Source organism: Bradyrhizobium sp. SZCCT0153, from assembly GCF_018129995.1.
Classification (GTDB): domain Bacteria; phylum Pseudomonadota; class Alphaproteobacteria; order Rhizobiales; family Xanthobacteraceae; genus Bradyrhizobium; species Bradyrhizobium japonicum_G.
Window position 1 is genome coordinate 345,001 of sequence record NZ_JAFCKS010000001.1, and the last position, 223,722, is coordinate 568,722.

A 223,722-nucleotide genomic window follows, 5' to 3' on the forward strand; every position below is an offset into this window, starting at 1 on the left:
GTCCTGATCGTCTCATCGCCTGCGTCGAACTCGACGTCGCTCCATCGCACGATCTCGCCATGGGCGACGTCGTGCTTCAGCTTGAGGCGATGCGCCAGTCCGATCGGCAGGACGCCGGCCTTGAGGCTCGTAGCCGCCGGCACCAGCTTGCCCCACACCGTGTAGCCGCCTTCTCCGTCCAGCATCTCGCCGGCGCGTAGGTTGCGTTTTGCCACGGAAGCGACGTCGCCGCGGAAGCCATGGGGCTGCCCGGTCGGCTCTCCCCGCAGAGCGGCCGACAGAACCGAAATATTCAGCTCGAGCCCGATCAGATGGTAGGGCTTGTACATCGCAGCGTACCGTCCGCTCGCGTCGGTCTTGAGGCCGTATTGCCTTAAGCAGTCGGCGGCATAGTCGTTCGGCGCCTCCAGCACGACGTAAACGCCCCAGCGCAGGTCGCGAAACACCGGCCGGCCGTCGCGCTCGAGCGAGGAGACCACTTCCACGACGCCGGGTCGCTCCAGCACGCCGCCCTTGCTGCGCGGCCGCATGATGTGCGGCAGATCGTCGACGCCGCAGGGCGGAAACAGCAGGCCCTCCGAAGGCACGTCGAGCCCGCAGGCGTTGGCAATTGCGGCCATCTCGATCGCTGATTTGGTGCCGTCGAGGAAGGAGTTGAACATCTGCGGATTCATGCCTGCCGACTGCGCTTCGCCCGCGGTCAAGCCGTAATGCTGCCAGACGCCATGCGGCGTCACGTCGTGATAGGCCGGCAGGTATTTCGTGCCCTTGCCGGCGGCGACCACACGAAAGCCGGTGGCGCGGGCCCAGTCGACCATTTCTGCCGTCAGCGCCGGCTGGTCGCCATAGGCGAGCGAATAGACCACGCCGGCCTTGCGCGCTTCCTCGGCGAGCAGCGGGCCCGCCAGCACGTCGGCCTCGACATTGACCATCACGATATGCTTGCCGGCTGCGATCGCGGCGCGCGCATGCCTGATGCCGACGGCGGGATTGCCGGTCGCCTCCACCACCACATCCATCGCGCCGCCGGCAATGGCGCGTGCGCCGTCATCGGTGAAGACGGTCGCGGCAATGCGTGCCGCGTCCCATCCCACTGTGCGGCAGGCCTCGCGTGCGCGCTCGCGGTCGATGTCGACGATGATGGGCACCTCCAGCCCAGGCGTGTGCGGCACCTGCGCCAGGAACATCGAGCCGAACTTGCCGGCCCCGATCAGCGCGACGCGGACAGGCTTGCCGGTGGCGGCGCGGGCCTGGAGGAGCCGGAAGAGGTTCATGGGGGATTTATCCGATATTTTCAGCTGATACGGCTTGCGCTTGGTCCACCTCTCCCAATGGGAGAGGTGGATGGATGGCGCTCATGGCGGCGACTTTACTCCGCCGCTTGTCGCGGCGCACGCGCGAGCCGCACCAGCGCGTCGTCGTCCACCGTCTTGATCGGCGCAAAATCGCGGTGTGCGATGTACTCCGGCCGCGTCGGTGTGCGGATGTAGTTCGAGACCGCATTCAGCGTCAGGTATACGATCTTGCGCGGGTAGGGCGTGATGTTGCCGCTAGAGCCATGCACGAGATTGCCGTGGAACATCAGCATGCCGCCGGGCTTACCGGTCGGCGCGACGATGCCGCCTTGCTTGACGAGACGCGTCACGGTCTCCTCGTCCAGCGTCCACAGCGGATAGGAGGTGGTCGAGAGGTCATGCGAGGCCTTGAGGTCGCCGGCGTGCTGACTTTGCGGCACCAGCATCAGGGGACCGTTGATCGGCATCACCTCGTCGAGGAAGATCGCGATGTTCATCGCGCGCGGCTCCGGCATGCCGTCGTCGCGCTTCCAGGTGCCGTAATCCTGGTGCCACTGCCAGACATCGCCGGTGAAGGCCGATTTCGCGTTGATCTTGAACTGGTGCATGTAGACCGGCTCGCCGAACAGCTGCTCGACCGGGTCGATCATGCGCGGATGCGCACCGAGGATGCGGAAAGCCTCGTTATAGAGGTGCGCGGCAAACGCGGTGCGCGGCGCGCCGCTCTTCTCGCGCCAGACCTCCGGCCGGTTGGCGTCGTAGATGCCGACCGCCTCGCGCGCGAGCAAGTCCACTTCCTCCTGGCTGAACAATTCGGGCAGGAACAGCCAGCCCTCGCGATGGAAGAACTCCAATTGCTCCTGGGACAGTTTCATGGGTCGTCCTCCTGCTTTGATTTTTGTTATCGCTCGTCATGGCCGGGCTTGACCCGGCCATCCACGTCTTTGGCGGTGGTGGTCGCTACGCCGCCACCTCGTCTGTCGCCCTCAATCTCTCCTCGGTCATCCGTCCCGCCGTCTGCGCATGTGCGAGCGCCGCACGTTCGGCCGCCGCCGAATCGCCAGCGAGAATATGTCCGGCGATATCGGCATGCTCGGCCCAGGCGCTACCGCGATAATCGAGCTCCGACAACACCGTCGCCATCGAGCGGCGCATATGCGGCCATTGCGGCGCGATCGTCTCCTCGATCACGGGATTGCCGGCGAGCTGATAGATCGCGCGATGAAAATCGACGTCGAGCGCAATGAGCTCGGCGAGCGCAGTGTTGCGATCGATCCCGCGTCCGGCGGCGAGCGCCGCCTCCAGCCGCGCGCGTCCCGCCGCGTCGGTGCCGGCGCGCTCCGCGGCGAGCCGCGCCGCCAGCGCATCGATGGCGCCGCGCACCTCATAGAGCTGGCGGATGCGCGCGGGGTCGAGCTGGGTGACTTCGAAACCGCGCCGGCCGCTCTCGGCGACCAGTCCCTGCCGGTGCAACAGGTGCAGCGCATGCGACACCGGCTGGCGCGACACCCCGAGCTTGTCCGCCAACTCGTTCTGCCGGATACGCTGGCCAGGCTGCAGCGTGCGGTCCGAGATCGCCTCCAGGATTCGCGCATAGACCTGGTCGATCAGGTTCGGAAGCGGGTCGAGAGGGATCACGCCGGCGGCTCCGAAAACGCAATGAGAATACGGAATTCCGTATTCGAATCTATAACGCGCCGGCGATGGCGTCAATGAGGACCGGTGCCGTGTCGAAGGTCCTTTTGGCGATCCCCTAAGTCATTGATATTGTTATCGCCGTGTACTGTGCATGGGGTTGTTTTGCCGGACCATGGCCAAGACCCGATCCCGCCTACTCCCCCAGAAACCTCGTTACCACCTCGCCGAACTCCAGCGGCGCCTGCTCGAACATCCAGTGGCCGACATTGGGGATCACCGCCGTCTTGCTGCCCGTGATGTGCGCGGCCAGCACGCGCCACATCACCGACAGGCTTCCCGTCGTCGCGCCGCCGCCGATCAGCAGCGTCGGCGTCCGGATCGCCTGCGCGTCCGCGAGCGTGTAGGGCCGCCGCTGCTCGTTGATCTGGCCGAGAAAGGTGATGGCGTTGTCGCGCAGTTGCTGCTTGGCCGCTGCCGGCACGCGCCGCCACGAGCCGTCGCCCTCGATGCCTTCGTAGAAATTCTGCAGCGCGCCCTCGATGTCGCCGGCGCGGATCATCTCGACGGAACGTGCGGTCTTCGCGGCCAGCGGCGGGTGCGCGGGCGTGCCTTCCGGCGTCGGCAGGCTGGCATCGAGATCGCCGCCCGGCTCGGCGAGCACCAGCTTTCGCAGCAGATCAGGCCGCGCCTGGGCGACCCGAAACGCGATGTGCCCACCGCGCGAATGGCCCATCAGATCGACCGGCGCTGGCCTGACCTGCTCGATGAAGCCGATCACGTCGGCGACGTGCTGGGCCATCTTGTAGTCGTCGCCGGCGGCGCCCCAGTGCTCGGGAAAGAAGTGCCGCAGGCTCACCGAGATGACGCGATGAGATTTCGACAGCGGGCCGAGCACGGAATACCAGGTGCGGAAATCCCCGAGCGTGCCGTGCACGCAGACCAGCGGCGGACCTTCTCCGACTTCGAGATAGGCCATGTCGTAATCGTTGACGCGAATGCTCTGCATGTTCAGCCCGCCAGAAAGTCCAGAACCACTTCGGAATATTTTTGCGGCGCCTGCTCGAACATCGGATGCGTCGCGTTCGGGATCACCGCCGTCTTGGAGTAGGGCACATGCGCGGCCAGCGCATGCAGCACCTTCGGCAGCAGGCCCTTGGTCCGCGCGCCCAGGATGAACAGCGTCGGCATCTTGATCGCCTCCGCATCCGCCTTCGAGAATGGCGGGCGATTGTCGCGGACCTGGCCGATCAGCGTAAAGGCGTTGTCGCGAAGGTTCTGCTTCACCAGGGCCGGCAGCCGCGGCCAGGTGCCGGCGCCTTCCAGTGTGTCGACGAAGACGGCGAGGCCGCCATCGACATCGCCGGCCGCGATCTTCTCCGCCGAGGCCGTGAACCGCGCCAGCAGCGGCGAGGGGCCGCCGGCATAATCCGGATCGAGGCTCGCATCGAGCTCGCCGCCGGGCTCGGCCAGGATCAGCCTGCGTAGTAGATCCGGCCGGCGTTGCGCGACTCGGAAGCAGATGTGCCCGCCGCGGGAATGGCCCATCAGGTCGACCGGGCCGAGGTCGAGCGTCTCGATGAAGGCGATGACGTCGTCGACATGCTGGGCGATCGAATAGGTGTTTCCTACACCGTCCCACCGATCGGGAAAGAAGTGCCTGAGGCTGACGGCGATCACCCGGTGCCGTTGCGTCAGCGGTCCGAGCACGCAGCCCCAGACGCGGAAGTCGTTGAGCGAGCCGTGCACGCAGACCAGCGGCGGCCCGCCTTTGTCCTGGCCCACGTCGAGATAGGGCATGTCGTAACCGTTGACGTGGAGGCTTTGCATTCTGGGCTCGCGCGAAGGAACAGGAACTCCTGTGCAAGATTCCCGGAAACCGGGTGGATCGCAACTATTTCCAAGCCTAGATTTAGCTTGAGATCACACTGGGGGCCTGCGACGAGGAAGCAAGCCAGGAACCAAGCCATGACCGACCAGCATTTTGCCCTGTTCGACACCAGGATCGGCCTCTGTGCCGTCGCCTGGGGTCCGCGCGGCATCAATGGCACGCAACTGCCGATGGGCGGCGAGCAGAAGATCCGCACCCGCATCAGCCAGCGCCATGCTGACGCCACCGAAGCCGAGCCGACCGCCGAAGTGCAGCAGGCGATCGACCGGATCTCAAATTTGCTCGCGGGCGAGCCTGACGACCTCACCGACATCCCGCTCGATCTCGATGGCGTTCCCGACTTCAACCGCGGCGTCTACGAGATCGCCCGCGCCATCCCGCCCGGCAGGACCATCACCTATGGCGACATCGCCAAGCAGCTCGGCGGCGTTCAGCTATCGCGCGATGTCGGCCAGGCGCTCGGCCGCAACCCTTGCCCGATCGTCGTGCCCTGCCATCGCGTGCTGGCCGCCGGCAACAAGCCCGGCGGCTTCTCCGCGAATGGCGGCGTGGTGACGAAGCTGAAGATGCTGGAGATCGAAGGCGCGCTGGTGAACCACACGCCGAGCTTGTTTGATTGAGGCTGAGCGCTAAATCCTCGCCGCCGCCTTCGGCCAATATCTGTCGCGCAAATGCCGCTTCACCAGCTTGCCGGTGGGCGTGCGCGGCAGCTCGGCTTCGAAATCGATCGAGCGCGGGCACTTGATCGCGGACAGGCGGCTCTTGCAGTACGCGATCAGGTCGGCTTCGAGCTCCTTGCCGGCGCGACTCATGTCGTGTGGCTGCACCACCGCCTTCACCTCCTCGCCCATCTCCTCGTTCGGCACGCCGAACACGGCGACGTCGGCGATCTCGGGGTGGGTGATCAGCACGTCCTCGGTCTCCTGCGGATAGATGTTCACCCCTCCGGAGATGATCATGTAGGACTTGCGATCGGTGAGAAACAGGAAGCCGTCCTTGTCGAGATAGCCGACGTCGCCCAGCGTCGACCAGCCTTTGGCGTTGTAGGCCTTTTTCGTCTTCTCGGGATCATTGTGATAGGTGAACGCGGGCGCGTCGGCGAAATAGACCGTTCCGATCTCGCCGGTCGGCTGTTCCTCGTCGTTCTCGTCCAGGATCTTGATCTTGCCGACCACGGCGCGGCCGACGCTGCCGCGATGCTCCAGCCATTGCTGCGAGTTGCAGACGGTGACGCCGTTGCCTTCCGAACCGGCATAATACTCGATCAGGATCGGTCCCCACCATTCGATCATCTTTGCCTTGACGTCGACGGGGCAGGGGGCTGCGGCGTGGATCGCGCCCTTGAGCGTCGAGACGTCGTATTTCGTGCGGACGTCGTCCGGCAGCTTCAGCATGCGCACGAACATGGTCGGCACCAGCTGAGACTGCGTGACCTTGTATTTTTCGACCAGCTTCAAGAACTCTTCGGCGTCGAAATGCTCCATGATGATGGAGGTGCCGCCGAGCACGATCGCCATCATGTTGAAGCGCAGGGGAGCGGCGTGATAGAGCGGCGCCGGAGACAGATAGGTGCTCTCGGCGTTCATGCCGCACATGTCGGCGCAGAGGACGCGCAGAAACGCGTTCGGCACGTCGATCTTGTTGCCCTCGAACGCCTTCTTGATGCCCTTGGGCCGGCCGGTCGTTCCCGACGAATACAGCATGTCGTAACCGGCGACCTCGTCGGCGATCGGCGTCACCGGCTGCGCTGCCGCTTCCTTGTCGTAGGAGCGGAATCCCGGCAGCGGTTCGTCCATCATGTAGAAGATCGGCTCGCCCGGTGTGCCCTTGATCAGGGCCTTGATCTGGTCGGCGCATTTCGGCGTGGTGATCACGACCTTGGCGCCGCAGTCGGCGATGATGTAGTCGATCTCGTCCTGCTTCAGATAACGGCTGATCGCGGTGTAATAGAGCCCGCTGCGTTGTGCCGCCCAGCAGATCTCCATGAAGGCGAGGCGGTTCTCCATCAGCAGCGCGATGTGGTCGCCGGCCTTCAGGCCGAGCGACCGGAACAGGTTTGCGCCCTGGTTCGAGAGCTCGTCCAGCTCGCGATAGCTGATCGCCTTGCCGGTCCCGGCCATCCGGTAGGCGATCTTGTCGGGCGTGGTGCGGGCGTGGATGGAGGGGTGGGTCATGGCGTTTCCTCAAACCGCGAATGGCGAGCAGCGAATGGCGAATAGGGAAGGGCAAACCGCTCTTCGCCTACTCACCATTCGCTGCTCGCCATTCACTACTCGCTTTTGTTTTGTTACAGCCGCTCGACGATCGTGACGTTGGCCATGCCGCCGCCTTCGCACATGGTCTGCAGGCCGTAGCGCTTGCCGCGCTGGTGCAGCGCGTGCACCAGCGTCGTCATCAGCTTGGTGCCGGAGCCGCCGAGCGGATGGCCGAGCGCGATGGCGCCGCCATTGACGTTGAGGCGCGCCGGATCGGCGCCGGTGGTCTTCAGCCACCCGGTGGGCACCGAGGCGAAGGCCTCGTTGACCTCGAACAGGTCAATGTCGTCGATCGTCATGCCGGCCTTCTCCAGCGCACGCTTGGTGGCGTGCAGCGGTGCGTCCAGCATGATCACGGGATCGCCGCCCATCATCGTCATGTGGTGGATGCGCGCCAGCGGCTTGACGCCGAGCTGCTTCAAGCCGCGCTCGTTCACGACCATCACGCCGGAGGCGCCGTCGCAGATCTGGCTGGCACTCGCCGCGGTGAGCTTGCCGTTCTCGGCGATCAGCTTGACGCCCTTGATGCCGTCGAGCGTGGCGTCGAAGCGGATGCCTTCGTCGATGTGGTGGGTGTCCTTGGAACCGTCGGCGCGGGTGATCTCCAGCGGCACGATCTCCTTCTTGAAGTGGCCGGCTTGGGTCGCCGCGATCGCGCGCTGGTGGCTGTTGTAGGAGTACTCGTCGAGCTCATCCTTCGACAGGCCATACTTCTCGGCCATCATCTCCGCGCCGGTAAACTGGCTGAACACGATGTTCGGATATTTGTGCTCGATGCCCGGGCTCTTGTAATTGCCAAAGCCGTTCTTGGCCGGAAGCTGCGAGGAAAGACCCATCGGCACGCGCGTCATCGATTCCACGCCGGCAGCGATCACCACGTCCATCGCGCCGGACATCACGGCCTGCGCCGCGAAGTGCAGCGCCTGCTGCGAGGAGCCGCATTGGCGGTCGATCGAGGTGCCAGGCACGCTCTCCGGCAATTTCGAGGCCATGATCGCGTTGCGCGCGACGTTGTTGGACTGCTCGCCGACCTGCATCACGCAGCCCATGATCACGTCCTCGACCAGGGCGGGATCGACCCTGGTGCGATCGACCAGCTCGTCCAGCACTTTTGCGGCGAGATCGGCCGGATGCCAGCCGGCGAGGCGGCGCCCCTTGCGCCCGCCGGCGGTACGCGCAGCGGCGACGATATAAGCCTCGGCCATTTCGGTCTCTCCCTGGATTGTTCTGTATCGCTGTGGACTGTCGGGGCGGATTTAAGGGTCGAGTTATCGTTTAGTCAATCGATCAATTAACTCTTGTGATGAGACGCTGCTTCGGCTTATCTGCGGCCGCCCATGCGGTGAGAACAGGGATATCCGTGACTACCAGCGTACCGAACAGGCTTCCCAGCGGAAAGAATTCCACGGCAGAGAAATTGCTCGTGGCCGCGAGCGAACTGATGATCGAACGCTCATCCATCGAGATATCGCTCTCCGACATCGCCCAGAAGTCCGGCGCCAACGCCGCGCTCGTCAAATACCATTTCGGCAACAAGGACGGCCTGCTGCTGGCGCTGCTTGCGCGCGATGCCGCGACCGAGATGTCCAATCTGGAATATCTGCTGGCGCAGCCGATCAATTCGACCGCGAAGCTGAAGCTGCATATCGCCGGCATCATCCGCGCGTATCACCGGTTTCCCTACATGAACCGGCTGATCCACTATCTGCTGCATGAGACCAACGCCGGCTCCGCCGACGAGGTCTCGAAGTTCTTTGTCGCGCCGTTGCTCGACTTTCATCGCCGCCTGCTCGCCGAAGGCGTCAGCCGCGGCGAGTTCCGCGCCACCGATCCGGTGCTGTTCTACACCAGCCTGATCGGAGCCTGCGATCATCTGTTCTTCGGCCGGCACGCGATGTCTCGCGCGACCGGCGTCGGCCCGGTCACCGACGACGTCTGCCGGCAATACATCAAGCACATGGAAACGCTGATCTGCGGCGGCATCCTCGCGCAAGCCGAGGAAGCCGTCGCGGCCGGATGATCCGGCCAACGCTCCAAAGTCCAGAGAAGAAACGCCCAAGGAAAGGTACAAGCGATGCAGTTGAAAGACGTAGCCGTTCTCATCACGGGCGGCGGTTCGGGCCTCGGTGAAGCGACCGCCCGCGCCATGGCGGCCAAGGGCGCCAAGATCGGCGTGATCGACCAGAACAAGGACAACGCCGAGAAGGTCGCCGCCGAGGTGAAGGGCGTCGCGCTTCATGCCGACGTCACCGACGAGGACGGCATCAAGGCCGCGATCGCCAAGGCGGAAGCTGCGCATGGCGTCGCGCGCGTGCTGATGAACTGCGCCGGCATCGGCGGCTCGCAACGCATCGTCGGCAAGGACGGCGTCTATCCGCTGGCCAAGTTCGCGCGCATCATCAACGTCAACCTGATCGGCACCTTCAACTGCCTGCGATTGTTCGCCGAGCGCCTCGTCACGATCGAGCCGATCGGTGAAGAGCGCGGCGTCATCATCAATACGGCTTCGGTCGCCGCTTACGAGGGCCAGATCGGCCAGATCGCCTATTCTGCGTCGAAGGGCGGCGTCGTCGGCCTCACGCTTCCAGCCGCGCGTGACCTCGCCAGCCAGAAGATCCGCGTCAACACCATTGCGCCCGGCCTGTTCCTGACGCCGCTGCTGATGGGCCTCAACGAAGAGGCCCGCAAGAGCCTCGGGGCCCAGGTGCCGCATCCCGCGCGCCTCGGCGACGCCAAAGAATATGGCTCGCTCGCCGTGCATATCGTCGAGAACCCGATGCTCAACGGCGAAACCATCCGTCTCGATGGCGCAATTCGGATGGCGCCAAGGTAACCTCGCTGTTTTTCCCTTCTCTCCTTGTGGGAGAAGGTGGCGCGGAGCGCCGGATGAGGGGTATGCATCCGCGGAGACAGACCCCTCACCCAAGCGAGTATGTGGCTAGCGATGTACATGCCCTCCCCCACAAGGGGAGAGGGCGCAATAACCGCCACTTCAAGCGCGGATGCAGGAGCGCTCTCATGTCCCAACCGCTGCTGATCGAGCACAACGACGGCATCGACACCGTGACGCTCAATCGCCCGGAGAGTTTGAATGCGCTCGATCCTGCGTTGATCGACGCGCTCAACGTCTATTTCCAGGGCCTCCTGCGCAACCGCGACACGCGCGTCGTGGTGCTCAGGGGCGCCGGCAGGAACTTTTGCGCAGGCCTCGACCTCAAGGCGGCGATGGCGCGCCGTGCCGGGCAGCAGGAGCCGCCCGGCGTCACGGAGTCGCTGGACTCGCAGCGTCGCATTGCCGACATCGTGATGTTGATGCGGCGCTGTCCGCAGCCGATCCTTGCGCTGGTGCAGGGCGCAGCGGCCGGCGGCGGTTTTGCGCTTGCGCTTGCGTCCGACATCCGCATCGCGACGCGATCGGCGCGGATGAACTGCGCCTTCATCAAGCTCGGCCTCGGCGGCTGCGACATCGGCACCAGCTATTTCCTGCCCCGCCTCGTCGGCGTCTCCGTGGCATCGGAACTGATCCTCACGGGACGCTTCATCGGTGCCGAGCGCGCGCTGGCCGTTGGGCTCGTGTCGGAGGTCGTCGACGAGGACAAGCTCGATGATGCGGCCGAATCCTACATCGATGCGATGATGACGGCCTCGCCTGTCGGCCTGCGGCTGTCAAAAGAATGTCTCAACATGAGCGTCGATGCGGGGGCGCTGGAAGCCGTTATCGCGATGGAGGACCGCAACCAGGTCCTCTGCAGCCGCTCCGAGGAATTTTCGGAAGGCATCAGGGCCTTCCTTGAGAAGCGAAAGCCTGTCTATATCAAGCGCTGAAACGAGAACGATCCGCAAAGGACGATAATTCCGGGAGACGCAAAATGAGTGGAAGCGCGGCGGCGGTGATGACGAAGCCCGCCTTTCGCAAGGTCGAGTGGCTCGCGCGCGACATCGACGTGGAGCGCCGCGCCGATGGCACGGTGGTGCTGAAGTCGCGCATTCCGCTGCAGTCTTACGAGACGCATCTTCCGGCCTCGCTGGCGAAATGGGCGAAGGAAGCGCCCGAACGCATCTGGCTCGCGCAGCGCGGCGGTCCGAACCGCGAATGGCGAAAGGTCTCCTATGGCGAAGCCAAGCGCACCGTCGATGCGCTGACGCAGGCGCTGCTCGATCTCAGGCTCGACGGCCGCCCGGTCACGATCCTCTCCGGCAATTCGATCGAGCATGCGCTAATGACGCAGGCCGCCATGCAGGCGCGTTCGCCGGCCGCGCCGGTGTCGCCAGCCTACTCCTTGATGAGTCACGATCACGTCAAGCTGAAATATTTGTTCGACCTGATCAAGCCGGCCGTCGTGATGGTGCAGGACGGCCCGACCTTCGAGAAAGCGCTGAAGGCGCTCGATCTCACCGGCGTCACGGTGGTTCATGTCCTGCGTCCCTGCGACGGCGTCAAGAGCGTCAGCTTTGCCGAACTCGCGGCAACCCCCGTGACCTCCGAGGTCGAAGCGTCGATCACGAAGATCACGCCGCAGACCGTCGGCAAGCTGCTCTTCACCTCCGGTTCGACCGGCATGCCAAAAGCCGTCATCAACACGCAGGAGATGATGTGCGCCAATGCGGCCATGATGATGCAGGTGCGGCCGCGCACGCCGGGCGGTCCGCTGTCGACCATGCTGGACTGGATGCCGTGGAATCACACCATGGGCGGCAACGCCGCATTCCACCCCGTTCTGGTCGACGGCGGTACGCTCTATATCGACGACGGCAGGCCGATGCCAGGCCAGTTCGAGGAGACGCTGCGCAATTTGCGCGAGATCTCGCCGACCTATTACGCCAACGTGCCCGCCGGCTATGCCGCGCTCGCTTCAGCGATGGAGAAGGACGACGCGCTGTGTCGCTCCTTCTTCAAGAATCTCTCGATCATGGCCTATGGCGGCGCGCGGTTGCCGGACGATCTCTACGACCGCATGCAGGCCCTCGCGGTGAAGACCACCGGCGAACGCATCGTGTTCTACACCGGCTGGGGCTCCACCGAGACCGCGCCGACCTCGACCGGCACCTATTGGGATACCGAGCGCGTCGGCCTGATCGGCCTGCCGTTCCCCGGCGTCGAACTGAAGATGGTGCCGTGCGGCTCGAAATACGAGCTGCGCCTGCGCGGCGTCAACGTCACGCCCGGCTATTTCGGCCAGCCTGATCTCACCAGGAAGATGTTCGACGAGGAAGGATTTTACTGCATCGGCGACGCCGGCATCTTCGTCGACGATGCCGATCCGGTGAAGGGCATCATCTTTGCCGGCCGCGTCGTCGAGGACTTCAAGCTCACCACCGGCACGTTCGTGCATGTCGGCTCGCTCCGCACCGACGCGATCGCGGCGGCGACGCCCGTCGTGCATGACGCGCTGGTCGCCGGGCAGGATCGCGCTTTCATCGGGCTGCTGGCCTGGCCGAACCTGCACGCCTGCCGCCAGCTCGTCGGCGATGCCGATCTCGGCTTCGAGGCTGCGGTGAAGCATCCGGAGGTGATCGCCTGCTTCAAGCGCGGGCTGGAAGCGCACAACCGGCAATGCGAAGGCGCCAGCAGCCGCATCATCGCGCGTGCCATGCTGATGGCCGAGCCGCCCTCGATCGACGGCAACGAGCTCACCGACAAGGGCTACATCAATCAGCGCGCCGGCCTCGAACGCCGCATTGGATTGGTCGAGCGGCTCTATGCCGACGAACCGGATCAAGACGTCATCATTCTCAAGTAATCGACATCATCAACACGGGTACGCGCCATGAACTTCGATTTCTCCGACGACCAGAAGCAGCTCCGCGACCAGGCGCGCAAATTCCTCACCGAGAAGTGCTCGCCCAAGGCGGTGCGAATCGTGCTCGACGGCAAGGCGCCCTATGACAAGAAGCTATGGAAGGGGCTCGCCGAGATGGGCTTTCTCGGCGTTGCGATTCCCGAGGATTTCGGCGGCGCGGGCGCGGGTCATCTCGAGCTGTGTGTGATCGCGGAAGAGATGGGCCGGGCGAATGCGCCGGTGCCGTTCTCCTCGACCGTTTATCTCGCCGCCGAAGCGCTGCTGATCGCCGGCAGCGACGCACAGAAGAAGAAGTGGTTGCCCGCAATCGCTTCGGGCGAAGCAATCGGCACGCTGGCGTTGTTCGAGGGCAAGGGCAATCCGTCGCCGAAGAACGTCAAGCTCACCGCTGCGAACGGCGTGCTCAACGGCGTCAAGAGGCCGGTTGCGGACGGTGCGGTCGCGGACTTCGCAGTCGTTGCCGCCCGCACCGGCACGAGCGGTCGCGACAGCGATATCTCGCTGTTCCTGGTCGATCTCAAGGCGGGCGGCGTCGAGGTCAAGAGTCTCACCAATCTCGATCCGACTCGTGGGCAGGCCGAGATCGCTTTCAAGGACTGCAAGGCCGAGCCGCTCGGTGCTGCCGGCGAAGGCTGGAGCATTCTGACGCAGGTGCTCGATCGCGCCGCGGTGCTGTGTGCGTTCGAGCAGGTCGGCGGCTCCGACCGCGCGCTGGAGATGGGCCGCGACTACGCGCTCGACCGCATCGCCTTCGGCCGCCAGATCGGCTCGTTCCAGGCAGTGAAGCACATGCTCGCCGACATGTACGTGTCGGCGACGCTGGCGCGTTCCAACAGCTATTACGGGGCGTGGGCGCTCTCCACCAACGCGGCCGAATTGCCGGAAGCGGCTGCCGCCGCGCGCATCAGCGCGACGCAGGCATTCCAGCACTGCGCCAAGAACAACATCCAGGTTCACGGCGGCATGGGATTCACCTGGGAGTTCGATTGCCACATGTATTATCGCCGCGCCAACGCCATGGCGCTCGGCCTCGGCAGCCTCACCTATTGGGAAGACCAGCTGATCGACCGCATGCGCAAGAAGAACGCGGCGTAAGCGAAGGACGACGTCATGAACTTCGACGATACTCCGCAAGAGGCCGAATTTCGCGCCACCGCCCGCGCCTGGATCGCGGCGAACGCGCCAAAGCAGTACGAGGACGAGCTGCGCAAATCATCGCTCGGCCGCACCCAGCTCAAGAACGCCAACATTCTCGAAGTCGCCAAGGCGTGGCAGAAGAAGAAGGCCGATGCCGGTTGGGCCTGCCTGCACTGGCCCAAGGACTATGGCGGCCGCGGCGCCTCGCCGATCGAGCGCGTGATATGGCAGCAGGAAGAGGGGCCGTTCGGAAAACTCTCCGGAATGTTCATCATCGGCCACGGCATGTGCGGGCCGACCGTGATGGCGTTCGCGCGCGAGGAGCATAAGCGCACCTATCTGCCGCCGCTCGCCTCCGGCGAAAAGGTCTGGTGCCAGCTGTTCTCCGAACCGGCGGGTGGTTCCGACGTCGCGGGCCTGCGCACGCGCGCGGAGAAGGATGGCGACGAATGGGTCGTCAACGGCCAGAAGATCTGGACGTCGGGCGCGCATTATTCCGACTATGGTATCCTCCTGACCCGCACCGATCCCACCGTGCCCAAGCACAAGGGCCTCACCATGTTCTTCCTGGACATGAAGAGCCCGGGTGTCGAGGTGCGGCCGATCAAGCAGGCGAGCGGCGCGTCCGACTTCAACGAGGTCTATTTCACCAACGTCCGCATCCCCGACCACCAGCGCCTCGGCGAGGTCGGTGACGGCTGGAACGTCTCGCTGACCACGCTGATGAACGAGCGCATGTCGATCGGCGCGGGCGTCTCGACCGGCTTCCCCGAGTTGCTCGAGTATTGCACGAGCCTGATGCTCGACGACGGCCCGGCGATCGAGGATCGCGCGGTGCGCTCGAAGCTCGCCAGCTGGGCGGTGAAGGCGAGCGGCCTGCGCTACACCAGCATGCGCGCGATCTCGGCGCTGTCGAAGGGGGAGCGGCCGGGTCCGGAAAACTCCATCGGCAAGCTGGTCGCGGGCTCGATGATCCAGGACGTTGCGACCTATGCGCTGGATCTGCAGGGCGCGAGCGGCGTCGTCAGCGGTCCGGAGGATGCCGAAGTCGCCGGCCGTTTCCAGGCCATGCTGCTGCGCGCGCCCGGCACGCGCGTCGAAGGCGGCACCGACGAGATCATGCGCAACATCATCGCCGAGCGGGTCCTGGGTCTGCCCGGCGACATCCGTGTCGACAAGGACGTGCCGTTCAACAAGATCCCGACGAAGGGAAGAGGTTAGAGGTCCGCCATGAATTTCGACGACACCCCGCAGGAAGCCGCATTCCGCGAGACCGCACGCAAATGGATCGCCGCCAATGCACCGAAAGAGCTCGAGGCCGAGCTGTCAAAATCATCGCTCGGCCGCATCCGGCTCGCCAAGCACGACATCGTCGATGTCGGCAAAGCCTGGCAGAAGAAGAAGGCCGAAGGCGGCTGGGCCTGCCTGCACTGGCCGAAGGAGTATGGCGGCCGAGGCGCCACCCCGATCGAGCGCGTGATCTGGCAGCAGGAGGAGGGCATCTACGGCAAGCTGACGCAGCCGTTCCAGATCGGCGAGGGCATGTGCGGTCCGACCGTGATGGCGTTCGGCAGCGAGGACGCCAAGCGCCGCTGTCTGCCGAAGCTCGCCGCGGGCGAGGAGATCTGGTGTCAGCTGTTCTCCGAGCCGTCCGCCGGCTCCGACGTCGCCGGCTTGCGTACGCGCGCGGAGAAGAAGGGCGACCAGTGGGTCGTCAACGGCCAGAAGATATGGACCTCGGGTGCGCACTATTCCGACTACGGCCTTTTGATCGCGCGCACCGATCCGAACGTGCCCAAGCACAAGGGCCTCACCATGTTCTTCCTGGACATGAAGAGCCCCGGCGTCGAGGTCCGTCCGATCAAGCAGGCCAACGGCATGCAGGAGTTCAACGAGGTCTATTTCACCGATGTCGTGATCCCCGACAGCCAGCGCCTCGGCGCGGTCGGCGAGGGTTGGAGCGTGTCGCTGACCACGCTGATGAACGAGCGCATGTCGATCGGCTCGCGGCTCGCGACCGGCGTCCCCGAGATGTTCGAGTTCTGCTCGAATCTGATGATGGAGGACGGGCTCGCGATCGATGATCCCGCGGTGCGTTCCAAGCTTGCGAGCTGGGCGGTTAAGTCGAGCGGGCTGAAATACACCAGCTACCGCGCGATCTCGGCGCTGTCGAAGGGCGATCGGCCGGGCCCGGAGAACTCGATCGGCAAGCTGGTGTCGGGCATGATGCTCCAGGACATCGCGAGTTACGCCATGGACCTCCAGGGCGCGGCGGGCGTTCTCACCGGCGCGGACGAGGAGACGGTGCAGGGCCAGTTCCAGCAGATGCTGCTGTCGTCGCCCTCGATGCGCATCGCCGGCGGCACCGACGAGATCCTGCGCAACATCATCGCAGAGCGCGTGCTGGGCCTGCCGGGCGATATCCGTGTCGACAAGGACGTGCCGTACAACAAGATCCCGACCAAGGGACGGTGATGTGGCCTCTCGCTGTATCTCGTATGGTGGGCAAAGCGAAGCGTGCCCACCCTATGCAGATGCGCCGGGGTAAGTCTGTCGGTGGGCACGGCGCGATGCGCCTTGCTCACCCTACGAAGAGAAGAGCGTGAGCTGATCCATGGACGCTAAGGTAAAACAGAACGACCGCATCGGCGTGCTCGAGGAGCTCCTCAACGAGCGCTACTCGGTGCGGGCCTTCCTGGCCAAAGAGGTCGATCGCGCCACCATCGAGCACGTGCTCAGGACCGCGCAGCGGACGGCGTCCTGGTGCAACAGCCAGCCCTGGCAGGTCGTCATCGCCAGCGGTGAGGCCAAGGAGCGCTTCCGCAAGCTGATCTACAAGGAAGCTTCGGGCGGGCTCGGCGACGACTACGACTTCACGCCGCCGCGCGAATATGTCGGCGCCTATCTGGAACGCCGGCGCGAGAGCGGGTTCCAGCTCTACAATACGCTCGGCATCGCGCGTGGCGACAAAATGGCCTACGCCCGGCAGGCGCTGGAGAATTACAATTTCTTCGGCGCACCGCATGTCGCCGTCATTCACACCAACGAGCCGCTCGGCATCTACGGTGCGATCGATTGCGGTGCCTATGTCAGCAATTTCATGCTGGCCGCGCAGGCGCTCGGGCTCGGCACGATCCCGCAGGCGGCGCTCGCGCGCCACTCCGGCCTGATCCGCCGCCACTTCAATCTGCCTGACGACCGCCGCGTGGTCTGCGGCATCTCGTTCGGCTATGCCGATGACGCCCACAAGGTCAACAGCTACCGCACCTCGCGGGCAAGCGTGGCCGAGACCGTAACTTTCGTGGAAGAGTGATCGCGTGGAGTAGTGATCGCGGGCAAGCCCTGCGATCAGATTTTCAGACGCGGAAAGGCGGCCGCGGAAGCGGCCGCCTTCATTCCGTCTCGGTCCGATGACGCCGGCCGTCAGCCGCCGCTGCCGCCGATCACGGCCCGCACGGTCTCGTCAGGCCCAAAATCCTCGGCGCCGTCGACATAGAGCAGCGCGGCGAGCTTGGAGCGGGCGCGGTTGACCCGGCTCTTGATCGTGCCGACGGCGCAGCCGCAGATCGAAGCCGCGTCCTCGTAGGAAAAGCCCGAGGCGCCGACCAGGATCAAGGCTTCGCGCTGATCCTGCGGAAGCTTGTCGAGCGCCGTGCGGAATTCCTCGAATTCGAGATGCGCATTCTGCGAGGGCTGCGTCTTCAGCGTCTTGGCGTAGTTGCCTTCGGCATCCTCCACCTCGCGCCGCCGCTTGCGATAGTCGGAGCGGAACAGGTTGCGCAGGATCGTGAACAGCCACGCCGGCAGATTGGAGCCGGGCTGGAACGAGTCGATGTTGGCAAGCGCGCGCAACAGCGTCTCCTGCACCAGATCGTCGGCGCGATCGGCGTTGCCGCTGAGCGAGATGGCGAACGCGCGCAGACTGGGCACGGCCGCCAGGATGTCGTTACGCAGGGAGTCCGTGAGAGGCATTAATCCCTCCCATTGTTGTTGTCGTTGGAGCCCCCATTGGCTTGATCTTGGGGAGTACCTCCCGGCGCATCAAGCTTCTTGATCAACTCGGCGAACCGGTCCGGAACCCCCTGCCGCACCACGTCGTCGTACATGGCACGCAGTTGATGCCCAATCCGGGATTGTATCTCCGGAGTGAGCCCTCCTTTACCGGGGGTCGTGCTTTTGCTGGCTTGAGACTTGAGATCTTTCATGACCTGTTCCACGTTTCCCCGAGTTAAGTGACTGTAAAATCGAGAAGTTTCCTCAACCGGGAGCCGTTCCCTGGATAGGCTCAATGCGAGCTGCGAGAAAAAGTTCCGCCTGATGCGGAACTTTTCTGAAGCTGAGGCGTCATCAGCCCAGCAGGGGAACCCGGGCCCCCCGCGTATTGCCTTTACCTTGAGGTTGGCCCGAAGATGAATGGAGTGGGGATGTCCCGTTCACAGCTTGTTGCTGAACACTTGCCGTTGTTGCGCCGGTACGCGCGCGCCCTGACGGGCAGCCAGGCCTCCGGTGACGCCTATGTCGCAGCCATGTTGGAAGCCATGCTGGGAGATCCGTCGGTGCTCGACGAGAGCCACGGGCCGCGCGTTGGGCTGTTCCGGCTGTTTACCCAGATCTGGAATTCCGTCTCCGTCAACGACGATGCAGAGGTGACGACCCTGCCGATGCCGCCCGAGCGGCGGCTGTCGAACATCACGCCGCTGCCGCGGCAGGCTTTCCTGCTGCTCTCGCTCGAGGGATTTTCGGAAGAGGAGGTCGGCTACATTCTCGGCACCGACGTCGCCGAGACGCGGCGGCTTGCCGATGCCGCAGGCCGGGAGATGGCCGCCGAGATCGCCACCGACGTGCTGATCATCGAGGACGAGACCTTCATCGCCATGGACCTCGAGAGCCTGGTGAAGAATCTGGGCCACAACGTCGTCGGCGTCGCGCGCACCCACGCCGATGCGGTGGCGCTGGCCAAGAACAAGCGGCCCGGCCTGATCCTCGCGGACATCCAGCTCGCCGACGGCTCGTCGGGCCTCGACGCCGTCAACGAGCTGCTCCGCACCTTCGAGGTGCCGGTCGTGTTCATCACCGCATATCCGGAGCGCTTCCTTACCGGCGAGCGCCCCGAGCCGGCGTTCCTGATCTCGAAACCGTTCCAGCCCGCAATGGTGTCGGCGGTGGCGAGCCAGGCGCTGTTCTTCCAGCGCAACTCGCGCAACCGCGCGCCAAAGGTCCCTGCGGCCTGAGCTGGCGCGGCCCGCCATTCGGCGATGACGATTTGATCCGGCGTGCTGCAGGGCACGCCGGATTTTTCGTGCCTGCTTGAGCCGCTTGACGGGCGTTGCGTTCGCCGCCCATACCTCGTGCATTCCCCAATCGGAGCCGCACCAATGGACCAGCAACTCCTCGACCGCCTCGCCATCCGCGACCTCGTCGAGAACTGGGCGGTGTGGCGCGACGCCGGCGACTGGGAGCGCTTTGCCACGGTCTGGCATGAAGAGGGCTGGATGTCTGCCACCTGGTTTCAGGGACCGGCCCGGGAATTCATGCGCGTCAGCCAGGAGGGCTTTGCCAAGGGCGTACGCATCCTGCATTTCCTCGGGGGCACCAGCATCGATCTCGCCGGCGAGCGGGCCATCGCCCAGACCAAAATGACGATCTCGCAGCGCGCGGGCGTGCATGACGTGCCTTGCGACGTCGTCTGCACCGGACGCTTCTACGATTTCCTGGAGAAACGGCAGGGAAAATGGGGCATCGTCCGCCGCCAGCCGATCTACGAGAAGGACCGGATCGACCCGGTCGATCCCGCTGCCACGCTTCAGCTCGACCAGAAGGTGCTCGCCGCGCTGCCCGAAGGCTACCGCCATCTCGCCTACATGCAGGAGCTGATCGGCTACAAGGTCAAGCGCGACATGCCGGGCCTCGCCGGGGCGGAGGTCGAGAAGCTCTATGGCGAGGGGCGGGAATGGCTGGCGGGGAAAGCCAAATAGCCCGAAGCAAAAGTGACCCCCAGACAAAAGTAAGGCGCGACTGGCATCACCACAGTCGCGCCCTACGTCGCCGGCTTATGGGGCAGGGGGGAATAGCCGGCTGTTGAGACGACTCCCTGGCGCGGGAGTCGTTCCAGGGGCCTGCGAAATTTTTTGTGCGGGCTGCGGTGATTTCCGCACACGGTTAAGTGATCTTAACGGACGAGAACTCCCGGTCGTGTCCTCGCGTTGTTCCCGCGATCGCCATGGGGCGAGGGGTCGACAGTCATGTCACAGATTAAAAAGGTATTTTTCGGTGTCGTCGCGATTGCCGCGACGCTTGGTGCCGTCCAGGTCGGTGCCGTCCAGCTGACCTCCGGCCACGATCTGGCCGACCGCTGGCAGGCGGTCGCCGACAAGCCGGTCAACAACGTCAATCGTTCCAGCAAAGCCGACAGGCTCGCCGACATCAGGCAGGCGGGGGTTCCGACCCGCACGGTGTCGATGCGGCTGAACGATCTGGCCGACACCTCGGTGCTGCTGCGCGTCCCCGCGGTGATCGAGACCGGGAACGCCAAGCCGCCCATGCTGCTCCAGAGTCAGGACCAGAAGCAGAGCCGCAAAAAGCCGACGATCGCCTGCGAGCCGATGGTCAGCTCCCTGACCGAGGTTGCAAAACTGCTCCAGCCCGGCCGCTGCGTGACCTGATTTGCGTGGGCCACTGGGGCAGTCGCCCTCCGCCGGGAGGGCGATCGCTCGCGTCCACTTGATCCCCCGCCCCCTCGCGTTATATCCCGGGTTTGTTCCCCTTTCGATTGACCGGGTAAACGCATGACGACGTCAGACACGGCTGTGCATACGCAGCCCTTCCAGGCCGAGGTTTCCGAGCTCCTGCACCTGATGGTGCACTCTGTCTATTCCGAGACCGACATCTTCCTGCGCGAGCTCGTCTCCAACGCCTCGGATGCCTGCGACAAGCTGCGCTATGAAGCCATCGCCAGCCCGGCGCTGCTGGGCGAGGGCGACGCGCTCAAGATCCGCATCATTCCGAACAAGACGGCCGGAACGCTGACGATCGCCGACAACGGCATCGGCATGGAGCGGCAGGAGCTGATCGACCACCTCGGCACCATCGCCCGCTCCGGCACCAAGGCGTTCGTGTCGAAGCTGAAGGAGGCCAAGGATGGCCTCGGCCTGATCGGCCAGTTCGGCGTCGGCTTCTATTCCGCTTTCATGGTCGCCGACAAGATCGCCGTGGTCAGCCGCCGTGCCGGCGAGAGCGACGTCTGGACCTGGACGTCGTCCGGCGGCTCCGGCTTCGAGATCGCGCGGGCGAGCGACGAGGAAGCGGCGCGCGTGGCCCGCGGCACCGAGATCGTCCTGCACCTGAAGGACGACGCCAGGAAATTTATCGAGGCCTACGAGATCGAGCGCATCGTCGGGGCCTATTCCGACAACATCCTGTTTCCCATCGAGCTGGTGCCGGAGGAGGGCGAGCCGCGCCAGATCAATTCGGCGAGCGCGCTGTGGCAGCGCTCGAGATCCGAGCTGACGGCAGAGGACTACAAGAAGGCCTATCAGCAGATCGCATCCGCCTTCGACGATCCCGCGATGACGCTGCATTATCGCGCCGAGGGCCGCTATTCCTACGCCGTGCTGCTGTTCGCGCCGTCGACCAAGCCGTTCGACCTGTTCGAGCCGAACCGCAAGGGGCGCGTCAAGCTCTACGTCCGCCGCGTCTTCATCACCGATGACGCCGATCTGCTGCCGGGCTATCTCCGCTTCATCCGCGGCGTCGTCGACAGCGAGGATCTCCCGCTCAACATCTCGCGCGAGATGCTCCAGAACAATCCGCAGCTCGCGCAAATCCGGAAAGCCGTGGCGACCCGCGTGCTGTCCGAGCTCGAAAGCCTTGCGGAGAAGGATCCGGAGAACTTTGCAAAGATCTGGGAGGCCTTCGGCGCGGTGCTGAAGGAAGGCATCTACGAGGATTTCGAACGCCGCGAAAAGCTGCTGGCGCTGTCGCGCTTTACCACGACCTCCGGCGAGAAGCGCTCGCTCAAGGACGTCATCGCCGATTTCAAGCCGAACCAGACCGAGATCTATTATCTCGTCGGTGACAGCATCGAGCGGCTGAAGTCGAGCCCGCGGCTCGAGGCGGCGACCGCGCGCGGCATCGAGGTGCTGCTGCTTTCAGATCCCGTCGACGCCTTCTGGACCTCGATGCCATCGGAGTTCGAGGGCAAGCCGCTGAAGTCGCTGAGCCAGGGCGATCTCAACCTCGACCTGATCCCGCGCCTCGACGAGGCGGACGAGGCGAAGAAGGACGAGCCGGTCGCCGACGAGGCCGCCACCATCGCAATGATCAAGTCCGCGCTCGGCGAGCGTGTCAGCGACGTCAAGGCTTCGACGCGCCTCACCAGTTCGGCCTCTTGCCTCGTCGCCGACAGCCAGGGACCGAGCCGCGAGCTCGAGCGCATTCTGGCCCAGCAGAACCGCGGCATGCGCAGCAAGCCGATCCTCGAGATCAATCTGCGCCATCCGCTGGTCACGGCGATCACCAAGGCTCAGGCCGGCTCCTCCGCGGTCGACGATCTCAGCTTGCTGCTGCTCGAACAGGCGCAGATCCTGGACGGCGAGTTGCCGGAAGACCCTGCCGCGTTTGCGGCCAGGCTGAACCGTCTGGTGTTGCAGGGGCTCGGCGGGTAGCGGGCCCGCCAGCGACACCTCACCTTGCCGTCATCTGTCCTCAGGAACAGTCGCGCGCGCCGGGATGTTGTGTCATATGAAGCCGTCGGCATCGACGTTGCCGAGGTGACCTATTCGAGGATTTCTCCATGCGTCTGCCGCTCCTGACCCTCACTGCGATATTCACGCTGCTGGGCGCAGCGGATGCCAGTGCGCAGAGGTACGATCCGGCCTATCCCGTATGCATGCACCGCTACACCGGCGGCGGCTTGGGTGGCGGGGGCGGTGACTATTTTGACTGCTCCTTCACCTCGTTGCCGCAATGCCGCGCCACGGCGTCGGGCCTTGCCGCGACCTGCGACCTCAATCCCTATTACGCCTTCAACGAACCGCTGCCGCCCCGCCGGCGTCACAAGAAGGTGCACCAGTAGCAGCAGGCGACGCGGTTTCCGGTGCCAGGATTGAGGCGTCGCACAGTGGGCCTGGTGTGACTGTCGGTGCGGTGCTCATGGCCGTGCCGTCACACGCGCAGACCTTCGATCCCCGCTATCTCGTCTGCAGGCACGTCGGTAGCGCTCACGCGGTCGCTGGTGCGATGGAGCAGGTAGGACTACCGGTTGCGCATGCCAGCGGATGACGGAGCCTTGTTCACCGCCGCGTTGATTGCTGCGGTCAATTGCCAGGTCATCTGGTCCGTCGTCCAGTCGCTTGCGTGCAGCCTGGTGTCGTCGCCCGGGTCGACCATCCGGTCGAATGAAATCCCTGCGATATCGTGCCAGCCCTTCATCAGCTCGAAGCGGCGAAAGACATTGACGCGCTTCTTATGTGCGATGTCGCTGATCGCCTCGACCATTGCGATCGCCTTGCCGATCTTGGCCCGTGTCAGCAGCGCCGGCACATACTGCAGGTCCATTAGAATCACGTCGATCCGCTTGGCCGCCAGAAGTTCGTCGACACCTTTACGGATCGCCTTCGTGGTATCCCTGAAAGAAGGAGGGTTCTGATCGGCGGGTTGCCAAACTGAGTTGGTGCCGACCTGCCAGATAACGAGGTCGGGATTCAGGTCGAGGACGTCGCGCTGGAATCGCTTGAACTCTTCAGGAGCCTCTTGGCCGCCGATGCCCCGGTTGATCACGTCGATCGTTGCCTTCGGAAATTGCGACCGAAACTGGATCCGAAGGTCCGCCAGCAGTCGTTGGGGATAGGGCGTGATACCTCCTTCGCCCGCCGTGGTCGACGAGCCGATCGCGACCACCTTGACCTGTCCGTCGCCGCTCAGCCGGTTGAAAAGATTGGTCAGCCGTTGCCGGAACGGCGTTGCCTGAACCGGAATTTGTGAGGGGTCGAGAGCCACGGGTCGCCTCCCTGTCGTGACCAGGACACCGCAAGGTAGAGCGAAGGATAGCCTGCTTGGACGAAGCCGCCTAGCGCCGTGTGCTTCTTTGCTCCTTCCGGATCCCCGACCGCTCCACCACCTTGCGCCAGCGCTCGGTCTCCGCGGTCAGCATGCCCCGAATGCGTCGGCGTTGCCGTGCGGCGGAATCCGCGCGATGGCGGCGACCGGCGCAATGCCCTTGGCGAAATCATACGGCAGCGCGGGGTCGAACGAGGCGTTGATCGCGTTCGCGCTACGCGTCCGAATGACTGGATTTGCTGTCGCAAGAAACAAGCCGGGCCGCACGGCGATCCCCTCGGCTTGGTAAAGGATCACTAGAGTTAATCGCGCACTAACCGCGCTTTACCTTGTCTCTTAACACCTGGGCAGGGCGTGCGAGCTAAGCTGCCGGAACCAGCAGACACGTTCCGAAAGAATGAACGGCATGACCACCGGCATCATCGAGCAACCGAGAGCCGCGCGCGCACCGTCGGCTTCAAAAATCTGGCTGAAGGCCATCGAGCTCACCGCGCGGATCGAGGCGCTGCCGGGCCGGCTGTTCGCCGACGTCGTCGACGACTGGGCGCAGCGCCAACCCGCCCGCATCGCGCTGATCACCGATGACGCAAGCCTCGACTATGAGGGGCTCTCGAAACGCATCAACCGCTATGCGCGCTGGGCGCGCTCGGTCGGCGTGGCCAAGGGCGACACGGTCGCGCTCATCATGCCGAACGGCATCGACTATGTCGCCGCCTGGCTCGGCATCAGTCGCGCCGGCGGCGTGGTCGCGCTGCTCAATACAAAGCTTGTCGGGCCATCGCTCGCGCATTGCATCGACGTTGCAAAGCCATCGCATATCATCGTCGCGCATGAGCTGACGGCGATGCTTGACAGCGCGTCGCCGCACCTGAAGACGGAAGCAAAGGTCTGGACCCATGGCGACGCCCGCAGCGAACGCGCGGTCGATGTCGCGCTTGCCGCCCTCGACGACGGTCCGCTCTCGCCGGACGAGCACGGCGACGTCACCATCAACGACCGCGCCCTGCTGATCTACACGTCCGGGACCACCGGCCTGCCGAAAGCGGCCAGCATCAGCCATCGCCGCATCCTCAACTGGGGCTTTTGGTTCGCCGGCCTCACCGGCGCGAGCCCGCAGGATCGGCTCTACGACTGCTTGCCGTTGTTCCATTCGGTCGGCGGCATCGTCGCGCCATGCAGCATGCTCGCTGCCGGCGGTTCGGTGGTGATCGCGGAAAAATTCTCGGCCTCGAATTTCTGGCCGGACATCGTGCGCCACGATTGCACGCTATTCCAGTACATCGGCGAGCTCTGCCGCTACCTGCTGAAGGCGCCGCCGTCCGAATACGAGAACCGTCACCGCCTGCGGCTCGCCTGCGGCAACGGCCTGCGCGGCGACATCTGGGAGGACTTTCAGGCCCGTTTCGCCATTCCCCGCATCCTCGAATTCTATGCCGCGACGGAAGGCAATTTCTCGCTGTTCAACGTCGAGGGCCAGCCGGGGGCGATCGGCCGCATCCCGCCGCTGCTCGCCCATCGTTTCCCGGCCAGCCTCGTCAGGCTCGACCCCGGCAGCGGCGCGCCGCTGCGCAATGAAGATGGACTTTGCATTGCCTGCGCACGCGGCGAGGCCGGCGAAGCCATCGGCCGCATCGGCACGGCGGACCAGGGCGGCGGCCGCTTCGAGGGCTACACCGACGCGAGCGAGACCGAGAAGAAGATTTTGCGCGATGTCTTCGCCAAGGGCGATGCCTGGTTCCGCACCGGCGACCTGATGCGGCTCGACGACAAGGGCTTCTTCCACTTCGTCGACCGCATCGGAGATACCTTCCGCTGGAAGGGCGAGAACGTCGCCGCCTCGGAGGTCAACGATGCCGTGCGCGATTTTACCGGCGTGATCGATGCGACCACTTACGGCGTCAGCATCCCTGGCACTGACGGCCGCGCCGGCATGAGCGCGATCGTCGTGAACGAGGGTTTTCACGTGGAAGCGCTGCCTGCGCATCTCGCGCAGCGCCTGCCGGCCTATGCTCGGCCCCTCTTCCTTCGCATCTCGCGCGAGCTCGATGCGACCGAGACCTTCAAGCAGAAGAAGACCGAGCTCGCGCGAGAGGGCTTTGATCCGGGCGCGATCCGCGATCCGCTGTTCATGCTGGACCCGAAGGCCGGCGCCTATGCCGCGCTCGATCTGGAGGCGTATTCGAAGCTCGTCGACGGCTCGATCAGGCTCTAGCCATGCGAAATCCGGAGATAGGTCCAATTTTATCTGAATTGTCCAAGAAGCCATTTACTTCTGTCGGGTAAACAAAAGGCCATGGGAGGCGGTCATCAGGAGCCGCCGTCTGAACGACGAAGAATGAACAAGAACAGAGCAGCGAGCCAGCCATGTCGGTAAGGTCTAAGGTCATTGAAGCGATCCAGCAGATCGCCAAGGAGCAGCACGTCACGCTGCCCGCACTCTCGGACGATCTGTCCCTGCACGAGACGGGCTTCGACTCGCTCGCCTTCGCCATTTTGGTAGCGCGTCTCGAGGACGAGACCGGCGTCGACCCCTTCACCATCTCCGAGGACGCAGCGTTCCCCGCCACCGTGGGCGATTTCGTGCGGGCCTACGAAAATGTCCCCGCGTGAGATCTTTGCGCTACGCGACCATCTCGGCGCGGAGCTGACGGGCCGCACGCTGTCGGACGCGCACGATGTCGCGTCGCTGACGGATATCCTGTCGCAGACGGTCCTGGGCGGACGGCTGCGCGAGCTGTCCGGCCGCGCGGTCCTGTTGAAACTGTCCGACCAGCTCCGGTCCGGCCTTGCCATGATCGAGCTCGACGGCGTTGCCCGTCGCATGCTGCTGTGCCCGCCAGATCTCAACCCGGCATATCTCGACGCGCTGATCGCGGATGCCGGAATCGATGCCGTCGTCACCGACGAGCCGGATCGCTGGGCCGAGACCGGCGTGACGCTGGTCGTCACCGCGCAGCTGCCGCTTGAGGCCACCGCGCCGGCCAGAACCGAACGCGCGACCGAATGGCTGATGCTCACCTCGGGCACCTCGGGCGTACCGAAAATCGTCGGTCATACGCTGGAGGCACTCACGGGCGCCATCGTCGCCGAAGGCCCCGCGCGCGGACCCGCGCCGGTGTGGGCGACGTTCTACGACATTCGCCGCTATGGCGGCCTGCAGATATTCCTCCGTGCCGTCCTCTCCGGCGGCTCCATGGTGCTGTCCGATCCGGATGAGGCGCTGGCCGATCACGTCGCGCGGCTGAACGCGCGTGGGGTCTCCCACATCTCCGGCACGCCCTCGCACTGGCGCAAGTTGTTGATGAGCGGCTCGGCCGCAAAGTTCGCGCCGCGTTACGTCCGTCTCTCGGGCGAGATTGCCGATCAGGCAGTGCTCGATGGCCTGAAGGCCGCGTTCCCCAATTCGTCCGTCGGCCACGCCTACGCCTCGACAGAGGCCGGCGTCGGCTTTGCCGTCAATGACGGGCTCGAGGGTTTTCCGGCTGACTATCTCGGCAACCGCAATGGCGTCGAGATGAAGGTCGTCGACGGTTCGCTGCGCATCCGCTCGACGCGCACGGCGCACGCCTATATCGGCCGCAACGCCGCCGCGCTGACCGATGACGACGGCTTTGTCGACAGCGGCGATATCGTCGAATTGCGCGGCGACCGCTACTATTTCGTCGGCCGTCGCGGCGGCATCATCAATATCGGCGGACTGAAGGTTCACCCCGAAGAGATCGAGGCGGTGATCAACCGCCATGCCGACGTACGGATGTCGCGGGCGAAATCGCGCAAGAGCCCGATCACCGGCGGTATCGTCGTCGCCGACGTGATCCTCGCCGACGGCACCGATCCGGCGCGTGCGAAAGAGATCCGCGACCAGATCCTGGATCAGTGTCGCGCGCAGCTCGCATCTCACAAGGTGCCGGCGGTGATCCGCTTCGTCGAGGCGCTCGACGTCACTCCGGCCGGCAAACTGGCGCGCACCGATGCATAATGTCCTTGTCACCGGAGGCAGCCGCGGTATCGGCCTTGCGATCGGCACGCGGCTGGTGGATGCCGGCTATAACGTCATCGCAGCCGCGCGGCGCGAGAGCGATGAGCTCAAGGCGGCGATCGCGGGGTCGGAAGGGCGTCTGCATTTCCGCGCCTGCGATCTCGCGGTGATCGACGCGATCCCGGCGTTTGCAAAAATGGTGCGCGACGAGTTCGGCCCGATCTATGGCCTCGTCAACAATGCCGGCCTGGGCACCGAAGGCCTGCTCGCGACCATGCACAATTCCGAGATCGAGGCGCTGGTCCAGCTCAACGTGCTGTCGCCGATCATCCTCACCAAATATGTCGCGCGGCAGATGATGGCCGATGGTGCCGGCCGCATCATCAACATCTCCTCGATCATCGCCACCACCGGCTATAACGGGCTGTCCGTTTACGGCGCGACCAAGGCCGCCGCCACCGGATTCACCCGCTCGCTCGCGCGCGAGGTCGGAAAGCTCGGCATCACCGTGAACGCGATCGCGCCCGGCTTCATCGACACCGAGCTCACCCACAACCTCTCCGACGAGAGCCGCAAGCGCATCGCCGGGCGCAGCGCGCTGCGCCGCCTGCCGGAGACGGATGACGTCGCGCGCATGGTGGAATATCTGCTCGGCGAGGGCGGCCGCAACGTGACCGGCACCGTCTTTACGATTGACGCCGGGAATACGGCGTAAACGGAACTCCGCCGCCATCATGACGTTGATCCGGAACAATGACATCCAGCCGGATGTGGTCGTAAGATGCGTAGCAATCGATTGGGTTACGTCAATCGATCTGCCCCAATCGACAGGGAGCAGTCCATGGCCATCCCAAACATGACCGCTTCAAACGAGGGCCGGACGGAGCATGCCAGCACGAAGCCGGATGATGACGTCCACTGCCCGCCGATGACGCATCAGAATTCCGGTACTCACGGCCATGAAATGTATCCGCAGCAATTCGTGCGGCTGGTCGGTTGCCACGACGCGTCTCTGGACGCCCTGCGCAAGCGTCAGGACGCGAAGGTGCATTAGCGCGTACCGCCGCTCACGTCCGATGCTTCGGCAAATCGATCCGTTCGTGTGAGAATTCCGGCGGCCCCTCGGTGAGGCGACGGATGCGGCGCTCGCGTTCGTCCTCCGGCAATGCGGGATCGAGCAGCCCCTCGATCTCGTGCACCGCGATCTCTTCGATCTTGGCGTCCGATGCGATCGGGGGCGTTGAGGCAAGTCCCGGGGACGCGATCTTCAGCCCCAATTCGACCAGCTTGCGGATCGCCTCCGAGCGCGACAGGCTCTGGGCTTCAGCCCAGGCATCGACGGCAGCGGTCAGCCTCTCCGGCATCTTCACCGCACTGATCGGATCAAGCCCCGTGCGCCGGCGCACGGAAGTGGTGGGGTCCTTGCTGCCGAAGTCGGGCACTTCGATCATCCCGTGCAACGCCTGAAGATGAGCCCAGCATATCCGCACCCGGCGGCCGGCTTTTTGATGCCGATCAATGCTCCGCTGCGGCATTGCAGCGCGGCGCGGTCTTGTTGTCCGGGCTCATTTCGGCCAATGATTGAAAAGGGGGACGCCAGCCGGCGAACCCGGATCGATCCTGCTCCGTATCTCCCTCGGAAGCGCACCAAACGTCCGGCAATCACCCGATGACACCAGCCGCCCCCTTCTACGGCAGCATTCCCGTCTTCCGCGGCTTCACCAGCCTGATGGAGCCCGCACTCTATGCGCCGCTGCCGGACGATTGGAGCATCGGCGTCGCCGACATCGTCGATTCCACCAAGGCGATCGCCGCGCAGCGCTACAAGGCCGTGAACATGGCCGGCGCAGCCGTGATTGCAGCGGTGACGAATGCGCTGGAGGGCCGGGAATTCCCCTTCGTGTTCGGCGGCGACGGCGCGAGCTTTGCGGTCGCGCCTTCCGATCTCGATGCTGCCCGCGAGGCTCTGGCCGCGACCGCAACCTGGGTGCGGGAGGATCTCGATCTTGAGATGCGCGTTGGATTGGTGCCGGTGAGCGCGATCCGCGCGCAAGGTCTCGACGTTCGCGTCGCGCGCTTTGGGCCGTCGGCTAATTTGTCCTATGCGATGTTCTCTGGCGGTGGGCTTGCCTGGGCCGACGCCGCGATGAAGCGCGGCGAGTTTGCGGTCGCGGAGGCGCCCGACGGCACGCAGCCCGATCTCTCCGGACTGTCCTGCCGTTTCGAGGTGATGCCGGCCTCGCGCGGACTGATCCTGTCCGTGCTGGTGATGCCGACGCCCGGTGCCGATCCGCAGGCTTTCCGCAAGGTGATCGAGGACATCATCCACCTCGTCGAGCGCAGCCCGGATGGCGGCCGTCCGGTGCCATCGCAGGGGCCGCCGCTGACATGGCCTCCGCAGGGGCTGGAATATGAAGCACGCACCAAGCGTGGCGGTCCGCTGGTCGCACGTCGCGCCCGCGTGCTGGCCTACACGCTGTTCGTCTATCTGATCATGCGTTTCGACCTCAACGTCGGCGGCTTCGTGCCTGATGTCTACAAGCGGCAGGTGGTCGAGAACTCGGATTTCCGCAAATATGACGACGGCCTGCGCATGATCCTCGACTGTACCCCGCAGCTCGAACGCGCGCTGAGCGACCGTCTCGCGGCGGCGGCACGCGACGGCATCGTGCGTTACGGCCTCCACCAACAGGACGCCGCGATGATGACCTGCTTCACGCCGTCGGCGCTGCGCAGCGACCACGTCCACTTCATCGACGGCGCGAGAGGTGGCTACGCCTCGGCGGCGACGGCGTTGAAGGCGATGGCGGCGGGCGCGAGCTAGCGCCCCGCACGCGTCCAGGTCTCGCCGCCGCAGAGCGCGCCGACGCAGCCTTCCACCCGCAATGCGTCCGTGCCGGTGACGGTGACACTGCTCGCATAGGTGCTGCCGTCATCGGCATTGTAGATCTGGCCGGACCATTTGTTCGGGCCTGAAGGCTGCATGCCAATGAACAGCGGCAGTCCGATCATCGGGCGCCTGGCGAGTTCGGGATTGGGATTCTTGCTGTCGGTCGCTGGCTGGCCGGTCGCGGTGTCGTGGGGCTCGCGCAGCCAGACGATGTTGCCGCAGACGCCGCCGCCGCATTTGCCGATCTTGACGCGGGCATCACCGGCCTGGGTCAGCCAGGTCCCGTCGACGCTCTGCGCCTGCGCGGCAGTCGTGCCAAGCAGCGCAGCCAGGATGACAATGAGAGCAGCGAATCTGGAAGTCATGGAGGGGGCCCCGAATTGGAGGCGCCTCCATAGCAGCCCGGCAGGATAGTGCAACGCTGGATGGAATCACATTCCTGCGCCTATTTGCCTGCGCTTATCTACCTGCGCTCATTTGCCCCAGCGGACGAAGGCGACCGAGGCTGCGGTCGAGAGCCCGAACACGACCATGGCGCCGCCGACCAGGGCGAACAATGTCCAGGCCGGCGCCTGCGCCATCATCAGGCCGACGCCACCGATCGCGACGATCAGAAGCCGCGCGGTCGAGGCCAGAACCGGACCGCCGACGCGCGCCGCACCTTGCGAGGAAAAATACAGCGACACACCCATGCCGAAGAACACGAAGGCCGGCCCGGCCCAGTGGAAATAGCTGTGCGCCGCGGCGGTGACGCCGGGATCTCCGGTGAAGAGCGCCACCCACAATGCGGGATCGAGCGCAATGACGAGGCCGATCAGGCCGACGGTGATCCCGGAGGCTGCCGCCGCGGTCCAGGCCACGCGCCGCGCGCGCTTCACCTGTCCGGCGCCCATCGCCATGCCGACCATCGGCACCGAGGCGATGCCGAAGGCGAAGGTGATCGGTATCAGCAAAAACTCCAGCCGCGAGCCGATGCCGTAGCCGGCCAGCATTTCGGTGCCGAAGGTCGCCAGGATCTTCGTGAAGATCAAAATGGTGAGCACGGTCTGGAGCGGCGACAGGCAGGCGACCGCGCCGACCTTGAGGATATCCAGGAACATGGCGCGCTCGAAATGAAAGGCGCGGACCCTCAGCGGCAGCCGGCTGCGGCCGGACAAGAGATACCAGAGGAAAAAGATCGCGGCGCAGGTGAACGCAATCAACTGGCCGGCGGCGACGCCGGGCATGCCGAATTGCGGCGCGCCGAACAGGCCGAGCCCGAGCGTGCCGCCGAGCGCGATCTGGAGCGTGCTCGTGCCGATCAACGTCATCGAAGGCAGGCGCATGTCGCCGGTGCCGCGGATCACCGAGGCCAGCGTGTTGACGAGCCAGATCGCGACCGCGCCGGAGAACAGCATCTGCGAATAGCCGCTGGCTTCCTCGAGCACGCGCTCGCGTCCGCCGAGCAACGTGAAGAACGAGCGACCGAAGGCGAGCATCATCACCGTGAAGAAAAGCCCGCCGCAAATGCCGATGATGGCGGCGTGCAGCGCCAGCGACGCGGCGCGGTCGCGATCCCCGGCGCCGAGCGCACGGCTGATCGCCGACGAGACGCCGCCGCCCATCGCGCCCGCGCTCATCATCTGTGTCAGCATCGCGAACGGGAACACCAGCGCGATCGCCGCGAGCGGGATGGTGCCGAGCCGCCCGATATAGGAGGTCTCGGCGATCGCAACCAGCGTGCTTCCGACCATCGCGATCATGTTGGGGATCGCGAGCCGCAGCAGCGTCGGCAGGATCGGCGCGGTCAGCAGGCTGGCGATGGGGGAGGCGACCGGGGCAGGCGGCACGGCGTCTATCGAGGCGTCGATCGTCATGTCTCACCGGGCGGAACATTGGATGATGATCGACATATTACAGGGTTGGCTTGCCTCCGCCAGCCTTGCTTCACGCAGGGCTCACCAGGGCAGGCCGCAGAGGTCGATGGTGCCCAGCGTCGGCGCACGGACGATGTTGAAGACATAGGGCGTCATGGCGTCGAACCGGATTCGTCCCTCCGGCTGTTCGCAATAGACCTCGCCCTTGAAGGGCAGCCAGCTTCGGGCCTGGTAGAACGCAAAATTGTGCGGCTCGCAGAACAGCAGTGCGAAGCGCGCCGCTTCGTTGGCGCGGATGGTGTGCACCGCCGCATCGATCGCCATGGTCGCATAGCCGCGGCTACGCCGGTCCTCGCGCGTGCACACCCCGCCGATGCCGCCGATATGCACATTCTGTCCGTTCCAGGTGACGGTGCGGAAGTAGATGCCGACATGGCAGACGAGACCGTCCTCGGGCGTCTCGATCAGCACGCGCAAATCGGCATTGGCCCATTTGACGTGCGCCCATGGCAGCTTCTCGACCATTTGCGGTCCGAACACCGCCTGATGCAGCGGCTCCGCGATCGGCCAGGAGGCATCGCCGTTCAAAATGTCGATCTCGATGCTCATTACTCTTTCTTTCGCATCTCCGCGTGGTGCGTTCGTTCTGCCATAAGCGCCTCAAAGGCAATGACATTTTTCGGCTTGGTTGAAGCGGCCCCTCACACTTGCGACGATTTTATGCAATCGGGCCATACCGCCGCATCACCCGTTTTTGCAATTTGGCGGTATTTAACGGCCGAGGAACCTTCTATAAGGGGTGACCGTTAAGCCTCGTTCCCCATCAGTCGCGGACAACAACCCATGACCTTTACGCTGCCCCCACTCCCTTACGCCTATGACGCCCTCGGCCAGTTCATGTCGAAGGAGACGCTCGAATTCCACCACGACAAGCATCATCAGGCCTACGTCACCAACGGCAACAACGCGCTCAAGGGCACCGAATGGGAAGGCAAGTCCCTTGAGGAGATCGTCAAGGGTTCGTTCGGCAAGAACCCCGCGGTGTTCAACAATGCCGGCCAGCACTACAACCACATCCACTTCTGGAGCTGGATGAAGCCCAATGGCGGCGGCACCAAGCTGCCCGGCAAGCTCGAGAAGAAGATCAACGAGGACCTCGGCGGCTTCGAGAAGTTCAAGACCGACTTCCAGGCGGCCGGCGTCGGCCAGTTCGGCTCCGGCTGGTGCTGGCTCCAGGTCAAGAACGGCAAGCTCGAGATCGCCAAGACTCCGAACGGCGAGAATCCGCTGGTGCACGGCGCCACTCCGATCCTCGGCTGCGACGTCTGGGAGCACTCCTACTACATCGACTATCGCAACCGCCGTCCCGACTATCTCAAGGCTTTCGTCGAGAACCTCGTGAACTGGGAATACGTCGAATCCCTGTTCGACAAGGCCTGAGGGCTCACACATTCCAGGTTCGGCTTTGCCGCTCCGGAAGTGACGAATTGAAAAGGCGGTCGCATGCGCGGCCGCCTTTTTGCTGTGCGGAATTCGTCCGCACCTCGCATGGCCCTGCGCCGGGCGCGCAACGCTCCCGCCACCGTATTGTTTGCATCGTGCAGGGCCCGCCCTTAATCAGGACGGGCATCACCCTCGAGCCGACCGAGCCCGTTGTCAGATTCTTCCCCGAAAGACCCGGCGCCTGCCGAGGACGTGGAGTCCGAGCCGCGGCCGGGACGCGTGCGCAAGCCGATCGGCTGGTCGACCATCATCATCGCGGTCCTGGTGGCGGTCAGCGCGGGTCTGGTCTGGCGGCGTGACGGTTCTGGCGGTGTTCTCGACATTCTCACCCACGACCTGTCGCTGTTCGGCGGCATCCTGCCGCGCGTTCTGGCCGGTTGTCTGCTCGGCGCGTTCATCTCCGAGATCCTGCCGCACGAAAAAGTCTCGCGCTCGCTCGGGCCGAAATCGGGCCTGAAGGGCCTGCTGATCGGCACCGCCTTCGGTGCGATCCTGCCGGGCGGACCGTTCACCGCTTATCCCGTCGCGAGCGCGCTGCTGGCGGTCGGCGCCGATTTCGGCGCCACCATCGCCATGGTCGTGAGCTGGACCCTGATCGGCTATGGCCGGGCGGTGGCCTGGGAAATTCCGATCATGGGCACCGATTTCACGCTGTGGCGCATCGTCATCTCGCTGCCGCTGCCGGTGCTCGCAGGCGCGCTCGGACGCTTCGTCTATGTCCGGCTCTATCCGAGGCCGGCCACGAAGGACGACGAGATTTGAGCGCGGCGCTTCTCATCGACATCCTGCTCTGGGGCTCGGTCTTCGGCGTCGGCCTGATCGCCTTCCGCCGCGGCCCTCCGGTGTTCAAGGCCTCGCTGCGCGAGGGCTCCATGGATTTCATCAACATCGTGCCGCGGATCGCGCTCGGGGTGATCGGCTCCGGCTATATCGCCGCCATCATCCCGCAGGAGGTGATCACCGGCTGGCTCGGCCCGGACAGCGGCTGGCTCGGGGTCGCGACCGCCGTGGTTGCCGGGGCCGCCACGCCCGGGGGCCCGGTGATCGGCTTCTCCATCGGCACGGTGGCGCTCAAATCGGGCGGCGGGGTGCCGCAGGTGGTCGCCTATGTCGTTGCCTGGGCGCTGTTCGCCTTCCAGCGCGTGATCCTGTGGGAAATCCCGTTCATGCCGGCCCGTTTCGTCTGGTTCCGCTGCGCAGTGTCGGTGCCGTTCCCGTTCCTGGCGGCCGCCATCGCGATGGTGATCGGCAAACCCTGAGGGAGCGTGGACAGGGGTAATGTTATAATATAACGTACCGACATGGTTCCCGCCGCGTCCCACGCTCACGACCACTCCCACGCCCATTCCCACGGGCACGACCACACGCACGCTCACGTCCATGATGCAGCAGTGCCGCATCCGGCTCAGGCGGCGCCCTGGTCGATCCTGCGCATGACCATGGCCGCACGCGTCGCCGCGGCGCTTGCCGCCTGCGCCGTGCTCTGGGGCGTGGTCTTCCTGGCGATGAGGTGACCATGGCGGCCGTCCACTTTCACAATGTCACGCTCGGTTACGACCGGCATCCGGCCGTGCATCATCTCAACGGCGTGGTCGCGCCGGGCGCGCTGGTCGCCGTGGTCGGCCCGAACGGCGCCGGCAAGTCGACGCTGCTGCGCGGCATCGTCGGCATCCTTAGGCCACTCGACGGCAGCATCCATCTCGGCGGGCTCGACTCCCGCGATGTCGCCTATCTGCCGCAGAGCGCGGAGATCGACCGCAGCTTTCCGATCTCGGTATTCGATTTCGTCGCCACGGGGCTGTGGCGTGCGACCGGCCTGTTCGGCGGCATCGGCAAGTCCGCGCGAGACAAGATCCTGCACGCGATCGCTTCCGTCGGCCTCAACGGCTTCGAGAACCGCCCGATCGGCACGCTCTCCGGCGGGCAGATGCAGCGCGTGCTGTTCGCGCGCGTCCTGCTCCAGGATGCGAGCCTGATCGTGCTCGACGAGCCCTTCAACGCCATCGACAGCAAGACCACGATTGATCTGCTCGCGCTGGTGAAGCACTGGCACGGCGAAGGCCGCACCGTGCTGGCGGCGCTGCACGACATGGAGATGGTGCGCAATCATTTCAGCGAGACGTTGGTGCTGGCGCGCGGGCCTGTGGCATGGGGCCCGACGGCGGAAGTGCTGACGCCGGAAAATTTGATGGTCGCGATGCGGATGTGCGAGGCCTTCGACGACAGCGCTGAGGCCTGCGCGGCTGACGATGCCCGCTCGCGGGCGGCTTGAGATCCGATGGTCTATGACGCGCTGATCGGTCCGTTCACCGAATTCGAGTTCATGCGGCGCGCGCTTGCCGCCGTCATAGCGCTGTCGCTGGCGGGCGCGCCGATCGGCGTGTTCCTGATGCTGCGGCGGATGAGCCTCGTCGGCGATGCCATGGCGCATGCGATCCTGCCCGGCGCCGCTGTCGGCTTCCTGCTCTCCGGCCTGAATCTGTTCGCGATGACGGCTGGCGGCCTGATCGCCGGCTTTGCAGTCGCGATCCTCGCGGGCCTCGTCGCGCGCTCGACCGGGTTGAAGGAGGACGCCTCGCTGGCGACGTTCTATCTGGCCTCGCTGGCGCTGGGCGTCACCATCGTCTCGATCAAGGGCACCAATATCGACCTGCTGCACGTGCTGTTCGGCAATATCCTGGCGATGGACGACCAGACGCTGCTGGTCGTCGCCTTCAACGCCACAATCACGCTGCTGGTGCTCGCCGTGATCTACCGCCCCCTGGTCATCGAGAGCGTCGATCCGCTGTTCCTGCGCACCGTCAGCCGCGCCGGGGGACCTGCGCATCTCGCATTCCTCGCGCTGGTCGTGATCAACCTCGTCAACGGCTTTCAGTCGCTCGGCACCTTGCTGGCGGTCGGCCTGATGATCCTGCCGGCCGGCATCGCCCGGTTCTGGTCGCGCGACCTCACCGCGATGATCTGCATCGCAGTCGTTGCCGCCGCGGTCTCGGGCTATGCCGGTCTCGTGCTGTCGTTCCAGACCCGGGTGCCGTCGGGCCCTGCGATCATTCTCGTGGCGAGCGTGCTCTACATCGTCTCCGTTCTCTTCGGTCGCGTCGGCGGTATCCTCCGGCAGCTGTTTCCCGGCCGGCATCTGGAAGCGTGACGGCAATGCGGCCCATCCTGCTGTGTATGCTTCTGCTGATCGCCTCGCCGCTGTACGCCGCGGAACGGCTCAACGTCGTCGCCAGTTTCTCGATCCTCGCCGATTTCGTCCGCAATGTCGGGGGCGACCGCATCAATCTGACGACGCTGGTCGGCACAGACAGCGACGTCCATGTCTACACGCCCGCACCAAGCGATGCGAAGCGGATCGCGGACGCAAAGCTCGTCATCGTCAACGGGCTCGGCCTCGAGGGCTGGCTGCCGCGCCTCGTGCAGTCCTCCGGAGCCAGGGCGCAGGTGGTCACCGCGAGCGCCGGCATCGCGCCGCTCAAGCTCGGCTCGGCCGCGGACCCGCATGCCTGGCAGTCCGTGCCCAACGCCAAGGTCTACGTGACGGACATCGCCAGCGCGCTGGCCGCGGCCGATCCGGACGACGCGGAGTTCTTCCGCGCGAAGGCCAAGGCCTATCTGGACAAGCTCGAAACGCTGGACCGCGAGGTCCGCGAGGCCGTGGCGAAAATCCCGCCGGAGCGGCGCAAGGTGATCTCCACCCATGACGCCTTCGGCTATTTCGCCGCCGAATACGGCGTCCAGTTCATCGCGCCACTCGGCGTCTCCACGGAAACCGAGCCCAGCGCGCGGGATATCGCCGGCATCATCGGCCAGATCAAGGCCCAAAAAATCCCGGCCGTTTTCCTGGAAAATATCAGCGACGACCGGTTGATCCGGCGGATCGCGGCGGAGACCGGTTCAAAAGTCGGCGGGACCCTCATTTCGGACGGTTTAACGGCCGAAAAGGGGCTTGCACCCACTTACATTGATATGGTCAGGCACAATATAAAGGCCCTGACCAGCGCGCTTGACCACTAGGGCAGGGGCCACCCCGCCTCGCGTCGCGCGAAACGCCCGAAGTCCGGAGTGATTATGTCTGAAGCGACCTCCCAGAAAATTCCCGTGACCGTCCTGACCGGCTATCTCGGCGCCGGCAAGACCACGCTTTTGAACCGCATCCTGTCCGAAAACCACGGCAAGAAATACGCCGTCATCGTCAACGAATTCGGCGAGATCGGCATCGACAACGACCTCATCATCGGTGCCGATGAGGAAGTGTTCGAGATGAACAACGGCTGCATCTGCTGCACCGTGCGCGGTGACCTCGTGCGCATCATGGACGGGTTGATGAAGCGCAAGGGCAAGTTCGACGCCATCATCGTCGAGACCACCGGCCTTGCCGATCCGGCGCCCGTGGCCCAGACCTTCTTCGTCGACGAGGACGTGCAGAAGAACGCGCGCCTCGATGCGGTGGTGACGGTCGCGGATGCTAAATGGCTCTCCGACCGGCTCAAGGACGCGCCCGAGGCCAAGAACCAGATCGCGTTCGCCGACGTCATCGTGCTGAACAAGACCGATCTCGTCACCAAGGGAGAGCTTGCCGAGGTGGAGGCCCGCATCCGCGCCATCAATCCCTATGCGAAGCTGCATCGTACCGAGCGCTGCTCGGTGGCTCTGGCTGACGTACTCGATCGCGGCGCCTTCGATCTCGACCGCATCCTCGACATCGAGCCGGACTTCCTGAATGCCGACGATCATGACCACGACCATGATCATCATCACCACGGTCACGACCATCATCATGATCACGGCCACGGCCTGAAGCACTATCACGACGAGGACATGCAGTCGCTGTCGCTCAAGACCGACAAGCCGCTCGACCCGAACGTGTTCATGCCCTGGCTCCAGAATCTGGTGCAGGTCGAGGGCGGCAAGATCCTGCGCTCCAAGGGCATCCTCGCCTTCCACGACGATGACGACCGCTATGTCTTCCAGGGCGTCCACATGATGCTGGAGGGCAACCACCAGCGGAAATGGAAGGACGGCGAGGCGCGCGAGAGCCGCCTCGTCTTTATCGGCCGCGAATTGCCGGAAGAGCTCATTCGCGCGGGCTTCGAGAGCTGCATCGTCTCGTGATGAAAGAGTTTACGCCCGCTTCCGACTCCGCCTCGATCGTCTCCGTCACCGACCGTGTCAAGCCGGTTGCGCTCGGCATGGGTGTGACCTCGGCCCATTTCCTCGGCGACCGCGCTGCCTTCGTCGGCGGCGAGGAAAACGTTGCGTTGGTCGACAGCAAGGGCGAGATCACCACTGTTGTCGTGCATAGCGGCGGCATCCTCTCGACCGCGAGCGACGGCAAGCGCCTCGTCATGGGCGGCGACGACGGCAAGGTCGTGTCGCTCGACGCCAAGGGCGAGGTGACGCTGCTCGCCACCGACCCGAAGCGGCGCTGGATCGACGCGGTGGCACTGCATTCGGATGGCGCCTACGCCTGGTCGGCCGGCAAGACCGCGACCGTCAAGAGCGGCAAGAGCGAGGAAAAATCGATCGAGGTGCCCTCGACTGTCGGTGGGCTTGCGTTTGCGCCGAAGGGCTTGCGGCTCGCGATCGCGCATTACAACGGCGCCACGCTGTGGTTTCCCAACATGGAAGGATCGGCCGAATTCCTGCCCTGGGCCGGCTCCCATCTCGGCGTCACCTTCAGCCCGGACAACAAATTCCTGGTCACCACGATGCACGAGTCGGCGCTGCACGGCTGGCGGCTCGCCGACAACAGGCATATGCGGATGACCGGCTATCCCGGCCGGGTACGCTCGATGTCCTGGAGCGCGGGCGGCAAGGCGCTGGCAACCTCGGGCGCCGACACCGTGATCCTGTGGCCGTTCGCCAGCAAGGACGGCCCGATGGGCAAGGAGCCCGCGATGCTGGCGCCGCTGCAAGCGCGCGTGTCGGTGGTCGCGTGTCATCCGAAGAACGACATTTTCGCCGCCGGCTACAGCGACGGCACCGTGCTGATGGTGCGGCTGGAGGACGGCGCCGAGATCCTGGTCCGCCGAAACGGCACGCCACCCGTGGCTGCGCTCGCCTGGAACGCCAAGGGCACGCTGCTGGCCTTTGCCGATGAAAATGGCGACGGCGGTCTGCTCGAGCTTTAATCTGTCATCGTTCTGACCGTATAGGGGACCATGCGGTTTCTGACGACGTTCCAGCTTGCTGACTTCGCCGACACGCTGGTCAGCCTGTTCACGGCCTTCGTGCTGGGCACGCTGATCGGCGCCGAACGGCAGTACCGGCAGCGCACCGCAGGCCTGCGCACCAACGTGCTGGTCGCGGTCGGCGCTGCCGCCTTCGTCGATCTCGCCATGCATCTGACCGGCTCCGACGGCGCGGTGCGGGTGATCTCCTATGTCGTCTCCGGCATCGGCTTTCTCGGCGCCGGCGTCATCATGAAGCAGGGCATGGACGTGCGCGGGCTCAACACCGCGGCGACGCTGTGGGCCTCGGCAGCGGTCGGCTCCTGCGCGGGAGCCGACATGGTCGCGCAGGCGGCCGCACTCACCGTGTTCGTCATCGCCGGCAACACCATGCTGCGCCCGCTGGTCAACGCCATCAATCGCATTCCGCTGAACGAGAAGGCCTCCGAGGCGACCTACTACTTCAAGCTCGCGGTCGCGACCGACGCGCTCCCCGACATGCGCGACCGCCTCGTCGAGAAGCTCGAAGGGGCAAAGTATCCGGTGGCCGATATCGAGGTGGTCGAGATTGGCGAGGACGTCCTGGAGATCGTTGCAAAGCTGGTCGCGACCGCGGTTGATCCGAACGAGCTGAACGCGGTGGCGACCGATCTCCAGCACCTGCCGGGCGTGCGCCACGCCACCTGGGAAGTCAGCACCTCGGACTGAGCGCGGCGTTTTGGCGCGCGAAGGCGCGGTTCCCGCTTCGGCGGCTACGGAACCGCGGGCCGGCGACTTCGTTGATCTCGCAGACATAGGCGGTGATCGACATGACCGGCAATGACAAGCGCAGACTGAAACTCGACTTCATGATTGCCTGCTCGCTGTTTGCGGCCGGCGTGGTGATATCGGGGGTATCGATCGCGCAAATCCGCGCTGAAGGTCGCATGGAGCTGGCGCAGGCAACCCAGCCGCTCCAGGGCACGCCGTCCGAGGATCAGAACAAGCCCGCGGAAGCCAAGCCCGGCGGCGACCGGCCGACCACGCCGGCGCCCGAGCCCGCGCGCCCCGATCCGCAGACGCAAGGGGCTGCCGGCGCGGTCAAACCAGCATTGCCCCCTGCACCTGCCGAGAAGATCGCTCCACCGATCAAGGAGAAGTAGGCGGTCACTGCACGCTCGCAGTCGGAACGCGTCGCGTCCCTCAGCGTACCAATATGTTCCGGAACTGCCAGGGATCGCTCATGTCGATGTCCTCCGGAAATAGTCCCGGACGATCCGTCAGCGGCGTCCAGTCGGTGTAGAAGCCCTTCACCGGGCCGAGATAAGGCAGCTGGATTTCCAGCAGGCGATCGAAATCCATCTCGTCGGCCTCGACGATGCCTTCGTTGGGGTTTTCCAGCGCCCACACCATGCCGCCGAGCACGGCGGAGGTCACTTGCAGGCCCGTGGCGTTCTGGTAGGGCGCGAGCTTGCGGGTCTCCTCGATGGAGAGCTGCGAGCCGTACCAGTAGGCATTGTTGTCGTGGCCGAACAGCAGCACGCCGAGTTCGTCGATGCCGTCGACGATTTCGTTCTCGTCGAGGATGTGGTGCTTCTCCTGCATCTTCGCGGCGCGGCCGAACATCTCATGCAGCGACAGCACGGCGTCGTCAGCCGGATGATAGGCATAGTGGCAGGTCGGCCGGTAGACCGCCGTGCCCGAGGCGTCGCGCACCGTGAAGTAATCGGCAATCGAGATCGACTCGTTGTGAGTGACGAGGAAGCCATACTGCGCGCCGCGGGTCGGGCACCAGGTGCGCACGCGCGTGTTGGCGCCGGGCTGCATCAGATAGATGGCGGCGCCGCAACCGGCTTCGTGGGTTCGCGCGTTCTCGGGCATCCATTTCTCATGGGTGCCCCAGCCGAGTTCGGACGGCTGCACACCTTCCGACAGGAAGCCTTCCACCGACCAGGTGTTGACGAAGACGTCGGGCTCCTTCGGCTTCTTGGAGCGCTGGGTGTCACGTTCGGCGATGTGGATGCCCTTGATGCCGGCCTGCCGCATCAGATCCGCCCATTCGGCCTTGGTCTTGGGCTTGGGAGCGTTGAGCTTGAGGTCAGCAGCGACATTGAGCAGCGCCTGCTTGACGAAGAAGGAGACCATGCCGGGATTGGCGCCGCAGCAGGAGACGGCCGTCGTCGAGCCCGCGGGGCGCGCCTTCTTGGCGGCCAGCGTCACTTCGCGCAGGGCGTAGTTGGAGCGCGCTTCCGGCCCCTTCGACGAATCGAAATAGAAGCCGAGCCAGGGCTCGTTGACGGTGTCGATATAGAGAGCGCCGAGCTCATTGCAGAGCTCCATGATGTCGGTCGAGCCGGTGTCGACCGACAGGTTGACGCAAAAGCCCTGGCCGCCGCCTTCGGTGAGCAGCGGGGTCAGCAACTCGCGATAATTGTCCCTGGTCACGGCCTTCTGGATGAAGCGCACATTCTGCTTCTCGCAATGCGCCTTGCGGCCCTCGTCCTTGGGATCGATCACGGTGACGCGCGACTTGTCGTAATCGAGATGCCGCTCGATCATCGGCAGCGTGCCTTTGCCGATGGAGCCGAAGCCGACCATGACGATGGGACCAGTGATCTTCGCGTAGATCTGCGAGGGGTGGCTCATGGGATGGTTTCTCCGGAACGTGCTGGCAAACAAAGGGTGAGAGGATGGATCAGGCGCTGCGGCGCTTTAGACGCTGCGGCGCTTGGCGGTGACTTCGATCTCGACCTTCATCTCGGGCTTGGCGAGGGCGGAGACGACCAGCAACGTCGCGGCCGGCCTGATGTCGCCGAGAACCTCGCCGCAGACGGCGAAGTGGGCGTCGATGTAGCTCGCGTCGGTGACGTAGTAGGTCGCGCGGACGACATCGGCCATCTCGAATCCACCCTCCTGCAGGGCGGCTGCGATGGTCTTGAAGCAGTTGCGTGACTGGCTCGTGACATCGGCCGGCATCGTCATCGTGGTGTAGTCATAGCCGGTGGTTCCGGCGACGAAGGCGAAATCGCCGTCGATCACGGCGCGGCTGTAGCCGACGGTCTTCTCGAGGGGGGAGCCGGTTGAGATCAGGCGACGGGACATGTTTTGGACCTCGACTGAAAGGGTGTTTCGCGGGGTTAAAGGGCGTTTCCGGGGCTCACGCAACCCCGAAAGAACGGGCGTCAGTCCAAGCGCAGCCAGCCGTTGTCGCTTTACGCGGCTTCGGTCGTCGCCATCACGGCAATCCCTCAGGCCGCGTGCGCCTGGAGGGGACGAACCGACCTCCGTTTGGATAGCGGCGCGCCGGTCGGGACGATCATCCCCTCGGCGCCGTCGAGCGCGCCGCCGGTGAATTCGAGCGCGAGCAGACGGTCGCGTTCGAACGGGCCGGGCAGCGAGAGCTCAGCCGTCTTCTCGCCGGAGAAGCCAAAGCGGGCATAATAGGAGGCATCGCCGAGCAGGATCACGGCGGCATGCCCGCGCGCCCGGGCGGCGGCCAGCGCTTGTTGCATCAGCGCGGCGCCGACCCCGAACTCGCGGCAGGCAGGGTCCACCGCCAGTGGTCCGAGGACCAGAGCGGGCCTGCCTCCGGCGCTGACATGCCACAGCCGCACGGTTCCCACGAGCGTCCCCTCGCGCACGGCCGACAGGGCAAGGCCTGCGGCAGGCGCACGTCCGTCGCGCAGGCGCTGGCAGGTGCGGCCATGGCGGTTCTCGCCAAAGCAGGCATCCAGCAGCGCTTCACGGGCGGCAACGTCGGCAGCACGTTCCGCACGAATAGCGAACGGAGCGGCATTCGAGTTGAGGGCGATCTGTGGCTTCCGAAGAGTGGTCATGGCACGTCAGTCCCCGCTTGAAGCCGACGTGCGCGAAGCACGCCGGTCCAAGGCGTCGTCAGAAATCGAAATGTCAGGGAGGGAGCCGGCAAGCCGGCTCCCGGGTTCGTGAGGCCTCAGAAGGAGAGGCGGATCAGATGTGATAAGTCTTCAGCGGCGGGATGCCGTTGAACGCCACCGCCGAGTAGGTCGACGTATAGGCCCCGGTGCCTTCGATCAGCAGCTTGTCGCCGATCTCGAGCGTGACGGGGAGCGGATACGGGCTCTTCTCGTACAGCACGTCGGCGCTGTCGCAGGTGGGCCCGGCGAGCACGCACGGCGTCATGTCCGCGCCGTCATGCGGTGTGCGGATGGCATAGCGGATCGACTCGTCCATGGTCTCGGCGAGACCGCCGAACTTGCCGATGTCGAGGTAAACCCAGCGCACCTCGTCCTCGTCGCTCTTCTTCGAGATGAGCACGACCTCGGATTCGATGATGCCGGCGTTGCCCACCATGCCGCGGCCCGGCTCGATGATCGTTTCCGGAATCTGGTTGCCGAAGTGCTTGCGCAGCGCGCGGAAGATCGAGCGGCCGTAGGTGACTACCGGCGGCACGTCCTTCAGGTACTTGGTCGGGAAGCCGCCGCCCATGTTGACCATGGTCAGGTTGATGCCGCGCTCGGCGCAGTCGCGGAACACCTGCGAGGCCATCGCCAGCGCGCGGTCCCACGCCTTCACCTTGCGCTGCTGCGAGCCGACATGGAACGAGATGCCGCACGGCTCCAGGCCCAGGCGCTTGGCGACGTCGAGCACATCGACGGCCATCTCCGGGTCGCAGCCGAACTTGCGCGACAGCGGCCATTCGGCGCCGGCGCAGTCATAGAGGATGCGGCAGAACACCTTCGCGCCGGGAGCGGCGCGGGCGATCTTCTCGACTTCGGCGGTGCAGTCGACTGCGAACAGCCGGATGCCGAGCGCGAAGGCGCGCGCGATGTCGCGCTCCTTCTTGATCGTGTTGCCGAAGGAGATGCGGTCGGGCGTCGCACCCGCAGCCAGCGCCATCTCGATCTCGGCGACCGTCGCGGTGTCGAAGCAGGAGCCCATGGACGCCAGCAGCGCCAGCACTTCCGGCGCCGGGTTCGCCTTGACGGCATAGAACACGCGGCTGTCGGGCAGCGCCTTGGCGAAGGTCTGGTAATTGTCGCGCACGACTTCGAGGTCGACGACGAGGCACGGCTCGGTGTCGAGGCCCTCCTTGCGGCGGTTGCGCAGGAATTCCTGGATACGATCGGTCATAGCACTCTCCCAAACGGCCCAGCGACGGGGATCCGTTCAAAAAATGACGTCGGATAAGAGCGCTCCGGCCAGATCACGCGATGGAGGCGTGACGAGCCAAAGACTCACATCAGACTGTGCTGCCGTGGATTGGTTGGGAATGCTCCCGCCCGCACACCTGGCAATGAAGGACAAGCCTTTTCAGTAGCCCGCGCCGGCGTTGGACTGCCGGTAGAGACCAAAAAAGCCCGATCCGTCGTTGCTTTAAGTCGCGTCCCCCGTTGAGAGCGGGGTGCGCCGGTTCGCCTCCGGCTGCCAGTCACGGTTGCAAGAAGTGAAGTCACCTTCGACAAGGCATCTCTTGAGAGAGATGCTGGACGCTCCGGGTTTGCTTTCGTCGTCCGGCTATGAGCCTTCCGACTTCCGCACTTCCGAAGAGCCCCTCGGCTTCTTCACCCCTTGGCGGCTGTCCGGCCTCTTGTCCGGATACCTACCGACTGACACACGACCACAGGCACGTGCGAAATTGGGCAAGACCGCACATAAGGGTTTTGACTCTGGTTCGCAAGAATTTTTTTAGGCTGCGGACAGAATTGCCTAACATCTGCTTGCGCGGTGTTGCGCGCGCGACGCGGAAGATGAACGCGCGTTAAGTTTTCTGCGCGCGCATGTCTCTCGCGCGCGAGGAAGCGTCAGCGGCGCTTCGTGAAGGGCTCGACGCGCTGGGCTGCGCGGATGAAGGCGGTCATCACGAGCACGCCGAGTGCGAACAGCGCGGCCTGGAGGATGTGTGTGCCCTGATCGCCGAGCCCGAACAGGATCGCGAGCGCCCAGCCGCCGGCAAACGCCGCGCCGAACACCTCCGCGCCGATCAGGATGGCGGCGCTGATGACGGTGATGACGCTCGGCCAGACGATCTGACGGGAAGAGGAAGAAGGCGCGTTCATGAGCTCAGGGGTCCGTGGTCCATCGAGGGCCGCAATCTCCCCGAAAAGGCTGCCGGGAGCAAGGGCAAATGGCCCAAAAAAGCCCCATCGCGTGCTATAGCTGGCCGCAACAAATCAGGCTCAAAATCGGGACTTGCGATGTCAGAACCCCGCCAAACTACGGACGCCGAGACCAACCCGCTGCTGAAGGCCTGGGTGACGCCGTTTGCGACCCCGCCGTTCGACGAGATCGAGCCGGAGCACTTCCTTCCAGCCTTCGAGCAGGCCTTCGCCGATCACTCCGCCGAGATCGCGGCGATCGCCCACGACCCGGCCACGGCCGACTTCGCCAACACCATCACGGCGCTGGAGCGCTCGGGCAAGCTGCTGAGCAAGGTCGCGGCGGTCTTCTACGACCTCGTCTCGGCGCATTCCAATCCAACCATCCTGGAGATCGACAAGGAGGTCTCCTTGCGGATGGCGCGCCACTGGAATCCGATCATGATGAACGCCGTGCTGTTTGGCCGCATCGCCCAGCTTCACGAGAACCGCGCCAGCCTGGGGCTGGCGCCCGAGCAGCTCCGCCTCCTGGAGCGCACCTACACCCGCTTCCATCGCTCCGGTGCCGGCCTCTCCGAAGAGGCCAAGACGCGGATGGCCGGGATCAACGAGAGGCTCGCACAGCTCGGTACCAGCTTCAGCCACCACCTGCTCGGCGACGAGCAGGAATGGTTCATGGAGCTCGGCGAGGCCGACCGCCAGGGCCTGCCGGAGAGCTTCGTCGCCAGCGCCAAGGCTGCGGCAGACGAACGCGGCATGGCCGGCAAGGCCATCGTGACGCTGTCGCGCTCCTCGGTCGAGCAGTTCCTGAAGAGTTCGGCGAGGCGCGACCTGCGCGAGAAGGTCTACAAGGCCTTCACGGCGCGGGGCGACAACGGCAATGCCAACGACAACAACACGACCATCGTCGAGATCCTGAAGCTGCGCGAGGAGAGCGCCAATCTCCTGGGCTATCCGACCTACGCCGCCTACCGGCTCGAGGATTCCATGGCCAAGACGCCGGACGCGGTGCGGGGCCTGCTCGAGCGGGTCTGGAAGCCGGCGCGGGCGCGGGCGCTCGCCGACCGCGACGAGATGCAAACGCTGATCACGGCCGAGGGCGGCAATTTCAAGCTCGCCCCCTGGGACTGGCGCTTCTACGCCGAAAGGCTGCGCCTCCAGCGCGCCAATTTCGACGACGCCGCGATCAAGCCGTATCTTTCGCTCGACCACATGATCGCAGCCGCCTTCGACTGCGCCACGCGCCTGTTCGGCGTCACCTTCGAGGAGCGCACGGACGTGCCGGTCTGGCATCCGGACGTCCGGGTCTGGGAGATGAAGGGACGGGACGGCAAGCACAAGGCGCTATTCTATGGCGACTACTTCGCCCGGCCCTCGAAGCGCTCCGGAGCCTGGATGACCTCGCTGCGCGACCAGCAGAAGCTCGACGGCGACGTTGCGCCGCTGGTCCTCAACATCTGCAACTTCTCCAAGGGCGCGGGCGGGGAGCCCTCGCTGCTGTCGCCCGACGATGCCCGCACCCTGTTCCACGAGTTCGGCCACGGCCTGCACGGCATGCTCTCCAACGTGACCTATCCGTCGCTGTCGGGCACATCCGTGTTCACCGACTTCGTCGAGCTGCCCTCGCAGCTCTACGAGCACTGGCAGGAGCGGCCCGAGGTGCTGCAGCAATTCGCCCGCCACTACCAGACCGGCGAGCCCTTGCCGGACGACCTGCTGCAACGCTTCCTCGCCGCGCGAAAATTCAACCAGGGCTTTGCCACGGTCGAGTTCGTGTCCTCGGCGCTGGTCGATCTCGAATTCCACACCCAGCCGGCAGCAAGCGCGCAGGACGTCCGCGCCTTCGAGAAGAAGGAGCTGGAGAAGATCGGCATGCCCGAGGAAATCGCGCTGCGACACCGCCCCACGCAGTTCGGCCACATCTTCACCGGCGATCATTATGCCGCCGGCTATTACAGCTACATGTGGTCCGAGGTGATGGACGCCGACGCCTTCGGCGCGTTCGAGGAGGCCGGCAACATCTTCGATCCCGCCGTGGCCAAGCGCCTGCACGACGACATCTACTCGAGCGGCGGATCGGTCGATCCGGAAGTCGCCTATGAGGCCTTCCGCGGCCGCCCGCCGGAGCCCGACGCGCTGCTCCGCCGCCGCGGCCTGCTCGACGCCCCGAAGGCGGCCTGATGGGTATGCGCGCCCTGTTCGGTCTGCTGCTCGCCGCCGGCCTCATGCTCGCATCGGGCGCGGCGCGCGCGCATCCGCATGTCTGGATCACCGCGACCAGCGAGCTGCTCTATGCCCAGGATGGCTCGATCACGGGCGTCCGCCACGCCTGGACATTTGACGACATGTTCTCGGCCTATGCGGTGCAGGGGCTCGAGGCCAAGAAGAAGGGGGCCTATACGCGCGAGGAGCTCGGGCCGCTGGCGCAGACCAACGTCGAGTCGTTGAAGGAATATGCCTACTTCACCTTCGCGCGAGCCGACGGCAAGAAGGAGCGATTCCAGGAGCCTGTCGACTACTTCCTCGACTACAAGGATACGGTCCTGACCCTGCACTTCACGCTGCCGCTGAAGAATCCGGTCAAGCCCAAGCAACTGGTGCTCGAAGTGTTCGACCGTTCCTACTTCATTGACTTCCAGATGGCCAAGGACAATCCGGTCAAGCTGGTCGGCGCGCCCACAGGCTGCCAGATGAAACTTGACCGTCCCAGCGACGGCACCGCGACCGCGCAGAAGCTCAACGAGCAGACCTTCATGGATGGCCCGAACGCCAATTTCGGCATGATGTTCGCCAACAAGATCACGGTGGATTGCCCTTGAAGCCGCATCTCTCGTCGCTCGCGCGCGGGCTCGTCGTCTGCGCCGGCGTTCTTCTCGTCGTGGCCGCGGCCGATGCCGCGCTTCACGATCTCCTGGCGCAAAATAATCCGTTCGGCGCCCCGCGCCCGGCGCAGGCGGCCGGGCCCGAGGCCAGCGGCCTCATCGGCTGGCTCTTGGCAAAACAGTCGGAATTCTACCGCCAGATGTCGGCGACCATCCGCGCTGCGAAGACCGACGGCTCTGCGGTGTGGACGCTGCTCTTCATCTCGTTCGCTTACGGCATCTTCCATGCAGCCGGTCCCGGCCATGGCAAGGCAGTGATCGCCTCCTATCTCGTCGCCAACCGCGAGACCGCCTGGCGCGGCATCGCGTTGTCGTTTGCCTCGGCGCTGATGCAGTCGCTGGTGGCGATCGTGATCGTCGGTATCTCGGCCTGGATCCTGAACGCCACCGCAAAAACCATGTGCAAGGCGGAGGGCGCGATCGAGATCGCGAGCTATGGCCTGATCGCGCTGTTCGGCCTGCGTCTGGTCTGGACCAAGGGCCGCACCTTCATTCGCGCGCTGCAGGCCGCCCAACCGGTACCCGCGATCGTCGGCGTGCCGCACGACCATGATCATCACCATCACCATGATGCGCATGATCATCATCACCACGATCACGCCCACGCCGATGCCCAGCATCGGCACGACCACGTCCATGACGAGCATTGCGGTCATTCCCACGGCCCCACGCCGAGCGAATTGGCCGGCCCCGGCGGCTGGCGGCGCGGGTTCGCCGCGATTCTCACCGTCGGCATCCGTCCGTGCTCGGGCGCGATCCTGGTGCTGGTGTTTGCGCTCGCCCAGGGCCTGTTCTGGGCCGGCATCGCCGCGACCCTGCTGATGGGGCTCGGCACCGCGATCACGGTCGCGGCCATTGCGGTGGTCGCCGTCTCCGCCAAGGACATCGCCGCCCGCCTGAGCGCCGGGCGCGACGGCGGCGGCGCGCTGTTCATGCGCGGCCTCGAATTCGGCGCCGCCGCCCTCGTGTTGCTGTTCGGCGCCGGCCTGTTGTTCGGCTATATCGCGGCCGAACGGACGACGTGTTTTTGAACCAGGTGTGCCTGCGTTCGCGGTGCCGGCCGGAAACATCGGTCGCTCACCTTGCTCCGTCGTTGCGAGCGCAGCGATGCAATCCAGGGTCCCTCCGCGGCGGCAGCCTGGATTGCTTCGTCGCAAGGGCTCTTCGCAATGACGACTTTGGGACGGCTTCGCCCCATCACACCGGCAGAAACTGCTTCAGTGCCGGCATGAAGAAGATCCCGAGATTGATCGCAAAGCCGATGCTCCAGAGGATCGAGCGCAGCGTCGGGCGGTTGCCGAGATAGGTCAGCACGTAGGCGATCCGCACGATCAGGAACAGCACCGCGAGCTCGTCGATCAGGCGCTGCGGCGACTCCCTGTATTCGGCGAGCAGCACCGCGAAGGCGAAGAACGGAAAGGTCTCGATGCCGTTCTGGTGCGCGCCGAGCGCGCGCTGCGCGATCGCATCCTCATAGAAGGCGGGATCGCGCGGCTGCGAATTGTCGAAGCCGCGAAACCTGATCCATTTGATCGAGGCGATCGTTAACAGATAGAGCAGCAGTGCTCCAAAGACGCACCATTCCGCGAGTGTCATCTTTCCTCCCCCGCTTGGGTGCGACCCTAGCGAAACAGGCCTCATCTTGACAAGTTCGGAGCAACGCGCGACCCAACGGACCATGACCGCAATTGCCCCCATCGCGACCGCAACGCCCGCCGTCCGGTCCAGTCTGCCGCGCGTCGGCGTGCTCCTGGTCAATCTCGGCACCCCCGATACGGCCGATGCGCCGGGCGTGCGGGTCTATCTCAAGGAATTCCTCTCGGACGCCCGCGTCATCGAGGACCAGGGCCTGATCTGGCAGCTCGTGCTGAACGGCATCATCCTGCGCAGCCGTCCCCGCACCAAGGCGCTCGACTACCGCAAGATATGGAACAACGAGAAGAACGAGTCGCCGCTCAAGACCATCACCCGGTCGCAAGCCGACAAGCTCGCAGCCGCGCTGTCGGACCGCGACCACGTCGTGGTGGATTGGGCGATGCGCTACGGCAATCCCTCGATCAAGTCGGGTATCGACGCGCTGATCGCGAAGGGGTGCGAGCGCATCCTCGCCGTTCCGCTCTATCCGCAATATTCCGCCCCGACCTCGGCCACGGTCTGCGACGAGGTGTTCCGCGTGCTCGCCCGCCTGCGCAACCAGCCGACGCTGCGGGTGACGCCGCCTTACTATGAAGACGCGGCTTATATCGAGGCGCTCGCCGTCTCGATCGAGACGCATCTGGCGAGCCTGCCGTTCGCACCGGAGCTGATTGTCGCCTCCTTCCACGGCATGCCGAAATCCTATGTCGACAAGGGCGACCCGTACCAGGGTCAGTGCGTCGCCACGACAGAGGCGCTGCGCCGCCGGCTCGGGATGGACGAGACCAAGCTGCTGCTGACTTTCCAGTCCCGCTTCGGCAATGACGAGTGGCTCCAGCCCTACACCGACAAGACGATGGAGCGTCTGGCGAAAGAGGGCGTGCGCCGCATCGCGGTGGTGACGCCGGGCTTTTCCGCCGATTGCCTGGAGACGCTGGAGGAGATCGCGCAGGAGAATGCCGAGATCTTCAAGCACAATGGCGGCGAAGAGTTTTCCGCGATTCCCTGCCTCAACGACAGCGATCCCGGCATGGACGTGATCCGCACCCTGGTGCTGCGCGAGCTTCAGGGCTGGATCTGATGGGTGCCCCATGAACCGCCGCGAGTGCCTGGCGCTTCTTGGGATGACCGCAATGCTGCCGGCCCCGGCGCTGGCGCAGCAACCGAATCCGCCGCGCCGGCTCGGCGTGCTCTCGGTCACGGCGGCTGACGATGCGATCGGGCAGACGCGCAGCGCCGTCCTGGTCGAAGCGCTCGCCGGCCATGGCTGGAAGGAGCGCGGCAACCTCGGGATCGATTGGCGCAGCGGCGGCGGCGACCGCGCGCGCATTGCGCGGCTCGCGGACGAACTGGTCGCGCTCAAGCCCGACATCCTGCTCGCGGTCGGCACGCCCTCGGTGGAAGAGCTGCGCCAGCGCACCACGACGATCCCGATCGTGTTCGCCGTGGTCACCGACCCCGTCAGCCAGGGGTTTGTCAAAAATCTCGCCCATCCCGGCGGCAACGTCACCGGCTTCACCGATTACGACGGCCCGCTGGCCGGCAAATGGCTGGAGATGCTGACGCAGGTCACGCCGAAAGTGTCCCGCGTCTTCGTCGTCTACAATCCCGCCACCGCGCCGTTCGCGCCCCTGATGCTGCGCACGATCGAGGACGCGGCGCGGACGCTCCACGTGACGGTGGAGCCCGCGCCGGTCGATGACGCGGCCTCGATCGCCGCCCTGGCCTTGCGGAAAGACGGCGGCCTGCTGGGTGCTGCCGGACTTCTTCACCATGGCCAACCGCGCGCACCTCCTGGCGGCGATCAGTGAAGCGCGCGCGCCCGCGGTGTTCTGGAGCCGTACCTTCGTCGACGAAGGCGGGCTGATGGCCTACAGCACCGACAGCGCCGAGCAGCTGCGCCGCGCCGCCTCCTACATCGATCGCATCCTGAAGGGCACGCAGGCGGCCGACCTGCCGGTCCAGAATCCCATCAAGTTCGAGCTCGCGATCAACCTGAAGACGGCCAAGGCGATCGGCGTCACGCTTTCGCCAAGCCTGCTCGCAACCGCGAACGACGTCATCGAATAGGATTTGGCTACGACCGCCGGCATGGCCGAATTCGTTAACGTTCGCCGCTAGGTCTACGCCTGCGCGCTTTCAAGGGCGCCTCGCAAATACATAATCGCGACCATTCCCTCTCCCTGCGTCTTGTGTAGAATCGCGCCGATGCCGAGATTATGCAGCGACCGCTGAACCCATCGCTGAACTTTGAGGGTCGTGATCCCGACCAATTGACGGCGCGGGAAAGGGCTTTTCCCGCCTTGGAGGAAATATGAGCGGTTTCGACATTTTCGCGATTGTCCTGGTTTTGCTCGTCATCGTCACGCTGGTTGCCGGCGTGAAGACGGTGCCGCAGGGCTATGACTGGACCATCGAGCGGTTCGGCAAATACACCCAGACGCTGAGCCCCGGGCTCAATCTGATCGTGCCCTATTTCGATCGCGTCGGGCGCAAGATCAACATGATGGAGCAGGTGATCGACATCCCCGAGCAGGAGGTGATCACCAAGGACAACGCCACCGTGACGGTGGACGGCGTCGCGTTCTTCCAGGTGTTCGATGCCGCCAAGGCGAGCTACGAGGTCTCCAACCTGACCCAGGCCATCACGGTCCTGACCATGACGAACATTCGCTCGGTGATGGGCGCGATGGATCTCGACCAGGTGCTGTCGCATCGCGACGAGATCAACGAGCGCCTGCTGCGCGTCGTCGATGCCGCGGTCTCGCCCTGGGGCCTGAAGGTCAACCGCATCGAGATCAAGGACATCGTGCCGCCCGCCGACCTCGTCGAGGCCATGGGCCGGCAGATGAAAGCCGAGCGCGTCAAGCGCGCCGACATTCTCGCCGCCGAAGGCCAGCGCCAGTCGGAGATCCTGCGCGCCGAGGGCGCCAAACAGGGCCAGATCCTCCAGGCCGAAGGCCGCAAGGAAGCCGCGTTCCGCGACGCCGAGGCCCGCGAACGTTCCGCGGAGGCCGAGGCCAAGGCCACCCAGATGGTCAGCGAAGCGATCTCCAAGGGGGATGTCGCAGCGCTGAACTATTTCATCGCCGACAAATACATCAAGGCGTTCGGGCAGCTCGCCGATTCGCCGAACCAGAAGGTCATCATGCTTCCGGTCGAAGCGATGAGCATGCTGGGCTCGCTCGCCGGCATCGGCGAGATCGCGAAGGCAACGTTCGGCGAGAGCGCGGCGTCTGCGGCCGCCGCCGCCCGCCGCGGCGGCTCGGTGCCGCAGTCGAGTCCCACGCCGCCGGCAGTGCCCCCGCGGCAGGGATAGTCACAGCGCATGCCCGTCCGAGGGCTCGCGCCAAATGGTTAGAGGTCGTGTCATGACCGACATGTTCGTATCGCTCGGCACCTGGAATTGGCTGATCTTCGGCTTCGTCCTGATGGCGCTGGAGGTGCTGGCGCCGGGCGTGTTCCTGTTCTGGCTCGGGCTCGCCGCGTTGCTGGTCGGCCTGATCTCGTTCGCTGTCGCCATATCCTGGCAGATCCAGCTCGTGATGTTCGCGGTGTTCGCCGCCGCGGCCGTGCCGGTGTGGCGCCGCCTCGCCCGGCCGAAGCTGAATGCGAGCACGAGCCCGTTCCTCAACAAGCGCGCGGATGCGCTGCTGGGCCGCGAGTTCACGCTGGAGAAGCCGATCGTCGACGGCAACGGCACCATGCGCATCGGCGACACCGTCTGGCGCGTCGCAGGTCCCGATACGCCGGCGGGCACGCGGGTGAAGGTGGTGCAGGTGGACGGAGCGAATCTGACGGTCGCGGCGGCGTGAGGATTCTTCGCCTCTCCCCGCTTCCGGGTGAGGGGGGACTCTCCGCGAGTCCGTCTCTCACCGTCTGCGCGGAGGCTCCCCCTCACCCCGACCCTCTCCCCGCAAGCGGGGAGAGGGGGAAGGCCCCTTCCACCGCTCCGCAAACCGGTGCAGCGGCATGAACGTCTCGCACAAGTCCCGTCCCAGCGCCGTCAGCCCATAGCCGCTACCGTCACCCAGCTCCACAAACCCCGCTTCGCGCAAATCGTCCAGCCGCGCCTGCAGAACCGTCGGCGAGGCCTCGTCGCAGGCCGTTCGCAATGCGCGGGAGGTGAGGGGGGCGTCGCGCAGCTCCCACAGGATTCGCAAGGCCCAGCGCCGGCCGAGCAGGTCGAGCAGTGCCATGATCGGCCGCCCGGTGCGCGAGCCGCGGACGCTGCGTGGTTTCGAGCCGGCCTGTTTCGCCATCGCTGCCCTCTTGCACGTTGCTACAGATAGTGTAGCGTATTGCTACTGTAATTGTAGCAAAGAGGTCGGTCATGTCATCTCCGACGCCGCGCATCACGCCGCTCGCGCCGCCTTATCCCCCGGAGATCCAGGGGCAGTTCGACCGCATCATGCGCGGGGCGCCGCCGCTGGCGCTGTTCCGGGTTTTGGCGGGCCATACCCGCGCCTGGGACAAGTTTCGCGCCGGCGGCCTGCTCGATCCCGGGCCGCTGTCCCTGCGCCAGCGCGAGATCGTGATCGACCGCACCTGCGCGCTGAACAAATGCGAATACGAATGGGGTGTGCATGTCGCGATCTTTGCCGGGCCGGCGCGCCTCACCGAGGACGAGGTCCGCGCCACCGTGCAGGGCGATGCGGCTTCGCCCTGGTGGTCGCCAGCCGAGCAGGCGCTGATCGCTGCGGTGGACGCGCTGCACCACCGCGCGACGTTCGATGACGGGGAGTTCGCCGCGCTGTCGGCGCATTACGACGAGGCGCAGATCCTGGAGATCATGCTGCTGTGCGGCTTCTACCGCACGGTGTCGTATCTGGCGAATGGGCTGCGCTTGCCGCTGGAGGAGAAGGCGGCGCGGTTTCCGCAGTAACTGTCATTGCGAGGAGCCTTTGCGACGAAGCAATCCAGACTGTCCCCGCGGAGACAGTCTGGATTGCTTCGCTGCGCTCGCAATGACGTGCGGAGAGAGAGCGCCTTAAGCCACGCCCGCCCGCAGCAGATCGTGGAGGTGCACGATGCCGACCACCTTGTCCGCCTCGGTCACGACCAGCGTCGTGATCTTGCGGGTGTTCAGCACCTCGATCATTTCGGTGGCGAGCATCGAGGGCGGCACGGTCTTCGGCTGCCGGGTCATGATGTCGTCGACCGACGCCGTCAGCAGGTCCGGCCGCATGTGGCGGCGCAGATCGCCGTCGGTGATGATGCCGACAGCCTCGTTCGCCTCGTTGACGATGCAGACGCAGCCAAGGCCCTTGGCGGACATCTCCATCACCGCGTCCGACATCTTGGTGCCGAGTGGCTTGACCGGAATTTCCGTGCCCGTGCGCATGTAGTCGCGGACGAATTTCAGCATCGCCCCCAACTTGCCGCCGGGATGGAAATGCGCGAATTCCAGTGCGGTGAAACCGCGCCCTTCGAGCAGCGCGATCGCGATCGCGTCGCCGATCGCTGCCTGCATCAAGGTCGAGGTGGTCGGCGCCAGATTGTGCGGACAGGCCTCGCGCGCCTTCGGCAGCTCGATCACGATGTCGGCGGCTTGCCCGAGCGAGGACGCCGCGTTCGACGTCACCGCGATCATGGGGATCGCGAACCGCGCGGAATAGTTCACGAGCGTCTTCATCTCCGGCTGCTCGCCGGACCAGGACAGCGCCATGATGACGTCGTCGGCGGTGATCATGCCGAGATCGCCATGGGCCGCTTCGGCGGTGTGCACGAAGAAGGCGGGCGTACCGGTCGAGGCCAGCGTCGCCGCGATCTTGCGGCCCATATGGCCCGACTTGCCGAGACCGGTGACGATGACGCGGCCCTTCGCGTTGCGAATCAGGTCGACCGCCTTGGCGAAGGTCGCGCCCAGCGGGCCGCGCAGCGCGGCGGCGAGCGCGTTGATGCCGCCGCTCTCGGTCTCAAGGGTGCGGAGCGCGGATTCGACGCTGTCGGGGATGGGGCCGGATGATGCGGTCATCAGCGGTATCGAGCTCGGCATGGTCAGGTCCAGGGAAGAGGGGGCGTTCGCCCGTTGGCACCTGCTTAGCACGCGGAGGCCTGCGAGGCGACGAGAGCGCCAGAGCCCTCAACGGGCCGTTAACCATAATTGTTTTAACTCCATTAACGATGGTTCCCGCCAGTCGGCGGGGGCAATCGCGAAAGTGTTTGATTTCGTTGGAGTTCTTCCATCGTGGGGTCGTCTCCAGGCAGCAGCCGGAGCAAACGCGCGCATTTCCTGCGCGCCGCCTTGCCGTGTCTTGTGCTGACGGCGCTCGGAAGTGCGCCCGCGGCGGCCCAGAGCCTCACCCCGGACCTGTTCAATCCCAACCGCGGCGGCTTCGCCTCGCCCGACACGCTGCCGACGCGCCGCACGGCAGGCGTTCCGCTGGCGCCGTCGGATGCGCTGCCGGCGTTGCCCGACCCCAATGCCGACCCGCGCAAGCGCCAGCAGGCGCCGGCGACCTCGCGCCCCGGCCAGAACCCGACCAACCAGGTCCCGACCTACGGCCTGCCCGCCGCCAATGGTGCCAGCGCCTCCGGCTACGACTCGCTCAACCGCAAGCGGCAGCAACCCAAGCTCTATCCCGGCCAGCCCAAGCCGAAGCGCCCCGCCGGTCCCGGCTCGCCGGTGCCCCTGGCTACGCCACCGGTGTCCACCCTCGGTCTGCCCAGGATCGCGCCGCCGCCGTCCGCGTCCGCGAACAAGGCGCCGGTGCCGGCGGCGATGGCGGGCACCGTGCCCGGCCAGCCGCAGCGCCGCCGCCTCAAGGCGGATGACGATCCGTTCGGGGCCGTCGGCGACTATGCCGGCAGTTTCCTGATCAAGGGCGGGCTTGAGCTCTCCGCCGGCTACGACACCAATCCCGCGCGTCTGAACAAGCCGATCGGCTCGCCGGTCTATGTGGTCGCACCCGATCTTCTCGTGGCGTCCGACTGGGAGCGCCACGCGCTGGTCGCCGATCTGCGCGGCTCGTTCTCGGGCTATACCCAAAACATGCCGGCGACGATTGACGGCTTCGCCTCGCCCTCGCCGGTCGAGATCGACCGCCCGGATTTCACCGGCCATGTCGACGGCCGCCTCGACGTCGACCGCGATCTCAAGCTGACCTCGCAGCTGCGCCTGCGGCTCGCCACCGACAATCCCGGCAGCCCGAACGTGCAGGCCGGCCTGCAGAAGTACCCGATCTACGCCAGCTATGGCACCACCGTCGGCTTCGACCAGACCTTCAACCGCTTTCAGGTCGCGGCCGGCGCCACGGTGGATCGCACCGCCTACACCAACTCAAAACTCACCGACGGCTCGACCTTCAGCAACGACGATCGCGACTTCAACCAGTATGGCGGCGTCGGGCGCTTCTCCTACGATCTCAAGCCGGGCCTGAAGCCGTTCGTCGAGATCCAGGGCGACACCCGCGTCCACGACCAGGCCGCCGACCGCAACGGCTATTTGCGCGATTCAGACGGCGGCTACGCCAAGGTCGGCTCGTCCTTCGAGTTCTCGCGCATTCTCACCGGCGAGGTCTCGGTCGGCTATTCCGCGCGCAACTATGTCGACCCGCGCCTCAGCCAGCTCGCGGGCTTCCTGACCTCGGGCTCGCTGATCTGGAATGCGAGCGGCCTGACCACGGTGAAATTCTCAACCGACACGCAGATCGCCGAGACCACCGTCCCCGGCTCCTCCGGCGTGCTGGTGCACACCTACGCCGCCGAGGTCGATCACGATTTCCGCCGCTGGCTCACCGCGGTCGGCAAGTTCACCTACGGGACCTACGACTATCAGGGCCAGAACCGCAACGACAAGACCTACTCGCTCGAAGGCAATCTGATCTACAAGCTCAACCGCAACATCTGGGTCAAGGGCACGCTGCGCCACGACATCCTGGATTCGAACCAGCCGGGCTCAAGCTCGCAGGGCACGGTGGCGATGGTTGGGGTGAGGCTGCAGAATTGAGGAGTGGGCAGTATGGCGCCACGGATTACTTTGGACATCAACTCGGCTGGAGAATTCGAGCTATGGCTCAATTCCGAAGGCCGCGACCTCTTCGTTAAGGAACTGCTGGCGCTGAATGCGACTAACGAACATTTTCACTTGATGCCAAGTGAAGTCGCATCGGATGTTGAAGTTTCTACGCGACCCTATCGGCCGACCGACAAGCTTCTCGCATACGGTAAGGTGCTGTTCCGGCTCGACGAGTGGGACGCACAACACTTCCCGCACGTCCTGGACTGAAGTCCGCTCGCTGCCCCTCACTCCGCTGTTATGCCCCGCGAAGGCGGGGCATCCAGTACGCCGCGGCTTCTCAGTAGATCACAATTGTTTCGGAATACTGGATCGCCCGCTTTCGCGGGCGATGACACCGTTTGTAAATCTTGCAGCGAGCCCAGCGGCTACCGCGGCAGGTCCGTCTTCCCCATCAGGAACATATCGATTGACCGTGCGCACAGCCGGCCCTCGCGGATCGCCCAGACCACCAGTGATTGCCCACGGCGCATGTCGCCGGCGGTGAACACGTTCGGGCGCGAGGTCTGGTAGTCGAGCGTGTTGGCCTTGACGTTGCCGCGCGGGTCGAGCTCGACCGCGAGCTGCTTCAGCAGACCCTCGTGCACGGGGTGCACGAAGCCCATCGCGAGCAGGACGAGCTCGGCGTCGAGATCGAACTCGGTGCCGGCAATCGGCTTGAACTTGTCGTCGACGCGCACGCAGTGCAGCTTCTTGACCTGGCCGTTCTCGCCGGAAAACTTCTGCGTCAGCACGGCGAATTCTCGGACCGCGCCTTCGGCCTGGCTCGACGACGTGCGCATTTTCAGCGGCCAGTTCGGCCAGGTCAGGCCCTTGTTCTCGTGCTCGGGCGGGGCCGGCATGATCTCGAGCTGGGTGACCGAGAGCGCGCCCTGGCGCAGCGAGGTGCCGATGCAGTCGGATCCGGTGTCGCCGCCGCCGATGACGACGACGTGCTTGCCCGCGGCCAGGATCTCGCTGACCCCGTTCAGCGGCTCCTCGGAGACGCGGCGGTTCTGCTGCGGCAGAAAGTCCATGGCGTAGTGGATGCCGGCGAACTCGCGGCCGGGGATCGGCAGGTCGCGCGGGGCTTCGGCGCCGCCGGTCAGCGCGACGGCATCGTACTCGTTGAGCATCTCGCGCGGATCGACATTGCCGTCAGCGCCGACATGGCTGTTGTAGTGGAAGGTGACGCCTTCGCCTTCCATCTGCCTGACGCGGCGGTCGATGACGCCCTTCTCCATCTTGAAGTCGGGAATGCCATAACGAAGCAGGCCGCCGGCCTTGGCGTACTTCTCGAACAGATGCACATCGTGCCCGGCGCGCGCGAGCTGCTGTGCGCAGGCCATGCCGGCCGGACCGGAGCCGATCACCGCGACCTTCTTTCCGGTCTTGACGGAGGCGATTTCGGGCTTGAGCCAGCCATTGTCCCAGGCGCGGTCGACGATCGCGCATTCGATGGTCTTGATGGTGACGGGGTTGTCGTCGATGTTGAGCGTGCAGGATGCCTCGCACGGCGCAGGACAGATGCGGCCGGTGAACTCCGGGAAATTGTTGGTCGAGTGCAGGTTGCGCGACGCCTCTTCCCAGTTGTTCTGGTAAACGAGGTCGTTGAAGTCGGGGATCTGGTTGTTGACCGGGCAGCCGGGCGTGCCGGGCGCGACCGAGCCGGTCCCGTGGCAATAGGGAATGCCGCAATTCATGCAGCGCGCAGCCTGGTCGCGCGTTTCCTTCTCGGTCAAGGGAACGACGAACTCGTTGTAATGCTTCACACGCTCGGCGACCGGGGTGTACTTGCGGTCATGCCGTTCGATTTCAAGAAAACCCGTGATCTTGCCCATTAAACCCGAAGTCCCTGCCGGCTAATTCGTTCTGTTTCTTCTCGTCGTCATTGCGAGAGGCGAAGCGTCGAAGCAATCCAGTGTATCCGAGGAGAAAGTCTGGATTGCTTCGCTACGCTCGCAATGACGGGGTGTGATGCCTTACGCCCCGATCGCAATTTTCGGCTCGGCGTCCGCGTTGGCGGCCATTTCGCGCAGCGCGCGCCGGTACTCGACCGGCATCACCTTGCGGAACTTGGGCAGCCACTCCTTCCAGTTGGCAAGGATGTCGGCCGCGCGCCTCGACCCGGTCGCCTTGGCGTGGCGCGAGATCAGGACGTGCAGCCGCTCGACGTCGGAGTCGAGCAGGTCCTTGAACACGTCGACCCGGCCGTGCGCCTCTAGGTCACCGGAGTGATGGTAGGTTCCGGCGTTGATCAGCTCTTCCGACAGCACCGGCTCGAGCTCGACCATCGCCATGTTGCAGAGCTTGTCGAAGCCGCCGGTCTCGTCAAGCACATAGGCGATGCCGCCGGACATGCCCGCCGCGAAGTTGCGTCCGGTCTTGCCGAGCACGACCACAATGCCGCCGGTCATGTATTCGCAGCAATGGTCGCCGGCGCCTTCGACGACCGCCACCGCGCCCGAATTGCGCACGGCGAAACGCTCGCCGGCGACGCCGCGGAAGTAGCACTCGCCTTGAATGGCGCCGTACATCACGGTGTTGCCGACGATGATGCTCTCTTCCGGCACGATGCTGCTGTTGGCAGGCGGCTTGACGATGATCTTGCCGCCCGACAGACCCTTGCCGACATAGTCGTTGGCTTCACCCTCGAGCTCGAAGGTGACGCCTTGCGCCAGCCACGCGCCGAACGCCTGACCCGCCGTGCCCTTGAGGCTGACATGGATGGTGTCGTGCGGCAGGCCGGCATGGCCGTAGATCTTGGCGACCGTGCCCGACAGCATGGCGCCGGCAGAGCGGTTGGTGCTGTTGATCGCGGCCTCGATCTTCACCGGCGCGCCGCGGTCGAGCGCTGGCGTCGCCTTCTCGATCAGCGAGCGGTCGAGCACCGCCTCCAGATGATGGTTCTGGCGCTCGGAGTGATAGATCTTCTGGCCCTTCTCTTCCTTCTGCTTGACGAACAGCTTCGAGAAGTCGAGGCCCTTGGCCTTCCAGTGCGCGACCAGCTTGGTCTGGTCGAGCAGCTGCACCTGGCCGATCATCTCGTTGAAGGTGCGGAAGCCGAGCGAGGCCATGATCTCGCGGACTTCCTCGGCGACGAAGAAGAAGTAGTTGATCACGTGCTCGGGCTGGCCGGTGAAGCGCTTGCGCAGGACGGGGTCCTGGGTCGCGACGCCGACCGGGCAGGTGTTGAGATGGCACTTGCGCATCATGATGCAGCCGGCCGCGATCAGCGGCGCGGTGGCGAAGCCGAACTCGTCGGCACCGAGCAGCGCCCCGATCACGACGTCACGGCCGGTGCGGAAGCCGCCGTCGACCTGGACCACGATGCGGCTGCGCAGCCGCTCGCGCACCAGCGTCTGGTGGGTTTCGGCAAGGCCGATCTCCCAGGGGGAGCCGGCGTGCTTGATCGAGGTCAGCGGCGAAGCGCCGGTGCCACCCTCGAAGCCCGCGATGGTGACATGGTCGGCGCGCGCCTTGGCGACGCCCGCGGCCACCGTGCCGACGCCGATCTCGGAGACGAGCTTGACCGAGACGTCGCCCGCCGGGTTGACGTTCTTGAGGTCGTAGATGAGCTGCGCCAGATCCTCGATCGAGTAGATGTCGTGGTGCGGCGGCGGCGAGATCAGGCCGACGCCCGGCGTCGAGTGCCGGACCTTGGCGATGGTCGCGTCGACCTTGTGGCCGGGCAACTGTCCGCCTTCGCCGGGCTTGGCGCCCTGCGCCATCTTGATCTGCATCATGTCGGAGTTGACGAGATACTCCGTGGTGACGCCGAAGCGGCCCGAGGCGACCTGCTTGATCGCCGAGCGCATGCTGTCGCCGTTCGGCAGCGGCTTGAAGCGGTCGGCTTCCTCGCCGCCTTCGCCGGTGTTCGACTTGCCGCCGATCCGGTTCATGGCGATCGCGAGCGTGGTGTGCGCCTCGCGCGAGATCGAGCCGAAGCTCATCGCGCCGGTGGCGAAACGCCTGACGATGTCCTTGGCGGGCTCGACCTGGTCGAGCGGCACCGGCTTGCGCTTCTCTTCGTCCGCGTTCTTGATCCGGAACAGGCCGCGCAGCGTCAGCAGGCGCTCCGACTGCTCGTTGAGGATCTTGGCGAAGGCGCGGTAGCGCTCCAGCGAATTGCCGCGCGCGGCGTGCTGCAGCAGCCCGACCGACTCGGCGGTCCATGCATGATCCTCGCCACGGCTGCGATAGGCATATTCGCCGCCGACATCGAGCGAGGTCTTGTAGACCAGCGCCTCGCCGAACGCGTCGGCATGGCGGCGCACCGCTTCTTCCGCGATCTCGGCCAGGCCCACGCCCTCGACGCGGGTATGCGTGCCGGCGAAGAACTTTCCGACGAAATCCGCCTTCAGGCCGACCGCGTCGAAGATCTGCGCGCCGCAATACGACTGATAGGTCGAGATGCCCATCTTGGACATCACCTTGAGCAGGCCCTTGCCGATCGACTTGATGTAGCGCTTGACGATCTCGTAGTCGTCGAGCGAGCCGGGCAGGCGGTCCTTCATCGCGATGATGGACTCGAACGCCAGATACGGATTGATCGCTTCCGCGCCGTAGCCGGCGAGACAGGCGAAGTGATGCACTTCGCGCGGCTCGCCGGATTCGACGACGAGGCCGACCGAGGTGCGCAGGCCGGTGCGGATCAGATGATGATGCACGGCGGCGCAAGCCAGCAGCGACGGGATCGGCACCCGGTCGGTGCCGACCATGCGGTCGGACAGGATGATGATGTTGACGCCCTCGCGCACCGCGCTTTCCGCGCGCGCGCAGAGCTCGTCCAGCACCTGGTCCATGCCCGCGGCGCCGAGACCGGCGTGGAAGGTGGTGTCCAGCGTGCGCGACTTGAAGTGCGACTCGGCGACTTCCGAGATCGAGCGGATCTTTTCGAGATCCGCGTCGGTCAGGATCGGCTGACGCGCCTCGAGACGCTTGGTGGTGGCAAGGCCCTGCAGGTCGAACAGGTTCGGCCGCGGTCCGATGATGGAGACGAGGCTCATCACCAGCTCTTCGCGGATCGGGTCGATCGGCGGATTGGTGACCTGCGCGAAGTTCTGCTTGAAGTAGGTGAACAGCGGCTTGGCCTTGTCCGACAGAGCCGAGATCGGCGTGTCGTTGCCCATCGAGCCCGCGGCTTCCTCGCCGGTGGCCGCCATCGGCGTCATCAGGATGGTGATGTCTTCCTGGCTGTAGCCGAACGCCTGCTGGCGATCGAGCAGCGACAGGTTGGAGCGCACGCCGGTGGTCGGAACCTTCGGCAGCTCTTCCAGCACGATCTGGGTCCGCTCCAGCCATTCCTTGTAGGGATGGCTCTTGGCGAGATCGGCCTTGATCTCGTCGTCGGGGATCAGGCGGCCCTGCTCGAGGTCGACCAGCAGCATCTTGCCGGGCTGCAAGCGCCACTTGGTGATGATCTGGTCCTCGGGGATCGTCAGCACGCCCATTTCGGAAGCCATCACGATGCGGTCGTCCTTGGTGACGAGATAGCGCGCCGGCCGCAATCCGTTGCGGTCGAGCGTGGCGCCGATCTTGCGGCCGTCGGTGAAGGCGATCGCGGCGGGGCCGTCCCACGGCTCCATCAGCGCGGCGTGATATTCGTAGAAGGCGCGGCGCGTCTCATCCATCAGCGGATTGCCGGCCCACGCTTCCGGAATCATCATCATGACCGCGTGCGGCAGCGAGTAGCCGCCCTGCACCAGGAATTCGAGCGCGTTGTCGAAGCAGGCGGTGTCCGACTGGCCTTCATACGAGATCGGCCAGAGCCGGTTGATGTCCTTGCCATAGAGCTCGGAGCTCACAGAGGCCTGGCGCGCCGCCATCCAGTTGGTGTTGCCGCGCAGCGTGTTGATCTCGCCGTTATGCGCGATCATGCGGTAGGGATGCGCCAGCGACCAGGCCGGGAAGGTGTTGGTCGAGAAGCGCTGATGCACCAGCGCCAGCGCGCTCTCGAAGTCCTTTTCGTGCAGATCGGGATAGTACTTGCCGAGCTGGTCGGCGAGGAACATGCCCTTGTAGATCACGGTGCGGCAGGACATCGAGCAGGGATAGTAGCCCGCAAGCCCGCGGTCGCGGCGCTGGTAAATCGCCTGCGAGATCGACTTGCGCAGGATGTAGAGCCGGCGCTCGAAATCGTCCTCGGTCTTGGCGGTGCCGTTGCGGCCGATGAACACCTGCATGCAGGCCGGCTCGGTCGGCTTCACGGTGACGCCGAGCGAGGAATTGTCGGTCGGCACGTCGCGCCAGCCGAGCAGGGTGAGGCCCTCTTCCTTGATCTGGTCGGCGATGATGCTCTTGATGACGTTGCGCCAGGCGGTGTCGCGCGGCATGAACAGCGCGCCGATGGCGTATTCGCCGGGCTGAGGCAGCGCGAAGCCGAGCTCCGCGGCCTTGCGGCTGAAGAAGGCGTGCGGGATCTGCACCAGAATGCCGGCGCCGTCACCGGCGCGCGGATCGGCCCCGACGGCGCCGCGATGCTCGAGGTTGCAGAGGATGCTCAGCGCGTCCGCGACGATCTCGTGGGACTTCTTGCCCTTGATGTTGGCGATGAAGCCGACGCCGCAGGAATCCTTCTCCAGGCTCGGATCGTAGAGGCCAACGGCGGGCGGACGCGAATTGTGTTCCTGAATCGGATCGGTCGTTTTCGAGGCGACGGTCGCCGACAGCTCTTCTGCCACGATGTTTGCGCGCTCGAATTGCGACCCGTTCATGTCCTCGTCCTCTCCGTGCGGCAAGCTGCCTCACCGCTATCTTCGGCGCACCTTGGGTGTTCCGCGGCACCCGCCTCTGGGTCACCGCTCGTCCGCTGCGAGCCGCATTTTCTTAAATTCAGGCTAAGGCGTTCTTCGTCCCCGAGAACGGCTTTGCCTGTTGCCTTCCTGGCGCTCGAAAGCACCGACTTTCGTTGCAATCCGTATGCCGGAACTGCAAGCAAAATTGAGACAGTCTTCCTGTCCTAACCATCACCTTGCCAAATTTTTGTCTATCACACAAGCGCGCGAAAGTCCCGATTCCCGATATGTCAATCAATCGCTTTCCGAAAGTTGCGCGGCCCCGGTTTTGAAGCAAACGCGCCCTGATCCGGCCCTGCCGACGCCGGAATCCCGAATGAAGCTTCGGATCAGCCCTCGAAAGGCGCGCCACGCCGCAAGAAGCGAAAGAGCGCGAGAGCTTCGGGGGCCTGACAGGAGCGTGTCGACCATGAAGTTTTTCACAGGATGTGTGGCCGCTGCCACGCTGGTGCTGGCTGCGACCGTGGCTCAGGCGCAAGTTCTTGCGCAAGTTCCGGCGAACGGTATCGGAAGCGGGGCCGCCATCGCGGTCTCGGATTTCGACGGACCCTATGGGCCGCCGGACGCCGCGCCGCCCCCGCCGCCGCGTTACGGCTACGGCTATGGCTACGGAGAACGCGGCCCGGCCCCGGTACTGCTGCCGTCGGCGGAGGTCTACGCGGTGCTGCGCGAAAACGGCTTCTTGCCGCTCGGCATCCCGCGCCTGCGCGGCAGCGTCTACACCATCGCGGTGATCGACCGCCGCGGTGACGACGGCCGGCTGGTCATCGACGCCCGCGACGGGAGAATCTTGCGCTTCATGCCGGCCAGGGACGCCTATGGCATGGCGCCCGGCTACGATGAGCCCGCGGTCGCACCCTACCGCCCGCAAAGCGCGCTGCCGCCACCGACCATGGTCCGCAGCGGCCCGCCGCGCCCGCCGGCCTCGATTCCGCACGTTGCTAGCCGCACCGTGCCGCTGCCCAGGGCCGCCCCGCCGCGCGGCGAAGCCCCGCTCGCCGCCGCCAAGCCGGCCGAGCCTGCGACGGTGCAGGCCCAGCCTGCGCAACAGACCGCGGCTGCCGTGCAGCCCAAGCCGGCCGAGGCCCCGCCGCAAACCATCGCTCCAACCGTCGGGCAGGCGAAGCCCGCGCCAACGATCCTGCCGACGCAGGAGATGCCGGCCGCACAAGGGTTGGATTAGCGCGCGGTCGCAACAAAAAAGCGCCCGAGAGCCTCGGGCGCTTTTGCGACACAGCGACGGTGTCTCAGCTCCGGCCATACCCCGCGGCTTCCAGGATCAGATTCGCGACCTCCTTCGGATGCGACACCAGCGAGAGGTGGCCGGCATCGAGCTCGATCGTGGTTGCGTTCATGCGCTTGGCGAGGAAGCGTTCGAAATCGGGATTGATGGTGTCGTCGTTCTTCGACACCGCGTACCAGCTCGGCTTCGAATGCCATGCCGCCTCGGTGGTGCGACCGGCGAAGATCGAGGCGGCCGTCGGCCATTGCACCGCGTAGAGCTCCTTGGCCTGCTCCGGCTTCACGCCATTGGCGAAGTATTTCAGGAAGGCGTCTTCCGACAGCTTGGTGTAGCCGTCGTGCTCGACGATGCCGGCGCGCACCGGGCCGGTCGGGAATTGCTTCGACAGCGCGACGAAATCCTCGTTGGCATCGGGCGCGCGGGCGGCGACATAAACGAGGCCGGTGACCTTCGGATCGGTGCCGACCTGGCTGATCACCGTGCCGCCCCAGGAATGCGCGACCAGCACGGTCGGTCCGTCCTGCTCGGCGAGCGCGCGCTTGGTTGCGTCAACGGAGTCCGCCAGCGACGACAGCGGATTTTGCACGGCAGTCACGTGCAGGCCTGCGGCCTGGAGGATCGGGATCACCTCCGACCAGCTCGAGCCGTCGGCCCAGGCGCCGTGCACCAGCACGACGTTCCTGGCCTTCACCGTCTGCGGGGTCTGCGCGTGAGCAAGGCTGAGGGGGGCCGCCAAAAGGCTCGCGGCGACGAAAAAGCTGCGCCAGAAAGTCATGATCGTTCTCCGTCTTGTTTTGGGTGCGATATCCAAAGGACGAGGCGCGGGCGTTGGTGTTACGCCATTTCACCGCTCTGTGATGCGGCCCAACGGTCCAGTACGGCAGTTCAGCAATCGGTGACGTCCTGGCGACGGCAAAGACCATCATCTCTGGGAAGGTATGGCAGATCCGTCGTTCGGTATTCCTTCCGCGCACGATTGATCGATCTCGCGGCAGGATTTCTTGGCTTCGCCGGGACGAGAAGAGCCAAGCAAAAAAAACGCCCCGGGGCACCGGGGCGTTTTCGCAACTCGGAAGTGGCGCGCGTGATTTTAGGCCGCGGCTTGCGTGGCCGAGTTCTCGATCACCTGCGCCTTGGGCGCGCCGACGTTGATCGCGATCTGGCGCGGCTTCTTGGCCTCGGGAATCTCGCGAACGAGGTCGACGTGAAGCAGGCCGTTCTCGAGCGAGGCGTCCTTCACCTGCACGAAGTCGGCGAGCTGGAAGGCGCGTTCGAAGGCACGCGCGGCGATGCCGCGGTAGAGCACTTCGGCCTTGCTGTTCTCGTTGGCGACCTTCTCGCCTTTGATCGTCAGCGTGTTTTCCTTCGCGACGAGGGAGAGCTCGTCCTTGGCGAAGCCCGAGACCGCAACGGTGATGCGGTAGGTGTTCTCGCCGGTGCGCTCGATGTTGTAGGGGGGATAACCGGGGCTGCCGTCCGAACCGGCCTGGTCGAGCAGGTTGAAGAGGCGGTCGAAGCCGACGGTGGAACGATAGAACGGGGTCAGATCGTAGGTACGCATGGTCAAGTCCTCCATTGAGCGACTGTTGAGTAACCCGCCCGCCAATCGGGCCGGGCTTTAGTCTGTGTGCAGCCTGATGTTCCGGTTCCGAAACACTGGTAGCGGCCTGCACCATGGTGATATGGGTTCAGGGGAACGGCGTTCAAGAGGGCGGCAAGCAGCGCCTTTTCGGCGCTCCCGCCCCTTGATCTGCAGCACTTGGCGCCCAAGCCCTTCCAATCATGACGCTGGTCTCGATTCCGTCCAATCCAGTTCCCGAAGACGTCGTCAGCGGCACCATCAAGACTCCCGATGGCGTCGAGCTGCGCTTTGCGCGCTGGGCACCGCCCGCGAACCGCAAGGGCACGGTCTGTGTCTTCACCGGACGCAGCGAGCAGATCGAGAAATATTTCGAGACCGTGCGCGATCTGCGCGACCGCGGCTTTGCGGTGGCGATGATCGACTGGCGCGGGCAGGGCCACTCCTCGCGCCGCCTGCGCGATCCGCGCAAGGGCTATGTGCGTGACTTCGCCGATTTCGAAATCGACGTCGAGACCTTCGTGCAGCAGGTGGTGCTGCCGGATTGTCCGCCGCCCTTCTTCGCGCTCGCCCATTCCATGGGCGGCACGGTGATGCTGCGGGTGGCGCATGCCGGCAAGCGCTGGTTCGACCGCATGGTGCTGTCGGCGCCGATGATCGACCTGCCCGGCCGCACCACGTCGTTTCCGGCGCGGGCGCTGCTGAAGACGATGCGCCTGCTGGGGCAGGGCGGCCGTTATGTCCCCGGCGGCAGCGACCGCATCACCGGGCTCGATCCCTTCATCAACAATCCCCTCACCAGCGATCCCGTGCGCTATGCGCGCAATGCCGCGATCCTGGAGGAGGATCCGACGCTCGGGCTGGCGTCACCGACGGTCGCCTGGGCCGATACCGCCTTCCGTGCCATGCACACCTTCAAGGGCAAGAACTACCCCTCGGAGATCCGCCAGCCGATTCTGATGCTGGCGGCCTCCAGCGACACCGTGGTCTCGACCGCCGCGATCGAGGAGTTCGCGTATCATTTGCGGGCCGGCTCCCATCTCGTGATCGCCGGCGCCAAGCACGAGATCCTGCAGGAGCAGGATCGCTACCGCTCGCAATTCTGGGCCGCCTTCGACGCCTTCGTGCCGGGCACGCCGCTGTTCAAGTGAGGCGGCGGCGAAGGTGAGCTCCCTCGCCCCGTTTTGACGGGGAGAGGTGTGGCGGCAGCTCACAGCGTCTTCAGATACTCGATCAGATCGTAGCGCTCGGCATCATCCTTGAACATGCGGCCGATCACGCCGGGACGTTTGTCCTCGCCCGGCTTGCGCTCGAAGGAATGACCGAGCACGCTGTTGCCCTGGACCGGATCCTTCTCCGACCCCGCGGAGAACTCCGTTTCACCCGTCTTGCATTGCTCGCCTGCGGTGACCGCAAAGCCGACGGTCACGGGATCATAGTCGCGGTGGCCCATGCAGAACTTCGTCGGGCGCTCGCTTGCAGGCTTCAGCAGCCAGTAGAGCGACGGCACCGAACCGTTGTGCAGATAAGGCGCGGTGGCCCAGACGCCGTTCAGCGGCCGGGCGCGATAGCGCGGCCCGGGCGCCGGATTGAGGCAGTTCTTGCGCGCGAGATTCCACAATTTCGCCCGCTCGGCTTCCGGAGTCTTCTCGTCGTCCATCCACTTGCGGGCAACGAGGTCCACCACTGTCATGAGACCGAGCGCATACACCATCTCGGTCGGCGAACTCGCCGTCGGGATGTCGCATTGCCACCAGGTCTTGAGGTCGGCCGTATTCACCTTCAGGAAGCCGGGCATATCGACGATCCTGTTGCTGAGCACGAGCGACTGTTCGGGATCCGTCTTGATCTCGTCGAGGGGAATCGTCACCGCGTTCAGGACCTTGCCGTCGCCGTTCGACTCCCAATGTCCGGAGGACCAGAAAGCCGGGGTGTCGACGGCCGGCAGATGGCATCCGGAACACATCTCGGCGTAGATCTTGCGGCCGTTGTCGACCTTCTTCTGATCGAGCTTCCATTTGTCGTCGAGGATCTGCGACGGCCATTTCGGCGCCAGCAGGCCGCCGAACTTCGGACCTGTGGACGGATCGGCCGGCTTGAACGGATCGGGGCCTCTCAGCAGGTCCTCGATCCAGCCGAGTGTCCTGATGTTGACCGAGGACCGCCAGAGCCTGTCCTCCGGATAGGCGTCCGACAGGTTGAGCAGCGCGGTGACGCCGAGGGCTTCGCCGGCATTGCGGATCAGCGGCTGCTCGATCGAGGCGTCGTACTGGGCGAACTTGAACCACGGCACGGTCCAGATCGGGGGGTAGCTGACCGGTGCGTCCTGGGCATGCAGGTTCTTCTCGAATCCCTTGATCCCGCTCAGCGCCAGATCCTGCGAGAACACCTGGTTGCCGATGCGGTTGAGGGCATCGAGGCGGCCGAACCCTTCCTCGGTATCCTTCTGCTGCTTGCCGTCCCAGGTCTTCTTGCCTTCAATCGTCTTTTCCTGGGTTTTCACCCAGTCGATCAGGAAGCTGCCGATCGCGCCAAGCTTCTGCTTGAGTGCGTCGCGGTCCGTCTTGCTGGCTTCGGGGCCGAGCACGCGATCGGCAAAGCGCTGGAAGCGGAACGGGACATAGAGCGTGTAGGCGATCGACAGGCCGGTCGAGATCTCGAGCTTCTTCAGATCGGTCATGGCCGGGCCGCCGTCGAAGCGCACGTCCACGCCCTTGTAGTGGATCTGGCCGGTATGGCAGGCCGCGCAGGTCAGCCCGATCTTGTCCTGCTCGCGACGGCCCGTCGCAGGATCGACGACACCGGTCATCCGTGCAAAGCCGACCGGCAGGCCGTCGACGTTCTCCGCAGGCGTCCACCGGGTCGACCAGTCCGGCACCTGCGTCGTCTCGTAGACATTGGCGTAACCGAAGCGGCGCAGCGTTGTCGCGTCGGTCTGGATCGATTGCGGGCTCGGAATGAAGCCGAAGCTCTCCAGATAGGCGCTGTCCCTCATCATGCCCGGTTGCGAGAACAGGCGAAGGCGCGGCTGCTCCAGTGCCATGAACCAGTCATAGGGCACCGGGAAGGTCGCGGTTCCCTGGCTGGCATGATGGAACCAGTGCCGGTCCTTCAGCGACCAGTTCTGCTCGAGCCAGTAGGCTGCATTCGTCTCCGGGACCGCGGGCAAGGGCGGCGGCAGAAGATTCACGAGGATGCCCTTCTGCGGCAGCATGGCGCGGACCTGGTTGGGGAATTCGGCGACCGCAACCAGGATGACGAGACCGATGGCGATCAGCAGTGCCGCAAGCTTGAGGGCGCCGCGCACGGTGCGCTGGCAGGCCGACGGCACCGGCTGCGACAGCAGCCGCTGGTCGATGCGCCCGGGGAATTTGCGTTCGTTGAACAGAGTGCGCACGTCGGCGACGCTGAGATAGCGGTCCTCACCCTCGCCCTTGCCGATGATCTTCAGCAGGATCGGCCATTCGAATTTCATCAGCAGGGGATAGTACCAGCGCACCGCGCTGCCGGCGCGCTTGAGGTTGTCGCGCATGAAGACGGCGATTTCCGATGCGTTGAGACCGAGTTCGGAGCCGCCGCCGTTCGGATCCGGGTAATTCCGGCCGAAGCTTGCAAACCGCGCGATCTCGTCCTCATCGACCTTGCCGTCGACACCGAGGATGCGCGAGCCGGCACCGCGTTTGTCGAGCGGGCCGCCGCGCAGCGCGTCGAGCTGCGCGCCCGAAAACAGACTCTTCAGGATGTGACCTAGACCGTTGGCGATGAGCGCCACGCCGTAGACCTGGAAGCGTGCGAATGCCTTCATCGGCCCGGTCTCGCCGCTCGCATCCGCGATTGTCTGCGCCAACGTGCCGAGCGGGACAGTCCCGCCGTCGACGAAGCCTTCGCCGACGAGGCCACGCAGGAATGGACAGGGATTGTTCGGCGAGACCTGGATCGGGGGGTCGAAGGGGGGCTTCGAAGCGGAATCGTGCATGGCCCAAATCCTGAAAACGGCGAATCGTCAAAAACGGACGCGCCGATCAAGCGCGGAAAGTCCTAACAAACCGGCAGCACATATACTACTTCCGCGTGTGGCGAAGTGTGGCCGAATTCACTGTCGTGTCAATAAAGCCGGATGGGAAATTGCCGCTTGGCCGCGGCTTGCCCTCAGGACTCGGCGGCGCGCTTGAGGTCGCTCTGGACCAGGGTCAGCTTGCTGAGCGGCACGCCCGCTTTCAGAAGTCCCTCGCGGTACTGGGCAAGGTCCTCGGAACGCTTCCAGTGGAAATTGCGCAAGTGACGATCGACATTCAGGGTCGGGTAGTTGCCCATGAGCACGCGGGTTGCCTCGAAGGCTTCGCTGTCCCGCCCCATTTGCGCTAGCGCCGCAGCGCGGATCGCCAGCGCCTGCAAATGGTTCGGGTTGACGTAGAGCTGTTCGCGCGCCCACGACAGCGTCGCGTCGTATTGCCCCAGCAGGTAGTGGCTGAAGGCGTTCAGCGCGGCCCATTGGTAGCGCGGATCGCTGTTGTCGCGCTGCGCGGCCATCGAGAACAGCTCGATCGCCTCGCGGTGCTCGCCGATGACGAAATGGCAGATGCCCAGCACGCCGCGCGCGCCATTGTCGTAGGGGTTGAGCGCGACCGCGCGCTTGGCCGCATCCATCGCGGCCTCGTAGTGCCCTTCCAGCGCGTGGGACCAGGACAGGATCGAGAACGCAAAGGACGAGCGCGGGTCGAGCCGGACGCTGGTCTCGGCGAGGTTCATCGCCTCGGCCCACATCTCGCGCGTGCCCTTGACCCAGCCGAACTGGATGCTCTGGATCTGGATCGTGGCGAGATAGGCGTGCGCGATCGACAGCTTTGGATCGAGCCTGATGGCTTCCCGGAACAGGTCGACGGCGGTCGCCAAATCTTCCTTGGTCTGCCGATAGTAGTGCGACAGTCCCTTGAGGAAGCGGTCCCACGCGGTGACGTCGGTCGAGAGCCGCGCCGGCGCCGAGGCCTCGGCCCGGACGATCTCGGTGGCGATCGCGGCGCACAGGTTGGTGGTGATCTCGTCCTGCATCGCGAAGAAGTCGCCGATGTCGCGGTCGTAACGGCCGGTCCAGAGCTGCTCGCCGGTCTCCGGCGCGATCAGCTCGGCGGTGACGCGGATTTTTGCTCCGGCGCGCCGCACTGACCCCTGGATCAGATAGGTGGCGTCGATCTCGCGCGCGATCAGCCGGGTGCTGGTGTTCTTGCCTTTGAAGGCGAAGGTCGAGTTGCGGCTCAGCACGCGATAGAAGGATTGCAGCGCCAGCGCGTGGATCAGATCCTCGGTGAGGCCGTCGGAGAAATATTCGTCCTGGGCGTCGCTGAGATTGGCGAAGGGCAGCACGCCGACGATCGCGGTCCGGTACTGCTGCGCGAGATTGGATGCCTCCTTCAGCTCGGGCGCAAGCGCCGGTGCGCCCTCGTGCGTCCAGGTCCAGACGCCGATCGGATCTCTGATGTTCTTGAAGCGGTGGTTGCCGGCATCGACCAGCGGCACGTTGAGATGCTTGCTCGCTTCCTCGTAGGCCTTGGCCGAAATCGCGAAGCCGCCGGGGCTCGCGACCGATTCGAGGCGGACGGCAATGTTGACATCGTCACCGAACACCTCGTCCTCATCGGCGATGACGTCGCCCATGTGGATGCCGAGCCGGAACTGCATGGCGCGCTCGCTGGGCAGATGGTGGTTGCGCTCCGCCATCAGCATCTGCATCGCGATCGCCGCCTCGGTGGCGCCGACGATGCTCGGGAACTCCAGCAGGAAGCCGTCGCCGGTGTTTTTGACGACGCGGCCGCCGTGATTGAGGATGATGGGGTGGATCGCGCTGCGATGGGCCTTGAAGGCGGCATGGGTGCCGGCCTCGTCGCTGCCCATCATGCGCGAATAGCCGGCGACATCGGCGCAGACAATGGCGGCCAGACGTCTTTCCATCTTCCGGGGCTCCAAGGCGACTTGGTAAGGGACCTGGGACCGGCCACGGCGTGGCAGTCGCCTCGAATCCCGCATTTCAAGCACCCTGCCTTTATAGAGCAGATGAGCCCGAGAGAAAGTATGATCCGCATTGCAAATTCGAGGTAAATTCTCCGCAATCCCGGCGGTGGACGGCCGCCGGCGAACCGATTAAGCCGGCCCCGAGGACGACGGTTCGGCCACGGAGGCATCTCGTACATGCTGGGCATTCACGAAATCTGGCTCTTCGTCCTGTCGGGCGTGCTGCTCAACATCACGCCGGGGCCGGATACGGTCTACGTGATCGGCCGCAGCATGCAGATGGGGTGGCGAGGCGGCGCCGCCGCTGCACTCGGCATCAGCTGCGGCTGCTTTTTCCACGTCGCGGGCGCCGCGATCGGTCTTTCGGCCCTGCTGATGGCTTCGTCGACCGCGTTCTCGATCCTGAAGCTCGCCGGCGCGGCCTATCTCGTCGTGACGGGACTTCAGATGCTGTGGTCGCGGCCGGCGCTGGCGACGGCCATCGAGCAGCCCGGGCGGAGCTCACTGCGGCAGGTCTTCCTCCAGGGCGTATTCACCAACGCGCTCAATCCCAAGGTCGCGCTGTTCTTCCTGGCCTTCCTGCCGCAATTCGTCGCAGCCGATTCACCGCACAAGCCGCTCGCCTTCCTTACGCTCGGCCTGATCTTCATCTGCACGGGCACGCTGTGGTGCCTGGTGCTGGCCGCGTTCGCGGCCAAGGCCGCGCACCGCTTGCGGAGCTCCGAAGGCGCGATCGCCTGGGTCAACCGCGCGCTTGGCGGCCTCTTCGTCTATCTCGGCATCCGCGTCGCCATGCTGGAGGCGCGGTAGCCTTCTCAGGCGAATTCCTTCGCCAGCGCGCTGCCGGCGAGATAGAGGCCCAGCAAAATCATCGCGATCAGGAACCAGCGGCGAAACGCTTCCGCCGGCATCCGCGCCCGCACCGACTGGCCGATGAACATGCCGGCAAAGGCGCAGGCCATGCCCACCGCGCCCGGCACCGCGTTGGCGGGCGTCAGCAATCCGCCGGCGGTGAGGCTGAAGGCGAGCGCCAGGGTCGCCGTCGTGAAGAACACGCCGAGCGCCTGCACCAGCTCGTCCTTCTCCATGCCGATCGCCTGCATGAACGGCATCGAGGGGATCACTTGCACGCCGGTCGAGGCCGAGATCACGCCGGTGATCACACCGACCACGCCGCCGACCCATTTCTCGTTTTGCGGCGCGACGCGGAACTGGAATTTGTTCAGGCCGATCACGGCGTAGATGACGAGCAGGGCGCCGAGCACGATCGTGCCGTAGCGCGCATGCGGGCCGGTCAGCGCGCCGGCATTGAGCCAGCATCCGACCACGGTCCCGATCATCAGCGGCCACAGCCGCCTCAGGATGTCCCGCAAATACGGGCCGACGAAGGTCTGCCAGACGTTGGTGACGATGGCGGGCACGATGACGATGGCAATCGCGCGGCTGGGCGCCATGCTCACCGCGAGCAGGCCCATGGACACCGTCGGCAGGCCGAGCCCGACCACGCCCTTGACGAATCCGGCGATCAGGAAGACGGCGGCGATGAGTATGAGAAGCGGGTCGATCATGTCCGCACATTGACCGAAGGCGCGCGCCGGCACAATCTGGAGGTTACGGAGAGAGCCTTCGTCAAGAACGAAGGCAGAGGAGACCTGCCATGCGCTTCGACCTCATCGATCTCCAGCTGTTCATCGCGGTCGCCGACCAGCGCAGCATCACCCGCGGCGCCGAGCGGTCGCATCTGGCGCTGGCCTCGGCCAGCGCGCGCATCAAGGGCCTCGAGGACGCGCTCGGCGTTGCGCTGCTCAAGCGCGGGCGTCGCGGCGTGGAGTTGACCGCGGCCGGCGAGAGCCTGCTCGATCACGCCCGCCTCGTCATCCACCAGATCGACGCCATGCGCGGCGATCTCGCCGGATTTTCCAGTGGCGTACGCGCCAGCGTGCATTTCCTCGCCAACACCTCGGGCCTGTCGGAGCATCTGCCGAAAGCGCTGGCCGGCTTCCTGCGCGAGCATCGCGACGTCGCCATCGACATCGAGGAGCGCGAGAGCACCGACATCGCGGCCGCGATTACCGCGGGCGCCGCCGATCTCGGCTTCGCCGCCGAGCATGCGCTGCCCGACCATATCGAGCGCTTCGTCTTCAGCGAGGATCGCCTGACGCTGGTGACATCCAGGCGCGGTCCGTTCGCCGGCCGCCGCCAGATCGATTTCCAGGAGGCAGGCGCCTGCGAGTTCGTCGGGCTGACCAGCGCCACCGCGCTTCAGGTGCATATTTCCAAGCATGCCGCCCGTCTCGGCATGCGGCCGCATTTCCGTGCGCGGCTGCGCGACTTCGACGCGATCTGCCAACTGGTCTCTGCCGATGTCGGCGTAGCCCTGGTGCCCGAAGCCGCCGCCCGCCGCTGCGCCAAGCTGATGCCGCTCGCCATGGTCCGCCTGCGCGATGGCTGGGCCAACCGCAGGCTCGTGATCTGCGCGCGGAGCTTCAAGGCGCTGCCGCGGCCGGCGAAGATGCTGGTGGAGCATTTGCGGGCGGAGGCGGTGTGAGGGGGCGCGATGTGCTTACACATGGGCTGTCCGCTCCCTCTCCCGCAGGCGGGAGAGGTTTAGAACCAGCTACTTCGCCGTCTCGACCCCGGCGTCCTTGATCACCTTCGCCCATTTCTTCGTCTCGTCCGCGATGAAGCTTTGAAAATGCTCCGGCTCGTCGCCGACCAGCGTCGCGCCTTGCGCGGCGAGCTTTTCCTTCACCGCCGGATCCGCCATCGCTTTCGTCGCCAGGCCATGCAGCGCGGTGACGATCTCTTTGGGCGTGCCCTTCGGCGCGACCATGCCGTACCAGTTCTCGATGCGAAGGTCCGCAAAGCCCGCTTCCGCGGTAGTGGGCACCTCGGGCGCGGTCGGCGAGCGCTCGGCAGAGCCGACCGCGATCGGGCGCAGGGCGCCCGCCTTGATCTGCGGCAGCAGCACCGGAAGATCGAGGAACGTCATCTGCACCTGCTGTCCCAGCAGATCGTTCACGGCGGGAGCAGCGCCGCGATAGGGCACGTGAACGATGTCGATCTTGGCCGTCAGCTTGAACAATTCACCGGCCAGATGCGGCAGGCTGCCGGGGCCCGAGGAAGCGAAGTTGAGCTTTCCGGGCTGCGCCTTGGCAAGCGCGATCAATTCGCCGATGTCTTTCGCGGGCACGTTGGTGGCGACGACGAGCATTTCCGGCACGGTCGCAACCAGCGTCACCGGCGTGAGGTCATTCAGCGTGTCGTAGGCGACCCTCTCCATGCTCGGGCTGATGGCGAGCGCACCGGCGCTGGAGATCGCGATGGTGTAGCCGTCGGGCGCGGCTTTCGAGACCGCATCGGTGCCGAGCACGCCGCCCTGGCCGCCGCGATTGTCGATCAGCACCGGCTGTCCTGAAAGTTCCGACATGCGCTGGCCGATCACCCGCGCGATGATGTCGTTGGGGCCGCCGGCCGGGAACGGCACGATCAGCTTGATCGGCTTGGCCGGGAAATTCTGGGCGGAGACGAGGGTGGGAAATAGAAGCAGGCTTGCGAGTAAGAGCTTACGCCAGTTCTTCATACCGGTTTCCCTTTGTCGCCTATCCGTTGAGCAGCTTCAGTGCTTCTTCGTGAACCCTGGCGTCGCCGGCCGCGATGATGCGGCCGCCGCCCTGGGCCGGCTTGCCTTCCCAGGTGGTGACGACGCCGCCGGCACCGGTCACGATCGGGATCAGGGCTGCGATGTCGTAGGGCTTCAGCTCGGTCTCGACAACGAGATCGACGTGACCGGCGGCCAGCATGCAGTAGGAGTAGCAATCGCCGCCATAGCGCGACAGCCGCGCGCCTTTCTCGATGCGGCCGAAGATGGCGCGGTCGCGCTCGTTCATCAGCAGCGGGCTGGTCGTGTAGGTCGTCGCCTCGCTGAGCGATGCGCAGCGGCGGACCTGGAGCCGGCGCTCGCCGGAGGGGCCTTTGTAGTTGGCCGAGCCGTTGTCGCCGTAGAAGCGTTCGCCGATGAAGGGCTGGTGCATCATGCCGAACACCGGCGTGCCCTTGTGCAGCAACGCGATCAGCGTGCCCCAGATCGGAAACCCGCCGATGAAGGATTTCGTGCCGTCGATGGGGTCGAGCACCCAGACATAGTCGGCATCCTCGCGCTCGTTGCCGAATTCCTCGCCGACGATGCCGTGCTGGGGGAAGCTGGCCTTGATCAGCCGCCGCATCACCGCCTCCGCGGCGCGGTCGGCCTCCGTCACGGGGTCGAAATCCTTGGTCTTGCTCTTGTCGTCGATCGACAGCGAGGTGCGGAAGAACGGCAGGATGGTTTCGCCGGAGGCGGTGGCGAGCCGTCCGATGAAGGCGGAGAAGTCGATCACCGTCACGGCGTATCCTCAAAGCGAAAGTCGGGTGAAGTTTTCATCTCCGTAGCTCAATTCGCCCCGCGCGTGCAGCGCTGTCTTGGTTTGCACCCTGGTATTTTGGATGCCGAGATCCTGCCTTCTCCGAGCCATATGCTGGCCAAATATCGATCATTGAGTTGAATGCTTAGTTCCGAGTATGCCTTGTTCGTATGCAAATGACTATCAACCCATTGAATTTCCTTATCAAAGAAACTGAATCTGGGTTTCTCTATAAGCAACTGAGCTATGTCCGTTTTGCATGGGAAACGGCTCAAAAGCCCTTGCACTTTGTGCGGCGCGGCCGCATATTGTTGCGGTGCGGTAGCGCTCTGCGTTACCGCTGCCCTCCTTGGGCGTTTCCTCCCTAGACTTGGGCCGCTTCTTCATCAGAAGCGGCCCTTTTTTCTTGTCCCGTGTTTTCGTTTTCACGTGCGCTCGGATGCGAAGCGAAAGCGTGCTCGCGCCAATCGCTTCCGACAGATCGTCCGAAGAAAAATGTCCGCCTATTCCGCCGCGGCCTGGAACGGGCCGAGATCGCCGAACGGGATCGTGGTCGCCAGCACGTCGGCAAGCACGCCGAAGTCGCTTGCGACTTGCGCAAAGCGCGGACCGCGCTCCCGCCGCCGTTCGTCCATGTAGATCGCGCGGTTGAGCTCGAGCTGCACGGCGTGCAGCCCGCTCGCGGGGTTGCCGTAATGCTCGGTGATGAAGCCGCCGGCGTAGGGCTTGTTGCGGCCGATCGAATAGCCGAGCCCGGTCATGGTCTCCTCGACCCTGTCAGGCAGAAGCGGCGTGCAGCTCGTGCCGTAGCGGTCGCCGATCACGACGTCGGGCCGCCGCGGCTCGTCCCTGCTGACGCCGACCGAGGGCATCGAGTGGCAGTCGACCAGCACCACGGTGCCGAACATCTGGTGCACCCTGTTGATCAGCCGGCGCAGCGCGCGGTGATAGGGCTTGTAGAGCGTCTCGATGCGCGCCAGCGCGTCGTCGACCAGGATGCGGTCGCGATAGATCTCCTGGCCGTCGCCGACCACGCGCGGGATGGTGCCGAGGCCGCCGGCGACCCGCATCGAGCGGGTATTGGCAAAGCTCGGCAGGCGCCCGGTGAACATGCGCGGATCGAGCTCATAGGGCTCGCGGTTGACGTCGACATAGGAGCGCGGAAAGTTGACCCGCACGGTCGGGAAGCCGCGCTCGCTCAAATGGCCGATCAGCTCGTCCATGAAGGAATCTTCGGACCGCCGCAGCGTCGGCAGGTCGATCCTGGAGGCGCTGAGGAATTCGTCCGGATAGGTCGAGCCGGAATGGGGCGAGTTGAAGATGACCGGCGCGCGCCATTGCGCGGGCTCCACGATCTCGAAGGCTGGCGACGTCTCGCCGTCAAACCGGGTCATCTTCTAAGGCTTCGTCCCTTATTCTCAGGCTTCGTCCCATTACGCCACAAGATCCGGCGCCGCACGATCCGGCATGGGCTCGGATCGAATGATTCGGCCGGTCGAGCGGCTCTTATGTGTCGTCATTGTCCGGAATCGCAACCAGTCTGCCAAGCGAAAAGATGTGATCTGCGCTGGAACATGTCTTAACCGTGCGGGCAGGGAGGCGGGGATGCGCCCGCGCGGCTCGATTGCTTCGTGCCGCATTCGGGTTCAGAAGGGATCGGCAGTGCTGCCGGCCGAGGGTAAAGATTTTCACCCCAAATTTACCCTCCGTCGGGCTTAGTGACCTCTGCTGATATCCTCTGGGGATTCGACGTTTCCGCCATGCCAAAAATCCTGCTCGCCGAAGACGACAACGACATGCGCCGTTTCCTGGTCAAGGCGCTGGAAAACGCCGGTTTTCAGGTCTCGTCCCACGACAACGGCATGGCCGCCTACCAGCGCCTGCGGGAAGAGCCGTTCGAGATGCTGCTGACCGACATCGTGATGCCGGAGATGGACGGCATCGAGCTCGCCCGCCGGGCCTCGGAACTCGATCCCGACATCAAGATCATGTTCATCACCGGCTTCGCCGCGGTCGCCCTGAACTCGGATTCGGACGCCCCCAAGAACGCCAAGGTGCTGTCCAAGCCCGTGCATTTGCGCGAATTGGTCAGCGAAGTGAACAAGATGCTGGCGGCCTAAATCGGCCCCGTTCCGTCCTTGCGCCGGGTCCCCTGAGCCGTTATAGGGACCCCACCGATGAAATGACCTCTAGGGCACGTAGCTCAGCGGGAGAGCACTACCTTGACATGGTAGGGGTCACAGGTTCGATCCCTGTCGTGCCCACCATCCTTCGCTCGCGAAGCGAGAGAAGGATGCCGCGCCGAAGCCCAACGGGCGCAGGCGGGCCTGTATCCGCGAGCTACGGCTAGGCAGGCCATGCGCTTCGCTCGCCAAGCGAGAGAAGGATGCCGCGCTTGAAGCCCAACGGGCGCAGGCGGGCCTGTATCCGCTTGGCGCTGCGAGTTGCGTCCGAATTTTCCTCCGCAAGATGCTCACGCTGCCCGCACCTTCCGACGAGATGCGGGCGGACTGTTTGCGATGATTCTTCGTCCCCGTCTCACGTCAGCGGCAGCAGATGGTCCGGGATCGGCACTGGTGCTGCCGGCACGAGCGAGGCGACCGAGACGTGCGGCCAGGTCAGGCCGAAGAAATCCAGCATGACCTTCTGCGAATACTGGATCTGTGTCGTCGCCACCCTGACGTGGCCTCCCTTGAAGCCCTTGTTGGGTACGAACGGAATCGCGGCGACGAAGCTCGGAACCAGCGGCACATTGCTCTTCTGGCGGGGTTGCAGGATCAGCGGCGGCGTTCCCGGCGGCAGGTGCGGCACGTCGATGTCGTAAATGACCGTCTCGATCCAGAACACCGCGTCCATCTGGAAAGCGTTGGCGTTCGTGCCGTTGCCCCCGGGCGGCGGAACGGGCAAGCCCTGAAGGAACGCGATGTTCGAGGTGCCGCCGGCGAAGCTTGGCGCTGTGGGATGAGGTCCGGCCGAGGCGACGGCCGGCAATGGTCCGCCGGACAGCGGCGAGCCGGGCTTGGTCGAAGTCTCGATGATGATTGTCTGGGTGATGGTCTGATGCGCGATCTGGTTGCGCAGCACCGTGTTCGGATCGGTGATCATGGCCTGGGTGAGCTTGCCGGAGGCCATCAGCGCGGTCAGATCCTGCGGCAGCCTGCGGGTCGTCTTGTTGGTCGCGGTCTGGTTCTGGAACGGGATCTTGTTGCCGGGATTGCCGCCGACGAACGGCGTGATGTCGATCGCCGCGATGGTCGGCTTGCCCGCGACCGGAGGCAGGGCCGTGCCTTGCGCGACGATGGTCGTGCCGTGCGGAATGGACGCCATGCGCGCGACCGTGAAGGGTTCTTGCGGATGCGTGGTGGCCGGCACCGCCAGCCAGATGCCGGGTTCGAAGTGAATGCCGACGGGCGTCCCGGTGGTGATGTCGTTGATGGTCTGGAGATACGGCACGCCGTTCAGGAATGCGTCTGCCTGCTGGTTCGAGCCGCGATTGGGGATCGAGCCGAGGTTGTTCGAGAAGGACATCGTCTCGTCGGTGAGATTCAGCTCCAGCACGTTGTCGTCCGGGTCGGTCGTGTTGATCGGCCCCGGCATCGGCGTCGGCGTGATCTTGCTGTCGGGCCGGAAGATCGTGTTGAAGCCTTGTCCCGTGAACGTGCCCGTGAAGGCCGACAGCGGGCCGAGGATGGGCGGCAGCGTGATCGGCGGAGGCGCTGCCCGTGCGGCAGCCGCCGCGGCGGGGTGTGCGGCTTCCCTGAACACGTTGTCGACCTGGTGGATGGAGAAGTTCGCGGTCTTGTTGAATGCACTGGTGAGCGGCTTCGGTTCGTCCATGGTCGGTCTCCATGCTGCATTGTCGATGCCGGCATTGCCCCGGGCCGGCCGTCCGGGCAGATTGGTCTCTCGCGTCAGGCGATCCGGTTCGGCAGGGCGTCACGGATCGTTCACGCGCGCTCATGCGTGCGTGTTCATCCGTGGGATTCGAGCGGCCTGACGTCGCCGGGCTTGGTGATATGCTGAACGTAACGGCGTGAATTGATCGTGATTTTCAGCTTGCGGTTCTGGCAAGCGTGAGGTCGAGCAACAGGCGAGCACCGGGAATCGAGCGAAGCGTTGCCTCCTTCAACTCCGTGTTCGAGAATGGGATCATCGAAAATGCACTATGGCGCGTCTGCCTTGCGCCCTTGAATATGTCATACCCTTGTACAACCTTAAGGTGGGCGCAAGTGTGTTCCATTTCACAGGGCGAAAGAGTCGCAGCAACGCGAAACGAGCGAGGCTGCCCATGAACGTTTCCGTCATCGAGCAAGCAAGGATTCAAGCGATCTGCACCGCCGATTTCGCGACCGCGGAGGGGTTTGGTTCCGACGTCAAGCTCACGCGGACGCAGGCCATCATGCAAGGTGCCGATCATTGCGATTTCCGCTATCGGCGCGATGCGGGTGAATCATGGTGAAGGGAATGCGAATGATGCGGGCGAGCTGTCTTGCCATGGCGATGCTGGCGCTGATTGCGTCACGCGCGGATGCAGCGATGATCGACTGGCAGGCCGAGCTCCAGCGCTGCCGCACGCTGCGCGAAAACGTGGCGCCGCTGCTTCAGGCCGGCGAGGGGATCTCCGCCGTCGGCCGCTCCAACAGATCCGTCCGCCGCTGCATCTGGATCCAGCGCATGGCGATGCGCAAGAAGATCCCCGGCGCGGAGGCGTGGTAGCGCGGCGGGCAAGGCAGCGCACCTACCCGACCAGATACTTTTTCACCGCCGCCTCGTCCCACGCAATGCCATTCCCCGGCTCCTCGCTCGGCAGCGCAAAACCGTCCTTGATGGTCAGCCGCGTCGAAAGCACTGCGTCGGCCCAGTCGACATATTCCAGCCAATGCGCGGTCGGCGTCACGCAGAGCAAATGCGCGCTGACCTCCGAGAACAGATGCGTCGACATCTCGATGCCGGCGGCGTGCGCCAGCGCGGCGGCGCGCAGCCAGCCGGTGACGCCGCCGATGCGCTGAACGTCCGGCATCACGTAGTCGCAGGCCTCCGCCGCCAGAGCCGATTGCATTGAAAACGCGCTGTCGAAATTCTCGCCGATCTGGACCGGTGTGCGCAGCGCATCCGCAATGCGGGCGCAGCCGTCGTAGTCGTCGTGGCGGATCGGCTCCTCGATCCAGGTCAGGCCCTCGTCGTCGAGCATCTCGCCGCGGCGGATCGCTTCGGTCACCGTCAGCGCCTGGTTGTAGTCGCACATCAGCGTGACCTGGTCGCCGACGGCTTTGCGCACCGCGCGCACCACGGCGAGATCCTCGCGTGCATCAGGCCGGCCGACGCGGATCTTCGCGGCCTGAAAGCCTTCGGCCAGCAGCTTGTGGGCTTCGTCCACCGCGGCGCCCGCCGGCATGATCCCGAGCCCCTTCGAATTATAGGCCCTGACCGGTTTCGGGGCGCCGCCGAGCAGCCGCGCCAGCGGCAGGCCGCGGGCGCGGGCGAGCGCGTCCCACGCCGCCATGTCGATGCCGGATTGCGCCAGCCGCTGCAGCCCGGCGAGGCCGAGCAGGGTGAAGCGCTGGGTCAGCTTGCGCTCGATCTCGAACGGCAGCAGTTCGTCGCCTGCAAGCAGCTCCGACATTTCCGTGACCATGGCGGTCAGCGGCTTCAGGGCCGACGGCGTGATCGAGAACAGATAGGCATGCCCCACGGCGCCCTGGTCGGTCTCGCAATCGATCAGCACCAGCGGCGCCTTGGCCACCGCGCCGGTGGAGGTTTTGAGCGGCAGGTTCATTGGCACGATCACGGGGCGCGCCTGGAAGCGAGTGATGCGGATGGTCTCGGCCATTTGGAGGATCTCCCGGCGGAGTGGATGCAGGTTCGTGCCGATCTTAAACATCTGTGGTGAAACGAAAAGTCGCTTGCGGCGACCACCATAAAATGGGGTTGCGCCGGCCTGCAATTATTGGCTCTGTGCCGCGGCCTGCCTTGCCGCAAATCCCGGGGTTTGCGACAAGATCGCACACAACGGAGCCACAGCGTGAAACAAGAAATCTCCGAAGAACAGCGCAAGAGCGGTATCCTGACGGGAGCCGTGATCGCCTTCCTCCTGCTCGCTTTGCCGCTGGCGGTGTGGCTGGACCTGACCGAGCTCAGCAAGACCGCGCTGCGCCGGCAGGCGATCGACCTGAATTCGGTCATCACGAGCGTGCGCAGCTATTACGCGACCAACGTCGTCGGGCGCGTGCTCGCCAACCCGAACGGCACCACCAAAGTGGTTCACAACTACGAATCCGTCCCCGGCGCGATCCCGATCCCGGCGACTCTGTCGCTCGAGCTTGGCCGGGTGATCGGCGCGCAGCAGGAGAACATCACCTACCGCTTCGTCTCGGACTTCCCGTTCCAGAACCGCGCCCCGCACCAGCTCGACAAGTTCGAGAAGGACGCGCTCGATGCGCTTCGCAAGGATCCCGAGCAGAAGATCGTCGAGACCGAGACCTCGCTCTTCAACGACAAGGTCCGCCTGATCGCGCCCGTCACGATGGGCCCCGCCTGCGTCAGCTGCCACAACAGCCATCCCGAGAGCCCGAAGAAGGACTGGAAGGTCGGGGACGTCAGGGGCATCCAGGAGGTGATCATCGCGCAGCCGATCGCCGCCAACATCTTCTCGTTCAAGTTCCTGCTGGCCTATCTCCTGATCGCGGCGGGCAGCGGCCTGTCGTTCCTCTCGCTCCAGCGCCGTCAGGCGAGCCGCATCAAGGGCATGAACAAGGAGCTCGAATCCGCCAACGATTTTCTCGCCGCGCTGTCGATGAAGATCTCGCGCTACATTCCGCCGCAGGTCTACAAGAGCATCTTCAGCGGCCAGAAGGACGTCACCATCCACACCGAGCGCAAGAAGCTCACCATCTTCTTCTCGGACATCCAGAACTTCACCGCGACCGCGGAGCGGCTCCAGCCCGAATTGCTGACCCAACTCCTCAACGAATATTTCACCGAGATGTCGGCGATCGCCCACGAATATGGCGGCACCATCGACAAGTTCATCGGCGATGCCATGCTGATCTTCTTCGGCGACCCCGAGACCAGGGGCGACCGTGCCGACGCGCAGGCCTGCCTGCAGATGGCCTGGCGCATGCAGCATCGCCTCACCGAACTCAACGCGAAATGGCGTGCGTCCGGCATCGAGCTGCCGTTCAAGGCCCGCATCGGCATCAATTCCGGCTATTGCAATGTCGGCAATTTCGGCAGCAGCGACCGCATGGACTACACTATCATCGGTGCCGAGGCGAACCTCGCCGCCCGCCTGCAATCGATCGCCGAGCCCGGCGGCATCGTGCTGAGCTACGAGACCTTTGCGCTGGTCAGCGACATCGTCCGAGCCCACGCACTGCCTGCGATCACGATGAAGGGCATCAGCCGCGAAATCATCCCCTATTCGGTCGACGCGCTGAACGACGCGGCCGCGGAGAGCAGCGGCATCATCACCGAGCGTGCGCCGGGGCTGGAGCTCTATCTCGATCCCGCAGTGGTCAAGTCCGGCGACGCGGCGCGGGTGCGCTCGCTGCTGGAGAACGCGCTGGCCTCGCTCAAGCCGGCATGAGGGCACTCTTTCTTACCTTCCCCTGCCCCTTGCGGGGGGCGGGGGAGAGGGGTGGCCCAGCAGTCTATCCAAATCAACTCATCGCGCCGCGCCTTCGGTGAAGGCGGTCTCGATCACTTCGCCGAACGGCTGCCAGGACCTGCCGTCGAACTGGACGAGCCGCATCTGCCTGATCGGAAGGTAGTTGTTCGGCGAGGTGTTCATCCTGATTTTGGGCAACGCAACCGAGGGCTGCTGGTCCCTGAGCGAGGCCGCCTGACGCATGATGTTATCGCGCGACAGGTCATCGCCGCATTGCTTCAGCACTTGCGTCAGCGTCTCGGCCGCGGCGTAGCCATAGACCGCAGCGCTGTTGTTGGTGCTCTCGACATGATGGTACTTGTCCATGAAGGCGAACCAGTCCTTCATGGCGGGATCGTCTTTCCAGGCGGGATCGCTCGGATCCTTCAGGAAGGCCGCCGAGATCACGCCGGAGGAATTCTCCAGGCCCGCGGGCGCCATCGCATTGGCGATCGAGGCGGAGGCATCGTTGACGATGAAGACCGGGCGCCATTTCAGTGACGCCGCCAGCTTGATCACCTTGGACGCCGTCGACGGCACGCCGAGAAAGACGAAGACGTCGGCGCCGGCGCGCTTGAGGATAGAGATATGCCCTTCGAGATGCTCGTCGGCGATGTCGAAGGCGATGTCGACGAGGACGAGACGGTTCAGGTCGCCGAGGCCTTCCTGGATGCCCCTGTAGACCATGCGCCCGAACTGGTCGTTCTGCCAGAGCACCACGATCTTCTTCCCGGGATAATAGGCCTGGAGATAGTTGGCGTAGATGCGCCCCTCCGAGCGGAACGACGGCTGCCAGCCCATGGTCCAGGGAAACGCCTTGGCCTGGCTCAGTTCCTCGTCGCCGGAGGCGACGAAAAGCTGCGGAATCTTCCTCTCGTTCAGATACGAGCGCGCGGCGAGATTGCCGGGCGTGCCGAACGAGCCGAACATCAAATGCACGTCGTCCTTCTCGACCAGGTTGCGCGTCAGCTCCAGCGCCGTCGTCGGGTCGGAATTGTCGTCGCGCGTGACGAAGCGGATCTTGCGGCCGTTGATGCCGCCGCGCGCGTTGACCATGTCGAAATAGGCAGCTTCCGCCTGGCCGATGGCGCCGAACTCCGACAGCGGACCCGAATACGGCATGACATTGCCGATACGGATTTCTTTGTCGGCGGTAGGTTGATCGGCGCGCTCCTGGGACATCGCCCCGAGCGATGCCAGGGCAACCATCGAAACGAACAGCATCCTGCCGGAGACGCGCATGCGCGATACCTTGACGTTGGCCCCTCATCGAGGTCGGCTCAATCCGCACCAAGGCCGCTTGATCTAGGTCAAGCGTTTGTCAATCGTGTGGCCTCGTGGCACGGTTCGATGCGACGGATGGCAGCCCGGACAAAAGCGGCAGGCGTGCTGACGCGCGGACGATCGAGAGAGTGTGCCGCGTGGTACCCCTCTCCCTGACCCTGCCCCGCTTGCGCAGGGCTATCGCATATGAAGAAAGGCGTGGCGGGCAGCTTGCCTGCGGCCCATCCTTCGAGACGCCCGCCTACGGGCGGGCCCTCAGGATGAGGTCGCGTTTTGCGGTGAGATATCAGACCCTCATGGTGAGGAGCCCGCACAGCCCCCGCTACGGCAGCCCGCGTGCCTCCAACTGATGCACCAGCAGCAGTGTCGGCTCGGCGAGGCTGTCGCCGGAGCCGTCGAGGCCGAAGGCGGCGGCGATGCCGTCGCGGCTGCGCAGCAGCGAGGCGCGCGGACAGTGGCCGGCGCCGCAGAGCGTCTTCTTCAGGGTCTCGCCCTGTGCCATGATTCCAGCGGAATCGTCCGCGGCCCAGGCCAGCACGATCGGCACGTCGACATTGAGGATGCCGGGGAAGACCGACCGGCTGTTGTACTGGCCGGCGTCGCCGCCGAGATAGGCTTTCTCGCTGTCGCTCGCGTCCTTGCCCGCGCGGTAGATGCCGGACACCAGCACCACGGCGGCGACGTCGGCGCGGTCGGTCTGGAGTTCGGGATGGGCGAGCAGGGTAGCGACATGGAACGCGCCGGCGCCGTAGCCGACCGCGACGATCTCGCGGGCATCGCCGTTGAACAGGTCGATATTGCCGTGGACCCAGGACAGCGCCGCCGCCACGTCGGTCGCTCCCGTCGGCCACGTCGCCGAGGGCGCCAGCCGGTAGTTCACGCGCACGCCGATCATGTCGTTGCGCGCGGCAAAGCACATCACCTGGTCCTGGATCTGGCGCGACAGCTCCGGCGCGGCGCGGTCGCCGGTGAAGGTGTCGCCGGCCACGAACAGCAGCACTGGCCGCGGCGTGTCCGCCTTGGTCGTGCTGGTGGCGACATCGAGCACATTGGCTTCGCTCTCGCCGTAGCGCAGGCCACGCGAGAAGGCGACCTGCTCGCACAGCCGCGCCGTGCCGCCGGCGGCCGTGTCGTTGTCGGTGAGGCCCGCCTGCACGAGATCGGACGGCGCCGTCAGCCGCCCTGGCACCGGACCATGCGCAGAGGCTGTCGCGACGGTCAGAATCAGAAAAAATGCGAGATAAGTCTTCATGTCGGTGCCGGCCCTGCGTGCCTGATATGGGCTCGCGCATTTGGGCTGTCTTTTCAATTCGCCTTATTAGTTAGTTGGCCTTGAGGCGATTTCACGGCACCGGTGGGCCGCCTGGCGAAACCTGTTTGCACAAGCCCCGGCGCAGCCGGTCAATGACCGGCCGGAACGTGCCATCCGCCCATGCCGGCGCTCCGGTGGATGGCGGTTGTTCGATGGTGCAAGCTCTGGCCTGCAAGTTTTTGCGTGCAAGTTCTCGCATGTAGGTCTCTCGGGGTTCGATTTCGTTGCCAATTTCCGACAGGCTTCTTAGGCGGGCTTTAGAGAAGCAACCCCGTCACCCTCAATTCGTCATGGTCGGCTTAACGGGCGTGTCAGAATCCGGACAGAGTGTCGTGGATCGATCAAATAACCTGATAACTCGACTGAGTTAGTAGTCGTCCGGCCGGTCGGATTTCCGCGGCGGGAGTACCGCATGTCGAATGTCATTCAGTTTCATTCGAAGCCACGCGCAGGCGCGCCGGATGTAGCGAGGCGCGTGGATGCCGGTTCGGCCGCCGAGGTTGCAGCGCTGCGTGCAGGCGCGCGAGAGGCTTTCGTTCTCCTGGCCGGACGGCTCGAACTGGCAATGCATCATGCACGCGCGATCGAGACGCGAATGATCGATCCGAGACAACGTCAGGAGTTTGCAGACCAGATCGAGTTCACCCAGCGTCTCCTGGACGTGGCCCATCAGAAAATCCTGCTGCTCTAGACGCCGCATCTCCATTTTACATCGATCAATAGCCAGAGCGAATAAACCATGCGCACCAACTTGCCTGTTACGGGCGTCGAATATCCGCTGACAGACGAAACCCTGATCGTGTCCAAGACCGATCTCAAGGGCAATCTCATCTATTTCAACGACCAGTTCGTCGAGGCGTCGGGCTTCACCGAGCAGGAACTGGCTGGGCAGCCTCATAATATCGTCAGGCATCCAGATATGCCGCCGGAGGCCTTCGCCAATCTCTGGGAGACCTTGAAGGCGGGCAAGGCGTGGGCTGGCGCCGTCAAGAACCGCCGCAAGAACGGTGATTTCTATTGGGTGCTGGCGAGCGCCACACCGATCTGGGAGGGCGGTCACGTGGTCGGCTACATGTCGATCCGGACCAGGCTGCCCGCGGACCAGCGCGAACAGGCCGAGCGAGTCTACACCGCGATTCGGGACAAGAAGGCCAACGTTTTCAAGATCGAAGCCGGCATGATCCGGAAGCGCTCGCCGCTCGACGTCCTTTCGCCGCTCACGCGGTCCTTCAAGGCCCGGCTCACCACGATGGTTGGCGTTCTTTCGGCCTCCATGCTGATCATCGGCATCGTCGGTCTCGTTGGGATGAGCCAGGTCAATCAGCGTGCCAAGTCGATCTATGAAGATCGCTCGGTTCCTCTTGCCCAGCTCTTCGAGATCAACGATCGCATGAAGGAAAGCTCGCTCGTCATGTTGCGTTCCGCAATCGAGGGTCGCAACGGTCACGACGGCGCTAACGTTCAAAGCGCCATCGCCGCCAACGTCGAGAGGATCGGCAAGCTCTGGTCGGACTATATGGCGACGTATCTCACTCCGGAGGAGAAGTCGGTCGCGGACTCATTCACCCCGAAGCGGATCGAGTATGTCGAGCGGGGTCTCAAGCCCGCACTCGGAATGCTGGCCGATCGCAGATTCGACGAGCTGAACGCCCACATGATTGGCAGGGCAGCGCAACTCTTCGACGCCGCAAAGACGGACATGGATCGGCTGGTGGCGATCCAGGTCAAGGAGGCGAAGGCCGAATACGATGCCGCGGAAGCTTCGTTCCTTGTCGCGAATGTGGTTGCGATTGCTGCGCTGTGCCTTGGCTTGCTCGCCGCGGCCTGGCTCTCCCTGACGACTGTCCGCGCGATCACCAGACCGCTGGCGCATTTGAACGAGATCATGTCGAAGATCGCGCAAGGGGTTTTCAACAGCCGCGTCACCGTCGAGCGCGATGATGAGGCAGGAGTCGCGCTCCGCAATCTCCAGGCGCTTCAGGCCAAGCTCGGGTTCGACCGAGAGGCGCAACGAGATCTGGAGAAGCGGACGGCCGCCCAGCGCCGGGCCGACATGCAGAGACTGGCCGGCGAGTTCGAAGCCGCCGTAGGCAATATCATCGAGACCGTCGCCTCCGCAGCGACCGAGCTCGAGGCGACCGCGGGCACACTGACCAATACCGCGGAATCAACGCAGCGGCTTTCGACCACGGTTGCCGCGGCGTCGGAGGAAGCGTCGACCAACGTTCAGTCCGTTGCTTCCGCCACCGAGGAGATGTCCTCGTCGGTGACCGAGATCAGCCGGCGGGTTCAGGATTCCGCCAAGATGGCGGCCGAGGCGGTCAGTCAGGCTCGCCAGACCAACGCCCGCGTCAGCGAGCTGTCGCGGGCGGCCGCCAGGATCGGCGACGTCGTCGAGCTGATCAGCAACATCGCGGGGCAGACCAACCTCCTTGCGCTGAACGCAACGATCGAAGCGGCGCGCGCCGGCGATGCTGGCCGTGGCTTCGCTGTCGTGGCGTCCGAGGTGAAGGCGCTGGCTGAGCAGACTGCCAAAGCAACCGGCGAGATCGGCCAGCAGATCGCCAGCATCCAGACGGCAACGCAGGAATCGGTTGCCGCGATCGAACTGATCGGCGGAACGATCGGACATTTGTCCGAGATATCGACGGCTGTTGCCGCGGCTGTCGAAGAGCAGGGGGCCGCCACCCAGGAGATCTCGCGCAATGTCCAGCAAGCCGCGCGGGGCACCCAGGACGTTTCCTCCAACATCGTCAATGTCCAGCGCGGCGCATCGGAAACGGGCTCGGCCTGCTCGCAGGTCCTGTCCTCCGCGCAGTCGCTCTCCGTCGAGAGCAACCGTCTCAAGACGGAGGTGGACAAGTTCCTGACGACCGTGCGAGCGGCCTGATCGGTCCATCGATGGACCATGCTTCGGCCGCAGCGAGAGCGATCGCCGCGGCCGCTAGCGCGACTGCGCGCGCTTCAGCGTCTCTGACGGAAGCTCGCCATGGAGCCGAAGATAGTCCGCGGCGAAGCGTCCGATGTTCTGGAAGCCGCAGCGAAATGCGACGGCGGTCACCGTGGTGCCGTCGGAGGGAGATCGCAGCAACTCTCCCGCCCGCTGTAGCCGAACCCGCTTCGCGAACTGCGCGGGCGAGCCTTTGCCGGCGCGGGCGAACTCGCGAAAAACGGTGCGGACACTGACGTTCGCAATGCCTGCGATTTCCTCGAGATCGATCGGCCGGCTCCAGTTCGCCTCGATGAACGCCTCGATCCTCTCGACCGCGTTGCGCCCAGCGCCGCGCGGTTCACGCCTGAGCAGATCCGAGAAGTTGTGCTCATGGGCCAGGAGAAACCTGACGACCAGCTCGCGCTCCAGCTCGGCCCGGGCAAGAGGGGAATATTGATCGGCAAACGCCTCCAGCTCCTCTGCGAGATGGAAGACCTGCCGCCGCACGAATGACATGCTGGACGGGTTCGGATCGCATTCGGATAATTCCAGCCGCTTGTCACTTGCGTCACCGGCAAGCGCCTTGATGGTGCGTTCGAGCGCCAGCGTATCGATGCGCAGCACCAGTTGCCGATAGCCCTCGCCGAATTCCAGTCGCAGCCGCGACTTTCCGTCGACGATGGGCGTCCAGGCGCCGATCGAGGTGCTCCTGTCCGACGTGGTGAAGCTTGCCCGGCCCTCAATGGAGAAGAATTGCCGCACGAAGTTCGCTTCGGGATACGTCACCACGACGGGACAATCGTACGAGCAAAAGCCCAGACCCACGGCCGTCAGTTTGGCGTAGTTCGCCCGGATACCGAATTTTCCACGCCCCTTGTCGAAGCCGTCCGCGCCGTACACGCTGAACAGCCGCTCCCGCGCAAGCTCACTGTCGTGCGAGTGCACCGCCTCATACTTATCCAGATAAATGATGTCACCCGGTAAACGAGAATCCGAATCTGCGGCCGCAAATCTACGCAACTATCGGTAAGTCGCCACCAATCTCGAATTGCATAACGCGCTCGCGCGCCGTGAAGCTCTATCCCGCAAGCAGCCGTGGACGGCAATTCCATTTGGTGGGGCGCTACGCGCGCATTTGCCGCATATCGGAAACCGGCAAATGGCACTGCATGCTGCGACTTGGTGGAATTTGAAATGCTGCGAGCGGTTGGCAACGCTCGTCGCCATTCGGTTTTGTCGGCGCTCGTCTGCAAGGATACGACCGATGCGCAATTCCGGTGTCGCCGGCGCTCAATTCCCCGGCTGGAACGTGCAATCAGCCCCGCTGCCGTCCTTCCGGCGGATGGCATTGGGGTCGATCGTGCAGCTCAGCTGCGTCAGGCTCTCGAAGTTCGATCCCGCCGCACCGTCGGGCGGGATGCCGGCCAAGGCTTCGGTGGCGAAGATCTCGTTGGCCGTGGAGCCGTTCACGGTCTTGGTCTTCTTGCCGATGGTGATCTCGCAGCTTCGCACGGTGATGTCGACATTGCCGGTACGGCAGACGATTCTGTCCGCGGTCACCACGATCGGCTTCTTGTAGGGAATGTCGCTGCTTGCGGCGAACAGCATCGCCATCGCCTTCTTCTCGGACCCCGACAGGGTCGGCGACAGCGGCGCGATCACCGCCGCGAGCGCCAGTGCTGTCGAGCCCGAGACCTTTGCGGGCGTCGCGCCTGAGGCGCCGGCCATGCCGGAGGCGCCGGCGAAAGCGAGAGCAGAGACGGTGCAGGCCCAGATCCCTGACCGGGGCCATGTCCTGAATGTCATTCGTGTCGCTCCTCTCCCGTCGCGGCTTCTCATGGCTTCGACGCCGCGAGAGACCGCGATCCTATGACAGAACTGCCGCTCCTGGCAGAGCCGTGCGCGCCATGCTGCTTGTCGAGGGCCTTGATGATGGCTGCGGCGACCGTCTGGCCGGACTGCAGCGCGCCTTCCATGTAGCCGAAATAGGCAAAGCAGGTGTGCTCGCCGGCAAAGAACAGGCGGTCCTCGAAACCCCTGGCCAGCAGCGGCCCGGCGCGGCAGACCTCGCCGGGGGCGGGACAGGAATAGCCGGCGGCGGTCCATTCATCGCGCGGCCAGGCCATGAACTCGGGCTCGCCGGCCAGATGCTCGACATAGCCCTTGTAGACGCCGCCGATCTGCCGCGCATAGAACGCGTCGATCCGCGTCTGGTCGCCGGGCTGGTAGTGCTTGAGCGCTTCCTTGGCGACGTCGGCGCCGGCAAACAGGCTGAGCTCGACCGGACGCTCCGGCGGGGCGATCTGGTTGTCCGTCCCTTCCCAGGTGACGCCGAACCGGTTCGAGATCGCCGTCGGAGCGAGGCCCTCGCCGATCCAGAACCGCTTCTTGAGCGGACTGAGATATTTTACCGCCGTCCCCATCGAGACGTAATAGTCGTGCGGCAAAGGGGGCGTGATCGCGATCTTGGCGTCGGGTGAATCCGGCCACAGGCTCGGCGGTATCGCGAGCACGGCGTAGTCGGCGGCGAAGGTCGTGCGGGGCGCGTCGTTTCCGGAGGTGCCGAGGTCCAGGGTCACGCCTTCGCGGTCGATACGGATGGCGCGCACCGGCGTCGACAAATGGGTGCTGGCGCCCTTGTCCCGGATGTCGCGCGCGAGACGAATGGCGAGCTCCTGGTTACCTTCCGAGCAACGCAACGTTTCGGTCTGGGTGAAGAAGGCGTCGATCTGATCCTTCATCCGCCCGCCCGCGATGACGGCGAGGTTGGCGAGAAAGCTCTGCTCGGTGGTCGGCTGGCCGGCGTCGTTGGAGAACTGCTCTTCCATGGCGTGCCTGGTGAGCTTCGAGCAGTCGAGGCTGGCGATCCACTCCGCGATCGTCCTGGCGTCGAGCTTCTTTGCGCCCTTGGCGCGCCAGGGCTTGCGGGGATCGATCCTGCCGGCCCACCGGCTGAGCTTGCCGAAGGCATCGTCCATCTCGTGATAGACCCGCTTCATCTGGCCCTCGGACAGCTTGTCGCCATCGAGAAACAGCGGCATGTCGAGCTCGAGCGCGTCGAAACTGGTGTCCGAGGTGATGACGGACAGGCCGAGCTCGAATCGCTTGGCCTGACCGAGCCAGAGCGGATGATTGTAGCCGATCAGCTCCCCGCCGGCCTCGACGATGCCGCTCGGCTTCTTCTTGCTGAAAACCCGGCCGCCGAAGCGGTCACGGGCCTCGAACAGCGTCACGTCGCAATGCGCCACCAGTTCGGACGCCGCCATCAGGCCGGCAAAGCCGCCGCCGACGATCGCGACTTTCGGGCGTCGCACCGCCAGCGCGCGGAGCGCGGTGGGTGAGCGGATCGATGGCCGGGTGGGTTGAAGGGCGAGCTTGTCCCTGACCCGTCGCTGGCGCTCCGCACCCGAAATCCTGGGTCCGTAACGCCGGTGCAGCCGCGCAAACAGCGAACGCATGGCGTGCTTCCCCGGTTCACAAATCCTGCAATTCCGCCGGAAATGGACGGATAGTACCAAGATTAACGTGCAATCTCAGGAAGAGTCGAGAGCTGCGCCACAGCGGCCGGCCTTCGGCCGTGTGCGTTGCAAGGGCGGTTCGCGCCGCGCTCTCAGGCGGCTTTCTTTCGCGTGGCGGCCTTCTTCGCCGTCTTCTTCTTCTTTGCCTTCTTTGCCGCCTTCTGGGCCGCAAGATAGGCTTCGACCTTCTTCGACGAATGGCCGGCCGCGGCGACGGCGGCCTTCAGCTTCGCGGGCGTGATCTTGAATTTCTTCGACCAGTAGCGGACCTCATAGGCCTCGCTGAGCGCGATCCGGCTCTTGTCGGCGGCGCGGTGCTTCTGGAGCTTGATGTAGGCCTCGACCTTCTTGGCGGAGTGGCCGACCTTCTTGACGGCGTATTTCAGCTTGGCCGGCGTCACCTTGAACTTCTTCGTCCAGTAGGCGACTTCGTATTTCTCGGTGAGCGCAATCAGCGCGCGATCCGCGCCGCCGCGCTTTGCCTTGTCGTCCGCCATGCTTTCCTCCTGCCGTGGATGCAGCCAGTCTAGCATGCAATCGGATTCGGAAGGCAAGGTGAGAGCTGCGTGCGATTGCGCGGAGCGGGCGTTTTGCACCGATGCGTCAAACGTTTGCGCGGCGCGACCCAGCCTCGCGCCGGCAACGGCTTTCTACTGTGCATGGGGTTGTTTTCGCGATTTTTGTTGAGGCCGGCCCGTCAGGCCTGCTTCAACGTTCGGAACGTGATGGAATATCGGCGCGCCTCGACCGGCGGGATGCTGTGCTCCCATTGCGAGCGTGCCTCGCCGTCAATCAGGTAGAGCGAGCGCGGCCGGGCCTCGAGTGTGTGGCGCTCCCATCTGTCGCCGCTGCGGCGGCGGAAGCGGAATTTGCAGGACGAGCCGAGCGACAGGCCGAGGATCTTGTCGAAATGCGGCTTGTCGCGGTGCCAGCCGATGCCGACGCCGGCGTCGTATTCGGTGCAGAGCACCTGCCGGACGCTGCCGCCGGCGAGGCCCGCCCATGCCTCGGCCTGTCGCGCGACGGGCAGCACCCAGTCCGGGATCGGCTCGGCCTCGGCCAGCCGCTGCAGCGAATAGTCGTAGCGATAGCCGAACGAGGCCACCCGGCGGTTGCCCTCGAAGGCGCCGAACTGGAAACGCTGCAGCGGCAATGCTGCGATGCGGCCGATCAGATCCTGCTCGACGGCGGGCTCGACGAATTGGTCCGCGTAGCGAAGCCCCGCAGGGCCGGCTTGCGGATCGGCGAACAAACCAAGCTGCGTCGTTCCTCGCATTTCCGTGATGGAACCTAATGGTGGCTGATGCGACTTATCTATTAACGCGGGGAGTAACGTGCGAGGCTGTCATGGCACACAAGCATACCGCCGATCCGGCAGAGATCATGCGGGCGACCGGTCACCCTGAGCTGGAATATGCCGCCGGCTGGACCATCGCCGGTCTGGTCACCATCGGCACCATCGTCGCGGCTTGGGTGTTCGCGATCTAGGCTGCGGGAAACCGCAGCTCGAAGGCCGCGCCCTGGTCTGCGGGCTTAAGCCCGATCGAGCCGCCATGGCTCGCCATCACCGCGCGCGATCGCCAGCCCCATCCCGGTGCCGTCCTGGCAATGCCGCGCGCGAGCGAGGCGGTCGGAAAGAGGCTTTCCGACCGAGCAGGCGCGATCTGCTTCACACAGCGTCAGCGTTGCCCGCCAAAATTAGCCCTTGGCGAACTGGCGATAGTCCGGCTCGCGGTGAAACCAGAACTCGTAACCGCTAATCGCCTTCTGCATGGCGACGTCATGGATCGGCTGGTTGAGCGGGACGACGGGAACGTCGCGCATGCAGAGCGTGATGAAATCCTTCACGGCCTTGTCGTACTCGGCTGCGTCCGTGGTGAACCGCGCCTTGTCGATCAGCGCGTCCATCTCCTTGTTCTGGTACGAGGAGATGTTGAAGATCGAATTGTTGCCGTGGAAATTCCAGTAGAAGTAATATTCGGGATAGTCCAGCCAGCCGCTGAAGCGGTTGAGCGCGAGCGGCAGCTCCTTCTTGTTCAGCGTGGTGCGCCAGTTCGCGCCGGGAATCTTCTCGATCGCCGCCTTGATGCCGACCCTGGCCAGGCTCTCCTGGATCAGGATGGCGGTCGGCTCGCCGACCGTGGCGGTGCCGGTGTCGAGCGACAACGTGGTCTCCAGTCCGGCTTCGAATCCCGCCTCCTTCATCAGCGCCTTGGCCTTGTCGAGATCGGTGACGTAGGGAAACGGCTGCGGCCAGACCGGCTTTGAAACGTCCGCCGCTCCGCCGTACATGGGAACGGCACGGCCGAAGAAGGCGCTGCTCTGGATTTGCTCGTACGGCATCGCCCAGGCGATGGCCTGGCGCAGCTTGACATTGTCGAACGGCGGCTTCGCTGTGTTCAGCGCAACGTACCAGAGCGCGTTTGGGATCGGCACGCCCGAGACCTTGACCTTGCCTTCCTTGATGATCTGCTCGAAATCGCGTGGCGCAAAGCCGCTCGAGATGTCCGCATCGCCACGCTCCAGCATCGCGCGGCGGGTGCCGGCGGAGGGGACGTCGCGCGCGATCACGCGCCGGAGCTTCGGCAGCGGTCCGCTCTTCCAGTCGTCGAACCGCGCCAGCACGGTCTCGCTGCCCGGCTTCCAGCTTTCGATCCTGTAGGCGCCGCCGCCGGCCTCGTTGTTCCTGAGCCACGCCAGCGCCCAGGGGTCTTCCGGCGTCGCGTTCTTTTTCGCAAGCTCCGAGTTGATGACGAAGGGCACGACCACTGCGACGTTGAACAGCAGCATCTTGTCCTTGCGGACGTAGTCGATGCGGAACGTGTGGTCGTCGACCACGACGAACTGCTCGGGCTTTTCCAGCGATCCCGCCGACATCTGAAAGGTCGGAAAGCCGCCGACCTTCACCGCGCGGTCGAACGACCATTTGACGTCCTTCGCGGTAACAGGCGTGCCGTCGTGGAATTTCGCGTCTTTCCGCAAGCGGAAGGTGCAGGACATGCCGTCGGCGGCAACCTCCCAGCTCTCGGCGAGTTCGGGCGCCAGCTTCTCGCGGTCATAGGACACAGTCCCATCGGGCAGTGTCGTGGACGCGTAGGTCAGCAGGCGATCGTAACAATTCCAGGACAGGCCGTTCACGGTCTGGTTGGAGCCGACCCCCTGCATGTCCAGCGAGTTCGGCCCCAGTTCCTGCACCACCAGCAGCGTCTCTGCGCGCCCCTGCGCCCAGGCAAAGCGCGGCGCGACGGCGGTCATTCCAGCGATGCCGAGGCCGCCGAGCACGTCGCGGCGGTTTACGTCGAAAGATGATGCGCTCATCGCGGCCTCCAGGAGAAAGTTGCGACATAAAGAGGCAAAGCGCGTGCCATCAACCGGGATTCATGGCGTCGCATCCCGCGTCGATCGCGTCTTACGGTGTCACCGCTCCGCGTGCGACCGCGCGCGGGGCGGTCAGCTCCTTCCAGGTCGAGTTTGCCACATGCACGGGCGAGAACGCCGGGCGCTCGACATAATGACCGTCACCGGCCTCGGCGCGCAAATCGCCGTCGTTCCAGACGACGCGGCCGCGCGATAGCGTCGCCGCCGGTCCGCCGGTGCAGGAAAAGCCCTCGAACACATTGTAATCGATCCGGCTCATCTGCCGCTTCGCGCTGATGGTCTTGCTCGCCTTGGGATCCCATACCACGACGTCCGCATCGGAGCCCACGGCGACCGCGCCCTTGCGCGGATAGATGTTGAGGATGCGGGCGATGTTCGCCGACGTCACTGCGACGAATTCCTCCTTCGTCAGCCGTCCCGTGGTGACGCCCGCCGTCCACAGCAGCGCGAGGCGATCTTCGAGGCCGCCGGTGCCGTTCGGGATCTTCCTGAAGTCGTCGCGCCCGAACCGCTTCTGCTCCGTGGTGAAGGCGCAGTGGTCGGTTGCGACCACCTAGAGCGAGCCGGCTTGCAGGCCGGCCCACAGGCTGTCCTGATGCGACCTGTCGCGGAACGGCGGCGACATCACGCGCTGGGCGGAATGATCCCAGTCCTTGTTCTGGTATTCATCCGCATCGAGCAGCAGGTGCTGGATCAGCGGCTCGCCATAGACGCGTCTGCCCGCCGCGCGTGCGCGGGCGATCGCCTCATGCGCCTCGCGGCAACTGGTGTGCACGATGTAGACCGGCGTCCCCGTCATGTCGGCGATCATGATGGCACGGTTGGTGGCTTCGCCCTCGACCTCCGGCGGCCGCGAATAGGCGTGTCCCTCGGGGCCGGTGACGCCGCGCGCGATCAACGCCTCCTGCATCAAGGCGACGACGTCGCCGTTCTCCGCATGCACCACCGGCATGGCGCCGAGATGGGCGCAGCGCGCGAACGAGTTGTAGAGCTCGTCGTCGTTCACCATCAGCGCGCCCTTGTAGGCCATGAAATGCTTGAAAGTGTTGATGCCGTAGGTCTTGACCACAGTCTCCATCTCGTCATGGATCTGCTTCGACTACGATGTCACCGCCATGTGGAAGCCGTAGTCGGCGGCTGCCTTCTCCGATTTGTGCCGCCACTCCTGGTAGGCCGCGAGCATCGACTGGCCGGGGTCGGGCAGGCAGAAATCCACCACCATCGTGGTGCCGCCGGTCAGCGCCGCCTTGGTGCCCGATTCGAAATCGTCGGCGGTCACGGTGCCCATGAACGGCATTTCGAGATGGGTGTGCGGATCGATCCCGCCCGGGATGACGTAGGCGCCACCGGCATCGAGGATCTCGCAACCGGTGGGCGTCTCGACCGATGCCCCGACCGCGACGATGGTCTCGCCGTCGATCAGCACGTCCGCACGGCGCGAATGATCATGATTGACGACGGTGCCGCCGCGGATGAGGAGGGACATGGGAGGCTCCGGAGGAGGGGGACCTCGCGAAGGCTAGGCGCGCTGAGCGCAATGCGACAGGCGAAATTTTAGTCACACGTCGCCAGCGGCTTCGCACTCGGCCTCTACGCCGCTTGCGCGATCAACCCGTCGATCATCGCACGCACCAGGCCGGCGATTTCCTTGCGCAGCGCCGGTAATGGAACTGCCACCAGTTTCTGCTCCAGCCCGAGCGCCACCATGCCATGCACGGACGAGAACAGACTGCGCGCGGTGACGCCGAGCTCCTCCGCGCCTCGCTTTGGAAACAGCGCGGCCAGCGGCACGTAGATGTGCCTGAACAACTGCATCTGGTCCTCGATGGACCAGTCGGGCACGGCCTTGTCGGCCTCCATGCGGTGCTCGAACAACGCGCGCCAGAGCTGGAGATTTTCGGCGGCGAAATCGCAATAGGCGATCGCGATGCGGACCAGCGTCTCCTGCGGCGATGGATTGCCCGCGCGCACTGCCGCGCTGAGCGCCTCGTCGAGCCGCCGTAGCGTGCGCGAGCCGACGCGCAGGACCAACTCGTCCACATCGGCGACCAGATTATAGACTGCGCCATTGGCGCAGCCGATCTCGCGCGCCAGATCGCGAGTTTTCAGGCCTGCCAATCCGCGAACCGCGATCATTCGTTCCGCCGCCAAGATCAGCTCCGTGCGCAATTTCTCTCGACGTTCCAGGGTCTTAGTCATTTCATCGCCAAATTATTGAGCGTCGCTCAAATATTTATTGAACGATGTTCAAGTTCTCTGCTACAAATCATCTGTGAGCAACGCTCATAACAGGGAGCAGCAGATGTTCAAGACCGTAGTGACACTTTTCCGCGGCAGCGTTGCCGCCGCAGGCGAGGAGCTGGAAGACCGCACGGCCCTTCTGATCCTCGACCAGCAGATGCGCGACGCGGCAGCCGCCGTCGAGCGCAGCAAGCGGACGCTTGCGCTGGCGATCGCGCAAGACCAGCAGGAAGGCCGCAAGCTCGAGGCGACCGTCGCCCGCATTGCCGATCTCGAGACCCGCGCAGTTGCGGCGCTCGACGGCGGCCGTGAGGATCTCGCCAAGGACGCCGCCGAAGCCATCGCGGGCCTGGAGGCCGACCGCGATGCGGCGATGACGGCACGTGCCTTGTTCGCGACCGAGATCGCGCGGCTGAAGCGGCATGTGGCAAGCGCTCAGGCGCGTATCACCGAGCTCGACCGCGGTCGTCGCGTCGCCCGCGCCTCGGAAGCGGTGCGCTCGCTTCGCCGCAGCGGCATCGAAGCGGCACGTCCTTACGAATCAACGCTGCCGGAGGCGGAGAGCACTTTGAGACGTCTACGCGACCGGCAGATGGCAGCCCAGGCCGCCGACGATGCCCTGGTCGAACTCGATGCGGCCTCCGGTCCGCTCGCCACCGCCGAAAAACTCGCCGAGCAGGGCTTCGGCCCCCGGCTCAAGACCACCGCGGACGACGTGCTGGCGCGGTTGAAATCCAGGCGCACGCCGACTGCGTGATCTCAAACCCGATCATCGTTCGAACCAACAGGAGACCATCATGAACCAGAACGGCCAGCCCCACAGCAGCGCCTGGGTGACCTTCACTTATGCGTCCTTCGCAGCCTCCGCCTTCCTTGTTGCTATCGGCGTCTTCTTCCTGCCGATCGATCTCTGGATGAAAGGCTATCTCACCATGGGCGTCGTGATGCTGATCCAGACCTGCATCACCCTGACCAAGACGGTCCGCGACAATCATGAGAGCAGCCGGCTGGTGAACCGCATCGAGGATGCCAAGGCCGAACGCCTGCTGATGGAAGTCTCCAAGGCGGCTTGAACGAGGCGGCTTGAGTGGGCGCGTAGGAAAACGAAGCCAGGCACGACGCGAAGCGGCGGGTGCACCTCATCCGCCGCTGCTGCTCATTTGTGGAACGCCGCAACATACTTCTGCGGCTTTCATATCGCGCCTGCGAAATGCAACCGAGCCATGACGGATCGCACGGGCGGGCGGTCTTGCGCAGCCGCGGCGGCCGGAGCACTCTGCGCAAGCGGCGCACAAAGAACGCCGCCAAAAAAGACGTACGTACAAGATCTTGGCGAGGAAGCTCCATGACGGCGACGCGGATCGACTGCGACATCCACCCGGCGGTTGGTGGCACGCGTACGACACTGCTTCCCTATCTCAGCGATCACTGGAAGGAGCAGGTGGTGAGCCGCGCCATCGACGGGCTCGATCTCACGAGTTATCCGCCGAGCATGCCGCTTTCGGGCCGCGCCGACTGGCGGCCGGCCGGTGGCGCCAAGCCCGGTTCCGACCTTGCCATGGTGCAGAAGGGCGCGTTCGAGCAGCTGGGTGCCAGCCACGCGATCCTCAACGTGCTCTATGGCGCACAGGCGGTGTTCGATGCCTACATGGCGGCTGACTTCTGCAAGGCGATCAACGACTGGATCGCCGCCGAGTGGCTGTCGCGCGATCCGCGCCTGCGCGCCTCCATCGTGGTGCCGATGCAGGACCCGGATCTGGCGATCGAGGAGATCGAACGCCGCGCCGGCGACAACCGCTTCGTGTCGATCCTGGTGCTGGCGCAGGGCGAGACGCTGCTGGGACGGCGCCACTTCTGGCCGGTCTACCGGCTCGCCGAGAAGTACAGGCTGCCGCTCGCGATCCATGCGGGTACGCAATATCGGCAGGCGCCGAGCTCGGCCGGCTGGCCGTCGCACCGCTACGAATACTACTTCGTCGAGGCGCAGGCGTTTCAGGCTCAGATCCTGAGCCTGATCTATGAGGGCGTGTTCGGCAAATTTCCGGACCTGAAGGTCGTGCTGATGGAGTCGGGCGTGAGCTGGCTGCCGGCCTTCATGTGGCGCGCCAACAAGACCTGGCGCGGCGTACGCGTCGAGGTGCCGTGGGTCGAGCGCGAGCCGGCCGCGATCATCCGCGACAATTTCCGCGTTACCATGCAGCCGTTCGATGCGCCGGCGGACGCGAAAAGTGTCGAGGAGATCATCGACCAGATCGGCTCCGAAAAGATGTTCCTGTTCGCCTCCGACTATCCGCACTGGCAGTTTGACGGCAACGATCCGATCCCGCCGCATCTGCCGAAGAGCATCATCGACAAGATGTGCGTCGACAATCCGCTGGAGACGTTTCCGCGGTTGTCGCTCAATTGAACATTGGAGGATCGCATGAGTGACGTCATCGACCGACCCTTGCTCGACGAGGAAAAACCCGCCGCGACGCGGCTGCGCATCGTCGATTGCGACGTGCATCCTAGCTTGCGATCGACGGACGATCTCAACGAGTTCCTGCCGAAACGCTGGCAGCAGCATCTGAAGGAATACGGCAGCCATCTGCGCACGCCCTACCTTTTCACGACGCCCTATCCGCGCTCCTCGCCGCTGATCGCGCGGCGCGATGCTTGGCCGCCGACCGGCGGGCCGCCCGGCTCCGATCTCGCCTTCATGCAGAAGCAGCATCTCGATCCGCTCGACGTCGAGTTCGGGATATTGCAGGTGCTCGATCTCTTCATCTTCTCGCAGCAGAACCTTGACTTCGGCGCGGCGATCCAGCGTGCGATCAACGACTGGCAGCTTGCATTCTGGTCGCATCGCGATCCGCGCCTGAAGGCCTCGATCCTGGTCGGACAGGATGGCGTTGATCTCGCCATCGCCGAGATCGAGCGCTGCGCGAAAATCGGCGAATACATCCAGATCAACGTCTCGCCGCGCGCCAACGAGCCGCTCGGCCGTCGCCGCTACTGGCCGATCTACGAGCGCGCGCAGGAGCTCGACTTGCCGCTCGGCATCCATGTCGGCGGCTATGGCGGCCACGCGCCGACGGGCGGCGGCTGGCCGTCCTATTATGTCGAGGAGCACCAGTCCAACGCGCATACCATCGCGGCGCAGCTTGCGAGCCTCGTCATTGAAGGCGTGCCCGAGCGGTTTCCAAAGCTGAAGATCGTGTTCATCGAGGGCGGCTTCGGTTGGATCCCGTCGGCGGTGTGGCGCATGGACCAGCATTTTGAGCGGTTCCGCAGCGAGGTGCCGCATCTCAAGCGAAAACCGTCGGAATATGTGCGCGAGAATTTCTGGTTCACGACGCAGCCGATCGACGAGCCGGACGAGGCGCGGCATCTGCGCTCGCTGATCGAGTGGGTCGGCGTAGACCGCCTGTTGTTCTCGTCGGACTATCCGCATTGGGATTTCGACGATCCGCGCTTCGCCTTCAAGACGCCGCTGTCTGAGGCCGAGCGGAAGAAGATATTCAGCACGAACGCCCGCGCGGTCTACAAGTTCTGAGATCAGCATGAGCCGTCATATCGTCGCCCGCACAACCGAGATCCCGCCCGGCGGCAACAAGGTCGTCGATATCGCCGGCCGCGATATCGTCGTGTTCCACGTCAACGGCGAGTTCTTCGCGCTATTGAACCGCTGCCCGCACGAGGGCGCGCCGCTTGAAAAAGCCGCATGCGTGGCGCGGCTGACCTCGCCCGAGCCTGGCGTCTATGAGCGCTCGCGCGTCGGCGAGATGTTGCGCTGTCCCTGGCACGGCTGGGAATTCGACATGCGCAACGGCCAGTCCTGGTTCGATCCGAAGCGCGTCAGGATACGGTCCTATCCGGTCGCCGTGGAACGCGGCGAGGAGCTGCAGAAGGGCCCGTATGTCGCCGAGACCTTCCCCGTGCATGTCGAGGACAGCTACGTGATTGTCGAGGTGTGATCGGTCGTTTCGGATTGTGATTTCGGCGCAGGTGCGATATGCCTCTCGCGCTTTCAGAGGCGGAGACGAGCTTTGTCGAAACAATCCCTGCGCGAGGAGGCCGAGCGCCTGATCCGCGAATCGATGGAAAAGAAGTCCATCGTCGTCAAGCAGGGCTCGACCCGCATCGAGGCCGTCTGTGGCAAGTGCGGCGCGCCGAACCGGGTCCAGGCGGAAAGAGGCCAGTCCAGAGCCAAGTTCGCCTGCAAGAATTGCGGGCACCAGCAAGAGACACTGTAGGCTTCTTGACCACTCCCCCATAATAGCGGGCGAGGGAGTGAGCGAACGGTGCGCGCCTACTCGCCCTTCACAAACTCCGCGAACGCATCCGCATAGTTCGGATGCCAGCGCGACAGCGGCGGGCGGTTCTCGACGATGTCACCTGCGGCCCACAGCATGCGCTTCTCGTCGAGCGCGCGCGGCACGTCATTGTCCGGGCACAGGATGTAGAAATCGCCGGCCTCCAGCCGCGTCAGCATGAAATTCACTGTCTGTTCAGCCGTCCAGGCCCCGGCCGGCTTCTCGATCCGGCCCTTCGCGGTCAGGCCGGTGAAGACGAAGCCTGGGATCAGCAGATGCGCGGTGATGCGGCAATCCTTCGTATTGCGCAGCTCGTGCTGGAGTGCCTCGGTGAACGCCTTCACGCCGGCCTTGGAGACATTGTAGGCGGGATCGCCGGGCGGCGTGGTGATGCCCTGCTTCGAGCCGGTGTTGATGATCAAGCCGGCCTTGCCGCGCGCAATCATGCCGGGTGCGAAGATGCGTGAGCCGTTGATGATCCCCCACATGTTGACGCCGATGATGCGCTGCCAGTTGTCGGGCTCGCCGAACAGCGTGCTGCCCGGCTGGATGCCGGCATTGTTCATGAGGATGTCGGCGCCGCCAAAGCGTTCGCGCACGGCGCGTTCAAGTTCCGCCACGCTCTCGGCGTTGCCGACGTCGACGGCGAATGTCATCACATCTGTGGCCGTCGCGATGGATGACAGTTTTGTCGCGGCCTCCGCCATCCGCGCCTGATCCACATCGGCGATGCACACCTTCAGGCCGGTGCGCGCGAAAGCCGCGGCAGCGGCGAATCCGATGCCGGATGCGCCGCCGGTGATCACGGCGACATTGTCTTTGACGATGGCGGAATGTGGCATGGATCTTTCTCCGGGGAGCGGCTCGGTCGAGCCATAACATGGCGACATTTCGACCCTGCACAAGTCGGCATGGGAGGTCTTCGTTCCGCGCCGCCTTTACGCCCATCCGGCACCGCTGTATCCTCTCGACCCAACGATCCTGCCCAGATCGAACCAATCAATCATTTGACAGGGAGTGCAGCCATGGCTGTGTCGCAGGCGATTCCGATCACGCGCCATCCGTTCGCCAATGGGTCCTACAAGCAGATGCTGATCGACGGGAAGTGGGTCGATGCTGCTTCAGGCAAGCGCTTCGAGACCCACAACCCTGCAACCGGTGAACTGCTCGCAACCGTCGCCGAGGGCGACAAGGAAGACATCGACCGTGCGGTCGCCGCCGCCCGCCGCGCCTTCGAAGGGCCCTGGAGCAGGGTCAAGCCGTTCGAGCGGCAGAACTTGCTCCTGAAACTCGCCGATCTCGTCGAGAAAAATTTCGACGAATTGTCGCAGCTCGACACGCTCGACATGGGCGCGCCGCTCAGCCGCACCCGCGCTTATCGCCTGCGCGCCGTCGGCATGCTGCGCTATTACGCGGGCCAGACCACTGCGATCCATGGCGAGACGATCGAGAACTCGCTGCCGGGCGAGATCTTCTCCTACACGCTGAAAGAGCCGATCGGCGTCGTCGGCGCCATCATCCCCTGGAACGGCCCGCTCACCGCCACGATCTGGAAGATCGGCCCGGCAATCGCGACCGGCTGCACCGTGGTGCTCAAGCCCGCCGAGGAAGCGCCGCTGACTTCACTGCGCATCGCCGAGCTGGCGATGGAGGCAGGCATCCCGCCCGGTGTCGTCAATGTCGTGCCGGGCTATGGCGAGACCGCAGGTGCGGCGCTCGCCTCGCATCACGATGTCGACAAGGTCGCCTTTACCGGCTCGCATGTTACGGGACAGTCGATCATCCGCGCTTCGGCGGGCAATCTCAAGCGCGTCTCGCTCGAGCTCGGCGGCAAGTCGCCGGACATCGTGTTCGCGGATGCCGATCTCGATGCGGCCGTGCCGGGTGCCGCGATGGCGGTGTTCGCCAATTCCGGTCAGATCTGCAGCGCCGGTACGCGCCTGTTCGTCGAGCAGGCGATCTACGATGAATTCGTCGGCCGCGTCGCCGAGTTCGGCAAGAAGCTGCAGGTCGGCAACGGCCTCGATCCCAACACCCAGATCGGTCCGCTCGTCTCCGAGCAGCAGCTCGAGCGCGTCACGAGCTATCTCGACATCGGACAGAAGGAAGGCGCCAAGGCGCTGGCCGGCGGTGGCCGCGTCACCGAAGGCGCGTTGTCGAAGGGCTTCTTCGTCTCGCCAACGGTGTTCGCGGGCGTCCAGGACAACATGCGCATCGCGCAGGAGGAGATTTTCGGCCCCGTGATCTCCGCGATCGCGTTCAAGGACATGGACGAACTGGTCAAGCGCGCCAACAACACCACGTTCGGTCTCGGCTCCGGCCTGTGGACGCGGGACGTCAGCAAGGCGCATGCCGTTGCGAAGAGCCTGCGCGCCGGCTCCGTGTGGGTGAATTGCTACCAGGCGATGGACCCGGCCGTGCCCTTCGGTGGTTACAAGATGAGCGGCTACGGCCGCGAGTCCGGCAAGCAGCATGTCGAGGAATATCTCAACGTGAAGGCAGTCTGGATCAAGACGGCCTAACGCCTGTTCTCCCCGCGTTCCGCGGAAGGGAATATTTGTTTTTATCGGGGCGGCGCCTTTTCGGGTGGCTGCCCCTCGCGATATGATCCGCATCCTTCCATATTCATTCGGGGCCCCCATGAAATTCGAGGCGTTGTTCAAACCGTTGCAGGTCGGTCCGTACAAGCTCGCGCATCGCGTCGCGATGGCGCCGCTGACGCGCATGCGCGCCGAGCGCGACAGCTTTTCGCCGCGGCCGCTCAACGCCGAGTATTACGGCCAGCGCGCCACCCAGGGCGGCCTGATCATCGCGGAAGCCTCGCCCGTGCTCTCGCATGGTCGCGGTAATCCGGCGACGCCCGGCATCTATTCGGACGCGCAGATCGCCGGCTGGCGCAAGGTGACGGATGCCGTGCACGCCAAGGGCGGCATCATCTTTCTCCAGCTCTGGCATGTCGGCCGCGTCTCGCATTCCTCCTTTCACGGCGGCGCGCTGCCGGTCTCGGCCTCGGCGATCCCGATCCAGGCCGAGGGCATGAAGGCGATGACCGCCGACGGCAAGGTTTCCGACTACGAGGCGCCGCGCGCGCTTGAGACGGACGAGGTCAAGGGCATCGTCGAGGCGTTCCGGCAGGGCGCGAAGAACGCGCTGGCCGCCGGTTTCGACGGCGTCGAGATCCACGGCGCCAACGGCTATCTGCTCGAGCAATTCCTGCAATCGCGCAGCAACCAGCGCACCGATCAATATGGCGGCTCGATCGAGAACCGCGCTCGGCTTCTGCTCGAAGTAACGCAGGCCGCGATCGACGTCTGGGGCGCGAACCGCGTCGGCGTGCGGTTGTCGCCCCATGGCATCGCCAATGATTCCGGCGAGCCCGATCCGATGCCGCTCTATACTCACGTCGTGAAGGCGCTCGACAAGCTCGGCCTCGCCTATCTGCATTTCATCGAGCCACGCTCCAGCGGCTCGGGGCGAGCCGAAGTCAACTGGCAGAACGTGCCGTCGGCGATGCTGCTGTTCCGCCCGCTTTACAGCGGCGTGCTGATGACCGCAGGCGGATTTACCGGCGAGACGGCGAACGCCGCCATCGCGGAGGGGCATGCCGATATCATTGCCTTCGGCCGCATCTTCATCTCCAACCCCGACCTGCCCCGGCGCCTCCAGCACGACTACCCGATCACGCCGTATAATCGTGCGACGTTCTACGGCGGCGAGGAGAAAGGGTATACCGATTATCCGGTGCATGACGAACTGACGCCGGCGTAATCTCTCCTCAAGTCATTCCGGGTTTGATGCTTCGCATCGCCTCCGGAATGGCGAGTTTGATTTGTCGCGCGATCGCCACCACAAACTCCGTCATTGCGAGCGCAGCGAAGCGATCCAGAGTCTTTCCGCAGAGGCAGTCTGGATTGCTTCGCCACGCGCAATGACGACGGAGAAAGCTCCATGGCCAAAGCCGCAGCCGCCGCAGGAATCGCCACCGGTCAATGTCTCTGCGGCAAGGTTACCTTCGAGATCGACGTTCCCGCGCGCTGGGCCTGGCACGATCATTCGGCCAGTAGCCGCCGCGCGCACGGCGCCGCTTATGCCACCTATGTCGGAAGCTGGAAGAAGCGCTTTCGCATCATTTCAGGCAAGTCCGCGCTCACCCGCTACGAGGACAAGGCGACCAAGACCGCGCGCAGCTTCTGCGTACATTGCGGCACGCCCATTGCCTATGAGCGGCCGCGCGGCCCGCACATGGTCAACATTCCCCGCGCCCTGTTCAGGGAGCGCACCGGCCGCCAGCCGCTCTATCACATCGCCATCGAGGAGTTGCAGGAATGGGCCTATACCGGCGAGCCGCTGGTGCCGCTGAAGGGTTTCCCGGGCGTGGTATGGCAGCGCTCGAAAAAAAAGAAGCGCGCGGGCGGCGAGGATCCGTTCGAGTTGGGGCGGGAGGAGATGTAGCGTCCCTCTCCGGCGCAACGCAGCCATGACCACGCTTCCTTGCGCGCATCCCGAAACTTCGGCCATCATGCTTTCAGTCCTTGCGGCAACGTCCGCTCCTGGAGGAAACATGAAGAATAAGATCACCGGCCGCTCCGCCTTTCTCGCGCTGCTCAAGGACGAGGGCATCACGCATCTGTTCGGCAACCCGGGCACCACCGAGCTGCCGATCATGCATGCGCTGAAGGACCATCCCGACCTCACCTATGTGATGGCGATGCAGGAGAGCCTGGTGGTCGCGATTGCGGACGGCTACAGCCGCGCCTCCGGCAAGCTGGTCGCCTGCAACGTCCACGTCGCGCCCGGCCTTGGGAACGCGATGGGCTCGCTCTACAACGCCCAGTTCACGGGCACGCCGATGATCCTCACCGCGGGTCAGCAGGAGCAGGGCCACGGCCTGATGGAGCCCGTCCTGTACGGTCCGCTGGTGCGGATGGCCGAACCGCTGGTGAAATGGGCGGTCGAGGTGACGCGGCTGGAGGATTTGCCGCGCATCGTGCGCCGCGCCGCCAAGGTCGCGACGACGCCGCCGACCGGGCCGGTCTTCATCTCGCTGCCCGGCGATATCCTCAACAGCGAAGCCGGCATCGATCTCGGCCGCTCCACCCGCATCGACACGCGCACCAAGCCGTCTGACGAGGCGCTGAAGGCCTTTGCCGCGCGGTTGCTGAAGGCCGAGCGTCCCGTCATCGTCACCATGGACGAGGTGGTCAAGAGCGATGCGCTGAAGGAAGCGGCCGAACTCGCCGAACTGCTCGGCGCGGCCGCTTACCAATCATCGACGCCCTATGGCGCGCACTTCCTCTCGGAGAGCCCGAGCTTCGTCGGCACGCTGGCGCGGGTGCAGAAGGTGGCGCGCGACACGCTTGCGCCGTACGACCTTCTGATCGCGCTCGGCGGCGATCCGCTGCGGATGTCGGTCTACAGCGAGGTCGATGCGCTGCCGGAGGGCCTCGGCGTCGTGCAGATCGGCCTCGTCGATTGGGAGATCGCCAAGAATTACGGCGCCGAGATCGCGCTGAAGGCGGATTTGAAGGAAACGCTGCGCGCGCTGATACCGGTGCTGAAGGAGATGGGTGGCGCTGCACTGGCGAGCCGCGCCAGGCAACGTCTCGCCGAGCTTGCGCCGAAGAACTGGACTGCGCGGCGTGCCGCGCTGGTCGAGCAGATCGGCAACAGCGCCGGCCGCAACCCGATCGATCCGGACTTTCTGGTCCTGCAAATGGTCGAGGCGATGCCTGATCACGCGATCCTCGTCGACGAAGGCCTCACGTCAAGCCGCCAGATCACGGCGCTGCGTCCGCATCGCGATCGCTATGGCTACCACGGCCTTGCCTCCGGCGGCATCGGCTGGGGCCTGCCGGCGTCGGTCGGCGCCAGCATCGCTAATCCGGATCGCCCCGTCGTGTGCTTCTCCGGCGACGGCAGCGCGATGTATTCGATCCAGTCGCTGTGGACCGCGGCGCATCACAAGCTGCCGCTCAACGTCGTCATCGCCAACAACGGCGGCTACCGCATCATCAAGCAGCGCCTGCTCGCCTTTCATGGCGACGACAATTACGTCGGCATGGATTTCGTCGATCCGCCGGTGGACTTTGCGGGAGTCGCGAAGGCGCTGGGCTGCGAGGCGATCAAAATCAGCGATCCCCGCGAGCTGAAGCCGACGCTGTCGTCGGCGTTCGGCCGGCCGGGGACGAAGCTGATCGAGGTGATGGTGGACGGGAAGGTGTAGGCTGCCTTCGCCGGGACAACGCCCGAGATGTGTCGCAGCCTACCCCTTCTTCCCCACGCGATACCCCGCCGCCGGATGCGGCGCACCTAGCCGCGCACGCCCGGCACCGAACAGCTTCTCCCGCAGCGTGCCTTTCGCATACTCCGGCTTGTATCGGCCACGCCGCGTCAACTCCGGCACCAGCATGTCGGCGATGTCCTCGAAATCGCCCGGCGAAATCGCAAACGCGACGTTGAGGCCGTCGACATCGGTCGCTTCGAACCATGCCTCGATCTTGTCCGCGACCATCTCCGGGGTGCCGACCACCACGGGGCCGGCACCGCCGACGCCGACATGCTCGATCACGTCGCGCACGGTCCAGACCCGGTCGGGATCGGCGCGGGTGACGTTGTCCATCGCGCTGCGGCCGGCATCGTTCTGGACGTGGCGCACCTGCTGGTCGAGGTCGTAGCCGGAGAAGTCGACGCCGGTCCATCCCGACATCAGCGCCAGCGCGCCCTCCGGGCTGATGTGGCGGCGATAGTCGGCATACTTTTCCTTTGCCTCGGCCTCGGTCCGCCCGAGGATGATCGTCATCATCGAGAACATCAGGATCTCTGCCGGGTTGCGGCCGAGCGCAGCCGCCTCCTGGCGGATTGCGGCGACGCGCGGCGCGATCACCTTGGCCGACGGCCCCGACATGAACACGCATTCGGCGTGCTGTGCCGCGAACTGCCGACCACGCGGCGAGGTACCGGCCTGGTACAGCACCGGTGTCCGCTGCGGCGACGGCTCGCTGAGGTGAATGGTGTTGTTGATGCGGTAATTTGCGCCCTCGTGATTGACGCGATGAACTTTGCCGGGATCGGTGAAGATGCCGCGCGCCCTGTCGCGCAACACCGCGTCGTCCTCCCAGCTCCCTTCCCAGAGCTTGTAGACGACTTCCATATATTCGTCGGCGATGTCGTATCGGTCGTCATGTCCGGTCTGCCTGTCCTTGCCGGCGCCGCGCGCTGCGCTGTCGAGATACCCGGTGACGACGTTCCAGCCGATGCGCCCCTCGGTCAGGTGATCGAGCGTCGACATCCGCCGCGCGAACGGGTAGGGCGGCTCGAAAGAGAGATTGCTGGTGACCCCGAAGCCGAGGTTCTGCGTCACAGCCGCCATCGCCGAAAGCAGCAGTAGCGGCTCGTTCGACGGCGTCTGCGCTGCGTTGCGCAAGGCTGCGTCAGGGCTGTTGCCATAGACGTCGTAGACCCCGAGCACATCGGCCAGGAACAAGCCGTCGAAGCGCCCGCGCTCCAGCGTCTTGGCGAGATCGATCCAGTAGGGCAGGCGGTTATATTCGGCGGTGCGGTCGCGCGGGTGGGTCCACAGGCCCGGTGATTGGTGTGCGACGCAATTCATCGCAAAAGCGTTGAGCCTGATTTGCTTCGCCATGCTGATCCCCCGGCGCCCTGTACCGGGCGCTCTTCGAATGATAGACGTGCGCCCCAACTTGGCGAAGTTCTTGCATATAACGCGACCTTGGCAAGGCCAAAATCGGCGGCGCGTCCGCTCTTGGCAAGCCAATCTCAAGAGAGCAAGAACGAAATCACAAGAGAACTACAAGCGAACTACAAGACTACCCACGTCCCCGCCACTTTCGAAGGGCACCCTGTCTCGGGTAGGCTCCTTCGCCTCGAAGCCCGAAAAGCAAGTCATGACCAGAGCCGACGCCATCGCCCGTGCCCGTGAGGATTTCACATCCGGCACGTTCCTCACCGAGCTCGACCGCCGCGTCGCCTATCGGACCGAAAGCCAGAATCCGTCGCGTGGCGCGGAGCTGCGCGGCTATCTGGAACAGGAGATGATGCCCTCCTTTGCCGCGCTCGATTTCACCAGCCGCATCGTCGAATCCCGGAGCGGCAAGGCGCCTTTCCTGTTCGCCGAACATATCGAGAGTGAGACGGCGCCGACCGTGCTGATCTACGGTCATGGCGACGTCGTCGACGGCATGGAGGGCGAGTGGCGCGACGGCCGCGATCCCTGGCGCACGACCGTTGCGGGCGCGCGCCTCTACGGCCGCGGCACCGCCGACAACAAGGGCCAGCACAGCATCAACATGGCCGCGCTTCGTGCGGTGCGCGACGCCCGTGGCGGCAAGCTCGGCTTCAATGCCAAATTTATCGTCGAGATGGGCGAGGAGATCGGCTCGCCCGATCTCGGCAAGGTCTGCGATCTCAACCGCGACGCCCTCAAGGCCGATCTGTTCATGGCGTCCGACGGGCCGCGCCTGTCCGCCGACCGTCCGACGCTGTTTCTTGGCTGCCGTGGCGGCATCCGCATTCATCTCGACGTTAATTTGCGCGACGGCGGGCATCATTCCGGCAATTGGGGAGGCGTGCTCGCCAACCCCGCGACCATTCTGGTCAACGCCATTTCGACGCTGGTTGACGGCCACGGCCGCCTCCAACTCGACGCGCTGAAGCCGCCCCGGCTCACCAACCAGATCCGCAGCTATCTTGCCGATGTGCAGGTGGTGCCGACCGAGGACGAGCCCGCGCTTGCGGAGAATTGGGGCGAAGAAGGTCTGTCGGCAGCCGAGCGGTTGTATGCCTGGAACACGCTGGAAGTGCTGGCGATGTCGTCCGGCAATATCGAGAAGCCCGCCAACGCCATTCCTGGCCATGCCAATGCCGTGCTGCAACTGCGTTTCGTGGTCGGCACCAAGGTCGACGGCCTGATCGATGCCGTCCGCGCGCATCTGGTCGCAAAGGGTTTTCCGATGGTCGAGGTGCGGGCGGCGCAGAGCTTTGCCGCCTCGCGCACGGATTTCGACAGCCCCTGGATCAAATGGGCGGCGGGTTCGGTGAAGGACACAACTGGCAAGGCGCCGGCGGTGCTGCCGAACTTCGGCGGCTCGCTGCCGAACGACGTGTTTTCCGAGATTTTGGGCCTGCCGACGATCTGGGTCCCGCACTCCTATCCCGGCTGCTCCCAGCATGCGCCCAATGAGCACATCCTGCTGCCACTGACCGAAGAGGCCTTGACGGTGATGGCCGGGCTGTTCTGGGATCTCGGGGAATTACCCAAGCCGCTGACCTAGAGCCCATTAACCTGAGCCACAAGCCAGCCGAAAGTCACATTCTAATCCGGCCCAATCTGTGCTTGCATCCGGGCCGCATCATCCTGAAAGGGGACCAAAATAGTGAAACATTTCCGTAGCATCGGCCTCGCGCTCGCCGCGACCTTCGCCGTCAGCCAGGCCGGGGCCCAGGAGCTGACCGGCACGTTGAAGAACATCAAGGACACCGGCGCCATCACGCTGGGCTTCCGCGACTCCTCGATCCCGTTCTCCTATCTCGACGACAACCAGAAGCCCGTCGGGTTCGCGATGGACATCTGCTACAAGATCGTCGACGCCGTGAAGAAGGAGCTCAAGCTCGACAAGCTCGAGGTCAAGCTCAATCCGGTGACCTCGGCGACCCGTATCCCGCTGATGGCCAACGGCACCATCGATCTCGAATGCGGCTCGACCACCAACAATGCCGAGCGCCAGAAGCAGGTCGCCTTCACCAACACCCACTTCCTGACCGCCAGCCGCTACGTCTTCAAGAAGTCGAGCGGCCTGAAGTCGATCGACGACCTCAAGGGCAAGACGGTGGTCTCGACCGCCGGCACCACCAACATCAAGCAGCTCACCGAGGCCAACGTCGAGAAAAAGCTCGGCGCCAACATCATCCCGGCCAAGGACCACGCCGAAGCCTTCCTGATGGTCGAGACCGACCGCGCGGTCGCCTTCGTGATGGATGATATCCTGCTCGCCAGCCTCGTCGCCGGCTCCAAGTCGCCGGGCGACTACGTCATCTCCAAGGACGCGTTCTCCAAGCCTGAGCCCTACGGCATCATGCTGCGCAAGGACGACGCGCCGTTCAAGAAGGTGGTCGATGCGGCGACCGCCGCGCTTTACACCTCGGGCGAAGGCCAGAAGATCTACGACAAGTGGTTCACCCAGAAGATCCCGCCGAAGGGCTTGAACCTTAACGCACCGATCTCGCCCGAGCTGAAGAACGAGTTCGCGAAGCCCACGGATTCGCCGAACCCGGACGACTACAAGTAAGATAGATCCTCGGTCCCAGAGATCGAGATCGTGTCCGGCCACTCTTGACACCAGAGTGGCCGGACATTTGCATAGGCGCCCGGGATATCTATGATTGGCGCGTTCGCGCGGGGGACACGTGAACTACCACTGGAACTGGGGAATTTTCTTCGAGCCGAACCCGATGGGGACAGGCACCTATCTCGACATGCTGCTGTCGGGACTGGTGCTGACCCTGAAGACGGCCGCGCTCGCCTGGATCATCGCGCTGATCTTCGGCTCGCTCGTCGGTGTCATGCGCACGCTTCCCTCCCGGGGCGCGGACTGGTTCGGCTTCTGCTGGGTCGAATTCTTCCGCAATATGCCGCTGCTCGTGCAGCTCTTCCTGTGGTTCTTCGTGCTGCCGGAGTTGCTGCCGAAGGCTGCCGGTACCTGGCTGAAGCAACTGCCGAACGCGCCGTTCTGGACGGCGGCGATCGGCATCGGCTTCTTCATGTCGGCGCGCGTGGCCGTTCAGCTGCAGGCCGGTATCGGCTCGCTGCCGCGAGGGCAGAAGATGGCGGCCACTGCGCTGGGCCTCACCACCTTGCAGGCCTATCGCTACGTGCTGCTGCCGATGGCGTTCCGCATCATCCTGCCGCCGCTGACCTCCGAATTCCTCAACACCATCAAGAATACGGCGGTCGCGATCACGATCGGTCTGCTCGAGCTGACCGGGCAGGCGCGCTCGATGCAGGAATTCTCGTTCCAGGTGTTCGAAGCCTTCACCGCCGCGACCCTGCTCTATCTCCTCGTCAACGCCGTTGTCGTGACCGCGATGCGCTTCCTCGAACGCTGGGTCGCGATCCCCGGCTACATCACGGGGAAATAGCGATGTTTGCCAATCTCGATTTCGACGTCATTCGCCGTGCGCTGCCCTATCTGTTCTTTGAGGGGATGAGGTTCACGCTGACGCTGACGGCGCTTGCAGCCCTCGGCGGCCTGGTCTTCGGCACGGCGCTCGCGCTGATGCGGCTGTCCGGCCACAAGATCCTCGGGCGCATCGCCGGCGTCTATGTCGACTTCATGCGCTCGCTGCCGCTGGTGCTGGTGATCTTCTGGTTCTACTTCCTGGTGCCTTATATCGGGCAATGGGTGACCGGCGCCTCGCGTCCGATCAGTGTCGGCGCCTTCGCATCCTCGCTCATCACCTTCATCATGTTCGAGGCGGCATACTTCTCCGAGATCATGCGCGCCGGCATCCAGTCGATCTCGCGCGGCCAGCCGGCCGCGGCCAGCGCGCTGGGGCTGACCTACGCCCAGACCATGCGCTACGTCGTGTTGCCGCAAGCCTTCCGCAACATGCTGCCGGTGCTGATCACGCAGACCATCGTGCTGTTTCAGGATACTTCGCTGGTCTACGTCCTCTCGATCACGGACTTCCTGGGCGCGGCGAGCAAGGTCGCGCAGCGCGACGGGCGCCTCGTCGAAATGTATCTGTTCGCGGCCGTCGTCTACTTCACCATTTCCTGTATCGCGTCCTTCGGCGTCCGCCGACTGCAGGCGCGCATCGCCATCATTCGCTAGGGCTAGCCGCTCATGATCGAAATCAGCCACGTCAACAAATGGTACAGCCCGAGCTTCCAGGTGCTGACCGATTGCACAACCAGCGTCACCAAGGGCGAGGTCGTGGTGGTCTGCGGCCCCTCGGGCTCGGGCAAGTCGACCCTGATCAAGTGCGTCAATGCGCTGGAGCCGTTCCAGAGCGGCGACATCAGCGTCGACGGCACCAAGGTCAACGACCCCAAGACCAATTTGCCCAAGCTGCGCTCGCGCGTCGGCATGGTGTTCCAGCACTTCGAGCTGTTCCCGCATCTGAAGATCATCGACAATCTCTGCCTTGCGCAGCAGAAGGTGCTCGACCGGTCGCGCGACAAGGCGATGGCGAAAGGCATGCAGCTGCTGGAGCGCGTCGGCCTCAAGGAGCAGGCGCAAAAGTTTCCCGCGAACCTGTCTGGCGGCCAGCAGCAGCGCGTCGCGATCGCGCGTGCGCTTGCGATGGACCCGATCGTGATGCTGTTCGACGAGCCGACCTCGGCGCTCGACCCGGAAATGGTCAGCGAGGTGCTCGACGTCATGGTGGATCTCGCTCATGAAGGCATGACCATGATGGTTGTCACCCACGAGATGGGCTTTGCCCGCAAGGTCGCCAACCGCGTGATCTTCATGGACCGCGGCGAGATCGTCGAGGACGCGGCGAAGGAAGACTTTTTCGGCAAGCCGCGCAGCGACCGCGCGCAGAAGTTCTTGTCGAAGATCTTGTCCCACTGATCCCGCCGTCATTCCGGGACGTGCCGCCCGGCGCGGGCCCGGAATGACGGGTTGAGGGTTTCGTGGCAACAACAAATCCCTTATACCGGCGGGTAATCCCTATTCCCGCCAGGAGACCTGCCTTGGACTCGATCGCCTACGTTAACGGCTCATTCGTCCCGCTCTCGGACGCCAAGATCTCGGTCCTGGATCGCGGCTTCCTGTTTGCGGACGGCATCTACGAGGTTTCGGCCGTGCTCGACGGCAAGCTGATCGACAACGCTTCGCATTTGACGCGGCTGGAGCGGTCGGTCGGCGAGATCAAGCTGAAGCTTCCGGAGACGCTCGAGCGCATCACCGAGCTCCAGAAGGAGCTGATTGCGCGCAACAAGGTCGAGAACGGCCTCGTCTACCTCCAGGTCACGCGCGGCGCCGACAAGGGCCGCGACTTCGCCTTCCCCAAGGGCGACGTCAAGTCGAGCCTGGTGATGTTCACCTCGGAGAAAGACATCATCGGTTCGGCCGCAGCCAAGACCGGCATCAACGTGATCACCGTGCCCGACATCCGCTGGGAGCGGCGCGACATCAAGAGCGTGGCGCTGCTGGCCCAGGTGCTGGCGAAGCAGGCCGCAGCCGAAGCCGGCGCCGGCGAAGCGTGGATGCTCGAAGACGGTTATGTCACCGAAGGCGGTTCGTCCTCGGCGTTCATCCTCACCAAGGACGACGTCATCGTGACCCGCAAGAACTCCAACGCGATCCTGCCGGGCTGCACCCGCAAGGCGGTGGTCGCGCTCGCCGAGGAGCGCCAGCTCCGTGTCGAGGAGCGTTCGTTCACGGTCGCCGAAGCGCTTGCAGCCAAGGAAGCCTTCGCCACCTCGGCCTCGCTGTTCGTCCAGCCGGTGGTTGCGATCGACGGCAAGAAGGTCGGCGACGGCAAACCCGGCCCGATGGCGGCGCGGCTTCGCGAGATCTACGTGGAGTTCGCCAAGGCGACGGCGGTCTAAGCCACATACTCAGCTATCGTAAGGGTGGGCAAAGGCGCGCTTGCGCCGTGCCCACGTCTTCTTCGCGGTTGCCCAAAAGAGGTGGGCACGCTTCGCTTTACCCGCCCTACGAGATTTGGCTGCGGCCTACGCCGCCGAGGCCTTCACCTTCACCGGATGCACCGCACGGAACGCGATTGCGATCCTGTTCCAGGCATTGATGGCGCCGATCAGCATGGTCAGGTTCACCGTCTCCGCATCGGAGAATTGCGTGCGGACCTGTTCGTAGACGTCGTCAGGTGCGTGCGTCTCCGAGATCAGCGTCACCGACTCGGTCCAGGCCAGTGCGGCGCGCTCGCGATCGGTATAGAGCGGGGATTCACGCCAGGCGTTGAGCAGATAGATGCGCTGCTCGGTCTCGCCGCGCTTGCGGGCGTCCTCGGTGTGCATGTTGATGCAGAAGGCGCATCCGTTGATCTGCGAGGCCCGGATCTTGACGAGCTCGATCAGCGATTTCTCGAGGCCCGTCGACTGGATCTGCTCTTCCAGCGCCATCAGCGCCTTCATCGTGTCCGGGGCTGCCTGGTAGAAGTTCATGCGGGGTTTCATGGTCGATCTCCTTGCTTGCTAGGTTGATTTCAGTGGGCGCCGCCGGCCGAAGTCGGGCCGGCCTTCTTCAGGAAGAGGACTGCGGCGAGCGCGACGATCAGCGCCATGCCGAGCAGATAGAAGGTGTCGCTGAATGCGAAGATGTAGGCCTGCTTCTGCACGACATGGCCGATCGCGACATAGGCGCGATGCGACGCATCGGCGCGGTCGAGAATGCCGTGATTCATGAAATACCGCGTGAGCTGCTCCAGCCGCGTGCGGGTGGCCTGCTCGAACAGCGAAACCGACTGCGTCAGCACGTTGGAGTGATACTGCTCGCGCTTGGTCAGCGCGGTCTGGAGTAGCGCGATGCCGACGGCGCCGCCGAGATTGCGCATCATGTTGAACAGGCCGGAAGCCGAGCCAGCATTCTCCGCCTCGATGCCAGCCGTGGCCACCGCCGACAGCGGCGCCATCACCAGTGCCTGGCCGATGGCGCGGACGACGTTCGGCCACAGCAGCTGGTCGGCGGCATAGTCATTGGTCATGGTGATGTTCATGAAATTGGAGGCCGCGAACAGCACGAAGCCGACGCCGATGATGATGCGCGCATCGAATTTCTGCATCAGGCGCGGCACCAGCGGGATCAGCAGGAGCTGCGGCAGACCGGTCCATGCCAGTACCATGCCGATCTGCTCGGCGTTGTAGCCCTGGATGCGGGCGAGATATTGCGGCAGGATGAAGACCGAGCCGTACAGCGCGATTCCAAGCAGGAAGTTCGCGAGCATGCCGAAGCCGAAGTTGCGGCGGACCAGCAGGCGCAGGTTCAACAGCGGCTTCTTCACCGTGAGCTCGATGATCAGGAAGGCGGTCAGCGCGACGGCCGCGATGACGGAGAGCTTGACGATGAAGGGCGAGCCGAGCCAGTCGTCCTTGTTGCCTTCTTCCAGCACGGTCTGAAGCGCCGACAGGCCGATCGCCATGGTGATGATGCCGGCCCAGTCGCCATCGCGGAGCAGCGTCAGCTTCATGGGCTTGGGGTCGAGCGCGTACCAGAGCATGCCGACCATGATCGCGCCGGGGACGAGGTTGACGTAGAAGATGTACTGCCAGCCGAAATTCTCGGTGAGATAGCCGCCGATGGTCGGGCCGATTGCGGGCGCGAACGTCGCCGACAGCGCGAACAGCGCAAGGCCGACCGGCTGCTTGGCCCGCGGCAGCAGCGTGATGATCAGCGTGAAGGCCATCGGGATCAGCACGCCGCCGGAGAAGCCTTGGACAGCGCGCAGCACGATCATCTGCGGCAGGTCCTGCGCAAGCGCGCACGCCGCGGACAAAAGCAGGAACAGGATCGCGTTGGTGAGGAGGTAGATCCGGATCGAGAACACCTGGGCGAGCCACCCTGAAAGCGGGATCACCACGATCTCCGCGATCAGATAGGAGGTCGAGATCCAGCCGCCGTCGTCGATGCCGGCGCCGATCGCGCCCTGGATGTCGGCGAGCGAGGCATTGACGATCTGGATGTTCAGCACTGCCATGAAGGCGCCGAGCGTCGCGCCGATCACGGCGATCCAGGTTTTTGCGGACACCGCCGGCGCGGCGGGCGCCGTGGCGGCGGGAACGTCGGCAGCGGCGTTGACGGTCGGTTGAAGCGTGCTCATGGAAGCCTCGTCCCGGTGACGGAGACAGGATGCATTCGGCGGACGGTTTCGATCATCGACGAAGTCCTGGAACGGTCATCCGGCGGGTTTGGTGTCTACGGTCGGCACCGCGGACATGCCGGGGCGTAGCAGGCCGGTCAGGCTGTGGTCGTCCAACACGATCTTCACCGGCACGCGTTGCACGATCTTGGTGAAATTGCCGGTGGCGTTATCGGGGGGCAGCAGCGCGAACTCGAGTCCGCTCGCCGGCGAAAGGCTGTCGACGTGACCGCGAAGCGTGCGATCGCGAAAGCTGTCGACATGCAGTTCGACCGGCTGGCCCGGACGCACATGGGTAAGCTGGGTCTCCTTGAAATTCGCGACCACATAGACTGCATCGAGCGGCACCACGGCCATCAACTGCGTGCCGGCCTGCACGAACTGGCCGACGCGCAATGAGCGCGCACCGACCGTGCCGTCGACCGGCGCGGTGATCTCCGTATAGGACAGGTTCAGCTCTGCCTGGTCTGCGACTGCACGAGCGCGTTCGAGCTGGGCTGTGGCCTGGGCGCGCTGGGTGGTGAGCACGTCGACCTTGCGCTGTGCGGCCACGAGGCCTGACTTGGCATGCTGCAATTGCGCGTTGCTGGCGCGCAGCGCCGCATCGGTTTGCTGCGCGCGCTGAATCGTGCCGGAACCCGACTTCATCAGGTCGTCGTAACGAGCGCGCTCCTCCTGCGCGAACTTCAGATTGGCGTCCGCGGCGGCGACATCGGCCGTGCCCTGTTCGATGATCGGCTGCTGAAGCGCGAGTTGCGCGTCGATGTTGCGCACCGAGGCTTCGCCGGCGGCGACATCCGCGCGGGCCTGACCGAGCGCCGCCTTGAAGTCACGGTCGTCGATCTTCGCCAGCACCTGTCCGGCTTTGACCTTTTCGTTGTCGCCGACCAGGACCTTCGCGATGTAGCCGGAAACCTTCGGCGCGACGATCGTGGAGTCCGCCTTGACATAGGCGTCGTCGGTCGTCTCGAGAAAGCGGCCGTTGATCCAGTAGTCGTGACCGTAATAGACAATCGCTGCCGTGCCGGCGAGGAGCGCGAGCACCAGCGCCGCGCGCTGGACCATCTTCCGGGTCGGCATACGCACCGACGGCTTGACGTAATCATCAGTGATTTCAGTTGCTTGCTGGAAATTCTCGCTGCGGGGCATCTCGGACATCGCGGTCTCCTATCGGCTCGCAGGGACTATCGGTCGTTCCAGGTCGAGCGATAATCGGTGAAATGCCGGAAGGATTATCCAGTAGGAGCGGATAGTCCCAGCTCCCGGCCCTGGTCTGCAGGGGGTTTAGCGAACCAGAGGTGCGGCTGCCCCAGAGCGATTGCCGCGTCTGTCGAGCGATTGCTGCTAACGTCTGCGCCCCTGCTGCACGAGATGATCGGATGGATAATCCAGGGGAATACCTTGCGATTGTCGACCGAGAGCGGATAATCAGGCGGCATGGACCGATTGACCAGCCTCGAAGTCTTCAGCCGCGTGGTCGAGACCGGTGGGTTCTCTGCAGCAGCTCGCAAGCTCAACATGTCGACCACCATGGTGAGCAATCACGTTCAGGCGCTGGAAGACCGGCTTGGGGTGAGGCTGCTTCAGCGCACCACACGCAGGGTCAGCCTCACCGAGATCGGCAAGGCCTACTACGACCGCTGCGTCCAGATCCTCGCCGATATCGGACAGGCCGACGACATCGCGAGCGAATTGCAGTCGGTGCCCCGCGGCACGCTACGGGTCCACGTCGCCACACACATGGTGCCGTTCGTCGCGCCCGTGGTGGCGAAACTCCTGTCGACCTATCCGGAGCTCAAGATCGATCTGCGCATGGGCGAGGCCGAAATCGACCTCATCGAGGAAGGCTATGACGTCGCCCTGCGGATGACCTCGCCGCCGGATTCGAGCCTGATCGTCCGCAGCCTCGCCACCTGGCGCCACGTGCTGTGCTGCTCGCACGACTATCTCGAAAGGCATGGCCGCGTGCAGAAACTCGACGAGCTCGCCGCGCACAATTGCGGCCGTCATTTGAATTATCCCTTCGGTGACGATTGGCGCTTCTTCGATCGCAAGGGCACGCCGGCATCGGTGCGGATCTCCGGCAGCTTCATCACCAATAGCGGTGAGGCCCTGCGCAAGGTGGCCCTGGAAGGCGCTGCCGTCTGCCTGATGGCCGGATTTCTCATCCAGGACGATCTCGAGGCCGGTCACCTCGTTCGCCTCCTGCCGGAATATCGTCCCGTCGAGATGTCGATGAACGCGGTCTATCCGCACCGTCATCATCTGTCGGCGAAGGTCAGGACCTTCATCGACATGCTCGTGCACCACAGCGCCGAGCAGCAGAAGCTGATCAATCCGTATTCATGACCGGCGCGGCGCCGGGAGTCGCCCGAACAGCCTTTCCAGCGCCATGCCGACCGCGAGCAGCCGCCGATCGCTGCCTGCCGGCCCGTCCAGCTCGAGACCTATCGGCAATCTGCAGGTGGCGCCCAGCGCAATGGGAATCTGGATGCCGGGAATGCCGGCATTGCTGCCGGGATCGGTGTTCTGGATGAAAAGACCGAAATTCTCGAGGCTGCTGGAGTCGGGATTGGACGCGATCGCCACGCGCGGCGTGGTCGGGAAGGCGATGGCGTCGAGCCGATTATCGGCAAAGGTCCTGCCGTAGAGCGCCTGCAGCGCGGGACGCGCGGTCTTGATTGCGTGGTCGTAGATCGGCCTGGCGTCGACCAGCGTGTCGTCGGGGCCGGGCAGTTTGCGCGGGATGACGAGGCCATCATAGGTACCCTTCACGTCGGGGCTGGCGATCTCCCTGGCCAGCGCCTCGATGGTGATGCCGGTGCCGGTATGCGCGAGATAGGCGACCAGATCGTCATAGGCCTCGTACAGCGCGACGGGAAAGCTGGCTTGCCCGTTGAGCTCAGCCAGTTGCGGCATCTCGATCTCGACGATCGTGACACCCTGCGCCTTGATTGTCGCGACGGCCGCGTGGAAGGCGGCTTCGGTATCCGCATCGAGATTGGCGAGCATGGTCTTCACGATGCCGATGCGGACCTGCTTCAGGTCGGCCGGCTGCGTGGCATCGCCGCCTGCAATGACACGGTCCAGCAACTCGACGTCGGCCATGGTGGCGGCCATCGGGCCCGCGGTGTCGCGGGTGTGGGATATCGGCGCGATGCCCTGTTGCGGATAGCGTCCGACGGTCGGTCGCAGCGAGGCGCATCCGTTCAGCGCGGCCGGCACCCGGACCGATCCGCCCGTGTCGGTCCCAAGCCCACCCGCGACGATCCGCGCCCCGAGCGCGGCGCCCGTGCCGGATGAGGAGCCGCCGGCGATCAGCGTGCGGTCATAGGCATTGCGGACACCGAACTCCTTGCCGGTCTTGAAGGCGGTGTTGTAGCCGGAGATGCCGAAGGCCAGCTCATGCATGCTGGTCTTGCCGATGATGACCGCGCCCGCGGCCCGTAGCTTCGCCACGACCGGCGCGTCGGCCTTTGGGACATAATCCTTCAGCGCGGGCGTGCCGGCGCTACAGGGTAGCCCGGCCACCTCGATGTTGTCCTTGATCACGATGGGAACGCCGCCGAGCGGCTTGCCCCTGTCCCCCTCCGCATCGAATGCAGCCGCGGCCCTCAGGGCGCCGGCCTCATCCACAGTGACGAAGGCGTTGAGATCGGCATTGGCCTTGGCACGGGCAAGAGCTTCCGTCGTGAGCGCGGTGCTCGTGACTTTTCCGGCGCGAAGGTCGGCTGCGGCCTGGGTCAAGGTCAACTGATCGAAATCCATGATGCGTCACCCGATTGCAGGGGTGCCATCAGGGCACCCCTCGGGTTCAGAGGCTGAAGCCTCGTCGTCGCCCCGTCAACCGTAAGCGCGCATCTTTGCGGGCGATGGCGCGTCGAGCTCGGAGAACAGCCGCTCGACCTCGGCCTTGACCTTCACGATCGCGGCGTCTTTGACCGGCCCGTAGCCGCGGATATCCATCGGGGCTTTTGCAATGGCGACGAGATTTGGCAGATGCGCCGCATCGAGGCCGTCGAGCATCCGCTTGACCACGTCATCGTACCAGCTGATCAGCTCCCGCTCGGCGCGCCGGTCCGCCGTGTAGCCGAATGGATCGAATGGCGTGCCGCGCAATCCCTTCAACCGCGCCAGCATGGCGAACGGCAACTGGATCCACTGGCCGAAGGCGCGCTTGCGCGGCCGGCCGCGGCCGTCGATCCCTGACGGCAGGAAGGGTGGCGCGAGATGATATTTGATGCTGAAGCCATCCTCGAATTCGCGCTTCAGTTCGTCCAGGAACCCGCTCTGCATGTGCAGGCGCGCCACCTCGTACTCGTCCTTGTAGGCCATCAGCTTGAACAGGGCGCGCGCGACCGCCTCGGTCAGCGCCGTGCCGTCCACGGAAGATTCGGCGTCGCGGACCTTTGCGACGATCGCCCGATAACGGGTCGCATAGGCGCGGTCCTGATAGGCGGTGAGAAAATCCGCGCGACGGTCGATGAGCTGGTCGAGCGTCTCGGCCTTGAGCGCTTCATCCACTTTGGGCAAGAGGTCCGGATCTGCAGCCGCGATCCGGCCCCAGGCGAAAGCCTGCCTGTTGCGTTCGATCGCGACGCCGTTGAGCTCGATCGCGCGCAGCAGCGCGTGCAGCGAGACCGGCACCAGGCCGCGTTGCCAGGAAAAGCCGAGCATGATGATGTTGGCATAGACGGCATCGCCGAGCAGACGCTCGGCGAGCGCGTTGGCATTGATCGTGTCGAGCTTATCCTCACCGATCACCCGACCGATCGCACGCAGGCGGGCGGGGGAGGCGAGGTCGGCGTCGCGGAAGCGGACGACGTCTCCGGTCGGCATCTCCGCGGTGTTGACCACGGCGCGTGTGCCTTTCCGATAGGTGCCGGACGCCTTCGGCGAGGAGCTGACGACCATGTCGCAGCCGATCAGCGCATCGGCCGCACCCTGGTCGATGCGCACCTGATGCAGCGCCTCGGGACTTGCAGCAATCCGGATAAAGCTCAGCACAGGCCCGAACTTCTGCGCAAAGCCGGTAAAATCAAGCACCGAGACGCCGCGTCGTTCGAGATGCGCCGCCATGCCGATCAGCGCGCCGACCGTGATCACGCCCGTGCCGCCGACGCCGGTGACGAGCAAATCGTAGGGAGGATCGAGCGTTGCGGGGTTGGGCAGGGCAAGCGTGCCCGCGTGGCTGACCGCGTCGATCAGGCTCGCGCTCTTCTTCCGGCGCGTCGCGCCCTCAACGGTGACGAAGCTCGGGCAGAATCCATTGAGGCAGGAAAAATCCTTGTTGCAGGTTGAGAGGTTGATCCTGCGCTTGCGTCCGAACGGCGTCTCCCTGGGTTCGACGCTGAGACAGTTGGATTCGACCGAGCAGTCCCCGCAGCCCTCGCAGACGAGATCGTTGATGTAGGCAAAGCGTTTCGGGTCGGCCATCTCGCCGCGCTTGCGCCGGCGCCGTTTCTCGGTGGCGCAGGTCTGCTGGTAGATCAGCACCGAGACGCCGGAGACGTCACGCAGCTCGCGCTGCACGCTGTCCATCTCCTCGCGCGGATGGAGGCCGACGCCGATCGGCAGGTCCGCCGGGGAAAATTGCGCGGGATCGTCCGACACCAGCGCGATGCGCTCAACGCCCTCGGCGCGGACGCTGTGCGCGATCGCGTGCACGCTGATGGGGCCGTCGACCGGCTGGCCGCCGGTCATGGCGACGGCGTCGTTGAACAGGATCTTGTAGGTGATGTTGGCCTTGGCGGCGATCGCCTGCCGGATCGCCATCGAGCCGGAATGATAATAGGTGCCTTCGCCGAGGTTCTGGAAGACGTGCTTGTGGCCGGTGAACCGTGACGAGGCCGCCCAGTTCACGCCTTCGCCGCCCATCTGGATCAGCGAGGAGGTCTCGCGGTCCATCCAGCTCGCCATGAAGTGGCAGCCGATGCCGGCCAGCGCTTTCGAGCCTTCCGGCACCTTCGTCGAAATGTTGTGCGGGCATCCCGAGCAGAAATACGGCGTGCGCGTTGCGCCCGAGACGTTGATCGTGCGCGCCGCCTCCGGCAGCAGCGCGGCTGCACGCGCGGTGAGATCGAGCCCCGGAAAAATCGGATCGAGCCGCCGCGCCAGCACGCCGGCGAGCACGCGCGGCGACAATTCGCCGATCCAGGAGATCAGCCGAGCCCCTCGCTCGTCGTGCTTGCCGACCATGCGCTCGGGTTTTGAGCCGGGATAGTCGTAGAAATATTCCTTGAACTGGCTCTCGATGATGCCGCGCTTCTCCTCGACCACGAGAATCTCGCGCTTGCCCTTCACGAAGTCCATGGCGTCGTGCAGCGCCAGCGGCCAGACCATGCCGACCTTGTAGACGTCGATGCCGATGCTGCGGCAGGCCGCCTCATTGAGGCCTATCAGCCGCAACGCTTCCATCAGGTCGAGATGCGCCTTGCCCGTCGTGACGATGCCGTAAGTGGCGCCGGGAATGTCGTAGATGTGGCGATCGATCGGATTGGCTTTGGCAAAGGCGTAGACCGCATGCTTCTTCGCCTCCAGCCGCTCCTCGATCTGGGGGCCCGGCAGGTCGGGCCAGCGATAATGCAGGCCGTCCGGCGGCGGCGTGAAGTCGGGCGTGCGGAAGGCGCGCGGCGGGCGCAGCGCGACGGAGGCGCCGGATTCCACGATCTCCGAGATCGCCTTGAAGCCAACCCACATGCCGGAGAATCGGCTCAGCGCGTAGCCATATTCACCGAATTCGAGATATTCGCCGACGTTCGCGGGGTGCAGCGTCGGCATGAACCAGCTCATGAAGGCGACATCGGATTGATGCGGCATCGAGGAGGAGACACAGCCATGGTCGTCGCCGGCGACCACCAGCACGCCGCCATGCGGCGAGGAGCCGTAGGCGTTGCCGTGCTTGAGCGCATCGCCGGAGCGGTCGACGCCGGGGCCCTTGCCATACCAGAGCCCGAACACGCCCTCGACCTCGCGGTCGGCTTGCGTCTCGACCTGCTGCGAGCCGAGCACGGCGGTTGCGGCGAGATCCTCGTTCACCGCGGGGAGGAACTCGATGCGGTCGCGCTTCAGCCGCTCCTGTATGCGCCACAGCTCCAGATCGATGCCGCCGAGCGGCGAGCCGCGATAACCTGAGATGAAGCCCGCGGTGTTCAGCCCTGCCGCACGATCGCGCCTGACCTGATCGAGCGCGATGCGGACGATGGCCTGCGTGCCCGTGAGGAAGACGCGGCCCTCGTCGCGATCGTAGCGGTCAGGCAGTTCGTAGCTGTCGAGTGATGGAATGGCGTCCATGGCGGGCCTCGCACGGCATTTGCCGAATACCGGAAGGTTATGCCCGGGATGGCGGTAGGTCTTACCTATTTGTCCCGTATCAGGTCGACAATTCGGTAGATTTTTGCACCAGGTGGCAGATACTGGTAGGATCGATCGGATCGAGAGGCTCCCATGATCGAAGACCAGGACGCGCGGATTCTGGCCCACCTCCAGAATGACGGCCGCGCCACCAACCAGCAGCTCGCGGATGAGGTCGGCATGTCGACCTCGGCCTGCTGGCGCCGTGTGCGCGCGCTGGAGGAGAGCGGCGTCATCCGGGGCTATGCGGCCCTTGTCGCGCGCGAGCAGGCGGGCTTTGCGATGTCGGCCATCCTCCACGTCTCGCTGGAGCGGCACGACGCAAAATTCGTCGACGAGTTCGTCGCGCGCGTGACCACGCGGCGTGAGGTGCTGGAGTGCTTTGCGACCACGGGCGATGCCGATTACCATTTGCGCGTCGTCGTGCAGGACATGGCCGCCTACAACAGATTCCTCGACGAGTTCATGTTCCGCATCCCCGGCATTCGCTACGTCCGCAGCAACGTGGTGCTGAAGGAGATCAAGACCAGCGTGGCGCTGCCGTTTTGAGTTTGCGGCGTATTCAAATCTGTCTCCTCACCCTGAGGAGGCCGCGCAGCGGCCGTCTCGAAGGGCGAGGCTGCAGCCGGGCCTTCATCCTTCGAGACGCTTGCTTCGCAAGCTCCTCAGGATGAGGATCAACAGCTACCGATGCTCCCGCACAAATCTGTTCCGCAATGTCCCGATGCCGGTGATGTCGATCTCCACGACGTCGCCACGCTTGATGTCCGGCGAGGCGCCGTCAGTGCCCATCCAGATCACGTCGCCGGGCCATAGCGTAAAGTATTTCGTCAGCTCGACCAGGAACGGGACCACGCCGAAGATCATGTCGTTGGTGTGGAAGCGGTTGGTCTCCTTGCCGTTGACCCTGACGATCGTCTGCATTTTGGCGAGATCGGCTTCGGTCTCGATCCATGGGCCCATCGGCTTGAAGGTGTCGGCGTTCTTCGAGCGCCACAGGCTGCGGTCGGCCTTCTGCCAGCTTCGTTCGCTGACGTCGTTGCCGATGGTGTAGCCGAATACGCAATCCATCGCGTTCTGTTTGGTGAGATGCTTCACCTTCTTGCCGATGACGACGACCAGTTCGCCCTCGTAGTGGATCTTGTCCGTCGCAAAGGAGGGGATCACGACCTCCTCGTCATGCGCGATCAGCGCGTTCTGGGCGCGATAGCCGATCTCGGGACGATCGGGCACGGCCGGTACCTCGCCGCGCTTGTCGGCGGCTTCCTTCAGGTGCTTCAGATAGTTCAGGCCGACGCAATAGAACGTCCGCGGGATCAGCGGCAACTCGATCTTGACCTGCGACAAGGGAAGCGTGCGCGAGGTGCGCTGCCATTCGCCGAACGGTTCGCCGTCGACCGCAACCACCTGATCACCCTCGACGATGCCCCAGGAGGTCTCGTTCGAGGCGGTGAATTTCAGCCAGCGCATGTCGTGTCCTCGTTGTTACTCCGCTGCATCGCGCGGTTGCACTTTCCAGGCGCCGGCGGCCGGCCGCCTCAAGCCGAGATTTTCCCGCAGCGTCTTGCCGCGATACTCCTTCTGGAACAAGCCACGCCGCTGCAATTCCGGCACCACGTGGTGCACGAAGTCGGCGTAGGAGCCGGGCACGTAGGTCGCGGCGATGACGAAACCGTCGCAGCCGCGCTCGACGAACATTTCTTCGAGCTTGTCCGCGATCTCCTTGGGGCCGCCGACCATCGCATCCTGGACCTGGCCGCGGCCGGAGAAGGTGACGAAGTCGCGCGCGCTCGGATTACTCTTGCCGGAATTTTTCAGCACGCCGTCGCGGATGCCCAGAATGCCCTGCATGCTCTTGAGCTCGTCCGTCGTCAGCGGCTCGTCGAGGTCCTTGGAAGCGAAATCGTAGTTGAGCGCTTCGGCCAGCAGCGACAGCGCGTCGATCTGGAGCGGCAGCTTGTTGATCAGCGCCATCTTGTCTTCGGCTTCGCTCTTGGTCGCGGCGCAGACCGGCGTCGTCAGGTTGCAGAGGAACATCTGGTCGGGATCGCGGCCGGCCTTCGCGGCCTCGTTACGTACCGCCGCATACCCGTCCTTGGCCGCAGCGAGGTTGCGCGCGGCGGTGAAGATCACCTCGCCCCATCGGCCTGCAAAGCGCTGGCCGCGGCCGGACGCGCCGGCCTGGATGATGACGGGATGGCCCTGGTCCGAGCGCGGCACGGTGAAGGGACCGCGCGACTTGAACGCCGGTCCCGTGTGATCGAGCCGCTTCACTTTGCTCGGATCGGCAAAGCGGCCGCTCTTTTTATCCATGATCAGCGCGCCGTCTTCCCAGGTGTCCCAATGGCCGAGCACGACCTCCATGAACTCGTCGGCCTTGTCGTAGCGGGAATCATGTTCGGGATGGGAGTCGCGCCCCATGTTGAGCGCCTCGCCGTCATTGAGCGACGTGACGACGTTCCAGCCCGCGCGCCCGCCGGACATCAGATCGAGCGTTGCAAAGCGGCGCGCGACGTCGAATGGCTCGTAGTACGTGGTCGAGCAGGTCGCCCCCAAACCGAGATTTTGGGTGACGAGGCCCATCGTGGTCAGCACGATGAGCGGGTCCATCTTCACGCAGCGGATGCCGTATTCGACGGTGTGGGCGTGGTCATTGCCGTAGCGGTCCGGCATCGCCAGGCGATCATCGAAGAAGGCCATGTGGAACTTGCCGGCTTCCAGAATCCTGGCGATCTCCTGATAATAATCCGCCGACATCGAATCATTGCGTGAGTCTGGATGCCGCCATGAGCTCGGCAAGTTCGTGCAGTTCTGCGCCTGGAGGAAGCCGACCAGTACCATCTGCCGCGTCATGCTGCTTTTCTCCAAAATTCGGTCAGGCCAGATCGAGGATGGTGTCGAGCCGGTAGTCCTGCGCCAGTGAGCGCAGCTTGTCCCAGGTCGCATCCTCGATCTCGATGCCGTCGCGCAGGCGCTGCTGCTCGCGCAGGCCCTCGAGCTCGCCGGGATAGTAGACCCCCGTGCTGCCCGCGGATGGCGGCGTCGATTTCAGATAGCGTGCGAACTCGCCGACCTCGCGCTTGAACTCCTGCAGCGGGCGGAACGCGGCGACATTGAACACCGCCATGAAGCATCCGTCATTGTGCCGCCCCGTGGGCTCGACACCGAAGCCGAGACCGGTGAGCAGGCCGCACAGCACCTCCACCATGGCGGCGAGGCCGCTGCCCTTGTAGCCCTCGGTGCCGCCGAGCGGCAGCAGCGCGCCGCCCTTGCGATACTGAGTGGGGTCGGTGGTATGCCGTCCCTCGGCATCGATGATCCAGCCCGTCGGGATCTCCTCGCCGCGGGCGACCGCGAGCTGGATCTTGCCGGCCGCGACCGCCGAGGTCGCCATGTCCAGGTAGAACGGCGCGTCGAGATCCGACGGCACGGCGATCGAAATCGGGTTGGTGCCGAGCCGCGCTTCCTTGCCGCCGAACGGCGCCACGTGCTTCGGCGAGCGGCCGGAATCGGCGGTTGCGATCCCGATCATGCCTTCGCGCATCGCCATCAGCGGATAGGCGGCGAGGCGGCCGACATGGCTCTGCCGGAACACGGTGCAGGCGGCGACGTTTGCGGTCTTCGCCTTCTCGATCGTCAGCGCCATCGCCCTGGCGTTGACGTGGAAGCCGAACCCCCAATGGCCGTCGATCACGGTCGTGGTCGGCGATTCCTGGACGATGGACCATTTGGCGCCTGGCACGATGTGGCCCGCCTTGATGCGGTCGATATAGGTGGGAACGGCGATCACGCCGTGGGAATCATGGCCGGCGAGATTGGCGTTGACGCAGCCGATGGCGACCGCGTCGGCCTCTTCCTCGGAAGCCCCGGCGGCACGGAGCAGCACAGCGCTGATGCGCGTGAGGCGGTCGGCCTTGACGATCGGCATGGCGTTTCCCCGGCTTGGTGCCCTTAACGGGCGGCTCGTTGGCAGCCATCGTCTCAAAGCGCGGCTGCGATATCAATCTCCCGTAAACCAACACAGGGCTGCAAATTCGTAAAGAGACCGCGCACTCGGTCGAGGATACGTCCCGCGCGGCGGTATTTTCGACGGTTTGGCGAAGGGCGTTCGCAGCTCGTTCACTTTGATCGATGGTTTGCGGCGCGCAATAACGTCCGTTTAGGCGATGGCCGTTCATAAAGTGCCCGGGATAAATAGGCAGAAATGCCCGGGAGCTGAGATCGTGCCGACGACACTCGCGCGCACCTTTGCGGCGTTGAGCGCCATAAACGAAGCGATCCTCTACGCGAAATCGCCGGACGAGCTGTACCAGAAGGTCTGCGACGCCGGGTTTTCGAGCGGGGATTTTTTGGCCGTTGCCGTGTTCCTGGTCGGAGCGGATGGCCGGCGGCTGCAGTTTGCGGCCGGCTGCGGCGATGACATTCCGCGGCTGAGCTCCATCACGATCACGACGGACGCCGGCACACCCGAAGGGTTGGGCGTTGGCGGCGAAGCTTTTCGCGATCAGAAACTGTGCGTCAGCAATGACTATCTGAACGATCCGCGATCGCTGGCGTGGCGCGCGGGCGCGGCCGAGGCCCGGATCGGCGCGGCGGCAGCATTGCCGCTGCTCTGCAACGGCAAGAGCGTCGGCGTGCTGTACGTGACCCGCCGCGAGGCAGGCTCGCTGAACGAGCAGATGGTGTCGCTGTTCGAGCGCATGTCGGCCAACATTTCCTATGCGCTGGACAATTACGCGCGCGAGACCGCGCGGCAGACCGGTGAGCGGGCGACCCGCCGGCTCAACCGCATGTTCGGCGCGCTCAGCGCAACCAATGAAGCCATCCTGCGCGCCAAGACCGAGCAGGAGCTGTACCAGCTCGTGTGCGACGCCTCCGTCCATGGCGGCAAGTCGCTGGCGACCATCGTTCTGCTCCGCGAACCGGATTCGCACTGGATGATTCCGGTCGCGTCCACCGGACAGAACCTCGAACTGGTCACCCAGGCCCGCTACTCGATCGATCCGGACAATCCCTATGGAAGGGGCATATCCGGCGAGGTGTTCCGGACGCAAAAAGCCATCGTCGAGGAGGATCTCGCCAGCCGCACCAGGGGCTCGCCGTGGGAGCAGGCCAACATCAACACCGGCGTTGCCGCCTGCGTGATCGCGCCGCTGATCAGGCGCGGCGAAAGCGTCGGCGTCCTGTTGTTCTTCATCAGCCGGTCCTGGGCCAAGGACGAGGAGATCGTCGCGCTGCTGCTGCGGATGGCGGAGAACGTCTCGTTCGCGCTGGACAATTTCGGACGCGAGGCTGACAAAGCCAGGATCGCCGTGGAAGAAGAACGCCTGGCCCGGATGTATGCGGCGCTCAGCGCCACCAACGAGGCGATCTTGCGCGCGCGGTCGCGCTCCGAGCTGTTCGACCTCGTCTGCGAGGCGACGGCCAAGGGTGCCAAGTTCACCTCGGTCACCATTGCGCTCGCCGATCGTCGCGCCGAGCTGCTGCGCGTCGTCGCCTGCTATGGACCGAATGCGGACCAGGTCCGCAGCTTCAAATTCTCGACCTCCGACCAGGTGCCCGAGGGCCGGGGGCTGACCGGCACTGCGTTCCGCACCTGCCAGCCCGCGGTCAGCAACGACGTGCTGTCCGATGACCGCATCAAGCCCTGGCAGCCGAGCGCCCGTCGCAACGGGATTGCGTCCTCCGCGGCGCTGCCGCTCTTCAACGGCGATCGCGTCGAGGGCGTGTTCCTGTTCAACTCTCCGGAGCGCGACACCTTCACGGGTGAATTCGTCGAGTTGCTGCGCAAGCTGCAGGCCAATGTCGCCTTCGCGCTGGAGAATTTCGACCGTGCCGACGAGAAGGCGAAGGCAGACAAGCAGCGCAGCAGGTCGAGCGGCATGTTCGAGGCGCTGAGCGCCACGAACGAGGCCATCATGCGCGCCAAGACCCGCGAGGAGCTGTTCGAGGTTGCGTGCCAGGCGGCCGTGCTCGGTGGCGTCTTCGCGTCGGCGACCATCGGAATCACGGACGAAAAACGCGAGCTGGTTCGCGTCGTCGCGGTCAAGGGACGCCTCCAGGAGCGAATGGTTGGACGTACTTGCGACGTCTCTCCCGATCATCCCGAGGGTCGGGGAATCATCGGCACGTCATTGCGCACGCGCCGGCCCAGTGTGATCAACGACTATCTCAACGACCCGCGATCGGCGCATTGGCATTCCAAGGCGGCTGAAGACGGAACCCGGGCCGCTGCCAGCTTCCCACTGCTGCGGGCGGGCCAGGAGCCGATCGGCATCCTGCTTTTCCTCGCGCCGGAAGAGAACACATTCACGCCAGATATGGTCGAGCTGCTCGGGCGCCTGGCCGAAAACGTGTCGTTCGCACTGGATAATTTCGATCGCGCCGAGGAAAAGGCCCGCACCGAGGCGCAGAAGGAGCGCCTGACGCGCATGTTTGCGGCGCTGAGCGCCACCAACGAAGCGATCATGCGGGCGAAGTCGCGCGCCGAGCTGTTCGACCTCGTGTGCCTTGCGGCGTCGGACGGCGCCAAGTTCACCTCGACCACGATTGCACTGGCCAGGGCCGACAGCGACCAGCTCGAGATCGTCGCGAGCGCTGGGCCGTCCGCCGACACCACGCGCAGCGTCCGTCTCTCCGTCGACCCCGACCGGCCGGAAGGCCGCGGCATGAGCGGCACGGCGTTCCGCACCCGCCAGCCCTGCATCAGCAACGACTATCTCAACGACGATCGCGTTCGCGTATTCCACCCCATCGTCCGCGCCGATGGCGCACGGTCGGGTGCGGCGTTCCCGCTCGTCGCGCATGATCAGGCCGTTGGCGTCATGATCTACATGTCGACCGAACCGGGCACTTTCACGACCGAGTTCGTCGAGCTGCTGCAGCGTCTCGCCCACAACGTCTCCTTCGCGATGGAGAATTTCGATCGGGCAGACGAGAAGAACGAAGCTGACGAGCGGATCGAATATCTCGCCTCGCACGATAGCCTGACCGACCTGCCGAACCGCGAGACGTTCAACGGGCTGCTGCGCGAGGCGATCGACGAAGCTCAGCGCCACGATCACCGCTTTGCGGTACTGTTCATCGACCTCGACCGTTTCAAGGTGATCAACGATTCGCTGGGCCACGAGGCCGGCGACCTGCTCCTGCTCGAAGTGGCGAACCGGTTGCGCGGTGCGCTGCGGGCAAGCGACGTGGTGGCGCGGCTCGGCGGCGACGAATTCGTGGTGATCCTCGACCAATGCGGCGAGATCGACGACGTCCAGCGCATCGCGTCCGGGCTGCTGGCGGCGCTCGCCGAGCCCATGGAGCTGGCCGGCCACGAGTGCCACACCACGGCTTCGATCGGCATCGCGATGTACCCGGCCAACGGCTCCGACGCGCAGACGCTGACCAAGAACGCCGACATGGCGATGTATCTCGCCAAGGAGGACGGCAAGAACGGCTGTCGCTTCTTCTCCAAGGAAGTGAAGACGCAGTCGATCGAGCGGCTGTCGCTGGAGAGCGCGCTGCGCCGGGCGCTGGAGCGCGACCAGTTCTCGCTGAACTACCAGCCCAAGGTGGACATGGAGACCGGCCAGATCACCGGCGTGGAAGCGCTGCTGCGCTGGACCCACCCCGATCTCGGCAGCATTTCGCCGGCGCAGTTCATTCCACTTGCGGAAGAAACCGGGCTGATCGTGCCGATCGGCCGCTGGGTGGTGAAGGAGGCCTGCGCGCAGGCCATGGCCTGGCAGCGCCGCGGCCTGCTGCCGGTGTCGATGGCGGTCAACCTGTCGCCGCGGCAGTTCGCCGACGAGCATCTGTTGCAGGACGTCGACGAGGCACTGGCCGCAAGCGGCATGTCGCCGGTGCTGCTCCAGCTGGAAGTTACCGAGAGCATGATGATGCGCAACGTCGGGCGCGCGCTGAAGGTGCTCGACGCCATCCAGAGCCGTGGCATCCGCCTCGCCATCGACGATTTCGGCACCGGCTATTCGTCGATGTCCCTGATGAAGCATTTCCCGATCGACACCATCAAGATCGACCGCTCCTTCGTGCGCGACCTGCCGCAGGATTCGGAAGACCAGGCGATCGCACAGGCGATCATCAGCATGGGCAAGGCGCTCGGCATGACGGTCGTCGCTGAAGGCGTCGAGAACGCCGAACAGGAGGCGTTCCTGCGCACCCACGGCTGCGACGAGATGCAGGGCTTCCTGATCTCGAAGCCGCTGCCGGCGCGGGAGATGGCCGAACTGCTGCGGCCGATGGTCCTGCCCGTTGCGCCGCCGCTCCAGCCGGAGCCCGATCTGGGCGCGGCCGAAGCCGCCGCGTCACGGCTGAAACGCGCTGCCGTCTGACGGCTGCGGATGCAGTTCGCGGAGGTCCTCTTCCCTGATTGCCGCCTTGCACGGAAAATCATCCGGCCAGGCAAGCGAGGTTTGTTCGGCGAACAGCGTGAGAAGGGTATGCGCGCCTTCGGCAAAGCTCGAGCCGTCGCCCAGGCCGAGTTCACGACACCAGGCCTGCCGCATCGGTTCGCGCGCGTCGAACACCGCCATCGCCGGTCCCCACCACCAGGCCGGTGCCGGCGAGCGTTTGTCCTCGGGCACGGCATGCCAGAGGACGAGCTCGCCCATCACGCGCTCGAATTGCAGGCTTGCGGCCTGATGCATTCGTGCTCCTTGGGCCGCGCCTGAAAGCAGGCCGATGCGCGGACTCGATTGTGGCCTTCGCTGTGAAAAATCGGCTCGCGCTGTTGGTCGAGCCACGTGTGCCGCTTCCATTGGCGGCCAAGGGCGGCCGGCATGGTCGCCGCCGCTGACTGTGACAATCTCTTTAGCCGCTAAGGGTCCCGACCAGCAAGGATAATACGGCGCCTAGCGCGATTTGAGTGGATGCGCTTTCTGGTGCCAGGCCCAGGCGGTCCGGATCACGGTGGAGAGGTCGGAGTGGCGCGGCGCGAAGTTCAGCACTTTTCGCGCGGCGGAGGGGTCGGCGACCAGATAAGTGGGATCGCCGGCGCGGCGCGGCTTGACGGTGTGCGGCACCTCGCGCCCGGTTTCCCGCCGGATCGCGTCAAGGATCTCCCGCACGGAGAAGCCCGCACCGGTTCCGAGATTGAAACTGCCGCCGGAATGTCCTTCCTCCAGCAGCTTCAACGCCGCAAGGTGCGCGGCCGCCAGGTCGGTCACGTGGACGTAGTCACGGATCGCCGTGCCGTCGGGCGTGGCGTAGTCGTCGCCGAACAATGCGAAATCGACATGTCCCTGGAGTGCCATCATGGCGCGCGGAATGAGGTGGGTTTCGTTGTCACGCAGCTCGCCGATGCCGCCGGCCGGATCGGCGCCGCTGGCATTGAAATAGCGCAGGCAGAACGCGCCGAAGCCATAGGCCGCGCGATAATCGGCGAGCATGCGCTCGATCATCCATTTCGACGCGCCGTAGGGATTGATCGGCGCGCAGGGGAAGTCTTCCGGCAGTGCCTTGGAATCGGCGTTGCCGTAGACGGCGCCGGTCGAGGAGAACACGATGCGCCGGCAGCCTGCACTCCGCATCGCCTGCAGCAGCGACAGCGTGCCCTGGACGTTGTTGACGTAGTATTTCTGCGGGTCGGTCATGGACTCGCCGACGAGGCTTGCCGCCGCGAAATGCATCACCGCCGTGACCTTGTGCTCGGCGAAGGCGCGCGCCAGCGCCGCGCCGTCGAGCAGATCGCCGGCGATCAGCGGGCCGGCGACGAAGTTGCGATGGCCCGTCGAAAGATTGTCATAAACGACGGGTTGATAACCGGCGGCAGTCAGGGCGCGGCAGGCATGCGAGCCAATGTAGCCCGCGCCTCCTGTGACGAGGACGATCGGTCGGTCGGTCATGTCGTCGTCTACTCAGCGATTGAAGGGCCGGTTGCGGCTAAAGAGAAGATAGAGCGCGCGGGGGTTGGTGGTCAAATAGCGCCAGAACAGGCGGCGAGGCTCGAGCATGGTGCGCCAGGCCCATTCCAGCCCGACCTTCTGCATCCATTGCGGCGCGCGCGGGCGGCTGCCCGACAAGAAATTGAACAGGCCGCCGGATGTCTTGATGACGCCGACATTGGTGAGTAACGGCGTGTATTCCTCGACGAATGCCTGCTCGTTTGGAACGCCCAGCGCAACCCACAGATAATCGGGTGCGAGCGCGTTGATCTCCTCGACCTTCGCACGTAGCGCCTCGCCGCGCAGATAGCCGTGGCTGTAGCCGACGATTTTGAGGTTGGGATACATCTTCTGGACGTTCTCGACCGCAGCGGCATTCTCGGCCTCGCTGGCGCCGAACATGTAGAAGGTGCGGCCGACCGCTTCAGCCTTGCGCGCGACGACGTGAAACAGGTCCGTCGTGGCGACGCGCTCGGGCAGCGGAAACCAGGATTGCAGTCTGGAGGCCGCCACCAGCGGCTGGCCGTCGGCGTTGATGAGGTCTGCGCCGCGGAACAGGCGTTCGGTCTCCGGTTCGGTCGAGCAACGCGCCAGCACCTCGCCATTGGCCGAGGTCAGGTGCAGCGGACGTCCGATGCGATGGCGCGGATCGGTCGCCTCGATCATGAAATCGGCGGTCGCTTCCAGGTCGAGCGCGGCCATGCGAAGGCCGCCGATGGTGATCCGCGGCACCTCGGCGGTTGCGGCACGGCCATCCTGATTGATGCGGCGCTCAAGCATATTGTCTGCCTCGCTGGCGCGCTTGGGCCATAGGGGTGAGCTCGTCGAGCACGACGCCGACGAGCTTGCGCTCGGCGCGGCCGAGCGTGTTCAATATCTCTTCCAGGCCATCGTTGATGTCGAGGCTGGTCGGCAGCACCGCCACCACCGCGTCGACGTCGTCGAGCAGCTTGCGGCTGCCGGCCGTGAGTGGCGCCGCGGGACCGTCGAGGATGACGAGGTCGTAGCCGCCGGCGGAGCGGGCCTGCGTGATCGCCTTGCGGATGGCCTCGGTGGCCTTGCCGGCATCGTTCTCGCCGGCCGGCAATACCGAGATGCCGTTGACCGTCTTGATCTCGCGCGCGGCCTTGCTGCCGATCGAGAGCCAGCCGAGCTTGCTCGGCTCGACCTTGCCGGAACGGTTGACCTTGTTCGAGAGCGAGTGTGCCTGATGGTCGGCATCGATCATCAAAACGCGAGCGCCGTCGCGCGCGGCAGCGAGTGCGAAATTCAGCGCGGTCACGCTGCGCCCGGTGGTCTCACCGGCACCGACGAGCGCGATGACCGGCATCGCCTTGCCGCCGGCGCGCCGGGTTACCGCTGCGCGCATGTCGCGCCAGGCGTTGAGCAGCGTCGTCAGCGGAAAGCCGGGGCGCAGCGTCGGCCAGCCCAGCCGGGTAAGATCGACGCCGTCGCCACCGGTGGCGAGAATGGCACCGAGCGTGTGGATGACGTCGGCTTCCTGGAGCCGCGCGATCAGCGGCTTTTCGATCAGGGGCTTTTCGGCGATCGAAGGTTGCAGCGGTGGTGCGGCGAGTTCCGGCAGAGCGGACACGACTTCCGGGATGCGTGAATCCTGCTCGGCCCGCGCAGTCTCCGGAGCCCGCGACGTCTCCGGAGTCCGGGGAGCTTGCGGCGCCGGAGTGCGATTGGGACGGGCGGGCGCGGACGCGGGTGCGCCGGCGAGCAGCAGCTCGGCTGCGACGAACCAGCTCGCAGCAGCGATTGCGCCGACGGTGAATCCGATCATGGCGAACATGCTCATCGCCGGCGGGAACGAGCGCCGCTGCGGCACCGTCGCTTCGCCGATGATTCGGGCCGCCGAGGTGTTTAGCGTCTCCTGCTCCTCGGTCTCGCGCGAGCGCTTGAGGAAGGACTGATAGACGTCGCGGCTGGCATCGGCCTCGCGCTCCAGTTCGCGCAGACGCACGGCGGCCTGGCTGAGCTGGACGCTTTGTCGCTTCTGCGCCTCCAACGCCCGGTTGAGCGAGGCTTCAAAGTCGCGGGCTCGCGTCAGATCGTTCTTGGCGGACTGGGCGAAGCGGTCGATCTCTTCGTTGATGGTGCGCTTGAGATCCTCGACCTGCTTCTCGGTCTGGCGCAGCGCCGGGTGGCGCGGGCCGAGCTCGCCGGCCTGCTCCGCATATTTCTTGCGCGCGTCGGCGTATTGCGCTCGCAGGTTCGCGATGGTCGGCGATTGCAGTGTCTCGGTGTTCGCGCCGGCATCTGCTGTGGTGCGGCGGCTCGCCTCGATCTGGTCCAGGCGCGCCTGCGCATCCATCGTCGCCGCGCGGGCGGCTGAAAGCCGCTGGTTGCTGGCGGAAAGCTGCTGGTCGCTGATCAGCGCGTCCTGGGTGCCGACGAAATTGTTCTGGGCCTTGTAGGTCGCGAGCACGGTCTCGGCGTTGCGCAGCCGCTCGCGCAGCTCCTTCAGGCGGCCGGAGAGATCGTTGGTGGCGCGCCGCGCGGCCGAAGCCTGCGAGTTGCGGGATTCCATCAGGTAGGCGCTGGTCAGCGTGTTGGCGAGCATCGCCGCCTTCGCCGGATCGGTCGACCAGACCTCGATGTCGACGATGAAGCTCTTCTCGGTCTTGCGGATCGTGATGTGCCGGTTCAGCGCCTCGAGGGCCGCCAGCTGCACTTCCTTCTTCTCCGCGGCGGAGGGCGCGCGGGGCTGAAGGCCGATCAGGCCGAGCAGCGACGACATCAGGCTGTTGCCGTCACCGCCGCCGCCGAATTCGGGATCCTTGTCCAGATTGGCCTGCTGGATCACCTGCAGCAAGACGCTGTTCGAGGTGATCAGGCGCGCCTGGCTCTCGACCACCATCGACATGCCGGAGACATCCTGCGCGCGCGGCGTGAGCTCGCGATCAACGAGTTGAAGCTCGCGCGGATCGACGTAGAGCTGGGCAGTGGCGGTATAGCGGGGTGTCAGGCTCTTGCCAGCGGTGACGGCAAGCGTCGCACCGAGGAGCGCCGCAGCGGCAATCGCGATCTTCCGTCGCCAGAGCAGGTTGACGAGCTCCAGCACGTTGAAGCCGGTCTGGGGCCGCTGCTGCGGGGCCTCCGGTCGGGCCCGATCTATCGGCTGGTTATAGTCAAGCATGAGCCCCAGCTTTCATTCCAACTATCGCGTGCTGAGGGGTTAGTCTTCGTTTCTTGCCACGCACCAGGGATATAGGTGCCCAATCAACGCAACAGGGAAAATTAACCATACTCATTGAGGGACTATTCACCGAAATGGCAAACAAAGCGTTTAAGCGCAGGCCACTCTTCGACGCATCGCCGTGACATGCGGGATCGCGGGGTCCCTCGGAGATTAACGGTTCGTTACCGCGCGCTGCGTGGCCGCGGAGCTTCGCTCTCCTTGCGACCGGGCGCGCGCGTGTCATGGCTGTCAGCTCTTCCGCAGGATGACGTGATAGTCGCCGCGGCGGACATCGGTCCCGCGCGGAAGCACGGCGTTCATGACAGAGGCGCCGGCGTCGACCAGGGCTGCGAACAGCGGCTTGCGCCGGCGCATCTCGGGATAGCGTGGGCTTTCGACCTCACGGCGGTAGATCATCTCCAGACCGTTGGCGGCAGCGAACGCTTCGAGCCTCGGCAGCGTCACCAGGGGATGGAAGAAGGTCGGGAACGGCGGCTCGCCCGGCAGGCCGGCATCCTTGATGCCGCGGATATTCCGGTAGAACCAGACGTGGAACCAGTGCGGCGAGTATTTGGTGACGACGCCGGACAGCGAGTGCGGATTGGGTGCGCCGATCAGGATCATCCCGCCCGGCTTGAGCGCGTCGCGGAAGTTCAGCAGCGCGGCATCGACCTGGGGCAGATGCTCGATCACGTTGTAGCAGATCACCAGATCGAAGCTTTCGCGGCCGAAGCGGTAGGTCTGAACGTCGCCGAGGATCGCTTCGTCCGCATAGCTGTTGTTGCGCACCTGCTCCTCGTCGATGTCGACGACCGTGACCTTGCTGCGGCTCAGCAATTCCGGCGGCAGAACGCTGCACGAGCCGCCGCCGGCCTCATAGGTGGCGAGCTGGCCCTGCGGCAGTTCGCGGCGCAGCAAATCGTGGACGGCGAGCAGGCTGTCGCGGGCTTCACCGGGGACGAGATCGTGCAGCGCCTGAGCGGGCGCAGCGGCCGCGGCCATCGGGATCGTCGTGGCTGTCGCGAAATCAATCGTGGCTGGCTTGTTCATATTTTCTGACCGCGCTTGTTCGACTCAAATTTACAGGAAAAATCCCGCATGCCCGTAGAGCAAATCCGATGCTGCGACGCTTCACCCGTCGCGGTGCTTACGGTCGGGTTAATGCGCACAGGCGTTAACTACCGTATCGTCCGCGCCGGCCGCCATTGGCACGGTGGACCGCGAATTGCAGTATCACGCGCGCAGGGTTTCGCAGGAGAAACACGCGAAAGCGGTTAAGCGTATGGACGGCGGGAGATCGGCCTGGTGCCGTGACGAGCCTCGCGACGGCCGTTCGTTTCGGGACGCATTTGTCCCGCGGCGATGTGCCGTCGTGGGACGGCACCGATCCGCGGGATCGAAGCAGGGCTTTTTCAACACATCTCGGACATCTAGAGCGTCATGACATTGATCCCGACAGACCTGTCCGCCGCGCGCATCTCGGATGCCGTGCGCGATCCCAATCGGGAGATCGCGGCGAGCTCCCGGGTCATCGACCTGTCGGTCGGCATCGTCGTCTGCATTCCCTGCTTTCGCCGCCCGCAGCACCTGCGGCTGACGCTGGACTCGCTCGCCAGCCAGCGCACCCCGCGCTCCTTCGCCGTCGTCATGGTCGAGAACGACGCGGCGGGACGGGAAAGCGCGCCGGTCGCCGCGGAGTATCTCGCCGCCGGCAGGCTCCAGGGCGTCTGCCTGGTCGAGAGGCGGCAGGGAAACTGCCAGGCGATCAACGCCGCGTTCGAGACGGCGCAGGCGCTGTTTCCCGCCGCGACCCGCTTCCTGATGATCGACGACGACGAGATCGCCTCGCCCGACTGGCTCGAGCTGATGGTTCGCACTGCGGAGGCCACCGGAGCCGACGTGGTCGGCGGGCCGGTGCTCCCGGTCTTCGACGACGACAGCAGGCCCTGGCTTGCGCGCCATCCCGCCTTCCGTCCCGCCTATGACTACAGCGGCGCGGTGCCGCTGATCTATGGCTGCGGCAACTGCCTGATCACGCGGGCGGCGTTCGAGCGGTTCGACCGCCCCGCCTTCGACCTGCGCTTCAACTTCCTCGGCGGCGGCGACTGCGACTTCTTCGTGCGATGCCGTGATGCCGGCATGACATTCCACTGGACGGCGGAGGCGGTCATCACGGAGACGGTGCCGCAAAGCCGGACCAGCCTCGGCTGGATCGCAAAGCGAGGCCTGCGCATCGGCGCGATCAACTATCGCGTGCAGTCCAAGGCCGCGCAGGGCGCGGCGGCGCGGGTGCGGGTGTTTGTGCAGATGCTCGCAAGGTTGCCGTTGTCGCTGGTGCGCACGGCCGGCCTGCTGCCATCGTCGAAGGCCGTCGTGGCGATGCATCCCGTGATGGTCGCGCTCGGCTCCGTGCTCGCGGCGTTCGGCATCGAGCCGAAGCCCTACGAAGCCTCGAAGATCGTGTCCTGATGCCGCAGGATTAGATGCCGAAGCAGGCGAGGGCGATCCTGGCCGCGGCGCGCGGCAGCGATTTGAGCGAACGGCGGCCGATCATCCCGAGATAGGCGAAGGCATCGCGATATCGACCGAAGCGGACCGCCTGCATCGCCGAATAAGTGACGAGATGGACCTCGGCGGCCCGGCGCAGCCCGGCTGCCGTGCCGACGGGCAGTCTTGCCATGATCAGTCCGTCGTCGAACACCCGCGCGATCGCCGGGAAGAAGTCCTGCGGCGTCCGCACGGCGGCATTCATGGTGTTGGCGGTATGCAGGCGGTAGTCGAGCAAAAGCTTTGGCGCGAATTCGAACTCGCCGATCGCGGCGAGCCGGCACCAGCAGTGCCAGTCCTCGCAATATCTGAGCGAGACGTCGAAGCCGCCGATGGCGCGGAAAGCCTCCGCACGTGCGAGCGCAAGGCCGCCATTGACGATGAAGTTGCCGGCCGCGAGCCGCGCCAGCACGTCGCCGGACGGTTTGCGGCGTCCTTTCAACATATCCCGCCGGCCGATCTGCCGTCCCTCGCTGTCGATCGTGTTGTAGTCGCCGTAGACGAGAACCGCGCGGGGAGCACCGCGCGCAGCCGCAAGCAGCGCCCCGACCGCGCCTGGGCGCAGGCGGTCGTCGGCATCGAGGAAGAGCAGCCACTGACCGCTCGCATGTCGCGCGCCGAGATTGCGCGCGGCTGAGACGCCGGCGGAGTCGTTGCTGATCAGGCGCAGCCGCGGGTCACGAATGGTGCGGACGATGGCGGTGGTGTCGTCGGTCGAGCCGTCGTCCACGACGATCACTTCGCCGACCTCGCCTTGCGCCAGTGCGCTGGCGAGGGTTTCCGCGACATAGGCCGCGACGTTCTTGGCCGGAATCACGACGGACACCGAGATGGTCGAGCCGACCTGCAGCGGTTGGCGCGCCGCCGGATCGATCCGTGACGAGGCCGGCAATTCGAGAACGTCTTCGGCGGTGATCAAGCTGGGGCTCGTCTTTTAAGGATCTGTTAACCAGGGCGCATTGGCGATGCGATCGATTGCAACCGAGGCCGCGGCGAATGATACTCGCATTGCGGACAAAATCGCTGTCGCGAACGCCGGCGCCGCGGCGGTTTCGTAGATTAGCGTTAAGCCGCCGGCATTAAGCCTGTGGCAAATTTGGAAGAGTGCGACAGCCGGTCCCATGCGAGAATGCGCACCTGGCTGCCGCGGATGGACCCAGTGCCCGCAAACACATTCGACCACGATCCCGACGACATGATCCTCAACCTCTTCTACGAGGACAAGGACGATCGCTGGTTTCCCGGCGACCGGCATCTGCGGCGCATGGCGCGCCGCATGCTGCTCGGTGAGCCGAGGATGAGCGGCCAGCTGCGGGTGTTCCTCAATCTCTGTGCGGGCCTCGATCGGCTCGGCATCCGCTACCGCGTCAACGACTACGGCTACATCGCGCGGCATCCCGACGAGCTCGCCTGCATCATCGGCCGCACCTTCCTGCTCGACAAGTTCGCGTGGAAGAATCCGATCCTGCTCGGTGTCGCCGCGCACAATCATCCGCTCGACGATCCCGACCTGTTCAAGCGCCTGCCGGTCAAGAAGGTCGTGGTGCCCGGCCCGTGGTACGTCGACATGTACCGGCCGCATTGGCCCGACACGGAGGCCTGGCCGGTCGGCATCGACACGGATCTGTGGGCACCGTCGCCGACGTCGCAAAAGAGCGTCGACGTCCTGATCTACGACAAGGTGCACTGGGACCGCGAGCGCTATGCGCCGGAGCTGATCGAGCCCGTCCGCGCCCGGCTCGCCAGGGAAGGCCGCTCGTTCATCGAGCTGCGTTACGGCAGCTACAAGGAAGAAGACTATCAGACAGCTCTCGCGCAATCGCGTGCGATGATCTTCCTGTGCCAGAACGAGAGCCAGGGCATCGCCTATCAGCAGGCCCTGTCCTGCGGTGTGCCGGTGCTCGCCTGGGATCCGGGCGGGCCCTGGCGCGACCCCGATTATTATCCGCATCGCGTCCAGTTCGCGCCGGTGTCGTCGGTGCCGTACTGGGATGATCGTTGCGGTGCCAGATTCGCGGACACCGACGGGTTCGAGGCGGGCTGGGACGATTTCTGGGCCGGGTGCGCCGCCGACAAGTTCGATCCGCGGGGGTATGTCCTCGACAATCTCACGCTGGAGCAGCGCGCGCTGCAATATTACGAGATCGCGCGGAGCATCGTGCGGAAGCCGCCAGTGTCGCAGACCCGGGCGAGAGTGGTTGACGAATGCTTAACAGGGATGGGCTAAGACCTGAAGCTTCCCCGGCCTCATTACCTGCCTTGAGCCATGGACCGCAGCGCCGCCGAGATCACTGACGTCGAGACCCGATCGTTCGGCTACGTCTTGCGCGATGGCCTCGCGGAGCTGAATGCCGTGCGGGCCGCGCGTTGTCTCGTCGCGGTCGCGGCGCTGCTTCTCGTGTTGGTGACGCTCGATCCGTTTCCCGACCTGCGCAACGCGGACGTCACCACCGTCGTCGGCGGACGCATGGCGCTCACCTATGTCTCCTGGGGGCTGCTGGCCGCGGTCGCGGTGCTGTTCGTCGCCGCCACGGATGCGCCCGCGCTGAAGAGCTTGGTGACGCCGCTGCATCTTTGCCTGGTCGGCTGGCTGTTGATCAACATCGCCCTCTCCGAGAGCCGCGGCGTTTCGATGCAGCGCTTTGTGCTCGCGGCCAGCGTGATGTCGCTCGCGGTCCTGTTGCCGTTGCTGCCGCCGACGCAGCGCGGATTCAACCTTTGTCTCGGCGGCGCGGCGCTCGTGCTGCTCGTCCTCTGCTATCTCGGCGTCTTCCTCGCCCCGCAATACTCGATCCACACGGCGCTCGATGTCACCGAGCCGCAGCTGGCCGGCGACTGGCGCGGCAGCTTTGGCCACAAGAACATCGCCTCGCCGGTGATGACCATCCTGGTCTATGTCGGCATTTACCTGTGCGGCGTCGGGTCGTTCGTGATGGGACCGACGATCGCCGCGCTGGCCGGCATCTTCTTGATCTTCACCGGCGGCAAGACGTCGTCGGTGCTGTGTCTTGCGATCTACGCGCTCGCCTCGCTGGTCTATGTCACGCCGAGCCTGTGGCTGAAGCGGATCATCTGCTTCGTGCCGCTGGTCGTGATGAACCTGCTGACGGTCGGCAGTGTCATGAGCCCGGCGCTCGGCGCCATGACGCGGCTGCTTCCGCTCGATCCGACCTTCACCGGCCGTTCCGCGATCTGGGAGTTCGCGCTCGCGGCCGTTGCCGAGAAGCCGATCATCGGCCACGGCTATGCGGCTTTCTGGGACGACGTGACCGCAAGGCAGACCACCCAGGGCGCCGAATGGGCGACGTCCGCGGCGCACAGCCACAACAGCTATCTCGATCTTGCGGTCACCATCGGTCTGCCGGGGCTGTTGCTCGTGATCCTCATCTTCGTGCTTGCGCCGCTCGCCAATTTCCAGTCGGCGCAGGCCCATAATCGGAGTGGCGCGCTGGCGAAGCTGTTCCTGACCGTGTGGCTGTTCGGGCTGTATTACGGGGCCACCGAAACCTTCCTGCTCGAACGGCAGAATCCGATCTGGTTCATGTTCGCGATGGCCGTGGCCGGCCTGCACTTCCTGGCGAGGTTCCAATGCGTCGAGCAAACGGAACAGCGCGCTGACAGCTTGTCGCAGCCGGGACGGCCGTAGTGGCATCGGCTTAACGATATGCAGCGGCGTCACTTGTGGTCAGCGGCAAACATAATCTATCTGGAAACATTCGGTAATCGTATGTTGCGCGGATGACGTTCCTCAGCGTCGAGAAGCCAGATGGTCTTGTGTCCAGCACGTCTGGGATCGCGATCGATTTCCTTCGCGACTGGCGGCACGCCGCGCTGCGCCCGAGCGCCGGGCACCGCACGGCTTTCCAGCATGGCCACTGGCTCGGCGCGTGGTACGAGGCGTTCCACGATCTCGCGCCGCTGATCGCAGTCGTCTCCGATGTTGCGACCGGCAAGGATATCGCAATGGTGCCGATGATCAGCCACGTCAGGCGCGGCATCCGCATCGTCGAATTCGCCGACCTCGGCGTTTCCGACAACAACGCGCCGATCCTGGCGCTCGATGCCGCGTTGGACGCGGTTGCCACGGATGCGATCGGCAAGGCGCTGATCGACGCGTTGCGCGCGCTGCCCGACCGCTTCGACCTGCTGCGTCTGAAGAAGATGCCGGCCCAAATCGGCGGCAAGCCGAACCCGCTGGTGTCGCTCGGCCGGGTCGGATCCTGCTCGCTCAACGGCAATCTCGTGCTGACGGGCGACGACTACGAGGATTACCAGGCCTCGATCAAGCGCATGCAGATGCCGCGCTGCTGGCGCGTCTTCAGCCGTCATGCCGGCGCGCGATTCGAGATCGCCACTGATGTCACGCGTGCGCGCGAGCTGCTGGACGTGATGGATGTCCAGCAGCAGGCGCGCATGCGCAAGCTCGGCTCGCGCTTCGTCCTCAACGACGAAGCCCATGCCCGGTTCTATCGCGAGGTCGCCCGCCAGGGCGTTGCGGACGGCTATGCCGTCATTTCGGCGCTGGTGTGCGACGAGACCGTCGTCGCCACCACCCTCGGCGTCAGGTCTGGTGCGACCTATTTCCTGCTGCGCATCAGCCACGCCGGCGATTCCTGGTCGAGCTGCTCGCCGGGGCTGCTGGTCACGGAGCGCACCATGGCGACGCTGCATGCGGAGGGCGTGCGCCGCTTCGACCTCAGCATCGGCAACCAGGGCTACAAACGCCGTTTCGGCGCCGAGCCCGTGCCGCTGACCGATGTCAGCGTTGCGCTGTCCTGGCGCGGGATGCCTTACGCATGGCGCGACCATGCCGCGCAGGGCCTGCGCGGCCGGCACCCCAGGCTCGCCGCCCTTGCGGCACGGGCGATGGGCAAGGTGGCACGCTGACAGGCGCCGTCGTTTTGTCCGTCAGCTCCGAAGGCCCGCACGAAAGGCGTCCAGCAATGCGCGGCCCTGCGGCCAGGCGCCGAGCCCGCTCGACGCATTGATATGACCGAGTTCACCCGGCACGATCAGAGCGGATTGCCAGGCGCGCGCAAATTTCTCACTTTTCTCGAGTCCGCCATAGGGATCATTCGTGCTCGCGATGATGAGCGAGGGAAAGCGCAGCGGGCTGTTCGGCAGCGGCCTGAACGAAACGGCCTGGACGGGAAAATTGGCGCCATCCGGATCGGGGACAGCGACCAGAAAGGCGCCTGCGATCGCGGAGGGGAGGCGCGCGGCCCAGTGCGCGACCAGCAGGCAGGCGAGGCTATGTGCGACCAGCACCGGCGGCTTCGCGCAGCGCCTGACTGTCCGCTCAAGGGATTGTTCCCAGTCGTCGAGGTCGGGCTGGTCCCAGCTCGCCGGCTGAAATCGCGTGAAGCGCGCGTCGGTGCGCTCCCAGATCGTCTGCCAATGGGTCTCTCCGGAGCCGCCGAGGCCAGGCAAGGTGATGATGTCGTGCATGATCGTTCCGTGATATCTGAGATGGAGGCGCAGTGTGGCCGGTCACGGTCCTGCATCACATGGCAAGTCATCGGCGGAATCGATCATCTGCCGATGATCTCAAGGCGGAATGGAGAATTTTGTTGGATCGCTTCGGGAGGATCGACGTCAAGGACTTGAAGATCCTGGAGGCGCTGCAGGCCAATGCGCGGGTGCCGCTGTCCGAGCTTGGGCGTTCCGTCGGATTGTCCCAGCCGGCCGTCTTCGAGCGCGTCAAGCGGCTCGAGGAAGCCGGCATCATCGAGGGCTATGGCGCCCGGATCAATTCGCGCGCGCTTGGCCTCGGCCTGATGGCGCTGGTGCGCCTGCGCACCACGCATGAGCACATCAAGACCTGCCTCAAACGGTTCGCTGAGATCCCCCACATCATCGAGGTCCATCGCGTCACCGGCGATGACTGCTTCGTGCTCAAGGTGCTCGTTCCGGCGCCCGAGGATCTGGAGACGATCGTGGATCGTATTGCCGGCTTTGGCGCCGTCACCACCTCGCTCGTGCTGCGTAGCGAACCGGTGCGGCCGATCGGCAAAGACCTCATCAGGAAGCAAGCCGAACGCGGTTGAGGCGTGTCCCGCGCGATCGACAGGTCACCGCGCCGTCACGATTGCGCCGAGCTTCCGGTTGTCGCGTGTGTCGTGTTATCGCCGGCGGATCACGCCTTCGTGCAGCCTGCGCGGTGAAAGCGGCCGCGTGAGGCCCTGAAAAGGCTGCGGCAATACCAGCGCCGTGCCAGTGCCTGGGCGGGCCTGCGGATCATCTGCGCGATCAACAAGAGTTCGAAAGCCATTCGTAACGCATTTGGTTGGTGAGATATTCTGTCCACAAAGATGGGGCGGCATTCCCGAGAGAGAATGCCGCCCGCGTCGCATCAGCCATGCAGTCGGTCGTGGAGCTTAGCCGTGCAGCTCAGCCATGGAGTTTCCTGGCGGTCTCCGCGATCTGGCGGCCCTGATAGCGCGCGCCCGCGAGTTCGTTGACGCTGGGCTGGCGGCTGCCGTCGCCGCCGGTGATCGTGGTGGCGCCGTAGGGTGCGCCGCCGGTGACCTCGTCGAGCTTCATCTGGCCGGCAAAACCGTAGTTCAGGCCGACCACGACCATGCCGAAATGCAGGAGGTTGGTGATGATCGAGAACAGCGTCGTCTCCTGGCCGCCGTGCTGGGTCGCAGTCGCCGTGAAGGCGCCGCCGACCTTGCCGTGCAGGGCACCCTTGGCCCAGAGCCCGCCGGCCTGGTCGAGGAAGTTGGCCATCTGCGAGGCCATCCGCCCGAAACGGGTGCCGGTGCCGACGATGATCGCATCGTAATTGGCGAGGTCCTCGATCTTGGCGATCGGCGCGGCCTGGTCGACCTTGTAGTACGAGGCCTTGGCGACTTCGGCCGGCACCAGTTCGGGTACGCGCTTGATGTCGACGGTGGCACCGGCTTCGCGCGCGCCTTCGGCGACGGCATTGGCCATCGCTTCGATGTGGCCATAGGCGGAATAATAAAGGACGAGAACTTTGGTCATGATGGTCTCCGTTGTGTGGGTTCGATGCGCCGAGTTGTGCTGTTCGTTGTCATTGCCGGGCCTGACCCGGCAATCCAGCGCGCTTCGAAAAGCGCCCTGCGAAGGTGATGGATGCTCGGCTCAAGGCCGGGCATGACGGGTTGTTGCGTCGTTACGCCGCGTCGACGAGCACGATCTCGGAATCCTCCAGTGCCGTGATCTTCAGCCTGTCCTCGTCGCGGATCGCGGCGCCGTCGCGGGCGTTGACGCGCACGCCGTTGATCTCGACCGACCCCGCCGCGGGCACGAGATAAAGGTGCCGCGACTTCTGCGGATCGTACTCGGCGCTCTCGCCGGCTTTCAGCGTGGTCGCCAGCACCCGTGCATCGGCGCGGATCGGCAGCGCGTCCGCATCGTCCTGGAAGCCGCTCGCGATGGTGACGAGCTTGCCGGAGCGGTCCGCCTTCGGAAACGGTTTCGAGCCCCAGGTCGGCTGTCCCCCGCGCGCGGTCGGCTCGATCCAGATCTGGAAGATCCGCGTCCTGGTCGGCTCGAGATTGTACTCGGAGTGGCGGATGCCGCTGCCCGCGCTCATCACCTGCACGTCGCCCGCCTCGGTGCGGCCCTCGTTGCCGAGGCTGTCCTGGTGAGTGATCGCACCCTCGCGCACATAGGTGATGATTTCCATGTTGGCGTGGGGATGGGCGGGAAAGCCGGTGTTCGGCGCGATCTCGTCGTCGTTCCATACCCGCAAGGCGCCGTGACCCATGTTGTTCGGGTCATAGTGGCTGGCGAAGGAGAAGTGATGCTTGGCCTTGAGCCAGCCGTGGTCGGCGCCGCCGAGCCTGTCGAAAGGTCTGAGTTCGATCATCTGCGTAATTCCTTTTGGTGAGGGGGCGCCTTGATCAGGCGCCGAACCCGCCGTCGACGTTGAGCACGGTGCCGGTGACGAAGGAGGCTTCGGGGCTGGCGAGGAAGACGACGCCGGCGGCGACTTCCTCGGGGCGGCCGAAGCGCTGCAGTGCGTGCTGCTTGCGCTGGGTCTCAGCGAACTCGCCGCCGTCCTTCGGGTTCATGTCGGTGTCGATCGAGCCGGGCTGCACCACGTTCACGGTGATGCCGCGCGGGCCGAGGTCGCGTGCCGCGCCCTTGGTGTAGCCGACCACGGCCGCCTTGGTCGCGACGTAATCGGCAAGGCCCGGGAACGAGGCGCGATCGGCCAGCATCGAGCCGACGGTGACGATGCGGCCGCCTTCTCCCATCAACTGTGACGCTGTGCGGATCGCGGCGATCACACCATGCACGTTGATCGAGTCCTGGCGCGCCAGCGCGTCGGTATCCGCGTTCAAATCATCGATCGCGCCGCCGGCGGCGACGCCGGCATTGTTGACGAGGATGTCGAGATGACCGAACTCCTTCGCGACGTCCTTGACGAGCTGGGTGACGTCCTTGGCCGAAGCCTGATCGGCCTTGAAGGCGCGAGCCTTGACGCCGCGGGCCTTCAGCTCGCTGACGACCGCTTCAGCCTTTTCGGGCGAGGCAACATAGCTGATGGCGACATCGGCACCTTCGTCGGCAAGAGCGCGGGCCGATGCCGCGCCGATGCCGCGGGAGCCGCCGGTGACGAGTGCAACCTTGCCTGAGAGCTTCTTGGTCATTGGATTTCTCCATTCCTGTATGTCTGATCACCCTTGGATAAGCCTCCCTCTGTGGTATAGAAATAGAAACTGTTGAAACGAATTGTTTCCTATATCGTCGCGATTGGACCGCTCCCATGGCAAAACTCCCGGATTTCGAGGCCCTCGCGATTTTCGCAAAAGTCGTGGAATTGCGGTCGTTTGCGGGGGCCGCGAGTGAGCTTGCGACGTCCAAGGCGACGGTGTCCAAGGCGGTGACCCGGCTGGAGGAGCGGCTCGGTGCCCGGCTGTTCAACCGCACTTCGCGCCGGCTGGCGCTGACCGATGCCGGGCACAAGCTCGCCGAACGGGCGACCCGTCTGCTCGCCGACGGTGAGGCGGCGGAGAACGAGGCGCTGGCGCAATCGGTGGCGCCGCGAGGCCTGGTGCGGCTCGCAGTGCCCATGACGTTCGGGATCAAGGCGGTGGCGCCGCTGCTGCCGGAGTTTTTTGAGACCTATCCGGAAGTCTCGGTCGATCTGCATCTGAGCGATGCGACCGTCGATCTGATCGGCGAGGGCTTCGACATGGCGGTGCGGATTGCGCGGCTGCCGGATTCCTCGCTGATCGCGCGGCGGCTCTTCACCATGCCGCGTTTCACGGTGGCGGCGCCGTCCTACCTCAAGCGCCACGGCCGGCCGACGCATCCGATGCATCTGGCCGAGCACAAATGCTTCAGCTACGCCTACCTCTCGACGCCGAATGTCTGGCACTACACCAATTCGGCCGGCGAGCAGGCCAGCGTGCGCCCGGGCGGACAGCTTCGCGTCAACAATGGTGAAGCGGTGATGCCGGCGCTGATCGCCGGTCTCGGCATTGCCGAGCTTCCCGAATTCATTGTCGGTGAAGCCATCTCCTCGGGTGAGGTCGAAGTGATCCTGAAGGACTGGAAGCAGGCCGAAGGCGCCGTGCATCTGGTGACGCCGCCCGGCGGCCCGCGCCCCGCACGCGTCGAGGCGCTCGGCGATTTTCTCGCGGCGAAGCTGCCGGGCACGTGCAAGCGGCGGGTGCGCGGAAAGGCAAAGCCGTCATAGAGCGGGCGGGACCATCAGTCATTGAGAGAGCAGCGAAGTAATGATGGAATTCGGCTACGACACCTTTACGCCGTCGCGCGCGACAATGCGCAGGCCCGGCTTCAGCGTCTCTTCGAGCTGCGACTTCAATTCGTGCACACGCGGGTCGCTCGAGCGCTTCGCGCAGACCGCGTATTGATGCACCGATTTCGCCAGGGCGCGCCGCGCTTCCGGCGTACGCGTCACGTCGGGCTTTGAAAGCCGCAGGACGATCGCGGCGAGATTCACCAGCATCTCGTCCAGGGCGACGTCGATGGTTGCGAGTTTTCCCATGACACACTTCCTGGGAGGGCAACGATGGCTCGGGGGATGCGTTCCGGGTCCGGCCCAACATGGTTAATGCTTCGTAAACGGCTTGTTCTTGCCGATCGCCACGTTAGGCTGGGAGCGAAACAAGAACAATCGAGGAGGGGGCTTCCATGGATCGTCGCGACATCCTGCGCGCAGCTGCTGCATTGCCGCTGTTGCGCGCTGCGCTGCCGGACCCTGCTTTTGCGCAAGCCTATCCCGCCCGCAACATCACGATGATCGTGCCGTTTCCGGCCGGCGGGCAGGCCGATCTCGCGGCGCGTCCCGTCGCACAGGCTCTGGAGCGGATCCTCGGCAAGCCGGTCATCGTCGACAACCGCGCCGGCGGCGGCGGCGGATCGGTCGGCAACGCCGCGGCGGCGCGCGCCGAGCCTGACGGCTACACGCTGCTGATGGCGCTGTCTTCGCTTGCGGTGCTGCCCGAGGCCGACCGGCTGTTCGACCGTCCCGTCGCCTACGAGGTCTCGCAGTTCATGCCGATCGCGCGCGTGCTGGCCGATCCCACGCTGCTCGCCGTGCCGGCCTCGGCACCGTGGAAGACGGCGCAGGATTTTGTCGAGGATGCGAAGAAACGCCCGGGCCAGATCACCTATGGCTCGTCGGGCCCCTACGGCACGCTGCACGTGGCGATGGAGATGTTCGCAAACAGCGCCGGCATCAAGCTGCTGCACGTGCCGTTCCGTGGCGCGGGTCCCGCGCTGACCGCGATCCTCAGCGGGACCGTGCAGGCGATCGCCGCCGCACCCGGCACGCTGAAGCCGCAGGTCGACGACGGCAAGCTGCGCGTGCTCGGCAATTGCGGCGCGCGGCGCATCGCGAGCTTCCCGGATGTCCCGACCTTCCAGGAGCTCGGCTACAAGGACGTCGAGATGTACATTTGGGCCGGCCTGTTCGCGCAGAGCACGTTGCCGGCGTCGATCGCGACCCGCCTGCGCGAGGCGATGGCGCAGGTGATGACGAGTCCGGACGTGCTCAAGGCCTTCGAGACGTCGGGCAGTCTCGTCGCCTATCAGGACGCGCCGGCCTTCTCCGAGTTCGTGGCGACCGACAGCGCGCGGCTGATTACGGCGGTCAAGAAGATCGGCAAGGTCGAATAGGTTCCCAGTCCGTTTTCACATTTTTTTGTTGGTCCAGAACCTCTCCGCGTCTCATTGATTGAAGAGAATTCGAGAGACTCGCGAAGGAATCGGACATGCGAACAGAGCGGATTGCGCTGGGTGTGGCGCTTGCGGTCGGCGGCATCGTCGCGCATAGCGCTGCATCCGCTGAAGAGTATCGCGGAACCATGGAGCAGCAGATGGCCTGCACGCCGGATGTGTGGCGGCTGTGCAGCGATCAGATCCCTGACGTCAGCCGCATCACGGCTTGCTTGCAGCAGAATACGCCGCAACTCTCCAGCGGCTGCCGCGCGGTGTTCCAATCCAATAACCAGATGCAGCCGCAGCAGCCGGTTCCGCGCAATCGCGCTGCGCCGCCACCGCGTTACAACGCCGCGCCGCCGCCTCCGCCGGAACAGCCCCGGCCTTACGACGAGGATGATTAGCGCTGCCTGGAGCAGGATCCGGGAGCGTGCGCAGCGACAAGCGCCAGGATGCGGTCGGGCCGGCTCATTCAGCGCTCTCCTTTGCCGTCCGACTCAGGTCGATGCCGGAGGGCCGTCCGCATGATGGCACCGAAGAGCAAAGCTGCGACTGGCCAATGGAACCAGATCCTGTGCATGCCAGTGAAAATATTGATCAGAATCAGAAAGGCCGACACCGTGAGGGCCGCTGCGACCGGGCGGGGCAGCTTCGCCAGCCCATCTGAAGCCAAGCGCATCCATGTGGATGATTCGTACTTGTCGCGGTGTACGGCGTCAGTTTGCGAGCCCGCGACTGCGCCCTGGGAAGCCAGGCGTTCGCCAGGCGGAAAGCCCCGTGCTTGAGCGGTTTGGCCGCTCATGGTCACGCGATAACTGGTCACGGGAGCGATGTTCTTCATTGGACGCTGGCCGAGACAGTCGAAGCCAACAGATAATTTGTTGTGCACCTGATCATAGGCGGAGCTGGAGATCACGATGCCACCGGGGTCGGCAAGTTCTTGCAGGCGCGCGGCGATATTGACCCCGTCTCCATAAAGATCCGAACCATCCACCATCACGTCGCCGAGATTGATGCCGATGCGAAAACGCATCGGCGGAGGTCGGTCCAAATCCTGGTTGGAAATTTCCTGCTGAATCTCGACCGCACATTGCACGGCCTCGACGACGCTGGCGAATTCGGCGATGACGGCATCACCCCAGGTATTCACGATCCGCCCGTCATGGCGCTCCACCAATCCGGCAATGGCCGTGCGGTAGCGGCGCAGTGTCTCCAGCGTTCCCGCCTCGTCTGCTTCCATGAGGCGAGAATAGCCGTGCACATCAGCGCACAGCACGGTGGTTAGCCGTCGTTTTACCTTATCGTCGGGCATGGTCCGTACATTAGCCTTCCTGACCGGCAAATGCATCAGGCATCCGCTGACTTACGGCCTGATCTCGCAGACATCGACCCATTCAGCCCCGGTCAGCTCGGCCATCCGGTCCGGCGTGATGCGCACCGCGCTGTGAGTCGAGCCCGCGGCCGGCACCACGACGTCGAACGCCTTCAGCGAGACGTCGCAATAGACCGGCAGCGGCGACTTCAGCCCGAACGGGCAGACGCCGCCGACCTCGTGGCCGGTGATCTCGGCGACCTCTTCCAGCCCCAGCATTTTCGGCTTGCCGCCGAACTGCGCCTTCACCTTCTTGTTGTCCATCCGCGAGGTGCCGGCCGCGACGATCAGGATCACGCGCTCGCCGACACGCAATGACAGCGTCTTGGCGATCATCCCGGGCTCGACGCCGTAGGCCTCGGCGGCCAGCGGCACCGTGGCCGAGCTGATCGGCGATTCAATCACTGATATGTCGGGGGCTTTCTCGGCGAAGAAGGCGCGAACGGATTCCAGGCTCATTCACAACTCACGGGCGGGCGGCGATCCCCGGGTCATCCCTAGAGATGATCCCGGGCAGCTCGGAGAGCGAGCGGACGCGGTGGTCCGGCGCAAGTCCAAGCTCGTCCATCTGGGTGCGGATCGCCTTGAACATGGTCAGCGGTGCCACGAGTTCGCTCTCGACGCAAGCCAGCGCCATCGCCTCGGGCGTCACCCGCTCGATCCAGGCGACGTTCAGTCCAAATGCCTTCGCGCCGGCGACGTCCCAGGGATTGGACGAGACGAACAGCACCTCGTCCGGCGCGGTGCCGAGCATTTCGCCGATCAGCGCGTAAGCTTCCGGACTCGGCTTGAAGATCCTGTTCGCGTCGACGCTGATGGTGGCATCGAGCAGGGCGTCGAGGCCGGTGTTGCGCACGAGCGCATTCAGCATGTCCGGACTGCCGTTGGAGAGGATGGCGAGCTTTCGCGGCTTCAGGGCCGTGAGCGCGGCCGTCGCCTCCGGATAGAGATCGAGATGCAGATATTTCTCGATCACGCGCTCGAACGCCTCGCTGTCATAAGCAAGGCCCAGCACGCGCAGCGTATAGGCGAGCGAGTCGCGGGTGACGGCGGCAAAGTCCTGGTAGCGCCGCATCAGCGAGCGCAACCAGGTGTATTCAAGCTGCTTGATGCGCCAGATCTGCGTGATGATCTCGCCGTAGCCCGGAAACGCATCCTCGGTGATCTCCGCGACCGACTGGATGTCGTAGAGCGTTCCGTAGGCGTCGAAGACGACGGCTTTGAGGGGCACGCGAGTTTCCTGCGCTCAACTGGCTACGGCGTTGCCTATACCTCATTTTTGGTGTCCGCGATATCGGTGTCGATCGGCACGATCGACGGTCGGCCCGACGAGCCGAATGATTCATCGCATTGCACACCACGGGAGGGAAAGCTCCGGCATGTAGGTTGGTCGCCATTCGCAGATGCTTTCCGGTCCGCTTCGCTTCAACGCCATCTTCAGCGGCTCCGCCTGGCTGATGCCCACATGGAGCCCGATCAGCGCGGCGCCGATCGGGAAGGTCCAGCGGCTCACGCGCATGTCCGCCAACTCGTTGAGGAGCACCATTCCGGCGAGGATGATCAGCGGATCGGTGAACACGAAATATTCAAGCTTCAAACCCCGCCGCACGCCGATTGCGTCGATCGCTATCGCAGCGAGCATCATGAAAGCGGCTTGAACGGCGACCTGATGCTTGCATTGCCGCCAGGCAAGGATGATGCCGGGAAAGATCAGCCAGGTCAGAAACACAGTGGGTCGCGGCGAGGTGAACAGCACGAAAGTATAGCGCTTGAGCACGCCAAGCACGCCCGTCAGAATAAGGCCGGCTGCGCCTTGCACGCTCGTGGATGCGTCCGGCGCGTCGACATACATCAGCATCTTCTCGATCGGATTGAACACGACGACGAGAGCGGTGACGTCGTATTGAATATAGAGCGTCAGGGTGGCGAGCGATGCGCCGATGACGAGCGCACACATCGTCGCAACGGTCTCCAGCAGGCTCACCCGCCAGATCGCGGCAAAAGCGATCGTCCACCCCACGAACCAGCCGGCCAGCCCAATCTGATAGGTGCCGAACCTGCCCAGAAGGAGCGGCTTGAGGCCGGCGGCGCTCGCCGCAACGGGATCGAGTCCGGCGGCGGCCAGAGGCCATGCCAGCAGCGCGGCACAAATTCCGAGCGCGGCGGTTGCCGTCGCCGCAAGCGTCGCGCCCGAGCCCGACCGCCAGAACCCGACGCTGACGCTCGCGCTGTTCCCGAACGGAATGACCAGCACCGGTAGAGCGGCGATAAGCAAGATCGCCTGCACCTTGTTCTGAAGTCCGAGCACGCAAAGCCATGCAGCCAGGCCGACAAGCAGCGGCCGATAGATTGTGGCCCGGCGCGCAGCGACGATGAGCAGCATCAGGGCGGCGATGCAAAAGCCGGCGGCGATCATCTCGCTTCGCAGAATGCGCAGGTGCATCTGAAAGCCGCCGGAAAACGCGAATGCAAAAACGCCGCAAGTCGCGACCCGCAAGTCCCCGCCGATCCGACGGGCCAGCGCGGCAAACAGGAAAAGGAGGCCAGTTGCGGTCAGCAGCGCGGCCACCCTCGCAGCGCGGACCGCGCTCGTCATCGCCGCATCAAACGATGGTCCGTTCGATGCAGGGGGAATGGCGGAAAGCGTCCAGGCCTCGAGCAGGCGAAGCTGGTGGAGCAGACGGAACCATGCCTCGACCGACAGGATGGTCAGATCGGCAGGGTGGTCGAAGAATGCGCGCTTGCCCCCGTCATTGAGTGCAAGTGCGTTGTAGACCACCATGAAATCCATGTCGGCGTTGCGCCAATACACGATGAAATAGCCGCACAGCAGGAACGACAGCAGCGTTAATCCGAGTATCACGATGAGGCCGCCTCGCCATCCGAACGGCGTCAGCCGGTCGAGCGGATCGCAATGGGATCGCCATGTATGGACGGCGTTGACAACAGGCCGACACCGGCGCGCCAACTCAGCTTTCAAACCATCCTCGCCGACATCACTACCATTGGCGTCAAATGGCCTTGATCTTGAAGAATGCGAACACGACCATCTTCAGCAGCATCCAGCCGTGGCTGAAGCGCGAGATCTGCGTTTCGCCGTAGCTGCGCGCTGCGTAGCGAATGGGAATATCAATGCTCTTCAGGTTGAGTTTCGAGGCACCGAAGATCAGATCGAAGTCACCAAACGGATCGAAGTCTCCGAAATAGGCCTTTCCCGCCTTGAGACGATGGTAATCGCTTCGGCGCAGGACCTTGGTACCGCACAGCGTATCCGTGTAGCGCTGGTTCAACAGCCACGAGAACAGATATGAGAAGACCTTGTTGGCGATCAGATTCAGGAAGCGCATGGCCCCGGCGTCCATCGGGTAGACCAGACGCGAACCGTTGATGAACTCGCCCTTACCCGATCGCAGTGCCTCGTAGAACTTACAGAGCTGCTCGGGCGGCATGGTGAGGTCGGCGTCCAGAATCATCAGCACGTCGCCTCGCGCGGCATCGAAGGCGGTGAAGACGGCGTCGGCCTTTCCCTTGCCCGGCTGCCGCATGACTTTGACGTCCTTGTCGGGGAATGCCTGTTGGACCCGTGTCATCTCCTCGAACGTGCCGTCCTTGCTGTGGCCCTCGATGAAAATGATCTCGATGTCGGGACAGAACTGCGCAACCCGTCGCACCGCAGGCTCGATATTGCCACGCTCGTTTCTGGCGGGAATGATCACGCTCACGGACGATACGTCATCGTCGACATGGCGCAGCGAGCGCGCCACGAGATAATGGCGCAGCGACAGCGCGCGAATGCCGGGCAGGACGCTGACGAACCGGTTGGCGAAACGTCCGATCCCGAACAAGCGCAGGGGAGACAGGATGCGTTGCTCGGATTCGATCGGATCGAAGTCGGCCAGGGCTGCGAGGTTGCGCAGATCGTCGGGCGAAAGCACGTTTTGATCTGGCTGGGGCATGCGAAGGCCCAGGATCTCGGCAAGCTTGAGAACCGGATACCAGAGGTGAGAAAAATGGCCGATCACCAGCCGCGTCTCGCGCGAGCACAGCGGGTGCAGTTGTTCGATGAACCTTTGGCAATCGTCGAGGGAGCCGATCGTGTCGAGGACGAGAATGAAGTCGAACGGGCCGTGGACGGATGACAGCGTGATCGCGTCCTCGGCGTCCGCCTGGATGAACTGAAGATCAGGATGGCGCCGCCGCGCGAGTTCGATCTGCGCATCGCTGAAGTCGAGGCCGACTCCATGAGATGGCTTCAACGCGGCGAGCGTGTCCCCGAGGCCGCAACCGATATCGAGGACGCGGCTTCCCGGCGGAATGAGGAATTGCAAGTAGCGTTCGTCCTCGCCGTGAAAAAATGCGGCCTTCTCGCGCCAGCGCGCCCGGGAGACGGCGAACCGGTCAGCATGATCGCGAAGCGCCGCCTTGCGCGACGAAAAATTGCGCGGCGCCACCTCGCCATCGCGGCAGGCGCGTGGCAAGGCAGCGTTCCGCGCGTGCGGAAATTCCAGGTCCGATTGCGTCATGAGCCCCCGCCCGACGACTTCGATGAACGCAGCATGGCAGAAAAGTGCTGCTGTTGGCTATGCGAAAATGGTCTGCTGGACGCTCCACTCCGTCGCTGCCTACCGCCTCTCGCCGTCGCGCGAGACGGTACTCGGGTTAGATCCCCAGCAGCTTGCGCGCGTTGGCCTTGAGCACCTTCGGCCGGATCTCGTCGCGGATCTCGATCTTGGCGAAATCCGACAGCCAGCGGTCCGGCGTGATCACCGGCCAGTCCGAGCCGAACAGCATCTTGTCCTGCAGGATCGAGTTGATGTAGCGCACCAGGATCGGCGGGAAATATTTCGGCGACCAGCCGGACAGGTCGATATAGACGTTCGGCTTGTGGGTCGCGACCGACAGCGCCTCCTCCTGCCAGGGGAAGGAGGGGTGGGCGAGGATGATCTTGAGGTCGGGGAAATCAGCCGCGACGTCGTCCATGTACATCGGGTTGGAGTATTTCAGCCGCATGCCCATGCCGCCCGGCATGCCGGAGCCGACGCCGGTCTGGCCGGTGTGGAATAGCGCGATCGCGCCGCCATTGTTGATCTCTTCGTAGAGCGGATAGGCCATGCGGTCGTTGGCGTAGAAGCCCTGCATGGTCGGATGGAATTTGAAGCCGCGCACGCCGTATTCCTCGATCAGCTTGCGCGCCTCGCGGGCGCCGAGCTTGCCCTTGTGCGGGTCGATCGAGACAAACGGGATGAGGACGTCGAGATGATCGGATGCGGCCTCGATCATCTCGTAATTGTTGTAGCGGCGGAAGCCGGTCTCGCGCTCGGCGTCGACCGGGAAGATCACCGCGGCGATGTTCTTGGAGCGGTAGTAGGCGGCGGTCTCCGGCACGGTCGGCGGATGCTTGTGCGGCGACTTGAAATAGTCGGCCATCTGCGCCTGGAAATCGTCATAGCCGTCGTCGGGATGGGTGCCGCAAGGCTCCTCGGCATGGGTGTGGATGTCGATGGCGACGACGTCGTCGATATTGGGTAGCTTCAGCTTCGGCATTGTTTCCTCCCGACGGGTTGCCGAATTGATTATAGGATATAACGAATTTGGCAAGGCGTCGCTGGCGGTAAAACCGCAGCCAGCAAAAGCATTTGCCGTGCTCGGCCGCGAAGGCCCAGATTGGGCCGATCCGGCCGCTTCTACTGTGCATGGGGTTGTTTTCGCGAAATTGCCGGTTCGGAACCGGGCACTCAACATTGACATCACCTCCCGCCATGCCTTAAGAACCGCCCCGTCCCGGGCGGTCGTCCGCCAGCGGGAAAAATCTCATTTTGCCACATTCGCGCGTGCCGAAACGGTAGTGCCGAACACGGCCTTTCGAACGTTCAGGATTCCGCCATGAAGGTCCGTAACTCGCTGAAATCGCTGCGCGGTCGCCATCGCGCCAACCGCCTGGTTCGCCGCAAGGGCCGGGTCTATGTGATCAACAAGGTGCAGCGCCGCTTCAAGGCTCGCCAGGGCTGATATCGCCCTGCCGGACGCTCGCGCGCCCCGCAAGACCACGGTCTCACGCGAGTTTGACGCCGCCTTTGCTTTGCAAGGGCGGCTTTACGCGTTTAGACTTTGACCATGGCAGTGAGATTCCTGTTCGCGCGCACCCTGTGGCTGGCCCTCGTTATGGGTGCCGCTGGCCTGACGCCGGCCCTGGCGCAGAAAGTACTGCCGGCCCCTTCCGGCAAGGAGCAGAAGAAGCTCCCGGAGGCGCCGGCCAAGCTGCCCAAGGTCGACCGCAGCAAGAATCTTGATTTCCTGTTCGGCGCGCTGAAAGCCGCGCCCGACGAGGCCAGCGCCAAGCATGTCGAGGCGCGGATCTGGGCGATCTGGATTCACACCCCGAGCGACACCGCGTCGTTGCTGATGGCGCGGGCCAGGACCGCGGTCGACGCCAAGAAGATCGACATCGCGATCAAGCTGCTGGATTCGGTCATCAAGCTGAGGCCCGACTACATCGAGGCCTGGAACCGGCGTGCCACGCTCTATTACATGCAGAACGACTATGGCCGCTCGCTTGCCGACATCCGCGAGGTTCTGATCCGCGAGCCCCGCCATTTCGGTGCGCTTGCGGGCCTCGGCATGATCATGCAGGAAGTCGGCGACGAGAAGCGCGCGCTCGAGGCCTATCGCAAGGCGCTCGCCGTCAATCCGCACCTCGAGAAGATCCCCGACCAGGTCAAGGCGCTGACCGAGAAGGTCGAAGGCCGCGACATCTAGCCTACAAGTCGATCATTTCTTGAGCGAGTGTGGCCTGTGCGGATTAACCACGATCACACGCGCCGCGCGGAAAGCACTATTGTCGGCAGCGCCGCAGGCCTACCTGCATGGCAGGAGCAACAGCCATGAAGCGTTTGATTCTCGCAGGTAGCTTGCTGTTGGCGTCGGGCTCGGTGAGCTTCGCCGACGGATTGTTCTGGGTGGTCGGCAACCGCGCCACCGGCAAATGCGACATCGTGACCAGCAATCCCGTGATCATCGGCGATATCTGGTTCGGAGACGGTCCCTACAAGTCGAAGGCCGACGCCAGGCTTGCCCGTTCGACGATCCGCGCCTGTCCCGCCGTCACCGCCGACGACGAAAAGGACGAGGACGGTACGAACTAGGTCGACAGCGACCTAGTGCAGAACGCTGGTGCCGCGCTCGGTGAGGCCGCGATCGGCGGCGGCGGCGTAAGCCTTGGCAAGCTCGGTTTCGAGATGCTCATTGATCAGCAGCAGCGCTCGCACGGCACCGCGCAGGTCGCCGTTGCAGCTTGCGACGATCTCGTCGATTGCAGTGTCTTTGGATCTGAAGCTCATCGAAATTCTCCGGTTCAAATCAGGACAAATCCTGCCGGCCTTTCCCGCATCCCCTGAGGTCTGCAAGCAGGATCGGCGCCCACCCGCGCCTAGATGGCGGAACCGACCGTGGCGATTATATGGAAGCCGCGATGACGACCTCATGAAGCTGTTCCGGGGCTGGCGTGCGATTCAGGACGCCATTGATTTTATTGTGTTTTTCCTGCTGGAATTATGCACATATCCACAGCCCCGGCATTTCGGTGGAGCGCTTGGTGCCATGGAGCGAAACTGCCGCCCACAAGCCGCGTAACTGCCAAGTGCCCTGGATCGCCCGGATTCTCTCCATGATCGTGATGTCAGTCGTGACGGCGCTGGTTCTGCTGGCGCTGGTCACGCAGGCCGGAATCATCGCCGTGCAACGCGCCTTTCCACCGCAGGGCCGGATGATCGAGGTCGATGACGCCACGCTTCACGTCGTCGATGTCGGCCCGCGCGATTCGGGCCTGCCGATCGTGATGCTGCACGGTGCGAGCTCCAACCTCGAAGCGATGCGCCGCCCGCTCGGCGACCTCCTCGCCAAGAACCATCGCGTCGTCCTGATCGATCGTCCCGGCCACGGCTGGAGCACGCGGGCGCGGCGGCAGGATTCGACGCCACAGGTCCAAGCGCGGATGATCGGCGATGCGCTTGGCAAGCTCGGGATCGACCGCGCCGTCTTCGTCGTGCATTCCTGGAGCGGCGCGCTCGGCGCGCGGCTGGCGCTCGATCATCCCGGCCGCGTCGCGGGCCTCGTGATGCTCGCGCCCGTCACCCATCCCTGGCGCGGCGGCGTCGGCCGCTACAACGAGATCATCGCAACGCCGGTGATCGGCCCGCTGCTCGCCTACACCATCACCCTGCCGCTCGGCTATTTCCTGAGCGAGCCCGGCGCGCGCAACGTCTTCCTGCCGCAAATGATGCCTGACGGATTCGTGCAGGATTCCGCGACGCCGCTGCTGCTGCGCCCGCGCGAGTTCATCGCCAACGCCTATGATCTCGTGACGCTGAAGGAAGCGGTCGCCGCGCAAGTCGCGCGCTACGGCGAGATATCGGCGCCGGTCACGATCATCGCCGGCGAGCCCGACAAGACCGTGAGGACCGACATTCACGCGCGCCCGTTTGCCGCGGCGGTGCAGAATGCGAAGCTGATCGTGCTGCCCGACCTCGGCCACATGGTGCAGAACGCCGTGCCGGATCTCGTGAAGACCGAGATCGAGGCGATGATCGGCAAAATCGCCCCGGCGCAGGCGGCCGCCGATTAGCGGCCGCCGTTCACCCGCTTACTGCTTGATCTTCCCGTCCTTGTCGAACTGAGACACATAGGTCCAGAGATTGTTGATCTCGGTCTCGTTCTTGATGCCGGCGAACGCCATCTTGGTGCCGGGGATCTTGGCCTTGGGGTCCTTTATGTATTCCTTGAACGTGGCTTCGTCCCAGGTGATGCCGGAATTCTTGTTCGCGTCCGAGTAGTTGTAGTCCGGAGCGGTGCCCGACTTGCGGCCGTTGAGGCCGTTGAGCTCGGGGCCGACCTTGTTCTTGGCGCCTTCGCCGATCGCATGGCAGGCCAGGCATTTGTTGAACGACGTCTTGCCGGCCGCGGCATCCTGCGCCATCGCGGCGGGTGCGGTGGCAATCGCGGTGAGGATCGTCAGTGCGCCGAAAATCAGTTTTGTCATCGGGTGCTCTTCGTCTCTTCCCTGGGAGGTATGGTCAGTCGCTTGCCTGATCGGCAATCGTCGGACCTGCCGGTTTTGGCAGGCCCGCCCGGCTTGGACAAGCCGCCAAACGATGACAGGTTTCACGATTTCCTACTTGTCCCAGAGCGAACTCGCGCAAGATCGCCGCTCCGACTTTCGGATGGCCTACCCAAACACCCCCGGACGTGGTTGATTTGCCGCGACAATTCGATCGTCCGGCGTCAGCCGGAAGGATATGCCATGAAGGGTGTGATATGGCCATCATGATGCCTGCCAGCGACCAGGCCGTGCTCGCGCGCCGCGCCGAGATCGTGGCTGCGTTGCGCGCAATCGTGCCTGGCGAGGGCGTGATCGACAGCGCTTCCGAGATGCGGGTCTACGAATCCGACGGGCTGACGGCCTATCGGCAGCCGCCGATGGTCGTGGTGCTGCCGGACACGACCGAGCAGGTTTCGCTCGTCCTGAAATATTGTGCCGGGCAGGGCATCAAGGTGGTGCCGCGTGGCTCCGGCACCTCGCTGTCCGGCGGCGCGTTGCCGCTCGAGGACGGCGTGCTGTTGGGCCTCGGCAAGTTCAAGCGCATCCGCGAGATCGATTTCGACAACCGGGTCGTCGTCACCGAGCCCGGTGTCACCAACCTTGCCATCAGCCAGGCGGTTGCGCATGCCGGCTTCTACTACGCGCCCGATCCGTCCTCGCAGATCGCCTGCTCGATCGGCGGCAATGTCGCGGAGAATTCCGGTGGCGTGCACTGCCTCAAATACGGCATGACCACCAACAACGTGCTGGGTTGCGAGATCGTGCTGATGAGCGGGGAGATCCTGCGCATCGGCGGCAAGGGGTGCGAAAATTCCGGCTACGACCTGATGGGGGTCATCACCGGCTCCGAAGGCCTGCTCGGCGTCATCACCGAGATCACGGTGCGCATCCTGCAAAAGCCGGAGACCGCGCGCGCGCTGATGGTCGGCTTTGCCGAGGTCGAGGCGGCCGGCGAATGCGTGGCGCGGATCATCGGCGCCGGCATCATTCCCGGCGGCATGGAGATGATGGACAAGCCGGCGATCCACGCCGCCGAGGCGTTCGTCCATGCCGGCTATCCGCTCGACGTCGAGGCGCTCCTCATCATCGAGCTCGACGGTCCCAAGATCGAGGTCGACGAGCTGATCACGCGCGTCGAGACAATCGCCAACGCTTGCGGCTCGACCACCTGCCAGATATCGACCTCGGAGGCCGAGCGCAATCTGTTCTGGGCCGGCCGCAAGGCGGCGTTCCCGGCCGTGGGCCGCATCTCGCCAGACTATCTCTGCATGGACGGCACCATCCCGCGCGGCGCGCTGCCCAAGGCGCTGGCGCGCATCCGCGAGCTCTCGGAAAAATACCAGCTCGGCTGCGCCAACGTGTTCCACGCTGGCGATGGCAATCTGCATCCCCTGATCCTCTACGATGCCAACAAGGAAGGCGAGATCGAGCGCGCGGAAGCGTTCGGCGCCGACATCCTGCGCGCCTGCGTCGAGTTCGGCGGCGTCCTCACCGGCGAGCACGGCGTCGGCATCGAGAAGCGCGATCTGATGCCGGAGATGTTCACCGAGATCGACCTCAACCAGCAGCAGCGGCTGAAATGCGCCTTCGATGCGCAGGGCCTGCTCAATCCCGGAAAAGTGTTTCCGACCCTGCACCGCTGCGCCGAACTCGGCCGCATGCACGTCCATGCCGGCAAGCTGGCTTTCCCTGATATTCCGCGGTTCTAGGCGCCGATCGCTGCACCTTCGCTGCAATACGCCAAATTTGATTTCCCCTGTAAACTTGGATACCCGCTCAGTCGTGGATACGCTCAAGGTCAGAGACGCCAAAGACGTCGAAGAGGTGGTGCGCGCGGCGATTGCCAATGAGCAGCCGCTCGAGATCATCGGTCATGGCAGCAAGCGCAGCATCGGCCACGCCATGGCGACCAACGCCGTGCTCGACGTCTCCGCACTGAATGCCGTCACCTCCTACGAGCCCAACGAGCTCATCGTCACGCTCCAGGCCGGTGCTCCGCTGGCCGACGTGCTGTCGCTGATCGATGCCAAGAACCAGCAATTCGCCTTCGAGCCGATGAACACGGCGCCGCTGCTCGGCGCGCCCGCGCTCGGCACCATCGGCGGCATGATCGCGGCGGGCCTCGCCGGCCCGCGGCGCATCAGGGCGGGCGGGGCACGCGACCATCTGCTCGGGGCGCATGCCGTGTCCGGTTTTGGCGACAGCTTCAAGACCGGTGGCAAGGTGGTGAAGAACGTCACCGGCTACGACCTGTGCAAGCTTCTCGCCGGTTCCTGGGGCACGCTGTCGGTGATGACCGAGGTCACGCTCAAGGTGATGCCGAAGCCGGAGGCCGAGCGGACGCTGCTCTTGCACGGGCTCGACGATGCCACCGCCAACAAGGCAATGACGGCGGCGCTGGGCTCGCCCTTCGACGTCTCCGGTGCCGCGCACCTGCCGAAATCGGCGTTCCGAACCAGGACCGACGGCCTCGGCGATATCGCGGGCCAGGGCGAGGCGTTGACCATGCTGCGGCTCGAAGGCATTGCCGCCTCCGCCGCCCACCGTGCCGGCTCGCTGCGCGAATTGCTGGCCCCGTTCGGAACCGCGACGCTGGTCGAGGACGTCGCGTCCGCTGCGGCTTGGGCTACGGTCCGCGACGTTCTGCCGTTCGCGGCCAGCGGTGCGCTTGGCGCCTGGCCGGTCTGGCGGATCGTCTGTCCGCCGGCGTCCGGCGCGGCGCTCGGGACGCAACTGGCGCGCGAGACCGGCGGCGAGGTGATCTATGACTGGGGCGGCGGGCTGATCTGGGCGGCGCTGCCGCCGAATGGCGACGCGCACGCCTCCGCCGTGCGCGAGCGCGCCAATGCGACTGGCGGGCACGCCACGTTGATCCGGGCGGCCGAGGACGTCAGGCGCGGTGTCGATGTGTTCCATCCACAGGCGCCTGGCGTTGCCGCGCTGAGTGAGCGAGTGCGCGCCAGTTTCGATCCGAAGATCATCCTGAACCGGGGACGGCTGACGCGGGGCGCTGCGGCATGAAGACGGAATTCTCTCTCGCTCAGCTCGCCGATCCCGATATTGCGGAGGCCGACAAGATCCTGCGCGCCTGCGTGCATTGCGGCTTCTGCACGGCTACCTGTCCGACCTATGTGCTGCTTGGCGACGAGCTCGATAGCCCGCGCGGCCGCATCTATCTGATCAGGGAGATGCTGGAGAAGGACCAGGCCCCGACGGCCGAGGTGGTCAAGCATGTCGACCGCTGCCTGTCGTGCCTGGCCTGCATGACGACCTGCCCCTCCGGGGTGAACTACATGCACCTCGTCGACCAGGCCCGGGTCAGGATCGAGCAGCGCTATCAGCGGCCGCTGACCGAGCGGCTGCTGCGCCGGGTGCTGGCCTTCGTCCTGCCGGATCCGCGGCGTTTCCGGGCCAGCATGTGGCTGGCGCGGCTGGCCCGCCCGCTCGCCCTGTTCCTGCCGACGCCCCGTCCCTCCGCCACGCCCGGCCTGATCCAGCGTCTCAAGGCGATGCTGGCGCTGGCGCCGGACCGGCTGCCGTCGCCGGGCCCCGCCGCCGGCAGTGTATTCGCAGCACTCGGCAAGAAGCGCGGCCGGGTCGCGCTGCTCCAGGGCTGCGCCCAGCAGGTGCTGGCGCCGCGCATCAACCAGGCCGCCATCAGTCTCCTCACGCGCCACGGCATCGAAGTCGTCCTGGTCAGGGACGAGCAGTGCTGCGGCGCGCTGACCCATCACCTCGGCAACGACCACGATGCGCTGGCGCGGGCTCGCGCCAATGTCACGGCGTGGCGGAAGGAAGCGGCAGGCGAGGGGCTCGACGCCATCCTGGTGACGGCGTCCGGCTGCGGCACCGTGATCAAGGACTACGGCTACCTGCTGCGCGAGGATCAAGTCTTCGCGGCCGATGCCGCGAAGGTGTCTGCGCTTGCCAAGGACATCACCGAATACGTCGCCGGTCTCGGATTGGAGCCGGTCGCACGACAAGACAACATCGTCGTCGCCTATCACTCCGCGTGTTCGTTGCAGCATGGCCAGAAAATCACGGGCCTTCCGAAAGAATTGCTTTCCAAGAATGGATTCGTGGTGAAAGATGTGCCGGAGAGCCATTTGTGTTGCGGTTCGGCGGGGACCTACAACATTCTCCAGCCCGAGCTTGCGGGCCGGTTGCGCGATCGCAAGGTCGCCAACATCGCGAGCGTCAAGCCGGACATGATTGCCGCTGGCAATATCGGATGCATGGTGCAGATTGCCAGTGGCACGTCAGTTCCGGTCGTACACACGATTGAGCTCCTCGATTGGGCTACGGGCGGGTCGCGACCGGCGTAAGGCTGAGCTTTTGAAGGCTGAGCTTTCGTCCGGAGATGGCGGCGGAAAGACGCCCAATCGACCATGGTTCGGCGGCAACAGGAGGACCACGATGGCAAAAGCGAAGAAGAAAAAAAGCAAGAAGGCCAAAAAGGCCAAGAAGGTTGTAGCGGCGAAGAAGACCGCGAAGAAGACCGCGAAGAAGGCAGCCAAGAAGTCCGCGAAGAAGTCTGCCAAGAAAGCTGCCAAGAAAGCTGCAAAGAAATCCGCGAAGAAGGCCGCGCCGAAGAAGGCCGCCAAGAAGTCGGCCAAGAAGGCTGCCCCTAAGAAGGCCGCCAAGAAGGCTGCGAAGAAAGCGGCTGCGAAGAAGGCGAAGGCAGCTTCCGCGCCGAAGCCGTCAGCGCCGGTGGCAGCTCCGGCTCCCGAGCCTGCCGCCGAGACGAGCTGGGCGATGCCTTCGTCTTCTGCGGAACCGACGCCGGCCGAGGGGCAAGGTTAGGCTCAAAGCCAGGCCAAAGGCCGGCACGAATTCAACGGCCATGATCGACAACAAAAGGGCCGCGGCGGCGACGCTGCGGCCCTTTTGCATGGCGGCTACGCCGTCATCCACGGCGCCAGCCTTGATTCGTGGCGCGCGGAACACGGTACCGCCTGTCACCGTACTAACCCGGTCTCCGAGTGCCCTTCAGGATGCAGAAAATGTGATCGAGAAGCCACACAGGCTGACAACCTTTCTTGAAATCGCCATAACGCCTAAAAAGTCGGCAGATGCCCGTGTTTTTTGCTTCACGGTTTGCATCCCTCAATACAGATTGTCGCAGTAACGCAATTTTGCAGACAGGTCGTACGCCCCGGGGGGCTTCCGGGATACCGACTGGGTAAGAACTGGTGATGGGGATCGAAATGAAAAAAGTGGCTTTGTTGGCAACGGCGCTGGCAATGGTGACGGGTTCGGCTTTCGCGGCAGACATGCCTGTGAAGGCAATGAAGGCTCCGCCGCCGCCCGCCTTCGACCCCTGGGATGTCGCCTTCGGCGGCGCCATCATGAGCGACTACGTCTTCCGCGGTATCACCCAGTCGAACCACAAGCCGTCGGTCGCGGCCTATTTCGAGCCGCGCTATAACGTCACCAAGGACCTCCAGCTCTACATCGGCGTGTCCGGTGAGAGCATCTCCTTCCCGAACCGCGCCGCCGGCGAAATCGACATCTACGGCGGTATCCGCCCGACCTTCGGCGCTTTCGCGTTCGACATCGGTGTCTGGGGCTACCTGTATCCGGGCGGCACCTGCTACTTCGGCGGCACCGGCATCGACAACGCCGGCAACTTCCAGGGCGCTGACTGCGCCGAGAAGGCCTTGCTGAACACCAACGTGATCAAGAAGGACCTGAGCTTCTTCGAAGTCTACGGCAAGGGCACCTACACGGTGAACGACAACTGGTCGTTCGGCTTCACCGAATACTACACCCCGAGCTATCTGAACTCGGGTGCCTGGGGCAACTACGCTTCGGTCGTCGGCAAGTACATCGCGCCCCCCACGATCTTCGGTGCGAGCGGCGTCGGCATGTATGTGTCGGGTGAGTTCGGCCGTCAGTGGCTCGGCACCTCCGACAGCTTCTACGGCGTCCCGGCGTTCCCGAACGGCATCAAGTACGCCGACTACAACACCTGGAACATCGGCATCGGCTTCACCTACAAGGTTGCCACGCTGGACCTGCGCTACTCCGACACCGACCTTTCCAAGGGTGATTGCAACGCCTTCACCAGCGACTTCTCGGCTCGCGGCAACCTGACCGCTTCGACCGGCACCTACCTGACGCCGATCAATCCGTCCGGCGTCGGCTCCAACTGGTGCGGTGCCACCGGTATCGCCAAGCTGTCGTTCGACCTGACGGCGATGAGCAACCTGAAGTAAGCTTCTTTCCGAAGCGATTTGATGAGGGCGGCAGGTCAACCTGCCGCCCTTTTGCTTTGGGGTGCAGCGGTGCTCGGCCTGCATGGTTCGAGACGCCTGCCTTCGGCGGGTTCCTCACCATGAGGGACTCGGATTTCGCAGCAAGGACAGATCTCATCCAGAGGAGCCCGCCGAAGGCGGGCGTCTCGAAGGATGGGCCGCGACCTCCGCGCCGCCGCTCGCGCCTCAGCGCGCCACGCTCGGCTCCTTCTCGGCCGGCGCGCTGCCGTCACCGAGAATGTGGATCGCGCCGCTCTTCACCATCGTTACCTTGCGGCTGTGGAAGGCGTCGAGCGTCGAGCGGTGGCCGATCGAGACGATGGTGGCCTGCGGCAGCTTCTCCGCCAGCAGCCGGTACAGCCGGGCCTCGGAGGGCTCGTCCAGAGACGCTGTGGCCTCGTCCAGGAACAGATAGTCGGGCGCATGCAGCAGCGCGCGGGCGAGCCCGAGGCGCTGCTGCTCGCCGAGCGACAGCATCCGGTTCCAGTGACCGTCCTCCTCGAGTCGTTCGGCAAGGTCGGGCAGCCCGACCGCGATCAGCGCATCCCGGATCCTGGCGGCCTCGAATGCGCCAGGAGCGGCGGGATAAACCACGGCATCACGCAATATGCCGACCGGGAAGTAGGGACGCTGCGGCAGCATCATCAGCTTCGCCTTCTCGGGAATGACGATGGTGCCGGTGCCGAACGGCCAGATGCCGGCGATGGCGCGAAACAGTGTCGACTTGCCGGAGCCCGACGGCCCGGTCACCAGCACCCGCTCCGGGGCCTGGACGGTGAACGCGTCGGCGGCGACCAGCGGGGTGCCGTTGGGCAGGTTCACACAGAGCTGATCGAGCCCGATAGTGCGGCCGCCGTCAGCGGCCTCGAGGGTGATGGCCGGCTCATGCGCCGGCAGGTGCGCGGCCGAATCGACCGACATCTCGAAGCCGTCGAGACGCGCGACGATCGAGCGCCATTCCGCCAGCGACCGGTAGGCCGTGACGAAAAACGAGAGCGCGCCCTGCACGCTGGAGAAGGCGGATGCGGTCTGCATCATGTCGCCGAGCTGGATTTTCTTGGCGAAGAACGCCGGCGCGACCAGCACGTAGGGGAAGATCACGGCGGCCTGTTGATAGCTCGCCGTGAACGCTGTGAGGCGCTTGGTCCGGCTCATGATGGCGTACCAATTGCCGATCACGAAGCCGAAGCGATCGAGCAGGCGCGAGCGTTCGGCGCCTTCGCCCTTGAGCAACGCGATCTGCTCGGAGTTCTCGCGCACGCGAACGAGGTTGAAGCGGAAGTCGGCCTCATAGCGCTGCTGCTCGAAATTGAGGTTGACCAGCGGGGCGCCGATCCAGTGCGTCAGCGCGGTGCCGAAGATTGCGTAGATCAGCGCGCCCCAGCACAGATAGCCGGGAATCATCAGATCGCGGCCGAACAGGTGCAGCGGTGCGGCGTTGGACAGGCCCCAGAGGATGATGACGAAGGAGAACAGCGTCACGATCGACGAGAGCAGGCCGAGCCCGATCGTCAGGGTCTGCTCGACGAAGTTCTTGACGTCCTCGGTGATACGCTGGTCGGGGTTGTCGGCCGCATCGCCCTTGAGCTGCATGCGGTAATGCGTAGCGTCTTGCAGCCATTCGCCCAGATAGTGCCGGGTCAGCCACTGCCTCCAGCGGATCTGAAGCCATTGGTTCAGGTAGAGCTTGTAGACGGCCAGCGCGATAAAGGTGAAGGCGAGGCCGACGAAGATCCAGATCTGTGTGACGAAGGCATCCCAGTCGCTGCTCTGGAGCGCAGTGTAGAACCGGTTCTGCCACTGGTTCACCAGCACGTCGATCGCGACCAGCGCCAGCTCCATTGCGATGACGGCGGCGAGCAGGCCGCGCCCGGCCCATTTGTCTTCCGACCGGAAATAGGGAGCGGCGATTCGCCAGACGATCGCGAGGGTGGCGATGATGTTCTTCACAGAGCTGAATCTCCTGCGGGGATGTGCACAAATGCCCGGAGCCAAATGGTTGAGGCAATGGCTGAAATCGGCGCGCTTAGACTAAAGTCGCAAATTCTGCAATTTGCGTTGGCTTGTCGCAGCTTGCAACCCTAGCATGGGCTTCGAGGGCGCGGGGTGGGGGCCTCCGGGATTTCGCGAGCTTGTGAGCGGACGGGAACCGCTGCAGTCGCGAGGAATTCGCGTTCGGCTCGGGGGTTATCCTTCTGCGTCAAGCAGGATCGGCTGTCCACGCGGGCCGCCTGCCTTACATATGCGTGGGGAGGAAGACCATGTGGAATCAAGTCTATGATCCGCTGCACAGCCCTGTGCTGTCGACGATCGCGGCGGCCATCCCTGTCGTCACACTGCTTGTGCTGATCGCGAGCGGCCGCGTCCAGGCCCATATTGCCGCCGTCATCGCCGTGATCGTGGCCAATCTGATCACGATCTTCGTCTTCACCATGCCGGCCAACATGTCGATCCGCGCATCGGTGCTGGGCATCGTCACCGGCTTCTTCCCGATCGGCTGGATCGTTCTCAACGTCATCTTCCTCTACCAGGTGACCGTGTCGACCGGGCGCTTCGAACTCCTCAAGCGCGCGATCGGCGGCGTCACCGAGGACCGGCGGCTGCAATTGCTGCTGATCGCATTCTCCTTCGGTGCCTTCTTCGAGGGTGCATCGGGCTTCGGCACGCCGGTGGCAATCACGGGCGCCGTTCTGATCGGCCTCGGCTTCTCGCCGCTTGCGGCAAGCGGCCTGTCGCTGATCGCCAACACCGCGCCGGTCGCCTATGGCGCGCTGGGCACGCCGATCCAGGGTCTTGCCTCGGTTACCGGGTTCGATCCCTACATCCTCGGCGCGATGGTCGGACGGCAGCTGCCGTTCTTCTCGCTGATCGTGCCGTTCTGGGTGATATGGGCTTTTGCCGGTTGGAGAGGCATGAAGGACGTCTGGCCGGCGATTCTCGTCACCGGCGTATCATTCGCGATCCCGCAATTCGTGATCTCGAACTACATCAATCCCTGGATCGTCGATATCGGCGCGTCGCTGATCTCGATGGGTGCGCTGATCCTTTTCCTGAAGGTCTGGCAGCCGAAGCAGCTCTGGCTGTCGCCTGCGTTGCGCGGCAATGATGAATCGACCTCCACCATGGCCGGGGCAAAACCGCTCGACAAGACGCCACTCACGCAGAGCGAGCTGTTCAGCGCGCTTTTGCCTTGGATCATCGTCTGTATCGTGATGCTGATCTGGGGCAACGGCGGCTTCAAGACCTGGGCGAATTCGATCTTCACCTGGAACTACCCCGTTCCCGAGCTGCATCAGATGATCAACAAGATGCCGCCGGTCGCGCCAGGGCCGACGAAAGAGAGCGCGGTGTTCGGCTTCACCTACCTGTCCTTCACCGGCACGGGCATGCTGATCGCCGCGATCATCTCCGGCTTCCTGATGGGCGTCGGTCCCAGCCAACTTGTGACCCAGTACGGCCGCACCATCCGGCTGTGCGCGATCTCGCTGATCACGATCTCGGCGATGCTCGCGATCGGCACGCTGACGCGGCTCTCCGGTGTCGACGCCACGCTCGGCCTCGCCTTCGCCGCAACCGGCGTGCTCTATCCCTTCTTCGGCACGCTGCTCGGCTGGCTTGGCGTGGCGCTGACGGGGTCTGATACGTCGTCGAACATCCTGTTCGGCAACCTTCAGAAAATCACGTCCGAGCAACTCGGCCTGTCGCCGATTCTGATGGCCGCGGCGAACTCGTCCGGCGGCGTGATGGGCAAGATGATCGACGCGCAGTCGATCGTGGTCGCCTCCACGGCCACCAACTGGTACGGCCATGAGGGCACCATCCTGCGCTTCGTGTTCTGGCACTCGATCGTGCTGGCCTGTCTCGTCGGTGTGCTCGTGACGTTGCAGGCCTATATCTATCCGTTCACGGCGATGGTCCTGAAGTAGCAGGCCGCGTCCCGGCTTCGATGCAAATCAAATCCCCGCGGGTTGTCCTCGCGGGGATTTTTGCGTTCGAGGCCGGCGAACCTTCTCAACGGCGCCGCCGTCTTATAGAAGGTGCGGCAAATCGGGTCGGTCGAGAGGTCTCATGGTTTCGCTCAAGCGATTGGTGTGTGCAGCGGTTGCAATGCTCGCGATGTCCACGCTCGCGCGTGCGGAGGACGGTTTTCCGTTCGGCACCGAGATGACGCTGGAGGCGCTGCCGCAGCCGGGCTCGAAGCGGATTCCGAACATCGAGATCGGCGACAACGGCGAAGTCGTGCTGGAGCTCTGGTGCAAGGGCGGCAAGGGCCAGTTCTCGGTCGCCGGCAACACCGTGATCTTCGTCCCCGGCCAGATCCAGGACCGCGCCTGCCCGTCGGCAAGGGCGCAGGCCGACGACGATCTCGTCGCAGCCCTCGGCAGCGTCGAGACCTGGAAGCGTCAGGGCGACGTGCTCACGCTTCTCGGCCCCAAGCCGCTGCGCTTTCGCGTCAACGGAAATTAATCTAGGTCTCGCTCTCGTGTCCCGGACAAGGCGCAGCGCGAGAGCGATGCGCCGCAGAGCCGGGACCCGGTTGTCTATCCTCGATCTCGCGTGCGGCTTCTGGGCCCGGCTCGCAGCGCTTCGTCCGGGGCACGAGAGCCTATTTCCACACCGACTTGTCGGCGTCCCAGCGCTGGCCCTTCAGCTCCTTGGCGAGCGCTTCGACCGAGCCGTTGTCGTCGGGCTGATCGGCTTCCTCGTCGGCGGTCGCATCGTCCGACAGATTGAGCTTGGCGCCGCTGCTCTCGTCGGCGGTCGTGGTCGAGGGGCTGCCGATCCAGAGCATGAGCTTGTCGGTCGTGCCGGGCTTGTCGGGCGAGACCAGGCCGGCAACCTCGATCGTGTCGGTGAGCTCGAGTGCCGGGAAATCCTGGTTCGGCCGCTTGAAGACCAGCTTGAGCCTGCCCGTGGCCGGGTTGAAGCCTTGCGAGACCGGCTTTGCCGCGAGCGTCCTGCTCAGCACGCCGGCGACGGCGGATGCGAGCTTGTCGCGGTTGATCCTTTCGCCGTCGCGCCAGTCGGCGGCGGGAATGCGGATGGTGCGGTCCATCTCGGTCATGCCCGCGGTCCAGCCCGCGGCGGTGACGCCGGGCATCGCCTTGAATTTTGCCAGCAGCGCTGCCGCGCGCTCCGGATCGACCGAGATGTTGATGGTCTGCTCGCCGGCGCGCAGCGCATCGCAGCCCACGGTCAGGCTCGCCAGCGTCACCTCGACCTCCTGGCCCTTCAGGCTCTTCAGGAACTCGTTCGCGGCCTCCAGCTTGACCTTGACCGCGATCGCTTCGGGCGAGACGTCGGTGAAGTCCTTTGGCTGCGGCGTGATGCCGTCGTCGGAGGTCTGGTTGTCCAGAAACTCTTTTTCACTGAGGTCCGAATTGTCGGGCGAGGTGACCTCGGTCACGGCCTGGCCGATCGCGATCTGGCCGCGGAATTCGAACGAGTCCCCGGCCTGTTTGCGCAGCAGCTTGACGGTGACGGGCGCCTTCTCGCCGAGGCTCTGCGTCGTGCCGGTCAGGTTCTGGCCCGAGACCTGGAGATTGACGACGAAGCGGTCCTTGCGATCGGAATTCTTCGCGACGGGATAGCAGACGTCGAGCACGGCTGCGGTGACCGTCTTGCCCTGCCGCGTCTCCTTCAGGATCACGTCGGCGTTGCCGTCCATCAGCCCGTCGATCGAGGTGAAATAGCGCGTCTCGGTTCCGCCCGGGGCCGTGGCCTTCGGCGACAGCTTCATCTGGGCGGATGCGACCTCGGGCGAAATCGCAAGCAGGGCCGCCAGAAGGGCGGTGGAGCAGACCAGAAGCGCGCGCATCGACGAAATCCCCGGGGAAGGGAGCATGATCCGGAAAAGTGTGAAGCGGTTTTCCGAACCGATCATGCTCAAAATTTAGAATCGGCGCGTCACCGTAGTGGGTTTTGGCCGCCGGTTGAATCGGAAAGCTCCTTCCATGATCGGTAAAAAAGAAGGCCGCCCGGAGGCGGCCTTCGCATGATTGTAATGGAAGGGATGGGCCTTAGAAGCCGCCCATGCCACCGCCGCCCGGCATGGCGGGCGGAGCTTCCTTCTTCGGCGTCTCGGCGACCATGGCCTCGGTGGTCACCAGGAGGCCGGCCACGGAGGCGGCGTCCTGGAGCGCGGTGCGGACCACCTTGGCGGGATCGATGATGCCCTTCTCGACCATGTCGACATAGTCCTCGGTCTGGGCGTCGAAGCCGAAGGTCTCGGACTTGTTCTCCAGGATCTTGCCGACGACGATCGAGCCTTCCACGCCCGCGTTCTCGGAGATCTGGCGGATCGGGGCTTCCAGAGCCTTCAAGACGATGTTGATGCCGGCCTGGACGTCGGCATTGGCGTTGGTGAGACGGCCGACGGCCTTCTTGGCGCGGAGCAGCGCGACGCCGCCGCCGGGGACGATGCCTTCCTGCACCGCGGCGCGGGTGGCGTTGAGGGCGTCCTCGACGCGGTCCTTCTTCTCCTTGACCTCGATCTCGGTGGCGCCGCCGACGCGGATCACCGCGACGCCGCCGGCGAGCTTGGCGAGGCGCTCCTGCAGCTTCTCGCGATCGTAGTCGGAGGTGGTCTCCTCGATCTGGGCCTTGATCTGGCCGACGCGGGCCTCGATCTCCGGCTTCTTGCCGGCGCCCTTGACGATCGTGGTGTTCTCCTTGTCGATCACCACCTTGCCGGCCCGGCCCAGCATCTTCACCGTGACGTTCTCGAGCTTGATGCCGAGCTCTTCGGAGATGAGCTGACCGCCGGTGAGGATCGCGAGGTCCTCGAGCATGGCCTTGCGGCGATCACCGAAGCCCGGCGCCTTGACGGCGGCGACCTTGAGGCCGCCACGCAGGCGGTTGACGACCAGGGTGGCCAGTGCCTCGCCCTCGACGTCCTCGGCGATGATGACGAGCGGCTTGCCCGACTGCACCACGGCTTCCAGCACCGGCAGCATGGCCTGCAGGCCCGACAGCTTCTTCTCGTGCAGGAGGATGTAGGCGTCCTCGAGCTCGGCGAGCATCTTCTCGGGGTTGGTGACGAAGTAGGGCGACAGATAGCCGCGGTCGAACTTCATGCCCTCGACGATGTCGACCTCGGTGACGAGCGACTTGTTCTCCTCGACGGTGATGACGCCCTCGTTGCCGACCTTCTGCATCGCCTGGGCGATCATCTTGCCGATGGCGGCATCGCCGTTGGCCGAGATGGTGCCGACCTGGGCGACCTCGGAGGAGGCAGCGACCGGCTTGGCGCGCTTCTCGATGTCCTTGATGACGGACGCGACCGCGATGTCGATGCCGCGCTTGAGGTCCATCGGGTTCATGCCGGCGGCGACCGCCTTGGCGCCTTCGCGCACGATGGCCTGGGCCAGCACGGTCGCGGTGGTGGTGCCGTCGCCTGCGGTGTCGTTGGTCTTGGAAGCGACCTCGCGCAGCATCTGCGCGCCCATGTTCTCGAACTTGTCCTCGAGCTCGATCTCCTTGGCGACGGTGACGCCGTCCTTGGTGATGCGGGGCGCGCCGAAGCTCTTCTCGATGAGAACGTTGCGGCCCTTCGGGCCGAGCGTCACCTTGACGGCGTTGGCGAGAATGTCGACGCCGCGCAGCATGCGATCGCGCGCGTCTCCGGAAAATTTGACGTCTTTGGAAGCCATGGTCTGCAAACCCTCGTGTTTCGTGATGTGTCTTGTTCGTGCTGCGGCGCGCTCTCTTCGTCATTGCCGGGCTTGTCCCGGCAATCCATCACCCGGCGAAGAATGATGGATGCCCGGGGCAAGCCCGGGCACGACAGCGGCGCATTCAGCGGCGGTTCAGGCTGGCGGCCTTAGGCCAGGACACCCATGATGTCCGACTCCTTCATGATCAGGAGATCCTCGTTGTCGATCTTGACCTCGGTGCCCGACCACTTGCCGAACAGCACGCGGTCGCCGGCCTTCAGGTCGATCGGAATCAGCTTGCCGGCCTCGTCGCGGCCGCCGGGGCCGACGGCGACGACTTCGCCCTGGGACGGCTTTTCCTTGGCGGTGTCCGGAATGATAATGCCCCCCTTGGTCTTTTCCTCGGCGTCGATACGTTTGACCACGACACGGTCATGCAGCGGACGAAATTTGGATTTAGCCATGACGTTTCCCTTTGGAGGCTCGCTTCGGAACTAGCGGAAGTGGGTGGGGCGGCGCTGTCCGTCCACCCTCTCCCCGAGGATCAAACGGCGCGCTTAGCAATCGGGCTTTCCGAGTGCTAATAGTGGGCTCGGAAATATGGCTTGGCCGCGATCCTGTCAAGCAAAGGTGGTTAAGCGATTGGTGAGGCGGATATAGGATGGTGGTATTGGAAACTTGTTCGGGGCGCCGGCGTATCAAAGGACGTCATTGCTCAGGCGGCGGTTTTGCGCTTGGCTGCGGAAGGGGTGCGGCCATGGTCTTGTTCGGGGGAATGCCATGATCAGTTCGGCTCACGCGCGCACGGTCGCCAATCTGGCGGCCGCGTCTTGTCTGGCGCTGTTGCTGGGCGCCTGCGGCGGCGGCATGAGCCTGCCGTCCTTCTCGTCATCCTCGCCGCCGCCCGAAGCCGAGCCCGGCACCGGTCCGGAAATGCCGGCGAGCATCCGCGCCGACGAGATCGTCGGACGCTGGGGTCTCGCCTCGTTCCAGAACCCGGCCGACCGCGCCCGCACCGAGGCCGCCGCCCGCGCCCAGTGCAAAAATCCCTACGTGATCACCGCCGGTTCCTCCGGCGGCGTGATCATGCATCTGGCCGACCAGGCGACACCGCAGGAGCTGCGGCTGAAGGGCTCGCCCAGCGGCAAGAACTATATCGGGCCTGCCGGCCCGACGCCCGGCGAGCAGGACCGCGAGATCGTCTCCTTCGACGGCCGCGTCCTGATCACCCGCTTCATCGACAAGGACGCCGCCACCCGCTACGGCAACATGGTCTACGTCCGCTGCGCGCCGAGGGCGTGATCGGGGCTGGGCTCTCACCACGCGTCATGGCGCAATGACGCCCAAAAAAACGCCGGCTCGCGCCGGCGTTTTGTTTTTCACTCTGCCGCGTCCGCTCAGTCGAACAGCGCGTCGATGTCGTCCTGCGAGGCGTGGCCGACGTCGCCGGCGAGCTTGGGGCCGTTGAGGAGCTTCTCGTCCTCGCTGCGGGAATCGACCGGGGCCGGCACGTGGGCCTTGATCGCGTCGACGCCGCCCCAGATCTCCATCATGGCGTTGATGTGCTGCTCGATGAACTTCATCGTGGTCATGACCTTGCTGATGCGCTGGCCGGTCAGGTCCTGGAAGTTGCAGGCTTCGAAGATCGAGATGACGCGCTCCTGGATGTCGTCGGCGAGACGCTTCTGCTGGTCGGCCGATTGCACCTTGGACATCGCGCTGGCCGCCTGGTCGATCGACTCGGCGGCTTCGAGAATCTGCTGGGTCGCCTGTTCGGTGCCGCCGACGACCGCGCCGAGCTCGCCATTGACCTTGGCCATTTCGCCGCCGTCGAAGCTCTTGCCGTGCAGTGTCGCGATCTCGCGCTTGGTACGGTCGATGGCGTCGTGGATGAGGTCGAGCTCGACCTTCAGCTTTTCGCACTGCTCGATCTGCGCCCGGTAGGTATCGAGCATGGTGCGGGCTTCGGAGAGCTCGTGGGCAGTGGAGGCATCGATCGCGGCCATGGCGGCGCTGCCGGACAGCGGGACAGGGGTGCCCTTCGCCATCTGTGCGCGGATCGCACGCAACTCGGCCATGATCTCGCTGTGCATCGGCATTGCCTCTTCGGTTACGTCAAGGATTGGCATTTCGCCACCGACGATATCTTCGACACGAAAACGTTTGCGGTGAACAGCCATCAGGATACTCCCCCCACCTCATTCACGCGTCTTTGTAGGCAGAAGCGATTTAACACGAAGTTCACAGCAGGAACTGTTGTGCTGCGTCGCGCGACGGCGCGCAAAGAAGCAATTAACCATGGGCGCGCGGCATTCACCGAAAATAAACGCTGATCGCCGAATTGCACCGCTGCTGGCGACGTGGTGAATCCAAATGCCGCTTTCGTTTACCAAACAAAACGGCTTTTGCTTTTTATTGACCACGTCGCGGGGCGTGCGGATCAGCCATCAGCTCGCCACGACGCGTGTGATCTAGACGAAACAGTACAGAGTACGTCGATGTTCAAGAAAATGTCTGTGGCGCTGCTCGGCGGCGCTTGCACCTTCATTGCCGGCGCCGATCGCGCCAGCGCCTTCGACAACACGGTGCCGAACGATCCGCCCGCGGTGCTCTACCAGCCGCAGGTGCCGCCGGCGTCGGTGCGCGTCGCCTCCAATGCGAACATGGGCGGCGGCTTCATCGAGTTCCTGTTCGGTGACGGTCCGGGCCGCGGTCCGGCCTACTCACCGCAGCAGCCGGTGTATCAGCAACAGCCCGGCTATTACGACCAGCGCCGCCTGCCGCCGATGGGCGAGCCGCAAGTCCAGGGGGCAATTCAGCAGGACGCGGTCGACCCGCGCCAGCGTCAGTTCGATCCGAGATTCGAGAAACAATCCGTTGACTATAGCGGCAACGAAAGCGCCGGCACGATCGTGGTCGATACGCCGAACAAATTCCTCTATCTGGTCGAGGGCAACGGCCGCGCGATGCGCTACGGCATCGGCGTGGGGCGTCCCGGCTTCACCTGGTCCGGCGTGAAATCGATCACGGCCAAGCGCGAATGGCCGGACTGGACGCCTCCGGCGGAAATGATCGCGCGTCGTCCCGATTTGCCGAGACACATGGAAGGCGGCCCGGAAAACCCGCTCGGTGCCCGCGCGATGTATCTCGGCTCCACGCTTTACCGCATCCATGGCTCCAACGAGCCCTGGACCATCGGCACCAACGTTTCTTCCGGTTGCATCCGCATGCGCAACGAGGACGTCATCGATCTCTACGGCCGCGTCAATGTCGGCACCAGGGTCGTGGTGATGTAGGCGCATCGCGCTCGAAACAGGAACGGCCGCCTCATCGGCGGCCGTTCTCGTTTGGCGCAGGGATAAAAGCGTCAGGCGTAATCGCTGCCGCCGTCGTCATTGCCGAAATCACTGTCGTCGGCGAGGTCGACGTTATCGTCGCCGTTGTCGTTCTGATCGTTGTAATTCCGGTCGTCGTTCGACGCCTGGTCGGCAAAGCCCTGGCGGGAAGCATCCCCGCGGTCCCGACTAGAGCCGATGTCGTCGAGGCCGGCATCGCGCGCGAGCGAGCCGCCCGACTGGTCGCTGCCGCTCCAGGGGCTGCGATCGCCCAAGGCATTGGTGTCGCCGAAGGCCTGCTGGTGCGATCCGCCCATCATGCCGCGGATGCTGGAGAGCAGCAGCGAGCCGCCGACGACGCCGGCCGCGGCTGCCGCCGCCGTGCCGAGGAACGAGCCGCCGCCACCGCCGACCGGCGGGGCGCCATAGCCCTGACCCGGACCTTGATTTGGACCTTGACCGTAAGCCTGCCCATAGGGCGGCTGGCCATAACCGGGCTGGGACTGCTGCATCGCCTGGCCGCTGTTCCAGACCGGCCGCGCGTCGCGCGGCGGCACGTTCGGAACCGAGCCGCGCGACGGGCCCCCGCCGAACAGCGTGTCGCGCATCGTATCCAGGAAGCCGCCGGACTGCGCCTGCTCGGGCGCGTGCCCCGCCTCCAGCTCCTGAATGCGGGCATGGGCGCGCTTCAGCGCTTCATCCTGCAACAATACGGTCTGCACCAGCGCGTAGATCGCGCCGGGGGCCTTGCGCAGCCCGTCGGAGATGGCGGCGATCGCATCGGGATCGCGCGGTGCATTTTCCAGTTTAGAAAGCCGGTCGAAAAGCTCGTCGACGAGCTGGCGTTCCTGCGGCGTCATGATCTGTCTCCATCGCGCAAAACAAGCGCGAGGCAGATGTAGGGTTCCATTGTGGCCCCAACAGTGCCGGCTGGATTAAATTTCGGTATGCGACAAGCTGCCTCGCAAGGCCTGCTTTCCGCCGGTTTCATCCCAGCGTGACGCCGCTGTCCGTCAGCAGGCGCGCGAAGGCATCGCCGGCGAGATAGGCGTGCTCGCGTTCGCGGACATCCGTCATCGGGTCGAGGCCGGTGAGGACGTCGTCGACGAAGCCGGGATGGCACATCACGAGGCCGCCATCCGGCAGGCCTTCGAGGAATTGCCGCATCAACTCGCCGAAATCGGCGGCGCGGGTGAAATCATAGGCGCCGGCGAAACCGGGATTGAAACCGAGGCCCGCGTCGCCGGCGCGCCGGCGAAACTGCGCGCTGAGAATGTCGAGCACCAGCGCCTTCGGCGAGGCAAGTCGCTGCGCCAGCGGCAGGTCACGGCCGCCCTGGCGCACCCAGGCTTTTGGCGCGATCTCGCTGACCGCGTCGACAAAGCCGTCGCGCACCTGCGGAAACAGCTGCACATGCTGGTGGCCGTCGATGAAATCGGGCACGCGTCCGAACGCCTCCGCGAACGCCGCCAGCTGCACCTTGACCTCGTTGCGAAAGAATTCGCGGTCGAGCCTTCGCGTCAGGCCTGCGCGCAGCAACTTCGGAAACGGGAGAAACATGTCGCCGTCGAGTGGACGGAAATGCATGGTGAGCGGCCGAAACGGCGCCGACAGCGTCACGTGCAGTCCGATCGCGCAGCGCGGATTTGTCTTCGCTGAAGCCTGAAGCGCCTCGACCTCGCCGCGCTCGATTGCCGGGCCCACCATCATGACCGAGGTGGCGTTGAGGCGGCCGCGTTCGATCAGGTCGCGGATGGCGCGATTGACACCCGGGCTGATGCCGTAATCGTCGGCGCAGAGCCAGATCCGCCGCAGCTCCGCGGCCGCGCTCATTCGGCCGCCGTCCTCTTCGAGGCGTCGTCGGCCTTGTCGGTCTCGAAATGCTTTTCGCTGTGCTCGGCGACGAAGTAGATCGGGCGTGCCTTCAGCTCGGAAAGGATCTTGCCGATATATTCGCCGACGATGCCGATCATGATGAGCTGCACGCCGCCGATGGTCATCAGGCCGATCACGAGGGAGGGATAGCCGGGCACCTGCTTGCCGGTGGTCCAGACCTCCCAGAGGATCGAGAGGCCGAACAGGAAGGCGCCGCCGGCGAGGATCACGCCGAGCAGGCTGGCAAAGCGCAGCGGCGCCACCGAGAACGAGGTCACGCCTTCGATCGAGAGGCCCAGCAGACGCGCGGCGCTGAACGTCGTCACCCCATGGGTGCGGGGCGCGGGCTCGTAGTCGACGCGGATCTGGCGGAAGCCGATCCAGCTCGCCAGCCCCTTGAAGAAGCGATTGCGTTCCGGCAGCTGCCGGAGGGCTGCGACGGCGCGCGGCGACAGCAGGCGGAAGTCGCCGGCGTCCTCGGGAATCTTCTGGCGCGCGCCCCAATTGATCAGCGCGTAGAAACCCCGTCCGGCGAGCCGCCGCAGGAAGGGCTCGTTGTCGCGATGCGCCTTGGCGGTATAAACGACGTCGTAGCCGTCCTCGATCCAGTGCCGCACCAGCTGCTCGACCAGATCAGGCGGATGCTGGCCATCGCCGTCCATGAACATCACGGCGCCGAGGCGGGCATGGTCGAGGCCGGCCATCAGCGCCGCCTCCTTGCCGAAATTGCGCGACAGCGAGACGACCTGGACGTCGAGCGCGTCGGCCGGCAGGGTGCGTGCAATCGACAGCGTCGCATCCGCGCTGCCGTCGTCGACATAGACGATCTCGCAAGCGAGCCGATAGCGCTGCCGCAAGGTCCTGGCGAGTTCGCAGATCCGCTGGTGCAGGCCGGCGAGGCCCGCCGCCTCGTTGTAGACGGGGACGACAATCGACAGCCCCTTCGCGGCGGCGCTGGCTGCGGTGGTCGTCATGCCGGAAACGTCAGAGCCCAGCGTCATCGATCGAGGTCCCAGAGGCGTTCAAAGTCTTCACAACAGCATATGGTAGCTGCCGTTTGCTGTCGCTACGCTGAACGAACCTGGGGCTCACTGCCGCAGGAACGCCTCGAGCCTGGCGAACAGCGGGTTCTCCCGGTCGAAGACGTAGTCGAGCGAAACCACCGAGACGGTCTCGGCGCCATGCTCGCGCAGGAAGCTCGCCAGCGCATAGAGCTGCCCGGGCGGGCAGTGCAGCGTGAGCATGCCCGACGAGGTCGGCCCGCCGAACGGGGTCTCGACGCCGAACCGGCTGTGGGCTTCGCCAAGCAGGGCGGCGTCGCACTGTTTGAAGCGGGTCCGGACCTCGCGATATTTGTTGGCCCGCGCCCGTGCCGCGATGTGATCGAGGATGATACGCGCGGTCTCCCGCGCCTGCGGCGACCAGTCGGCGTCTTTCGAAGCGACCAGATTGGCCTGGCTGCGCAGCATCACGCCGTCGTCGAGCACCCGCAAGCCGTTGGCGGCGAGCGTCGCGCCCGTGGTGGTGATGTCGACGATCAGCTCGGCGGCACCGGCCGCCGGCGCGCCTTCGGTCGCACCGGTGCTTTCGACGATGCGGTAATCGGTGATGCCATGGCTCTGGAAGAAGGAGCGGGTGAGGTTGATGAACTTGGTTGCGACCCGCATCCGCATGTGATGCTGCTCGCGAAAGCCGGTGGTGACGTCGTCCAGGTCGGCCATGGTGCGGACGTCGATCCACGCCTGCGGCACCGCGACGACGACGTCGGCGTAGCCGAATCCGAGGCCCTCGATCAGGGACACGCGCTGGTCGGCATCGGCGATGGTCTCGCGCACCAGATCCTCGCCGGTCACGCCGAGATGCGCGAAACCGCGGGACAGCTGCGATGCGATTTCGCTCGCCGAGAGATAGGCGACTTCGACATTGTCGAGACCTGCGATGGTGCCGCGATAGTCGCGGGCGCCACCGGCCTTCGACAGCTTGAGGCCCGCACGGGCGAAGAAGGCCTCGGTATTTTCCTGAAGGCGGCCCTTGGAGGGAACGGCCAGAACGAATGGCGCGCTCATGACTTAAGCTCCCACCTTGCGGCCGATCCGGGTCAGCGCATCCACCCAGACCGAGAAACCAACCGCGGGGATCGGTTCGGCCGATCCAAGCTGGGTCATCAGCCCGTCATAGCGGCCGCCGGCGACCAGCGGCTCGGCGCCGTTGCCGCGGTGATGCAGCTCGAATTCGAAGCCGGTGTAATAGTCCAGGCCCCGTCCGAACGCGGTCGAGAAGCGGGTTCCCTTCACATCGATGCCGCGCGCGGCCATGAACCCGACCCGGCTTTCGAACTGGTCGATGGCGGCACTGAGGTCGAGCTTCGCATCATTGGTGAGCGCGCGCAGCTCGGCGACTGCGTCGTCGGGATTGCCCGATATCGACAGGAAGCGCTTGAGCACCGCGATCGCCTCGCGCGGCAGCGCGCCGCCCTTCAGCGTCGACTGCTCGAGGAAGCGGTCGGCGATCTCGGCCGTGGTGCGGCCGCCGACATTGGTGGTGCCGGCGATCGACATCAGATCGGTGACGAAGGCGAGCGCCGCCTTGCGGTCGGAGCCGGCAAGCGCTGCGAGCACACCCTCATACTCGCTGCGGGTCGCGGTGGTTGCGGCCGCCAGCCGCCCCAGGTCCTGCTCCAGGCTGATCTTGCGGTTGAAATCCTTGACCAGGCGGCGGCGCCAGACCGGGTAGAGGTCGAGCGCGTCGAGCAGCGCGTTGAACAGCGCCACGTCGCCGGTGCGGATCTCCACGTCACGGACGCCGAAGGCGGCGGTTGCCTCGAGCGCCAGCGCCAGCATCTCGGCATCGGCCGCTGCGCGGTCCTGCCGGCCGAATGATTCGATGCCGGCCTGAAGAAACTCGCTGGTCCGTCCGCTGCGGTATCGGAAGACCGGCCCCAAATAGCTGAATCCGGCCGGCTGGCCGGCGCGGCCGGAGGCGAGGTAATCGCGCGCAACCGGAATGGTCAGGTCCGGGCGCAGGCAGAGCTCCTCGCCGGAGAGGTCCGTGGTCAGGTACAGGCTCTTGCGGATGTCCTCGCCGGAGAGATCCAGGAATGGCTCGGCCGGCTGCAGGATCGCGGGCTCGGCCCTGACATAGCCGGCCTGCGCGAACGACAGCAGCAGCGTATCCGCCCAGGCGGCGGAGCCGGCAGCATTTGAGGTGGCAGTCGCGGTCATGACAGGGTCCATCGTCCCGGGCGGAACCGGGCAGGCAAGGGCGAGAGTTGGCGCAGCCCTTAGCATGGCCCGAAAGCGGTTTCGACCTCCAAAGGATCAATCGCTTAACGGTCGGCTTCCCGGATTTTTCATCGCGTTGCCGATGGCTTCGACGTGACTGAGCGGACTTGGGCCCTCAAGCTTCCGGACCGTTCGGCAGCCAAATCGCAAAGCCTTGCTCTTCGTGACGGCCATTAGAGGTATTTAAATACCATATTGCCGTCGCCTGGTCCCTTCCTGGTTTGGGCCGGGAAGTCGATCGGCCACCCCAGCGACATACCCTCCTTATTCAGGCCGTCCAGCGATGTCTTCGGGCGCTTCGCCAAGCGATGTCTCGGGCGAGGCGAAGGCGAGTCCTGCCGCGTCGGGGATGGCCTCATCCGCGAGCTGCTCTGTCAGTTTGAGGATTCTCTGCCGCTTGCTCGGGTCGGTTATGCCGAGAAATGCTCTGATCAATCGCAATTCCTCGCGTCGCCGCATCTCGAATACGAGATCCTCGTCCATGGCCATGTCGTCCTGCGCAACTGCCAGCCGAATGGCGGCATCATCGAAGTAACTGGATACGGTGGTCGCGCGTCGGAGTTTCGGCAGGCAGGCATGCGACGGTCAGTCGCTCGGCCGGTCGCGAAATTGTCTGGCCAACGCGCCTCGATGCGCCTGGAACTGCAGGCCAGCCTCACAATGAGAAATTGAGGACGATAGGCAAGTCGTCGCATACTCATTTTGGGTATGCAGGGTGATCCGCCCGCCGCTGCCGTCGTTTACAAGATGAATGCTGGTTTCCGATTCATGCTCAATACTTCAGATGCTATCCGGACGGTCTCGCGACACACGCTTGCCTATATGCTGTTTTCGATCAGCGAGCTTTTCCGGCATTACGACGAGTTCGATCCGCTGGACCTTCTGATCGTTCATGCGATTCTCAATGCGAACGTCATAGGTGTGATGAACGATCCGTCGTTGGACGAGAGGTTTTCCAGCATTCATGCGGTCGAGCCGGATGTCATCAAGCAAGGGGTCTCTCGTGCGGCACTCTCTCGCTTCCTCAGCCTGCCACTCGAGACAGTTCGCCGTCGCGTGACGGGACTCAAGAGGCGGAAAATTCTCGCCGAGACCAAGGCCGGCCTCATCGTGACCGAGCAGAACGCATTCAGGTTCGGAAACAATCACGAACTGCAGAAGACCAACATGCTGCTGCTGACGAAGCTGCTTCGGGATCTCAGGCGCGCCGGAATCAACGGGCCGGATGATCTGCTCGCCGCCAAAGGCACCGCGTCTACAAGGAAAGCGAAGTAAACGGCAGGATATGGATCAAAGCCATCTCAACATTGCTCGCGACGGAGCGCAAAGATCGGCGACGGACGGCTTGCTGTCGTTTCAGGGTCTCAAACCGTCCTCAGCCCTCGAGCTCCGATCGTATGACATGGATCATTTCGATGAAAGCGAGAGATATGCCGGCGCATCCAGCATGCCGTTGTCTGCCGGGGCGACCGCAATCATGCGCGCGCGGCTCTGCTTGCCGGCCCTGACCGTGTCTCTGCTGAGGACCTTCCCGCGGATCATTCGCGGCTATCAGCTGACGCATGCCGTCGCCGTGGTGGTGCCGATGGATCATGTGACCTCTGCCCGTATCAATGGGCAAACAATTGGTAGTTCCGTCCTCATTCTGACAGGCGATTCCGATTGCCTCGTGTATGAGCCGGAGGGCCGTCTGATCGCCGTTATCTATTTCGCTCTCCCCCACCGTGAACCTTGGCCTCAACTGGGTGAGGGCTATCATTTGCTGAACCCGGCATCGAACGTGCTCGCCTCCCTGCGCGGCTTGATCTCCAACACGCTTGAAATCGCAGCACATGATCCGGGCTTCCTGAACGAGCCGGCGTCGCGCGCCATCGTCGAGCAATCCCTGCGCAGCAAGATGGAAGCCGCGATTGGCACCAGCGTGGGCGGCGGACCCGTGCCATCCACGACGGACGGCTATCGGCGGATCGTCGCGGATATGGAAAAATTGATCCGGCACGATCTGACGATCTGGCACAAGACGACCGAACTGGCGCGGCAGGTGGGCGTGTCCGTCCGGACGCTCCAGAGTGCCGCGCAGGCCATCTGCGGCATGAGTCCGCATCGCTATAGCCGGGTCTTGCGCCTCTGGTCTGTGCGTCGGCAACTGCGCATCGGCCCCGGGCGGCGCAGTGTGAAGTCCTGCGCGATTGCGCATGGGTTCTGGCATCTCAGCGAGTTCGCGGCGAGTTACAGGGCGGCCTTCGGAGAGCTGCCTTCCGAGACCCTGCACCGGTCGATGCGAGAGAGAGTCTAGCCGCTTCCGCCGCCCCAATCGCCCAGCGCCGCCTGCACAAGGGCCAGCGCGGCTACCGCGGCCGTATCGGCCCGCATGATCCGGGGGCCCAGGGCCAGCCGCAGGATTTTGGGCTGCCGCAGCAGCAGCGCGCGCTCTTCCTCGGCAAAGCCGCCCTCTGGCCCGATCAATACGTCGATACCTTGTCTGGATTCGCGCGGGCCTTGCAGGCTCTGGATGGGGTTTTGGACCTCTGCCGCCTCGTCGCAGAAGATGAGCAGCCTGCCCTCGGCGCGCTGACTGAGATACCGTTCCAGCGGCACCGGCTCGGCAACAGTGGCGATGCTGAGAATGCCGCATTGCTCGGCGGCTTCGACCACATTGGCGCGCATCCGCTCGGTGTTGACCCGGGAGGCCTGGGTGAAGCGGGTCAGGACCGGCTGCAGCGTTGCGGCGCCCATCTCGATGGCCTTCTGCACCATGTAGTCGAGCCGGGCGTGCTTGAGCGGGGCGAAGACGTAAGCGATGTCGGGCAGCCGGTCCTGGAGCCGGGTCTGCTGGAGGATGACCAGGCCGTCCGGCCGCTTGCGACCTTCAATGGCCGCCTGCCACTCGCCGTCGCGGCCGTTGAATGCCAAAACCTCGGCGCCGGCGGCCAGCCGCAGCACATTGCCGAGATAATTGCTCTGGTCGCGGTCGAGCGCGACCCTGGCGTCCTGGGCAAGGGGGGCATCGACGAACAGGCGGGGGGCGCGGAAATCGTGGGAAGGCATCTTTCAAGGTCCGATTTGCCGCCTTTCTTAACCGAAACCCGCCATTTCGGGGACAAATATTGCCAAACTGGTGCGTCGGCGCGCCGCGCTCCTGCCCCATTCGACGGGTTGTTAAGCGCCGGCGGGAATCGTAAAATCGCGAACACGCTGGTTGCGCTTCAATTGGGAAGGCGCCGAACCCGTAAGCTCCTGCCGGAGAGACTGCCTTGATGATCCGTCATTTGATGGTTCCGATCACTGCCGCCATGGTCGCCATGGGCGCCGCCGGCGCCTATGCGCAGAGCGCCTTCCCGGCGCCGCTGCCTGGCCAGGCAGCGCCCGATCCCGCGTTTCCGCCTGTGAACGGCTCGGCCCCGGTCGCCTCCGTCGGCGGCGCGCCGCGCTCGTCCTTCCCCGTGAACGGTGCCGCGCCCGTCGGTGGCGCCGGCGCCTTCAGCGCGGCCCCGCCGACGCAAGGCGGACCCGGCGAGGACTGCATGAAGGCCTTCATTCCTCTGCGCGAGGACGCCGAGAAGCGCGGCAAGCTGATCAAGGCCGCGAGCGACCGTCACGCTGCGCCGGACGAGGCCTGCAAGCTGATCCGCAGCTTCGGCCAGGCTGAAGCCAAGATGATCAAGTACATCGAGTCCCACGCCGCCAAATGCGGAATCCCGCCCCAGATCGGCGATCAGATGAAGGCCGGCCACAAGAACACCGAGGCCATGCAGACGAAGGTCTGCAATGTCGCGCAGCAGATGCAGAACCAGCCGCGCGGTCCGGCCGGCCCGTCGCTGAGCGAGGTGCTGGGGTCGGGCACGGCGCCCGAGGCCAATGCCGGCAAGAAGGGCGGCAGCACCTTCGACACGCTCAACGGCAACGTCCTGACCCGATGAGCGATACATCCGCCCGCGTTGCCGATTCCACCGGCAACTGGGTCGATACCCGCGCGCCGCAATGGGCGCGGCCTTATCTGCGCCTGTCCCGTTTCGATCGTCCGATCGGCTCCTGGCTCCTGTTGATGCCGTGCTGGTGGTCGGCGGCGCTCGCCGCCGGCATGGCGCATGACGTCCGCGGCCTGCCGCTGATCATCGTCCTGTTCTTCATCGGCGCCTTCGTGATGCGCGGGGCGGGCTGCACCTGGAACGACATCACCGACCGCGACCTCGACGACAAGGTCGAGCGCACCCGCTCGCGGCCGCTGCCGTCGGGGCAGGTGAGCACGAAGCAGGCGCTGGCCTTCATGGTCGCGCAGGCGCTGATCGGGCTCGTGGTGCTGCTGCAGTTCAACCGTTTCGCGGTCCTGACCGGCATTGCCTCGCTGCTGATCGTCGCGATCTATCCCTTCATGAAGCGCGTCACCTGGTGGCCGCAGACCGTGCTCGGGCTCGCCTTCTCCTGGGGCGCCTTGATGGGATTTGCCGTCACCTTCGGACGCATCGACGTCACCGCGCTCGTGCTCTATGCCGGCGCGATTTCCTGGGTGATCGGCTACGACACGATCTACGCGCATCAGGACGCCGAGGACGACGCGCTGATCGGCATCAAGTCGACCGCGCGCCTGTTCGGCGCCCACACCCATCAGGCGCTGATCCTGTTCTACGGCCTGTCGGTGGTGCTGATCGGCGTGGCGCTGGCGTCCGGCGATGCGCGCTGGCCGGCCTGGCTCGGGCTAGCGGCCTTCGCCGTGCATCTGGCCTCGCAGATCGTGCGGCTGAAGATCAGCGACGGCGAGCTCTGCAAGCGGCTGTTCTATTCGAACCGGGATGCCGGGCTGCTGCTGTTTGCGGGATTGCTGGTCGACGCGGTGATGCGGTCGGCCTAATTCCTCGCGATGATCTCGCGTTCGCCCTGATGCACCGGCAGTTCGCGTGCGATGCCGGTGCGGCGGCGCATCAGGAATTTCGGACGGCGGGCGCGGATCGCGTTGGCGCGGCGACGGCGGGCTGCGGGCTTGCGGGCGCCTTCGTCGAGCTGCGGAAGTGCGAACAGCTCGCTCCACACGGCCCAGGCCTCGGCGAGATCGTCGCCGTCGGCGCTGACCAGCAGCGGAACGGAGAGCGAGGGGTCGCGATGCACGAGCACGAGGGTCTGCGCCTCGTCGTTGCCGCGCAGAGCGACGCCGGTGAAGTCGCTGACGCGGACGTTGATCGCCATCTGCATGCCGCGGACGGCACGGCGCAGCACGACGCGTTCGCGATGAAGCTCGATCTGCCTGGTGTATCCGTCGGCGCGCGGATCATGCGCATCGAAGCGGACCGGAAGGGAAAGAGGGTCGAGCCGCAAGCTGCGGCCCGACCCGGCGGGAGCGATCCCGCTTGTTGCTGTTTGACGCCTCACGGCTTCGTTCTCCCCGCCAGGATTATGTTCCCGGTCGATGCGAGGACCTTAGCGCGCGCCGCTCCGAAACCGCTTAAAAAGGCTGGTTAATCCAGCGTCACTGCGGGTCATGATTGACAAGACCTTGGCACGCATGATTGACGAGACGTTGCGGAAGCTTCGCGAATCTGAGCTTTCTGAAGCCTGAAAATGCTTGAAGTCCGCGCCAATCGGGCACATCTGTGGGTTCCGGTCCCGAACCCCCAACAGGATTTCGTTTGTGAACCCTTCACCAAGCTCGACGCTTTCGCCCAAGGATTCCTCCAAAGAATCGTCCAAGGCCAATCGCGACCTGTTCGACCAGTCGGCGCTCTCCGATCTCGCGCAGCGGCTGGTCGAGGCTGCCAGGCGCGCCGGCGCGGATGCGGCCGACGCGGTCGCGGTGCGCGGCATCTCGCAAGGCGTCGAGGTGCGCGACGGGCGCGTCGAGGAATCCGAGCGGTCCGAGGGCGACGACGTCGGCCTGCGCGTGCTGGTCGGCCAGCGCCAGGCGGTGGTCTCGACCAACGACGCCAGCGGCGATGCGGTGACCAAGCTTGCCGAACGCGCGGTCGCGATGGCGCGCGTCGCGCCCGACGACAAATATGTCGGCCTCGCCGATCCCGCACTGCTCGCGCGCGACTTCCCCGATCTCGATCTGCTCGATCCCGACGTGCCCGCAACCTCGGAGCTCGAGCGCCGCGCGCTCGAGGCCGAGGCTGCCGCGCTCGCGGTGAAGGGCGTCACCAAATCCGGCGGCGCCTCGGCCTCCGCCGGCATGGGCGGCATGGTGCTCGTGACCAGCACCGGCTTCCACGGCTCTTACCTGCGCTCGAGCCAGGGCATCTCGGCGACCGCGATTGTCGGCGAAGGCACCGGCATGGAGCGCGATTACGACTTCACTTCGGCGCCGCATGGCGCGGACCTCTTGTCGCCGGAGATCGTCGGCCGCTCCGCCGGCGAGCGCACCGTGGCGCGCTTCAATCCGCGCAAGGTCGAGACCTGCAAGGTGCCGGTCGTGTTCGATCCGCGCGTTGCCGGCTCGCTGGTCGGCCACGTCGTCGGCGCCATCAACGGCGCCTCGATCGCGCGCAAGACCAGCTTCCTGAAGGACAAGCTCGGCCAGCAGCTGTTCGCGAAAAACATCCGCATCGTCGACGATCCCCTGCGCAAGCGTGGCCTGCGCTCGCAGACGTTCGATGCCGAAGGCGTGGCTGTGAAGAAGATCGCGCTGATCGACGAGGGCGTGCTGACGACCTGGCTGCTCGACTGCGCCACCGCGCGGGAGCTCGGCCTCACCACCACCGGCCACGCCCATCGCGGCGTCTCGTCCTCGCCGTCGCCCGGGCCGTACAATCTGCATCTCGAAGCCGGCACGCCGACGCCGGCCGAGCTGATCTCCGACATCAAGCAGGGCTTCTACGTCACCGACCTGATCGGCTCCGGTGTCAACGGCGTCACCGGCGATTACAGCCGCGGCGCGTCCGGCTTCTGGATCGAGAACGGCGAGCTCACCTATGCCGTGAGCGAGGTGACGATCGCAGGGCACCTGTTCGAGATCTTCAAGTCGATGCAGCCCGCGAACAATCTCGAGTTCCGCTACGGCATCAATGCGCCGACGGTGCGCATCGAGGGTTTGACGCTTGGCGGACGTTGACGCGAACCCGACAGATCGATCCATCCTGACGCGCGACGCGGCGCTGCTGCAAGACGCGGTGCGGGAAGCGGGTGCTCTGGCGCGGTCGATGTTCCGCACCGAGTTGAGAAAGTGGACCAAGGGCGCGTCCTCGCCGGTGTCGGAAGCCGACATCGCCGTCAACGAGCTGCTGGAAACGCGCCTGCGCGCTGCGACGCCCGACTATGGCTGGCTGTCGGAGGAGAGCGCCGACGATGCCGCGCGGCTGTCGCGGCGGCTGACCTGGATCGTCGATCCCATCGACGGCACGCGCAATTACCTCAATGGCCATGACGAATGGTGCGTCAGCGTCGCGCTGGTCGAGGACGCTACGCCCGTCCTCGCCGCGGTGTTCGCGCCGACCAGCGACGAATTCTTCTTCGCGGCCCGCGGTCAGGGCACCACCCTCAACGGCGCGCCGGTGCGGGCAGCGTCCGGATCCGAGCTGGACTTCTCGCGTGTCGCGGGCCCGAAGCCTCTGGTCGAGCGCCTCAAGCCGTCGCTCGGCGAGATCATGCTGCATCCGCGAATCGGTTCGCTCGCGCTGCGGCTCTGCCGGGTCGCCCATGGCGCACTGGATGCGGCCTTTGCGGGGGGCAACAGCCATGATTGGGACCTTGCGGCGGCCGATTTGATCGTGCAGGAAGCGGATGGTAGGATGAGCGACCTCTCCGGAGATCCCATCCTCTATAACCGCCGGGAAGTGGCGCACGGGGTGCTGGTGGCAGCGGGTCGCGATCGACATGCGAACATTGTCGCGCATTTTCGAGCCCGCCCCTTGCCCTGAGCGCTTTCGTCCTGCTTGTCGAACACTGCTTTGCCGGGCAGCCCGTTAGGAACAGAATCCATGCCAGATAGTGCCCCGCAACAACTGCTTCACCTCGTGATCGGCGGCGAGCTCGTCAATCTCGAGCACAACACCTTCAAGAACCTCGACGACGTCGAGGTCGTCGGCCTCTATCCGAACTACGCGACCGCGCACGCCGCCTGGCGGGCCAAGGCGCAGAGCACGGTCGACAACGCGCAGATGCGCTATTTCATCGTCCATCTTCATCGGCTGCTCGACCCGAATCAAGAACCGGCGCGTTGAAAAAGCTGCTTCGCAATACGCTGCGAAGCAGCTTTGTTCAGCGTGCCGTCGGGATCCTGGCGGCCGAATACCTGCGTCTGGTCTGGCGGACCAACAAGTTCACGTTCGATCCGCCTGATGTCTATGACCGCGTCGAGCCGCAGATCCCCGCCATCTTCGCCTTCTGGCACGGCCAGCATTTCCTCACGCCGTTCATCAAGAACAAGGACTGGTACAAGGCCAGGGTCCTGATCTCCCGCCACCGCGACGGCGAGTTCAACGCGATCGCCGCCGAGCGGCTCGGCATCGGCACCATCCGCGGGTCCGGCGACCATGGCGGCGCCTTCCATCGCAAAGGCGGCGTCGGCGCCTTCAAGGAAATGGTGCGCACGCTCCAGGACGGTTGTAATGTCGCGCTGACCGCCGATGTCCCCAAGCGCTCGCGCGTGGCCGGGCTCGGCATCATCATGCTGGCACGGGAATCGGGGCGGCCGATCATGCCTTTTGCGATGGCGACCAGCCGCTTCGTCCGGCTCCAGAACTGGGACCGCACCACCATCAACCTGCCGTTCGGGCGGGGCGCATTGGTCGGCATCAAGGAAATCCACGTTCCGCCCGATGCCGACGCTGCCACCATGGAAGCGCTGCGGCTCGAGCTGGAAGAGACGTTGAACGAGGCGACCCGGCGCGCTTATGCGCAACTCGGCCGCCCGGGACCCGCAGATGGCTAACTCGCTGCCCGGCTCGCTGCCGATGACACTGCGGATGTATCGGCGCCTGGCTCGCGGCCTGGTGCCGCTCGCGCCTGCGCTGATCAAGCGGCGGCTGAAGCAGGGCAAGGAAGATCCCGCGCGTGTCGGCGAACGGCGGGGCCTGTCCCGGGACGTGCGGCCGCACGGACCGCTGGTCTGGATTCACGGCGCCAGCGTCGGCGAGGTGCTGGCCGCGGCGGCGCTGATCGAGCGGCTGCGCGATCTCAATCTGCGCATCCTCCTCACCTCCGGCACGGTCACCTCGGCCGCCGTCGTCGCAAAACGCTTTCCGCCCGACGTCATCCATCAATACGTCCCGTATGATTCCCCGCGCTACGTCGCGCGCTTCCTCGACCATTGGAAGCCGTCGCTGGCGCTGTTCATCGAATCCGATCTGTGGCCGAACCTGATCCTGGCCGGCGCGGCGCGCCGCGTGCCGATGGTGCTGATCAACGGCCGGATGTCGCCGCGCTCGTTCCCGCGCTGGCGGCGCATGCACGGCACCATCTCGGCGCTGCTGTCGCGGTTCGACATTTGCCTCGCGCAGTCGAAGACCGATGCCGAGCGCTTCTCGACGCTCGGCGGCCGCGACGTCGTCACCACGGGCAATCTCAAGCTCGACGTTGCCGCGCCGCCCGCCGATCCCGCCAAGCTCGAACGGCTGATGGCGATGACGCGCGGGCGTCCGATCATCGTCGCCGCCTCGACCCATCCGGGCGAGGAGGAGATGCTGGTGGCGGCGCATCGCAGCCTCGCCGGTTTCTTCCCGCAGCTCCTCACCGTGATCGTGCCGCGCCATCCGGATCGCGGCTCCTCGATCTCGGGCCTGATCACGGCATCGGGCCTCGAGCCCGCGCTGCGCTCGCGCGAGGAACTGCCGACGGCGACCACCGACGTCTATGTCGCCGACACCATGGGCGAGCTCGGCCTGTTCTACCGCCTCTCGCCGATCGTGTTCATGGGCGGCTCGCTGATCCGCCATGGCGGCCAGAATCCGATCGAGGCGATCAAGCTCGGCGCGGCCATCGTCCATGGTCCGCACGTCTTCAATTTCGCCGAGGTCTATGAGGCGCTCGACGGCAGCGGCGGCGCGCGCCAGGCCGACACGCAGGAGACGCTGGTCAAGCTGCTCGGCCAGCTGCTGGCCGATCCCGCCCTGCGCGACAGGATCCAGCACGCAGGCCACGGCGTGGTGGAGCAGCTCGGCGGCGCGCTCGAGCGCACCATGACCGCGCTCGAGCCGTATCTGTTGCAGTTGCGGATCGAGATGGGGGCGGCCAATGCGTGAGCCGGCCTTCTGGTACCGGCCACGTTCGCTCGAATCGCACGCATTATGGCCGTTGGGCGCACTCTACGGCGCGATCGCCGAACGGCGCATGCTGCGCGAGGGCGTGGACGCCGGCATCCCCGTGATCTGCGTCGGCAACTACCATGTCGGCGGCGCCGGCAAGACGCCGACGGTGCTGGCGCTGACCAGGCTGTTGCGCGAGCTCGGCGAGACGCCGGTGGTGATCAGCCGCGGTTACGGCGGCAGCCTGAAGGGTCCTGTGATGGTCGACCGGATGCGTCACACCGCACCCGATGTCGGCGACGAGCCCCTGATGATGGCGCGCGACGTTCCTGTTGCGGTGGCGCGCGACCGTCTCGACGGCGCGGTGCTGGCGAAGTCGCAAGGCGCCACCGTGATCCTGATGGACGACGGTTTCCAGAACCCGCGTCTGCTCAAGGATGCGTCGTTGATCGTGATCGACAGCGAGCGCGGCCTCGGCAACGGCAAGATGTTTCCGGCCGGCCCCCTGCGCGCGCCGCTGCAGGCGCAGCTCGCGCGCACCGACGCGCTGGTGCTGATAGGCGGCGGCCATGCCGCGGATGATGTCGCGGCCGAGCTCGCCGGTCGCGACACGCCGGTGCTGCGCGCCCGGCTGAAGCCGGACGCGGCTTCGGTTGCGCAACTCCTTGGCAAGCGGGTTTTCGCCTTCGCCGGCATCGGCGATCCCGAGCGCTTCTTCCGCAGCTTGCGCGCCTGCGGCATCGAGATCGCGCGCACGCGTCCCTTCGCCGATCACCACATGTTTTCGGACGACGAGATCGCCGCGCTCGCAGCGGAAGCGCAACGCGAGCAGCTCACCCTGGTGACGACGGAAAAGGATCTCGCGCGCCTGCACGGCCGCGAGGGCGTGCCCGGCGGCATCGTGCCGTTCGCCGTCCAGCTCGAATTCGACGACCCGGTCGCGCTTCGGCAATTGATCGGCGACCAGCTCTACAAGGCGCGCGAGCGGCGGTTCAGCACGCGTTGATCTCGAAGGGCAGGCAAAGCGACGCCGCCGCGGCCAAAAAGCGAAGTGTCGCAGCCGATGAATTCTCTTCCGCGCATTCGGGAGTTGATATAGCCTTGCATGAGAGCCGTCGCCGGGACGTGCCGAACTCCCGGAAATCATTGGCGGCGTTTATGCCCACGGCGGGCAGTACCTTCATCATTTCAGATGCAGCGGCCGTAACGACCAGTTCGGAACGGCAGGGAGAGTCATTGCCAAAAGCCCAGAGGAGGACATGCCATGCATTTTTGCCTCACCGGACAATACACACCACGCGCTCTCAACGCCATTTTGGAAAACCCCACGACCAATCGCCAGGAGGCGGCCAGAAAACTCATCGAAGCGGCCGGTGGAAAGCTGCTTTCGATGTACAGCGTTGCGGCCGACGGCCCAGGCGTTCTGGTTATTTTCGATGTGCCCGATCCGTCGGCGGCTCCGGCAATTTCCGGCCTGACCGTCACGGCGGGCACCCTGCAGAACGTGAAACTGACTCGGTTGTTCACGCAGGACGAGATCAAGCAGGTCCGCCAGAACGCGGCGAAGCTGCGTTCTTCGTATACCCCGCCCGGAAGCTGATATTCGAATCTAGTCTAAAGCGAAGCCGCCGCAGTCGCGGCGGCAACGCCCACGTCACATCAAGAATCAATTCTGCAAACCGAGGTGAGACGAAGGCCTTCCGGCGTCCGTTGACGGACGATGCGGTACGGCGCGTGCTGCGTCCGGCGCCATAGGTCCGACTGAACGTGCCTGCCTGCGGCCCAGTTAACGGCCTGCGATCGCGGTTCAGCAGTCAGTCATGCTCACCACGCCCCAACGGCCATCAATCCGACAATGGTCAGGCACGTGACGCAGGTCACCATGACAGTGTAGCACTCGGGTGTATTCATTGCTGCCTCCCAAACTGCTGCCAATTGCTTGGTCGCTACTACGCGGGAGAGGTCGCCGGTCCAGGGGCCGCTTCAATTCGGCACGCCGCGACCGGTCTTGTGTTGTGCGTCCGCCCTCTCATCGTCACCCTGACCCGCAGGATGATAGTGCGCTTCGAGCGCTTCAGAGCGTTCAGCTGCGATCAGAAGCTGTTTCCGCATTTCAGCGAGGCGGGCGCGGCAATATTCACGATAGAGCAGGTCTAGTATGGTGGGCATGATCAAACCCATCGTTTGACTTTTCGATTTACAGACATTCCACCGCGAATTTTCGAGGTGAATCATAGCCCATCATATGGCTCTCGATATGAGCCCGTTCACAGACTGCGCCAATTCCAAAGCTCAATGGCCGTTTGGTTGACTTGATTGTCTGTGCGATAAAAAGAGCAGGGCCAATTACCTAACATGCAGCATAGCAGCCTTCTGTTTCACCAAGACTTCGTCAAACAACTCAAGGGCGCCGACCCGCGACAAAGAATCCAACCACAGCGCGAAAAGACTAACCACGAAGTGCAAGCACTATGCGATGCAACGCGGATCGGCACGACGGAGATCATTTCGGCTGTGAGACTCGCAGCTCAGTTGCGCACGAACATCGTCGGGACGCCGACACATCCATCCCCGTGCCTCGCGACAGGCTGCACCGCTCGTGCTACCCCGGCAGAGCAGCGCGCTTTCCCCACCCTACCGCAGTTCGCCATTCAGGCGACATTCATCGCACGGCTCCTATCGATTTCAGACGATCGGGAGAATGCGATGAAATTGCCGTCCGCAGCCGTTGCCGCCAGCCTTGTGTGTCTGATTGTTGCGCCGGTGTTTGCGCAAACGGCGCCGCCGACGGCTTCCACCGCCACAGTGCCGGTTCCCGCGACCAGGCGCGTGACATGTCTCGCCACCACGGCGAGCCTGAAGGGACAGGACAAGCGCGACCAGATGCAGCTCTGCCTGGCGCAGGCGCGGTTGGATTGCCTGAAGCAGGCGATCGATCAGAAGGTCGTCGGTGAGCCCCGCAAGAATTTCATCAAGACCTGCGTGGGCGGCGATGGTCCCGGGCAACACTAGAAGCGCCGGCGCGGCCTTACGGCCGCGGCGCGGCGGGGTAGTGCCGCTGCAGCACGGCGGCGGGCGTGGCGTAGGCTTCCTGCAGGTCCACGCTCCAGTATTTCAACTCGTCGAGCGGGATGCGCGTGTCGGTGATCGCGCAACGCACGAAGGTCCCCGGCGAGATCACGCGGAAGTCGCCGTCGAGATATTGCACCTGCGCTTCGCCATGGCCCGAGGGGCCGAACTTGTTCAGCACGGTCGAAAGTCTCCGTGGAAGGCCGCTTCGGGGAAAACCCTGGAGGGCACGATATGTTGGACTGGATCTAGCATAGATAGGGTGGCTTGTCCGCCCGGTAAACCCACCGGTTTGTGATGTTTTGCCGCCGTTTCCGCATGATAGTGCTTGAGCGAAGGATCCCACCGCAGAGTCCGATGCGCCCTCGACTGACCGCCCTGTTCCTGACGCTCCTGATGTCGGCCGCGCACGCGTCGCCGGCGCCGCAGCAGGTCGACATTCCGCTGGCGTCCGGAATTTTGCACGCGCAGCTCTACAAGCCCGTGGGCGAGGGACCGTTTCCGACCGTGATCGCGCTGCATGGCTGCGGCGGCCTCGGCGGCCATTCCGATCCCGTACTACCGCGCTACCGCGACTGGGCCGAGCGGCTCGTGAGGGCCGGCAACGCCGTGCTGCTGCCCGACAGCTACGGCTCGCGCGAGCTCGGGCCGCAATGCCGCGTCAAGGAGATGCACCTCAAGGCGCGGCGCGAACGCGTCGGCGACATCGCGGCCTCGCGCGCCTGGCTGATGAAGCAGGCCTGGGTGGCGCGCGGCCGCGTCAGCCTGATCGGCTGGGCCAATGGCGCGAGCGCGCTGCTCTGGGCGGTGCGTCCGCAGGGTGCGGCGCGCGACGCGGCCCCGGATTTCCGCGCCGCGATCGCGTTCTATCCGGACTGCCGGATCTCCGCCGGCCTCGGCTGGAGCGCGCGGGTGCCGACGCTGGTGCTGATCGGCGGCAATGACGATGTCTCCTCGCCGCCGGCCTGCCGCCAGATGGTCGAGGGCGCGCATGGCCGCAGCGCGCTCGCACGCATCGTGGTCTATCCGGGCGCCTATCACGATTTCGACCGTGCCAACACGCCGCTGCACGCGGCTGCCGGCAGCACCGACGTTGCGGTGCCCGAGCACGGCCATCTCGGCACCGATGCGGTAGCGCGCGCGGAGTCGCAGAAGGAAGTCGCGGAATGGCTGGCGCGGTAGAGACGGCGCCGTAGTCCGATGGGCGGACTTCTCCCGCCGCAGCTCGCAGGCGGACTTGTCGCGCCGCAGCTCGCAGCCGGACTTGTCCCGCCGCAGCTCGCAGGCGGACTTGTCCCGCCGTAGCTCGGTAGAGCGAAGGCGGAAGCGGGGCTGCCCGAGGAACAGCGTGAGGCGGACAGCCCCGCATCGACCACCGCCCTGCATGGATAATGGCCGACCGTAAATCTACGGATCGCGCGCGGCTGCGGTTTCAGCATGTGGCGGTGCCATCATTCGACCACGATGTCGGGTAAACGCATCTCACATGCGCAACCGCTTCGTTCTGTTCTCCTCCGCACTGATCGTCTTCACCGTCGCGGTCTTCCTGTTCGAAGCCCACGCCGGCGCGCCGATGCGCGCGCCGGAACATTGCGGCTTCTGGACCACGATCGACGCGGGATTGTCCTGCCGGTAGGTAGCGCGCGTTGCCTCCACGCCGTCATTGCGAGCGCAGCGAAGCAATCCAGAGTCCCTCCGCGGAAAGATTCTGGATTGCTTCGCTGCGCTCGCAATGACGAGTTCGTGGAAGCACCTTCCACCGCATCTCAGAACAACGTGCCCTGATCCACCGGCTTGCCCACGCGCTTCGGCGCGGGCTTGGCGTCGTGCGCCGCGGACTTCGGTTGCGATGGCGCGCGCTTGGCGGCGGGCGCCGGGCGATCCGCATCCGCGGTTGCGCCGACACGGCCATCCGCGAACTCGATCTCGACGCGTGCGCCGGGACCGACGCTGTCTGCCGCGTGCAGGGGATGGCCGGCCTCGTCCCGCACCAGCGCAAAGCCGCGCGCGAGCACGCCGCGATACGACAGGGCGGAGAGCAGCTTGCCGCTGTTCTCGACCCGCGCATCGAGCCGCTGCAGCAACGTGACGAGCGCGCGCCCCGCGCGCTCGGAAAGACGATGCGTCCGCTCGCGCTGGCGGGCGATTGCATTGCGCTGCGCCTGCGCGTTGGAGAGCTTCGAGGCGCGCAGCCGCACCTCGAGCCCGGCGAAGCGGTCGCGCCGTCGCCGCAGCAGCGAGCGCGCGGACAGGCCGAGGCGTTCGCCGCACACGGTGAGGCGATGATCGGCCTGCGAGATCTGGCCGTGCAGCACGCGCAGCGTCAGCTTGGCGCCGGCGGCGGTAAACCTGCGGAAATGCGCATGCGTGTTGGCCTTGAGGCAGCGGGGCAGGGACGCGCCCGCCGAATCCAGCCGCTGCCGCGGGATCGCGAGCAGATCGCCGGCCGCCGGCAGCGCGCGCGCGGCGGCGCGCAACTCGCTGCGGCGGCTCTCCTGGCTGCGCTGCCAATAGGCGCGGGTGCGACGGCCGAGATCGGCGACCTCGACGAAGAGGTCGCTGCGCACCGGCACCGCCATCTCGGCCGCGGCCGTCGGTGTCGGCGCGCGCTTGTCGGCGACGAAATCGATCAGCGTGATGTCGGTCTCGTGCCCGACCGCCGAGATTAGCGGGATCATGCTCTCGCTTGCTGCCCGCACCACGATCTCCTCGTTGAAAGACCAGAGATCCTCCAGCGAGCCGCCGCCGCGCGCGACGATCAGCACGTCCGGCCGCGGAATTGTGCCGCCCTCCGGCAGCGCGTTGAAACCGCGGATCGCGGCCGCGACCTGCTCGGCCGAGCCGTCGCCCTGCACTTTCACCGGCCACACCAGCACATGGCGGGGAAAGCGGTCCTCCAGCCGGTGCAGGATGTCGCGGATCACGGCGCCGGTCGGCGAGGTCACCACGCCGATCACCTCCGGCAGCCACGGCAGCAGCTGCTTGCGCGCCTCGTCGAACAGGCCTTCGGCGGCCAGCTTCTTCTTGCGCTCCTCCATCAGCGCCATCAGCGCGCCGATGCCGGCCGGCTCCAGCGCCTCGATCACGATCTGGTATTTCGAGGAACCCGGATAGGTCGTGAGCTTGCCGGTGGCGATGACCTCGAGCCCCTCCTGGGGCTTGAAGCGCATCCGCCCGTGCACGCCCTTCCAGATCACCGCCTCGATCTTGGCGCTCTCGTCCTTGAGCGCGAAATAGCAATGGCCGGAGGAATGGGCGCCCCGGAAACCCGAGATCTCGCCGCGGACCCGGACATGGCCAAAGGCGTCCTCGACCGTCCGCTTCAGGGACTGCGAGAGCTCGGAAACGGTGAATTCGGGGGCGTTGAGCAGGGGTTCCGCAGGCGGCATCGGCAAACGATTCGGCATTTTGGGGTCAGGCCCGACGTTAAGGCTTTTCGCCGGCAAGCGCGAATCCTGCTCTCTCCGCCGTCGTTCCGGGGCGGCGCGAAGCGACGAACCCGGAATCCATCGTGCCACCAATGCCGCTGCTTGATGGATTCCGGGGGGCGCTGGCCGGTCTATTTCGTGCTGTTCTACGCCCTCGCGGGCTTCTGGTTCGGAGACACATTTGCAGCGATCGGCCTCGGCATCTCCGCGCTGACGCCGATCGGCTTCTTCGCCATCGGCGAGGCGTTCCCGCTCTGGATGGCCTTCGTCACGGCGGCGGCCTGATCCTCGGTGGCCTCTGGATGCGGCGGACCTGATGGCCGAGCTCGACGACATCATCCACCAGCCGTTGCGGCTGAAGATCATGGCGGCCCTGACGCGCTGCCGGCGACCGCGGGACTGGAATTCGCGCGGCTGAAGAAGCTGACCGGCGCCACTGACGGCAATCTCGACGCGCATATCGAGACGCTGGCGAAGGCGGGATACGTCTCGGTGGAGAAAGCGTTCGTCGGGAAGAAGCCGCAGACCACGGTCACCGCCACAGCAACCGGCCGCGGCGCGTTCGCGCGGCATGTGGCGACGCTGCAGGAAATTATTGCGGGGAAGCAGGTTTGATTGCTCGCGATGCCGATCAAGCTCTGACCTAAGCCGTTGGCCAACCTGCAACAAAGTGCCATCGTGTTAACCCTCTACCTTCGGCTGTGTGCTAGTAGTTCCAGCGGGGAGCTGACTACATGGCAAAGAAGGAAGTCAAACTCGATCCTGACGACGGGCTCAAAGTCAGCGAGGTCGGTCCGTGGGCTACGGAAAAGCATGCGCGCGTGCGGCAGTACATTGAGATTTCGAGTGCGACGCGGAAGAAGTACATCCCGCCGCCTGCGTGGCACGCTGGAGCCGCATACATCGAGCTGTTCTCCGGCCCCGGTCGTTCGCTAATTAAGGGTACCAAACGCATCATTGATGGGAGCCCGCTTGTCGCCTACAGGGCAGCGCAGCAGACAGTGCCGTTCACTGAGATGCATCTCAACGATCTCGACCCAAGCAACTCCGCTGCCGTTGAAAAACGCCTTCGTGCACTCGGCGGCGGACCTGTTTGCTATAGCGACCCCGCCGATGTCGCAGTTGACAAAATCGTCGCAGCGCTAAACCCAAGTGGACTGCACTTTGCGTTCTTAGATCCGTACAACCTCGAAGGTCTGTCTTTCGAGATCATCAGGAAGCTCTCGAAGCTGAAGGTGGATATGCTGATTCACGTTAGCGTGCAGGACCTCCAGCGCAACCTTGATGAATATAGCAAACAGGATGGCGTGTTCGATACGTTTGCGCCGGGGTGGAAGCGGCAAGTCAACCAAAAACAGGCGATAGCGTCGTTCAGGGCGGCGTTGATGAAGTACTGGATCGACGAAATCTGCAAGCTTGGCACGACGCCTGCGAAGGGCGTAGAGCTTATCGTGGGTTCAAAGCGGCAGCGGCTATACTGGCTGGTGTTCGTCAGCGGACACAGCCTTGGTCGAAAGCTGTGGGAGGCGATCCGTGACCCGATGCGGCAGGCAACGATGGATTTGTGATGGCTGACACCTCAATCGAGTGGACCGACGCGACGTGGAACCCTGTCGCTGGCTGCACGGTGCTCTCGCCGGGCTGCACGAACTGTTACGCAATGCGCATGGCGGCGCGGCTGGATGCGATGGGCATGCCGAAGTATCGGGGTCTCACGCGCAAGAGCGGCAAGCGCGCCGTCTGGACTGGCAGTGTCAGGCTTGATCTCGCCGCGCTCGGCATTCCGACAGGCTGGAAGAAGCCGCGCCGGATTTTCGTGAACTCGATGTCGGACCTGTTTCACGAGGGCGTGCCACCGGAGTTCGTTGCGGCTGTCTGGGAAACGATGCAGGCGACGCCGCAGCACACCTATCAAATTCTGACGAAGCGGCCGGATCGGATGGCGGCGATCACCACGTCGCTGCCGGTGCTTCCGAACGTGTGGCTCGGAACAAGTGTCGAAAACGCCGACTACGTCGGTCGCATCGATGATCTGCGCAAGGTCGATGCTGCGGTCAGGTTCGTGTCGTTCGAGCCTTTGCTCGGGTCGGTCGCCCTGGCCGATCTAAAAGGAATCCAGTGGGCGATCGTCGGTGGTGAGAGCGGCCCGCGTGCGCGCCCGATGGCTGAGAAGTGGGTTGCGGAGATTGAGGCCGCATGCCGCAAAGCGAGAACGGCGTTTTTCTTCAAGCAGTGGGGTGGGGTTCGCAAGAAGACCACCGGCAGACACTATCGCGGGCGCACATTCGATGAGATGCCGCGCGCCGCCGCGTTGTCCTGAAAGCGTCGAATGAAGTATCCAAAGCTGACAGCGTCCAAGAATTGGCCTAATCGGGAGCAGTTCGCAGCGAGGCTGAGAATACTGGAAGGTGAGGAGCCTCTGCGCCGCGAGAAGAACGCTGACAGTACTATTCAGGTCTCCCGTGGCCTTTTTGCGTGTCCTCATTGCAGCGAGACCTTTTTGCATCGCATTTGGCGTTTCAATGGCTGGGAGTGGTGGGAAGACCTCCGGCATGTGGTCACTGAACACGGCATGAAGGTCGATGCGGAATTTGAGAAATTCATAGCAAAAGAAATCAAATGGTCGGCGCAAAAGAAGGTGAAACTCGAGAGGCCTCCCGGGCGGTGAACGAAGTTTCATACTAGGCGGGCGCCCCGGAATGACGGGGAGTGGAAGGCAACACCCCCTTGAGACCCGCCCCGATTCGTGCGACCTCCGCCCCAGCAAAACCCCTCATTTTGAGCCTCTCATGCACATTCTCCTGCTTGGTTCCGGCGGCCGCGAACATGCCCTGGCGTGGAAGATCGCAGCCTCTCCCCTCGTGACCAAACTCTGGTGCGCGCCCGGCAATGCCGGCATCGCGAAGGAGGCGGAGTGCGTGGCGCTCGATGTCGCCGACCATGCCGCCGTGATCGACTTCTGCAAGACCAACAAGGTTGAGCTCGTCGTGGTCGGGCCGGAGACGCCGCTGGCGGCCGGTATCGTCGATGACCTCACCGCCGTCGGCATCAAGGCGTTCGGGCCGAACAAGATTCCGGCGCAGCTCGAAAGCTCCAAGGGGTTCACCAAGGCGCTGTGCACCGAGTTCGGCATTCCCACCGGCGCCTACCAGCGCTTCACCAACGCCGACGACGCGCGCGCCTATGTGCAGAGCCAGGGCGCGCCGATCGTGGTGAAGGCCGACGGGCTTGCCGCCGGCAAGGGCGTCGTCGTCGCCAAGACCGTGCGCGAGGCCGAGGACGCCATCGCCATGATGTTCGAGGGCGCCTTTGGCGAGGCCGGCGCCGAGGTGGTGATCGAGGAATTTCTGCCCGGCCGCGAGATCAGCTTCTTTGCGCTGTGCGACGGCGAGACCGCCATTCCGCTGGCCTCCGCCCAGGACCACAAGCGCGTGTTCGACCACGACGTCGGGCCGAACACCGGCGGCATGGGCGCCTATTCGCCGACGCCGCTGGTGACGCCACAGGTCCACGACGCGATCATGGCCAGGATCATTCTGCCGACGGTATCAGGCATGAAGCAGCGCGGCACGCCGTTCCGCGGCATCCTCTATGCCGGGATCATGCTGACGACGCAGGGGCCAAAACTGTTCGAGTTCAACGTCCGCTTCGGCGATCCCGAGTGCCAGGTGCTGATGCTGCGCATGATGTCGGACATCGTGCCGGCGTTCCTCGCCGCCTGCGACGGGCAGCTGAAGAATTTCGACCTGCGCTGGCATCCGGAGTCCGCGCTGACAGTGGTGATGGCGGCGAAGGGCTATCCGGGCGACTACCAGAAGGGCACGCGCATCGAGGGGCTGGAGGAGGCCGCGAAGGTCCCGACCGCCGAGATCTTCCACGCCGGCACGGTCGAGAAGGACGGCGCGATCCTCGCCAATGGCGGCCGCGTGCTCAATGTCTGCGCGCTGGGATCGACCGTGACGGAGGCGCAGAGCCGCGCCTACCAGGCGGTCGACCGCATCAACTGGCCGGAAGGCTTCTGCCGCCGCGACATCGGCTGGCAGGCGGTGGAGGCCGAGAAGGCCAAGGGCTGACAGGCTTTTTTCCGGAGCGCGCGCACGGAACCCTGCGCCATCGCTCCGCCACATCGTCATTGCAAAAATGCGTAGTCGGCTGTTGGGCTTGGCGTCCTTCGCCGAGGACGCGTGCTACTGTGCATGGGGTTGTTTTCAACATTATTGTTGGGAGCCGCTCCAGGACTGACCCGACAAGGATGCAAAAAGATGTCCGATCTTGCCGACCTCTATCCCGGCTTCGCCTCCGAATGGATCAACACCTCCTTCGGCCGCATCTTCGCCCGCGTCGGCGGCAGCGGGCCGCCGCTGCTTCTCCTGCACGGCTTCTCCGAGACCAACGTGATGTGGCACCGCGTGGCGCCGCAGCTTGCCGACGCCTTCACGCTGATCATCGCCGACCTGCCGGGCTATGGCTGGTCCGACATGCCCGAGAGCGACGCGCTGCATATCCCCTACAGCAAGCGCGCGATGGCCAAAGCCATGGTCGAGGCGATGGAGCGCCTCGGCCACGTGCACTTCGCGCTGGCCGGCCACGACCGCGGCGGCCGCGTCTCCTACCGCCTCGCGCTCGACCATCCCGGCCGGCTGTCGCGCCTTGCCGTGCTCGATATCCTGCCGACCTATAATTACTGGGAGCGGATGAACCGCGCCTATGCGCTGAAGATCTATCACTGGACCTTCCTCGCCCAGCCCGCGCCGCTGCCGGAGACGCTGATCTCGAGCAATGGCGAGTTCTTCCTGCGCTTCAAGATGGCGAGCCAGACCGGATCGAAGACGCTGGACGCCATCGACGAGCGCGCGCTCGAACATTACATCGCCCCGTTCCGCGATCCCGCCCGCGTGCACGCGATGTGCGAGGATTATCGCGCCGGCGCCTATTTCGACTACGACCTCGACAAGGCCGATTTCGAGGCCGGCAAGAAGATCACCATTCCGATGCTGGCACTGTGGGGCAATGCCGGCATCGCGCAGGCCGCCGCCACCCCGCTCGACATCTGGAAGCAATGGGCCACGAACGTCGACGGCATGCCGGTGGATTCGGGGCACTTCCTGACCGAGGAGAACCCGGATGTCACCGCAAGGGCGCTCCGCGAGTTTTTCGCGGCGACTTAGCGCCGCTCCCGAAAGAAGTCCTTGAGCAGCCGCGCCGCCTCGCTCTCGCCGACCCCGGAATAGACGTCCGGCGCGTGGTGGCAGGTTGAGGATGCAAAGAACCGCACGCCGGACTCGACCGCGCCGCCCTTGGGGTCGGCCGCGCCGTAATAGAGCCGCCTGACCCTTGCAAAGGAGATCGCGCCCGCACACATGGTGCAGGGCTCCAGCGTCACGTAGAGGTCGCAGTCCACCAGGCGCTCGCTGCCGATCTTTTGGGCCGCCTCGCGCAGCGCGACAATTTCGGCATGGGCGGTCGGATCGTAATCGGTCAGAGTCCGGTTCGCCGCGGTGGCAATCACCTCGTAATTGCGGACCACCACGCACCCGATCGGAACTTCGCCCGCCTTTCCGGCATTTTCGGCCGTTTTGAGCGCCAAATCCATGAAAGAGGGGGCTTTCAAGCCTCGTATCATCCGAAGAAACCTGCTAGTAGCTGCGCCTTCAGCAGAAGTGCTTACCGATATTGCCTGAGCATGCGGCTCGAGACGAGCGCGCACAATGCTTTCTGGCCACCCCCTGAGTGAGATTATCCATGCCTCGCGACAGCGACAAAGACAACGATTCCCGCGGCCGGCGAGGCCCGGCCAAAGGTCGCCCGGCCGGAGGCCCGCCCAAGGGCCGGTCCGGCAAGCCGCGCGGCCCCGAGAAGAAATTCGCCAAGCGCGGCCCCGAGGGCAGGGGCGACGCGCGCCCGCCGCGTGGCGACCGCGACAGCCGCGCGCCCCGCGAGGGTCAACCGGTCCGCCGCCGCGAGGAGGGCGATGCCCCGCGCCGCGACTTCAGCGAGCGTCCGAAGTTCAAGCGCGACGACCGGCCGCGCGGCGAGGACCGTGGCGAGCGCAGCTTCAAGCCCCGTGGCGACCGCCCGTTTTCCGATCGCAGCTCACGCGATGGCGGCGATAAGCGGCCGTTCAAGCCGCGTGGCGATCGGCCGTCCTATGGGCGTGACGACCGTCCGCCGCGCAGCCGGGATCGCGACGATTCCCGTCCCGCGGGCCGGTTCGGCGACAAGAAGTTCGGCGACAAGCGGCCCTACGCACCGCGTGGCGACCGCCCGGAACGCAAGTTCGACGGCGAGCGGAAGTTCTCGCGGGGTGCACCCGACCGCAGCGACCGCCCGCGCGACTTCGGCGATCGTCCGCGTGGTGAGCGCTCCGATTCAAAACCCTGGCAGAAGCGCGATGCGGCTCCGCGCGGCGACCGGCCGCCGCGCAAGGATTTCAGCAAGGGCCCGCGCAAGGATTTCGGCGGTCCAGATCGCAGTGGAGACAAGCCCTGGCAGAAGCGCGACGATCGGCAAGGTGGTGGCGGTGACCGTCCGCACTTCTCGCGGTCGCGCGACGATCGTGCGTCCGGCGACCGTCCGTTCCGCGATCGGCCCAAATTCGACCGGCCCAAGTTCGACCGGCCCAAGTTCGATCGCCCGCGCGACGACCGCCCCAAATTCGATCGGCCCCGCCGTGACGGCGACGGCGACCGTGGTGGGCGTGGCGACGACCGTCCGAAATTCAATCGCCCGCGCGAGCGCTCGGAAGGCCGCTCCGACTGGCACGAGCATCCGCGCAGCGAAGGCGGGTTTGGCGATCGTCCGCGCCGCGAAAACGAAGATGAGAGCAGGATCTTCGAGAAGCGTCCCGCCTTCGGCGGCCGCGGCGCCTATCGCAGCCGCGATCGTGACTTTGAGGGAAGGCCGCGTCGGGAAGAAGAGCCGAAGCCGAAGAAAGCCGGCGAACGCATCGCAAAAGTGCTGTCGCGTGCGGGCCTCGCCTCGCGCCGCGATGCCGAGGAGATGGTCACGCAGGGCCGCGTCAGCGTCAACGGCCGCGTCATCAACTCGCCCGCACTCGACATCACCTCGAACGATGTCGTCACCGTCGACGGCAAGCCGTTGCCGGAGCGCGAGCGCACGCGGCTGTTCCTGTATCACAAGCCGCGCGGCCTGATGACGACACATGACGACCCCGAGGGCCGTCCGACCGTGTTCGACAATCTGCCCGAAGGCCTGCCGCGGCTGATCTCGATCGGCCGGCTCGACTTCAACACCGAGGGCCTGCTGCTGCTCACCAATGATGGCGGGCTCGCGCGCACGCTGGAGCTGCCGGACACCGGCTGGCTGCGGCGCTACCGCGTCCGCGCCCATGGCGACGTCACCCAGGCCCAGCTCGACGAGCTCAAGAACGGCATCGAGGTCGAGGGCGTCAAATACGGTCCGATCGACGCCACGCTGGAGCGTGACCAGGGCGCCAATGTCTGGCTGGTGTTCGCGATCCGTGAAGGCAAGAACCGCGAGGTGCGTAACGTCTGCGCCCATCTCGGGCTCGAGGTGAACCGGCTGATCCGCGTGTCCTACGGCCCGTTCCAGCTCGGCGAAGTCCCCGAAGGCGAGGTCGAGGAGATCAAGTCGCGCGTGCTGCGCGACCAGCTCGGCGACAAGGTGATCGAGAAGTCCGGCGCGCAGTTCGACGTGCCGCAGAAATCTTCTTCGCAAGACGGCGAAATGCCGCGCGAGAAGAAGCCCGCCAGCAAGCGCGACGTGATCGCCGACCGCAAGGGCCGCCGCGTGCTGGTGCAGCGCACCGGCAGCGAGGAGGCGCGCGAGCGCAATGAGGCCGAGGCGAGCGGCTACGGCCCGCCGCGCCGTCCCAAGCGCGGTTATCACGGCAAGCGCGACCTGACGCCGCGGGAGGACTAGGCTTGCGCGTCGTCGGCGGTCGCTTGAAGGGGCGCAATTTGGCCTCACCGTCCTCGCGCGACATCCGCCCCACGGCGGACCGCTTGCGCGAGTCCGTGTTCAACATCCTCGTGCACGCCTATGACGATCCGATTTCGGACGCGCGCGTACTCGATCTCTTCGCCGGTACCGGCGCGCTCGGAATCGAGGCGTCGTCACGCGGTGCAAAGTTCACGCTGTTCGTCGACAACGGCGCGGAAGCGCGCGCGCTGCTGCGCAACAATGTCGAGACGCTCGGCCTCGGCGGCGTCACCAAGGTCTATCGCCGTGATGCCACCGATCTCGGCCCTGCGCATCCGGTCGAGCCGTTCTCGCTGGTGTTCCTCGATCCGCCCTATGGCAAAGGCTTTGCGGAGAAGGCGCTGGCAAGCTTGCGGGACGGCGGCTGGCTCACGCCCGGTGCGCTGCTGGTCGTGGAAGAGGCGAAGTCCGCGCAGTTCGTGACGCCGGAAGGTTTTGAGGAGCTGGAGCGGCGGGCGTACGACGACACCGAGTTCGTGTTTTTGAAACGCAGCGCGTAAATCACCTTCGCCCGAACAGCTTCTCGACATCCGACAGCTTCAGCTCGACATAAGTCGGCCGGCCGTGATTGCACTGGCCGGAGTTTGGCGTCTCCTCCATCTCGCGGAGCAGGGCGTTCATCTCCTCCGGCCGCAGCCGGCGGCCGGCGCGCACCGAGCCGTGGCAGGCCATTGTCGCAGCGACGTGCATCAGGCGACGTTCAAGAGGAAGGGCTTCGTCCCACTCGGCCATGTGTTCGGAAAGATCGCGCAAGAGCCCGCCCGCGTTGGTCTTGCCGAGCAGCGACGGCGTCTCGCGCACCGCGACCGCGCCCGGGCCGAAGGATTCGATCGCGAGGCCGAACGATGCCAGCTCCTCGCTGCGCTCCAGCAGGCGCTCGACCGTGGCCTCGTCCATCTCGACGATCTCGGGGATCAGGAGGATCTGCCGCTGCACGCCGTTGGCGGCGAGCGACGCCTTCAGCCGTTCATAGACGATGCGCTCATGCGCGGCATGCTGGTCGACGATGATCAGGCCGTCGCGGGTCTGCGAGACGATGTAGGTCTCGTGGATCTGGGTGCGCGCCGCACCGAGCGGGCGATCGACCAGGTCGCTGACGGGCTGCGTTTCGAACCGGACGTCTGCGCTCGGCGCGCCGACGTCGAATGCGGCCTGTGACCGCTCGGCGAAGGCGGGCGCGGCGGAGCGGTCGAATGACGGCGTCGGCGCGACCGGGGCGGATGGCGAGGCCCGCCAGTCCCAGCTCGCCGGCCGTGGCGTGAATGCAGGCCGGAACGAGGACAATGCGCTGTCGCCGCTATTGGCGGCGGTGCGCCGGCCCTCGCGCGCGAGCCCTTCCTTCAATCCGTGCACGATCAGCGCGCGCACGAGGCCGGCATTGCGGAAGCGCACCTCGGTCTTGGCCGGATGCACGTTGGCGTCGACCTCGCGCGGGTCGAGCGTGACGAACAGCGCCACCACCGGATGGCGGTCGCGCGGCAGATAGTCGGAATAGGCCGCGCGTACCGCCCCTAAGATCAGCTTGTCGCGCACCGGACGGCCGTTGACGAAGAGGTATTGCCCGAGTGCGTTGGCTTTCGTCAGCGCCGGCGCCGCGGCATAGCCGGCGACCACCACGCCCTCGCGCTCGGCGTGTACCTCGATGGCGTGGCTGCGAAACTCCGCGCCCAGGATATCGCCGAGCCGCGTCAGCCGTCCGGCGGCGCCGGGCAGGGCCGCAGCCCAGGTCACCGGCGCTCGCTCTTCGCCGGCAAGCGTAAAGGCGACGTCTGGCCGCGCCATCGCCAGCCGCCGCACCACCTCGCGGATAGCCTCCGCCTCGGTGCGGTCGGTCTTCAGAAACTTCAGCCGCGCCGGCGTCGCATAGAAGAGGTCGCTGACCTCCACCCGCGTGCCATGCGCCAGCGCAGCCGGCATGATCTCGGACTTGTCGCCGCCCTCGACGGTCAGCGCCCAGGCATGCGGCTCGCTCGCATGCCGTGTGGTGATGGAGAGACGAGCCACCGAGCCGATCGAGGGCAGCGCCTCGCCGCGGAATCCGAGCGTGCGAATCTGGAGCAGGTCCTCGTCGTCGAGCTTGGAGGTCGCATGGCGCTCGACCGCGAGTGCGAGATCTTTTGCGGTCATACCGCCGCCGTCATCGGTGATGCCGATCCGCCGCCGGCCGCCGCCGTCGGTGAAGACGTCGATCCGGCTCGCGCCGGCATCGATCGCGTTCTCGACGAGTTCCTTGACCACACTCGCCGGACGCTCGACCACCTCGCCGGCGGCGATGCGGTTGACGATTTGCTCTGGAAGCTGGCGGACGGGCATGGTCTGGTTCTTGGATTCGCTGGACGCGCTATTCTATGCCGTGTTGCGTCAAAAGCATGTGCCAAGCAACAGGCAACCTGGTCCGCTGGGGAGTGTTGTGGACGATTGCGCTGAAGCCATTGGACGTTCGAGCAAATCGCGTCGGCCGCCCTCCTCCCTCAGTCCTGATTGTGGGGCGCCGGGCAGCGGTGTAGCATCGTGAAAAAATGGCAACAGGACGGGAGGACGCCATGTGCCATCTCTTCGCGCACCAGCCCCAACGTGACTACGAGTCCCAGACCCGTTCCTTGCGGATCGGCGGGCACTGCACCTCCATCCGGCTGGAAATGGCGTTCTGGGATACGCTGGAGGAGATCGCGGCCAAGGAGAACATGAGCGTCGGGAAATTCCTCACGACGCTCTACAACGAGGTGCTCGACCATCACGGCGAGGTCAATAATTTCGCCTCGCTGCTGCGATGCTCCTGCCTGATCTATCGATCTCGGAGCGTGGCGCCGGTGCAGGAGTTCAAGGGAACAGTCGCGCCTATGCTCGACGCGGCCGAATAGCGGCTACAGCGAGAGCCGGCACCCGCAATTCCAACGTCGTCCTGTCGAACGTGCTCGGCCTGCATGGTTCGAGACGCCCGCTTTGGCGGGCTCCTCACCATGAGGGTCTGATATCTCGCCGCAAAACCAGACCTCATCCTGAGGGCCCGCCGGAGCGGGCGTCTCGATGGATGGCCACGGGCGAACTTCCTGCCAAGTTCTTCCATGCGAGGACTGCGAGAGATCAAATCTCCTTCTTCTGCATCGCGCCGGCGATGTAATCCGCCTGCCGGATCGCCAGCGCGACGATCGTCAGCGTCGGGTTGCAGGCCGCGCCGCTGGTGAACTGGCTGCCGTCGGAGACGAACAAATTCTTGACGTCGTGGCTCTGCCCGTACTTGTTGACCACGCCGTCGCGCGGCTTCTCGCTCATCCGGTTGGTGCCGAGATTGTGGGTGCTCGGATAGGGCGGCGTCGGATAGGTCACGGTGGCGCCGACGGCGTCATAGACGGCGGCGCCCTGCTTGTAGGCGTGCGCGCGCATCGCGAGGTCGTTGGGATGGTCGTCGAAATGCACGCTTGCCACCGGCTGGCCGAACTTGTCCTTTACGACCGGGTCGAGCGTGATGCGGTTGGTCTCCTGCGGCATGTCCTCGCCCACCAGCCACATGCCGGCCATCCGTGGATAACCATCAAGCGCTGCGGTGAACGGACGTCCCCAGGCGCCGGGATTGAGGAACGCCGCCATGAAGGGCAGGCCGATCGAGAGCGTCTCCATCTCGTAGCCGCCAACGAAGCCGCGCTTCGGGTTGTTGGCCGCCTCGTCGCGGATGATCCCGGCCATGGTGGTGCCGCGATACATGTGCACCGACTTCTCGAATACGGCATAGACGCTGCCGGTCATGTGCCGCATGTAGTTGCGGCCGACCTGGCCCGATGAATTGCCAAGGCCGTCGGGGAACATGGTCGAGGCACTGTTGAGCAGCAGCCGCGGGCTTTCGATCGAATTGCCAGCCACCGCGACGATGCGCGCCTTCTGGCGTTGCATCGCGCCGCTCTCGTCGGCATAGACCACGCCGGTGACCTTGCCGCTCGCATCATGCTCGATCTTGACCGCCATGCTGCCGGGGCGAACCTCGAGATTGCCGGTCGCCTCCCCCTTGGGGATCTCGGTGTAGAGCGTCGACCATTTCGCGCCGGATTTGCAGCCCTGGAAGCAGAAGCCGATCTGCTGGCAGGCGCCGCGACCGTCGCGCGGCTGGCTGTTGATCGCCATGTTGCCGGTGTGCACGGTCTTGTAGCCGAGCTTCTTGGCGCCGGCTTCGAGCACCTTGAAGTTATTGTTGCCGGGAAGTCCGGGAATGCCGTTGGTGCGGGTCACGCCCATCTTGTTCTCGGCCTTGGCGTACCACGGCTCGATCTCCGCAAGCGTCACCGGCCAGTCCAGGAGGTTGGCGCCGGGGAGATTGCCGTAGGTGCTCTTGACCCTGAACTCGTGCTCGTCGAAGCGCAGCGAGGCTCCGGCCCAATGGGTCGTGGAGCCGCCAACCGCCTTGACGATCCAGGCGGGGAGGCCCGAGAAGTCCTTGGCGACGCGCCATGTTCCCGACGTGGTGCGCGCGTCGGTCCAGGCGAGTTGCGAGAAGCTCTCCCACTCGTCGTTGACGAAGTCCTGGTTCTCGATGCGGGGACCTGCTTCGAGAATGACGACCTTGACGCCCTTCTGCGCGAGCTCGTTGCCCAGCGTGCCGCCGCCGGCGCCGGAGCCGACGATCACCACAACGCTGGAATCGTTCAGATCGAATTTTGGCATCTGCGTTCTCCTGAACCGTTGGGGTGGGCTTTAAGCCTTCGGCAGCCAGTCGATGTCGGCGAAGCCGCGATTGATGTAGCCGCCGTGCTCGGCGGAGGAGCCTTCGTATCCGAACCGCGGCCAGACCTCTTTCTGGTTGTAGAGCGACACGATCAGGTCGCCTCGCACCTTCTGGAAGAAGTCGCTCTGCTCGATCTCCTTCAGGAGCACCACGCGGTCGGCTTCCCAGGGCACCTCGGCGTAAGCCACCTTGTGGCGATCCCGCGCGTTCTGATCGAGCCGCGTGATGCCGTCGCTGATCAGCGACTTGACGGCGGAATCCTTGGCCGCCTTGCCATCCCACGGCTTGATCGCGGTGATGTAGTAGCTGTCGCCGAGGACGTCGTGCGGATAGATGTCGCGCGCGACCTTCAGCAGCGTTTTCATCGTCGCGGGAGAGAGCGTGCTGGCCTCATCGGCCCAGGCACCCTCGATGCTGACGGCGACGCTGGTCGCAACGGCCGCGACCGGCACGGCGGTTGCGGCGCCCTTGAGAAAGACGCGGCGGCTATGCTTGCTTCGACGATCGACTTCTCTCATGGGTTCCTCCGTGGATTTTTGTGATTTGGATTTTTTGATTTGGTTAGTTGAAGCGTCCGCCCCGCTGGATCACTTCGATCTTGTAGCCATCGGGATCACTGACGAAGAAGAAGCGCGCCAGCGTTTTGCCGTCGTGCTTGAAGTCACGCAGCGGCCCCGGTGCGAGCTTCTCGCGCTCGAAACGGACATGCTCGGCCTCGAGGTCCTCGACCACCACGGCGAGATGGCCGTAGCCGTCGCCGAGCGCGTACGCTTCCTTGCGATCGAAATTGACCGTCAGCTCGACTTCGAAAGGTGAGGAGGGATGACGCAGATAGATGAGGGCAAAGTCCGCGAATTTCAGATGGTCCGCGACCTCGAGGCCAAAGGCGCGTCTGTAGAAATCGAGCGAGCGTTCCTCATCCAGCACGCGGATCATGGAATGGACGGGCTTGGCCATTCAATTCAGCTCCTTGAGGTAGGCGATGATGGCTGAGCGCGTCTCCGGTTTTGCCTGCCGATAGGCCATGACCACGCCGGGAATGACGGCCTGCGGATTGGCCAGCCAGGCGTCGAGCTTCGCCTCGTCCCAGGCGAAGTCAGCTTTGGCGAGGCCATCTGAATAATGAAAACCTTCGACCTTTCCGGCGGGCCGGCCGACGATCTTCACCAGCGGCGGGCCCTGCCGTACCGGTTCTGACAGGTTCGTGGTGTGGCACACCGCGCATTGCTGCTTGAACAGTGTCGCGCCATCGGGCGGCTTTGCGGCCGGCAAGGGCATTTGCGCGTCGGCAACCCGCACAATCAGCACCATCGCGGTGCACAATCCCAGCACGACTGCACGCATCGCCAAGAGCTCGCCCATCCACGTCAAATTCAGCGTGCGCAAACTCTAGGCGCCGCCAAACATGCGGTGGTAGTAGCGGGCTATTTTGCTGCAAGCGGAGATACTCGCGGGTCATGACGTTCCGCGCTGCCGCATATGCGGAGCACAATTCCGCGAAACCGCCTCGAAATCCCTAAGCGATGACCACACGAGGCGGATTGCATCGCAATCGCGCCGTTCGATCGCTCTACACGATGAAGTTTCGTGGTCAGCGTCCGGTCGATCAGTCGTCGAAACCGCGGCCGCCGCCGCGTCCGGCCTTGATGTCGCTGCGGCGCTTCTTGCCCTCGAGGCGGCGCTGCTTGGAGCCAAACGTCGGCTTTGTCGCACGCCGCGGCGTCGGGCGTATCATCGCCTCGCTCAGGATATCGACGAGCCGGTCAATGGCGTCCTGGCGATTGCGCTCCTGGGTACGGAAGCGCTGGGCGTGGATCACGATGACGCCGTCCTTGGTCATGCGCTGGCCGGCAATGCGGGCGAGCCGGATCGCGGCGTCCTCCGGAAGGGTCAACTTGCGCGTGTCGAAGCGCAATTGAGCCGAGGTCGCGACCTTGTTGACGTTCTGCCCGCCCGGGCCGGAAGCGCGGACGAAGCCGATCTCGATGTCGTCCTCGTCGATAACGAGATCGCGGGATATCCGCAGCATGGTGGCACCATTCGTGATGCCCGGACATATCCCGGACGTCTACATTGGGCAATGGTGCACCGTGGAAATGCAAATGGCCGGGCGAGCCCGGCCATTTCAGGACATTTCAGGGCGTCAGTTCGACTTCGTGGCCGGCGCCGCGGCCGGTTGCGCGGCGGCCTGCGGGGCGCGGCCGACGACGACGGTCAGGAGGCCCTGGCCCCAGAGGCGCCTCGCGGCCGCCTTGGCGTCATCAAGGGTCACCGCGTCGACGATGCCGTTGCGCTTCTCGATATAGTCGATCGGCAGTTTGTCCTGCTGGTACTGCAGCAGCGCCTGCGCGAGCTTGGAGGAGCTATCGAGCGCCAACATCTGCGAGCCCTTGAGATAGGACTTGGCCTCGTCAAGCTCCTTCTGCGTCGGTCCCTCCTCGGCAATTCGGCGCACTTCCTTCTCGATGGCGTCGATGGTGTCGCCGGCGCGGTCGGCGCGCGTGCCGGTATTGCCGATGAAGAGCGCCGAATGCTCCATCCAGAGCAGGGATTCGAACACCGAATAGGCCAGGCCGCGCTTCTCGCGGACCTCGCGATAGAGCCGGGAGGACAGTCCCCCGCCGCCGAGGATGTGGTTGACCACATAGGCCGCCATGAAGGTCGGATCGCTGCGCTTCACGCCAGGGCCGCCGAAGGTGATGACGGTCTGCGGCACGTCGAGCGGCACGAAGGCGCGTTGCGGCGGCTTGGCCGCCTCGATGTCGGGGACCGGCGCGAGACGAGCCTTGGCGGGCAGGCTCCCAAACGTGTGGTCGAGCAGCTTGCCGAGCGTGGCCGGATCGACGTCGCCGACGACCGCGATCTTCAGCGTGTCCTTGGCAAGCACGCGGCCGACATAATCCTTCATGTCGGCGACCGTGATGGTCGGAACGCTGTCGAGGTTGCCGTTGGTCTGCCGGCCGTAGGGATGATCGCCGAAGGCGATTTCCAGGAACTTGCGGCTCGCCAGCGAGGTCGGGTTGGTGGTCTCGCGGCGCAGGCTCGAGATGACTTGAGAGCGGATGCGTTCGACATCGGCAATGTCGAAATGCGGCGAGGTCAGCGCACTCCTGAGCAGGTCGAAGGCTTCGTCCTTGTTGTCGCGCAGCATGCGCAGACTGCCGCGGAACGTGTCGCGGGTGGCGCTGAAGGACAGCTCAATGGCGCGGCGGTCGAGCCGCTCATGAAAGGTTTTGGAATCCAGATCGCCGGAGCCTTCGTCGAGGAGGTCGCCGACCAGATTGGCGACGCCCGACTTGTCCTTGGGATCCTGGGCCGAGCCGCCGGCAAAGGAATATTCCATGGCGATCAGCGGCACGGTCGCGTCCTGCACGAACCAGGCTTCGATGCCGCCCGGCGAGGTCAGGTGCTGGATCTTTGCAGCCGCCTGCGACGGCGCGACGGTCGCGAGCGCAAGGACTGCGCCGGTAACGAAGGACAGCGCGAAGTGTCTCGTGCATAGGAAGTGTCTTGCGCGAAGGAAGAAATAGGTCACGAACGCTTCTCCTCGCGCTTGGTGGTCGCGGTGTCCTTGATCAAATAGCCCGTCACCGAGCGCTTCTTCTCGAGCCATTTCTGCGCGACGGTGCGAACCTGCTCGGCGGTGACGGCGCGGATGCGGTCGGGCCAGCTCCTGATGTCCTCGATCGACAGTCCCGTGGACAGCGCGCCGCCATACCAGCGCGCCAGCACCGCCTGGTTGTCCTGGGCGTAGATCGCCTCCGCGATGAGCTGGGTCTTCACGCGCTCCAGATCCTCGGCGCGGATCGGTTTCTGCGCGATGTCGGCGATGACGCCGTCGATCACCTGCTCGACCTCGGCAAAGCTGACACCGGATTTCGGCGAGGCGGAGATCGCGAACTGGGTCGGATCGAGCGATGTACTCGAATAGCTGGCGCTGGCGGAGACCGCCAGCGGCTTGTCGACCACGAGCGCGCGGTAGAGATAGGAATTGCTGCCGCTGCCCATCAGCTGCGCCAGCACGTCGAGGGCCGCGCTCTCGCCGGCCGCGGCCGTCGTCGCGGAGGGCACCAGGTAGTAGCGGCGCAAGCCTGGCTGCTCGACGCGCGGGTCGGACAATGTGACGGTGCGCGGTGCGGCCGGCTCCGGCTCCTGTGGCCGAACACGCCGCGCCGGGATCGCGGGCTGGGCCGGGATCCCGCCGAAATTGCGCTCGACCAGCGGGCGGACGTCGGCGGCCTCGACGTCGCCAGCGATCACCAGGATCGCATTGTTCGGCGCGTAGAAGCGGCGGTAGAAGGCGAGCGCATCCTCGCGATCGAGCTTCTCGATCTCCTGGTGCCAGCCGATCACTGGCCGGCCGTAGGGATGATTGAGATAGAGCGCGGCCATGATCTGCTCGTTGAGCCGCGCGTCCGGATTGTTGGCGACGCGCATGTTGTATTCTTCAAGCACGACGTCGCGCTCGGGCAGCACGTTCTCGTCCTTGAGGATCAGGCCGGTCATGCGATCGGCCTCGAACTCCATCATGGTCGGCAACTGCTCGCGCGGCACGCGCTGGTAATAGTTGGTGTAGTCGACCGAGGTCGAGGCGTTCTCGTTGCCGCCGACGCGGAGCACGGTCTGCGAAAACTCGCCGACGGGATGCTTCGAGGTGCCCTTGAACATCAGGTGCTCGAGGAAGTGGGCGAGCCCGGACTTGCCCGGCGTCTCGTCTGCCGAGCCGACCTTGTACCAGATCATCTCCGTGACCACGGGCGTGCGGTGATCCGGAATCACCACCACCTGCAGGCCGTTGCCGAGCGTGAAGCTGGCGGGCGGAGCCGATGTCACCGTGGTCTGGGCGAGGGCGGCGCCGGCTGAGAGGACGCTCGTCGAAAGCAGCGCGGCAAGGAAGCAGACCGCCGATCGGTGAGAGGACATCATGATCCTTTTGAAAGACCGAGCGCGGATGTCCGGCCCGGAGCCACACTATGGTACACTGCGCGGCTGAGGCTTCGCGTCACGAAGCAGAGAACGCCATCAATTCGAGAGCAATCAGGGACCGCATGAGAGAGCCGGCGGCAGCTCCGCTCATGCCGAAATGTCGCGGCACGGCGGGAGCTATTTCTCCTTCTCCTTGCCAGATTGGACGTCGAAGTAAGTTCGCTTCGAATTATCCGGCCCGGAGCCGTAGGCATAGTTGGGCGACGGCGTCTGATATCCCGCCGGCGGTTCCACCAGCGATTGGCGCGGCGGCTCCGACGTGAACTGCTTGGACTCGGGGTCGCTCCCTTTGAAGAGCTTCCACAGGCCGCCAGTGTATCCGAGCTGGGCGGGGCTGAGCGTCGGGTTATTGGTGCTGTTGCCGGGCTGGAGCGGTTCGTTGCTTTGGCGGGACGGCCCGGCCGTCCTGGCGGCGTTCATCTCGCTTGGCGAGAGCGGTCGGCCTGCCTGCCAGCTCTCCGTCGCCTTGGGTGCTTTCTTCCGCGCGGCGATGGCTTCCTTGCGGCGCCTCTCGTCGGGATCCTTCGGCCAGTTCGGCGCAACGTTGGCCTCGGTCGCAGCCGGCGGCGGCAGGTCGAGCTTGGGCGGCACGACCAGCGGCGAGCGCTCGCGGTACTCGATGCCGGGCTTCTCCATGCTCCTGCCGCCGAGGCCGGACATCAGATTGTCGATGAGCTTCTCTTCGAAGGTCATGTCGTCATCGTCGTCGTCGTCACCGGCGCGGGCGGCGCCAGCGGCCATGACGAGACCGATGCCGAGCGCGACCGCGGACAGTTTCAATGCCCGCCGGCCTTCCCGCCGGGGACCTCGAACCATCGAACCGCTGGTCTTCGAGCTGCGCATCACTGTACCTGTTCCATATC

General features: G+C 64.9%; 215 protein-coding genes, 1 tRNA gene and 4 pseudogenes (1 of these 220 only partly in view). 118 read left to right on the top strand and 102 right to left on the bottom strand.

Annotation, left to right across the window (positions count from 1 at the left end):
• From JQ572_RS01750 to JQ572_RS01770, 5 genes are all read right to left on the bottom strand, one after another.
• On the bottom strand, positions 1-1,274 hold the 5' portion of the coding sequence (locus tag JQ572_RS01750) for an NAD(P)H-dependent oxidoreductase (RefSeq protein ID WP_211381260.1). The gene continues 40 nt to the left of window position 1, outside the view; 1,274 of the gene's 1,314 nt are visible here — the first part of the coding sequence; it begins with the start codon at positions 1,272-1,274; the stop codon falls past the left edge of the window.
• A 95-nt stretch (positions 1,275-1,369) separates the two neighbouring features.
• Positions 1,370-2,170: a phytanoyl-CoA dioxygenase family protein gene (locus JQ572_RS01755; RefSeq protein ID WP_211381261.1), complete on the bottom strand. Its 801-nt coding sequence runs from the start codon at positions 2,168-2,170 to the stop codon at positions 1,370-1,372.
• Positions 2,171-2,255: 85 nt separating this feature from the next.
• Positions 2,256-2,933 (bottom strand): GntR family transcriptional regulator, encoded by a 678-nt coding sequence (locus JQ572_RS01760; protein WP_211381262.1) that lies wholly within the window; start codon positions 2,931-2,933, stop codon positions 2,256-2,258.
• A gap of 193 nt (positions 2,934-3,126) precedes the next feature.
• On the bottom strand, positions 3,127-3,939 hold the full coding sequence (locus tag JQ572_RS01765; RefSeq protein ID WP_211381263.1) for an alpha/beta fold hydrolase: 813 nt from the start codon (positions 3,937-3,939) through the stop codon (positions 3,127-3,129).
• Positions 3,940-3,941: 2 nt separating this feature from the next.
• Positions 3,942-4,760: an alpha/beta fold hydrolase gene (locus JQ572_RS01770; RefSeq protein ID WP_211381264.1), complete on the bottom strand. Its 819-nt coding sequence runs from the start codon at positions 4,758-4,760 to the stop codon at positions 3,942-3,944.
• Between the two features lie 138 nt (positions 4,761-4,898).
• On the opposite strand from JQ572_RS01770, the gene JQ572_RS01775 reads away from it, so the two are divergent.
• Positions 4,899-5,441 (top strand): methylated-DNA--[protein]-cysteine S-methyltransferase, encoded by a 543-nt coding sequence (locus JQ572_RS01775; RefSeq protein ID WP_211381265.1) that lies wholly within the window; start codon positions 4,899-4,901, stop codon positions 5,439-5,441.
• 9 nt (positions 5,442-5,450) lie between these two features.
• Here the strand turns inward: JQ572_RS01775 and JQ572_RS01780 are convergent, their stop codons facing one another.
• From JQ572_RS01780 to JQ572_RS34945, 3 genes are all read right to left on the bottom strand, one after another.
• Positions 5,451-6,995, bottom strand: a complete 1,545-nt coding sequence (locus JQ572_RS01780) for an acyl-CoA synthetase (RefSeq protein ID WP_211381266.1) — start codon at positions 6,993-6,995, stop codon at positions 5,451-5,453.
• A gap of 113 nt (positions 6,996-7,108) precedes the next feature.
• Positions 7,109-8,281, bottom strand: a complete 1,173-nt coding sequence (locus JQ572_RS01785; RefSeq protein ID WP_211381267.1) for an acetyl-CoA C-acetyltransferase — start codon at positions 8,279-8,281, stop codon at positions 7,109-7,111.
• A gap of 82 nt (positions 8,282-8,363) precedes the next feature.
• Positions 8,364-8,537, bottom strand: coding sequence for a hypothetical protein (locus JQ572_RS34945; RefSeq protein ID WP_249128790.1), 174 nt, complete (start codon positions 8,535-8,537; stop codon positions 8,364-8,366).
• On the opposite strand from JQ572_RS34945, the gene JQ572_RS01790 reads away from it, so the two are divergent.
• The 8 genes from JQ572_RS01790 (at position 8,518) to JQ572_RS01825 (ending at position 17,327) form a co-directional block, all read left to right on the top strand.
• On the top strand, positions 8,518-9,096 hold the full coding sequence (locus tag JQ572_RS01790) for a TetR family transcriptional regulator (RefSeq protein WP_249128791.1): 579 nt from the start codon (positions 8,518-8,520) through the stop codon (positions 9,094-9,096). The genes JQ572_RS34945 and JQ572_RS01790 overlap by 20 nt on opposite strands.
• A 54-nt stretch (positions 9,097-9,150) precedes the next feature.
• On the top strand, positions 9,151-9,909 hold the full coding sequence (locus tag JQ572_RS01795) for an SDR family NAD(P)-dependent oxidoreductase (protein ID WP_211381269.1): 759 nt from the start codon (positions 9,151-9,153) through the stop codon (positions 9,907-9,909).
• 185 nt (positions 9,910-10,094) lie between these two features.
• Positions 10,095-10,901: an enoyl-CoA hydratase/isomerase family protein gene (locus tag JQ572_RS01800; protein WP_211381270.1), complete on the top strand. Its 807-nt coding sequence runs from the start codon at positions 10,095-10,097 to the stop codon at positions 10,899-10,901.
• A 44-nt stretch (positions 10,902-10,945) separates the two neighbouring features.
• Positions 10,946-12,817, top strand: coding sequence for an AMP-binding protein (locus JQ572_RS01805; protein WP_211381271.1), 1,872 nt, complete (start codon positions 10,946-10,948; stop codon positions 12,815-12,817).
• A gap of 27 nt (positions 12,818-12,844) precedes the next feature.
• Positions 12,845-13,972 (top strand): acyl-CoA dehydrogenase family protein, encoded by a 1,128-nt coding sequence (locus JQ572_RS01810; protein ID WP_211381272.1) that lies wholly within the window; start codon positions 12,845-12,847, stop codon positions 13,970-13,972.
• Between the two features lie 15 nt (positions 13,973-13,987).
• Positions 13,988-15,235, top strand: a complete 1,248-nt coding sequence (locus JQ572_RS01815) for an acyl-CoA dehydrogenase (protein ID WP_211381273.1) — start codon at positions 13,988-13,990, stop codon at positions 15,233-15,235.
• A 9-nt stretch (positions 15,236-15,244) separates the two neighbouring features.
• Positions 15,245-16,489 (top strand): acyl-CoA dehydrogenase, encoded by a 1,245-nt coding sequence (locus JQ572_RS01820; protein ID WP_211381274.1) that lies wholly within the window; start codon positions 15,245-15,247, stop codon positions 16,487-16,489.
• A gap of 139 nt (positions 16,490-16,628) precedes the next feature.
• Positions 16,629-17,327 (top strand): nitroreductase, encoded by a 699-nt coding sequence (locus JQ572_RS01825; protein WP_211381275.1) that lies wholly within the window; start codon positions 16,629-16,631, stop codon positions 17,325-17,327.
• A gap of 110 nt (positions 17,328-17,437) precedes the next feature.
• Here the strand turns inward: JQ572_RS01825 and JQ572_RS01830 are convergent, their stop codons facing one another.
• The gene (locus tag JQ572_RS01830) at positions 17,438-17,986 is read right to left on the bottom strand and encodes a sigma-70 family RNA polymerase sigma factor (protein ID WP_018316216.1); all 549 of its coding nucleotides are present in this window, start codon (positions 17,984-17,986) and stop codon (positions 17,438-17,440) included.
• Positions 17,986-18,219 (bottom strand): NepR family anti-sigma factor, encoded by a 234-nt coding sequence (locus JQ572_RS01835; protein ID WP_211381276.1) that lies wholly within the window; start codon positions 18,217-18,219, stop codon positions 17,986-17,988. The genes JQ572_RS01830 and JQ572_RS01835 overlap by 1 nt, the downstream gene beginning before the upstream one ends.
• Before the next feature lie 219 nt (positions 18,220-18,438).
• Here JQ572_RS01835 and JQ572_RS01840 point away from each other — a divergent pair, with 219 nt between their 5' ends.
• The 5 genes from JQ572_RS01840 to JQ572_RS01860 all read left to right on the top strand — a co-directional run bounded on the left by JQ572_RS01840 (position 18,439) and on the right by JQ572_RS01860 (position 23,087).
• Complete coding sequence (locus JQ572_RS01840; protein WP_211381277.1) at positions 18,439-19,245, top strand: response regulator; 807 nt, start codon at positions 18,439-18,441, stop codon at positions 19,243-19,245.
• A 144-nt stretch (positions 19,246-19,389) separates the two neighbouring features.
• Complete coding sequence (locus JQ572_RS01845) at positions 19,390-19,989, top strand: nuclear transport factor 2 family protein (protein ID WP_211381278.1); 600 nt, start codon at positions 19,390-19,392, stop codon at positions 19,987-19,989.
• Positions 19,990-20,256: 267 nt separating this feature from the next.
• Complete coding sequence (locus JQ572_RS01850; protein WP_211381279.1) at positions 20,257-20,676, top strand: hypothetical protein; 420 nt, start codon at positions 20,257-20,259, stop codon at positions 20,674-20,676.
• A 123-nt stretch (positions 20,677-20,799) separates the two neighbouring features.
• On the top strand, positions 20,800-22,677 hold the full coding sequence (htpG, locus tag JQ572_RS01855) for a molecular chaperone HtpG (RefSeq protein ID WP_211381280.1): 1,878 nt from the start codon (positions 20,800-20,802) through the stop codon (positions 22,675-22,677).
• 128 nt (positions 22,678-22,805) lie between these two features.
• Positions 22,806-23,087 carry a DUF3551 domain-containing protein gene (locus JQ572_RS01860; RefSeq protein WP_211381281.1) on the top strand — a complete coding sequence of 94 codons (282 nt, stop codon included), beginning with the start codon at positions 22,806-22,808 and terminating at the stop codon, positions 23,085-23,087.
• A gap of 179 nt (positions 23,088-23,266) precedes the next feature.
• Here JQ572_RS01860 and JQ572_RS01865 read toward each other — a convergent pair whose 3' ends face one another.
• Positions 23,267-24,010, bottom strand: coding sequence for an SGNH/GDSL hydrolase family protein (locus JQ572_RS01865; protein ID WP_211381282.1), 744 nt, complete (start codon positions 24,008-24,010; stop codon positions 23,267-23,269).
• Positions 24,011-24,467: 457 nt separating this feature from the next.
• Here JQ572_RS01865 and JQ572_RS01870 point away from each other — a divergent pair, with 457 nt between their 5' ends.
• From JQ572_RS01870 to JQ572_RS01890, 5 genes are all read left to right on the top strand, one after another.
• Positions 24,468-26,282 (top strand): long-chain-acyl-CoA synthetase, encoded by a 1,815-nt coding sequence (locus JQ572_RS01870; protein ID WP_211381283.1) that lies wholly within the window; start codon positions 24,468-24,470, stop codon positions 26,280-26,282.
• A gap of 152 nt (positions 26,283-26,434) precedes the next feature.
• Positions 26,435-26,680 (top strand): acyl carrier protein, encoded by a 246-nt coding sequence (locus JQ572_RS01875; protein ID WP_015688794.1) that lies wholly within the window; start codon positions 26,435-26,437, stop codon positions 26,678-26,680.
• Positions 26,667-28,049: a class I adenylate-forming enzyme family protein gene (locus tag JQ572_RS01880; RefSeq protein ID WP_211381284.1), complete on the top strand. Its 1,383-nt coding sequence runs from the start codon at positions 26,667-26,669 to the stop codon at positions 28,047-28,049. The genes JQ572_RS01875 and JQ572_RS01880 overlap by 14 nt, the downstream gene beginning before the upstream one ends.
• Entirely contained in the window at positions 28,042-28,764 is a 723-nt protein-coding gene (locus JQ572_RS01885; protein WP_211381285.1) for an SDR family NAD(P)-dependent oxidoreductase, read from the top strand. The genes JQ572_RS01880 and JQ572_RS01885 overlap by 8 nt, the downstream gene beginning before the upstream one ends.
• A gap of 126 nt (positions 28,765-28,890) precedes the next feature.
• A complete protein-coding gene (locus JQ572_RS01890) occupies positions 28,891-29,103 on the top strand; it encodes a hypothetical protein (protein WP_211381286.1) in 213 nt (70 codons plus the stop codon).
• A gap of 13 nt (positions 29,104-29,116) precedes the next feature.
• On the opposite strand, the gene JQ572_RS01895 is transcribed toward JQ572_RS01890, so the two are convergent.
• The gene (locus tag JQ572_RS01895; protein ID WP_211382384.1) at positions 29,117-29,500 is read right to left on the bottom strand and encodes a ribbon-helix-helix domain-containing protein; all 384 of its coding nucleotides are present in this window, start codon (positions 29,498-29,500) and stop codon (positions 29,117-29,119) included.
• Between the two features lie 218 nt (positions 29,501-29,718).
• Between JQ572_RS01895 and JQ572_RS01900 the strand changes: the two genes are divergently transcribed.
• On the top strand, positions 29,719-30,873 hold the full coding sequence (locus tag JQ572_RS01900) for a DUF3095 domain-containing protein (RefSeq protein WP_211381287.1): 1,155 nt from the start codon (positions 29,719-29,721) through the stop codon (positions 30,871-30,873).
• On the opposite strand, the gene JQ572_RS01905 is transcribed toward JQ572_RS01900, so the two are convergent.
• From JQ572_RS01905 to JQ572_RS01915, 3 genes are all read right to left on the bottom strand, one after another.
• Positions 30,870-31,304, bottom strand: coding sequence for a DUF2147 domain-containing protein (locus tag JQ572_RS01905; protein ID WP_211381288.1), 435 nt, complete (start codon positions 31,302-31,304; stop codon positions 30,870-30,872). The genes JQ572_RS01900 and JQ572_RS01905 overlap by 4 nt on opposite strands.
• A 108-nt stretch (positions 31,305-31,412) precedes the next feature.
• Complete coding sequence (locus tag JQ572_RS01910; protein WP_211381289.1) at positions 31,413-32,795, bottom strand: MATE family efflux transporter; 1,383 nt, start codon at positions 32,793-32,795, stop codon at positions 31,413-31,415.
• Between the two features lie 81 nt (positions 32,796-32,876).
• On the bottom strand, positions 32,877-33,404 hold the full coding sequence (locus JQ572_RS01915; protein WP_211381290.1) for a GNAT family N-acetyltransferase: 528 nt from the start codon (positions 33,402-33,404) through the stop codon (positions 32,877-32,879).
• Between the two features lie 234 nt (positions 33,405-33,638).
• On the opposite strand from JQ572_RS01915, the gene JQ572_RS01920 reads away from it, so the two are divergent.
• The 11 genes from JQ572_RS01920 to JQ572_RS01970 all read left to right on the top strand — a co-directional run bounded on the left by JQ572_RS01920 (position 33,639) and on the right by JQ572_RS01970 (position 41,613).
• The gene (locus tag JQ572_RS01920) at positions 33,639-34,235 is read left to right on the top strand and encodes a superoxide dismutase (RefSeq protein ID WP_211381291.1); all 597 of its coding nucleotides are present in this window, start codon (positions 33,639-33,641) and stop codon (positions 34,233-34,235) included.
• Between the two features lie 213 nt (positions 34,236-34,448).
• Positions 34,449-35,060 carry a permease gene (locus JQ572_RS01925; RefSeq protein ID WP_211381292.1) on the top strand — a complete coding sequence of 204 codons (612 nt, stop codon included), beginning with the start codon at positions 34,449-34,451 and terminating at the stop codon, positions 35,058-35,060.
• Positions 35,057-35,557 (top strand): hypothetical protein, encoded by a 501-nt coding sequence (locus JQ572_RS01930; protein ID WP_211381293.1) that lies wholly within the window; start codon positions 35,057-35,059, stop codon positions 35,555-35,557. Before JQ572_RS01925 ends, JQ572_RS01930 begins: the two co-directional genes overlap by 4 nt.
• Before the next feature lie 42 nt (positions 35,558-35,599).
• Positions 35,600-35,812, top strand: coding sequence for a hypothetical protein (locus JQ572_RS01935; protein WP_211381294.1), 213 nt, complete (start codon positions 35,600-35,602; stop codon positions 35,810-35,812).
• Positions 35,813-35,814: 2 nt separating this feature from the next.
• Positions 35,815-36,570: a metal ABC transporter ATP-binding protein gene (locus tag JQ572_RS01940; protein WP_211381295.1), complete on the top strand. Its 756-nt coding sequence runs from the start codon at positions 35,815-35,817 to the stop codon at positions 36,568-36,570.
• Between the two features lie 6 nt (positions 36,571-36,576).
• Positions 36,577-37,446, top strand: a complete 870-nt coding sequence (locus JQ572_RS01945; protein WP_211381296.1) for a metal ABC transporter permease — start codon at positions 36,577-36,579, stop codon at positions 37,444-37,446.
• Between the two features lie 5 nt (positions 37,447-37,451).
• Positions 37,452-38,315: a metal ABC transporter solute-binding protein, Zn/Mn family gene (locus JQ572_RS01950; protein ID WP_211381297.1), complete on the top strand. Its 864-nt coding sequence runs from the start codon at positions 37,452-37,454 to the stop codon at positions 38,313-38,315.
• 54 nt (positions 38,316-38,369) lie between these two features.
• Positions 38,370-39,413 (top strand): CobW family GTP-binding protein, encoded by a 1,044-nt coding sequence (locus JQ572_RS01955; protein WP_211381298.1) that lies wholly within the window; start codon positions 38,370-38,372, stop codon positions 39,411-39,413.
• Positions 39,413-40,432, top strand: a complete 1,020-nt coding sequence (locus JQ572_RS01960; RefSeq protein ID WP_211382385.1) for a WD40 repeat domain-containing protein — start codon at positions 39,413-39,415, stop codon at positions 40,430-40,432. Before JQ572_RS01955 ends, JQ572_RS01960 begins: the two co-directional genes overlap by 1 nt.
• A gap of 30 nt (positions 40,433-40,462) precedes the next feature.
• Positions 40,463-41,179 (top strand): MgtC/SapB family protein, encoded by a 717-nt coding sequence (locus JQ572_RS01965; RefSeq protein WP_211381299.1) that lies wholly within the window; start codon positions 40,463-40,465, stop codon positions 41,177-41,179.
• Positions 41,180-41,280: 101 nt separating this feature from the next.
• The gene (locus JQ572_RS01970; RefSeq protein WP_211381300.1) at positions 41,281-41,613 is read left to right on the top strand and encodes a hypothetical protein; all 333 of its coding nucleotides are present in this window, start codon (positions 41,281-41,283) and stop codon (positions 41,611-41,613) included.
• A 40-nt stretch (positions 41,614-41,653) separates the two neighbouring features.
• Here JQ572_RS01970 and JQ572_RS01975 read toward each other — a convergent pair whose 3' ends face one another.
• The 5 genes from JQ572_RS01975 to JQ572_RS01995 all read right to left on the bottom strand — a co-directional run bounded on the left by JQ572_RS01975 (position 41,654) and on the right by JQ572_RS01995 (position 46,488).
• Positions 41,654-43,096, bottom strand: coding sequence for a homospermidine synthase (locus JQ572_RS01975; protein WP_211381301.1), 1,443 nt, complete (start codon positions 43,094-43,096; stop codon positions 41,654-41,656).
• A gap of 66 nt (positions 43,097-43,162) precedes the next feature.
• Entirely contained in the window at positions 43,163-43,552 is a 390-nt protein-coding gene (locus JQ572_RS01980; RefSeq protein WP_211381302.1) for a RidA family protein, read from the bottom strand.
• A gap of 146 nt (positions 43,553-43,698) precedes the next feature.
• Positions 43,699-44,286 carry a GNAT family N-acetyltransferase gene (locus tag JQ572_RS01985; protein ID WP_211381303.1) on the bottom strand — a complete coding sequence of 196 codons (588 nt, stop codon included), beginning with the start codon at positions 44,284-44,286 and terminating at the stop codon, positions 43,699-43,701.
• A 133-nt stretch (positions 44,287-44,419) separates the two neighbouring features.
• Entirely contained in the window at positions 44,420-45,562 is a 1,143-nt protein-coding gene (locus JQ572_RS01990) for a type III PLP-dependent enzyme (protein WP_211381304.1), read from the bottom strand.
• A 671-nt stretch (positions 45,563-46,233) separates the two neighbouring features.
• Positions 46,234-46,488: a hypothetical protein gene (locus JQ572_RS01995; RefSeq protein ID WP_211381305.1), complete on the bottom strand. Its 255-nt coding sequence runs from the start codon at positions 46,486-46,488 to the stop codon at positions 46,234-46,236.
• A gap of 138 nt (positions 46,489-46,626) precedes the next feature.
• On the opposite strand from JQ572_RS01995, the gene JQ572_RS02000 reads away from it, so the two are divergent.
• The 3 genes from JQ572_RS02000 to JQ572_RS02010 are packed head-to-tail and all read left to right on the top strand — an operon-like array spanning position 46,627 to position 50,440.
• The gene (locus JQ572_RS02000; protein WP_211381306.1) at positions 46,627-48,708 is read left to right on the top strand and encodes a M3 family metallopeptidase; all 2,082 of its coding nucleotides are present in this window, start codon (positions 46,627-46,629) and stop codon (positions 48,706-48,708) included.
• A complete protein-coding gene (locus JQ572_RS02005; RefSeq protein ID WP_211381307.1) occupies positions 48,708-49,346 on the top strand; it encodes a DUF1007 family protein in 639 nt (212 codons plus the stop codon). The genes JQ572_RS02000 and JQ572_RS02005 overlap by 1 nt, the downstream gene beginning before the upstream one ends.
• Positions 49,343-50,440, top strand: a complete 1,098-nt coding sequence (locus tag JQ572_RS02010; RefSeq protein ID WP_211381308.1) for a nickel/cobalt transporter — start codon at positions 49,343-49,345, stop codon at positions 50,438-50,440. The genes JQ572_RS02005 and JQ572_RS02010 overlap by 4 nt, the downstream gene beginning before the upstream one ends.
• 166 nt (positions 50,441-50,606) lie before the next feature.
• On the opposite strand, the gene JQ572_RS02015 is transcribed toward JQ572_RS02010, so the two are convergent.
• Entirely contained in the window at positions 50,607-51,005 is a 399-nt protein-coding gene (locus JQ572_RS02015) for an MAPEG family protein (RefSeq protein WP_211381309.1), read from the bottom strand.
• Positions 51,006-51,087: 82 nt separating this feature from the next.
• Between JQ572_RS02015 and hemH the strand changes: the two genes are divergently transcribed.
• The 5 genes from hemH (at position 51,088) to JQ572_RS02035 (ending at position 54,859) form a co-directional block, all read left to right on the top strand.
• Positions 51,088-52,125, top strand: a complete 1,038-nt coding sequence (gene hemH / locus JQ572_RS02020; protein WP_211381310.1) for a ferrochelatase — start codon at positions 51,088-51,090, stop codon at positions 52,123-52,125.
• A gap of 52 nt (positions 52,126-52,177) precedes the next feature.
• Positions 52,178-52,855, top strand: coding sequence for an ABC transporter substrate-binding protein (locus tag JQ572_RS02025; RefSeq protein WP_283814040.1), 678 nt, complete (start codon positions 52,178-52,180; stop codon positions 52,853-52,855).
• Entirely contained in the window at positions 52,818-53,114 is a 297-nt protein-coding gene (locus tag JQ572_RS35290; protein ID WP_283814041.1) for an ABC transporter substrate binding protein, read from the top strand. Before JQ572_RS02025 ends, JQ572_RS35290 begins: the two co-directional genes overlap by 38 nt.
• Positions 53,115-53,358: 244 nt before the next feature.
• The gene (locus JQ572_RS02030; protein WP_211381311.1) at positions 53,359-54,363 is read left to right on the top strand and encodes an SPFH domain-containing protein; all 1,005 of its coding nucleotides are present in this window, start codon (positions 53,359-53,361) and stop codon (positions 54,361-54,363) included.
• 52 nt (positions 54,364-54,415) lie between these two features.
• Positions 54,416-54,859, top strand: coding sequence for an NfeD family protein (locus JQ572_RS02035; protein ID WP_211381312.1), 444 nt, complete (start codon positions 54,416-54,418; stop codon positions 54,857-54,859).
• Between the two features lie 57 nt (positions 54,860-54,916).
• On the opposite strand, the gene JQ572_RS02040 is transcribed toward JQ572_RS02035, so the two are convergent.
• Positions 54,917-55,306 carry a winged helix-turn-helix transcriptional regulator gene (locus JQ572_RS02040; RefSeq protein ID WP_211381313.1) on the bottom strand — a complete coding sequence of 130 codons (390 nt, stop codon included), beginning with the start codon at positions 55,304-55,306 and terminating at the stop codon, positions 54,917-54,919.
• 71 nt (positions 55,307-55,377) lie between these two features.
• Between JQ572_RS02040 and JQ572_RS02045 the strand changes: the two genes are divergently transcribed.
• The gene (locus tag JQ572_RS02045; protein WP_211381314.1) at positions 55,378-55,929 is read left to right on the top strand and encodes a carboxymuconolactone decarboxylase family protein; all 552 of its coding nucleotides are present in this window, start codon (positions 55,378-55,380) and stop codon (positions 55,927-55,929) included.
• A gap of 105 nt (positions 55,930-56,034) precedes the next feature.
• On the opposite strand, the gene JQ572_RS02050 is transcribed toward JQ572_RS02045, so the two are convergent.
• Positions 56,035-57,042 (bottom strand): KpsF/GutQ family sugar-phosphate isomerase, encoded by a 1,008-nt coding sequence (locus JQ572_RS02050; protein WP_211381315.1) that lies wholly within the window; start codon positions 57,040-57,042, stop codon positions 56,035-56,037.
• A 192-nt stretch (positions 57,043-57,234) separates the two neighbouring features.
• Here JQ572_RS02050 and JQ572_RS02055 point away from each other — a divergent pair, with 192 nt between their 5' ends.
• Both JQ572_RS02055 and JQ572_RS02060 read left to right on the top strand, forming a co-directional pair.
• Positions 57,235-58,995 (top strand): outer membrane beta-barrel protein, encoded by a 1,761-nt coding sequence (locus tag JQ572_RS02055; RefSeq protein WP_211381316.1) that lies wholly within the window; start codon positions 57,235-57,237, stop codon positions 58,993-58,995.
• 12 nt (positions 58,996-59,007) lie between these two features.
• Positions 59,008-59,274, top strand: a complete 267-nt coding sequence (locus JQ572_RS02060) for a hypothetical protein (RefSeq protein ID WP_211381317.1) — start codon at positions 59,008-59,010, stop codon at positions 59,272-59,274.
• 158 nt (positions 59,275-59,432) lie between these two features.
• On the opposite strand, the gene JQ572_RS02065 is transcribed toward JQ572_RS02060, so the two are convergent.
• Complete coding sequence (locus JQ572_RS02065) at positions 59,433-60,884, bottom strand: glutamate synthase subunit beta (RefSeq protein WP_211381318.1); 1,452 nt, start codon at positions 60,882-60,884, stop codon at positions 59,433-59,435.
• A gap of 141 nt (positions 60,885-61,025) precedes the next feature.
• On the bottom strand, positions 61,026-65,759 hold the full coding sequence (gene gltB / locus JQ572_RS02070) for a glutamate synthase large subunit (protein ID WP_211381319.1): 4,734 nt from the start codon (positions 65,757-65,759) through the stop codon (positions 61,026-61,028).
• 490 nt (positions 65,760-66,249) lie between these two features.
• Between gltB and JQ572_RS02075 the strand changes: the two genes are divergently transcribed.
• Complete coding sequence (locus JQ572_RS02075) at positions 66,250-67,023, top strand: hypothetical protein (protein WP_211381320.1); 774 nt, start codon at positions 66,250-66,252, stop codon at positions 67,021-67,023.
• A 64-nt stretch (positions 67,024-67,087) separates the two neighbouring features.
• Here the strand turns inward: JQ572_RS02075 and JQ572_RS02080 are convergent, their stop codons facing one another.
• Complete coding sequence (locus JQ572_RS02080) at positions 67,088-67,858, bottom strand: alpha/beta fold hydrolase (RefSeq protein ID WP_211381321.1); 771 nt, start codon at positions 67,856-67,858, stop codon at positions 67,088-67,090.
• Positions 67,859-68,173: 315 nt separating this feature from the next.
• A complete protein-coding gene (locus JQ572_RS02085; protein WP_211381322.1) occupies positions 68,174-68,644 on the bottom strand; it encodes an Hsp20 family protein in 471 nt (156 codons plus the stop codon).
• A gap of 221 nt (positions 68,645-68,865) precedes the next feature.
• Here JQ572_RS02085 and JQ572_RS02090 point away from each other — a divergent pair, with 221 nt between their 5' ends.
• Positions 68,866-69,813, top strand: coding sequence for an alpha/beta fold hydrolase (locus tag JQ572_RS02090; RefSeq protein ID WP_211381323.1), 948 nt, complete (start codon positions 68,866-68,868; stop codon positions 69,811-69,813).
• Positions 69,814-69,872: 59 nt separating this feature from the next.
• On the opposite strand, the gene JQ572_RS02095 is transcribed toward JQ572_RS02090, so the two are convergent.
• Complete coding sequence (locus JQ572_RS02095) at positions 69,873-72,638, bottom strand: di-heme-cytochrome C peroxidase (protein WP_211381324.1); 2,766 nt, start codon at positions 72,636-72,638, stop codon at positions 69,873-69,875.
• 173 nt (positions 72,639-72,811) lie between these two features.
• Positions 72,812-74,608: an adenylate/guanylate cyclase domain-containing protein gene (locus JQ572_RS02100; protein ID WP_211381325.1), complete on the bottom strand. Its 1,797-nt coding sequence runs from the start codon at positions 74,606-74,608 to the stop codon at positions 72,812-72,814.
• A 237-nt stretch (positions 74,609-74,845) separates the two neighbouring features.
• Between JQ572_RS02100 and JQ572_RS02105 the strand changes: the two genes are divergently transcribed.
• Positions 74,846-75,478, top strand: coding sequence for a LysE family translocator (locus JQ572_RS02105; RefSeq protein ID WP_211381326.1), 633 nt, complete (start codon positions 74,846-74,848; stop codon positions 75,476-75,478).
• A gap of 5 nt (positions 75,479-75,483) precedes the next feature.
• On the opposite strand, the gene JQ572_RS02110 is transcribed toward JQ572_RS02105, so the two are convergent.
• Positions 75,484-76,236, bottom strand: coding sequence for a sulfite exporter TauE/SafE family protein (locus JQ572_RS02110; protein ID WP_211381327.1), 753 nt, complete (start codon positions 76,234-76,236; stop codon positions 75,484-75,486).
• Positions 76,237-76,325: 89 nt separating this feature from the next.
• Between JQ572_RS02110 and JQ572_RS02115 the strand changes: the two genes are divergently transcribed.
• Positions 76,326-77,216, top strand: coding sequence for a LysR substrate-binding domain-containing protein (locus tag JQ572_RS02115; RefSeq protein ID WP_211381328.1), 891 nt, complete (start codon positions 76,326-76,328; stop codon positions 77,214-77,216).
• 69 nt (positions 77,217-77,285) lie between these two features.
• On the opposite strand, the gene JQ572_RS02120 is transcribed toward JQ572_RS02115, so the two are convergent.
• The 3 genes from JQ572_RS02120 to JQ572_RS02130 form a co-directional block, all read right to left on the bottom strand.
• The gene (locus tag JQ572_RS02120) at positions 77,286-78,251 is read right to left on the bottom strand and encodes a Bug family tripartite tricarboxylate transporter substrate binding protein (protein ID WP_211381329.1); all 966 of its coding nucleotides are present in this window, start codon (positions 78,249-78,251) and stop codon (positions 77,286-77,288) included.
• 19 nt (positions 78,252-78,270) lie between these two features.
• Positions 78,271-79,053 carry a histidinol-phosphatase gene (gene hisN / locus JQ572_RS02125; protein WP_211381330.1) on the bottom strand — a complete coding sequence of 261 codons (783 nt, stop codon included), beginning with the start codon at positions 79,051-79,053 and terminating at the stop codon, positions 78,271-78,273.
• A gap of 521 nt (positions 79,054-79,574) precedes the next feature.
• Positions 79,575-80,465, bottom strand: a complete 891-nt coding sequence (locus JQ572_RS02130; RefSeq protein WP_211381331.1) for an N-formylglutamate amidohydrolase — start codon at positions 80,463-80,465, stop codon at positions 79,575-79,577.
• Between the two features lie 366 nt (positions 80,466-80,831).
• Here JQ572_RS02130 and cpdR point away from each other — a divergent pair, with 366 nt between their 5' ends.
• Complete coding sequence (gene cpdR, locus JQ572_RS02135) at positions 80,832-81,191, top strand: cell cycle two-component system response regulator CpdR (protein ID WP_007597092.1); 360 nt, start codon at positions 80,832-80,834, stop codon at positions 81,189-81,191.
• Between the two features lie 72 nt (positions 81,192-81,263).
• Positions 81,264-81,338: transfer RNA gene (locus JQ572_RS02140), tRNA-Val, on the top strand.
• Between the two features lie 271 nt (positions 81,339-81,609).
• Here the strand turns inward: JQ572_RS02140 and JQ572_RS02145 are convergent.
• Positions 81,610-82,908, bottom strand: coding sequence for a heme-binding protein (locus JQ572_RS02145; RefSeq protein ID WP_211381332.1), 1,299 nt, complete (start codon positions 82,906-82,908; stop codon positions 81,610-81,612).
• Between the two features lie 490 nt (positions 82,909-83,398).
• Here JQ572_RS02145 and JQ572_RS02150 point away from each other — a divergent pair.
• Positions 83,399-83,530 (top strand): annotated as a pseudogene (locus JQ572_RS02150) (L-2-amino-thiazoline-4-carboxylic acid hydrolase); the annotation flags it as partial.
• An 11-nt stretch (positions 83,531-83,541) separates the two neighbouring features.
• The gene (locus JQ572_RS02155) at positions 83,542-83,787 is read left to right on the top strand and encodes a hypothetical protein (protein ID WP_211382386.1); all 246 of its coding nucleotides are present in this window, start codon (positions 83,542-83,544) and stop codon (positions 83,785-83,787) included.
• A 22-nt stretch (positions 83,788-83,809) separates the two neighbouring features.
• Here the strand turns inward: JQ572_RS02155 and JQ572_RS02160 are convergent, their stop codons facing one another.
• Positions 83,810-84,901: an enolase C-terminal domain-like protein gene (locus JQ572_RS02160; RefSeq protein WP_211381333.1), complete on the bottom strand. Its 1,092-nt coding sequence runs from the start codon at positions 84,899-84,901 to the stop codon at positions 83,810-83,812.
• 192 nt (positions 84,902-85,093) lie between these two features.
• Here JQ572_RS02160 and JQ572_RS02165 point away from each other — a divergent pair, with 192 nt between their 5' ends.
• Entirely contained in the window at positions 85,094-86,656 is a 1,563-nt protein-coding gene (locus JQ572_RS02165; RefSeq protein ID WP_211381334.1) for an adenylate/guanylate cyclase domain-containing protein, read from the top strand.
• Between the two features lie 78 nt (positions 86,657-86,734).
• Here JQ572_RS02165 and JQ572_RS02170 read toward each other — a convergent pair whose 3' ends face one another.
• The 3 genes from JQ572_RS02170 to JQ572_RS02180 all read right to left on the bottom strand — a co-directional run bounded on the left by JQ572_RS02170 (position 86,735) and on the right by JQ572_RS02180 (position 89,982).
• Entirely contained in the window at positions 86,735-87,958 is a 1,224-nt protein-coding gene (locus JQ572_RS02170; RefSeq protein WP_211381335.1) for an ABC transporter substrate-binding protein, read from the bottom strand.
• Between the two features lie 364 nt (positions 87,959-88,322).
• Positions 88,323-89,252, bottom strand: a complete 930-nt coding sequence (locus JQ572_RS02175) for an alpha/beta hydrolase (RefSeq protein WP_211381336.1) — start codon at positions 89,250-89,252, stop codon at positions 88,323-88,325.
• A gap of 427 nt (positions 89,253-89,679) precedes the next feature.
• A complete protein-coding gene (locus JQ572_RS02180; RefSeq protein ID WP_211381337.1) occupies positions 89,680-89,982 on the bottom strand; it encodes a hypothetical protein in 303 nt (100 codons plus the stop codon).
• Between the two features lie 69 nt (positions 89,983-90,051).
• On the opposite strand from JQ572_RS02180, the gene JQ572_RS02185 reads away from it, so the two are divergent.
• Positions 90,052-92,202, top strand: coding sequence for a methyl-accepting chemotaxis protein (locus JQ572_RS02185; protein WP_211381338.1), 2,151 nt, complete (start codon positions 90,052-90,054; stop codon positions 92,200-92,202).
• 54 nt (positions 92,203-92,256) lie between these two features.
• On the opposite strand, the gene JQ572_RS02190 is transcribed toward JQ572_RS02185, so the two are convergent.
• The 5 genes from JQ572_RS02190 to JQ572_RS02210 all read right to left on the bottom strand — a co-directional run bounded on the left by JQ572_RS02190 (position 92,257) and on the right by JQ572_RS02210 (position 97,038).
• Positions 92,257-93,264, bottom strand: a complete 1,008-nt coding sequence (locus JQ572_RS02190; protein ID WP_211381339.1) for a helix-turn-helix domain-containing protein — start codon at positions 93,262-93,264, stop codon at positions 92,257-92,259.
• A gap of 270 nt (positions 93,265-93,534) precedes the next feature.
• Positions 93,535-94,050 (bottom strand): hypothetical protein, encoded by a 516-nt coding sequence (locus JQ572_RS02195; RefSeq protein ID WP_372703138.1) that lies wholly within the window; start codon positions 94,048-94,050, stop codon positions 93,535-93,537.
• 29 nt (positions 94,051-94,079) lie between these two features.
• Positions 94,080-95,702 carry a flavin monoamine oxidase family protein gene (locus JQ572_RS02200; protein WP_211381340.1) on the bottom strand — a complete coding sequence of 541 codons (1,623 nt, stop codon included), beginning with the start codon at positions 95,700-95,702 and terminating at the stop codon, positions 94,080-94,082.
• A 152-nt stretch (positions 95,703-95,854) separates the two neighbouring features.
• The gene (locus tag JQ572_RS02205; protein WP_211381341.1) at positions 95,855-96,259 is read right to left on the bottom strand and encodes a DUF3606 domain-containing protein; all 405 of its coding nucleotides are present in this window, start codon (positions 96,257-96,259) and stop codon (positions 95,855-95,857) included.
• Between the two features lie 200 nt (positions 96,260-96,459).
• The gene (locus JQ572_RS02210; protein ID WP_211381342.1) at positions 96,460-97,038 is read right to left on the bottom strand and encodes an alpha-ketoglutarate-dependent dioxygenase AlkB; all 579 of its coding nucleotides are present in this window, start codon (positions 97,036-97,038) and stop codon (positions 96,460-96,462) included.
• 71 nt (positions 97,039-97,109) lie between these two features.
• Here JQ572_RS02210 and JQ572_RS02215 point away from each other — a divergent pair, with 71 nt between their 5' ends.
• The gene (locus tag JQ572_RS02215; protein WP_018321489.1) at positions 97,110-97,250 is read left to right on the top strand and encodes a hypothetical protein; all 141 of its coding nucleotides are present in this window, start codon (positions 97,110-97,112) and stop codon (positions 97,248-97,250) included.
• On the opposite strand, the gene JQ572_RS02220 is transcribed toward JQ572_RS02215, so the two are convergent.
• The 4 genes and pseudogenes from JQ572_RS02220 to JQ572_RS02235 form a co-directional block, all read right to left on the bottom strand.
• The gene (locus JQ572_RS02220) at positions 97,247-97,435 is read right to left on the bottom strand and encodes a hypothetical protein (RefSeq protein WP_211382439.1); all 189 of its coding nucleotides are present in this window, start codon (positions 97,433-97,435) and stop codon (positions 97,247-97,249) included. The genes JQ572_RS02215 and JQ572_RS02220 overlap by 4 nt on opposite strands.
• Positions 97,436-97,460: 25 nt before the next feature.
• A complete protein-coding gene (locus JQ572_RS02225; protein WP_211381343.1) occupies positions 97,461-99,080 on the bottom strand; it encodes an ABC transporter substrate-binding protein in 1,620 nt (539 codons plus the stop codon).
• A 91-nt stretch (positions 99,081-99,171) separates the two neighbouring features.
• Positions 99,172-100,626 (bottom strand): annotated as a pseudogene (hydA, locus tag JQ572_RS02230) (dihydropyrimidinase).
• Positions 100,627-100,730: 104 nt separating this feature from the next.
• Positions 100,731-101,339, bottom strand: coding sequence for a TetR/AcrR family transcriptional regulator (locus JQ572_RS02235; protein WP_211381344.1), 609 nt, complete (start codon positions 101,337-101,339; stop codon positions 100,731-100,733).
• 103 nt (positions 101,340-101,442) lie between these two features.
• On the opposite strand from JQ572_RS02235, the gene JQ572_RS02240 reads away from it, so the two are divergent.
• The 6 genes from JQ572_RS02240 to JQ572_RS02265 all read left to right on the top strand — a co-directional run bounded on the left by JQ572_RS02240 (position 101,443) and on the right by JQ572_RS02265 (position 105,616).
• Positions 101,443-102,138 (top strand): PspA/IM30 family protein, encoded by a 696-nt coding sequence (locus JQ572_RS02240; RefSeq protein ID WP_211381345.1) that lies wholly within the window; start codon positions 101,443-101,445, stop codon positions 102,136-102,138.
• A 40-nt stretch (positions 102,139-102,178) separates the two neighbouring features.
• On the top strand, positions 102,179-102,454 hold the full coding sequence (locus JQ572_RS02245) for a YiaA/YiaB family inner membrane protein (protein ID WP_211381346.1): 276 nt from the start codon (positions 102,179-102,181) through the stop codon (positions 102,452-102,454).
• A gap of 272 nt (positions 102,455-102,726) precedes the next feature.
• On the top strand, positions 102,727-103,788 hold the full coding sequence (locus JQ572_RS02250; protein WP_211381347.1) for an amidohydrolase family protein: 1,062 nt from the start codon (positions 102,727-102,729) through the stop codon (positions 103,786-103,788).
• A gap of 15 nt (positions 103,789-103,803) precedes the next feature.
• Positions 103,804-104,916 (top strand): amidohydrolase family protein, encoded by a 1,113-nt coding sequence (locus JQ572_RS02255; protein WP_211381348.1) that lies wholly within the window; start codon positions 103,804-103,806, stop codon positions 104,914-104,916.
• A gap of 7 nt (positions 104,917-104,923) precedes the next feature.
• Positions 104,924-105,337 (top strand): Rieske (2Fe-2S) protein, encoded by a 414-nt coding sequence (locus tag JQ572_RS02260; protein WP_211381349.1) that lies wholly within the window; start codon positions 104,924-104,926, stop codon positions 105,335-105,337.
• Between the two features lie 72 nt (positions 105,338-105,409).
• Entirely contained in the window at positions 105,410-105,616 is a 207-nt protein-coding gene (locus JQ572_RS02265; RefSeq protein ID WP_211381350.1) for a hypothetical protein, read from the top strand.
• A gap of 56 nt (positions 105,617-105,672) precedes the next feature.
• Here JQ572_RS02265 and JQ572_RS02270 read toward each other — a convergent pair whose 3' ends face one another.
• Entirely contained in the window at positions 105,673-106,518 is an 846-nt protein-coding gene (locus JQ572_RS02270; protein ID WP_211381351.1) for an SDR family NAD(P)-dependent oxidoreductase, read from the bottom strand.
• A gap of 183 nt (positions 106,519-106,701) precedes the next feature.
• Between JQ572_RS02270 and JQ572_RS02275 the strand changes: the two genes are divergently transcribed.
• From JQ572_RS02275 to JQ572_RS02290, 4 genes are all read left to right on the top strand, one after another.
• Positions 106,702-108,198: an aldehyde dehydrogenase family protein gene (locus JQ572_RS02275; RefSeq protein ID WP_211381352.1), complete on the top strand. Its 1,497-nt coding sequence runs from the start codon at positions 106,702-106,704 to the stop codon at positions 108,196-108,198.
• Between the two features lie 118 nt (positions 108,199-108,316).
• Positions 108,317-109,444, top strand: coding sequence for an alkene reductase (locus JQ572_RS02280; protein WP_211381353.1), 1,128 nt, complete (start codon positions 108,317-108,319; stop codon positions 109,442-109,444).
• Positions 109,445-109,624: 180 nt separating this feature from the next.
• A complete protein-coding gene (locus tag JQ572_RS02285; protein ID WP_211381354.1) occupies positions 109,625-110,128 on the top strand; it encodes a GFA family protein in 504 nt (167 codons plus the stop codon).
• 109 nt (positions 110,129-110,237) lie between these two features.
• On the top strand, positions 110,238-111,899 hold the full coding sequence (locus tag JQ572_RS02290; protein ID WP_211381355.1) for a thiamine pyrophosphate-binding protein: 1,662 nt from the start codon (positions 110,238-110,240) through the stop codon (positions 111,897-111,899).
• A gap of 39 nt (positions 111,900-111,938) precedes the next feature.
• Here the strand turns inward: JQ572_RS02290 and JQ572_RS02295 are convergent, their stop codons facing one another.
• Complete coding sequence (locus tag JQ572_RS02295; protein WP_211381356.1) at positions 111,939-113,318, bottom strand: LLM class flavin-dependent oxidoreductase; 1,380 nt, start codon at positions 113,316-113,318, stop codon at positions 111,939-111,941.
• Between the two features lie 262 nt (positions 113,319-113,580).
• On the opposite strand from JQ572_RS02295, the gene JQ572_RS02300 reads away from it, so the two are divergent.
• The 6 genes from JQ572_RS02300 to JQ572_RS02325 all read left to right on the top strand — a co-directional run bounded on the left by JQ572_RS02300 (position 113,581) and on the right by JQ572_RS02325 (position 119,252).
• Positions 113,581-114,966 (top strand): M20 family metallopeptidase, encoded by a 1,386-nt coding sequence (locus JQ572_RS02300; RefSeq protein ID WP_211381357.1) that lies wholly within the window; start codon positions 113,581-113,583, stop codon positions 114,964-114,966.
• A 102-nt stretch (positions 114,967-115,068) separates the two neighbouring features.
• Positions 115,069-115,980, top strand: a complete 912-nt coding sequence (locus JQ572_RS02305) for an amino acid ABC transporter substrate-binding protein (RefSeq protein ID WP_211381358.1) — start codon at positions 115,069-115,071, stop codon at positions 115,978-115,980.
• Positions 115,981-116,098: 118 nt separating this feature from the next.
• The gene (locus tag JQ572_RS02310; protein WP_211381359.1) at positions 116,099-116,830 is read left to right on the top strand and encodes an amino acid ABC transporter permease; all 732 of its coding nucleotides are present in this window, start codon (positions 116,099-116,101) and stop codon (positions 116,828-116,830) included.
• Positions 116,831-116,832: 2 nt separating this feature from the next.
• Positions 116,833-117,525, top strand: a complete 693-nt coding sequence (locus JQ572_RS02315) for an amino acid ABC transporter permease (protein ID WP_211381360.1) — start codon at positions 116,833-116,835, stop codon at positions 117,523-117,525.
• A gap of 12 nt (positions 117,526-117,537) precedes the next feature.
• On the top strand, positions 117,538-118,269 hold the full coding sequence (locus JQ572_RS02320) for an amino acid ABC transporter ATP-binding protein (protein WP_211381361.1): 732 nt from the start codon (positions 117,538-117,540) through the stop codon (positions 118,267-118,269).
• A 122-nt stretch (positions 118,270-118,391) separates the two neighbouring features.
• On the top strand, positions 118,392-119,252 hold the full coding sequence (locus JQ572_RS02325; RefSeq protein ID WP_211381362.1) for a D-amino-acid transaminase: 861 nt from the start codon (positions 118,392-118,394) through the stop codon (positions 119,250-119,252).
• A 126-nt stretch (positions 119,253-119,378) separates the two neighbouring features.
• Here JQ572_RS02325 and JQ572_RS02330 read toward each other — a convergent pair whose 3' ends face one another.
• From JQ572_RS02330 to JQ572_RS02340, 3 genes are all read right to left on the bottom strand, one after another.
• Positions 119,379-119,840, bottom strand: a complete 462-nt coding sequence (locus JQ572_RS02330) for a carboxymuconolactone decarboxylase family protein (protein ID WP_211381363.1) — start codon at positions 119,838-119,840, stop codon at positions 119,379-119,381.
• Between the two features lie 29 nt (positions 119,841-119,869).
• The gene (locus JQ572_RS02335; RefSeq protein WP_211381364.1) at positions 119,870-121,480 is read right to left on the bottom strand and encodes an MDR family MFS transporter; all 1,611 of its coding nucleotides are present in this window, start codon (positions 121,478-121,480) and stop codon (positions 119,870-119,872) included.
• Between the two features lie 75 nt (positions 121,481-121,555).
• Positions 121,556-122,677 (bottom strand): HlyD family secretion protein, encoded by a 1,122-nt coding sequence (locus JQ572_RS02340; protein ID WP_211381365.1) that lies wholly within the window; start codon positions 122,675-122,677, stop codon positions 121,556-121,558.
• 279 nt (positions 122,678-122,956) lie between these two features.
• On the opposite strand from JQ572_RS02340, the gene JQ572_RS02345 reads away from it, so the two are divergent.
• The gene (locus JQ572_RS02345; protein ID WP_211381366.1) at positions 122,957-123,868 is read left to right on the top strand and encodes a LysR family transcriptional regulator; all 912 of its coding nucleotides are present in this window, start codon (positions 122,957-122,959) and stop codon (positions 123,866-123,868) included.
• On the opposite strand, the gene iaaH is transcribed toward JQ572_RS02345, so the two are convergent.
• Positions 123,863-125,287 carry an indoleacetamide hydrolase gene (iaaH, locus tag JQ572_RS02350; protein ID WP_211381367.1) on the bottom strand — a complete coding sequence of 475 codons (1,425 nt, stop codon included), beginning with the start codon at positions 125,285-125,287 and terminating at the stop codon, positions 123,863-123,865. The genes JQ572_RS02345 and iaaH overlap by 6 nt on opposite strands.
• Positions 125,288-125,362: 75 nt before the next feature.
• Positions 125,363-128,812, bottom strand: coding sequence for an indolepyruvate ferredoxin oxidoreductase family protein (locus JQ572_RS02355; protein ID WP_211381368.1), 3,450 nt, complete (start codon positions 128,810-128,812; stop codon positions 125,363-125,365).
• A gap of 153 nt (positions 128,813-128,965) precedes the next feature.
• Between JQ572_RS02355 and JQ572_RS02360 the strand changes: the two genes are divergently transcribed.
• Positions 128,966-129,421: an Lrp/AsnC family transcriptional regulator gene (locus tag JQ572_RS02360; RefSeq protein ID WP_211381369.1), complete on the top strand. Its 456-nt coding sequence runs from the start codon at positions 128,966-128,968 to the stop codon at positions 129,419-129,421.
• Positions 129,422-129,556: 135 nt separating this feature from the next.
• Here JQ572_RS02360 and JQ572_RS02365 read toward each other — a convergent pair whose 3' ends face one another.
• Genes JQ572_RS02365 through JQ572_RS02375 form a run of 3 tightly spaced genes read right to left on the bottom strand, consistent with a single transcriptional unit; the run spans position 129,557 to position 132,800 of the window.
• Positions 129,557-130,342, bottom strand: coding sequence for a fumarylacetoacetate hydrolase family protein (locus JQ572_RS02365; RefSeq protein WP_211381370.1), 786 nt, complete (start codon positions 130,340-130,342; stop codon positions 129,557-129,559).
• Positions 130,343-130,357: 15 nt separating this feature from the next.
• Positions 130,358-131,725 (bottom strand): LLM class flavin-dependent oxidoreductase, encoded by a 1,368-nt coding sequence (locus JQ572_RS02370; RefSeq protein WP_211381371.1) that lies wholly within the window; start codon positions 131,723-131,725, stop codon positions 130,358-130,360.
• A 22-nt stretch (positions 131,726-131,747) separates the two neighbouring features.
• Positions 131,748-132,800 carry an Ldh family oxidoreductase gene (locus JQ572_RS02375; RefSeq protein WP_211381372.1) on the bottom strand — a complete coding sequence of 351 codons (1,053 nt, stop codon included), beginning with the start codon at positions 132,798-132,800 and terminating at the stop codon, positions 131,748-131,750.
• Positions 132,801-133,095: 295 nt separating this feature from the next.
• On the opposite strand from JQ572_RS02375, the gene JQ572_RS02380 reads away from it, so the two are divergent.
• Complete coding sequence (locus JQ572_RS02380; protein WP_211381373.1) at positions 133,096-137,211, top strand: bifunctional diguanylate cyclase/phosphodiesterase; 4,116 nt, start codon at positions 133,096-133,098, stop codon at positions 137,209-137,211.
• Here the strand turns inward: JQ572_RS02380 and JQ572_RS02385 are convergent.
• The 5 genes from JQ572_RS02385 to JQ572_RS02405 all read right to left on the bottom strand — a co-directional run bounded on the left by JQ572_RS02385 (position 137,185) and on the right by JQ572_RS02405 (position 142,999).
• Positions 137,185-137,526, bottom strand: coding sequence for a hypothetical protein (locus JQ572_RS02385; protein ID WP_211381374.1), 342 nt, complete (start codon positions 137,524-137,526; stop codon positions 137,185-137,187). The two genes, JQ572_RS02380 and JQ572_RS02385, sit on opposite strands and share 27 nt — an antisense overlap.
• Positions 137,527-137,730: 204 nt before the next feature.
• Positions 137,731-138,723 carry a UDP-glucose 4-epimerase GalE gene (gene galE / locus JQ572_RS02390; RefSeq protein ID WP_211381375.1) on the bottom strand — a complete coding sequence of 331 codons (993 nt, stop codon included), beginning with the start codon at positions 138,721-138,723 and terminating at the stop codon, positions 137,731-137,733.
• Between the two features lie 12 nt (positions 138,724-138,735).
• Entirely contained in the window at positions 138,736-139,542 is an 807-nt protein-coding gene (locus JQ572_RS02395) for a WecB/TagA/CpsF family glycosyltransferase (protein ID WP_211381376.1), read from the bottom strand.
• Entirely contained in the window at positions 139,535-141,907 is a 2,373-nt protein-coding gene (locus JQ572_RS02400; RefSeq protein WP_211381377.1) for an exopolysaccharide transport family protein, read from the bottom strand. Before JQ572_RS02400 ends, JQ572_RS02395 begins: the two co-directional genes overlap by 8 nt.
• Before the next feature lie 291 nt (positions 141,908-142,198).
• Positions 142,199-142,999 (bottom strand): class I SAM-dependent methyltransferase, encoded by an 801-nt coding sequence (locus JQ572_RS02405; RefSeq protein ID WP_211381378.1) that lies wholly within the window; start codon positions 142,997-142,999, stop codon positions 142,199-142,201.
• Positions 143,000-143,389: 390 nt separating this feature from the next.
• Between JQ572_RS02405 and JQ572_RS02410 the strand changes: the two genes are divergently transcribed.
• Positions 143,390-144,418: a glycosyltransferase family 2 protein gene (locus tag JQ572_RS02410; protein WP_211381379.1), complete on the top strand. Its 1,029-nt coding sequence runs from the start codon at positions 143,390-143,392 to the stop codon at positions 144,416-144,418.
• Positions 144,419-144,428: 10 nt separating this feature from the next.
• Here the strand turns inward: JQ572_RS02410 and JQ572_RS02415 are convergent, their stop codons facing one another.
• On the bottom strand, positions 144,429-145,415 hold the full coding sequence (locus tag JQ572_RS02415; RefSeq protein WP_211381380.1) for a glycosyltransferase: 987 nt from the start codon (positions 145,413-145,415) through the stop codon (positions 144,429-144,431).
• A 240-nt stretch (positions 145,416-145,655) separates the two neighbouring features.
• Between JQ572_RS02415 and JQ572_RS02420 the strand changes: the two genes are divergently transcribed.
• From JQ572_RS02420 to JQ572_RS02430, 3 genes are all read left to right on the top strand, one after another.
• Complete coding sequence (locus JQ572_RS02420) at positions 145,656-146,723, top strand: glycosyltransferase (RefSeq protein WP_211381381.1); 1,068 nt, start codon at positions 145,656-145,658, stop codon at positions 146,721-146,723.
• A gap of 39 nt (positions 146,724-146,762) precedes the next feature.
• On the top strand, positions 146,763-148,142 hold the full coding sequence (locus tag JQ572_RS02425) for an O-antigen ligase family protein (RefSeq protein WP_211381382.1): 1,380 nt from the start codon (positions 146,763-146,765) through the stop codon (positions 148,140-148,142).
• Positions 148,143-148,234: 92 nt separating this feature from the next.
• Positions 148,235-149,383 (top strand): GNAT family N-acetyltransferase, encoded by a 1,149-nt coding sequence (locus JQ572_RS02430; protein WP_211381383.1) that lies wholly within the window; start codon positions 148,235-148,237, stop codon positions 149,381-149,383.
• A gap of 21 nt (positions 149,384-149,404) precedes the next feature.
• On the opposite strand, the gene JQ572_RS02435 is transcribed toward JQ572_RS02430, so the two are convergent.
• Entirely contained in the window at positions 149,405-149,944 is a 540-nt protein-coding gene (locus JQ572_RS02435) for an RBBP9/YdeN family alpha/beta hydrolase (RefSeq protein ID WP_211381384.1), read from the bottom strand.
• Between the two features lie 122 nt (positions 149,945-150,066).
• Between JQ572_RS02435 and JQ572_RS02440 the strand changes: the two genes are divergently transcribed.
• On the top strand, positions 150,067-150,543 hold the full coding sequence (locus JQ572_RS02440; protein WP_211381385.1) for an Lrp/AsnC family transcriptional regulator: 477 nt from the start codon (positions 150,067-150,069) through the stop codon (positions 150,541-150,543).
• Positions 150,544-150,886: 343 nt separating this feature from the next.
• On the opposite strand, the gene wrbA is transcribed toward JQ572_RS02440, so the two are convergent.
• The 3 genes from wrbA to JQ572_RS02455 form a co-directional block, all read right to left on the bottom strand.
• Positions 150,887-151,486: an NAD(P)H:quinone oxidoreductase gene (wrbA, locus tag JQ572_RS02445; RefSeq protein WP_211381386.1), complete on the bottom strand. Its 600-nt coding sequence runs from the start codon at positions 151,484-151,486 to the stop codon at positions 150,887-150,889.
• 151 nt (positions 151,487-151,637) lie between these two features.
• Entirely contained in the window at positions 151,638-152,336 is a 699-nt protein-coding gene (locus JQ572_RS02450; protein WP_211381387.1) for a pirin family protein, read from the bottom strand.
• Positions 152,337-152,370: 34 nt separating this feature from the next.
• Complete coding sequence (locus JQ572_RS02455; RefSeq protein ID WP_211381388.1) at positions 152,371-153,123, bottom strand: SDR family NAD(P)-dependent oxidoreductase; 753 nt, start codon at positions 153,121-153,123, stop codon at positions 152,371-152,373.
• 116 nt (positions 153,124-153,239) lie between these two features.
• Between JQ572_RS02455 and JQ572_RS02460 the strand changes: the two genes are divergently transcribed.
• A complete protein-coding gene (locus JQ572_RS02460) occupies positions 153,240-154,175 on the top strand; it encodes a LysR family transcriptional regulator (RefSeq protein WP_211381389.1) in 936 nt (311 codons plus the stop codon).
• A gap of 54 nt (positions 154,176-154,229) precedes the next feature.
• Here the strand turns inward: JQ572_RS02460 and JQ572_RS02465 are convergent, their stop codons facing one another.
• Positions 154,230-154,487 carry a hypothetical protein gene (locus JQ572_RS02465; RefSeq protein ID WP_211381390.1) on the bottom strand — a complete coding sequence of 86 codons (258 nt, stop codon included), beginning with the start codon at positions 154,485-154,487 and terminating at the stop codon, positions 154,230-154,232.
• 146 nt (positions 154,488-154,633) lie between these two features.
• Between JQ572_RS02465 and JQ572_RS02470 the strand changes: the two genes are divergently transcribed.
• Both JQ572_RS02470 and JQ572_RS02475 read left to right on the top strand, forming a co-directional pair.
• On the top strand, positions 154,634-155,620 hold the full coding sequence (locus JQ572_RS02470; RefSeq protein WP_211381391.1) for a tripartite tricarboxylate transporter substrate binding protein: 987 nt from the start codon (positions 154,634-154,636) through the stop codon (positions 155,618-155,620).
• 95 nt (positions 155,621-155,715) lie between these two features.
• Positions 155,716-156,066: a hypothetical protein gene (locus JQ572_RS02475; protein WP_211381392.1), complete on the top strand. Its 351-nt coding sequence runs from the start codon at positions 155,716-155,718 to the stop codon at positions 156,064-156,066.
• Positions 156,067-156,134: 68 nt separating this feature from the next.
• Here JQ572_RS02475 and JQ572_RS02480 read toward each other — a convergent pair whose 3' ends face one another.
• From JQ572_RS02480 to JQ572_RS02505, 6 genes are all read right to left on the bottom strand, one after another.
• Positions 156,135-156,974, bottom strand: coding sequence for an adenylate/guanylate cyclase domain-containing protein (locus JQ572_RS02480; protein ID WP_211381393.1), 840 nt, complete (start codon positions 156,972-156,974; stop codon positions 156,135-156,137).
• A gap of 51 nt (positions 156,975-157,025) precedes the next feature.
• Positions 157,026-157,493, bottom strand: a complete 468-nt coding sequence (locus JQ572_RS02485; RefSeq protein ID WP_211381394.1) for a YbaK/EbsC family protein — start codon at positions 157,491-157,493, stop codon at positions 157,026-157,028.
• A gap of 7 nt (positions 157,494-157,500) precedes the next feature.
• The gene (locus JQ572_RS02490; protein WP_211381395.1) at positions 157,501-158,265 is read right to left on the bottom strand and encodes a haloacid dehalogenase type II; all 765 of its coding nucleotides are present in this window, start codon (positions 158,263-158,265) and stop codon (positions 157,501-157,503) included.
• Between the two features lie 111 nt (positions 158,266-158,376).
• Positions 158,377-160,002 (bottom strand): hypothetical protein, encoded by a 1,626-nt coding sequence (locus JQ572_RS02495; protein WP_211382388.1) that lies wholly within the window; start codon positions 160,000-160,002, stop codon positions 158,377-158,379.
• Between the two features lie 43 nt (positions 160,003-160,045).
• Complete coding sequence (locus JQ572_RS02500; protein ID WP_211381396.1) at positions 160,046-161,557, bottom strand: bifunctional class I SAM-dependent methyltransferase/glycosyltransferase family 2 protein; 1,512 nt, start codon at positions 161,555-161,557, stop codon at positions 160,046-160,048.
• A gap of 136 nt (positions 161,558-161,693) precedes the next feature.
• Entirely contained in the window at positions 161,694-162,578 is an 885-nt protein-coding gene (locus tag JQ572_RS02505) for an amidohydrolase family protein (RefSeq protein ID WP_211381397.1), read from the bottom strand.
• Here JQ572_RS02505 and JQ572_RS02510 point away from each other — a divergent pair.
• The 4 genes from JQ572_RS02510 to JQ572_RS02525 all read left to right on the top strand — a co-directional run bounded on the left by JQ572_RS02510 (position 162,535) and on the right by JQ572_RS02525 (position 164,176).
• Entirely contained in the window at positions 162,535-162,921 is a 387-nt protein-coding gene (locus tag JQ572_RS02510) for a hypothetical protein (RefSeq protein WP_211381398.1), read from the top strand. The two genes, JQ572_RS02505 and JQ572_RS02510, sit on opposite strands and share 44 nt — an antisense overlap.
• The gene (gene ykgO, locus JQ572_RS02515; RefSeq protein WP_006611362.1) at positions 162,918-163,043 is read left to right on the top strand and encodes a type B 50S ribosomal protein L36; all 126 of its coding nucleotides are present in this window, start codon (positions 162,918-162,920) and stop codon (positions 163,041-163,043) included. The genes JQ572_RS02510 and ykgO overlap by 4 nt, the downstream gene beginning before the upstream one ends.
• 105 nt (positions 163,044-163,148) lie before the next feature.
• Positions 163,149-163,790, top strand: coding sequence for a tetratricopeptide repeat protein (locus JQ572_RS02520; RefSeq protein WP_211381399.1), 642 nt, complete (start codon positions 163,149-163,151; stop codon positions 163,788-163,790).
• A gap of 125 nt (positions 163,791-163,915) precedes the next feature.
• Positions 163,916-164,176, top strand: a complete 261-nt coding sequence (locus tag JQ572_RS02525; protein ID WP_211381400.1) for a hypothetical protein — start codon at positions 163,916-163,918, stop codon at positions 164,174-164,176.
• A 12-nt stretch (positions 164,177-164,188) separates the two neighbouring features.
• Here JQ572_RS02525 and JQ572_RS02530 read toward each other — a convergent pair whose 3' ends face one another.
• Positions 164,189-164,371, bottom strand: a complete 183-nt coding sequence (locus JQ572_RS02530; RefSeq protein WP_211381401.1) for a hypothetical protein — start codon at positions 164,369-164,371, stop codon at positions 164,189-164,191.
• A 326-nt stretch (positions 164,372-164,697) separates the two neighbouring features.
• Here JQ572_RS02530 and JQ572_RS02535 point away from each other — a divergent pair, with 326 nt between their 5' ends.
• The gene (locus JQ572_RS02535) at positions 164,698-165,654 is read left to right on the top strand and encodes an alpha/beta fold hydrolase (protein ID WP_211381402.1); all 957 of its coding nucleotides are present in this window, start codon (positions 164,698-164,700) and stop codon (positions 165,652-165,654) included.
• 18 nt (positions 165,655-165,672) lie between these two features.
• Here the strand turns inward: JQ572_RS02535 and cycA are convergent, their stop codons facing one another.
• Complete coding sequence (gene cycA, locus JQ572_RS02540) at positions 165,673-166,068, bottom strand: cytochrome c-550 CycA (protein WP_094894834.1); 396 nt, start codon at positions 166,066-166,068, stop codon at positions 165,673-165,675.
• A gap of 275 nt (positions 166,069-166,343) precedes the next feature.
• Between cycA and JQ572_RS02545 the strand changes: the two genes are divergently transcribed.
• The 5 genes from JQ572_RS02545 to JQ572_RS02565 all read left to right on the top strand — a co-directional run bounded on the left by JQ572_RS02545 (position 166,344) and on the right by JQ572_RS02565 (position 172,346).
• Entirely contained in the window at positions 166,344-167,837 is a 1,494-nt protein-coding gene (locus tag JQ572_RS02545; RefSeq protein WP_211381403.1) for an FAD-linked oxidase C-terminal domain-containing protein, read from the top strand.
• 73 nt (positions 167,838-167,910) lie between these two features.
• The gene (locus JQ572_RS02550) at positions 167,911-169,149 is read left to right on the top strand and encodes an FAD-binding protein (protein WP_211381404.1); all 1,239 of its coding nucleotides are present in this window, start codon (positions 167,911-167,913) and stop codon (positions 169,147-169,149) included.
• Positions 169,146-170,453, top strand: a complete 1,308-nt coding sequence (gene glcF / locus JQ572_RS02555; RefSeq protein ID WP_211381405.1) for a glycolate oxidase subunit GlcF — start codon at positions 169,146-169,148, stop codon at positions 170,451-170,453. Before JQ572_RS02550 ends, glcF begins: the two co-directional genes overlap by 4 nt.
• Before the next feature lie 91 nt (positions 170,454-170,544).
• A complete protein-coding gene (locus tag JQ572_RS02560) occupies positions 170,545-170,931 on the top strand; it encodes a histone (RefSeq protein ID WP_211382389.1) in 387 nt (128 codons plus the stop codon).
• Between the two features lie 404 nt (positions 170,932-171,335).
• On the top strand, positions 171,336-172,346 hold the full coding sequence (locus JQ572_RS02565; protein WP_211381406.1) for a TorF family putative porin: 1,011 nt from the start codon (positions 171,336-171,338) through the stop codon (positions 172,344-172,346).
• 225 nt (positions 172,347-172,571) lie between these two features.
• Here the strand turns inward: JQ572_RS02565 and JQ572_RS02570 are convergent, their stop codons facing one another.
• Complete coding sequence (locus JQ572_RS02570) at positions 172,572-174,335, bottom strand: ABC transporter ATP-binding protein/permease (RefSeq protein ID WP_211381407.1); 1,764 nt, start codon at positions 174,333-174,335, stop codon at positions 172,572-172,574.
• A gap of 311 nt (positions 174,336-174,646) precedes the next feature.
• Here JQ572_RS02570 and JQ572_RS02575 point away from each other — a divergent pair, with 311 nt between their 5' ends.
• Together JQ572_RS02575 and JQ572_RS02580 are read left to right on the top strand one after the other, a co-directional pair.
• The gene (locus JQ572_RS02575) at positions 174,647-176,311 is read left to right on the top strand and encodes an L-lactate permease (RefSeq protein WP_211381408.1); all 1,665 of its coding nucleotides are present in this window, start codon (positions 174,647-174,649) and stop codon (positions 176,309-176,311) included.
• A gap of 142 nt (positions 176,312-176,453) precedes the next feature.
• The gene (locus tag JQ572_RS02580) at positions 176,454-176,852 is read left to right on the top strand and encodes an META domain-containing protein (RefSeq protein WP_211381409.1); all 399 of its coding nucleotides are present in this window, start codon (positions 176,454-176,456) and stop codon (positions 176,850-176,852) included.
• A 139-nt stretch (positions 176,853-176,991) separates the two neighbouring features.
• Here the strand turns inward: JQ572_RS02580 and JQ572_RS02585 are convergent, their stop codons facing one another.
• The 3 genes from JQ572_RS02585 to JQ572_RS02595 all read right to left on the bottom strand — a co-directional run bounded on the left by JQ572_RS02585 (position 176,992) and on the right by JQ572_RS02595 (position 180,504).
• Positions 176,992-178,203: a hypothetical protein gene (locus tag JQ572_RS02585; RefSeq protein ID WP_211381410.1), complete on the bottom strand. Its 1,212-nt coding sequence runs from the start codon at positions 178,201-178,203 to the stop codon at positions 176,992-176,994.
• 202 nt (positions 178,204-178,405) lie between these two features.
• Positions 178,406-180,037, bottom strand: coding sequence for a chaperonin GroEL (groL, locus tag JQ572_RS02590; protein WP_211381411.1), 1,632 nt, complete (start codon positions 180,035-180,037; stop codon positions 178,406-178,408).
• Between the two features lie 170 nt (positions 180,038-180,207).
• The gene (locus JQ572_RS02595; protein WP_211381412.1) at positions 180,208-180,504 is read right to left on the bottom strand and encodes a co-chaperone GroES; all 297 of its coding nucleotides are present in this window, start codon (positions 180,502-180,504) and stop codon (positions 180,208-180,210) included.
• Between the two features lie 316 nt (positions 180,505-180,820).
• Between JQ572_RS02595 and JQ572_RS02600 the strand changes: the two genes are divergently transcribed.
• Complete coding sequence (locus JQ572_RS02600; RefSeq protein WP_007596953.1) at positions 180,821-181,342, top strand: hypothetical protein; 522 nt, start codon at positions 180,821-180,823, stop codon at positions 181,340-181,342.
• Positions 181,343-181,437: 95 nt separating this feature from the next.
• On the opposite strand, the gene JQ572_RS02605 is transcribed toward JQ572_RS02600, so the two are convergent.
• On the bottom strand, positions 181,438-182,220 hold the full coding sequence (locus JQ572_RS02605; RefSeq protein ID WP_211381413.1) for a protein phosphatase CheZ: 783 nt from the start codon (positions 182,218-182,220) through the stop codon (positions 181,438-181,440).
• Positions 182,221-182,538: 318 nt separating this feature from the next.
• Here JQ572_RS02605 and JQ572_RS02610 point away from each other — a divergent pair, with 318 nt between their 5' ends.
• Positions 182,539-183,336, top strand: a complete 798-nt coding sequence (locus JQ572_RS02610) for a L,D-transpeptidase (protein ID WP_211381414.1) — start codon at positions 182,539-182,541, stop codon at positions 183,334-183,336.
• Positions 183,337-183,407: 71 nt separating this feature from the next.
• On the opposite strand, the gene JQ572_RS02615 is transcribed toward JQ572_RS02610, so the two are convergent.
• The 6 genes from JQ572_RS02615 to JQ572_RS02640 all read right to left on the bottom strand — a co-directional run bounded on the left by JQ572_RS02615 (position 183,408) and on the right by JQ572_RS02640 (position 189,014).
• Positions 183,408-184,235 carry a DUF2076 domain-containing protein gene (locus tag JQ572_RS02615; protein WP_211381415.1) on the bottom strand — a complete coding sequence of 276 codons (828 nt, stop codon included), beginning with the start codon at positions 184,233-184,235 and terminating at the stop codon, positions 183,408-183,410.
• A 127-nt stretch (positions 184,236-184,362) separates the two neighbouring features.
• Positions 184,363-185,208, bottom strand: a complete 846-nt coding sequence (locus JQ572_RS02620; protein ID WP_211381416.1) for a ChbG/HpnK family deacetylase — start codon at positions 185,206-185,208, stop codon at positions 184,363-184,365.
• The gene (locus tag JQ572_RS02625; protein WP_211381417.1) at positions 185,205-186,251 is read right to left on the bottom strand and encodes a glycosyltransferase family 2 protein; all 1,047 of its coding nucleotides are present in this window, start codon (positions 186,249-186,251) and stop codon (positions 185,205-185,207) included. The genes JQ572_RS02620 and JQ572_RS02625 overlap by 4 nt, the downstream gene beginning before the upstream one ends.
• Before the next feature lie 87 nt (positions 186,252-186,338).
• A complete protein-coding gene (hisG, locus tag JQ572_RS02630) occupies positions 186,339-187,316 on the bottom strand; it encodes an ATP phosphoribosyltransferase (RefSeq protein WP_211381418.1) in 978 nt (325 codons plus the stop codon).
• A 3-nt stretch (positions 187,317-187,319) separates the two neighbouring features.
• On the bottom strand, positions 187,320-188,471 hold the full coding sequence (locus JQ572_RS02635; RefSeq protein WP_211381419.1) for an ATP phosphoribosyltransferase regulatory subunit: 1,152 nt from the start codon (positions 188,469-188,471) through the stop codon (positions 187,320-187,322).
• Between the two features lie 324 nt (positions 188,472-188,795).
• On the bottom strand, positions 188,796-189,014 hold the full coding sequence (locus tag JQ572_RS02640) for a hypothetical protein (protein ID WP_249128796.1): 219 nt from the start codon (positions 189,012-189,014) through the stop codon (positions 188,796-188,798).
• 225 nt (positions 189,015-189,239) lie between these two features.
• Here JQ572_RS02640 and JQ572_RS02645 point away from each other — a divergent pair, with 225 nt between their 5' ends.
• Both JQ572_RS02645 and JQ572_RS02650 read left to right on the top strand, forming a co-directional pair.
• Positions 189,240-189,806 carry a hypothetical protein gene (locus tag JQ572_RS02645; protein WP_249128864.1) on the top strand — a complete coding sequence of 189 codons (567 nt, stop codon included), beginning with the start codon at positions 189,240-189,242 and terminating at the stop codon, positions 189,804-189,806.
• Between the two features lie 127 nt (positions 189,807-189,933).
• Entirely contained in the window at positions 189,934-190,827 is an 894-nt protein-coding gene (locus tag JQ572_RS02650) for a helix-turn-helix domain-containing protein (protein WP_249128797.1), read from the top strand.
• On the opposite strand, the gene JQ572_RS02655 is transcribed toward JQ572_RS02650, so the two are convergent.
• Positions 190,824-191,579: a 16S rRNA (uracil(1498)-N(3))-methyltransferase gene (locus JQ572_RS02655; protein WP_211381422.1), complete on the bottom strand. Its 756-nt coding sequence runs from the start codon at positions 191,577-191,579 to the stop codon at positions 190,824-190,826. The two genes, JQ572_RS02650 and JQ572_RS02655, sit on opposite strands and share 4 nt — an antisense overlap.
• Before the next feature lie 209 nt (positions 191,580-191,788).
• Here JQ572_RS02655 and JQ572_RS02660 point away from each other — a divergent pair, with 209 nt between their 5' ends.
• Both JQ572_RS02660 and ubiA read left to right on the top strand, forming a co-directional pair.
• Positions 191,789-192,451, top strand: coding sequence for a hypothetical protein (locus JQ572_RS02660; protein ID WP_211381423.1), 663 nt, complete (start codon positions 191,789-191,791; stop codon positions 192,449-192,451).
• A complete protein-coding gene (gene ubiA, locus JQ572_RS02665) occupies positions 192,448-193,380 on the top strand; it encodes a 4-hydroxybenzoate octaprenyltransferase (protein ID WP_211381424.1) in 933 nt (310 codons plus the stop codon). The genes JQ572_RS02660 and ubiA overlap by 4 nt, the downstream gene beginning before the upstream one ends.
• Here ubiA and JQ572_RS02670 read toward each other — a convergent pair.
• Complete coding sequence (locus JQ572_RS02670; protein ID WP_211381425.1) at positions 193,377-193,895, bottom strand: DUF6101 family protein; 519 nt, start codon at positions 193,893-193,895, stop codon at positions 193,377-193,379. The two genes, ubiA and JQ572_RS02670, sit on opposite strands and share 4 nt — an antisense overlap.
• 259 nt (positions 193,896-194,154) lie before the next feature.
• On the opposite strand from JQ572_RS02670, the gene JQ572_RS02675 reads away from it, so the two are divergent.
• The 7 genes from JQ572_RS02675 to JQ572_RS02705 all read left to right on the top strand — a co-directional run bounded on the left by JQ572_RS02675 (position 194,155) and on the right by JQ572_RS02705 (position 200,300).
• Entirely contained in the window at positions 194,155-195,570 is a 1,416-nt protein-coding gene (locus JQ572_RS02675; protein ID WP_211381426.1) for a TldD/PmbA family protein, read from the top strand.
• On the top strand, positions 195,557-196,375 hold the full coding sequence (locus tag JQ572_RS02680; protein ID WP_211381427.1) for an inositol monophosphatase family protein: 819 nt from the start codon (positions 195,557-195,559) through the stop codon (positions 196,373-196,375). Before JQ572_RS02675 ends, JQ572_RS02680 begins: the two co-directional genes overlap by 14 nt.
• A gap of 60 nt (positions 196,376-196,435) precedes the next feature.
• On the top strand, positions 196,436-196,678 hold the full coding sequence (locus JQ572_RS02685) for a DUF4170 domain-containing protein (protein WP_211381428.1): 243 nt from the start codon (positions 196,436-196,438) through the stop codon (positions 196,676-196,678).
• Positions 196,675-197,388: a lysophospholipid acyltransferase family protein gene (locus tag JQ572_RS02690; RefSeq protein WP_211381429.1), complete on the top strand. Its 714-nt coding sequence runs from the start codon at positions 196,675-196,677 to the stop codon at positions 197,386-197,388. The genes JQ572_RS02685 and JQ572_RS02690 overlap by 4 nt, the downstream gene beginning before the upstream one ends.
• A complete protein-coding gene (locus JQ572_RS02695; protein WP_211381430.1) occupies positions 197,351-198,697 on the top strand; it encodes a 3-deoxy-D-manno-octulosonic acid transferase in 1,347 nt (448 codons plus the stop codon). Before JQ572_RS02690 ends, JQ572_RS02695 begins: the two co-directional genes overlap by 38 nt.
• Complete coding sequence (gene lpxK / locus JQ572_RS02700; protein WP_211381431.1) at positions 198,690-199,706, top strand: tetraacyldisaccharide 4'-kinase; 1,017 nt, start codon at positions 198,690-198,692, stop codon at positions 199,704-199,706. The genes JQ572_RS02695 and lpxK overlap by 8 nt, the downstream gene beginning before the upstream one ends.
• A gap of 258 nt (positions 199,707-199,964) precedes the next feature.
• The gene (locus JQ572_RS02705; RefSeq protein WP_211381432.1) at positions 199,965-200,300 is read left to right on the top strand and encodes a GYD domain-containing protein; all 336 of its coding nucleotides are present in this window, start codon (positions 199,965-199,967) and stop codon (positions 200,298-200,300) included.
• 383 nt (positions 200,301-200,683) lie between these two features.
• On the opposite strand, the gene JQ572_RS02710 is transcribed toward JQ572_RS02705, so the two are convergent.
• A complete protein-coding gene (locus tag JQ572_RS02710; protein WP_249128798.1) occupies positions 200,684-200,935 on the bottom strand; it encodes a hypothetical protein in 252 nt (83 codons plus the stop codon).
• A gap of 120 nt (positions 200,936-201,055) precedes the next feature.
• On the opposite strand from JQ572_RS02710, the gene JQ572_RS35485 reads away from it, so the two are divergent.
• Complete coding sequence (locus JQ572_RS35485; protein WP_433996194.1) at positions 201,056-201,712, top strand: hypothetical protein; 657 nt, start codon at positions 201,056-201,058, stop codon at positions 201,710-201,712.
• A gap of 16 nt (positions 201,713-201,728) precedes the next feature.
• Here JQ572_RS35485 and JQ572_RS02720 read toward each other — a convergent pair whose 3' ends face one another.
• Positions 201,729-201,950 (bottom strand): DUF2093 domain-containing protein, encoded by a 222-nt coding sequence (locus JQ572_RS02720; protein WP_211381433.1) that lies wholly within the window; start codon positions 201,948-201,950, stop codon positions 201,729-201,731.
• Between the two features lie 176 nt (positions 201,951-202,126).
• Between JQ572_RS02720 and JQ572_RS02725 the strand changes: the two genes are divergently transcribed.
• On the top strand, positions 202,127-202,951 hold the full coding sequence (locus tag JQ572_RS02725; RefSeq protein ID WP_211381434.1) for a dienelactone hydrolase family protein: 825 nt from the start codon (positions 202,127-202,129) through the stop codon (positions 202,949-202,951).
• Positions 202,952-203,255: 304 nt separating this feature from the next.
• Positions 203,256-203,405 carry a hypothetical protein gene (locus tag JQ572_RS02730; protein WP_143273908.1) on the top strand — a complete coding sequence of 50 codons (150 nt, stop codon included), beginning with the start codon at positions 203,256-203,258 and terminating at the stop codon, positions 203,403-203,405.
• A 130-nt stretch (positions 203,406-203,535) separates the two neighbouring features.
• Here the strand turns inward: JQ572_RS02730 and xseA are convergent, their stop codons facing one another.
• Complete coding sequence (gene xseA, locus JQ572_RS02735; RefSeq protein ID WP_211381435.1) at positions 203,536-205,176, bottom strand: exodeoxyribonuclease VII large subunit; 1,641 nt, start codon at positions 205,174-205,176, stop codon at positions 203,536-203,538.
• 135 nt (positions 205,177-205,311) lie between these two features.
• Between xseA and JQ572_RS02740 the strand changes: the two are divergent.
• From JQ572_RS02740 to JQ572_RS02770, 7 genes and pseudogenes are all read left to right on the top strand, one after another.
• Positions 205,312-205,514, top strand: a pseudogene (locus tag JQ572_RS02740) (hypothetical protein); the annotation flags it as partial.
• Positions 205,514-205,812: pseudogene (locus JQ572_RS02745) on the top strand (winged helix-turn-helix domain-containing protein). The pseudogenes JQ572_RS02740 and JQ572_RS02745, both read left to right, overlap by 1 nt.
• Before the next feature lie 119 nt (positions 205,813-205,931).
• Positions 205,932-206,765, top strand: a complete 834-nt coding sequence (gene tcmP / locus JQ572_RS02750) for a three-Cys-motif partner protein TcmP (protein WP_211381436.1) — start codon at positions 205,932-205,934, stop codon at positions 206,763-206,765.
• Positions 206,765-207,517, top strand: coding sequence for a DUF5131 family protein (locus JQ572_RS02755; protein WP_211381437.1), 753 nt, complete (start codon positions 206,765-206,767; stop codon positions 207,515-207,517). Before tcmP ends, JQ572_RS02755 begins: the two co-directional genes overlap by 1 nt.
• A gap of 9 nt (positions 207,518-207,526) precedes the next feature.
• Complete coding sequence (locus tag JQ572_RS02760) at positions 207,527-207,865, top strand: hypothetical protein (RefSeq protein ID WP_211381438.1); 339 nt, start codon at positions 207,527-207,529, stop codon at positions 207,863-207,865.
• A 121-nt stretch (positions 207,866-207,986) separates the two neighbouring features.
• Entirely contained in the window at positions 207,987-209,270 is a 1,284-nt protein-coding gene (purD, locus tag JQ572_RS02765; RefSeq protein ID WP_211381439.1) for a phosphoribosylamine--glycine ligase, read from the top strand.
• A 189-nt stretch (positions 209,271-209,459) separates the two neighbouring features.
• A complete protein-coding gene (locus JQ572_RS02770) occupies positions 209,460-210,365 on the top strand; it encodes an alpha/beta fold hydrolase (protein WP_211381440.1) in 906 nt (301 codons plus the stop codon).
• Here the strand turns inward: JQ572_RS02770 and JQ572_RS02775 are convergent.
• Positions 210,362-210,820, bottom strand: coding sequence for a nucleoside deaminase (locus JQ572_RS02775; RefSeq protein ID WP_211382393.1), 459 nt, complete (start codon positions 210,818-210,820; stop codon positions 210,362-210,364). The two genes, JQ572_RS02770 and JQ572_RS02775, sit on opposite strands and share 4 nt — an antisense overlap.
• A gap of 119 nt (positions 210,821-210,939) precedes the next feature.
• Between JQ572_RS02775 and JQ572_RS02780 the strand changes: the two genes are divergently transcribed.
• Entirely contained in the window at positions 210,940-213,099 is a 2,160-nt protein-coding gene (locus tag JQ572_RS02780; protein WP_211381441.1) for a pseudouridine synthase, read from the top strand.
• Between the two features lie 2 nt (positions 213,100-213,101).
• Positions 213,102-213,659, top strand: a complete 558-nt coding sequence (gene rsmD, locus JQ572_RS02785) for a 16S rRNA (guanine(966)-N(2))-methyltransferase RsmD (protein WP_211381442.1) — start codon at positions 213,102-213,104, stop codon at positions 213,657-213,659.
• A 1-nt stretch (position 213,660) separates the two neighbouring features.
• Here rsmD and mutL read toward each other — a convergent pair whose 3' ends face one another.
• On the bottom strand, positions 213,661-215,472 hold the full coding sequence (mutL, locus tag JQ572_RS02790) for a DNA mismatch repair endonuclease MutL (RefSeq protein WP_211381443.1): 1,812 nt from the start codon (positions 215,470-215,472) through the stop codon (positions 213,661-213,663).
• Between the two features lie 230 nt (positions 215,473-215,702).
• Here mutL and JQ572_RS02795 point away from each other — a divergent pair, with 230 nt between their 5' ends.
• Complete coding sequence (locus JQ572_RS02795) at positions 215,703-216,020, top strand: ribbon-helix-helix domain-containing protein (RefSeq protein ID WP_211381444.1); 318 nt, start codon at positions 215,703-215,705, stop codon at positions 216,018-216,020.
• A gap of 223 nt (positions 216,021-216,243) precedes the next feature.
• Here the strand turns inward: JQ572_RS02795 and JQ572_RS02800 are convergent, their stop codons facing one another.
• The 8 genes from JQ572_RS02800 to JQ572_RS02835 form a co-directional block, all read right to left on the bottom strand.
• Entirely contained in the window at positions 216,244-217,812 is a 1,569-nt protein-coding gene (locus JQ572_RS02800; RefSeq protein ID WP_211381445.1) for a GMC family oxidoreductase, read from the bottom strand.
• A gap of 30 nt (positions 217,813-217,842) precedes the next feature.
• Complete coding sequence (locus tag JQ572_RS02805; RefSeq protein ID WP_211381446.1) at positions 217,843-218,391, bottom strand: gluconate 2-dehydrogenase subunit 3 family protein; 549 nt, start codon at positions 218,389-218,391, stop codon at positions 217,843-217,845.
• Between the two features lie 43 nt (positions 218,392-218,434).
• Complete coding sequence (locus tag JQ572_RS02810) at positions 218,435-218,830, bottom strand: VOC family protein (protein WP_211381447.1); 396 nt, start codon at positions 218,828-218,830, stop codon at positions 218,435-218,437.
• A complete protein-coding gene (locus JQ572_RS02815; RefSeq protein ID WP_211382394.1) occupies positions 218,831-219,217 on the bottom strand; it encodes a c-type cytochrome in 387 nt (128 codons plus the stop codon). It lies immediately after the preceding gene.
• A 262-nt stretch (positions 219,218-219,479) separates the two neighbouring features.
• Positions 219,480-219,902 (bottom strand): alternative ribosome rescue aminoacyl-tRNA hydrolase ArfB, encoded by a 423-nt coding sequence (gene arfB / locus JQ572_RS02820; protein ID WP_211381448.1) that lies wholly within the window; start codon positions 219,900-219,902, stop codon positions 219,480-219,482.
• 114 nt (positions 219,903-220,016) lie between these two features.
• A complete protein-coding gene (locus JQ572_RS02825; RefSeq protein WP_372703123.1) occupies positions 220,017-221,408 on the bottom strand; it encodes a M16 family metallopeptidase in 1,392 nt (463 codons plus the stop codon).
• Entirely contained in the window at positions 221,405-222,799 is a 1,395-nt protein-coding gene (locus JQ572_RS02830) for a M16 family metallopeptidase (RefSeq protein ID WP_372703122.1), read from the bottom strand. Before JQ572_RS02830 ends, JQ572_RS02825 begins: the two co-directional genes overlap by 4 nt.
• Before the next feature lie 177 nt (positions 222,800-222,976).
• Positions 222,977-223,702, bottom strand: coding sequence for a hypothetical protein (locus tag JQ572_RS02835; protein ID WP_211381450.1), 726 nt, complete (start codon positions 223,700-223,702; stop codon positions 222,977-222,979).
• Positions 223,703-223,722: the final 20 nt, after the last annotated feature.

Coding starts and splice junctions, on each gene's coding strand:
- JQ572_RS01755 (WP_211381261.1), bottom strand. CDS start 2,170: ATGAAACTGTCCCAGGAGCAATTGGAGTTCTTCCATCGCGAGGGCTGG.
- JQ572_RS01765 (WP_211381263.1), bottom strand. CDS start 3,939: ATGCAGAGCATTCGCGTCAACGATTACGACATGGCCTATCTCGAAGTC.
- JQ572_RS01770 (WP_211381264.1), bottom strand. CDS start 4,760: ATGCAAAGCCTCCACGTCAACGGTTACGACATGCCCTATCTCGACGTG.
- JQ572_RS01775 (WP_211381265.1), top strand. CDS start 4,899: ATGACCGACCAGCATTTTGCCCTGTTCGACACCAGGATCGGCCTCTGT.
- JQ572_RS01780 (WP_211381266.1), bottom strand. CDS start 6,995: ATGACCCACCCCTCCATCCACGCCCGCACCACGCCCGACAAGATCGCC.
- JQ572_RS01785 (WP_211381267.1), bottom strand. CDS start 8,281: ATGGCCGAGGCTTATATCGTCGCCGCTGCGCGTACCGCCGGCGGGCGC.
- JQ572_RS01790 (WP_249128791.1), top strand. CDS start 8,518: ATGATCGAACGCTCATCCATCGAGATATCGCTCTCCGACATCGCCCAG.
- JQ572_RS34945 (WP_249128790.1), bottom strand. CDS start 8,537: ATGGATGAGCGTTCGATCATCAGTTCGCTCGCGGCCACGAGCAATTTC.
- JQ572_RS01795 (WP_211381269.1), top strand. CDS start 9,151: ATGCAGTTGAAAGACGTAGCCGTTCTCATCACGGGCGGCGGTTCGGGC.
- JQ572_RS01800 (WP_211381270.1), top strand. CDS start 10,095: ATGTCCCAACCGCTGCTGATCGAGCACAACGACGGCATCGACACCGTG.
- JQ572_RS01805 (WP_211381271.1), top strand. CDS start 10,946: ATGAGTGGAAGCGCGGCGGCGGTGATGACGAAGCCCGCCTTTCGCAAG.
- JQ572_RS01810 (WP_211381272.1), top strand. CDS start 12,845: ATGAACTTCGATTTCTCCGACGACCAGAAGCAGCTCCGCGACCAGGCG.
- JQ572_RS01815 (WP_211381273.1), top strand. CDS start 13,988: ATGAACTTCGACGATACTCCGCAAGAGGCCGAATTTCGCGCCACCGCC.
- JQ572_RS01820 (WP_211381274.1), top strand. CDS start 15,245: ATGAATTTCGACGACACCCCGCAGGAAGCCGCATTCCGCGAGACCGCA.
- JQ572_RS01825 (WP_211381275.1), top strand. CDS start 16,629: ATGGACGCTAAGGTAAAACAGAACGACCGCATCGGCGTGCTCGAGGAG.
- JQ572_RS01830 (WP_018316216.1), bottom strand. CDS start 17,986: ATGCCTCTCACGGACTCCCTGCGTAACGACATCCTGGCGGCCGTGCCC.
- JQ572_RS01835 (WP_211381276.1), bottom strand. CDS start 18,219: ATGAAAGATCTCAAGTCTCAAGCCAGCAAAAGCACGACCCCCGGTAAA.
- JQ572_RS01840 (WP_211381277.1), top strand. CDS start 18,439: ATGTCCCGTTCACAGCTTGTTGCTGAACACTTGCCGTTGTTGCGCCGG.
- JQ572_RS01845 (WP_211381278.1), top strand. CDS start 19,390: ATGGACCAGCAACTCCTCGACCGCCTCGCCATCCGCGACCTCGTCGAG.
- JQ572_RS01850 (WP_211381279.1), top strand. CDS start 20,257: ATGTCACAGATTAAAAAGGTATTTTTCGGTGTCGTCGCGATTGCCGCG.
- htpG (WP_211381280.1), top strand. CDS start 20,800: ATGACGACGTCAGACACGGCTGTGCATACGCAGCCCTTCCAGGCCGAG.
- JQ572_RS01860 (WP_211381281.1), top strand. CDS start 22,806: ATGCGTCTGCCGCTCCTGACCCTCACTGCGATATTCACGCTGCTGGGC.
- JQ572_RS01870 (WP_211381283.1), top strand. CDS start 24,468: ATGAACGGCATGACCACCGGCATCATCGAGCAACCGAGAGCCGCGCGC.
- JQ572_RS01875 (WP_015688794.1), top strand. CDS start 26,435: ATGTCGGTAAGGTCTAAGGTCATTGAAGCGATCCAGCAGATCGCCAAG.
- JQ572_RS01880 (WP_211381284.1), top strand. CDS start 26,667: ATGTCCCCGCGTGAGATCTTTGCGCTACGCGACCATCTCGGCGCGGAG.
- JQ572_RS01885 (WP_211381285.1), top strand. CDS start 28,042: ATGCATAATGTCCTTGTCACCGGAGGCAGCCGCGGTATCGGCCTTGCG.
- JQ572_RS01890 (WP_211381286.1), top strand. CDS start 28,891: ATGGCCATCCCAAACATGACCGCTTCAAACGAGGGCCGGACGGAGCAT.
- JQ572_RS01895 (WP_211382384.1), bottom strand. CDS start 29,500: ATGATCGAAGTGCCCGACTTCGGCAGCAAGGACCCCACCACTTCCGTG.
- JQ572_RS01900 (WP_211381287.1), top strand. CDS start 29,719: ATGACACCAGCCGCCCCCTTCTACGGCAGCATTCCCGTCTTCCGCGGC.
- JQ572_RS01905 (WP_211381288.1), bottom strand. CDS start 31,304: ATGACTTCCAGATTCGCTGCTCTCATTGTCATCCTGGCTGCGCTGCTT.
- JQ572_RS01910 (WP_211381289.1), bottom strand. CDS start 32,795: ATGACGATCGACGCCTCGATAGACGCCGTGCCGCCTGCCCCGGTCGCC.
- JQ572_RS01915 (WP_211381290.1), bottom strand. CDS start 33,404: ATGAGCATCGAGATCGACATTTTGAACGGCGATGCCTCCTGGCCGATC.
- JQ572_RS01920 (WP_211381291.1), top strand. CDS start 33,639: ATGACCTTTACGCTGCCCCCACTCCCTTACGCCTATGACGCCCTCGGC.
- JQ572_RS01935 (WP_211381294.1), top strand. CDS start 35,600: ATGGTTCCCGCCGCGTCCCACGCTCACGACCACTCCCACGCCCATTCC.
- JQ572_RS01940 (WP_211381295.1), top strand. CDS start 35,815: ATGGCGGCCGTCCACTTTCACAATGTCACGCTCGGTTACGACCGGCAT.
- JQ572_RS01945 (WP_211381296.1), top strand. CDS start 36,577: ATGGTCTATGACGCGCTGATCGGTCCGTTCACCGAATTCGAGTTCATG.
- JQ572_RS01950 (WP_211381297.1), top strand. CDS start 37,452: ATGCGGCCCATCCTGCTGTGTATGCTTCTGCTGATCGCCTCGCCGCTG.
- JQ572_RS01955 (WP_211381298.1), top strand. CDS start 38,370: ATGTCTGAAGCGACCTCCCAGAAAATTCCCGTGACCGTCCTGACCGGC.
- JQ572_RS01960 (WP_211382385.1), top strand. CDS start 39,413: ATGAAAGAGTTTACGCCCGCTTCCGACTCCGCCTCGATCGTCTCCGTC.
- JQ572_RS01965 (WP_211381299.1), top strand. CDS start 40,463: ATGCGGTTTCTGACGACGTTCCAGCTTGCTGACTTCGCCGACACGCTG.
- JQ572_RS01970 (WP_211381300.1), top strand. CDS start 41,281: ATGACCGGCAATGACAAGCGCAGACTGAAACTCGACTTCATGATTGCC.
- JQ572_RS01975 (WP_211381301.1), bottom strand. CDS start 43,096: ATGAGCCACCCCTCGCAGATCTACGCGAAGATCACTGGTCCCATCGTC.
- JQ572_RS01980 (WP_211381302.1), bottom strand. CDS start 43,552: ATGTCCCGTCGCCTGATCTCAACCGGCTCCCCCCTCGAGAAGACCGTC.
- JQ572_RS01985 (WP_211381303.1), bottom strand. CDS start 44,286: ATGACCACTCTTCGGAAGCCACAGATCGCCCTCAACTCGAATGCCGCT.
- JQ572_RS01990 (WP_211381304.1), bottom strand. CDS start 45,562: ATGACCGATCGTATCCAGGAATTCCTGCGCAACCGCCGCAAGGAGGGC.
- JQ572_RS01995 (WP_211381305.1), bottom strand. CDS start 46,488: ATGAACGCGCCTTCTTCCTCTTCCCGTCAGATCGTCTGGCCGAGCGTC.
- JQ572_RS02000 (WP_211381306.1), top strand. CDS start 46,627: ATGTCAGAACCCCGCCAAACTACGGACGCCGAGACCAACCCGCTGCTG.
- JQ572_RS02005 (WP_211381307.1), top strand. CDS start 48,708: ATGGGTATGCGCGCCCTGTTCGGTCTGCTGCTCGCCGCCGGCCTCATG.
- JQ572_RS02015 (WP_211381309.1), bottom strand. CDS start 51,005: ATGACACTCGCGGAATGGTGCGTCTTTGGAGCACTGCTGCTCTATCTG.
- hemH (WP_211381310.1), top strand. CDS start 51,088: ATGACCGCAATTGCCCCCATCGCGACCGCAACGCCCGCCGTCCGGTCC.
- JQ572_RS02025 (WP_283814040.1), top strand. CDS start 52,178: ATGCTGCCGGCCCCGGCGCTGGCGCAGCAACCGAATCCGCCGCGCCGG.
- JQ572_RS35290 (WP_283814041.1), top strand. CDS start 52,818: ATGGCCAACCGCGCGCACCTCCTGGCGGCGATCAGTGAAGCGCGCGCG.
- JQ572_RS02030 (WP_211381311.1), top strand. CDS start 53,359: ATGAGCGGTTTCGACATTTTCGCGATTGTCCTGGTTTTGCTCGTCATC.
- JQ572_RS02035 (WP_211381312.1), top strand. CDS start 54,416: ATGACCGACATGTTCGTATCGCTCGGCACCTGGAATTGGCTGATCTTC.
- JQ572_RS02040 (WP_211381313.1), bottom strand. CDS start 55,306: ATGGCGAAACAGGCCGGCTCGAAACCACGCAGCGTCCGCGGCTCGCGC.
- JQ572_RS02045 (WP_211381314.1), top strand. CDS start 55,378: ATGTCATCTCCGACGCCGCGCATCACGCCGCTCGCGCCGCCTTATCCC.
- JQ572_RS02050 (WP_211381315.1), bottom strand. CDS start 57,042: ATGCCGAGCTCGATACCGCTGATGACCGCATCATCCGGCCCCATCCCC.
- JQ572_RS02060 (WP_211381317.1), top strand. CDS start 59,008: ATGGCGCCACGGATTACTTTGGACATCAACTCGGCTGGAGAATTCGAG.
- JQ572_RS02065 (WP_211381318.1), bottom strand. CDS start 60,884: ATGGGCAAGATCACGGGTTTTCTTGAAATCGAACGGCATGACCGCAAG.
- gltB (WP_211381319.1), bottom strand. CDS start 65,759: ATGAACGGGTCGCAATTCGAGCGCGCAAACATCGTGGCAGAAGAGCTG.
- JQ572_RS02075 (WP_211381320.1), top strand. CDS start 66,250: ATGAAGTTTTTCACAGGATGTGTGGCCGCTGCCACGCTGGTGCTGGCT.
- JQ572_RS02080 (WP_211381321.1), bottom strand. CDS start 67,858: ATGACTTTCTGGCGCAGCTTTTTCGTCGCCGCGAGCCTTTTGGCGGCC.
- JQ572_RS02085 (WP_211381322.1), bottom strand. CDS start 68,644: ATGCGTACCTACGATCTGACCCCGTTCTATCGTTCCACCGTCGGCTTC.
- JQ572_RS02090 (WP_211381323.1), top strand. CDS start 68,866: ATGACGCTGGTCTCGATTCCGTCCAATCCAGTTCCCGAAGACGTCGTC.
- JQ572_RS02095 (WP_211381324.1), bottom strand. CDS start 72,638: ATGCACGATTCCGCTTCGAAGCCCCCCTTCGACCCCCCGATCCAGGTC.
- JQ572_RS02100 (WP_211381325.1), bottom strand. CDS start 74,608: ATGGAAAGACGTCTGGCCGCCATTGTCTGCGCCGATGTCGCCGGCTAT.
- JQ572_RS02105 (WP_211381326.1), top strand. CDS start 74,846: ATGCTGGGCATTCACGAAATCTGGCTCTTCGTCCTGTCGGGCGTGCTG.
- JQ572_RS02110 (WP_211381327.1), bottom strand. CDS start 76,236: ATGATCGACCCGCTTCTCATACTCATCGCCGCCGTCTTCCTGATCGCC.
- JQ572_RS02115 (WP_211381328.1), top strand. CDS start 76,326: ATGCGCTTCGACCTCATCGATCTCCAGCTGTTCATCGCGGTCGCCGAC.
- JQ572_RS02120 (WP_211381329.1), bottom strand. CDS start 78,251: ATGAAGAACTGGCGTAAGCTCTTACTCGCAAGCCTGCTTCTATTTCCC.
- JQ572_RS02130 (WP_211381331.1), bottom strand. CDS start 80,465: ATGACCCGGTTTGACGGCGAGACGTCGCCAGCCTTCGAGATCGTGGAG.
- cpdR (WP_007597092.1), top strand. CDS start 80,832: ATGCCAAAAATCCTGCTCGCCGAAGACGACAACGACATGCGCCGTTTC.
- JQ572_RS02145 (WP_211381332.1), bottom strand. CDS start 82,908: ATGGACGAACCGAAGCCGCTCACCAGTGCATTCAACAAGACCGCGAAC.
- JQ572_RS02155 (WP_211382386.1), top strand. CDS start 83,542: ATGATGCGGGCGAGCTGTCTTGCCATGGCGATGCTGGCGCTGATTGCG.
- JQ572_RS02160 (WP_211381333.1), bottom strand. CDS start 84,901: ATGGCCGAGACCATCCGCATCACTCGCTTCCAGGCGCGCCCCGTGATC.
- JQ572_RS02170 (WP_211381335.1), bottom strand. CDS start 87,958: ATGCGCGTCTCCGGCAGGATGCTGTTCGTTTCGATGGTTGCCCTGGCA.
- JQ572_RS02175 (WP_211381336.1), bottom strand. CDS start 89,252: ATGAAGACTTATCTCGCATTTTTTCTGATTCTGACCGTCGCGACAGCC.
- JQ572_RS02180 (WP_211381337.1), bottom strand. CDS start 89,982: ATGGGCCACGTCCAGGAGACGCTGGGTGAACTCGATCTGGTCTGCAAA.
- JQ572_RS02185 (WP_211381338.1), top strand. CDS start 90,052: ATGCGCACCAACTTGCCTGTTACGGGCGTCGAATATCCGCTGACAGAC.
- JQ572_RS02195 (WP_372703138.1), bottom strand. CDS start 94,050: ATGACATTCAGGACATGGCCCCGGTCAGGGATCTGGGCCTGCACCGTC.
- JQ572_RS02200 (WP_211381340.1), bottom strand. CDS start 95,702: ATGCGTTCGCTGTTTGCGCGGCTGCACCGGCGTTACGGACCCAGGATT.
- JQ572_RS02205 (WP_211381341.1), bottom strand. CDS start 96,259: ATGGCGGACGACAAGGCAAAGCGCGGCGGCGCGGATCGCGCGCTGATT.
- JQ572_RS02210 (WP_211381342.1), bottom strand. CDS start 97,038: ATGCGAGGAACGACGCAGCTTGGTTTGTTCGCCGATCCGCAAGCCGGC.
- JQ572_RS02215 (WP_018321489.1), top strand. CDS start 97,110: ATGGCACACAAGCATACCGCCGATCCGGCAGAGATCATGCGGGCGACC.
- JQ572_RS02225 (WP_211381343.1), bottom strand. CDS start 99,080: ATGAGCGCATCATCTTTCGACGTAAACCGCCGCGACGTGCTCGGCGGC.
- JQ572_RS02235 (WP_211381344.1), bottom strand. CDS start 101,339: ATGACTAAGACCCTGGAACGTCGAGAGAAATTGCGCACGGAGCTGATC.
- JQ572_RS02240 (WP_211381345.1), top strand. CDS start 101,443: ATGTTCAAGACCGTAGTGACACTTTTCCGCGGCAGCGTTGCCGCCGCA.
- JQ572_RS02245 (WP_211381346.1), top strand. CDS start 102,179: ATGAACCAGAACGGCCAGCCCCACAGCAGCGCCTGGGTGACCTTCACT.
- JQ572_RS02250 (WP_211381347.1), top strand. CDS start 102,727: ATGACGGCGACGCGGATCGACTGCGACATCCACCCGGCGGTTGGTGGC.
- JQ572_RS02255 (WP_211381348.1), top strand. CDS start 103,804: ATGAGTGACGTCATCGACCGACCCTTGCTCGACGAGGAAAAACCCGCC.
- JQ572_RS02260 (WP_211381349.1), top strand. CDS start 104,924: ATGAGCCGTCATATCGTCGCCCGCACAACCGAGATCCCGCCCGGCGGC.
- JQ572_RS02270 (WP_211381351.1), bottom strand. CDS start 106,518: ATGCCACATTCCGCCATCGTCAAAGACAATGTCGCCGTGATCACCGGC.
- JQ572_RS02275 (WP_211381352.1), top strand. CDS start 106,702: ATGGCTGTGTCGCAGGCGATTCCGATCACGCGCCATCCGTTCGCCAAT.
- JQ572_RS02280 (WP_211381353.1), top strand. CDS start 108,317: ATGAAATTCGAGGCGTTGTTCAAACCGTTGCAGGTCGGTCCGTACAAG.
- JQ572_RS02285 (WP_211381354.1), top strand. CDS start 109,625: ATGGCCAAAGCCGCAGCCGCCGCAGGAATCGCCACCGGTCAATGTCTC.
- JQ572_RS02290 (WP_211381355.1), top strand. CDS start 110,238: ATGAAGAATAAGATCACCGGCCGCTCCGCCTTTCTCGCGCTGCTCAAG.
- JQ572_RS02295 (WP_211381356.1), bottom strand. CDS start 113,318: ATGGCGAAGCAAATCAGGCTCAACGCTTTTGCGATGAATTGCGTCGCA.
- JQ572_RS02300 (WP_211381357.1), top strand. CDS start 113,581: ATGACCAGAGCCGACGCCATCGCCCGTGCCCGTGAGGATTTCACATCC.
- JQ572_RS02315 (WP_211381360.1), top strand. CDS start 116,833: ATGTTTGCCAATCTCGATTTCGACGTCATTCGCCGTGCGCTGCCCTAT.
- JQ572_RS02320 (WP_211381361.1), top strand. CDS start 117,538: ATGATCGAAATCAGCCACGTCAACAAATGGTACAGCCCGAGCTTCCAG.
- JQ572_RS02330 (WP_211381363.1), bottom strand. CDS start 119,840: ATGAAACCCCGCATGAACTTCTACCAGGCAGCCCCGGACACGATGAAG.
- JQ572_RS02335 (WP_211381364.1), bottom strand. CDS start 121,480: ATGAGCACGCTTCAACCGACCGTCAACGCCGCTGCCGACGTTCCCGCC.
- JQ572_RS02340 (WP_211381365.1), bottom strand. CDS start 122,677: ATGTCCGAGATGCCCCGCAGCGAGAATTTCCAGCAAGCAACTGAAATC.
- JQ572_RS02345 (WP_211381366.1), top strand. CDS start 122,957: ATGGACCGATTGACCAGCCTCGAAGTCTTCAGCCGCGTGGTCGAGACC.
- iaaH (WP_211381367.1), bottom strand. CDS start 125,287: ATGGATTTCGATCAGTTGACCTTGACCCAGGCCGCAGCCGACCTTCGC.
- JQ572_RS02355 (WP_211381368.1), bottom strand. CDS start 128,812: ATGGACGCCATTCCATCACTCGACAGCTACGAACTGCCTGACCGCTAC.
- JQ572_RS02360 (WP_211381369.1), top strand. CDS start 128,966: ATGATCGAAGACCAGGACGCGCGGATTCTGGCCCACCTCCAGAATGAC.
- JQ572_RS02365 (WP_211381370.1), bottom strand. CDS start 130,342: ATGCGCTGGCTGAAATTCACCGCCTCGAACGAGACCTCCTGGGGCATC.
- JQ572_RS02370 (WP_211381371.1), bottom strand. CDS start 131,725: ATGACGCGGCAGATGGTACTGGTCGGCTTCCTCCAGGCGCAGAACTGC.
- JQ572_RS02375 (WP_211381372.1), bottom strand. CDS start 132,800: ATGCCGATCGTCAAGGCCGACCGCCTCACGCGCATCAGCGCTGTGCTG.
- JQ572_RS02385 (WP_211381374.1), bottom strand. CDS start 137,526: ATGCATCAGGCCGCAAGCCTGCAATTCGAGCGCGTGATGGGCGAGCTC.
- galE (WP_211381375.1), bottom strand. CDS start 138,723: ATGACCGACCGACCGATCGTCCTCGTCACAGGAGGCGCGGGCTACATT.
- JQ572_RS02395 (WP_211381376.1), bottom strand. CDS start 139,542: ATGCTTGAGCGCCGCATCAATCAGGATGGCCGTGCCGCAACCGCCGAG.
- JQ572_RS02400 (WP_211381377.1), bottom strand. CDS start 141,907: ATGCTTGACTATAACCAGCCGATAGATCGGGCCCGACCGGAGGCCCCG.
- JQ572_RS02405 (WP_211381378.1), bottom strand. CDS start 142,999: ATGAACAAGCCAGCCACGATTGATTTCGCGACAGCCACGACGATCCCG.
- JQ572_RS02410 (WP_211381379.1), top strand. CDS start 143,390: ATGACATTGATCCCGACAGACCTGTCCGCCGCGCGCATCTCGGATGCC.
- JQ572_RS02425 (WP_211381382.1), top strand. CDS start 146,763: ATGGACCGCAGCGCCGCCGAGATCACTGACGTCGAGACCCGATCGTTC.
- JQ572_RS02430 (WP_211381383.1), top strand. CDS start 148,235: ATGACGTTCCTCAGCGTCGAGAAGCCAGATGGTCTTGTGTCCAGCACG.
- JQ572_RS02435 (WP_211381384.1), bottom strand. CDS start 149,944: ATGCACGACATCATCACCTTGCCTGGCCTCGGCGGCTCCGGAGAGACC.
- wrbA (WP_211381386.1), bottom strand. CDS start 151,486: ATGACCAAAGTTCTCGTCCTTTATTATTCCGCCTATGGCCACATCGAA.
- JQ572_RS02450 (WP_211381387.1), bottom strand. CDS start 152,336: ATGATCGAACTCAGACCTTTCGACAGGCTCGGCGGCGCCGACCACGGC.
- JQ572_RS02455 (WP_211381388.1), bottom strand. CDS start 153,123: ATGACCAAGAAGCTCTCAGGCAAGGTTGCACTCGTCACCGGCGGCTCC.
- JQ572_RS02460 (WP_211381389.1), top strand. CDS start 153,240: ATGGCAAAACTCCCGGATTTCGAGGCCCTCGCGATTTTCGCAAAAGTC.
- JQ572_RS02465 (WP_211381390.1), bottom strand. CDS start 154,487: ATGGGAAAACTCGCAACCATCGACGTCGCCCTGGACGAGATGCTGGTG.
- JQ572_RS02470 (WP_211381391.1), top strand. CDS start 154,634: ATGGATCGTCGCGACATCCTGCGCGCAGCTGCTGCATTGCCGCTGTTG.
- JQ572_RS02475 (WP_211381392.1), top strand. CDS start 155,716: ATGCGAACAGAGCGGATTGCGCTGGGTGTGGCGCTTGCGGTCGGCGGC.
- JQ572_RS02480 (WP_211381393.1), bottom strand. CDS start 156,974: ATGCCCGACGATAAGGTAAAACGACGGCTAACCACCGTGCTGTGCGCT.
- JQ572_RS02485 (WP_211381394.1), bottom strand. CDS start 157,493: ATGAGCCTGGAATCCGTTCGCGCCTTCTTCGCCGAGAAAGCCCCCGAC.
- JQ572_RS02500 (WP_211381396.1), bottom strand. CDS start 161,557: ATGACGCAATCGGACCTGGAATTTCCGCACGCGCGGAACGCTGCCTTG.
- JQ572_RS02510 (WP_211381398.1), top strand. CDS start 162,535: ATGGCGACGACGTCGTCGATATTGGGTAGCTTCAGCTTCGGCATTGTT.
- JQ572_RS02505 (WP_211381397.1), bottom strand. CDS start 162,578: ATGCCGAAGCTGAAGCTACCCAATATCGACGACGTCGTCGCCATCGAC.
- ykgO (WP_006611362.1), top strand. CDS start 162,918: ATGAAGGTCCGTAACTCGCTGAAATCGCTGCGCGGTCGCCATCGCGCC.
- JQ572_RS02520 (WP_211381399.1), top strand. CDS start 163,149: ATGGCAGTGAGATTCCTGTTCGCGCGCACCCTGTGGCTGGCCCTCGTT.
- JQ572_RS02525 (WP_211381400.1), top strand. CDS start 163,916: ATGAAGCGTTTGATTCTCGCAGGTAGCTTGCTGTTGGCGTCGGGCTCG.
- JQ572_RS02530 (WP_211381401.1), bottom strand. CDS start 164,371: ATGAGCTTCAGATCCAAAGACACTGCAATCGACGAGATCGTCGCAAGC.
- JQ572_RS02535 (WP_211381402.1), top strand. CDS start 164,698: ATGATCGTGATGTCAGTCGTGACGGCGCTGGTTCTGCTGGCGCTGGTC.
- cycA (WP_094894834.1), bottom strand. CDS start 166,068: ATGACAAAACTGATTTTCGGCGCACTGACGATCCTCACCGCGATTGCC.
- JQ572_RS02545 (WP_211381403.1), top strand. CDS start 166,344: ATGGCCATCATGATGCCTGCCAGCGACCAGGCCGTGCTCGCGCGCCGC.
- glcF (WP_211381405.1), top strand. CDS start 169,146: ATGAAGACGGAATTCTCTCTCGCTCAGCTCGCCGATCCCGATATTGCG.
- JQ572_RS02560 (WP_211382389.1), top strand. CDS start 170,545: ATGGCAAAAGCGAAGAAGAAAAAAAGCAAGAAGGCCAAAAAGGCCAAG.
- JQ572_RS02565 (WP_211381406.1), top strand. CDS start 171,336: ATGAAAAAAGTGGCTTTGTTGGCAACGGCGCTGGCAATGGTGACGGGT.
- JQ572_RS02575 (WP_211381408.1), top strand. CDS start 174,647: ATGTGGAATCAAGTCTATGATCCGCTGCACAGCCCTGTGCTGTCGACG.
- JQ572_RS02580 (WP_211381409.1), top strand. CDS start 176,454: ATGGTTTCGCTCAAGCGATTGGTGTGTGCAGCGGTTGCAATGCTCGCG.
- JQ572_RS02585 (WP_211381410.1), bottom strand. CDS start 178,203: ATGCGCGCGCTTCTGGTCTGCTCCACCGCCCTTCTGGCGGCCCTGCTT.
- groL (WP_211381411.1), bottom strand. CDS start 180,037: ATGGCTTCCAAAGACGTCAAATTTTCCGGAGACGCGCGCGATCGCATG.
- JQ572_RS02595 (WP_211381412.1), bottom strand. CDS start 180,504: ATGGCTAAATCCAAATTTCGTCCGCTGCATGACCGTGTCGTGGTCAAA.
- JQ572_RS02600 (WP_007596953.1), top strand. CDS start 180,821: ATGATCAGTTCGGCTCACGCGCGCACGGTCGCCAATCTGGCGGCCGCG.
- JQ572_RS02605 (WP_211381413.1), bottom strand. CDS start 182,220: ATGGCTGTTCACCGCAAACGTTTTCGTGTCGAAGATATCGTCGGTGGC.
- JQ572_RS02610 (WP_211381414.1), top strand. CDS start 182,539: ATGTTCAAGAAAATGTCTGTGGCGCTGCTCGGCGGCGCTTGCACCTTC.
- JQ572_RS02615 (WP_211381415.1), bottom strand. CDS start 184,235: ATGACGCCGCAGGAACGCCAGCTCGTCGACGAGCTTTTCGACCGGCTT.
- JQ572_RS02620 (WP_211381416.1), bottom strand. CDS start 185,208: ATGAGCGCGGCCGCGGAGCTGCGGCGGATCTGGCTCTGCGCCGACGAT.
- JQ572_RS02625 (WP_211381417.1), bottom strand. CDS start 186,251: ATGACGCTGGGCTCTGACGTTTCCGGCATGACGACCACCGCAGCCAGC.
- hisG (WP_211381418.1), bottom strand. CDS start 187,316: ATGAGCGCGCCATTCGTTCTGGCCGTTCCCTCCAAGGGCCGCCTTCAG.
- JQ572_RS02635 (WP_211381419.1), bottom strand. CDS start 188,471: ATGACCGCGACTGCCACCTCAAATGCTGCCGGCTCCGCCGCCTGGGCG.
- JQ572_RS02640 (WP_249128796.1), bottom strand. CDS start 189,014: ATGGACGAGGATCTCGTATTCGAGATGCGGCGACGCGAGGAATTGCGA.
- JQ572_RS02645 (WP_249128864.1), top strand. CDS start 189,240: ATGCAGGGTGATCCGCCCGCCGCTGCCGTCGTTTACAAGATGAATGCT.
- JQ572_RS02650 (WP_249128797.1), top strand. CDS start 189,934: ATGGATCATTTCGATGAAAGCGAGAGATATGCCGGCGCATCCAGCATG.
- JQ572_RS02655 (WP_211381422.1), bottom strand. CDS start 191,579: ATGCCTTCCCACGATTTCCGCGCCCCCCGCCTGTTCGTCGATGCCCCC.
- JQ572_RS02660 (WP_211381423.1), top strand. CDS start 191,789: ATGATCCGTCATTTGATGGTTCCGATCACTGCCGCCATGGTCGCCATG.
- ubiA (WP_211381424.1), top strand. CDS start 192,448: ATGAGCGATACATCCGCCCGCGTTGCCGATTCCACCGGCAACTGGGTC.
- JQ572_RS02685 (WP_211381428.1), top strand. CDS start 196,436: ATGCCAGATAGTGCCCCGCAACAACTGCTTCACCTCGTGATCGGCGGC.
- JQ572_RS02695 (WP_211381430.1), top strand. CDS start 197,351: ATGCGCAACTCGGCCGCCCGGGACCCGCAGATGGCTAACTCGCTGCCC.
- lpxK (WP_211381431.1), top strand. CDS start 198,690: ATGCGTGAGCCGGCCTTCTGGTACCGGCCACGTTCGCTCGAATCGCAC.
- JQ572_RS02705 (WP_211381432.1), top strand. CDS start 199,965: ATGCATTTTTGCCTCACCGGACAATACACACCACGCGCTCTCAACGCC.
- JQ572_RS02710 (WP_249128798.1), bottom strand. CDS start 200,935: ATGATTCACCTCGAAAATTCGCGGTGGAATGTCTGTAAATCGAAAAGT.
- JQ572_RS35485 (WP_433996194.1), top strand. CDS start 201,056: ATGCAGCATAGCAGCCTTCTGTTTCACCAAGACTTCGTCAAACAACTC.
- JQ572_RS02725 (WP_211381434.1), top strand. CDS start 202,127: ATGCGCCCTCGACTGACCGCCCTGTTCCTGACGCTCCTGATGTCGGCC.
- JQ572_RS02730 (WP_143273908.1), top strand. CDS start 203,256: ATGCGCAACCGCTTCGTTCTGTTCTCCTCCGCACTGATCGTCTTCACC.
- xseA (WP_211381435.1), bottom strand. CDS start 205,176: ATGCCGAATCGTTTGCCGATGCCGCCTGCGGAACCCCTGCTCAACGCC.
- tcmP (WP_211381436.1), top strand. CDS start 205,932: ATGGCAAAGAAGGAAGTCAAACTCGATCCTGACGACGGGCTCAAAGTC.
- JQ572_RS02755 (WP_211381437.1), top strand. CDS start 206,765: ATGGCTGACACCTCAATCGAGTGGACCGACGCGACGTGGAACCCTGTC.
- JQ572_RS02760 (WP_211381438.1), top strand. CDS start 207,527: ATGAAGTATCCAAAGCTGACAGCGTCCAAGAATTGGCCTAATCGGGAG.
- purD (WP_211381439.1), top strand. CDS start 207,987: ATGCACATTCTCCTGCTTGGTTCCGGCGGCCGCGAACATGCCCTGGCG.
- JQ572_RS02770 (WP_211381440.1), top strand. CDS start 209,460: ATGTCCGATCTTGCCGACCTCTATCCCGGCTTCGCCTCCGAATGGATC.
- JQ572_RS02775 (WP_211382393.1), bottom strand. CDS start 210,820: ATGATACGAGGCTTGAAAGCCCCCTCTTTCATGGATTTGGCGCTCAAA.
- JQ572_RS02780 (WP_211381441.1), top strand. CDS start 210,940: ATGCCTCGCGACAGCGACAAAGACAACGATTCCCGCGGCCGGCGAGGC.
- mutL (WP_211381443.1), bottom strand. CDS start 215,472: ATGCCCGTCCGCCAGCTTCCAGAGCAAATCGTCAACCGCATCGCCGCC.
- JQ572_RS02795 (WP_211381444.1), top strand. CDS start 215,703: ATGTGCCATCTCTTCGCGCACCAGCCCCAACGTGACTACGAGTCCCAG.
- JQ572_RS02800 (WP_211381445.1), bottom strand. CDS start 217,812: ATGCCAAAATTCGATCTGAACGATTCCAGCGTTGTGGTGATCGTCGGC.
- JQ572_RS02805 (WP_211381446.1), bottom strand. CDS start 218,391: ATGAGAGAAGTCGATCGTCGAAGCAAGCATAGCCGCCGCGTCTTTCTC.
- JQ572_RS02810 (WP_211381447.1), bottom strand. CDS start 218,830: ATGGCCAAGCCCGTCCATTCCATGATCCGCGTGCTGGATGAGGAACGC.
- JQ572_RS02815 (WP_211382394.1), bottom strand. CDS start 219,217: ATGCGTGCAGTCGTGCTGGGATTGTGCACCGCGATGGTGCTGATTGTG.
- arfB (WP_211381448.1), bottom strand. CDS start 219,902: ATGCTGCGGATATCCCGCGATCTCGTTATCGACGAGGACGACATCGAG.
- JQ572_RS02830 (WP_372703122.1), bottom strand. CDS start 222,799: ATGATGTCCTCTCACCGATCGGCGGTCTGCTTCCTTGCCGCGCTGCTT.
- JQ572_RS02835 (WP_211381450.1), bottom strand. CDS start 223,702: ATGCGCAGCTCGAAGACCAGCGGTTCGATGGTTCGAGGTCCCCGGCGG.